At 68.1% G+C, this 198,941-nt stretch carries 188 protein-coding genes, 1 tRNA gene, 5 pseudogenes and 1 riboswitch; of the genes and pseudogenes, 101 read left to right on the forward strand and 93 right to left on the reverse strand.

The features are described from left to right. Positions 1-99: 99 nt before the first annotated feature. Positions 100-573, reverse strand: coding sequence for a hypothetical protein (locus ACWDV4_RS16190; RefSeq protein WP_449979190.1), 474 nt, complete (start codon positions 571-573; stop codon positions 100-102). Positions 574-795: 222 nt separating this feature from the next. Between ACWDV4_RS16190 and rox the strand changes: the two genes are divergently transcribed. Further along, positions 796-2,238 (forward strand): rifampin monooxygenase, encoded by a 1,443-nt coding sequence (gene rox, locus ACWDV4_RS16195; RefSeq protein ID WP_449979628.1) that lies wholly within the window; start codon positions 796-798, stop codon positions 2,236-2,238. On the opposite strand, the gene ACWDV4_RS16200 is transcribed toward rox, so the two are convergent. After that, positions 2,228-2,596, reverse strand: a complete 369-nt coding sequence (locus tag ACWDV4_RS16200; RefSeq protein ID WP_449979192.1) for a nuclear transport factor 2 family protein — start codon at positions 2,594-2,596, stop codon at positions 2,228-2,230. The two genes, rox and ACWDV4_RS16200, sit on opposite strands and share 11 nt — an antisense overlap. Before the next feature lie 54 nt (positions 2,597-2,650). On the opposite strand from ACWDV4_RS16200, the gene ACWDV4_RS16205 reads away from it, so the two are divergent. Continuing rightward, positions 2,651-3,463 (forward strand): MerR family transcriptional regulator, encoded by an 813-nt coding sequence (locus ACWDV4_RS16205; RefSeq protein ID WP_449979194.1) that lies wholly within the window; start codon positions 2,651-2,653, stop codon positions 3,461-3,463. Between the two features lie 98 nt (positions 3,464-3,561). Then, a complete protein-coding gene (locus ACWDV4_RS16210; protein ID WP_449979197.1) occupies positions 3,562-3,954 on the forward strand; it encodes a cyclic-phosphate processing receiver domain-containing protein in 393 nt (130 codons plus the stop codon). A 196-nt stretch (positions 3,955-4,150) separates the two neighbouring features. On the opposite strand, the gene ACWDV4_RS16215 is transcribed toward ACWDV4_RS16210, so the two are convergent. The 12 genes from ACWDV4_RS16215 to ACWDV4_RS16270 all read right to left on the reverse strand — a co-directional run bounded on the left by ACWDV4_RS16215 (position 4,151) and on the right by ACWDV4_RS16270 (position 16,862). Continuing rightward, the gene (locus ACWDV4_RS16215) at positions 4,151-4,528 is read right to left on the reverse strand and encodes a hypothetical protein (protein WP_449979200.1); all 378 of its coding nucleotides are present in this window, start codon (positions 4,526-4,528) and stop codon (positions 4,151-4,153) included. A 9-nt stretch (positions 4,529-4,537) separates the two neighbouring features. Then, positions 4,538-5,977 carry a WXG100 family type VII secretion target gene (locus tag ACWDV4_RS16220; protein WP_449979202.1) on the reverse strand — a complete coding sequence of 480 codons (1,440 nt, stop codon included), beginning with the start codon at positions 5,975-5,977 and terminating at the stop codon, positions 4,538-4,540. Further along, the gene (locus tag ACWDV4_RS16225; protein ID WP_449979205.1) at positions 5,974-6,291 is read right to left on the reverse strand and encodes a type VII secretion target; all 318 of its coding nucleotides are present in this window, start codon (positions 6,289-6,291) and stop codon (positions 5,974-5,976) included. Before ACWDV4_RS16225 ends, ACWDV4_RS16220 begins: the two co-directional genes overlap by 4 nt. Continuing rightward, positions 6,288-6,824 (reverse strand): YbaB/EbfC family nucleoid-associated protein, encoded by a 537-nt coding sequence (locus tag ACWDV4_RS16230; protein ID WP_449979208.1) that lies wholly within the window; start codon positions 6,822-6,824, stop codon positions 6,288-6,290. Before ACWDV4_RS16230 ends, ACWDV4_RS16225 begins: the two co-directional genes overlap by 4 nt. A 77-nt stretch (positions 6,825-6,901) precedes the next feature. After that, positions 6,902-8,476, reverse strand: a complete 1,575-nt coding sequence (locus tag ACWDV4_RS16235) for a protein kinase domain-containing protein (protein WP_449979210.1) — start codon at positions 8,474-8,476, stop codon at positions 6,902-6,904. Between the two features lie 29 nt (positions 8,477-8,505). Beyond that, positions 8,506-11,718 (reverse strand): type I restriction endonuclease subunit R, encoded by a 3,213-nt coding sequence (locus ACWDV4_RS16240; protein ID WP_449979213.1) that lies wholly within the window; start codon positions 11,716-11,718, stop codon positions 8,506-8,508. A 48-nt stretch (positions 11,719-11,766) separates the two neighbouring features. Further along, a complete protein-coding gene (locus ACWDV4_RS16245; RefSeq protein ID WP_449979215.1) occupies positions 11,767-13,935 on the reverse strand; it encodes an AIPR family protein in 2,169 nt (722 codons plus the stop codon). Positions 13,936-14,284: 349 nt separating this feature from the next. Next, a complete protein-coding gene (locus ACWDV4_RS16250) occupies positions 14,285-14,674 on the reverse strand; it encodes a hypothetical protein (protein WP_449979217.1) in 390 nt (129 codons plus the stop codon). Positions 14,675-14,774: 100 nt separating this feature from the next. Next, positions 14,775-15,209 carry a hypothetical protein gene (locus tag ACWDV4_RS16255; protein WP_449979219.1) on the reverse strand — a complete coding sequence of 145 codons (435 nt, stop codon included), beginning with the start codon at positions 15,207-15,209 and terminating at the stop codon, positions 14,775-14,777. Continuing rightward, positions 15,206-16,429: a helix-turn-helix domain-containing protein gene (locus ACWDV4_RS16260; RefSeq protein ID WP_449979221.1), complete on the reverse strand. Its 1,224-nt coding sequence runs from the start codon at positions 16,427-16,429 to the stop codon at positions 15,206-15,208. Before ACWDV4_RS16260 ends, ACWDV4_RS16255 begins: the two co-directional genes overlap by 4 nt. Then, positions 16,426-16,581: a hypothetical protein gene (locus ACWDV4_RS16265; protein ID WP_449979224.1), complete on the reverse strand. Its 156-nt coding sequence runs from the start codon at positions 16,579-16,581 to the stop codon at positions 16,426-16,428. The genes ACWDV4_RS16260 and ACWDV4_RS16265 overlap by 4 nt, the downstream gene beginning before the upstream one ends. Continuing rightward, on the reverse strand, positions 16,578-16,862 hold the full coding sequence (locus tag ACWDV4_RS16270; protein ID WP_449979226.1) for a hypothetical protein: 285 nt from the start codon (positions 16,860-16,862) through the stop codon (positions 16,578-16,580). The genes ACWDV4_RS16265 and ACWDV4_RS16270 overlap by 4 nt, the downstream gene beginning before the upstream one ends. A 486-nt stretch (positions 16,863-17,348) precedes the next feature. Here ACWDV4_RS16270 and ACWDV4_RS16275 point away from each other — a divergent pair, with 486 nt between their 5' ends. The 5 genes from ACWDV4_RS16275 to ACWDV4_RS16295 all read left to right on the forward strand — a co-directional run bounded on the left by ACWDV4_RS16275 (position 17,349) and on the right by ACWDV4_RS16295 (position 21,006). Further along, positions 17,349-18,716 (forward strand): hypothetical protein, encoded by a 1,368-nt coding sequence (locus tag ACWDV4_RS16275; RefSeq protein ID WP_449979228.1) that lies wholly within the window; start codon positions 17,349-17,351, stop codon positions 18,714-18,716. Between the two features lie 52 nt (positions 18,717-18,768). Next, positions 18,769-18,984: a DUF397 domain-containing protein gene (locus ACWDV4_RS16280; RefSeq protein WP_449979230.1), complete on the forward strand. Its 216-nt coding sequence runs from the start codon at positions 18,769-18,771 to the stop codon at positions 18,982-18,984. Between the two features lie 34 nt (positions 18,985-19,018). Further along, positions 19,019-19,780, forward strand: coding sequence for a DddA-like double-stranded DNA deaminase toxin (locus tag ACWDV4_RS16285; RefSeq protein ID WP_449979232.1), 762 nt, complete (start codon positions 19,019-19,021; stop codon positions 19,778-19,780). Next, positions 19,777-20,235 carry an Imm1 family immunity protein gene (locus ACWDV4_RS16290; RefSeq protein WP_449979235.1) on the forward strand — a complete coding sequence of 153 codons (459 nt, stop codon included), beginning with the start codon at positions 19,777-19,779 and terminating at the stop codon, positions 20,233-20,235. Before ACWDV4_RS16285 ends, ACWDV4_RS16290 begins: the two co-directional genes overlap by 4 nt. A 327-nt stretch (positions 20,236-20,562) precedes the next feature. Continuing rightward, positions 20,563-21,006: a hypothetical protein gene (locus ACWDV4_RS16295; protein WP_449979238.1), complete on the forward strand. Its 444-nt coding sequence runs from the start codon at positions 20,563-20,565 to the stop codon at positions 21,004-21,006. Positions 21,007-21,087: 81 nt separating this feature from the next. Here ACWDV4_RS16295 and ACWDV4_RS16300 read toward each other — a convergent pair whose 3' ends face one another. From ACWDV4_RS16300 to ACWDV4_RS16310, 3 genes are read right to left on the reverse strand one after another with little or no spacing between them, the layout of a single operon-like run. Continuing rightward, positions 21,088-22,302 (reverse strand): restriction endonuclease subunit S, encoded by a 1,215-nt coding sequence (locus ACWDV4_RS16300; RefSeq protein ID WP_449979241.1) that lies wholly within the window; start codon positions 22,300-22,302, stop codon positions 21,088-21,090. Continuing rightward, entirely contained in the window at positions 22,299-24,347 is a 2,049-nt protein-coding gene (locus ACWDV4_RS16305) for a type I restriction-modification system subunit M (RefSeq protein ID WP_449979243.1), read from the reverse strand. The genes ACWDV4_RS16300 and ACWDV4_RS16305 overlap by 4 nt, the downstream gene beginning before the upstream one ends. Positions 24,348-24,385: 38 nt before the next feature. Continuing rightward, a complete protein-coding gene (locus ACWDV4_RS16310) occupies positions 24,386-26,578 on the reverse strand; it encodes an N-6 DNA methylase (protein WP_449979631.1) in 2,193 nt (730 codons plus the stop codon). Between the two features lie 146 nt (positions 26,579-26,724). Here ACWDV4_RS16310 and ACWDV4_RS16315 point away from each other — a divergent pair, with 146 nt between their 5' ends. From ACWDV4_RS16315 to ACWDV4_RS16335, 5 genes are all read left to right on the forward strand, one after another. After that, the gene (locus ACWDV4_RS16315; protein WP_449979246.1) at positions 26,725-27,951 is read left to right on the forward strand and encodes a DNA sulfur modification protein DndB; all 1,227 of its coding nucleotides are present in this window, start codon (positions 26,725-26,727) and stop codon (positions 27,949-27,951) included. 195 nt (positions 27,952-28,146) lie between these two features. After that, positions 28,147-32,214: an AAA domain-containing protein gene (locus tag ACWDV4_RS16320; protein ID WP_449979248.1), complete on the forward strand. Its 4,068-nt coding sequence runs from the start codon at positions 28,147-28,149 to the stop codon at positions 32,212-32,214. Further along, positions 32,214-33,050, forward strand: coding sequence for a hypothetical protein (locus ACWDV4_RS16325; protein WP_449979249.1), 837 nt, complete (start codon positions 32,214-32,216; stop codon positions 33,048-33,050). Before ACWDV4_RS16320 ends, ACWDV4_RS16325 begins: the two co-directional genes overlap by 1 nt. A 76-nt stretch (positions 33,051-33,126) precedes the next feature. Beyond that, a complete protein-coding gene (locus ACWDV4_RS16330; protein ID WP_449979251.1) occupies positions 33,127-34,971 on the forward strand; it encodes a hypothetical protein in 1,845 nt (614 codons plus the stop codon). A gap of 129 nt (positions 34,972-35,100) precedes the next feature. Next, positions 35,101-35,703 carry a hypothetical protein gene (locus tag ACWDV4_RS16335; RefSeq protein WP_449979254.1) on the forward strand — a complete coding sequence of 201 codons (603 nt, stop codon included), beginning with the start codon at positions 35,101-35,103 and terminating at the stop codon, positions 35,701-35,703. A gap of 121 nt (positions 35,704-35,824) precedes the next feature. Here the strand turns inward: ACWDV4_RS16335 and ACWDV4_RS16340 are convergent, their stop codons facing one another. Continuing rightward, positions 35,825-36,880, reverse strand: a complete 1,056-nt coding sequence (locus tag ACWDV4_RS16340; protein ID WP_449979256.1) for a M64 family metallopeptidase — start codon at positions 36,878-36,880, stop codon at positions 35,825-35,827. 109 nt (positions 36,881-36,989) lie between these two features. Between ACWDV4_RS16340 and ACWDV4_RS16345 the strand changes: the two genes are divergently transcribed. Together ACWDV4_RS16345 and ACWDV4_RS16350 are read left to right on the forward strand one after the other, a co-directional pair. Next, positions 36,990-37,988 carry a LysR family transcriptional regulator gene (locus ACWDV4_RS16345; protein ID WP_449979258.1) on the forward strand — a complete coding sequence of 333 codons (999 nt, stop codon included), beginning with the start codon at positions 36,990-36,992 and terminating at the stop codon, positions 37,986-37,988. A gap of 134 nt (positions 37,989-38,122) precedes the next feature. Continuing rightward, positions 38,123-39,646 carry a S28 family serine protease gene (locus tag ACWDV4_RS16350; RefSeq protein ID WP_449979260.1) on the forward strand — a complete coding sequence of 508 codons (1,524 nt, stop codon included), beginning with the start codon at positions 38,123-38,125 and terminating at the stop codon, positions 39,644-39,646. Between the two features lie 142 nt (positions 39,647-39,788). On the opposite strand, the gene ACWDV4_RS16355 is transcribed toward ACWDV4_RS16350, so the two are convergent. Continuing rightward, positions 39,789-41,129 (reverse strand): M64 family metallopeptidase, encoded by a 1,341-nt coding sequence (locus ACWDV4_RS16355; RefSeq protein WP_449979262.1) that lies wholly within the window; start codon positions 41,127-41,129, stop codon positions 39,789-39,791. Between the two features lie 263 nt (positions 41,130-41,392). On the opposite strand from ACWDV4_RS16355, the gene ACWDV4_RS16360 reads away from it, so the two are divergent. Genes ACWDV4_RS16360 through ACWDV4_RS16380 form a run of 5 tightly spaced genes read left to right on the forward strand, consistent with a single transcriptional unit; the run spans position 41,393 to position 47,206 of the window. Then, a complete protein-coding gene (locus tag ACWDV4_RS16360; protein ID WP_449979264.1) occupies positions 41,393-42,364 on the forward strand; it encodes an ABC transporter permease in 972 nt (323 codons plus the stop codon). 27 nt (positions 42,365-42,391) lie between these two features. Then, positions 42,392-44,131, forward strand: coding sequence for an ABC transporter substrate-binding protein (locus ACWDV4_RS16365; protein WP_449979266.1), 1,740 nt, complete (start codon positions 42,392-42,394; stop codon positions 44,129-44,131). A 56-nt stretch (positions 44,132-44,187) separates the two neighbouring features. After that, entirely contained in the window at positions 44,188-45,165 is a 978-nt protein-coding gene (locus tag ACWDV4_RS16370) for an ABC transporter permease (RefSeq protein WP_449979269.1), read from the forward strand. Next, positions 45,162-46,151: an ABC transporter ATP-binding protein gene (locus ACWDV4_RS16375; RefSeq protein WP_449979270.1), complete on the forward strand. Its 990-nt coding sequence runs from the start codon at positions 45,162-45,164 to the stop codon at positions 46,149-46,151. Before ACWDV4_RS16370 ends, ACWDV4_RS16375 begins: the two co-directional genes overlap by 4 nt. After that, the gene (locus ACWDV4_RS16380; protein WP_449979273.1) at positions 46,148-47,206 is read left to right on the forward strand and encodes an ABC transporter ATP-binding protein; all 1,059 of its coding nucleotides are present in this window, start codon (positions 46,148-46,150) and stop codon (positions 47,204-47,206) included. Before ACWDV4_RS16375 ends, ACWDV4_RS16380 begins: the two co-directional genes overlap by 4 nt. On the opposite strand, the gene ACWDV4_RS16385 is transcribed toward ACWDV4_RS16380, so the two are convergent. Further along, positions 47,148-48,431, reverse strand: coding sequence for an alpha/beta fold hydrolase (locus ACWDV4_RS16385; RefSeq protein WP_449979276.1), 1,284 nt, complete (start codon positions 48,429-48,431; stop codon positions 47,148-47,150). The genes ACWDV4_RS16380 and ACWDV4_RS16385 overlap by 59 nt on opposite strands. Positions 48,432-48,676: 245 nt before the next feature. Between ACWDV4_RS16385 and ACWDV4_RS16390 the strand changes: the two genes are divergently transcribed. Beyond that, positions 48,677-49,639 carry an NAD(+)/NADH kinase gene (locus ACWDV4_RS16390; RefSeq protein ID WP_449979278.1) on the forward strand — a complete coding sequence of 321 codons (963 nt, stop codon included), beginning with the start codon at positions 48,677-48,679 and terminating at the stop codon, positions 49,637-49,639. 62 nt (positions 49,640-49,701) lie between these two features. On the opposite strand, the gene ACWDV4_RS16395 is transcribed toward ACWDV4_RS16390, so the two are convergent. After that, complete coding sequence (locus ACWDV4_RS16395; protein WP_449979281.1) at positions 49,702-50,157, reverse strand: Clp protease N-terminal domain-containing protein; 456 nt, start codon at positions 50,155-50,157, stop codon at positions 49,702-49,704. A 155-nt stretch (positions 50,158-50,312) separates the two neighbouring features. Between ACWDV4_RS16395 and ACWDV4_RS16400 the strand changes: the two genes are divergently transcribed. Next, entirely contained in the window at positions 50,313-52,145 is a 1,833-nt protein-coding gene (locus ACWDV4_RS16400) for a hypothetical protein (RefSeq protein ID WP_449979284.1), read from the forward strand. A gap of 53 nt (positions 52,146-52,198) precedes the next feature. Here ACWDV4_RS16400 and ACWDV4_RS16405 read toward each other — a convergent pair whose 3' ends face one another. The 4 genes from ACWDV4_RS16405 to ACWDV4_RS16420 form a co-directional block, all read right to left on the reverse strand. After that, positions 52,199-52,840: a hypothetical protein gene (locus tag ACWDV4_RS16405; protein ID WP_449979287.1), complete on the reverse strand. Its 642-nt coding sequence runs from the start codon at positions 52,838-52,840 to the stop codon at positions 52,199-52,201. Between the two features lie 139 nt (positions 52,841-52,979). Next, a complete protein-coding gene (locus ACWDV4_RS16410; protein ID WP_449979289.1) occupies positions 52,980-53,369 on the reverse strand; it encodes a VOC family protein in 390 nt (129 codons plus the stop codon). Beyond that, positions 53,366-53,728 carry a DUF1801 domain-containing protein gene (locus tag ACWDV4_RS16415; RefSeq protein ID WP_449979292.1) on the reverse strand — a complete coding sequence of 121 codons (363 nt, stop codon included), beginning with the start codon at positions 53,726-53,728 and terminating at the stop codon, positions 53,366-53,368. The genes ACWDV4_RS16410 and ACWDV4_RS16415 overlap by 4 nt, the downstream gene beginning before the upstream one ends. A 50-nt stretch (positions 53,729-53,778) precedes the next feature. Continuing rightward, on the reverse strand, positions 53,779-54,333 hold the full coding sequence (locus tag ACWDV4_RS16420; protein ID WP_449979294.1) for a dihydrofolate reductase family protein: 555 nt from the start codon (positions 54,331-54,333) through the stop codon (positions 53,779-53,781). Positions 54,334-54,477: 144 nt separating this feature from the next. Here ACWDV4_RS16420 and ACWDV4_RS16425 point away from each other — a divergent pair, with 144 nt between their 5' ends. Then, entirely contained in the window at positions 54,478-55,377 is a 900-nt protein-coding gene (locus ACWDV4_RS16425; protein ID WP_449979296.1) for a LysR family transcriptional regulator, read from the forward strand. 66 nt (positions 55,378-55,443) lie between these two features. Here ACWDV4_RS16425 and ACWDV4_RS16430 read toward each other — a convergent pair whose 3' ends face one another. Next, complete coding sequence (locus ACWDV4_RS16430; protein ID WP_449979299.1) at positions 55,444-55,863, reverse strand: Imm1 family immunity protein; 420 nt, start codon at positions 55,861-55,863, stop codon at positions 55,444-55,446. A gap of 233 nt (positions 55,864-56,096) precedes the next feature. Here ACWDV4_RS16430 and ACWDV4_RS16435 point away from each other — a divergent pair, with 233 nt between their 5' ends. From ACWDV4_RS16435 to ACWDV4_RS16460, 6 genes and pseudogenes are all read left to right on the forward strand, one after another. Then, complete coding sequence (locus tag ACWDV4_RS16435; RefSeq protein ID WP_449979302.1) at positions 56,097-57,380, forward strand: sensor histidine kinase; 1,284 nt, start codon at positions 56,097-56,099, stop codon at positions 57,378-57,380. Further along, positions 57,377-58,048 (forward strand): response regulator, encoded by a 672-nt coding sequence (locus tag ACWDV4_RS16440; protein WP_449979305.1) that lies wholly within the window; start codon positions 57,377-57,379, stop codon positions 58,046-58,048. The genes ACWDV4_RS16435 and ACWDV4_RS16440 overlap by 4 nt, the downstream gene beginning before the upstream one ends. Before the next feature lie 82 nt (positions 58,049-58,130). Further along, positions 58,131-59,024, forward strand: coding sequence for an ABC transporter ATP-binding protein (locus tag ACWDV4_RS16445; protein ID WP_449979307.1), 894 nt, complete (start codon positions 58,131-58,133; stop codon positions 59,022-59,024). Further along, a pseudogene (locus tag ACWDV4_RS16450) lies at positions 59,021-60,073 on the forward strand (ABC transporter permease); the annotation flags it as partial. The gene ACWDV4_RS16445 and the pseudogene ACWDV4_RS16450, both read left to right, overlap by 4 nt. A 450-nt stretch (positions 60,074-60,523) precedes the next feature. Next, complete coding sequence (locus tag ACWDV4_RS16455) at positions 60,524-61,759, forward strand: S8 family peptidase (RefSeq protein WP_449979310.1); 1,236 nt, start codon at positions 60,524-60,526, stop codon at positions 61,757-61,759. Positions 61,760-61,828: 69 nt separating this feature from the next. After that, the gene (locus ACWDV4_RS16460; protein WP_449979312.1) at positions 61,829-63,070 is read left to right on the forward strand and encodes a S8 family peptidase; all 1,242 of its coding nucleotides are present in this window, start codon (positions 61,829-61,831) and stop codon (positions 63,068-63,070) included. A gap of 103 nt (positions 63,071-63,173) precedes the next feature. Here ACWDV4_RS16460 and ACWDV4_RS16465 read toward each other — a convergent pair whose 3' ends face one another. From ACWDV4_RS16465 to ACWDV4_RS16480, 4 genes are all read right to left on the reverse strand, one after another. Beyond that, positions 63,174-64,088, reverse strand: coding sequence for an ADP-ribosylglycohydrolase family protein (locus tag ACWDV4_RS16465; RefSeq protein WP_449979315.1), 915 nt, complete (start codon positions 64,086-64,088; stop codon positions 63,174-63,176). Positions 64,089-64,158: 70 nt separating this feature from the next. Next, entirely contained in the window at positions 64,159-64,791 is a 633-nt protein-coding gene (locus ACWDV4_RS16470) for a DUF998 domain-containing protein (RefSeq protein WP_449979317.1), read from the reverse strand. Positions 64,792-64,930: 139 nt separating this feature from the next. Next, the gene (locus ACWDV4_RS16475) at positions 64,931-65,812 is read right to left on the reverse strand and encodes a serine hydrolase (protein WP_449979318.1); all 882 of its coding nucleotides are present in this window, start codon (positions 65,810-65,812) and stop codon (positions 64,931-64,933) included. Beyond that, a complete protein-coding gene (locus ACWDV4_RS16480) occupies positions 65,809-66,777 on the reverse strand; it encodes a LysR family transcriptional regulator (protein WP_449979321.1) in 969 nt (322 codons plus the stop codon). The genes ACWDV4_RS16475 and ACWDV4_RS16480 overlap by 4 nt, the downstream gene beginning before the upstream one ends. 113 nt (positions 66,778-66,890) lie before the next feature. On the opposite strand from ACWDV4_RS16480, the gene ACWDV4_RS16485 reads away from it, so the two are divergent. The 3 genes from ACWDV4_RS16485 to ACWDV4_RS16495 all read left to right on the forward strand — a co-directional run bounded on the left by ACWDV4_RS16485 (position 66,891) and on the right by ACWDV4_RS16495 (position 69,624). After that, a complete protein-coding gene (locus ACWDV4_RS16485) occupies positions 66,891-67,925 on the forward strand; it encodes an MBL fold metallo-hydrolase (protein ID WP_449979324.1) in 1,035 nt (344 codons plus the stop codon). Between the two features lie 85 nt (positions 67,926-68,010). Next, entirely contained in the window at positions 68,011-69,006 is a 996-nt protein-coding gene (locus ACWDV4_RS16490; protein ID WP_449979326.1) for an NAD-dependent epimerase/dehydratase family protein, read from the forward strand. Between the two features lie 18 nt (positions 69,007-69,024). Next, positions 69,025-69,624, forward strand: coding sequence for a GNAT family N-acetyltransferase (locus ACWDV4_RS16495; protein ID WP_449979329.1), 600 nt, complete (start codon positions 69,025-69,027; stop codon positions 69,622-69,624). Positions 69,625-69,658: 34 nt separating this feature from the next. Here the strand turns inward: ACWDV4_RS16495 and ACWDV4_RS16500 are convergent, their stop codons facing one another. Beyond that, positions 69,659-70,240 carry a hypothetical protein gene (locus ACWDV4_RS16500; protein ID WP_449979331.1) on the reverse strand — a complete coding sequence of 194 codons (582 nt, stop codon included), beginning with the start codon at positions 70,238-70,240 and terminating at the stop codon, positions 69,659-69,661. Positions 70,241-70,361: 121 nt separating this feature from the next. Here ACWDV4_RS16500 and tcmP point away from each other — a divergent pair, with 121 nt between their 5' ends. Continuing rightward, entirely contained in the window at positions 70,362-71,483 is a 1,122-nt protein-coding gene (tcmP, locus tag ACWDV4_RS16505) for a three-Cys-motif partner protein TcmP (RefSeq protein ID WP_449979333.1), read from the forward strand. Here the strand turns inward: tcmP and ACWDV4_RS16510 are convergent. After that, positions 71,467-72,222 carry a DUF5131 family protein gene (locus ACWDV4_RS16510; protein WP_449979336.1) on the reverse strand — a complete coding sequence of 252 codons (756 nt, stop codon included), beginning with the start codon at positions 72,220-72,222 and terminating at the stop codon, positions 71,467-71,469. The genes tcmP and ACWDV4_RS16510 overlap by 17 nt on opposite strands. A gap of 100 nt (positions 72,223-72,322) precedes the next feature. On the opposite strand from ACWDV4_RS16510, the gene ACWDV4_RS16515 reads away from it, so the two are divergent. Then, entirely contained in the window at positions 72,323-72,937 is a 615-nt protein-coding gene (locus ACWDV4_RS16515) for a DUF998 domain-containing protein (protein WP_449979338.1), read from the forward strand. Between the two features lie 131 nt (positions 72,938-73,068). Continuing rightward, entirely contained in the window at positions 73,069-73,686 is a 618-nt protein-coding gene (locus tag ACWDV4_RS16520; protein WP_449979633.1) for an ion channel, read from the forward strand. Here ACWDV4_RS16520 and ACWDV4_RS16525 read toward each other — a convergent pair. Both ACWDV4_RS16525 and ACWDV4_RS16530 read right to left on the reverse strand, forming a co-directional pair. Next, positions 73,676-74,233 (reverse strand): GNAT family N-acetyltransferase, encoded by a 558-nt coding sequence (locus ACWDV4_RS16525; RefSeq protein ID WP_449979340.1) that lies wholly within the window; start codon positions 74,231-74,233, stop codon positions 73,676-73,678. The genes ACWDV4_RS16520 and ACWDV4_RS16525 overlap by 11 nt on opposite strands. Before the next feature lie 87 nt (positions 74,234-74,320). Continuing rightward, positions 74,321-75,130 (reverse strand): helix-turn-helix domain-containing protein, encoded by an 810-nt coding sequence (locus ACWDV4_RS16530; RefSeq protein WP_449979342.1) that lies wholly within the window; start codon positions 75,128-75,130, stop codon positions 74,321-74,323. A 413-nt stretch (positions 75,131-75,543) separates the two neighbouring features. On the opposite strand from ACWDV4_RS16530, the gene ACWDV4_RS16535 reads away from it, so the two are divergent. Next, complete coding sequence (locus tag ACWDV4_RS16535; protein ID WP_449979345.1) at positions 75,544-75,915, forward strand: nuclear transport factor 2 family protein; 372 nt, start codon at positions 75,544-75,546, stop codon at positions 75,913-75,915. A 145-nt stretch (positions 75,916-76,060) separates the two neighbouring features. On the opposite strand, the gene ACWDV4_RS16540 is transcribed toward ACWDV4_RS16535, so the two are convergent. Then, positions 76,061-76,363, reverse strand: a complete 303-nt coding sequence (locus ACWDV4_RS16540; protein ID WP_449979347.1) for a hypothetical protein — start codon at positions 76,361-76,363, stop codon at positions 76,061-76,063. 522 nt (positions 76,364-76,885) lie between these two features. On the opposite strand from ACWDV4_RS16540, the gene ACWDV4_RS16545 reads away from it, so the two are divergent. Further along, positions 76,886-77,695: a helix-turn-helix domain-containing protein gene (locus ACWDV4_RS16545; protein ID WP_449979349.1), complete on the forward strand. Its 810-nt coding sequence runs from the start codon at positions 76,886-76,888 to the stop codon at positions 77,693-77,695. Next, a complete protein-coding gene (locus tag ACWDV4_RS16550; protein WP_449979352.1) occupies positions 77,686-77,877 on the forward strand; it encodes a DUF397 domain-containing protein in 192 nt (63 codons plus the stop codon). The genes ACWDV4_RS16545 and ACWDV4_RS16550 overlap by 10 nt, the downstream gene beginning before the upstream one ends. A gap of 79 nt (positions 77,878-77,956) precedes the next feature. Here ACWDV4_RS16550 and ACWDV4_RS16555 read toward each other — a convergent pair whose 3' ends face one another. Further along, the gene (locus ACWDV4_RS16555; protein ID WP_449979636.1) at positions 77,957-78,655 is read right to left on the reverse strand and encodes a DUF3626 domain-containing protein; all 699 of its coding nucleotides are present in this window, start codon (positions 78,653-78,655) and stop codon (positions 77,957-77,959) included. A gap of 221 nt (positions 78,656-78,876) precedes the next feature. Between ACWDV4_RS16555 and ACWDV4_RS16560 the strand changes: the two genes are divergently transcribed. Further along, a complete protein-coding gene (locus ACWDV4_RS16560; RefSeq protein WP_449979354.1) occupies positions 78,877-79,578 on the forward strand; it encodes a TetR/AcrR family transcriptional regulator in 702 nt (233 codons plus the stop codon). Between the two features lie 295 nt (positions 79,579-79,873). On the opposite strand, the gene ACWDV4_RS16565 is transcribed toward ACWDV4_RS16560, so the two are convergent. Then, positions 79,874-80,950 carry a hypothetical protein gene (locus ACWDV4_RS16565; protein WP_449979357.1) on the reverse strand — a complete coding sequence of 359 codons (1,077 nt, stop codon included), beginning with the start codon at positions 80,948-80,950 and terminating at the stop codon, positions 79,874-79,876. 204 nt (positions 80,951-81,154) lie between these two features. Between ACWDV4_RS16565 and ACWDV4_RS16570 the strand changes: the two genes are divergently transcribed. The 3 genes from ACWDV4_RS16570 to ACWDV4_RS16580 all read left to right on the forward strand — a co-directional run bounded on the left by ACWDV4_RS16570 (position 81,155) and on the right by ACWDV4_RS16580 (position 82,567). Further along, entirely contained in the window at positions 81,155-81,682 is a 528-nt protein-coding gene (locus tag ACWDV4_RS16570) for a hypothetical protein (RefSeq protein ID WP_449979360.1), read from the forward strand. Continuing rightward, positions 81,679-81,870, forward strand: a complete 192-nt coding sequence (locus ACWDV4_RS16575) for a hypothetical protein (RefSeq protein ID WP_449979362.1) — start codon at positions 81,679-81,681, stop codon at positions 81,868-81,870. The genes ACWDV4_RS16570 and ACWDV4_RS16575 overlap by 4 nt, the downstream gene beginning before the upstream one ends. Before the next feature lie 118 nt (positions 81,871-81,988). Beyond that, positions 81,989-82,567: a hypothetical protein gene (locus tag ACWDV4_RS16580; protein ID WP_449979364.1), complete on the forward strand. Its 579-nt coding sequence runs from the start codon at positions 81,989-81,991 to the stop codon at positions 82,565-82,567. A 70-nt stretch (positions 82,568-82,637) separates the two neighbouring features. Here ACWDV4_RS16580 and ACWDV4_RS16585 read toward each other — a convergent pair whose 3' ends face one another. Continuing rightward, a complete protein-coding gene (locus tag ACWDV4_RS16585; RefSeq protein WP_449979366.1) occupies positions 82,638-83,408 on the reverse strand; it encodes an aminoglycoside adenylyltransferase domain-containing protein in 771 nt (256 codons plus the stop codon). Positions 83,409-83,457: 49 nt separating this feature from the next. Here ACWDV4_RS16585 and ACWDV4_RS16590 point away from each other — a divergent pair, with 49 nt between their 5' ends. Beyond that, positions 83,458-84,543 (forward strand): S-(hydroxymethyl)mycothiol dehydrogenase, encoded by a 1,086-nt coding sequence (locus ACWDV4_RS16590; RefSeq protein WP_449979369.1) that lies wholly within the window; start codon positions 83,458-83,460, stop codon positions 84,541-84,543. After that, entirely contained in the window at positions 84,543-85,205 is a 663-nt protein-coding gene (locus ACWDV4_RS16595; protein ID WP_449979371.1) for an MBL fold metallo-hydrolase, read from the forward strand. Before ACWDV4_RS16590 ends, ACWDV4_RS16595 begins: the two co-directional genes overlap by 1 nt. A gap of 157 nt (positions 85,206-85,362) precedes the next feature. Here the strand turns inward: ACWDV4_RS16595 and ACWDV4_RS16600 are convergent, their stop codons facing one another. Continuing rightward, positions 85,363-86,211: a siderophore-interacting protein gene (locus tag ACWDV4_RS16600; protein ID WP_449979374.1), complete on the reverse strand. Its 849-nt coding sequence runs from the start codon at positions 86,209-86,211 to the stop codon at positions 85,363-85,365. A 53-nt stretch (positions 86,212-86,264) separates the two neighbouring features. Here ACWDV4_RS16600 and ACWDV4_RS16605 point away from each other — a divergent pair, with 53 nt between their 5' ends. Further along, entirely contained in the window at positions 86,265-86,981 is a 717-nt protein-coding gene (locus ACWDV4_RS16605; protein WP_449979376.1) for an NAD-dependent epimerase/dehydratase family protein, read from the forward strand. A 50-nt stretch (positions 86,982-87,031) separates the two neighbouring features. Here the strand turns inward: ACWDV4_RS16605 and ACWDV4_RS16610 are convergent, their stop codons facing one another. From ACWDV4_RS16610 to ACWDV4_RS16620, 3 genes are all read right to left on the reverse strand, one after another. Further along, on the reverse strand, positions 87,032-88,216 hold the full coding sequence (locus tag ACWDV4_RS16610; protein ID WP_449979639.1) for a DNA polymerase III subunit beta family protein: 1,185 nt from the start codon (positions 88,214-88,216) through the stop codon (positions 87,032-87,034). Positions 88,217-88,327: 111 nt separating this feature from the next. After that, a complete protein-coding gene (locus ACWDV4_RS16615; protein ID WP_449979379.1) occupies positions 88,328-89,509 on the reverse strand; it encodes a zinc-dependent alcohol dehydrogenase in 1,182 nt (393 codons plus the stop codon). Positions 89,510-89,519: 10 nt separating this feature from the next. Continuing rightward, positions 89,520-89,939: a hypothetical protein gene (locus tag ACWDV4_RS16620; RefSeq protein ID WP_449979642.1), complete on the reverse strand. Its 420-nt coding sequence runs from the start codon at positions 89,937-89,939 to the stop codon at positions 89,520-89,522. Positions 89,940-90,290: 351 nt separating this feature from the next. Here ACWDV4_RS16620 and ACWDV4_RS16625 point away from each other — a divergent pair, with 351 nt between their 5' ends. Further along, positions 90,291-93,167 (forward strand): LuxR C-terminal-related transcriptional regulator, encoded by a 2,877-nt coding sequence (locus tag ACWDV4_RS16625; RefSeq protein WP_449979382.1) that lies wholly within the window; start codon positions 90,291-90,293, stop codon positions 93,165-93,167. 100 nt (positions 93,168-93,267) lie between these two features. Here the strand turns inward: ACWDV4_RS16625 and ACWDV4_RS16630 are convergent, their stop codons facing one another. Both ACWDV4_RS16630 and ACWDV4_RS16635 read right to left on the reverse strand, forming a co-directional pair. After that, positions 93,268-93,819 carry a DsbA family protein gene (locus tag ACWDV4_RS16630; RefSeq protein ID WP_449979385.1) on the reverse strand — a complete coding sequence of 184 codons (552 nt, stop codon included), beginning with the start codon at positions 93,817-93,819 and terminating at the stop codon, positions 93,268-93,270. A gap of 3 nt (positions 93,820-93,822) precedes the next feature. After that, positions 93,823-94,500 (reverse strand): BON domain-containing protein, encoded by a 678-nt coding sequence (locus ACWDV4_RS16635; protein ID WP_449979388.1) that lies wholly within the window; start codon positions 94,498-94,500, stop codon positions 93,823-93,825. Between the two features lie 231 nt (positions 94,501-94,731). Here ACWDV4_RS16635 and ACWDV4_RS16640 point away from each other — a divergent pair, with 231 nt between their 5' ends. From ACWDV4_RS16640 to ACWDV4_RS16650, 3 genes are all read left to right on the forward strand, one after another. Then, the gene (locus tag ACWDV4_RS16640; RefSeq protein ID WP_449979391.1) at positions 94,732-96,651 is read left to right on the forward strand and encodes a hypothetical protein; all 1,920 of its coding nucleotides are present in this window, start codon (positions 94,732-94,734) and stop codon (positions 96,649-96,651) included. 71 nt (positions 96,652-96,722) lie between these two features. After that, on the forward strand, positions 96,723-97,217 hold the full coding sequence (locus ACWDV4_RS16645) for a hypothetical protein (RefSeq protein WP_449979394.1): 495 nt from the start codon (positions 96,723-96,725) through the stop codon (positions 97,215-97,217). A 214-nt stretch (positions 97,218-97,431) separates the two neighbouring features. After that, positions 97,432-100,203 carry a cellulose binding domain-containing protein gene (locus tag ACWDV4_RS16650; protein ID WP_449979397.1) on the forward strand — a complete coding sequence of 924 codons (2,772 nt, stop codon included), beginning with the start codon at positions 97,432-97,434 and terminating at the stop codon, positions 100,201-100,203. Between the two features lie 146 nt (positions 100,204-100,349). Here the strand turns inward: ACWDV4_RS16650 and ACWDV4_RS16655 are convergent, their stop codons facing one another. Continuing rightward, on the reverse strand, positions 100,350-100,943 hold the full coding sequence (locus ACWDV4_RS16655) for a TetR/AcrR family transcriptional regulator (RefSeq protein ID WP_449979399.1): 594 nt from the start codon (positions 100,941-100,943) through the stop codon (positions 100,350-100,352). Positions 100,944-101,129: 186 nt separating this feature from the next. Between ACWDV4_RS16655 and ACWDV4_RS16660 the strand changes: the two genes are divergently transcribed. The 5 genes from ACWDV4_RS16660 (at position 101,130) to ACWDV4_RS16680 (ending at position 105,306) form a co-directional block, all read left to right on the forward strand. Further along, complete coding sequence (locus ACWDV4_RS16660) at positions 101,130-101,837, forward strand: methyltransferase domain-containing protein (protein WP_449979402.1); 708 nt, start codon at positions 101,130-101,132, stop codon at positions 101,835-101,837. Between the two features lie 100 nt (positions 101,838-101,937). After that, on the forward strand, positions 101,938-102,330 hold the full coding sequence (locus ACWDV4_RS16665; protein WP_449979404.1) for a TOBE domain-containing protein: 393 nt from the start codon (positions 101,938-101,940) through the stop codon (positions 102,328-102,330). Continuing rightward, positions 102,327-103,205 (forward strand): molybdate ABC transporter substrate-binding protein, encoded by an 879-nt coding sequence (modA, locus tag ACWDV4_RS16670; RefSeq protein ID WP_449979406.1) that lies wholly within the window; start codon positions 102,327-102,329, stop codon positions 103,203-103,205. Before ACWDV4_RS16665 ends, modA begins: the two co-directional genes overlap by 4 nt. Beyond that, a complete protein-coding gene (locus tag ACWDV4_RS16675) occupies positions 103,202-104,011 on the forward strand; it encodes an ABC transporter permease (protein WP_449979408.1) in 810 nt (269 codons plus the stop codon). Before modA ends, ACWDV4_RS16675 begins: the two co-directional genes overlap by 4 nt. Then, positions 104,008-105,306, forward strand: coding sequence for an ABC transporter ATP-binding protein (locus ACWDV4_RS16680; protein ID WP_449979410.1), 1,299 nt, complete (start codon positions 104,008-104,010; stop codon positions 105,304-105,306). The genes ACWDV4_RS16675 and ACWDV4_RS16680 overlap by 4 nt, the downstream gene beginning before the upstream one ends. Positions 105,307-105,360: 54 nt before the next feature. Here ACWDV4_RS16680 and ACWDV4_RS16685 read toward each other — a convergent pair whose 3' ends face one another. Continuing rightward, positions 105,361-105,774 (reverse strand): hypothetical protein, encoded by a 414-nt coding sequence (locus tag ACWDV4_RS16685; RefSeq protein WP_449979413.1) that lies wholly within the window; start codon positions 105,772-105,774, stop codon positions 105,361-105,363. Positions 105,775-105,915: 141 nt separating this feature from the next. Next, positions 105,916-106,059 carry a hypothetical protein gene (locus tag ACWDV4_RS16690; protein ID WP_449979415.1) on the reverse strand — a complete coding sequence of 48 codons (144 nt, stop codon included), beginning with the start codon at positions 106,057-106,059 and terminating at the stop codon, positions 105,916-105,918. A 477-nt stretch (positions 106,060-106,536) separates the two neighbouring features. On the opposite strand from ACWDV4_RS16690, the gene ACWDV4_RS16695 reads away from it, so the two are divergent. Beyond that, on the forward strand, positions 106,537-106,905 hold the full coding sequence (locus tag ACWDV4_RS16695) for an STAS domain-containing protein (protein ID WP_449979416.1): 369 nt from the start codon (positions 106,537-106,539) through the stop codon (positions 106,903-106,905). On the opposite strand, the gene surE is transcribed toward ACWDV4_RS16695, so the two are convergent. Together surE and ACWDV4_RS16705 are read right to left on the reverse strand one after the other, a co-directional pair. After that, complete coding sequence (surE, locus tag ACWDV4_RS16700) at positions 106,854-107,744, reverse strand: 5'/3'-nucleotidase SurE (RefSeq protein WP_449979419.1); 891 nt, start codon at positions 107,742-107,744, stop codon at positions 106,854-106,856. The genes ACWDV4_RS16695 and surE overlap by 52 nt on opposite strands. Beyond that, on the reverse strand, positions 107,741-108,718 hold the full coding sequence (locus ACWDV4_RS16705) for a 1-phosphofructokinase family hexose kinase (protein WP_449979422.1): 978 nt from the start codon (positions 108,716-108,718) through the stop codon (positions 107,741-107,743). Before ACWDV4_RS16705 ends, surE begins: the two co-directional genes overlap by 4 nt. Before the next feature lie 165 nt (positions 108,719-108,883). Between ACWDV4_RS16705 and ACWDV4_RS16710 the strand changes: the two genes are divergently transcribed. Next, positions 108,884-109,267: an ArsR/SmtB family transcription factor gene (locus ACWDV4_RS16710; protein WP_449979424.1), complete on the forward strand. Its 384-nt coding sequence runs from the start codon at positions 108,884-108,886 to the stop codon at positions 109,265-109,267. Next, positions 109,264-109,725 (forward strand): SRPBCC family protein, encoded by a 462-nt coding sequence (locus tag ACWDV4_RS16715; RefSeq protein WP_449979427.1) that lies wholly within the window; start codon positions 109,264-109,266, stop codon positions 109,723-109,725. The genes ACWDV4_RS16710 and ACWDV4_RS16715 overlap by 4 nt, the downstream gene beginning before the upstream one ends. 160 nt (positions 109,726-109,885) lie before the next feature. On the opposite strand, the gene ACWDV4_RS16720 is transcribed toward ACWDV4_RS16715, so the two are convergent. Both ACWDV4_RS16720 and ACWDV4_RS16725 read right to left on the reverse strand, forming a co-directional pair. After that, entirely contained in the window at positions 109,886-111,136 is a 1,251-nt protein-coding gene (locus ACWDV4_RS16720; RefSeq protein WP_449979430.1) for a S8 family peptidase, read from the reverse strand. A 106-nt stretch (positions 111,137-111,242) separates the two neighbouring features. Continuing rightward, positions 111,243-112,313 (reverse strand): FAD-dependent monooxygenase, encoded by a 1,071-nt coding sequence (locus ACWDV4_RS16725; RefSeq protein WP_449979432.1) that lies wholly within the window; start codon positions 112,311-112,313, stop codon positions 111,243-111,245. A 63-nt stretch (positions 112,314-112,376) separates the two neighbouring features. Between ACWDV4_RS16725 and ACWDV4_RS16730 the strand changes: the two genes are divergently transcribed. After that, on the forward strand, positions 112,377-112,943 hold the full coding sequence (locus ACWDV4_RS16730) for a TetR/AcrR family transcriptional regulator (RefSeq protein WP_449979435.1): 567 nt from the start codon (positions 112,377-112,379) through the stop codon (positions 112,941-112,943). Positions 112,944-113,008: 65 nt separating this feature from the next. Here the strand turns inward: ACWDV4_RS16730 and ACWDV4_RS16735 are convergent, their stop codons facing one another. The 5 genes from ACWDV4_RS16735 to ACWDV4_RS16755 all read right to left on the reverse strand — a co-directional run bounded on the left by ACWDV4_RS16735 (position 113,009) and on the right by ACWDV4_RS16755 (position 120,318). After that, complete coding sequence (locus ACWDV4_RS16735; protein ID WP_449979437.1) at positions 113,009-114,115, reverse strand: coiled-coil domain-containing protein; 1,107 nt, start codon at positions 114,113-114,115, stop codon at positions 113,009-113,011. A gap of 4 nt (positions 114,116-114,119) precedes the next feature. Next, a riboswitch (cyclic di-AMP (ydaO/yuaA leader) is annotated at positions 114,120-114,247 on the reverse strand. A 146-nt stretch (positions 114,248-114,393) separates the two neighbouring features. Continuing rightward, positions 114,394-115,308, reverse strand: coding sequence for a cation diffusion facilitator family transporter (locus ACWDV4_RS16740; RefSeq protein ID WP_449979439.1), 915 nt, complete (start codon positions 115,306-115,308; stop codon positions 114,394-114,396). Between the two features lie 183 nt (positions 115,309-115,491). Continuing rightward, entirely contained in the window at positions 115,492-117,609 is a 2,118-nt protein-coding gene (locus tag ACWDV4_RS16745; RefSeq protein WP_449979441.1) for a HelD family protein, read from the reverse strand. Between the two features lie 158 nt (positions 117,610-117,767). Further along, positions 117,768-119,840, reverse strand: a complete 2,073-nt coding sequence (locus ACWDV4_RS16750; RefSeq protein WP_449979444.1) for a right-handed parallel beta-helix repeat-containing protein — start codon at positions 119,838-119,840, stop codon at positions 117,768-117,770. Between the two features lie 148 nt (positions 119,841-119,988). After that, positions 119,989-120,318 (reverse strand): hypothetical protein, encoded by a 330-nt coding sequence (locus ACWDV4_RS16755; protein ID WP_449979446.1) that lies wholly within the window; start codon positions 120,316-120,318, stop codon positions 119,989-119,991. 337 nt (positions 120,319-120,655) lie between these two features. Between ACWDV4_RS16755 and ACWDV4_RS16760 the strand changes: the two genes are divergently transcribed. The 5 genes from ACWDV4_RS16760 (at position 120,656) to ACWDV4_RS16780 (ending at position 126,972) form a co-directional block, all read left to right on the forward strand. Beyond that, positions 120,656-121,147 carry a DUF3145 domain-containing protein gene (locus tag ACWDV4_RS16760; protein WP_449979449.1) on the forward strand — a complete coding sequence of 164 codons (492 nt, stop codon included), beginning with the start codon at positions 120,656-120,658 and terminating at the stop codon, positions 121,145-121,147. Between the two features lie 107 nt (positions 121,148-121,254). After that, the gene (locus ACWDV4_RS16765) at positions 121,255-122,967 is read left to right on the forward strand and encodes a glycoside hydrolase family 3 protein (protein WP_449979451.1); all 1,713 of its coding nucleotides are present in this window, start codon (positions 121,255-121,257) and stop codon (positions 122,965-122,967) included. Between the two features lie 97 nt (positions 122,968-123,064). After that, positions 123,065-124,096 carry a glycosyltransferase family 2 protein gene (locus tag ACWDV4_RS16770; protein ID WP_449979453.1) on the forward strand — a complete coding sequence of 344 codons (1,032 nt, stop codon included), beginning with the start codon at positions 123,065-123,067 and terminating at the stop codon, positions 124,094-124,096. Beyond that, the gene (locus ACWDV4_RS16775) at positions 124,093-126,384 is read left to right on the forward strand and encodes a hypothetical protein (protein WP_449979456.1); all 2,292 of its coding nucleotides are present in this window, start codon (positions 124,093-124,095) and stop codon (positions 126,382-126,384) included. Before ACWDV4_RS16770 ends, ACWDV4_RS16775 begins: the two co-directional genes overlap by 4 nt. A gap of 93 nt (positions 126,385-126,477) precedes the next feature. Further along, the gene (locus tag ACWDV4_RS16780; RefSeq protein WP_449979458.1) at positions 126,478-126,972 is read left to right on the forward strand and encodes a GNAT family N-acetyltransferase; all 495 of its coding nucleotides are present in this window, start codon (positions 126,478-126,480) and stop codon (positions 126,970-126,972) included. Positions 126,973-127,051: 79 nt separating this feature from the next. Here the strand turns inward: ACWDV4_RS16780 and ACWDV4_RS16785 are convergent, their stop codons facing one another. Further along, positions 127,052-127,684: a class I SAM-dependent methyltransferase gene (locus tag ACWDV4_RS16785; RefSeq protein ID WP_449979461.1), complete on the reverse strand. Its 633-nt coding sequence runs from the start codon at positions 127,682-127,684 to the stop codon at positions 127,052-127,054. Positions 127,685-127,917: 233 nt separating this feature from the next. Between ACWDV4_RS16785 and ACWDV4_RS16790 the strand changes: the two genes are divergently transcribed. After that, positions 127,918-128,661 (forward strand): YqjF family protein, encoded by a 744-nt coding sequence (locus ACWDV4_RS16790; protein WP_449979463.1) that lies wholly within the window; start codon positions 127,918-127,920, stop codon positions 128,659-128,661. 88 nt (positions 128,662-128,749) lie between these two features. Here ACWDV4_RS16790 and bla read toward each other — a convergent pair whose 3' ends face one another. Both bla and ACWDV4_RS16800 read right to left on the reverse strand, forming a co-directional pair. Then, the gene (bla, locus tag ACWDV4_RS16795) at positions 128,750-129,682 is read right to left on the reverse strand and encodes a class A beta-lactamase (protein WP_449979465.1); all 933 of its coding nucleotides are present in this window, start codon (positions 129,680-129,682) and stop codon (positions 128,750-128,752) included. 185 nt (positions 129,683-129,867) lie between these two features. Further along, positions 129,868-130,584: a class I SAM-dependent methyltransferase gene (locus ACWDV4_RS16800; RefSeq protein ID WP_449979468.1), complete on the reverse strand. Its 717-nt coding sequence runs from the start codon at positions 130,582-130,584 to the stop codon at positions 129,868-129,870. A 108-nt stretch (positions 130,585-130,692) separates the two neighbouring features. Between ACWDV4_RS16800 and ACWDV4_RS16805 the strand changes: the two genes are divergently transcribed. After that, positions 130,693-130,914, forward strand: coding sequence for a hypothetical protein (locus ACWDV4_RS16805; RefSeq protein ID WP_449979471.1), 222 nt, complete (start codon positions 130,693-130,695; stop codon positions 130,912-130,914). 52 nt (positions 130,915-130,966) lie between these two features. On the opposite strand, the gene ACWDV4_RS16810 is transcribed toward ACWDV4_RS16805, so the two are convergent. Beyond that, positions 130,967-131,857, reverse strand: a complete 891-nt coding sequence (locus ACWDV4_RS16810; protein WP_449979473.1) for a LysR family transcriptional regulator — start codon at positions 131,855-131,857, stop codon at positions 130,967-130,969. 80 nt (positions 131,858-131,937) lie between these two features. Between ACWDV4_RS16810 and ACWDV4_RS16815 the strand changes: the two genes are divergently transcribed. From ACWDV4_RS16815 to ACWDV4_RS16825, 3 genes and pseudogenes are all read left to right on the forward strand, one after another. Further along, positions 131,938-132,873, forward strand: coding sequence for an EamA family transporter (locus ACWDV4_RS16815; RefSeq protein WP_449979476.1), 936 nt, complete (start codon positions 131,938-131,940; stop codon positions 132,871-132,873). A 12-nt stretch (positions 132,874-132,885) separates the two neighbouring features. Continuing rightward, positions 132,886-133,062 (forward strand): annotated as a pseudogene (locus tag ACWDV4_RS16820) (NmrA family NAD(P)-binding protein); the annotation flags it as partial. Positions 133,063-133,154: 92 nt separating this feature from the next. Further along, on the forward strand, positions 133,155-133,358 hold the full coding sequence (locus ACWDV4_RS16825; protein ID WP_449979655.1) for a hypothetical protein: 204 nt from the start codon (positions 133,155-133,157) through the stop codon (positions 133,356-133,358). 78 nt (positions 133,359-133,436) lie between these two features. Here ACWDV4_RS16825 and ACWDV4_RS16830 read toward each other — a convergent pair whose 3' ends face one another. From ACWDV4_RS16830 to ACWDV4_RS16855, 6 genes are all read right to left on the reverse strand, one after another. Next, positions 133,437-134,735, reverse strand: a complete 1,299-nt coding sequence (locus ACWDV4_RS16830) for an MFS transporter (protein WP_449979479.1) — start codon at positions 134,733-134,735, stop codon at positions 133,437-133,439. A 303-nt stretch (positions 134,736-135,038) separates the two neighbouring features. After that, positions 135,039-135,692 (reverse strand): GntR family transcriptional regulator, encoded by a 654-nt coding sequence (locus ACWDV4_RS16835; RefSeq protein WP_449979482.1) that lies wholly within the window; start codon positions 135,690-135,692, stop codon positions 135,039-135,041. 3 nt (positions 135,693-135,695) lie between these two features. Further along, positions 135,696-136,523, reverse strand: a complete 828-nt coding sequence (locus ACWDV4_RS16840; RefSeq protein ID WP_449979485.1) for an ABC transporter ATP-binding protein — start codon at positions 136,521-136,523, stop codon at positions 135,696-135,698. 3 nt (positions 136,524-136,526) lie between these two features. Then, positions 136,527-137,312: an ABC transporter permease gene (locus ACWDV4_RS16845; RefSeq protein ID WP_449979487.1), complete on the reverse strand. Its 786-nt coding sequence runs from the start codon at positions 137,310-137,312 to the stop codon at positions 136,527-136,529. After that, positions 137,309-138,145 (reverse strand): ABC transporter permease, encoded by an 837-nt coding sequence (locus ACWDV4_RS16850; protein ID WP_449979490.1) that lies wholly within the window; start codon positions 138,143-138,145, stop codon positions 137,309-137,311. The genes ACWDV4_RS16845 and ACWDV4_RS16850 overlap by 4 nt, the downstream gene beginning before the upstream one ends. An 8-nt stretch (positions 138,146-138,153) precedes the next feature. Further along, positions 138,154-139,143: an ABC transporter substrate-binding protein gene (locus tag ACWDV4_RS16855; RefSeq protein WP_449979493.1), complete on the reverse strand. Its 990-nt coding sequence runs from the start codon at positions 139,141-139,143 to the stop codon at positions 138,154-138,156. Between the two features lie 316 nt (positions 139,144-139,459). Here ACWDV4_RS16855 and ACWDV4_RS16860 point away from each other — a divergent pair, with 316 nt between their 5' ends. The 5 genes from ACWDV4_RS16860 to ACWDV4_RS16880 all read left to right on the forward strand — a co-directional run bounded on the left by ACWDV4_RS16860 (position 139,460) and on the right by ACWDV4_RS16880 (position 145,291). Further along, positions 139,460-140,533, forward strand: a complete 1,074-nt coding sequence (locus ACWDV4_RS16860) for a 4-oxalomesaconate tautomerase (RefSeq protein ID WP_449979495.1) — start codon at positions 139,460-139,462, stop codon at positions 140,531-140,533. After that, positions 140,530-141,525 carry a VOC family protein gene (locus tag ACWDV4_RS16865; RefSeq protein WP_449979498.1) on the forward strand — a complete coding sequence of 332 codons (996 nt, stop codon included), beginning with the start codon at positions 140,530-140,532 and terminating at the stop codon, positions 141,523-141,525. The genes ACWDV4_RS16860 and ACWDV4_RS16865 overlap by 4 nt, the downstream gene beginning before the upstream one ends. 92 nt (positions 141,526-141,617) lie before the next feature. Beyond that, positions 141,618-142,430, forward strand: coding sequence for a DUF1932 domain-containing protein (locus ACWDV4_RS16870; protein WP_449979500.1), 813 nt, complete (start codon positions 141,618-141,620; stop codon positions 142,428-142,430). Continuing rightward, on the forward strand, positions 142,427-143,452 hold the full coding sequence (locus ACWDV4_RS16875; RefSeq protein ID WP_449979502.1) for an amidohydrolase family protein: 1,026 nt from the start codon (positions 142,427-142,429) through the stop codon (positions 143,450-143,452). Before ACWDV4_RS16870 ends, ACWDV4_RS16875 begins: the two co-directional genes overlap by 4 nt. 39 nt (positions 143,453-143,491) lie before the next feature. Further along, the gene (locus ACWDV4_RS16880) at positions 143,492-145,291 is read left to right on the forward strand and encodes a tannase/feruloyl esterase family alpha/beta hydrolase (protein WP_449979505.1); all 1,800 of its coding nucleotides are present in this window, start codon (positions 143,492-143,494) and stop codon (positions 145,289-145,291) included. A gap of 42 nt (positions 145,292-145,333) precedes the next feature. On the opposite strand, the gene ACWDV4_RS16885 is transcribed toward ACWDV4_RS16880, so the two are convergent. Beyond that, complete coding sequence (locus ACWDV4_RS16885; RefSeq protein WP_449979508.1) at positions 145,334-146,092, reverse strand: GntR family transcriptional regulator; 759 nt, start codon at positions 146,090-146,092, stop codon at positions 145,334-145,336. Between the two features lie 383 nt (positions 146,093-146,475). Here ACWDV4_RS16885 and ACWDV4_RS16890 point away from each other — a divergent pair, with 383 nt between their 5' ends. The 11 genes from ACWDV4_RS16890 to ACWDV4_RS16940 all read left to right on the forward strand — a co-directional run bounded on the left by ACWDV4_RS16890 (position 146,476) and on the right by ACWDV4_RS16940 (position 157,920). Continuing rightward, positions 146,476-146,754: a hypothetical protein gene (locus tag ACWDV4_RS16890; RefSeq protein ID WP_449979511.1), complete on the forward strand. Its 279-nt coding sequence runs from the start codon at positions 146,476-146,478 to the stop codon at positions 146,752-146,754. Then, on the forward strand, positions 146,751-147,530 hold the full coding sequence (locus ACWDV4_RS16895; RefSeq protein WP_449979514.1) for a DNA glycosylase AlkZ-like family protein: 780 nt from the start codon (positions 146,751-146,753) through the stop codon (positions 147,528-147,530). Before ACWDV4_RS16890 ends, ACWDV4_RS16895 begins: the two co-directional genes overlap by 4 nt. 42 nt (positions 147,531-147,572) lie before the next feature. Then, a complete protein-coding gene (locus ACWDV4_RS16900; RefSeq protein ID WP_449979517.1) occupies positions 147,573-147,890 on the forward strand; it encodes a MazG nucleotide pyrophosphohydrolase domain-containing protein in 318 nt (105 codons plus the stop codon). A gap of 381 nt (positions 147,891-148,271) precedes the next feature. Beyond that, positions 148,272-149,435 (forward strand): ROK family protein, encoded by a 1,164-nt coding sequence (locus ACWDV4_RS16905; protein ID WP_449979520.1) that lies wholly within the window; start codon positions 148,272-148,274, stop codon positions 149,433-149,435. 102 nt (positions 149,436-149,537) lie between these two features. Next, positions 149,538-150,581, forward strand: a complete 1,044-nt coding sequence (locus ACWDV4_RS16910; protein ID WP_449979522.1) for an extracellular solute-binding protein — start codon at positions 149,538-149,540, stop codon at positions 150,579-150,581. Positions 150,582-150,689: 108 nt separating this feature from the next. After that, positions 150,690-151,772 carry an ABC transporter ATP-binding protein gene (locus ACWDV4_RS16915; protein ID WP_449979524.1) on the forward strand — a complete coding sequence of 361 codons (1,083 nt, stop codon included), beginning with the start codon at positions 150,690-150,692 and terminating at the stop codon, positions 151,770-151,772. Beyond that, the gene (locus ACWDV4_RS16920; RefSeq protein ID WP_449979526.1) at positions 151,769-153,571 is read left to right on the forward strand and encodes an ABC transporter permease; all 1,803 of its coding nucleotides are present in this window, start codon (positions 151,769-151,771) and stop codon (positions 153,569-153,571) included. Before ACWDV4_RS16915 ends, ACWDV4_RS16920 begins: the two co-directional genes overlap by 4 nt. Then, on the forward strand, positions 153,559-154,365 hold the full coding sequence (locus ACWDV4_RS16925) for a creatininase family protein (RefSeq protein ID WP_449979528.1): 807 nt from the start codon (positions 153,559-153,561) through the stop codon (positions 154,363-154,365). The genes ACWDV4_RS16920 and ACWDV4_RS16925 overlap by 13 nt, the downstream gene beginning before the upstream one ends. Then, the gene (locus ACWDV4_RS16930; protein ID WP_449979530.1) at positions 154,362-155,315 is read left to right on the forward strand and encodes an amidohydrolase family protein; all 954 of its coding nucleotides are present in this window, start codon (positions 154,362-154,364) and stop codon (positions 155,313-155,315) included. Before ACWDV4_RS16925 ends, ACWDV4_RS16930 begins: the two co-directional genes overlap by 4 nt. 89 nt (positions 155,316-155,404) lie before the next feature. Then, on the forward strand, positions 155,405-156,880 hold the full coding sequence (locus ACWDV4_RS16935; RefSeq protein WP_449979533.1) for a lyase family protein: 1,476 nt from the start codon (positions 155,405-155,407) through the stop codon (positions 156,878-156,880). Continuing rightward, on the forward strand, positions 156,877-157,920 hold the full coding sequence (locus tag ACWDV4_RS16940) for an ROK family protein (RefSeq protein WP_449979536.1): 1,044 nt from the start codon (positions 156,877-156,879) through the stop codon (positions 157,918-157,920). Before ACWDV4_RS16935 ends, ACWDV4_RS16940 begins: the two co-directional genes overlap by 4 nt. Positions 157,921-157,980: 60 nt before the next feature. Here the strand turns inward: ACWDV4_RS16940 and ACWDV4_RS16945 are convergent, their stop codons facing one another. Continuing rightward, positions 157,981-158,646, reverse strand: coding sequence for a lipoprotein (locus ACWDV4_RS16945; RefSeq protein ID WP_449979539.1), 666 nt, complete (start codon positions 158,644-158,646; stop codon positions 157,981-157,983). Positions 158,647-158,839: 193 nt separating this feature from the next. Further along, the gene (locus tag ACWDV4_RS16950) at positions 158,840-160,228 is read right to left on the reverse strand and encodes an MFS transporter (protein ID WP_449979542.1); all 1,389 of its coding nucleotides are present in this window, start codon (positions 160,226-160,228) and stop codon (positions 158,840-158,842) included. Positions 160,229-160,284: 56 nt separating this feature from the next. Here ACWDV4_RS16950 and ACWDV4_RS16955 point away from each other — a divergent pair, with 56 nt between their 5' ends. Then, positions 160,285-160,848, forward strand: a complete 564-nt coding sequence (locus tag ACWDV4_RS16955) for a TetR/AcrR family transcriptional regulator (protein ID WP_449979545.1) — start codon at positions 160,285-160,287, stop codon at positions 160,846-160,848. Positions 160,849-160,929: 81 nt separating this feature from the next. On the opposite strand, the gene ACWDV4_RS16960 is transcribed toward ACWDV4_RS16955, so the two are convergent. The 6 genes from ACWDV4_RS16960 to ACWDV4_RS16985 all read right to left on the reverse strand — a co-directional run bounded on the left by ACWDV4_RS16960 (position 160,930) and on the right by ACWDV4_RS16985 (position 166,884). After that, positions 160,930-161,700: a GNAT family N-acetyltransferase gene (locus ACWDV4_RS16960; protein WP_449979548.1), complete on the reverse strand. Its 771-nt coding sequence runs from the start codon at positions 161,698-161,700 to the stop codon at positions 160,930-160,932. A gap of 117 nt (positions 161,701-161,817) precedes the next feature. After that, a complete protein-coding gene (fabF, locus tag ACWDV4_RS16965; RefSeq protein WP_449979551.1) occupies positions 161,818-163,038 on the reverse strand; it encodes a beta-ketoacyl-ACP synthase II in 1,221 nt (406 codons plus the stop codon). Between the two features lie 2 nt (positions 163,039-163,040). Then, positions 163,041-163,280 (reverse strand): acyl carrier protein, encoded by a 240-nt coding sequence (locus tag ACWDV4_RS16970; protein WP_184536599.1) that lies wholly within the window; start codon positions 163,278-163,280, stop codon positions 163,041-163,043. Between the two features lie 113 nt (positions 163,281-163,393). After that, positions 163,394-164,338, reverse strand: a complete 945-nt coding sequence (locus ACWDV4_RS16975; protein WP_449979644.1) for a beta-ketoacyl-ACP synthase III — start codon at positions 164,336-164,338, stop codon at positions 163,394-163,396. Beyond that, positions 164,335-165,543 (reverse strand): acyltransferase domain-containing protein, encoded by a 1,209-nt coding sequence (locus ACWDV4_RS16980; protein WP_449979553.1) that lies wholly within the window; start codon positions 165,541-165,543, stop codon positions 164,335-164,337. The genes ACWDV4_RS16975 and ACWDV4_RS16980 overlap by 4 nt, the downstream gene beginning before the upstream one ends. Positions 165,544-165,678: 135 nt before the next feature. Next, positions 165,679-166,884 (reverse strand): PucR family transcriptional regulator, encoded by a 1,206-nt coding sequence (locus ACWDV4_RS16985; RefSeq protein WP_449979555.1) that lies wholly within the window; start codon positions 166,882-166,884, stop codon positions 165,679-165,681. A 104-nt stretch (positions 166,885-166,988) separates the two neighbouring features. Here ACWDV4_RS16985 and ACWDV4_RS16990 point away from each other — a divergent pair, with 104 nt between their 5' ends. Then, positions 166,989-167,684, forward strand: coding sequence for a phosphatase PAP2 family protein (locus tag ACWDV4_RS16990; protein ID WP_449979557.1), 696 nt, complete (start codon positions 166,989-166,991; stop codon positions 167,682-167,684). On the opposite strand, the gene ACWDV4_RS16995 is transcribed toward ACWDV4_RS16990, so the two are convergent. Beyond that, entirely contained in the window at positions 167,608-168,309 is a 702-nt protein-coding gene (locus ACWDV4_RS16995) for a response regulator (RefSeq protein WP_449979647.1), read from the reverse strand. The genes ACWDV4_RS16990 and ACWDV4_RS16995 overlap by 77 nt on opposite strands. 14 nt (positions 168,310-168,323) lie before the next feature. Next, entirely contained in the window at positions 168,324-169,625 is a 1,302-nt protein-coding gene (locus ACWDV4_RS17000) for a sensor histidine kinase (RefSeq protein WP_449979560.1), read from the reverse strand. A 191-nt stretch (positions 169,626-169,816) separates the two neighbouring features. Here ACWDV4_RS17000 and ACWDV4_RS17005 point away from each other — a divergent pair, with 191 nt between their 5' ends. Both ACWDV4_RS17005 and ACWDV4_RS17010 read left to right on the forward strand, forming a co-directional pair. Continuing rightward, positions 169,817-170,356, forward strand: a complete 540-nt coding sequence (locus ACWDV4_RS17005) for a hypothetical protein (RefSeq protein ID WP_449979563.1) — start codon at positions 169,817-169,819, stop codon at positions 170,354-170,356. A 187-nt stretch (positions 170,357-170,543) separates the two neighbouring features. Then, positions 170,544-170,897, forward strand: a complete 354-nt coding sequence (locus ACWDV4_RS17010; protein WP_449979564.1) for a hypothetical protein — start codon at positions 170,544-170,546, stop codon at positions 170,895-170,897. 38 nt (positions 170,898-170,935) lie between these two features. Here the strand turns inward: ACWDV4_RS17010 and ACWDV4_RS17015 are convergent, their stop codons facing one another. Next, positions 170,936-171,700 carry a hypothetical protein gene (locus ACWDV4_RS17015; RefSeq protein WP_449979567.1) on the reverse strand — a complete coding sequence of 255 codons (765 nt, stop codon included), beginning with the start codon at positions 171,698-171,700 and terminating at the stop codon, positions 170,936-170,938. A gap of 237 nt (positions 171,701-171,937) precedes the next feature. Between ACWDV4_RS17015 and ACWDV4_RS17020 the strand changes: the two genes are divergently transcribed. After that, the gene (locus ACWDV4_RS17020; RefSeq protein ID WP_449979570.1) at positions 171,938-172,522 is read left to right on the forward strand and encodes a copper resistance CopC family protein; all 585 of its coding nucleotides are present in this window, start codon (positions 171,938-171,940) and stop codon (positions 172,520-172,522) included. A gap of 75 nt (positions 172,523-172,597) precedes the next feature. Here the strand turns inward: ACWDV4_RS17020 and gltX are convergent, their stop codons facing one another. The 3 genes from gltX to ACWDV4_RS17035 form a co-directional block, all read right to left on the reverse strand. Beyond that, on the reverse strand, positions 172,598-174,007 hold the full coding sequence (gene gltX / locus ACWDV4_RS17025; protein WP_449979573.1) for a glutamate--tRNA ligase: 1,410 nt from the start codon (positions 174,005-174,007) through the stop codon (positions 172,598-172,600). A gap of 89 nt (positions 174,008-174,096) precedes the next feature. Beyond that, the gene (locus ACWDV4_RS17030) at positions 174,097-175,410 is read right to left on the reverse strand and encodes an MFS transporter (RefSeq protein ID WP_449979576.1); all 1,314 of its coding nucleotides are present in this window, start codon (positions 175,408-175,410) and stop codon (positions 174,097-174,099) included. A 5-nt stretch (positions 175,411-175,415) separates the two neighbouring features. Continuing rightward, positions 175,416-176,768: a GH1 family beta-glucosidase gene (locus ACWDV4_RS17035; RefSeq protein ID WP_449979578.1), complete on the reverse strand. Its 1,353-nt coding sequence runs from the start codon at positions 176,766-176,768 to the stop codon at positions 175,416-175,418. Between the two features lie 133 nt (positions 176,769-176,901). Here ACWDV4_RS17035 and ACWDV4_RS17040 point away from each other — a divergent pair. Further along, positions 176,902-177,348, forward strand: a pseudogene (locus tag ACWDV4_RS17040) (SRPBCC family protein); the annotation flags it as partial. A gap of 369 nt (positions 177,349-177,717) precedes the next feature. Here the strand turns inward: ACWDV4_RS17040 and aceE are convergent. Then, positions 177,718-180,474 (reverse strand): pyruvate dehydrogenase (acetyl-transferring), homodimeric type, encoded by a 2,757-nt coding sequence (gene aceE / locus ACWDV4_RS17045; RefSeq protein ID WP_449979580.1) that lies wholly within the window; start codon positions 180,472-180,474, stop codon positions 177,718-177,720. Between the two features lie 201 nt (positions 180,475-180,675). Here aceE and ACWDV4_RS17050 point away from each other — a divergent pair, with 201 nt between their 5' ends. Continuing rightward, the gene (locus ACWDV4_RS17050; protein ID WP_449979583.1) at positions 180,676-181,080 is read left to right on the forward strand and encodes a secondary thiamine-phosphate synthase enzyme YjbQ; all 405 of its coding nucleotides are present in this window, start codon (positions 180,676-180,678) and stop codon (positions 181,078-181,080) included. 129 nt (positions 181,081-181,209) lie between these two features. After that, entirely contained in the window at positions 181,210-182,844 is a 1,635-nt protein-coding gene (locus ACWDV4_RS17055; RefSeq protein ID WP_449979585.1) for a DUF4139 domain-containing protein, read from the forward strand. Between the two features lie 205 nt (positions 182,845-183,049). Here the strand turns inward: ACWDV4_RS17055 and ACWDV4_RS17060 are convergent, their stop codons facing one another. Further along, positions 183,050-183,637, reverse strand: a complete 588-nt coding sequence (locus tag ACWDV4_RS17060) for an NADPH-dependent FMN reductase (protein WP_449979588.1) — start codon at positions 183,635-183,637, stop codon at positions 183,050-183,052. Positions 183,638-183,774: 137 nt separating this feature from the next. Here ACWDV4_RS17060 and ACWDV4_RS17065 point away from each other — a divergent pair, with 137 nt between their 5' ends. From ACWDV4_RS17065 to ACWDV4_RS17085, 5 genes are all read left to right on the forward strand, one after another. Then, positions 183,775-184,257, forward strand: a complete 483-nt coding sequence (locus tag ACWDV4_RS17065; protein ID WP_449979591.1) for a MarR family winged helix-turn-helix transcriptional regulator — start codon at positions 183,775-183,777, stop codon at positions 184,255-184,257. A gap of 197 nt (positions 184,258-184,454) precedes the next feature. Beyond that, positions 184,455-186,785 carry a transketolase C-terminal domain-containing protein gene (locus tag ACWDV4_RS17070; protein ID WP_449979650.1) on the forward strand — a complete coding sequence of 777 codons (2,331 nt, stop codon included), beginning with the start codon at positions 184,455-184,457 and terminating at the stop codon, positions 186,783-186,785. Between the two features lie 110 nt (positions 186,786-186,895). Next, positions 186,896-187,333 (forward strand): DUF3052 domain-containing protein, encoded by a 438-nt coding sequence (locus ACWDV4_RS17075; RefSeq protein WP_449979594.1) that lies wholly within the window; start codon positions 186,896-186,898, stop codon positions 187,331-187,333. Between the two features lie 79 nt (positions 187,334-187,412). Then, positions 187,413-187,877 carry a peroxiredoxin gene (locus ACWDV4_RS17080; RefSeq protein ID WP_449979596.1) on the forward strand — a complete coding sequence of 155 codons (465 nt, stop codon included), beginning with the start codon at positions 187,413-187,415 and terminating at the stop codon, positions 187,875-187,877. A gap of 150 nt (positions 187,878-188,027) precedes the next feature. Beyond that, positions 188,028-188,102: transfer RNA gene (locus ACWDV4_RS17085), tRNA-Val, on the forward strand. A 126-nt stretch (positions 188,103-188,228) separates the two neighbouring features. Here the strand turns inward: ACWDV4_RS17085 and ACWDV4_RS17090 are convergent. From ACWDV4_RS17090 to ACWDV4_RS17100, 3 genes and pseudogenes are all read right to left on the reverse strand, one after another. Next, positions 188,229-188,945 (reverse strand): annotated as a pseudogene (locus tag ACWDV4_RS17090) (hypothetical protein); the annotation flags it as partial. Next, positions 188,879-189,340: an RNA polymerase sigma factor gene (locus tag ACWDV4_RS17095; protein ID WP_449979599.1), complete on the reverse strand. Its 462-nt coding sequence runs from the start codon at positions 189,338-189,340 to the stop codon at positions 188,879-188,881. The gene ACWDV4_RS17095 and the pseudogene ACWDV4_RS17090, both read right to left, overlap by 67 nt. A gap of 206 nt (positions 189,341-189,546) precedes the next feature. Further along, on the reverse strand, positions 189,547-189,834 hold the full coding sequence (locus ACWDV4_RS17100) for a tyrosine-type recombinase/integrase (RefSeq protein ID WP_449979602.1): 288 nt from the start codon (positions 189,832-189,834) through the stop codon (positions 189,547-189,549). A gap of 354 nt (positions 189,835-190,188) precedes the next feature. Between ACWDV4_RS17100 and ACWDV4_RS17105 the strand changes: the two genes are divergently transcribed. Next, positions 190,189-190,566 carry a hypothetical protein gene (locus ACWDV4_RS17105; protein WP_449979604.1) on the forward strand — a complete coding sequence of 126 codons (378 nt, stop codon included), beginning with the start codon at positions 190,189-190,191 and terminating at the stop codon, positions 190,564-190,566. A gap of 536 nt (positions 190,567-191,102) precedes the next feature. Here ACWDV4_RS17105 and ACWDV4_RS17110 read toward each other — a convergent pair. From ACWDV4_RS17110 to ACWDV4_RS17130, 5 genes are all read right to left on the reverse strand, one after another. Continuing rightward, positions 191,103-191,639, reverse strand: a complete 537-nt coding sequence (locus ACWDV4_RS17110) for a hypothetical protein (RefSeq protein WP_449979606.1) — start codon at positions 191,637-191,639, stop codon at positions 191,103-191,105. A 164-nt stretch (positions 191,640-191,803) separates the two neighbouring features. Further along, on the reverse strand, positions 191,804-192,523 hold the full coding sequence (locus tag ACWDV4_RS17115; protein WP_449979609.1) for a hypothetical protein: 720 nt from the start codon (positions 192,521-192,523) through the stop codon (positions 191,804-191,806). Between the two features lie 354 nt (positions 192,524-192,877). Continuing rightward, the gene (locus ACWDV4_RS17120) at positions 192,878-194,416 is read right to left on the reverse strand and encodes an FAD-dependent oxidoreductase (RefSeq protein WP_449979612.1); all 1,539 of its coding nucleotides are present in this window, start codon (positions 194,414-194,416) and stop codon (positions 192,878-192,880) included. 44 nt (positions 194,417-194,460) lie between these two features. Further along, entirely contained in the window at positions 194,461-195,747 is a 1,287-nt protein-coding gene (locus ACWDV4_RS17125) for a M28 family peptidase (protein ID WP_449979614.1), read from the reverse strand. Then, entirely contained in the window at positions 195,744-196,025 is a 282-nt protein-coding gene (locus tag ACWDV4_RS17130) for a hypothetical protein (protein ID WP_449979617.1), read from the reverse strand. The genes ACWDV4_RS17125 and ACWDV4_RS17130 overlap by 4 nt, the downstream gene beginning before the upstream one ends. Positions 196,026-196,108: 83 nt before the next feature. On the opposite strand from ACWDV4_RS17130, the gene ACWDV4_RS17135 reads away from it, so the two are divergent. Then, on the forward strand, positions 196,109-196,486 hold the full coding sequence (locus ACWDV4_RS17135; RefSeq protein WP_449979620.1) for an ArsR/SmtB family transcription factor: 378 nt from the start codon (positions 196,109-196,111) through the stop codon (positions 196,484-196,486). Between the two features lie 84 nt (positions 196,487-196,570). Beyond that, positions 196,571-196,945, forward strand: a pseudogene (locus ACWDV4_RS17140) (arsenate reductase ArsC); the annotation flags it as partial. Between the two features lie 478 nt (positions 196,946-197,423). Here ACWDV4_RS17140 and ACWDV4_RS17145 read toward each other — a convergent pair. Both ACWDV4_RS17145 and ACWDV4_RS17150 read right to left on the reverse strand, forming a co-directional pair. Then, a complete protein-coding gene (locus tag ACWDV4_RS17145; protein ID WP_449979623.1) occupies positions 197,424-197,633 on the reverse strand; it encodes a hypothetical protein in 210 nt (69 codons plus the stop codon). A gap of 58 nt (positions 197,634-197,691) precedes the next feature. Further along, the gene (locus ACWDV4_RS17150) at positions 197,692-198,336 is read right to left on the reverse strand and encodes a class I SAM-dependent DNA methyltransferase (RefSeq protein WP_449979625.1); all 645 of its coding nucleotides are present in this window, start codon (positions 198,334-198,336) and stop codon (positions 197,692-197,694) included. A 525-nt stretch (positions 198,337-198,861) separates the two neighbouring features. Between ACWDV4_RS17150 and ACWDV4_RS17155 the strand changes: the two genes are divergently transcribed. Continuing rightward, positions 198,862-198,941 (forward strand): helix-turn-helix domain-containing protein (locus ACWDV4_RS17155; protein WP_449979652.1); only part of this gene is annotated, 80 nt, incomplete at its 3' end.

A 198,941-nucleotide genomic window follows, 5' to 3' on the forward strand; every position in this document is an offset into this window, starting at 1 on the left:
TGGTCGCAGAACCAGATACCGGAGACCTCTTCAGTTGTCGATCACCGCCACGCCGTGACCTTGATCAAACCCACCACTTCTGAAACACGCCTTAGCGCGCTAGGAAGGCAATCGGTACGACGCTGCTCGTGGCCAGTCGACGAGTGGGCACGACGGTTCGCCCGCAGCCTGGCACCCGAGTTCCGTACGTGCGGCTCGCCAGGCGTGGTACGCGGCGTAGATTCGGGCGAGTCCGTTGCGTTCGTCGGTGAGTTCGAGGAACTCGTCAAGCAGGCGGAAGAGGGTCTGTTTCGCTCTCGCATCGATGTCGGGGGGCAGTTCCGCGGGCGGCAGTTCCGCAGCGGCGGCCAGGCGTAGGACCAGGGCCCACCAGGTGAGGTTGTCTCCGCCGCCGACCTGGGCTACCAGCCATTCCCGGAAGCCGGCGAGTAGCCGGTGAGCGTTGCCCTGATCGCAGCCTTCGATGTAGGCGACCGTGGTCGGGAAGTCGTCCCGCATCAGGTACATACGTGGGCGCTGTGCCACGTTGGCGAACAGCTCGCGGTAGTTCGTGACCGTCACCGGCATGCTCATGATCCTTCCACGTGCTGATCTGTCGCACGAGGGCCGCGATTTGCCGATCCGATTTCATCCGGCGCTGCGTAGAGCGCGGGCTGCGAACGCAGAAGGCAGGGAAAGCAACAACCTCCCGCCACTCTCAACGTATATCGCACTGGGGGTCTTGCGGCAAGACCCGGGTGGTATTGCAGAATTCTCCGGCCAAAGCCAGGACCTGCGGAAATCATGGGGGGATTCATGTTCGACGTGATCATCGCTGGGGGCGGACCGACCGGCTTGATGCTGGCCAGTGAGTTGCGGCTGCACGGCGTACCCGTGCTCGTGCTGGAACGGGACACCGCGCCGACCGGGCACGTTCGCGCGCTCGGCCTGCACGTACGCAGCATCGAGCTGATGGACCAGCGGGGCCTGCTGGAGCGGTTCCTTGCGCATGGACAGCAGCACGCGGTCGGCGGCATCTTCGCCGCTATCGAAAAGCCGTGGCCGGACCGGCTGGACACCGCACACTCGTACATTCTCGGCATCCCGCAGCCGGTCACCGAGCGTCTGCTGGTCGAGCGGGCAACGGAACTCGGCGTCGAAATCCGGCGCGGCTGCGAACTGGTCGGGCTGAGCCAGGACGACCAAGGGGTAACCGTCGAGTTGGCCGACGGCACGCAACTGCGCTCGCGTTACCTGGTCGGCTGCGACGGCGGCCGCAGCACCGTACGCAAGCTGCTCGGTGTCGGCTTCCCCGGCGAGCCCAGCAGGGTGGAGACGCTGCTGGGCGAGATGGAGGTGACGGCGCCGCCGGAGACGGTGGCGGCCGTAATGGCCGAAGTCCGTAAAACCCAGAAGCGGTTTGGTGTCGGGCCCGTTGGGGGCGGGGTGTACCGGGTTGTCGTGCCCGCCGAGGGGGTGGCCGAGGACCGTACTGTCCCGCCGACCCTGGGGGAGTTCAAGCAGCAACTGCGGGTGTACGCCGGCACCGATTTCGGTGTGCACTCACCGCGCTGGCTGTCCCGCTTCGGCGACGCCACTCGGCTGGCCGAGCGCTACCGGACCGGTCGGGTGCTGCTGGCCGGCGACGCGGCGCACATCCACCCGCCGACCGGCGGTCAGGGGCTCAACCTGGGGCTCCAGGACGCGGTGAACCTCGGCTGGAAACTGGCCGCCGAGGTCGCCGGCTGGGCACCGGAAGGCCTGCTGGACAGTTACCACACCGAACGGCATCCGGTGGCAGCCGACGTGCTGGACAACACCCGGGCACAGATTGAGCTGCTGTCCCTCGAACCGGGAGCTCAGGCGGTGCGCCGATTGGTGTCGGAGCTGATGGACTTCGAGGAGGTCAACCGGTACCTGATCGAGAAGATCACCGCGATCGGGGTCCGGTATGACTTCGGCGAGGGGCATGAACTGCTCGGCCGGCGAATGCGGGACGTACGGCTCAAGCGGGGACGTCTCTACGAGCTGACCCACGGCGGCCGGGGACTGCTGCTCGACCAGACCGGCCAGCTATCGGTGGCCGGCTGGGCGGATCGGGTCGACCACGTTGTCGACGTCAGCGAGGAGTTGGACGTGCCCGCCGTACTGCTGCGGCCGGACGGGCACGTCGCGTGGGCCGGCGACGACCAGCAGGAGTTGCGCCGCCAACTGCCCCGGTGGTTCGGTGCCGCCGACAAGGAAACTGCTAAGGGGTGATCGTCAGCTCTTTGATCAACTCGTTGGTGAGCGTGAACCGGTAGCGCAGGTCGACCGTTCCGCCGGGGAAGTTCCCTTCGAGATGCTGGACCACCTCGAAGTGCCCATCGTCGACCCGAGTGGCGGCGATGGGCTCGGTCGTGTAGTCGTACTCGCTGGCTGCGCCGTCCAGCCAGGCCCGGATCTCGTCCCGGCCACGATAGGTACGACCGTCGTCGGTCACGACGGCATCGGTGGCGTAACTCGCGATCGCGCTATCGGTATCGCGCTTCTCGTGCGCGACGAGATAGGCAGTGATCAGGTCGGGCAGATCCGCCAGCGGGATCCTGGTGCCGGTACTCCAGTCAACGGTGTTCATCCGTCCACGGTCAGGTCTCTCCTGGGGAGAGGGTCAAGGAGGCAGACTGTCCGGATGCGTACGGGATTGACCATCGGGGAGTTCGCCACGCTCAGCCACCTGAGCGTACGGACCCTGCGCCGCTACCACGAGGCCAAGCTGTTGGCGCCCGCCACGGTCGACCCGCACACGAGCTACCGCTACTACCTGCCCGAACAGATCCCCACCGCGCAGGTCATCCACCGGCTCCGGCAGCTCGGCGTACCCCTGGCCGAGGTCCGGTCCATCCTCGCCACCGACGATCCACAGCAGCGTGCCGACGTGATCACCGGCCATCTGGGGCGACTTGAGGATGAACTCGACCGGACCCGGGCCGCCATCGTGTCGCTGCGCCAGCTGCTGCGCCCCGATCCGGCGGCGCTTCAGGTCGAGCTGTGTTCCGTCCCCACCCGTACCGTCGTCGCGATCAGCGACCATGTCGCGCTCGCCGACTCGGTCGACTGGTACGACACCGCGATGGCGGAGCTAGACGCCGCCTTCCCGCCCGCCGAACACACCGGACCACCCGGCGGCCGGTACGCCAACGAGCTGTTCACCGAAGGCGCGGGCGCGATGACGGTCTTCCGGCCGGTACGGCAACCACGCGCGTCCGGGCGGATCGAGGTTGTCGAGTTGCCGGCGGTCGACCTGGCCGTCGCCGTCCACCCGGGGCCGCACGACGACATCGACGTCACGTACGGCCGCCTGGGTGCCTGGGTGGTCACGCACGCCCTGGGCGTTGCCGGGCCGATCCACGAGACCTACCGCGTCGGCCCCCGCGACACCAAAGCCTCCGACCAGTGGCGTACGGAGATCGGCTGGCCGGTCTTCCGACTCACTCCCGGCTGACTCTTTGCGCGCCTCAATTGGTGCGCGGTGGAAGGCCAAGGGCTGTCGTTCGTTCCCGAGCCCTCGGATCTTCCGATGCGGTACGGCACGATGGTCCGGTGAATGGCAGCAAGCCTGGTCGCATTGTTCTGATAGACGATCTGCGCTCCTTTGTGGATGGCCGTAATGCCGAGGTGGCCCGGAGCAGCGCCGCAGGGGTGGCCCTCCTGGTACGCCTTCGCGACGAGCGGCTGGACGAGCTGTGGCTCGACCACGACCTCGGCGGAGACGACACGATCGGGCCAGTCATCGAAGTGCTGGAGCGCACGGCCTTCGAAGGGCACCCGTTCGACATCGGTATCGTCCATGTCCACTCCGCAAACCCAGTCGGTGCCGGCAAGATGGCCCAAGCGCTGCGACGTTGGGGATATCGCGTACGGATCGAGTCTGGTTCTGCTGCGGTGGGCTACCTGGCGGATCAATCAAGTTTGCGCCCCGTGCGAGACGTATGAGCGCGGGATGGGCTTGTCCTACGTGCCTCCGGCCCATCGGAGACACGTAAACACCGGCAATCTCCCGGCTACCTCATGGTCCGACTTGGGGTTCAGGTCGGCGGGGTGCGGTCAGGTCCCGCACAGACAGCGCGAGAGCTGCATTGGAAAGGGAGGAGTGATGCTGTCGGCAGACATGAGGCCGACCGTTCATGTTTCAGTTCTTCAGATCGTCCATGTCCGCGAACCAGGGTTCTCGCGAAGCCCATGCGAGCAAGGTTCTGACCTCGTGTTTGTCCCAGTTCGTCAGTACTTCGCGGAGCCTCTGTCGGATGGCAGGGTCGCGCTGGGAATAGCCGACTGCCGCAGCGGCCATCCAGGCGAGCGTTGCGGCACCAACCCATCTGCTGCGCTGAAAGCTGGGATTTGCTGCCCATTCCAGAAGGTCGTCCGCCAGCCCTGGATTCTCCACGGCCCGCCGGCCGACTTCGAGAATTGCGCGTCCACGCAACACTACTGAACCATTTGGATCACTAGCAAGTTTCTGTAGATCCTCCGTTGCCTTAGCTGCAAACTCGCTATCCCGTTCAAACATTTCGACCCCTTATGGTGCTCCGTAAATTTCATTCTTGCGGTCGCGCATGAGTTGAAGTAGTTCCTCCGCGAGGTCATCGCGGCCGATTTCCCGAGCATAGTTGACCTCGAGCATGTATGCGCGTTCCTCCGAAGCCCATAGGAAGTCTCGGTCATATACGCCTTCGAAGCCACGCCAGCCTGCAGCTAGATCGTCTCTAATATGGCTGAGTTCATGACGTATTGCGGAAATTGAGGAGTCAGGGTCGATGACAAGCTGCCCCGGGCTGCCGCGGCGGGTGCCCGGTGTATAGAAGATACCCCCGTCACGGTGAATAATCTCGACACCGTACGATCGTGCCTCGGCCTCTAAGGCTTGCCACTCTGCAGGATGAGTGTCACGCCCTGCGCCCAGTTCCCGCATTGGATCTCCGCTCGAATAATAAGCGGTTCCATGCGGTGGCTCGGTGCCAGGGGTGGAGGCAGAATTCACCGAATCGACACTTGGTCCGGTCGGATCGAGGTCTGATAGCTTTCCGGGTACGACGGGCTCCGTATTGCTGACCTGAGGAGTCGTCTGGGTGCTTGCCAGCGCAGGTCCGTCCAGCCCGACGCCGGGAACGGTTAGATCGTCGGTGGGTGGCCGACCGACTGGGGCCCGCTGTGTCGGAATACCTGCTGTATCGGGTTGCCGTCGCAGGTTTCGTAGCACTTCATTGAGTGACTTTATGAGGTTGTCGAGGTTGCGGAGCATCGGCATGAGATTGCCGATGCTGGCAATTAGGCCGTTGATGACCCTTGCGACCTTGGCGGCCCATTTAGCTACCAGCGCCGATACCTGAGAGACGACCAAGGGGGTGCCCGCCCCTAAGGTGACTCCGACCTCTGCTGTCCACTCCCATAGTCGTACGGCAAGGATCGACACGAATTCTGCGATCAAGTCCCGCACGAGTTCGCGGACGGTTGCGACGAGAAAGCCCGCACCTCTGACTATGTTGCCGATTGCATGTGCTGCCTCGCCAATCGATTGCAGTGACTGCGCTATATTGCGGGAATGGGTTAGATATGCCTCGCTGGTATGGCCAATCCAGCCGCTCAACTCAATTCGTGTCGCTGTAGCTAAAGTGGCCGCTTGTCCTGTCACATGTTTCGCGACATTATGCCAGGTCTGCGCATATGCGGTGATCTGGTCTGGGTCGCCGGCCAGCCAATCGAGGGCATCCGACAGCGGTTTCACGTGCTCGATAAGCCAGGCGACTCCCCAGGAAACCAGGGAGCCTAGTGGATCGGTGCAGAATGCGAGTGCCTCCATGGAGGTGACCAGCCCGCCGATGCTGGCGTCGATCCAGGTGCCTGACTCGAATCCGGATACCAGAGCGGAGATGCCATCGGCAAGGCCTATGCCGCTGTACCAGTCCGTGGAGTCCTGGCGGGCTGCGATCAATGAGTTGGCGTCTGTCTGCCCATTCAAGGTCGACTACCGTGGCTGAATGCCCTCGCTACTTCGGTATCGGTGTCGCCGTAGTGCCCAGCAGCTGACCGCAGCGCATCTGCGGTACTGTTCAACGCGTCAACGGCGGCCACCAATGTATTCAGGGCTTGTCCTTGAATTGGCTCCAGGAATCCTGCGAGTGCTTGACAGATCGGCAATCTGCCGTAGGCGTCCCGCCCCATCTGCACGTGCGCCGCTGCGGATCGAGCTATCTGAACCTCTTGAGCCACGGTGTCGACCGACCCGGCGTGGCGTAGGAGCGCCCCCTGGTCTACCTCAAAACCCTTGGTCATACCCGTCCTCCAGCAGCGGAATCGCGGCGTGTAAGTGGCCCGCCATCATCAGCCTGTTGTACGGGGAACCTACGGGCGAAACCATCGACCACAGCCCTGCCGGTCGCTGTGTCTGCCCCTACCGTCTTATCCGCCATCTGCCCCACTTGAGCGGTAAGCAGACCCTGAGCGCGACGCATTACAATCAGAATTTCGTCAGATATCTCCTGGGGCGTCCACTGCAACACCCGCTCATCCAGGCGAATATCGACAAGCATGCCGGAGCCAGCTACCTTGACGCGTACCGCCCCATCGGCACCCGATGACTCGGCGGTTATCGCCGCGACTCCGTCTGCCAAAGCCTTGGCCTGCTCCGCGCGTTGCGATACCGACGCGACCCAATGCTCAGTCCACTGCTCTGTCGCCTCCAGGTGCTCTCCAAACCCGGGCCCTAGCATGATCAATCCTCTCGACTGGGATACTTTATCGGCTCTTCGAATCCGAGTGGGTTCCATGTCGTCTGGGAGATCCAGGATTCGCAGCTCGTGGATCATCCGAGCGTCTGGTTCGAATGTCCAGGTGAAGAGCTGCGAGCATGGCCAACGATACGACCCATCGAGATGGACCTCGCTTATCCACCGTCGGCTCGCCGGAGGCGGAGGAGCACGTCAGCGACCTCCTGGGTCTCCTCGTGATCCGGTCCGTAGACCAGGCACAGGTCCTCATGCAGCGGTATCAGCTCGGCCGCTGCCTGTTCGAGATCGCCCTCGGCGAGTAGGAGTATGCCGATGTCGCGACGCAGTTCCAGGGCCTCGGTGGATACGTCGCTCTCGGCGGCGCGGACATGGTCGAGGACCTGCCGGAACTGGCGCAGGGCAACGGTGACCTGCCCCAGCTCCGCCCGGCAGTGGGCCGCCTGCCGAAGGCAGGAGAGCGCATCGGCGCAGGTCGGCCCGCTGGTACGGGCGAAGGCCGAATACAGGGCGTCGAACTCGGGCAGAGCCTGCCGGAAGTCGCCCCCGACGACGAGGATGGCCGCCCGGCGCTTGCGAAGGGTCAGTACGCGAGGGCTCTCGACACCGAGGGCGGCTGCCACCGGTGTGATGACCTGCTGAAGTGCCTCTGCGGCCTGGGCGTAGCGTTCCTCGGCCAGCAGGTCGTTGGAGTGCGACAACGCATCGCTGATCGCGCCTCGGAGATCCGTGGTCGGCACCCCGTCTGACGAGGACGGCAGGGTCGGGACCGGGCGGGCACGCAAGTGTGGCTCGGCCGCCGGGCGCTGCTTGGGCGCGTTGGGGCGGCGGTAGAGCAGGGTCGGATCGGGTACGACAGTGGAAGACGACGACGCTGGGGCCGCCGCGCCCGGCAACGGGAGGTACGGCAACAGGCGCTCGTAGACGTCGTACGCGTCCTCGGGCCGGTGCTCTGGGATTTTGGCGGTGAGCTGGAGTACCAGATCTTCGAGGGCTTCGGGGACATCAGCGCGCAGTTTGCGCAGCGGTACGGGCGGTTCGTTGACGTGCTGCCGCATCAGCTCGAATTCGCCGACGCCGTCGAACAGCGGCTTGCCAACGAGAAGTTCGTGCAGCAGGCAGCCGAGGGCATACAGGTCGCTCTGTGGGGTGATCTTGGCGCCGCGGATCTGCTCGGGTGACATGTACCGGTGTGTGCCGAGCACCTGTCCGGTGACAGTGAGCCGGGTGGCGTCGGTACGCAGCAGGGCGGCGACACCGAAGTCGAGCACCTTCACCGCACCCGCTTCGGTGACCAGCACATTGTCGGGCTTGAGGTCGCGGTGCACCACGGGGATGGCGTGCGCGTGGGAGAGCACCGTGCAGATCTGGGCGGCGACTGCGGCGGCCCACGAGACGGGTAGCGGCTGACCCGCCCGGAGGTACGCCCGTAGGGACGTGCCGGGTACGTACTCCATGACCAGATAGACCCGGTCGTACGACTGGTCGAGCACCGCGTCGTACACCTGCGGCACGCCATGGTGCTGGATGCGGGCGGTGATTCGCGCTTCCCGGCGGAATCGTTTGGCGAATTCCTCAGCCTCCTCGGCGGAGGAGATGACGTCGGTGCGGATTAGTTTGACGGCGACTTCACGGTCGAGCACCGCGTCGTAGCCCCGCCACACCTGCCCCATCCCACCGGAGCCCAGCTGCTCCACCAGCTCGTACCGGCCAGCGATCGGCTCGGTCCGCACTGCCACCCCCTAACGTAACGACCACACTGTCAGGCCACGTCGTCGATGACGCCTTCCTGCTGGCGGATCATCCGCCAGGCGGCGCTGCGGGCGCTGCGGTTGAGCGAGCTGCGGAAGTCCCGGTCGGGCCCGAAGTATTTACGACCGAGGTCGGCGACGGTGTCGAAGTGATCCATCATCTTCTCCTCAAACACCGGCTCGAAGACGTGCCCGAAGTTTTCCTCGTCATCATTGGCGACGGCGGCGAGGCGTACCTTCTGGTCAGCAACGGCCTCGCTGAACGGCTTGATCACGTCGTCGTCGGTGAAGCTGGTGCCGAACCGATCGTTGAACCGCGCAATCAGCTCGGAGAGCAGGGACTTCTCCGGGTCCTTCACCCCGCCGGTACCGTCGCCGAAGCCTTTCATTTCGGCCGGGCCTTCCGGGTTGAGGCTGACGTCGTGTTCGCCGGTCTTCTCCACCCGTAGGTGGCTGAGGTCGACCTCGCCGATGTCGACACCGCCGTCGCTGAGCCGGGGCAGCTTGTTGAGCAGGTGCCGACCGTAGAGGTAGAGCCGTTCGAGTTCCGCGTCGGTGTAGGGCACGATCTGGGCGAGGAAGCCGTACTTGCGGACGTAGTCGGTGAGGTCGGCCCGGAACTCCTCGGCGGCCTCTTGATCCTCCTCGTCTTCGCCGTGCAGCAGTGCGGCGAAGCGTGCGACGGCCGGCGCGAGGTGCCGGTACAGCTCGGCGTGCAGCTTCGCCCACGTCGCCGCGCTGCCGGCGGCCTGCTCCTCGGCCGCCAGGTACGCCTCGACGAATGTCTGCATCTCCGCGTCGACCAGCAATGACCGGGACATGACTCGGCTCTGCGCGGTGTAGAGCAGGTTTGGGTCCGAGGGGAGGGTTTCGGCCTCCTCAAAGTACGGCCGGAACGCCTCTTTGACCTTCTCGGCGTCGTTGACGAAGTCCAGCACCGCCAGGTCGCTCTGGCTCTTCCGTTCGGCGGTGCGGTTCAGCCGGGACAGGGTCTGCACGGCGGCGACCCCGGTCAGCGTCTTGTTGACGTACATGGTGGTGAGCAACGGCTGGTCGAAGCCGGTCTGGTATTTCTCCGCGACCACCAGGATGCGGTATTCGCGCTGCCCGGCGGCGGTGCCGGCGCGGGCGCTGCGGTCATCGGCCCGGGTATAGGCGAATTTCTTCGGTAGCTCGGACTCCGACAGCCCGCCGTTCTCCTTCGACTCGGTGACCTCCTCGCCGTCGTAGGTGAGGGTGCCGGAGAACGCCACCAGCACACCCGGGTTCGGATAGCCACGGTCACCCAGGTACCGCTTGATCGCCCGGGACATCTGTACGGCCTGCGGCCGACCCGAGGTGACCACCATCGCCTTGGCCCGGCCGCCGAGCCGCCCGGCGGTGTGTGCCCGGAAGTGCTCGACGACGATCTGGGCGTGCTGCGCCACCGTGGAGTCATGGGTCAGCGCGTAGCGAGCGAGCTCCTTGTTGGCCTTGGCGGAGTCGACCTCGCGCTCGTCCGGGTTTTCGTTGACGAGCTTCCAGTAGGTGTCGTAGGTGACGTAGTTTCGCAGCGGGTCGAGGATGAAGCCCTCCTCGATCGCCTGCCGCATCGAGTACGTGTGGAACGGGTGGTATTTGCCGTCCTCGCCGAGCGTGCCGAAAAGTTCGAGGGTCTTGTGCTTCGGTGTGGCGGTGAAGGCAAAGTAGGAAAGGTTGCCGCTGCGCCCGCGCCGCTGGGCGCTCGCGGTGAGCCTCCCGTCATTGGCGCTGGCCTCGTTCGGGCCGTCGGTGCTGGTCGCCCCGGCGTCTGCGCTGGTCGCCCCGGCCTCGTCGGAGTCGGCGTCGAGGCCGAGGTCGCGCAGCACCCGCCGGACATCGGTGGCCGCCTCACCGGCCTGCGACGAGTGCGCCTCGTCCACGATGATGGCGAACCGGCTGCCCCGGATCTCGGTTGGGTTGCGCTTGAGATAGTCGACCAGGGCCGGAAAGGTGTGCAGGGTGACCGTGACGATCTTGCCGGTCTCCTGGGAGAGCGCCTTGGCGAGCTGCTCCGACTTGGCCCCATGACTTTCTTTGATATTCATGACGAGGCCGGCTGTCTGCTCGAAGCTGCCGACGGTGTTCCGCAGCTGGGCGTCGAGGTTCCGCCGGTCGGTGATGATGAGAATTTTGTCGAAGACCGGGCTGCCTGGCCTGGTCCCGGCGGCGAGGGCGTCCGGGTCGAGCTCCGCTGGGTCGTTCGGGGTGTGCAGCGACGACAGCCGGTGGGCGAGCCAGGCGATGGTGTTCGACTTGCCGGAGCCGGCCGAGGCCATCAACAGGTAGTTGTGCCCAGCCCCGTGGTAGGCGGCGTGGGCGGTCAGCTTCTGCACCGCATGCCACTGGTGGTAGCGGGGGAAGATCAAAACCTTTCGGGTAGGACCGTCTGCGCCCTTTTCCTGGTGCCGGTGGATGAAGCGTTCCAGCAGGTCGAGCCAGTTGTCTGGCTGCCAGATCTCTTCCCACAGATAGGAGGTGGCGTACGTGCCGTACGCCGTGGCGGGCGGGTTGCCCTTGCCACCCGGTCGGCCCGGCCCGGCGCTGCCGGTGTTGAACGGCAGGAACCGAGTTTTTGCACCCCGGAGCTGGGTGGTGACGAAGACCAGCTCCGGGTCGACGGCGAAGTTCGCGACGACCCGCCGCGAGAAGATCAGCTCGGTCGGGTCGCGCTCGCTTCGGTACTGCTCCTTGGCGTGCTCGACGCCGGAGCCGGTGAGCGGGTTCTTCAGCTCGGCGGTGGCGACCGGGATGCCGTTGAGAAAGAGCGTCAGGTCGAGCCGGTTGCCCCGGTCGGCCTGCTTGGTCGCGTACGCCAACTCCCGGACCACGGTGAGCCGGTTCTGGCGATAGTCGTCCAGAATCGCGTCGGACTCCACGAAGGACGGCTTGAAGTAGGCGAGCCGGATCCGTAACCCGTGGTCCTTGACGCCCTTGCGGAGTACGTCAAGCAGCCCGTCGGTCGAAATCGCTTGGTCGAGCCGCTTGACGAATCCGCGCTGTGCCTCGTTGGGGTCACCGCCGTAGTAGGTGACCAGGTCGTCCCACGCCTCGGCCTGGGTCGCCCCGATGAAGGTGAAGAGCTGGTGCGTGTCGAGCCCCAGCTCGGGCCGGTAGTCGGCCGGGTTCCCTTCCGACCAGCCGTTGGCGAGCATCGCCGCGACGATCGCATCACCGAAAGCTGACTCATGATGAATGGGACTCATAGGATCTCCTTCAAGACGGCTTGACCAGGTGCAGGCGTCACAAGCCGTCTAGGCGTCGCCCTCGTCAGCGTCGGTGAGGGACACCATGGCCTCCTTAGCCAGCGTCCAAAGCGAACCTTCCCCCGCGACGTACCACCGCGAGGGCCCTTGGGCAGCAACGGGTGCCTTGCTCCAACCCGCCATCCGCCACATCTGCTGCACCAAGCCAGAAGGGGAGTAGCGTTTTCCGTCCGCAGCCCACAAGATCGGCCGTACTCGCTGGTTGACCCAGGTGGCGGCACTGCGGTTAGGGTCCTCCGCGAGCCATTCGGCCATCGCCACCCGCTCGGTCTGTCCGGTCGCCTTGTAGGTCAGCGGCGTGCCATCAGCCAGCCGCTTCGCGTCGATCAGCGTCGGAACGGCATTGGGTCTACGCTGCCTCGGGACCCTCTTTGCCGGACGATATTCCTGAGGCAGATCGGGCACGGGGACATCGCGTTTCAGGTCTGCCAACACTAGTCCAACCAGTAAGCGGCAGTGGTCGGGGTCTGCAAGCGTGCTGGAGACGATTGAGTTCTGGTTGAACTCGGCGTCCACGTGATAAACGAGCCATGCGGTGACGCGTTCGACTGCGTCTGGTACCTGCGCGAGAATTTCTTCCCAGTTGGCCTCGGGGTCGTCGATACCGTCGAGGTCCAGGTGCTGAAAGACGATATGAGCGATGAGCAGCTTTCCGCGGTCCGCGATCGCCTCAGCTCGCGCTTGACGATTCTTCGCAGTGTTATGCAACGTGGCATAAATTTCCCGGAGGATGCAGACGCTGCGCCAGACCTGGTAAGCCGACGGCGGGTCTTCCGCGTTGAACAACAGGTTGTAGGCCCCCTGCGGGCCCTCTTCCCACAGAAGGTCCACCCCGCGTTTGGCGCGGACCGCCAGATCAGAATTGCGGTGTGCACAGGCGAGTGCGATGGCTGCGCTCTCCACTGAGCATCCGTCTTCGAGCTGAGGCTCCGGCTCTCCGCGTTTCACTGCATATGTCTTCTGTAGCGAAAGCGTGAAATCTTCCTTGATAGCTGCCTGCACGCGATCGAGCGCGACGAAGTCTCGCCGCTCGACTCGGTTTTGCGTATTTGTGGCCGTGGTCACTGCTTCGGCGAATCCTGGGGGGCAGTTCTTCAGAGAGATGACCCGGACCGTCACCTGCCCGTCGGTGACGGTGTCGCCGTCTTTCTGGTATGCCCGGTGTATTGCATGGACAGTCTGCGCGCCGTTGACGACGCTGGCACCGTCCAACTTCAGCGCGACTGGTGATCGTGTGGCGCGGCTGAAATAGTCGGGTACTAGTTCATTGCACAGAACGGTGATCCCGTTGTTGAAGAACCAAAAATTGTGTGGCTCTGCGGTAAGTGTTTCGATCAGGCCCTGGTTGACCTGTGTGATGCCGAGTGGCTTGCGGATGTTGCGGTCGAACAAGCGATCCTCGTGGGTGGCATACCACTCGGCGATCTCGGCTGCCGAGACGATTCCCTGAAACGCCTCGTAGGGTTCGGTGATCCGAATCCAGTCCTGCATCTTGGCGGTAAGCTCAATCGGAGGTTCCGCAAAGTCGTTGCGCACCACCTCCCAAACATCTCGCGCCAGATAGATGCGTTGGTCGAGCATGTTGCCCAGTTGGTTGAATTCGTCCTGCGCGTCGACAAGCCGTCTTACGACCTCGTCCGACAAGGCGTCGGTCCGCATGACCGCAGGCACCAGCGTGATCTTCGATCCGCGATTACTCAGAACTGCGGCGACCTGGTCCGCGAGGTTCTGGAACCGGATATTGAATCGATCAAAACGCCGAGAGTCGATGTGGCGAAGTCCATCTATGAACTTGAGTGCTTCGGCGACGCCGAAGCCCGCTCGGCCGTTGTCGCTCCACTTCGACTGAATCAACCACAGGTGTGACGCGCTTTTGTCGGTGGCCACCGCGTCAATGCCGATATCGTCTCGGCCGTCGATGACCGCCTCGGCGGCGGCCGCAGAATCGCAGCCGGTCAGATCCCGTACCACCAGAGCGGCCAGGGCTCTCGATAGGAATGCCTGCTCACGCTCGTTGCCCGACTTGTTGCCGAGATCCGTGAGGTCGATCAGGTCCTCGAATTCTCGTTTGAGCGCACTCCGTACCTGTCGAATCTGCGTCTTCGGTGCTGTGTCATGCTGCTCTGCCGCGCTCGGCATCGCGTTCTTTCCGCTCACCCGACTACCTAACTGCTGACCTTTGGCCGTGTTGGCGCAAGTTGCTGTGGACGGTTTGGGCGAGGCTGGTCGCCGCATGGTGGCGTGCCTCGATCCGCGGGACGAATCTGATCTTGACGCCCGTGAGCACCTATCGTAGCCGGCTGAGCGACGCGCGGAAACCGTCCGAAGTGGTTGGCTGCCGATACCTGCGGTTGACCAGCATCAACCTAGTACGACATTTGTCGGAGATCATCGGCCACACTGCGGGCAGTGGCCCGGGTCGCCCGTTCGGCCGCCCTTTGCAGACGACTTTGATGGCGGGCGGGAAAGCCAGACGGATCGGTTCTCGCAGGCGGGAACCTGTGAGCTATCCGGGCACGACGTCGTCGACGGCGGGCTGTCCCTCAACGAGAGCCTTGATCGTTTCGATCTTCTCTGGTTTGACGGTGTGCAGGAAGAACGCTGCGGCGATCCAGTTCTGTGAGGACCCGGATGCTGTCACGGGGACAGCTTCGTCGAAGGACACAGACATGGTTACAGCGCTTTCGACAAGGATCTCCTTGATCGCGGCGGCCTGCGCGTCGGTGTGATCCTGCTGTTGGCACGCCGGATTCGGCGACTGGGCGCTGCAGAGCCGGATGACGAACACAGTGGACTGTTGGTTGTCGCTGCTGCTGACGCGCTGCCAAGTCAGGAACGCCCCAGCGGCGGTGGCGGCAATCAGCACCACGCATACGGCGACCGCCGCAGCGATCACTTTCCCCCGAACACCTGGGCGACGCGGCGGTGCGGACGGTGGCCCGTACGGCTGCTGGCCGTGGTCGTGCGGTGCCTGCGGCTGGGATGTGTCCATCGGCTCACGATAATTGCCAGGGATCCGCGAGTTGCTCGGCCTCGGCCACGAACTCATCGAGCTCTGTTGGGGTCAGGTGCGTCCGGGGAAGTAGGTGACCGAGGACGAAGATCTCGAGACTGAGCATGTCTGCGGCAGCAATGGGGTCGGCGAGCTCCGGCTCGCCGAGGGCGGCCCGGATCAGATGCTCCATTTCGAGAGCTGGCAGGCAGTCGAGTTCCTGGTACGACGCCCGGGTCATCGACACGAAGGCGGCCACATCGGTTGGGGCGGCGTTGGGTCTGAAGTGCTCGTTGACCGCGAGCGCGAACGCGGCACCGATGAATTGCAGGCCGCCTGTCCAACCGTCATGGCCGAGCTGCATCGCGAAGACGTCCGCGGCGTCCCAGTCAGCGCTGGCCAGCGCCCGAACCAGGCCTCTCAGCGCGGTTAGGTTCATCGGCGGGCCAGGCCGATGGTGGTGGCGAGGCGGGTTACGTCGGCCGAGGTGCTGCCAGTGCGGAGCACGGCGGTGAGTGCGGTGCGGGCGGCGGGGCGGATGCGCGTCTCAGCAGGGGCGATGCGGTCGGCGGTGACGAGGGCGCGACCGGCGGCGCGGGGGTTGCCGAGGTCGAGGTGGGCGTGGGTGATGTCGATGAGGTGGGCGGCTCGGTGTTCGGCGGGGAGTCGGGGCCAGGTGTTGCTGCTGGTGGCGTACTGGTGGGTGGTGATGGCTTGTTGGTTGTCGCCGAGGTCGGCGGCGATGAGGGCGCGGGCGAGGTCGACCACGATCGACCCGAACCAGATGCCGCCGCTGTCGAGGTCAGGGTGACTGTCGTGGGTGTCGGCGAGGCGGGCCGCGCGGTCGGCGAGGTGGCGTGCGGTGGTGGTGTCGCGGTAGGTGGCGGCGGATAGGGCGGCCTCGATCAGCAGGGTTCCGGTGAGGGCCAGGTCGTCCGGCGCGGGCTGGTGGGACGGCGGCGGGGTGAGCTGACGTACGGCGGTGATGGCGGCGGCCATTGCCAGCCGGCCTCGGTTGAGAGCGCGCAGCGCCTGGGCCAGGGAAACCGTGGCGATGGCGGTGTGTCGTGGATTGCCGGCGGCGGTGGCCATGGCGCGGTCGGCGGCGAGCCAGGCCAGATGCGGTTCGCCGAGTTTCACCAGCTCCTGCGCGGTGATCCGGTAGACCTGCACCTGTAGTTCGCGGGTGTGTTGCGGGCCGGTGGTGGCGCGGATGTTGGTGAGTAGGTCGGGCAGCATGCGGAGTACCTGGGTGTGGTCGGCGTGCTGGTATGCGGTCCAGGCGTACTCGAGTTGGGCCGCGACCGACGACGGCGGCTGGCGGTTGTTGGCCCCGGGGCCGGGGGAGTCGTAGCAGGCCAAGGCGACCCGTACGCGTTCCACGGCCCCGGCGACGTCCTCGATCGGCGGGGTGCGTTGTCGAGTCTTGTGGGTGAGTAGGACCTCTGGGCTGACGCCGAGCGCCTCGGCGACCGACTCGATGACAGAGAGCCGATCGAGGCGTCGCTCGCCGCGTTCGACCTTGCCAACCCAGCTTTCCGACTTGCCGAGCCGGTTGGCGAGAACCTGTTGGCTGATTCCGCGTCGGGCTCGGAGTTGGGCCATTCGTCGGCCGATGGGTGGGATCCCGCTGGGCTGCTGCCGGCCCGGTCCGGTCATCGGTCCTCCGTACGGCGCAGGGTTTCGGTGGATGCGCCGCAGCGGGGGCACCACCGTGACTTGACTTTGAAGGCGAAGAGGCCGAGCAGGAATCCGGGCCCGAGTCCGCCAAGCACGATGCGCAGGATCTCGTCAATTACGAGTGTGTTCATTGCTGGTTGCCTCCGACGAGTCGGCGGAGGGCTTCGCGGAGTACGCGGACCTGGATGCAGGGTGGGTGGTATTCGCTGGTGGGCCAGGTGCATTCGGGGGCGTGGCCGGTGACCCAGACGGAGACGCTGGTGGCGGATGCGGTGTCGGTGTGGACTTTGGCGACGATCAGGGCGATGTCGCGGTCGACTTCGAAGGTGGCCTCGTCGGGGTGGTACCAGTCTTCGGTGTCGAGCCGGAGCAGGGTGCCGGGTGGGATGTCGGGCAGGTTGGGTGGGTTCATCTGCGGCCACCGCCCGCCGGTAGGGAGTGTTGTTGGGCGTGGGGGAGGACCGGCCCGATCAGGGCGGTCGGAGCGTCCCACGCCGGCCGGGTAGGGGTGGCGGATCGCCGGTCCTCCAGCCGATGCCGCCCGTGGTACTCCCGCCGCCGGCTCACCGCTGTGTCTCCAGTTCGCCGGGGCTGAGCAGAGACGCCGACAGCACACCGCTGTAGGGAATCGACAGGATTTCGCTGATCACGAGCACTCTCACCTTCTGGTGTGGCCGGGAGTCGAGGCGTTGCCGCGCCCGCAACCCCCAGCCGTTCCACCGGACTTGAATTGGGTCACTGTCCGTTTGGGTGCGTCGAGTTGACCTCACCGAGACGGTGACGTGGGTCGGTGCGCGTGGGTGCCTATCGGTGCGGATCAGTGCCGAGGACTCACTGTTCACGATGCGTCCGATACTGTGCGTGTGACCGGCCACTACGCATGGAGGGTCAGGAGAGGGTGACATCCAGCGGGGATGCGATCAGCCGTTTGTTGACCGAGGTGGGCTGGCAGCCCGAACAGCTTGCCCGGCGCCTCAATGAGTGCGCGGAACGGCATGGCCGAACAGAGCGGCTGCACCTCAAGACGCCGTACAAGTGGAAGAAGGGCGACGTCCCCCGCAGCCCGTGGCCATCGTTGATCATCGCGCTGTTGTCCGAGCAGTTACGCCGAGCGGTCACCCTTGATGAGCTGGGTTGGCCTGACGACGGATTTGAGGCCGCACCCGCTTCTGCCGGCTTGGAGCTGCCCTGGTCACCAGCCGGGGCCTTGCAAGCAGCTGAGGTTGTGAACGAACCTGAAGGAATGATGCACCGACGGATGTTTCTCACTCTGCTCGGTTCCGCACTGACGTCACCAGCGCATGAGTGGTTGATCACTCAGCCGCCGCTTGACGTTGCGTCGACTACCGGTCGCCCGATCTCCGGCGAGGTCGTCGACCATCTGGACGCCGTGACGGCCAGCCTCCGACGCATGGACGATCATCTCGGCAGCGGACAAACCCTCGGCTTGGTTCGCGAACATCTGAGCACCGTGGTCGGAGTGCTGCGTAATCGCCGCTACCCGGACACCGTTGGACGCCGCCTTCACACCACCGCCGGTGAGTTGCTACGTCTGGCCGGCTGGCTCTCATTCGACAACGGTCACCACAGTCAGGCTCAGCGCTTCTGGATCGCTGGTCTCTACCAAGCGCACACCGCTGGCGACCGTGGCCTCGGGGCGAACATCCTCGGATTCATGTCCTGCCAGGCCAAGGACCTCGGGCAACTCCGGCAAGCCGTGACCCTCGCAGAAACCGCGCGGGCGAGTTATCCGGCCACGAGCCCGAGGGTGGCGGCAATCCTCGACCTAAGGGCCGCGGAGGCGTACGCCAACAATCAGTCGGTGGCGGATGCCCGCCGCGCGCTCGACAGTGCCTTCGACAGGCTCGCTGACAATCAGCCCGAGCACGGCGACCCGGACTGGGCCTACTGGATCAACGAGGCACAGGCCCACGCGCAAGCTGGGTACTGCTACGTCAAGCTCGAAGATTGGTCGCGCGCCCGAGAGCACCTACGAGCAGCACTTCGGCTACAGGACAACGAGTACACCCGTGAGGGCGCGTTGCGAAATGCCCTGCTCGCCACTACGTACGTCCGGCAGGGGCATCCCGACCTGGACAAAGCGCTCGCCCTCGGAGACCAAGCCGTCCAGACCCTCACTGGTCAGGTCACCTCCGCGAGGTGCATCAAGCACGTACGCAACCTCGTCGGTGCCCTGGCCCCGTACCGGCGTACTCCTGCCGTGAGTCGCTTCTGCACAGACGCCAAAGACCTAATCGCCACCTGAAGCGCTGAATGACAGCGGCAGAGGCGCTGATTGTGAAAGGAGCTGAGCAAGCATGGAACGTAACGCCTGGCGCAAGTCGAGCCGATCCGGCAGCAACGGCCAGTGCGTCGAGGTGCGTGACCGGGATGCCCAGGTCGACGTCCGCGACTCCAAGGCCCCCACCGCCGGGATGTTGAGCTTCAACCCGGCCGCGTGGACAACCTTTACTGGCAGCCTCAAGGCCAACAGCTTCCGCTCTCGCAACTCCTCCGTCGTTGCTGAGGGCTAGCTACTCCGTCAGAACGATGAACTGATGGAGGGGCATGAGTGCACTCGCTGAGGTCGCCGCGACCATACGGGCCAAGGTCGCCGATCTGAATGCCGTTGCTGCCGCCCTGTATACGGCCCGCGCCAAGCTCGACCAGGCACAGCGGCGGCTTGCTGCGGTTGCGTACGGAGCGGGACGACATGAAGTCACCGACGCCGCGACCACGCTGTCCGGTGCAGCCGGGCGAGCCGACGAGGCCGCCACTCTTACCTTGCGAGCTGCTGAAGCACTCGCCTACTACTCGACCACCATCATTGGAGTTCCGCTTTCTGCGGCAGGCGGTACATCTACGGAACAGTCGGCCAACTTGCCATTCGCGCCTGTTGTTCCTGAATGGGTGCACCACGTGGGGGAAGGCATATGCCAACTGCTACCTCGGAGCAACAAGACCGTCGGGGTGCTCGCGACCGCCGATGGACGTACCCGGAGCAAGCCGATGTGGAGCGGGACCCACGGACCGGCAGCCGGAGCCCCGGGGTTACGCCGCGACGACAAGATCAACCAGTGGCACCGACTCAAGTCGGCGGTTGAGCACGTGGAGGGTCACGCGGCTGCGGTCATGCGTCGCCCGAGCGGCCCGAAGGATGCCGTTTTGGTGCTCTCCGCACCGCCCTGTCCTGGCCCGTACGGCTGCAGCACGATCTTGCCTGAGCTGCTACCAGCTAACTCGCGCCTGTCGGTCTACGTTATGGGAGCGGACGGCCGCGTGAGGTTTTGGAGAACATACGTCGGCACCGGAGAGGGAACCACGGGATGACCACCTACGAAGCGACCTGGCTCGGTACTGGCCACGCCACGCTGAACAGCCCGGAGCAGGTCGAGCAGCTCCTCCTTCCGCTGCACGAGATGGGGCAGCCGATCGTGGTTGATGTGTTTCGCTATCGCGACGGGCGACCCGATGGTGGTGCTCAGGTTGGTGTTGGTCACCCGAATCGGTCGTTTGTGCTCTATTTCGGCCACCCCGAAGGCGGTTACGCCGTCGTGCCCGGCGTCAGCCCTTGGGACGGCGACATCGAGTTCAGCTATGGCGGCCAGGCCACCGATTACCACCCTGCCGAAACCCGCATTACCCCCGAATTGGCCTTCGAGGTTGTGCGGCAACTCGTCATGACAGACGAGCGACCCACTTGCGTCGATTGGAGCGACCAGATCGGGACAGAGGACGGTCCAGCAGGTCATGACCGGATGCCAGCGGACGATCCCTGGGGCTAGGTATCCCTATCGTGGTGGCCTGACCACCGTGCTTCGTGTCGTGCAGGGCCTCGGTCTGGGCGGCGGCCAATCTCGGTATAGTCCGCCAACGCCTCGCACCTCGGGCAGGTGAAGAAAAACACCTCCGCTGTTGGTCAGCAACTCCTTGTCTGAGGAGTTGGAGTTCGGACACCTTGCCATATGCCCAACGCCGAGGGCGTTTCTCCATCGGGCATGCCGCGTTGAAGGTGTTGCATCAGCCCTTCCGCAGCGTCGACCCGACCGGCCATGGCCGTGCTTGCTGGTCAAACTGCGGGGAGGCTTACCCCTCAACGCAGAGGAAGCAGGATGAAGATCGATAGTCGGGTTGAGCCGATCGTCCGGAACACTATCCATGCGGCTGTTATAAGTGACTTTCCCAGGCTGAATAGGGCTCTACAGGCTTTCCCAGATGAAGAAACCGCCCGGAAAGCTATAGGGCTGGGCGTCTCAATCGTCTATACCCTGATGTTTGACATTCATGAGGGGAACCCGAGCGAGGGTGAGATCCGGGGAGTGGCCACTGAGGTCGTTCGAGCCGAAGCGTGGGCGGAACCGGCAGATGAAGAAGTCGCCACCTTTCTCCTTCGGCTAATGAATGGCGAGCCGTTTGTTGGTGTAGTCCCGACCGAGAACGTTACTATCCTGACCTTCGTGGTTGCCGGGCACCTGTTGTCCTCCTGTCGGAGCGATGACGAGGAATGGTGGGACTACCTCGACCGAATAGAGGCAATCCTGGAAAGCGTTCGCTGAGGTGCCCGGATGGATTGAACTGCCGAGGTCTTTCCCGGGAGCTATAGGTTGGGGAAGGTGGCCGACCCTGACCTATATCCGTTATGCAACTCCTCGGCCGCTGGCGGTGGAAGTATCAATCTGCCCAGTTACCGCTGCTGTAATCAGCGCCTGCCGATGCTCGGTCAAGGTGCGGAGTTGACGGTTACGTAGATCCCTCTGCCTGTCCAAGATTTTCAAGGTGCTGTCAATCTCGGCCGCAAGGATCTTTTGTTGAAAGGTCGGCATAACAGGAATGCGGATATTGCGAATGTCAGGCAAGGACAGCTGTGTCTTCGTGCCCCCGTATTGGCTTTCCATGAGACCTGTCTGTATGGTCGGCGAGGCGATTAGGTAGGCGATCCATCGACTATGAATTTCCTCATTTGCAGGCCGTACTAGGCAGACATGCTGGCTTACGTTGCCACCCTTTACCGAATTGTCGGCAAGAGTTACCCACCCCGCGTTGGCTCCAGTGATGCCCACTAGTATGTCGCCTTCACTGATTCGAGAGCGTGATGCCTCTGCTGCCGCTGAAGGGGGAATCTGCACATAGGCTAGGGCCGCCAGGTTCGGGTCAAGGCTGTCCCGGCGGAGGTTCGCGCTGCGGAAGAAGAGGGACCCGCTATCCCTTACGAAATCGGCCCATCCGCGAGAGCCGCTGGTCACTAGCTGCGTCGCGTACCCAAGTCGCCTCGTGGGAGCATTCGGGTCAGATGGCCGGGCAATGTCGAGTGTTCGCAGTCGTCTCTCGGTGAGTGCGTCAATCTGTCGACGCATCACCTCACCTAATCTGTCCAAGCGGGCGGTTTCGGCGTCGAGGAAATCGGCGATGCGCTGCTGTGCCTCTAATGGTGGAACGGGGATATCAAGATTTCTAAACGCTTCTATGTCAATCGCTTGGCCTTGCCGGATCCCCTGGGTGATGTTCGCCAACTGTGAGATAAGAACGCTTGATCGAAAGTAGTGCTTGTAGTAGCGCGGTTCTAGTTCAGGTGTTGCTCGTAGGACGGTGTAGGCGGGGCTAACGAGGCCCTTAACGGTAGAGTGTGAGATCCCGTGTTGGAAAGAGCGTAATCCAATGACGAAATCGTTTGGCTCGACGAGCTTGTAGTTGGAAATGTCGGAATCCGGGTTCCAGACTGAAAAATCGAGATCGGTTCGCAAGAGTACGCCATCTTTTGTTGCGGATGCTAGCGGCGCCGCAACCCCTCGTACGTCGCGTTGTGCGAAGGCGAATCTTGCGCGGCGAGTGGCCCAAGTGCCGAACTTGATCACTGAGTCACCTCGCTGAGGAGGGCTTGGATTTCGGCCTCTAGCGCCTTTAGTTCGGCGTCGATTTCGGCGAGGGGCCTGGGGGGTTTGTAGACGTAGAAGTGGCGGGTGAACGGGATTTCGTACCCGATCTTGGTTTTGGTGTGGTCGATCCAGGCGTCCGGGACGTGGGGGAGCACCTCGCGGCGCAGGTATTCGTCCACGTCCTCGTGCAGCGGCACGTTCTCGTAGTCGCGTAGCTCCGGGTCGGGTTCGGGCTCGCCCTTGACGAGCTGCACCTCGCCCTCTGGGTCGCGTACGCCGAGGACTTCGCGGAGCGCTTTCTGGAACGGGGCACCGCTGGGCCAGAGCACACCCGTCTCGGCCATCGACGTGCGGACCGCGTCCCAGGCCGCCCGCTTTGTCTTCCACGAGCGGTCGAGCAGCGGCTTCAGGGCGGTTTCGAACGCGTCGACGTCCAGCGCCTTCCCGATCGGCTTCGACTCGCGTACCTGGGTCAGGGTTTCCTCGGTGACCTCGAAGCGGAGCTTCAGCGGCCGTTCGACGGTGATCCGGCGGTAGCCGAAGTCCTCGTTGGCGAAGACCTTCACCTTCTGGTGCAGCTTGTGCTCGGGGTCCTCGGCGGCGTGCAGGGCCTCGCCGTAGAGGCTGGTGATCTCGGTGATCTGCTCGGCGGTCAGGTACTTGCGCTTGTCGCCGAGCGACTTGCGCATCTTGGCGAAGTGCTCCCGGGTGTCGAGCAGGATCACCTTGCCCCGGTGGTCGGGGAGCTTGCGGTTGGTGAGGATCCAGAAGTACGTCGAGATCCCGGTGTTGTAGAAGAGCTGGTCCGGCAGGGCGACGATGCCCTCCAGCAGATCGTTCTCCAGGATCCACTGGCGGATGCGGGACTCGCCCGACTCGGCCGCCCCGGTGAACAGTGGCGAGCCGTTGAAGACGATGGCGATCCGGCTGCCGCCCTTGCCGTCGGGGGTCACCGGCTTCATTTTTGAGATCATGTGCTGGAGGAAGAGCAGCGAGCCGTCGTTGATCCGGGGCAGGCCGGCACCGAATCGGCCGCTCGTGCCGAGCTTTTCGTACTCGTTCTCGACCTCGTCCTTGACCTTCTTCCATTCGACCCCGAACGGTGGGTTGGCCAGCAGGTAGTCGAATCTGGCCGTCCGGTGGCCGTCGTCGCTGAACGAGTTGCCGAACTTGATGTTCTCCGGATCCTGACCCTTGATCATCATGTCGGATCGGCAGATCGCCCAGGACTCCGGATTCAGCTCCTGCCCGAAGACTTCCACGGTCGCCGACGAGTTGTGCCTGGTGATGTGCTCCTCGGCCGCGCTCAGCATGCCGCCGGTGCCACAGGCCGGGTCCAGCACCGTGCGTACCACGCCCGGCACGCTCAACGCGTCGTCGTCCGGGGCGACCAGCAGATTCACCATCAGCTCGATCACTTCACGCGGGGTGAAGTGCTCACCGGCGGTCTCATTGGACTGTTCGGCGAACCGCCGGATCAGCTCCTCGAAGACGTACCCCATCTGGTGGTTGGAGACATTGGCCAAGGGCTGACCGTGATCGTCAGTGCGGATCTCGCCGGTCTTCGGGTCCCGCTGGTACGGGTCCAGGTCCAGGTCTGCGAAGCGGCCGACCACCCGGTAGAGCAGGTTCGCGCCGTCGAGGCGGCGAATCTGCTGCGGGAACTCGTAGCGGTGCAGCACCTCCTGCGCGTTCTCGGAGAACGCGCCGATGTAGGCGATCAGGTGCTTCGCCGTCTGGCTGGAGTCGTTCGTGATCGACTTCAGGGTGTAGCCGCTGATGTTGTAGAAGCTGTGTCCAGCGGCGCGGCGCAGGAACCGCGCCACGTCGACATCCTCGCCCTTGCGCTTTTCGTACGTCTCCAGCACCTGGTCCCGCGTGGGTGTCAGGACACACTCCAGGCGGCGCAGCACCGTGAACGGCAGGATCACCTTGCCGTAGTCGGACTGCTTGTAGTCGCCGCGCAGGAGGTCGGCGACCGACCAAGCGTGATTCGCCAGTTCGCTGTGCTTGCTGGTGCTCAACGGATTCCTTCCGCTTCTGACGAACGTCAGGTCGAGGATCAGGCAGGTGGGGTAGGTCCCGGTGGGAGCAACGCGCCGCCGGTGAGTCCGGCTGCAAGCGTACGGGTCGTTTCGTTAGCCAGCAGGTTGGTGAGGTCCGCCGCCGAGCGCAGCGCGTTGAGCTGGCGAAACGCCTCGCCGTACCACCGTTGTGTGGCCAGCGGCAGCAGGGGAATCCGCAGCCGACGCGGATCGACCCGGACCACAGTGGAGCCGGATGACGCGGCGTTCAGATTGCTCTCGGCCGAGAGGAACCCAGCGAGGAACCACGAATCGAGTCGGCTCGGGTCGGGACGCAGGAGATGCAGATGCCGGCCGAGGAGCTTGCCGTCGTCGCCAGCATCGGCCACCCGCGCGGTGCCCACACCCTCGTGCAGCATCTCCGGCAGGATGATGTCCCCCTCCTGGATCAGGATCCGCTCCGGCGCGGAATGCTCCTCCGCGCTGCCCGAAGCCGGTCGACGCGTCACCACATCCCGGGCGGTCAGCGTCCGGAGCATCTGCGAGCCCGACTGGGTGGGGGAGGAGCTGCGGGGCGACGCCGACGCGCGGAGCAGCGTCAACGCCGCACCCCGCACCAGGTCCGCGACACTAGCCGTACGCCAGGCAAGCGGCGCGGCCCCGACCGGCTGCCAGTTCGCTGCGTCGCTGCTGAAGGACAGCAGTCCGGTTGCCGCCCGATGTAGCTGGGTGCACAGCTCCTGCGCCAGTTCGGCGAGCTTGTCTGGCTGGGCAGGCACCGGGGCGGCACGGACATGGCGGGCGGGGGTGAGATCAACCGCCTCATCGAGCAGATCGATAACCGGGACCGCCCGCGCCGTACCGGGCATCGGGGGAAAGTTGTCGGGCTGCCGGGTGAAGTGGTGCCAGGTGTCGAGCACCGCACGGGCAATGCTCGACCAGTCCGAGTTGGGCCGCTGGTCCGGCGTTCCGACCGTTGTACCGCGAGTAGGGTCCGGGGCCGCGGCATCCACCAGGAGGACGCTCGACGGCAGGGCCGTCTCGGGCCGGGGCCGTTCCAGCAGCCACAGGTGCAGGCCGATGTGTAGTGGTGGTGCGATTCCGGCGGGCAGGGCGACAACGGCTCGTAGTGCCCCGCTGCGCAGCATCTCGGCCCTGACCCGTCGACCCGCTGGGCGCTCGGCGCTGGCCGGTGGCATAAGCAGCACCGCCTGACCGCCCGGGGCCAGGTGGGCGAGGCAGTGTTGCAGCCAGGCGAGTTCCGGCTCGCTTCTGGCCGGCAACCCGAAGATCCACCGAGGGTCGTACGCCAGGTCTTCTTGCCCCCAAGCCCGCTGGCCGTACGGCGGTGCGCAGAGCACGGCGTCGACCGTCAGTGCCGGAAACGCGTCGGCTCGCAGGCTGTCGCCCACCCGAATCTGCGTTTCGCTGACCTCGACCTGTACGACGAGTCGGGCGGCGGCCTGCGCGGCGGCCAGCGGCAGCATGTCCTGGCCGTACAACTTGTCAGCCCCGCGTTCGGCGGCGGCCAGGAGTAGCGCACCGGTACCGCACGCCGGATCAAAAACCCTTTCCGGGTACGCCTCGCCAGGATTGTCGAGAAGTGCGGCCATCAGCTCGGCCAGCGGGGTCGGCGTGTGATAGCTGCTGGTTGCCTTGGTCTCGGTGTCCTCGCCCTCGGCGAGCACATCCACCGTCTGTACCGCACCTACCGCAGCGACGCAGCGCAACAGCGCGCGCAGCAGTTCGGCCGAGGTGGGCGGAAGGTTCGAATCGGTGGCGTCGGGGGAGTCTGCGGTGGCTGACGAGGTCGTCTGTTGCACCCATGTGGACAGCTCCTCGTCAGGAAGTTTGGCGATCTTCTGGAGCTTAGTGTCGGGAATGCGACTCACGGTCACAACGAGGGAGAGCAATCTGCTTCGGTGTGCGGGGTCGGCTGCGATGGTGCGCAGAGCAATGCGCAACTCATCGACGGGGGAGTTGGCGGGTAACTGTCCGCGTGCGGCAAGCCAGGTCCGCACAGCGTCCAAGTCGTAGGTCGGGCTCGCCTCTGTACCGCCTGTTGGGGCGGGGAAGTCAGGGTGACGCCGACGCCAGTTGCTCACGGTGGCGCGCGTAACGCCGGCCAGCCGGGAGATCTCGGCGGCGGTGACCTGGGTGGGCTGCGACATGGGCGTCCTGTCAGTAGCTGGCGCGGTATCTCGCACCTTACACGAGTCGAAGGTGCTCATGCTGTTTGACATAGTTTTCAGCGAAGACTGTGCTAGGGTCTGGTTTCAGTTGTGCCGGCTCGCTTCCCTGATCCGCCGCTGACTTCCCCGTTCCCCCTGCCCGCGTACGACCAGGCGGGCTGCGACCCCTGCTCAGGAGGACTCTCGTGTCCATCACCATGCCGACCGCTGCTGTCGAAGGCATCCAGCTGACCGTCACCCCCTTCCGTGCCGATGCTGTGATCGGCACGATCGGGCTGCCGGCGCTGTTACAGCTTGTCCCCTCGCCCAAGGTGGAGGAGGACAAGCGGGCGTTGAAGTTCTCGTCCGGGGCGATGCGTCGGCACGCCGAGATCCGTTCGCTGGTCCAGCGCACTCTCAAGGCGACCCAGAAGGGCCGCAACGTCGCCGGCTACGCCCGCTACATCGCCGCCGGCATCAACGGCGACTTCGGCTCCGGCTGGTCCACCCCGCCGATCACCCTCTGGCTCGCCGACGAGCCCGGCGCCGTAAGTGATGAGCTTGTCCCCGGTAGCGGCATTGTGCGGATTACCCTGCTCGCCGGGTCCCCGGTCGTCGCCATCGACGGCGAGACGCAGGTGACCGCACTGCACGAGCTTTACGATGACCCCGAGGAGTACGGCCTTACCTACACCGCCCTGCAAAGGGTTCGGCTGCCGTTCGAGTTGTACTGGGGACTCAGCGTCGAGGACGCTCGGCAGATCTTCTACGACCGCAACGTCGAGGGCGTCCCGGTGGCGAAGAACCTCGCCATGTCCATGGACCAGCGGGACTTCGGCACCCAGCTTGCCCACCGCATCGCGGAGGCGGTCAAGGTCGAACACGGCGGCAAGTTGGTCTCCTTCAGCACCTTCATCCAGGCGCGCAAGCGTCAGCTCACCAAGACCGACCCCGAGCTGATCACCCTCTCCGCATTGCGAGTTCTCGTCATCACCGCCATTTTTGGTCGTCCGGGACTCGGCCTCTCCTCGGCTACCGTTCGCGTTACCGAGCTGCCCGCGTCGGTGACCGCTGAACGGATCGAACGTCGTGTCGTGCCGCTGCTGTCCACCCTGCTCGCGCAGCTCTATCCGCAGCTCGCCGCCCGGTCCGCAGCCTCCGCCCCGGCCGTCCTGGCCGGCATCGGCATCGCCGCGCACCAGGCCACCGGCTGGGCCACGGGAGGCATCCCCCTTACCGAAAGCGACCTGCTGGACCTGTTGCAGAGCATTCGCTGGGAGCGCGAGGCCCGCTACTGGGACGGTGTAGCCGCCAGTGCCAATTCCGCCGGCGTACTCAACTTCGGCGGTGGAGCGAAGGACTCCGGCGGTCGGGTCGCCGACGCCATCCTCTACCCCGACACCGAAAGCGGTCGCAAGATCCGCGGTCGGTAGCCAGCCGGACCGGTGCTGTCGCCGGCACAGAACCAACGATCGGCTGGTCTGCTGACCAGCAGGCTAGCCGATCGTCACTGTCGGAAATCTGACGCATACGCAGAAGTGTTCTGGGCCCTATTCTGTAGGGCTTTGCCTCGGGCCGGTGGCCTGGCAGATCGGCATTGGCCTACGCCAACTGATATGGGAGACGAGATGGTGTCGACCCAACCGGATGTGCTCAACCTTGTCCAACAGGCCGCCGGCCGATGGGCAGACCAGCTGATCGACTTCGGTCCGCGCAACACGTTGCTCTACTTCAAGGAGCGGAAGGCGGGCACGCTTGATTTCGCCGGGGCCGCCACCGGAGCTGTCACCGATCTGCTGCGGGGACAGAAGGTCCGCCTACGGACGCTCTTCTCAGACCAGGAACGCCACAGCAGTGCCTGCACCACCGCCCGGGGCCTACGTCGCAAGCTGGTCGAGTTGGAGGAGGAGCAGGGCATCCAGGCCGGTTGGGTAGCTCGCGGTCTGATCTGCATGGTCGAGTCGTACACCCGTGGGTCCGTACCGATGCAACCGCTGCGGGCACCGCTGCTCCTGCATCAGATGGCGTTGGAGAGCCGGACCGCGACCGAGAACGACTTCACTCTGGAGCTTTCTGATTCGCCCGAGATCAACCCTGTGCTGCTGTATGCGCTTGAGCGGCAGTACGGCGTGGAAGCGGATATCAGCGCCCTACACGAGAACTTGGCCACCATGTTGGTCGACACCGCCGACCCGCAACAGCAGCTGGACGCCGCCTACGAAATGATTGCCAAGGCGGTCGCCCCCAGTGGGTTGTCGCTGCGGCTTGAGTCAACCGTGATCGCCGATGTCTTCAGTTTCGACAAGTTGCCCATGGTCCAGGACCTGCGGTCCTCGGCGGAGCTGCTGGGATCGCACCCGGTGATCGCAGCGATGGCCGGAAGTCAGGATGCCCGGCAGGAGTTGCGCACCGAACCGGCTCAGGGGCCCAGCTCCAGCGCTGATCGAATCGACCCAGCCAAGGAGTTCCTGGTTCACGACGCGGACTCGTCCCAGCAGTGCGTCATCGACGCGGTGCTGTCGGGACGGCACGTGGTGATCGAGGGGCCGCCCGGCACTGGCAAGAGCCAAACGATTGCGAACATCATCGCGTTCATGGGCGCCATGGGGCGCAGTGTCCTGTTCGTCTCCGAGAAGCGGGCCGCCATCGAAGCCGTGACGAACCGCCTTGGCGACGTCGGACTCGACAACCTCGTACTCGATCTGCACGACCGCAAGATCAGCAAGCGGCAGGTGGCGCAGCGCATCGCTGAGGTTCTTGCCCGAGCCGGCAGCGAGCCACCAGTCGACGCGGGTGAGCTACACCGACGCCTACATGGTCGGCGGGCTGCAGCCCAACGGCACCCGGCCGAGTTGCACGAACTCCGGAAGCCCTGGGGCATCAGTGCGTTCAAGGTGATCGAACAGCTACTTGCCCTACCGGCATACGACGTCAGCAAGTACAACCTGCGGGCGTCCAGCCTCAGGCACCTGGACTGGTCGGCCATGGAGGCCGTGCGGGAGGATCTCCGAGTTTTCGTCGACCGAGGCGGGCTGCGGATTTGGCGTGGTGAGTCACCCTGGGCAAAGGCCGCAATCCGCACTCCGGACGATGTGGGTAAGGTGCTGGTCCATCTCGATGGGCTCGCCGCTGGTGCCCTGCAGGGAGCACAGCAGCAGATCCGGGAGCTCGTCGACCGAGCCGGGCTGGACGTACCGGATGACTTTGCTGCCTGGACAAGGCTGTTCGACCTGCTCAGCGAGGTGGAGCGCAGCATTGCCAGCTATGGCGAGCAGGTCTTCGGGCCTGAGCTCGACGACTACGTTTACGCGACGGCACCGAGACGCTCTCGGCCACACCGGAAGGAACCACTCGGGCGGTTTCGACGGCTCAAGCTACGCCGAGAACTGCGGCGGCGTTGCCCAGCCGCGCCCCGGAAGCGACCCGAGATGTACCAGGGCCTGGTTTCCGCAGTGGCGCAACGCGAGCGGTGGCAGAAGCTCAGCCGCCAGGACAGCGCGCCCACGGCACTGGCCGGAGCTGATCTCTGCTTGTCGTCCTTCATGCGGGTGCGTAACGACCTTGCTGCGGTGGCGGCCTGTGCCCGTATCGACGGCCTCGATCGGGGACCAGCAACCAGTGCCGCCAATGCCCTCGCCGAGCTGGACGCCGACCGCGACACCCTGTTCCGCATGCCCGACCTCAACAAGCAGCAGGAACGCTTCCGCTCGTTGGGACTGAGCTACCTGCTTGATGACCTGGCGGCGCGGCATGTCTCCAGTGACGAGGCCGCCGACACCCTGCTGCGCGCCTGGCTTCAGGTGGTCTTCGACGAGATGCGCATGCGAGTGCCGTACCTCGGCCAGTTCATGGGTCAGCAGCACGCCGCGGTCGTCGAGGACTTCCGCGCAGCGGACCACGCGCACATCGCCGTGGCGGCGCAGCGAGTACGTCGCAACGTGGCGGTCAACCTGCGCAAGGTCCGGGACGCCAATCCCGACCAGAACCTGCTCGTACGCGGGCAGGCGACGAAGAAAACCCGGCACATGCCGCTGCGGAAGCTGCTCAGCAGCGCACCGGATGTGCTCCTCGCCGCGTTTCCGTGCTGGGCCATGTCGCCCCTCGTGGTCAGTCGGATACTTCCTGCCGAGCGACTCTTCGACATGGTCATCTTTGACGAGGCGAGCCAGGTCGAGCCGCATGACGCGGTCGCCTCGATCATGCGCGGCAATCAACTCGTCGTGGCCGGCGACCCGAAACAGCTGCCACCGATGTCATTCTTCAAGCGCTTCGTCCCACAGGCCGACTCCGGTGACGACGATGACGACGAGGAGAACCTCACGGACTACGAGTCCATCCTTGACGTTCTCAGCGGCATGGTCTCGGACCGGTATCGCCTGACCTGGCACTACCGCAGCCGGGACGAACGATTGATTGCCTTCTCAAACCAAGAGATCTATGACCGGACACTGGTGACGTTCCCCGGGGTGCAGGTGGACAGCCCGCTGCGGTTGGAGACGGTGGATGGCCGTGTCGTCCCAGGACAGAAAGGCTCATCACCCGAGGAGGTCAACCGGGCGGTCGAGCTGATCCTGGAGCACGCCGAGCAGCGCCCGAACGAAAGCCTCGGAGTGATCACCATGGGGAATCCGCATGCTCAACGGATCGAGATCGCACTGCGTAGCCGGCGTCGTGACCGTGCGGACCTCAACGAGTTCTTCTCCCAGGACCGTGCCGCAAGTCAGCGCTTCTTCATCAAGAGCCTGGAAAACGTCCAGGGCGACGAGCGAGACGCGATCATCCTCAGCATCGGCTACGCCAAGACCCGGGATGGGCGACTAACGCTGAAGTTCGGCCCACTCAACCAGGAAGGCGGAGAACGGCGGCTGAACGTCGCGGTCACCCGAGCGCGGAGTCGGATGACCGTACTGAGCTCCTTCTCCCACCACGACATGGACCCGACCCAGACTGCGGCAGCCAAGAATCGTGGCCCTGAACTGCTCCGCCGCTACCTGGAGTTCGTCGCCCAGGACGGCGACCTCGGCGCGCGGCAGCACACCAATGTCACGCTGAACGGCCTCGAGCAGAGTGTGCTGACTGCCGTGCAGCAGCAGGGCATCGTTGCGGTGCCGCAGTGGGGAGTTTCCGGCTACCGGATCGACCTGGCGCTGGCGCACCCGGAGCAGCCCGGCCGCATGGTGCTCGCCGTCGAGACCGACGGCCACGCCTACCACCAGGCGCACAGCGCCCGGGACCGGGACCGGCTGCGTCAGCAGCACCTGGAACGACTCGGGTGGGAGTTTCACCGGATCTGGTCGACTGACTGGTACCGGGACCCCGCCGGCGAGACTGCGCGGCTCGTCGCCCGTTGGCAGCAGGCGGTAGAGCGTGCTGACCAGGCTGATCGGGCCGATCGGGTTGATCGGGCGGCGGATAACCAGCCGGCACCGGCAGCTGAACCGCCGTCGCCCCCAGCGTCCCGTCGCGGCCCGCGTCCCAACGTCCCGACCGGCCTACGGATCACCGAGTACACCCGCGAACAACTGGTACGGATCTGCACCTGGCTGCTGAGCGACCAGCTGCAGCGGGATCGGGATGAACGTGTGCAGGAGGCAATGACCGAGCTCGGGTTCCGTAAACGGGGATCGGTGATCTTCCGTCGTCTGACTGAAGCACTCGACATCGCGCAGCAGCGCGTCGACCTGGAGGTGTCTTGATGGTGTCCCTCGACCCGCTCACCCTGGAACGGGTAGCCCGCCTGATCTGCGACCTTGACGGTCCGTACGAGCGGAACGGATGGCAGGTCGAGCGGTTCCTGCACCGGGTCCGGTGGCCTGGCGATTCGCAGTATGACGGCTCGCCGCGGGTGCCCTGGCTTACCGAGGTACTGACCAAGCACGCGAATGACGCCGCCGCCCTCGACCGACTGCTCTGCCGCATCTGCGACCCGCTGGAGTACGACGGTGGCATCGAAGCTGTGGAACCAATCGCCCAGGAGCTCAACCGCATCCTGGCACCTGAGCAGCTCACCGTCACGTACGTCGGCGGACGCCCGGTGCTCGGTCAGCTCAGTCAGACCAGCGACACCCCCTCGTACGGGCCACCACCCGACCTACCTGCGCGAGTGCGACGACTTGCTGGCGACGGCAAGGCGGTCGACATCCTCATGGCGCGCGCCGATGAGGCCACGGTCTGCCAGACCAACGGAGCCTATGCCCTGGCGATCATCGGCATCGGCAGCTTTGTCGAAGGGCTGCTACACGCCGTCGTCATGCGGCATGACGAGCAGGTGCGCGCGAACGGGTTGGTTGATCGGCGGGGTCGACGTGTCTCAGCCGATCGTGCCGGCCTGCATCTCCTGTTGGATCACGCCCACAAACAGGAGTGGATCCAGGCTGACGCCAAGGACTTCATGGACAAGGTTCGGGACTACCGCAACTTCGTGCACCCCCGACACCAGATTGACTACGGACTCGTACCGGACATGGACACCGTTCGGATGTGCTGGGCGCCCGTGCACGCCCTTCTCAATGACCTGGAGTCTGCCCTCTAATCCCGCCGCAGTGACGAGCGAGTCGGGCTAGGCAGCTGGCCAGGCCCGCTCGCGGACAACCCCTCAGGACGGCATCATGCTCGGTTTCAGGTCGGTGTTCACGACCCATCACGAACGGAACCATCTACTGCCGCTGGTACGGGAAGAACTCGACCGGTGGATTGCGGGCCCCAAGGGTTGGGACCCGGCTGCGCTACGCATGAACCGGTGGGCAACCATCGGCGACAACGCACGGGCACTCCTACTGGAACACGAAGGGCAGGACGGCTCAGCCTCGGTTCGGGTACGGATTGCCGAGCAGAAGACGGAGGGCCAGTGGGTTACCCAGCTGACCACCCATGTGCCTAACACCAAGGACCGTGAGGCGTGGGCCTGGATCGACATCGAGCCTCCGGAGCCTGACGGTGTGGACTCGCCTAGTCGAGCGCGACGTGCCGGCACCCCCCGGTTCGTTGCACCGATCCTCGATGTGCTCGACGCCTGGGACGGCACTGCTCGCCTGACGACCCGCCCGGTGATAATCCGTGGTGACGAGGTCGAGGAGCTCTATCAGGCCCTTGTCGATCCGGATCGGCGGGGAGTCGTCTTCGTTGCCGGCGGCGACGACATGTTGCCGTTCGGCCCGTGGGTGGAGTTGATTGCGAAGCTGACCCGGTTTACCAAGGGCATGGCCGCTTGCTACGTGCTCGACGGTGAAGCAACCCGGTTGCTCAACGACCGGGTTGGCCAGGCGCACGCCGTGCTGCCTGGTCGGCTGCGTACCTATCGGTCGCAGGTGCAGCCAGACTCGGACGTCGACGGACTGCGTCACCGGGTGTTGGGCACCGATCGCATCCTGGACGACAGCGAACACGATCGCCTTGCCCGGATGCTTGCCGCGCATGCGCAACTGCAGGCGCTCGAGCAACCATTGCCATCCGCAGTAGCGCGGGTGCACCGGATGCTGGAACGCATCGCCGACGAGATGTTGGTGCATCGCCTCGGCGATGCGGGTGTCACACCGGCATCACTGATGTCTTCGTCGTCGGCGGTCGCAGCCGCTGAGACAGCGAGGAGCGAACGTCATCTGGACGAGGTAGACACGCAGCAGAGCATGCTGCTCGACTACCTCAAGATCAGAATTGGTCTGGGAAGCCTCACTGTCGACCGAATAGATGAGATCGCCCACTGGGCCGAGATCGGCAGATCGTCTCAGGAGACGCAGAAAGACGTTGCCGCTCGACTGGAGCAACTGCAGACCGAACTCGACGAGACGCAGACGAGCTACCGAGAAGTCATCCGGCAGTTGGAGGACGAGCAGCTCGAAAACGGCGAGGCGGTTAAGAGCCTGACCCGCTCCGAGGAGATGGTCCGTGCGCTACGTCAGCAGTTGGCAACGACCGGTCAGGCGGACCTGGCCTGGACGACGCAGCCCACTGAAGAAGATATATCCCGGCCGGACAGTTTTGGCGAGTTGCTCCGTTGGCTGCCGAGGCTTAAGTGCGTCGAGTTCACCGGCGATCCGGACCAGGCAGCAGACCTCGACAGCAATGAGATTCTGGGGGCGTGGGCCTCGAAGACCTGGGACGCGTTGTTGGTGCTTCAGGACTACGCGACCGCGAAAGCCGACGGACGCTGGGACCGGGATGTGCAGGGCTTCCTCGAGAACACCCCGGACGGCTGCCACAGGTGGTCGGCGAGACGGCACGCTCGCGACGAGAGCGAGCAGGTACGGACCAACCGTACCTATAGGAAGGTACGTGAGCTTCCCGTGCCGACATCGGTCCATCCGAGCGGAAAGACCTTCATGGGGGCACACTTCAAGATCGCGCGATTCGCGATGATCAGCCCGAGGATGCACTACTACGACGACACGGCGCAGAGCGGTCGGCTCTATGTCGGCTATATCGGCCGGCATCTGCCAACTGGGCAAACGAACTGACGGTGCTATGCGGCGAACCCCGGCCCGCCATGCTGCTGGCAGGCCGGGGTTTCACAGTTTATCTAGGGCTCAGGTGTGTCATTCGTCGACGTGAGCGGTAACGTCACCGGCCGATTGAGAGGGGGCCCCGTGGGGTTTGGATACAAGACGACGTGGATCGCAGTGCGCGACGTCACCGTCAATGACGTCGCTGCTGCGCTTGGGCTTGAGTTGGCCAGTCCGCTGCCTTGGAGTGAAGGTGTGGAGGCCGCTTACCGTGGCGGCGTTTACGTCGCAGGCCCGGTCTCGGGCTGGGTCCTTGCCCACGGCGCCGACACCCTCAGCGACTTGCTCGATGCGACGACACCTGAATTTGTCGAGCAGCTTGCGCAGTTAAGCGCCGTGCTCGGTGAAGTGCAGTTCTTCGGAACCCATCGGGTAGTGGAATATCATGCCTGGGCTCATGCGCGGGCGGGCCAGGTGCTGCGGGCGTACTGCTATGTCGGTGAGTCGGGCGAGGTGCCGCAGTTTGTTGGCGAGCCCAGCGATGCTGAGCGCGAACTGGGCGTCGGAACGCGACCAGCGCCGGCCGACCTGGACGACTTGACTGACGACGAGTGGGATGAATGGTTTGCCACTACTCCTGATGAGGAGCACGTGATGCAGGTCGCCAGTCGGTGGAGTGTGGACCCTAGCAAGATTGACGATCTGCCGTCTTTGGGACTTTATGGTGCGACGAAAGTAGCCGCCTGAGTTCCCGCCCATACCGACGGTGCCTCGAAGTCTGGTCGCCAAGCAGACCAGCTACCTCGAGACACCGTCGCGCACCACTGGGAAGGTTGCCGTTGTCGGGGCGGGATGACTGGTCGAGTGCCTAGCCGATCGGGTCGTAGCCGGCGGGAAGTGCCGCGTTGAGATTGATCCTCGCGAGGAGCTTCTGTGTCATGACGTTCAACCCGATCGTGTTGAACGGTTTGCCGAGCGAGCGCATGAGGGAGTTTTCTGACGGCCGGTAGAGGCCGTACTTGTAGTAGGCCGCCCCTTCGTACGCACCGATAACGCCGCCGTCTGGCGTGCTCTGTCCCAGCAGCCCGTACCACTTGTGCTGACGGGAGGTGAGCTGGCTGGCGGTGTACCTCGTTACGTTGGGCGCGCTGGGTTCTGACCCCGAGTAGCGGTTGTACGGAGTGTCGTACTCGTCGGCCAGGCCACCGATGGAGTGGCCCAGCTCGTGCTGGACGATCTGGCCGGACTGGGCGTTACCGCCGGATGCGGTGGCCATGGTGTTGTAGCCAGCGCCGCCGTACTTGGTGCTGTTGCCGATGGCGACGATCATGTCGACCGCCGGGGCGTTCGCGGCGTACGACTGGGCCGCCGATTCGTTGAGGCAGAGCAGGCGTTCAGTGCCTGAGCACCAGAAGTACATTCCCAGCGCCGTGTTCTTGCTGATGCCCTGGGTGGGATCGTTGTCCACACCGGACTGAGCGGAGACGACGTCCACCATCCACACGTTGAAGTAGTTCTTGTAGGTGCTGTACGGGGCGATCGTGGTGAGGGTGGCCCACTTCTCGGCGACGTGCTGGTGGTAGAGGGCGAGTTGGGACGACGTGTAGCCGTCGCCGACGAAGACCAGGTCGAAGCGGTCGGCCGTACTCCCGGTCTGTTGGAGAGCGGTGACCGCGGCGGGCGGGGGCGCTGCGGTGATGCCGGCGGCCGGCGCTGAGCTGGCCTGGGCCGGGGTGGGTACCTGGGTTATCGTCCCGTCGGGTGAGAACGCTTCCAACCACCGGGTTTCGTCCGAGGCTGAGGCCGGGGCTGTGAGCGTCGGAGCTGTGAGCGTCGGGGCAGCGAGTGCCGGGGCCGGCGCTACGACGGCGGCGGCTGCCATGACGAGCGCCGCAACGGCGGCTGATCGGATGATGGGGCGCAACGAGGGCCTCCTAGACTCGTCTGTGAATGGATGGCCGCGCGGCCTGCATCTAAATATCGACGTGGATCTGAGACGTTCGACAATCGCGACATGCCATAACATCCGCCTTATGAACCTGGAGCTGCGCCACCTGCGCGCCCTGTGTGTCATCGCCGACACCGGAAGCATCACGAAGGCCGCAGCCACCCTGGGCGTGTCCCAGCCGGCCCTCACGGCGCTGCTGCAGCGGGTGGAACGGGAGATCGGCGGCCAGGTCTTCGCTCGGGGGCGGCACGGTGTGCGACCGACGTCGCTGGGGCAGTTCGTTCTCGTCCGCGCCCGTACGGTGCTGATGGCCATGGAGGACCTGCACCGCACCGCCGCTCGCCAGATCCGGCCGGTGATCGACACGGTACGCCTCGGCGGCATCGCCGGCCCGGTCTCGGTCGGGCTCGCCGATCGGCTCGGTGACCATCTTCCCGACGTCGAGGTGCGACTGCACGCCGAGTATTCGCCACGGCTGCTGTGGGAACTGCTGCTCTCCGGCCGGTTGGACGCCGCCGCCGTGCTCGACTATCCGGGTTTCGAGCTGCGGCCACCGCCCACCGTGTTGTGGGAGGTGATCGTGCTTGAGCCGGTCTTTGTGGCCCTGTGGGAGGGGCATCGGCTCGCCGAGCGCGACGAGGTCGATCTGGTGGATCTGGCCGACGAGCCGATGGCGCTGACCCCGTCGGACGGGGCTGGTTGGCCGGACTGCTGGCATCTGGCGTGTCAGCAGGCGGGCTTCATTCCACGTGTGCTGTACAGCATCTCCGATGCGGTTCCGATTCGGGAGATGGTCGCCACCCGTCGGGCCATCAGCCCCTGTCAGGCCGTTTTTCCGGCCAGCGACGGCGTCGTGGTGCGACCCCTTGCCGGCAGCCCGATCACCCTGCGCCACCTGCTGGTGTGCCGCCGGGACGGCCCGCTGGCCGAACACTTCGACGATCTCGTCCGGCTGGCGCGTGAGGCGTACCAGGCATATGCCGCACGGCGGCCGGAGTACCTCCGGTGGCGACGTCGGCACGGTCACGAGGTATCCCCAACCGTCGCAACTGGACATAATATTAATCTTATGGATGATGTCTGACCTGGCATCTTCCCCAATCGGCCCGGATGGGCCACAGTCATTCAGCCGCACATCAAGAACGTGACGGTACGGGTCGGTCACGCCACGCTCGTGGGCGATCGATCTGGCTGGCTGCGCCTATCCGAGGAGACTCCGTGACGCATTGGCGACGAATATCGAACTTTGCACTCGTGCTGGCGCTTGCCAGCGGCGGGGGTGCCGTGGTCAGCTCCACGCCGGCTGTCGCTGAGACAACCGGCACCACAACGGCCGGCACGGCTGAGACGACCGGCACCACTACGGCAACCGAGACCGCTGCGGTGGACATCCGTGACCGGGTTGAGGCGATCCCCGGCGTGACGGTGCTTACCGACCGGACGGTGGCTCTGGGCTATCGGCAGTTCATCCTGAACTTCAGCCAGCCCAACGACCACCGTGACCCCAGCAAGGGCAGCTTTACGCAGCGCATCAACCTGATGCACCTCGACGCCGACCTTCCAATGGTCCTGTACACCTCCGGCTACGGCGTCTCCACCGGCACCTCGCGATCGGAGCCCACGCGGCTACTCGGCGGCAACCAGATCTCGCTGGAACACCGCTTCTTCGTTCCGTCCCGGCCCACCCCGGCCGACTGGCGGGATCTGAACATCTGGCAGGCCGCGAACGACCAGCATCGCATCGTCCAGGCGTTCAAGAGCATCTACGCCGGCAAGTGGATTTCGACCGGTGGCAGCAAGGGCGGCATGACCGCCGTCTACCATCGCAGCTTCTTCCCGGACGACGTCGACGGCACGGTCGCCTATGTGGCCCCCAACGACGTGGTCAACCGGGAGGACTCCGCCTACGACCGCTTCTTCGCGACGGTGGGCACCGACCCGGTCTGCCGGGCTGACCTGAACAACCTCCAGGCCGAGGCGCTACGGCGGCGGGGCGAGCTCGTGTCGCGGTTCGAGACGTACGCGACGACCAACGGTCTCACGTTCACCAGCATCTTCGGTACGGCCGATGTGGCGTTCGAGATGCTGGTGATGGATACGGTCTGGGCCTTCTGGCAGTACATGGGCCAGAGCTGGTGTTCGACTGTGCCGAAGACCGGGGCAGCGACGGACGACATCTGGGACTTCCTCGACAACGTCGCGGGCTTCACCTTCTACACCGACCAGGGCCTGACGCCGTACGCGCCGTACTACTACCAGGCGGCGACCCAGCTCGGCGCCCCCAGTCTCAAGTTCAACCACCTCAAGGGTCTGCTGCGTTACCCCGGCGCGTACGACGCGGAGAACTGGGTGCCACGTGACATCCCGGTCGCCCGGTTCGAACCGCAGGTGATGCGTCACGTCGACAACTGGGTCCGGCACGACGGCTCGACGTTGATGTTCGTTTACGGTGAGCGCGACCCGTGGGGCTCGGAACGGTTCCGGCTCGGCCCCGGCACACAGGACTCGTTCGTGTTCGAAGCACCCGGCGCCAACCATGGTGCCAATATCGCCGGGCTGACCTCGGATAACGCGGCCGTGGCCACTGCCGCGTTGCTGCGCTGGGCCACGCCGGATTCGACGGGCGAGTCGGTGCAGGGGCAGAGCAGCAGGGGGACCAGACAGCTGCCGGTGCGGGGCTTCCGGGTAGAGCTGGACTCGCTTTGCGTGGCGGACGGCGATCCACGGGCGTGCCGCCACTGAGTCAGATCACCCGAGGGTGTCCAGGCCGGTGTGACTTCCGGCCTGGACACCCTCTGCGAGAAGCCAGCCGTCGCGCTGGCTAGCGGGCGCGAGACCCTGGCTACCGGGCGCGAGACCCTGGCTACCGGGCGCGAGACGCTGGCTACCAGGCGAGGCTGTCGTGGCCGTTACCGTGCCGCTTCTGGACCGTCCACGTCATCGTCGAGGTCAGGGCAGCCCGCTGGTACGTGGGGTTCCGAACGAAGTCGGTGGAGTCGAAGACCTGCACGGTGTAGGTGCAGGTGTCCCTGGCCCGCAGGTCCTTGCGACCGCACCACGGCGACTCCGGCTGCCCCTTCCGCTGCTTCGGCTTCTTCGCCAGGACCTCGACCGAGGTACGGCCAGCCCACTCGGTGATCTCGTGGCCGTTGATGAACCAGCGGGTGGAGACGGTCGGGATGGGTACCGGTGCGACCGTCAGCGTTGCCCGGCCCGCCACCGGTGCCGTACTCGGAGTGGCGCTGTCGACCAGGCCGGTCGACTCGTAGAACTTGCGGGTCATCTCCTCCCGGCCGACCAGGTTGAACGGCTTGCGTAGCGAGCGCATCAGCGAGTTGTCGCTGGGGCGGTAGATGCCGAGGTTGTAGTAGTAGGCACCCTCGAACGCGCCGATGGTGCCGCCGTCCGGGCTCTCCTCACCGAGCCAGTACCACCACTTTGTCCGCTGCGCCACCTGCTGCTCGGCGTTGTAGATGGAGACGTTGGGGCGCGCTGGTTCCTCACCCGTGTACAGGCTGCCGTCGTCTGGGTAGGCCCAGTACGGATATTCGTCGGCCAGGTCGCCGAGGGAGTGACCGAGTTCGTGCGGCAGGATCTCCGCCCCGGCCGAGTGCCCGCCGGAGAAGGTGACCAGGTCCTCATCGGTGTAGCCGGCACCGCCGTACGTGGGGCTGTTGATGACGACGGCGATCTGGTCGAACGCGGGAGCGAGCGCCGCGTACGACTCGGCGGCGGGGACGTCGAGGCAGACCAGCCGGGCCAGGCCGTTGCAGTAGTACTCGCTGTTGAGCGCGGTGTCCTTGAGGACGCCCTCGGTGGGGTCGTTGTCGGACCCGGACTCGTTGGAAATGACGTTGACCTGCCAGACGTTGAAGAGCTTGCGGTAGCTCAGGAACGGCTCGCGTTGGGCCAGGATGTTCCAGCTGTAGGCCACCTGGGTCGCGTACAGGTCCTGCTCGGATTCGGTGTAGCCGTCGCCGAGGTAGACCAGGTCGATGCGTTTGTCGCTGGGGCCGTTGATCTCGATCGGCGTCACCGTGGCGGTCGGGGTGGCCGAGGTGCGGGCGCGGGAACCCACCTGGGCCGGAACCTCGACATAGCCCTCCGGGCCGTGCTCGCTGAAGACCTCGACCTTGAGCCTGTTCGGTTCCTGGGCGTGGGCAGGTACGGCCAGGGCACAGCTGGTGGCGAGAAGGGCGCCGACGAACAGAGGAAGTCTGCGCACGGGTTCTCCTTTCTGAGAAGTGCGCAGGATGTTGCCGGCCGGTGGTCACGTTCGGGTCACGTCCGGCCCGATCCGGGTGGGACGCTGCCTTGCCGGGTGGGTGAATCCGCAGGTCAGGGTCAGATATAACGGCCGGGTTATCCCGAGCCGAGATGGGTGATCGGCGGAACCATAACTGGCCTGGTATGGCAAGACGAGAGGTATCCGGGTGCCTGGTCGCGTGTGACGATCGCTGGACTTCAGCCCCCTGTGAAAGGCGTTCGATGCTCGTACGTCGACCTTCAGCCGTCGGAGAGCGCGAGGGGCGTTCGCCCGGGCGACTCGCCTGGATGAGGTTCCGTCGTGACCGGACCGGGGTCGTCTCTGGTGTCGTCGTCCTGCTCTTCTTTCTTGTTGGGCTTGGCGCGCCGCTGATCGCCTGGCTGTACGGGAAGAACCCGTATGAAACCTATGGTCAGAACCAGCCGGGGCTGCTCAACGAGTACGGCTATCCGATCAAGCCCAACGGTGGTATCGACGGCGAGTTCTGGCTTGGCCTGGAGCCGGGACTGGGTCGCGATGTCCTTACCCAACTGGTGTACGGCATCCGTACCTCGCTGCTCATCGCGATGGCGGTGGTCGTCATCGTCACGGTCGTCGGTGTGCTCCTGGGGATCGCCGCCGGATATCTCGGCGGGTTCACCGATTTCGCGATCGGCCGGGTCATCGACGTCCTGCTGGCCTTCCCCGGTCTGCTCTTCTTCATCACGATCATGCCGGTGGTGACCGCGCTGTTCGTGTCACCGGACGAGGAGACGCCGGTGTCGCTGCGGATCGCGGCCCTGGTGATCGTGCTGTCCTTCTTCGGCTGGACCCGTACCGCCCGGCTGCTGCGCGGGCAGGTGCTGTCGCTGCGGGAACGGGAGTTCATCGAGGCCGCACGGGTCAGCGGGGCAGGGCGGTGGCGGATCATCCGCCGCGAGCTGCTGCCGAACCTGTGGACACCCATCCTGGTCACGGTCACTCTCGACCTGCCCGCCTATGTCACGGCCGAGGCGGCACTGTCGTTTCTCGGGGTCGGCATCGTGGAGCCCACCCCGGACTGGGGTCGCATGATCCACCGAGGCGCCCAGGTGTACGCCAGCGACATCACGTACATGATCATCCCTGGCCTGGCGATGTTGATCTTTGTGCTGGCCTTCAACCTGCTCGGGGACTCCGTCCGGGACGCCCTGGATCCCAAGGCATCCCGCTGAATCACCAACCTCCGAAGGGATTCCGATATGAAGAAATCCGTGGGTAGAGCCACCTCTGCGGGCCTACTGGCCGCAGTCGTACTGGCCAGTTCGGCGTGCTCGGACGGCAACCAGGGAGCCAACAGTTCGCCACCGCCCAGCAAGGCGGAGACATCCACCGTGACGATCGGTGACGCTGCCGCCTCGACCGGTCCCGCCGCCCCGGTGCCGGGTGCCCGTACCGGTGGCACGGTCACCGTCTACGAACAGACCGACATCACCCACCTCGACCCGGCCGAGGTGTACCCCAACAACGCCCAGGCCATCTCGATGCTGTTCACCCGGCAACTGACCGCCTACAAGAAGGTGGACGGGAAGTTCGTACTGGTGGGCGATCTCGCCACCGACACCGGGACCACCACCGACGGCGGCAGGACCTGGAAGTTCACCCTGAAGGACGGCGTCAAGTTCGACGACGGCACGCCGGTCACCACCAAGGACATCAAGTACGGCGTCGAGCGCCTCTACGACCCGGCAAAGGTGCTCGGACCCAAGTACGTGCCGCAGTGGTTGTCGGGCAGCGACTACACCAAGGCGTACCAGGGACCGGCGAAGGGCGGGTCGCTGCCGGACAACGTGGTCGAGACCCCCGACGACAAGACGATCATCTTCCGCCTGAAGGACGTCCACGCGGAGTTCCCGTTCGCGGTAGCGATGCCCTACACCTCGCCCGTGCAGAAGAGCCGGGACGGCAAGGCGTACGACAACGCGCCGGTCTCCACCGGCCCGTACAAGGTGGAAGGCCACGACGACACCAAGCTGACGCTGGTGCGTAACCCGCACTGGGACCCGGCCACCGATCCGATCCGCCACAACTACCCGGACCGGTGGGAGGTCAAGTTCGGTCTACAGACCCAGCAGGCCACCCAGCAGTTCATCGCCGACGTTGGCCCTGACCGCAACGCCATCTCGCTCAGCTTCGGCATCGACAGCCAGTACGCCGAGCAGGTACAGACCCGGGCGGAGCTGAAGGCGCGGCTGCTCTCCGGCGTCAACCCCTACGTCTACTACTACGCGATCAACACCACCCGGGTGACCGACCTCAACGTCCGCAAGGCGATCCTCACCGCGTTCCCGAAACAGCAGGTACGCCAGATCCAGGGCGGACCGGCCTACGGCGACTTCGCCACCACGATCCTCAGCCCGACCGTGCAGGGCTTCAGCAACTACGACCTGTTCAATGTGCCGCCGACCGGCGATCCCGACGCGGCGAAGAAGCTGTTGGCCGGTGCCACCCCGACCATCGTCTACGCCTACCAGCAGACCGAGGCCAACGAACGTATCGCCGTCGCCGTCCAGCAGGGCCTGGAGAAGGCCGGGTTCAAGATTGTCAAGAAGCCGGTGAGCGCCGAGACCTGGTACGACGAGTCCAACAAGAAGGACAACGGATTCGACCTGTACTCCGGCGGTTGGGCCTCGGACTGGCCGGGCGGGTCCGGCTTCATCCCCGTGCTGTTCGACGGTCGGACCATCGCCGACGGCACCTACAACTACGCCCGGTACAACGACGCCACCGTCAACGCCGAGATCGACCGGATCGCCGCGATCGGCGACGTGGCCGAACAGAACGCCCAGTGGATGGCGCTCGACAAGAAGATCATGGAGCAGGTTCCGGTCGTGCCGTACGTGTACGGACGTACCACCCGGCTGCACGGCTCCAACGTGGGCGGCGCCGAGCTTGACATCTATGGCGCGACTTCGCTGGCGAACCTCTTCCTCAGGAGCTGAACCCGCACCCGGGCGGGCATCCGCCCGCCCGGGGCCTACCCCCCGAAAGTCCTGCCATGTTCTCTTTCCTCGTCCGTCGGCTGGTCGGGGCGGTCGCCATCCTGTTGGTGATCATCGCGGTCACGTTCATGCTCTTCTACGCGGTACCGCGAGATCCGGCGCGGCTGTTCTGCGGCAAGATCTGCACGCCGGAGATGCTGGCCCACGCGCGGCAGAGCCTCGGTCTGGACCAGCCCCTGCCAACCCAGTTCTGGAACTACCTGGTCGGGTTGGTGGCCGGCCGCGACATCGGAGACGTGCACTGCGCCGCGCCCTGTCTCGGCTACTCCTTCACCGACAACCGCCTGGTCCTGGACGTGCTGGTCGACCGGTTCCCGGCCACCCTCTCCCTCGCACTCGGCGCGGCCGTGCTGTTCCTGATCACCGGAACCGGCAGCGGCATGCTGGCCGCGCGGTTCCGTGGCACCTGGCTGGACAAGACCGCCACGGGCTTCGCCCTCGTCGGCTCCTCCCTACAGATCTACTTCATCGGCATCGTGGCGATGTACGTGCTAGTGGACCAGTGGCAACTGCTGTCCCGGCCCGGCTACACCAGCCCGCTGGAGGACCCCGGCCAGTGGCTGGCCGGGATGCTGCTGCCCTGGATCGTCCTGGCCTTCGTCTACACGTCGACGTACACGCGGTTCACCCGCTCCACGATGATCGAGACACTTGGCGAGGACTTCGTCCGTACCGCCCGGGCCAAGGGGCTGCCAGGTCGAACCGTCTTCTTCAAGTACGCCGCGCGCGGCACGGCAGCGCCACTGGCCACCATCTTCGGCCTGGACCTGGCGGTGCTCATCGGCGGCGCGGTGATCACCGAGACCACCTTCAACATTCCCGGCATCGGGCAGTTGGCGGTGAAGTCGGTGACCAACGCCGACCTGCCCATCCTGATGGGTGTCACGTTGGTGGCCGCCGCCGCGATGCTGCTGGCCAACATCGTCGTTGACGCCTGCTACGCCGCTCTCGACCCGAGGGTGCGGACCCGATGAGCCCGCTGCTGTCCGTACGCGAACTGCGGGTGCGTTTTCCGCTGGACGACGGCGTCGTCAAAGCGGTCGACGGTCTCTCCTTCGACCTCGACCGGGGCCGCATGCTGGCGATCGTCGGCGAATCAGGCTCCGGTAAGTCCGTGGCCAACCTGGCCGTGCTCGGCCTGCACGACCGACGGCGGACCGAGATCGAGGGCGAGGTGCGCTTCGACGGCACCGACCTGCTGGCCGCGTCCGAGCGGCAACTGATGCGACTTCGGGGCAGCCGGATCGCCATGATCTTCCAGGATCCGATGACCGCACTCTCGCCGTACCACACCGTCGGTGAGCAGATCGCCGAGAGCTACCGCCGGCACTGCGGCGCGAGTCGGGCCAAGGCCCGGGAACGCGCCGTCGAGGTGCTCGCCCGGGTCGGCATCCCACATCCACGGTCACGGGCCACCGAGTATCCGCACCAGTTCTCCGGCGGCATGCGCCAGCGCGTGATGATCGCGATAGCCCTGGTCTGCGACCCGGACCTGCTCATCGCCGACGAACCCACCACCGCGCTCGACGTGACCGTGCAGGCGCAGATCATCGATCTGCTCGGCGGGATCCGCCAGGAGTACGGCACCGCGGTGATCCTGGTGACCCATGACCTTGGCCTGGTGGCCAGCGCCGCCGACGAGGTGCTGGTGATGTATGCCGGCAGGTGCGTGGAGCGGGGCTCCGTACGCGAGGTGCTGAAGACACCCCGGCACCCCTACAGTCGTGGCCTGCTGGCCGCCACCCCTCGGCTGGACGGTGATCTGACCAGGGCGTTGGAACCCATCGAGGGACAGCCGCCCAGCCTGCTCGACCCGCCCACCGGATGCGCGTTCCACCCGCGCTGCGCGTACACCGTGCTGGTCGGCGGTGACCGCTGCCGGACCGAACGACCGGCGGGGCGGGACGTGGCCTGCCATCTCGCACCAGACGTACTGCTCGACCTCAAGGACCGTAGATGAGCCCCCTGTTGCAGGTGACCGGCCTGACCAAACACTTTCCCGTCCGTGGCGGTGGACTGCTCGGCCGCCGCCACGGCGTACTACGGGCCGTCGACGGCGTGGACTTCGAGGTCTCCGCAGGGGAGAGCCTGGGCCTGGTGGGGGAGTCCGGGTGCGGCAAATCCACCACCGGGCGCATGGTGGCCCGACTGATCCAGCCGACCGCAGGGCACATCGGATATGGCGGACACGACCTGACCACCATTTCCCGTCGAGCGATGGCAAAGATCCGTCCCGAGATTCAAATGATCTTCCAGGATCCATACTCCTCGCTGAATCCACGTCAGACGATCGGCGCGATCATCTCCGCGCCGATGGAGGTCAACGGGATCGACCCTGTCGGTGGCCGACGCCGTCGCGTCCAGGAACTACTGGAAACCGTCGGCCTCAACCCCGAGCACTACAACCGGTTCCCGCACGAGTTCTCCGGCGGGCAACGTCAGCGCATCGGTATCGCCCGAGCCCTGGTCACCGAGCCGAAGTTGATCGTCGCCGACGAGCCCGTCTCCGCGCTGGACGTCTCCATCCAGGCCCAGGTGATCAACCTGTTGCGCCGGCTTCAGGACGATTTTGGGATTGCGTTCCTGTTCATCGCCCACGACCTGGCAGTGGTCCGCCACTTCTGCCACCGGGTCGCGGTGATGTACCTCGGCAGGATCGTCGAGATCGCGGACCGCCAGACCCTCTACACCCGCCCCGCGCACCCGTACACCCACGCGCTGCTGTCCGCGGTGCCAGACCCAGACCCGGACGGTACGGCAGGACGCGAAATCATCCACCTCGCCGGTGAGGTGCCCAGTCCGGTCAACCCACCATCGGGTTGCCGGTTCCGTACCCGTTGCTGGAAGGCCCAGGACCGGTGCGCGGAGCAGGTGCCCGAGCCGGTCCAGGTGCACGGGCCGGGCCACCTGGTGGCCTGTCACTTCCCCGAACTCACACCTCACACCTCACCCGAACTCACACCTCACCTCGAACCATCGCGCGTAGCCGATCGAACACCGCAGGACGGGCACTGAGCCCGTCATGACCGTGCTCGTTGGTGACCCAGGGGCGCAGCCCACGGACCTGGGCGGTGGTCATCATCGAGTGCGCGAAGTCGACGTAGAGATCATCGAAGTAGACGATGGCGGCGACGGGAACGGTATTGCCGGCCAACCGGTCCGGGTCGTACAACCGAGGCCAGTCGTCGTACGCGGCCAGCAGATCGGCGCACCCGCGCAGTGGCTTGAGCACGGGATCCTGCTCGAAGAGCCATGGATAGAACATCTCCGCGGTGAAGTTGACCTCGGCCCGGTGCTGCAGGTCGAACTCGTCGAACTCGGCCAGCACCCGGCTGGCCGACCAGGCCGAGGCGGGGCCCTGGCAGTAGATCGACTCGTGTAACAGCGCGTACAGCGGCCGGTCGGCCATCGACACCATCCCGTCGACGCCACGCAGGAACGTATCGGAGAGGACCGGTCCGCGCGGGGCGGAGATGAAGGCCAGTTCGAGCAGGTGGTGCAGGTTGTCGAAACCAGTCGTCGTGCCGAACGTGATGCCTGTCATCCGGAACCGCTCGGGTGACAGCCGCTCGCCGCCGGGCAACCGGACGTCGTTGTCGGCGAGATGGTCGACTACCTGGCGCGCGACCTTACGGTCCCCCGGGTAGCGCGCGTAGAACCGCTCGCTGTGCGCCAACGCCCGGGGATAGGCAGCCCGGTACACCTCGTCCGGGGGAGCGGTCAGGCTCGGCAGACCACCGGCGATCATCACCTCGGCCAGGCCCTCCGGGGCCAACGAGAGGTAGGTCATCGCGCAGAAGCCGCCGAAGCTCTGCCCGAGCAGGCTCCACTGCCGGTCCCCGAGCAGTTGCCGGCGTATCAGCTCCGCGTCCCGTACGATCGCCTCCGCCCGGAAGTGACGCAGGTAGGCCGCTGCCTCCGCGTCCGTGAGCCCGGCCAGCGACTGCCGGTTCAGTGGAGTGCTGAGGCCGGTGCCCCGTTGATCGAGTAGGAGCACCCGGTAGTCCCGTAGCGCCTGGTGTAGCCAGGCGCTCGATGACGACGGCCGGTCAGCCGCATGTCCCGGCCCACCCTGTAGGAACAACAACCACGGCAGGTCCGTGGCGTCGGCATTATGTTGGGCGACGACCTCACGGGCGAACAGTTCGATCCGTGGTCCGCCCGGATCGTCATGATCGAGTGGAACGTCCAGCCGATGCTCCACGCATACCTGGCCTGGGCGGTTGTACCTCAATGTCATTCCGATGCACCCTCAGCAGTAGTTGGGTTGCACGGACTATCACCCGGGGCTGCTCGGGCTGTCTCATCCCAGATATCGACAACCCCCCGGTTATGTCGGGATCATCCACCATGCTGGTTGCCCCCGCGTCGGCGGGCGAACGGTTCTTATGTTGGTCGGGCTGTCGCCGGGTTGTCGCCGGGCGCAGCCCGGGACGACTCCGTAAGTGCATGGCAAAGCGAACATAGTGGGTCATAATCGCGGTTATGGCGAGTGCGACGGAGCGTGGTGCCGGTGTGCACCCGTACACGATCGGCCTCGTGGTGCATCCGAGCCGGAGCGTGCTGGACTCGATACGTGTGATCACGGCGTTTGGGATCACACACCGGGTCGCAGTCATAGCTCGGGAGACGGACGCCGACCGGGTCGGCAGCGATGTCACTCTGGTCGACACAGCGGAATTCGTCGACCGGGCCGACGCTGTCGTCAGCCTGGGCGGTGACGGCACGATGCTCGGGGCGATGCGGCTGGTGGTGGACCGAGGCGTACCAGTTCTGGGGGTCAACCACGGCCGGCTCGGCTTCCTGGTGGAGATCGCCCCAGCGGAGTTGGAGGCTGCCCTGCTCCGAATCGTCGAGGGCACCTTCACACTGGAGCCGCACAGTTGCCTGGACGTGGACGTCGAGGGCGTCGCGGCCGGGTGGATGGCCTTCAACGATGTGGTGATCACTGCCCCGGAGCCATTCGCCGGCATGACCGTCGACCTGCTGGTCAACGGGGTGCGGCACGGCTACTACCGGGGCGATGCCCTGGTCTGCTGCACACCGATCGGATCCACGGCCTACAACTACGCGGCTGGCGGGCCGGTCATCTCGCCGTCATCCCCGTCCGTGGTGCTCACCCCGGTGGCACCGATGTCGGGCATCGGCCGGTCGGTGGTGCTCGGCCCCGACGACGAGATCTCGCTGGCGAACCCTTCACTCGATCAGCCGCTACTCATGTCAGTCGACGGCGCGCGCTTCGACCAGCTCGATCCGCAGAAGGTACTGTCGATCCGGCTACACCCCGATGCGGTCTCCCTGATCCGGTTGGACGCGGACGTCCACGCCCAACGGGCCAGGGTCAAGCTCAGTCTCCTCGACCTTCCGCTGCGTCCGGACCAGCTGCTCGAACTCATTCCACAGCCGCTGCGCGACCGCGCCGAACGGCACCGACGAGCCGACTCCTGACCCCGTGAACACGGCATCCCCCCGGCAGCGCATGGCATCTCCCGGCCGGGCGGAGTGCTGGCCTACGGTTGCTTGGCCCTGGTGAGTTGAGCCACCACTTGGCTGACCTCCTGCTGGGCGGTGGCCAAATCGACGCCGAGCCGATTGAGGAGCTGCGGGGCTGTCCCCGTACCTTCGGCGAGCAAGCCGAGCAGGATGTGTTCGGTGCCGATGTAGTCGGTCCCGAGTTGCTCTGCGCTCTGCGCCGCCAGTCGCAGACCCTGGGTGGCTGGTGATGTGAACGGGAGATGCCCGACCGGTTCGGCGCTGCCGAATCCGATGACCTGGTCGATCTGCGTGCGAAGCTGCTCCTTCGAGTGGCCGAGGCGCTCCAGCACGAACGGTGCTATTCCCTGCCCCTCGGCGAGCAGCCCGAGCAGGATGTGCTCGGTGTCAATGTGCGGATGCTTGTGGTCGCGGGCCTCCTGCTGCGCCAACACCAACACCCGCCGGGCCCGGTCAGTGAACCGTTCGAACACCGCATACCCCCTCTGGCTCGGCGGTCGAGCCTAGTCGAAGCATCGAGCACGACAAGGATCCGTACGGGCGTAGCAGGCCAAACAGGACGGCAACCTGCGGAATCGTACCGATACGTAGTCTTGTCGGTTGCGTCTTCGGCAGGCAGGCTGACCCGATGGGGCGGTCGGGTAGCGACAAGCTGGGCGCCGGTGACCTACCACCAGCCGAGGTTCAGATCCTCGGATCGGGGGCCGAGGCCCGGCAACTCGCCCACCGGCTGCTGACGCCGGGACGGCGGTGGCCGGTGGTCGTACTGACGATCTCAGCCGGGCACGACGAACCGTTCGGTGACCCGGAGGAGATCAAGGAGGCGGTCGGCGACCTGGCCGAGGTGGTGTTGATGCCGACGAGCGAAGTCTCGTGGGCGTTCTCCGGCGAGATGCCCGCCCAGACCCAGGTGTACGGCGGTGCCAGCCGGGTGTATCCCGTCGACCACAGCTGGGTCGGGAAGCCAAGCCGCAGCCGAGCACGGTTCGCCTACACACCCCGCGACCGGCCTCGGATCACCGACCAGCTGATCAACGACGCGTTGGCGGCGGCAATGGCAGCCGGCCTGGTCGAGTCACGTACCCGGCCTGGGCTCCAGCAACGGTCGGGCCAGGTGCAGGGCGTGATCGGATCCCGGGCGCTGGTGACCTTGGACGACAACTCGGTAGCAATGGTCTGGGAGGAGCTGACCGTCCCCGGCGTACCCCTGGAACGGCTGCTCACCAAGGGACAGCCCGTCACGGGCACCTACGATCCGGTCTCGCGACGGCTGGACCTGCGTGACGCGGTGCGGTTCACCGATCCGGTCGACGCCGAGCGGGCGGTGCACGAGGCGTACCAGATTGGGGATGCCGTCCTGGCGGACGTGGCGGAGGTGGCCGAGGCGGCGGTGCGGCTCCGGCTTTTGCCCGGACTCGACGTAGCGGTCGACTGGGACGCGGTGACCACCAACCCGATGGACCTGCTGACCGGACTGTTTACCGTCGGCGAGATCGTTGCCTGCCGGGTCGTCGCGCTCGACCCGCCACGGCTACGCCTGGACGACGTCGACGACGCAGAGTCGCTGAAATCCGCACCGAGTCTGCTTCCCGGCGGTCCGCCTTGGTTGTGCCTGCCCGAGCCCGTGCCGCAGCTTCCAGTCGTACCGATCCCGCCGACGCTGTCGCCGACACTGATCACACCGCCGCCGACGTCGGTCGGGCCGAAGGCGGCGCCCACACTGCCCCGGCAGCCGACCCCGCTCGACCTGGACCGACGTCGTACGCCCGGAGGGCAGCCGGCGGCACCTCGGCTCGCCGCCGGCGTACGTCTTGAAGAACTCCAGCAGTTGGGTGCCGAGCTGGCGGCGGAACGGGCCACCCGTAAAGCCCTGGCCGACGAACTTACCGGTCTGCGCCTCCGAGCAGCAGAACTTGAGGACGATCTCGCCACTGCGAACCGCTCCATCGAGCAACTACAGACCCGCTACCGCAACGCCGACCGGGCTCGACAGCAGGCGCTCAAGCAGCTCAAAAGCACCCAGGGGCGGACCGATCCGCCGCGCGACCGGGGCGACCAGCTGTTCTTGGATCCCGAGGAGCAGTTCCGCTACGAGGTCTCCGGCGAGTGGGCACAGCGGATTCCAGCCGCCGAGAAGGCGGAGAAACCCCTGGCCCCGTACACGTTGGGCCCCGACTTTCTGCCCTCCATCGACCAGGTCGAGGGGGTGAACCGGGCCAAGGTGGTGGCCGTGGTGGTGGAGGTCCTCACCGAGCAGGTCCAGCGTATGCCCGGCCGCGACCTGCATCGATTGCGCGACGGCCTGGCTGGCAGTTCGTACGTGTGTCGCCCCGACGGGGCGACCTGCTGGCGGGTCGCCCTACAACGCAACACCGCCGCCGCGCGTCGCCTGCACTATTGGCGTACGTCGAACGGTTTCGAGTTTTCCCGGGTGGTCCTGCACGACGACTATCGCCCCTGACCGATTGTGCAAGGGGTTATCGGCTGTGGTCGGCCGCGTACCCGCCGACTCGATCAGCCGCTGATGGCGATCCAGGTGGCGCGGGCGCGGGCCAGTTCGGTGCCGGCCGAGTCGTACAGGGTGGTGTGCACGAGGGCCTTGCGGCCCTCCGTCGTGGTCAGAGCCCCGCGCACCACGCACTCTTCCCCGGGTACGGGCAGCCGGTCCAGTCGTACGGCGATCCGGCCCAACACGTACGGCCGACCCGCACCGATAACCGCCCAACCGCCGGGGCAGTCCAGAGCAGCCCAGAGCATCGCGGGTGATACGTCCCCCGGAACAGTCCACGGGGCAGCGGTGCTGTCGTCCGGCATCCGACCTGGGAAGATGCGCAGCCCGTCGACGCGATCCGGCCCGCAGACGTAGCAGGTGGGGAACGGGTGCTCGGTGAAGCCGGCATATTTGGCGGAGACGGCGACCGCGTCGGCGTACCCGATCGGCGGGACGACCGAGTCGATCTCCTCGGTCGGCGCGACCTCGGCCACGACGGTGCCGTCGGGGGCGTGGACCTGGCCGCCGACCCGGGACAGCGGGGTGTCCAGCGGGGGCGGTTTGCGGAGTGTGACCTCGCACCGGTCGGTGCCGGCGAAGACCCCAGCCGAGTATCCGCCGTTGCCCGATCCGGCTGGCCCGTTGAAACGCCCAGGAATGATCACCGCTCGCCCTCCACTCCGCTTTGGTGTTAGGAAGGGCCCCTTCCTATGCAGAAAGCGATAAGAAGGGGCCCTTCCTTACACATCAGCGAGGGTACGGGGGGTGGGGTGGGTGACGCCTCGCGGCCCGCCCCACAGTCGGTCAGGCGTCCTGCGGGTACCAGCGCAGTTCGACGGTGTTGCCATCCGGGTCCCGTACGTAGATCGAGGTGGCCCGGCCCCGCGCGCCGAACCGTCCCACCGGTCCCTCCAGCACGGTGAAGACGCCCGAGTCGATGACCTCCTGCCAGTCCAGCGGTTCCACGGTCAGGCAGATGTGGTCGACGTTCGAGTCGCTTCGAGGACCGGCGAAGAAGTCAATGATGGTCTCGGCGGACACCCGTACCGACGGGAAGCCGACCTTCCCGGCGCGCCACTCGTCGACCCGTACCGGCTCCAGGCCGAGCAGGCCACAGTAGAAGTCCAGGGCGCGTTCGACGTCCTCGACGTTGAGCACCAGGTGGTCGAAGGCCTTGACGCGCAGCATGCTCATTCCGTTTCCAGTTTTTGGGCTTGGTGGAGCCAGTCGGTGAACAGGGCAGGGTCGATCTCGTCGAGGGTGTGCAGCTTCACCGAGGCCATCTCGCGGGCCCCGGGGGTGAGTCGGCCGGAGGCGTCGGTGACCTGCTGCCCCCGCCACAACCCGAAGGTCAGGTACGACTTCTGCGCCTTCAGCAGGCAGATCGGGTTCTTTCCCGGCTTGTCGCCGAAACTCCAGACCGGGTGGCCATGCCACATCGCGCCGCTGGCACCGGGCAGGGCCGCGTCGATGATCGACCGCAGCTGCTCGCCGATCTCCCGTAGCGGGGTGTCGAGGCCGGTCAGGTAGTCGGTGACGTCTGTTGCGCGCATTGGGTTCCTTCTGGTGTCTGCTCGGAATGTCAGGCGAGCTGCTCGGAATGTCAGGCGGGCTGGTAGTGCAGGTGGACCACGCCGGTACGGAAGGTGGTCGAGGCGGCGAGGGTCAGCGGGAGCTGGTCGTCGCTGTTGAACAGTCGTTCTCCCTTGCCCAGGACGATCGGATGCACGAGCAGGTGCAGGTCGTCGACGAGCCCGGCGCGCAGTAGGGCGCGGGTGAGGGTGATGCTGCCGGAGATGCCCATGTCGCGGCCCGGCTGCTGCTTGAGCGCGGTCAGTTTGGCGACGACATCCCCGTCGAGGATGGTCGAGTTCTGCCACTCGGCCGTTGTCATCGTCTGGGACGCGACGAGTTTCGGCATCGCGTTCAACGCGTCGGCCATCTCGCCGGTCTGGTGTGGCCAGGTCGCCGCGAACGTCTCGTACGTGGCCCGGCCCAGCAGCAGTGCCCCGGAACTGGCCATGATCCCGCCGACGACCGCGTTCATCTCGTCGTTCAGGTACGGGAAGTGCCAGGTCTCGGGGGCCTCCACCACGCCGTCGAGGGAGATGAACAGGCCGGTGACGATGCGGCGGTTGCCGGTGGTGGTGCTGGACATGCGGATACCCCCGTGGATTGCGGTTGGGATCGGCCCGGGTTCTTCCCGTCGGCCGGTGATGTCGTCCACGATCCGCCGAGCGGCGACGCCGACCAAGCCACGATCGGACTACGATCGTTGACTCAGATTCAACAATCGGGGGTCGTGGTGCTGGAACGCTACGAGGTCGAGACGTTCCTGACGCTCGCCGAGGAACTGCACTTCGGGCGTACCGCTGAGCGGCTCCGGGTCACCACCGGCCGGATCAGCCACGTCGTCAAGAAGCTGGAACGCCGAATCGGGGCACCACTGTTCGAGCGCACCAGCCGGGTCGTCCAGCTCACCCCGATCGGCCGGCAACTCGCCGACGACCTGGCACCGTTGGTGGCCCAATTCGACCAGGCGGTACGGCGAGCCGTCGACGCCGGCCGGGGGATCAGCGGCCAACTGCGGGTGGCGTTCCTGGGGGAGTGGACCGCGCCGGTGTTGCTCAAGGCGGTCAGCCTTTTCGCCGAACGCCACCCCGACTGTGAGGTCCAGGTGCACGAGGTGCACCTGTCCAACTCCCGGGCCAGTCTGCTCGACGGCTCCGTCGACATTCTCATCGCGTCGTACCCGTTCGACGGCATGGCCTGTGGTCCGGCGCTGCTCACCGAGGCTCGGGTCCTGGCCGTGGCCGCCGGGCATCCGTTGGCCGGCGCGGAGTCGGTCTCCCTTGAAGTCCTGGCCGACTATCCGGTGGTGCAGTACCCGTCGGTGACCTCCGCCGAGTTCAAGCGGGATCGCACACCCGAGCACACCCCATCCGGTCGTCCGGTGCCGAACGGGCCGGCGGGTAACACCTTCTCCGAGATGCTTTCCCTGGTGGCGATGGGCCGGGGCGTCCTGCCGGTGGGGGAGTACGCCCGCCGCTACCATTCCCGCCCGGATCTCGCGTACGTGCCGATCCGCGACGCCCCGCCGATCGAGCGAGGGCCGATCTGGCTGGAGTCGAACACGACCGCCCGGGTACGAGAGTTCGTCCGGGCCGCGACCGACGCCAACCCGCGTCCGCGGTCGCCATGACCCGACGTCCGAATCCACGTCCGTCATCGAGCTGACCCGGCGTCCATCGTCGGGCGGGCCAGTGCGCTATCCGGCTTCGTCCTGGCTATCCGGGTCGCGGACCCAGGTGACGCAGGTCGGTCGCTGGCCGGTGGTGACGTACTCCAGGACCGCTTGGCGGGCGGTGGCGGCCCGCACCCGGGCGTGACTGGCCGGTACGGTGATCAGACCCGTGTCGGGGGACTCCAGTACGGTGATGGCGGCCACCGGTTCGAGTTCGACGGCATGGGTCCCGTCGGACACCCAGCAGAGTGCGGCCAGATCCGCGTCGACATCGATGTCGACCCGTAGCTCGGTCGCTCCATCGGCCCGTCCGAACCGGATCACCTGGCCGGAGCCACCGTGACTCATGATCGTGCCGGCCTGTTCGTCGAACCAGTCCGCCGCGTCGGCGGGGCCGGACAGCGCCTCACGGTGACCGTGATAGTCCAACATTGCGAACGTCAAGGCGCGCTCCTTTCGCCGGAAGGTGCCGGAAAATGCCGGTATAGGTGCCGGTATGAGCGGCCTGCCAGTCGTGTCGATTTTTGCCACATACGGTGTTGTCAACGACCAGGTCAGCGCTTGCGATGTCGGTGTGGTGCACGTGGGTGTGGCCGGGTGATCGGCTGGTCAGGGAGCTGGGTTGGGGGCTGATTGCCGGTTGGGAGTCGCTGGCGGGGGCGTGGCATTGTCGGCGGGTGGAACGCAAAAGCGGTGGTGAGCAGTGGTGTCGGCCGAAGCCGACAGTCGATCAGAAACGGATCGATGTCTTCGTCGGGCTGGCGGTCACCGCCGTGGCGCTACTGAGTCTCACCCTGACCGCCAGTACCGGACGATTCATGTTCGGGCCGCCACCGTCCTGGCCGGAGCAGATCTTCTGGGCGGTGGCGGTGACCCTGCCGTTGGCCTGGCGACGCCGTTGGCCGGAGGTCACCGCCGTGATCGTCGCGGTGGCGTTCATCGGCGGGCAGGTCCGAGCCGCGCCGGAAGCGACACTCTCCTCGGGCGCGATCTGCGCTGCCATCTTCGCGATCGTCGCCTGGGGGCAGGACCATAGGCGAGCGCGCCGGATCGGACTGGGCATCATCGCCGCGATGTTCGTCTGGATCGGGGTCTCCTTCTGGAACTCGCTGGCCTCGATTCCGGAGGACGCGTTCGCGGAAGCAGCCGGGCCGGTGCCCCCGCTGCTTGCCGTGCTCCTGTACACAATCCTGAGTAATGTCCTGTTCTTTGGGTTCGCCTTCTTCTTCGGCGAGACCGCCTGGGTGGCGGCCCGCCGGGAACACCAGCTCCACGTACAGGCCGAGGAGCTGCGCCGATCGCAGGCCGAGGTGGGCGAGCGGGCGGTGCTGGGCGAACGGGTTCGCATCGCCCGGGAGCTGCACGACGTGGTCGCCCACCACGTGTCGGTGGTGGGGATCCAGGCGGCAGCCACCCGCCGGGTGATGGCGAAGGACCCGGAGCGGGCCCGTACCGCGCTCTCGTCGATCGAGGAGAGCGCCCGGACGGCGATCGACGAGCTGCGCCGGATGCTCAACCTGCTGCGTCAGCCCACCGTGACCGGCGACCGGACGGAGGCCCCCGCCACCGCCGCCGTCGAGCGGGTCGAAGACCTGCTGGCCAACGTCCGCGCCGCCGGCCTGACCACCCAGTTCGGCGTGTACGGCGACCAGGTGCCGCTGCCGGCGTCGTTGTCGCAGGCGGCGTACCGGATCGTGCAGGAAGCGATCACCAATACCCTGAAACACGCCGGGGCTACCATGATCGACGTGCGGATTCGCTACCTGGCCAACGAACTGGAAGTCGACGTGTCCGACGATGGCCGAGGCGGGAAGACGTCCCGCGTCGGCGGGCTCGGGGTGATCGGTATGCGGGAGCGGGTCGCCGCCCACGACGGTCAGTTGGAGATCGGGCCGCGTACCGGCGGCGGATACCGGGTACGGGCACGCTTCCCGCTCGCCCCGATCGGAGCAGGCGTATGACGAGCCCGGAAAATCCCATCCGGGTGCTGCTCGCCGACGACCATCATCTTGTCCGTACCGGGTTCCGGGTCATCCTGGAGACGGAGGACGACATCAAGGTGGTGGGTGAGGCGGTCGACGGTGAGCAGGCCGTGGCGCTGGCGGCCACCACCGAGCCGGACGTCGTACTGATGGACGTGGAGATGCCGCGGCTCGACGGTCTGGCGGCGACCCGGCGGATCGCGGCGCAGGGCACCGGCCCGGCGGTGCTGATCCTGACCACCTTCGACCGCGACGACTACCTCTTCGCCGCCCTCCAGGCGGGGGCCAGCGGTTTCCTGCTCAAGAACGGCACCCCGGAGGACCTGATCGACGCGGTACGGGTGCTGGCCAGCGGCGACGCGCTGCTCGCCCCGGCGATCACCCGACGGGTGATCGCCACCTTCGCCCGCCCCGAGGCGGTAGCCCGCACCGACGAGCGGCTCGCCGAGTTGACCCCCCGGGAGCGGGAGGTGCTGGTGCTGCTGGCCGGCGGTGCCACCAACAGCGAGATCGCCAGCCAGCTCTACCTGGGCGAGGCGACGGTGAAGACGCACGTCAGCCGGGTGTTGGCCAAGTTGGGGCTGCGCGACCGTACGCAGGCGGTGGTTTTCGCGTACGAGCACGGTGTGGTTACGCCTGGCGGCTGAGGCGGGTCCGCCGCGCGGCGGACCCAACTGATCGATCATCAGCCGGACGCCGTAAGGGCTGGTGAAACCTAACCTTTATGGCATGACCCACGTGCTCCAAGTCGAGTCGATCAATCGCAGTTTCGGGGACAGGCAGGTACTCAAGGAGGTCTCGTTCGACGTCACGGCGGGCCGGATGACCGGCTTCGTCGGCGGCAACGGTGCCGGTAAGACCACCTCGATGCGGATCATCCTGGGGGTACTCGCCCCGGACTCCGGTCGGGTGAGCTGGCAGGGGACTCCGCTGACCCGCCAGATGCGGCAGCGCTTCGGCTACATGCCGGAGGAACGCGGCCTCTACCCGAAGATGTCCCCCCAGGAGCAGTTGATCTACTTCGGTCGGCTGCACGGGCTGAGCCGGGAGGCGGCACAGCGCAACACTGCCGACCTGCTCGACCGGATGGGCCTCGCCGAACGCGCGAACGACCAGTTGGAATCGCTGTCGCTCGGCAACCAGCAGCGGGTCCAGATTGCCGCCGCCCTGGTCCACGACCCGGAGGTGCTGGTCCTGGACGAGCCGTTCTCCGGACTCGACCCGATGGCCGTGGACACCGTCGTGAGCGTGCTGCGCGAGCGCACCGCGCGGGGCGTACCGGTGCTCTTCTCCAGCCACCAGCTCGACGTGGTCGAACGCCTCTGCGACGACCTGGTCATCATCGCCGGCGGGGTGATCCGGGCCGCCGGCAGCCGCGAGAGCCTGCGCACCGCGTACACCCTGCCCCGGTACGAGATGCTGGTCGACGGCGACGCCGGATGGCTGCGCGACCAGCCCGGGGTGACGCTGATCGACCTCGACGGTGCCCGCGCCGTCTTCGATCTGGCGGCCGGCGTGGACGACCAGGAGGTCCTCCACGCAGCCCTGTCCCGTGGCCCGGTACGCGCCTTCGGCCCGGTCGCCCCGTCCCTCGTCGAGATCTTCCGAGAGGTCAGCCAGTGAACGTCTTCGCCGCCACCCGCCTGGTCGCTGCCCGGGAGATCCGAGTCAAGCTCCGGGACAAGACCTTCCTGCTCAGCACGTTCTTCTTCCTGTTCTTCGCTGCCGTCGGCACCGTCGTGCCTGCGCTGATCTCCGGCGGGCCCTCCACCGTGGCGGTGACCGAGTCGGTCGCCACCGCCCTCGCCGGCACGGACCTGGAGTTGCGTACGGTCGCCGACGACCAGGCCGCCGAACAGCTCGTCCGGGACGGCGAGGTGGACGCGGCGGTGGTCGCCGGTCCGAAGGTGCTCGCCATGAACGAAGCGCCGAGCGACCTGGTGGGGGCGTTGAGTACCAGACCGCCGGTCCAGCTACTCAACCCCGACGCCGTGGACCCGATGGTCGGCTTCATGGTGGCGTTCGCGTTCGCGTTCGTCTTCTACTTCGTCTCCATCACCTTCGGGATCCAGATCGCGCAGAGCGTCACCGAGGAGAAGCAGACCCGGATCGTGGAGATCCTGGTGGCGAGTGTCCCGGTTCGTGCCCTGCTGGCCGGCAAGGTGCTCGCCTGCAGCCTGCTCGCCTTCGCGCAGGTCGGGCTGACCGCTGCGGTGGCGATGGTCGGCATGCGGTTCGCCGACAGCGATGGTGGCCTGATGACGCTGCTGTCGCCGGCCATCGGCTGGTTCCTGCCGTTCTTCGTCGCCGGGTTCGTCATGCTGGCTGTGCTCTGGGCTGCCGTTGGTGCCCTGGTCAACCGGCAGGAGGACATCAGTGGTGCGTCCACGCCGGTGCAGCTGCTCGTCATGCTGCCGTTCTTCGGGGTGATCTTCCTCAAGGACAACCCGCTCGCGATGACGATCCTGTCGTACGTGCCGTTCTCGGCCCCGACCGCGATGCCGCTGCGGCTCTTTACCGAGGATGCGGCCGGTTGGGAGCCGGTGCTGTCGCTGGCCATCCTGATTCTCGCTGCGGTCGTTCTGCTGATGGCCGGGTCGCGGCTGTACGAAGGCTCGCTGTTGCGGACCAACGGCCGTACGACGATGGCGGCAGCGTGGCGGGACCGGGAGATCCGGCGGGTGTCCCGAGACGCTGCGAATGGCGTGGCCCGGGACGACGCGAATGGGGCAACCGTGACCCGAGACGACGCGGACCGGGGGAGCGCGTTGACCCGCTGACGCGTCGCCCACTGCACCCGCTGATTTCTGTGCCAGCGATTCGGATCGACGGTGCCACCCGACCGGGTGGCACCGTCGCTGTCTGTCCCCACGTCTGTCAGTCCATCTTGCAGCCATCAGTCGTACAGTCTGTTCGAGTGGCGGTTCGGCGACTGGTGAACACCTCGGATTGATCGATTCGCGACGATCGTTATCTGCGGCGATGATGTTTCCTGTGGAACTTGCTTGCAAAATCTCACAAATTGATAGACGTGAATATTCTTGTAGGATCGGCCCAACCGTTCGGATCATCTTCCCGGATCGTCGGTCCGGTGGAGAGATCAAGTAAGGGAGGGCTGGAAGTTGTCACTTCCATACACGCATCGACGCAGAATTGCCGCGCTCGGCGTTGCGGTCGCCACCTCCGTGGCCACGGTCATGATTGGCGGTCCAGTCACCGCAGCATCCGCCACCGGTGAGATCCTCTTCGCCGGGGGCGCCACCGCTGTCGCCGACAGTTACATCGTCGTCCTCAAGGACAGCGCGGTCGGCGGTCGGGCCGGCACCCAGCAGGCCACGGTAGCCAGCACGGCCAGCACCCTGGCCGAGCGCTACGACGGCAAGGTGGGCTACCTGTACGGCGATGCGCTCAACGGCTTCGAGACGAAGATGTCGGAGCAGGACGCCAAGCGGCTTGCCGCCGACCCGTCCGTGGCCTACGTCGAGCAGAACCACACCGTCACCCTCGCCACCACCCAGACCAACCCGCCGTGGGGTCTGGACCGCATCGACCAGGCGAACCTCCCGCTGAGCACGACCTACAACTACACCAGCACCGGTAGTGGGGTCGTCGCCTACATCATCGACACCGGTATCCACATCTCGCACACCGACTTCGGCGGCCGGGCGACCCACGGCTACGACGCCGTCGACAACGCGCTGCCGGCCGCCGACTGCAACGGCCACGGCACCCACGTCGCCGGCACCGTCGGTGGTCGGACATACGGCGTGGCCAAGCAGGTCCGGCTGGTCGGCGTCCGGGTGCTCAACTGCTCCGGCAGCGGCACCAACGCCGGCGTCATCGCCGGCGTCAACTGGGTGACCTCCAACCACGCTGCCGGCCAGGCGGCCGTGGCGAACATGAGCCTCGGCGGTGGCCTGAACACCTCGCTGAACACCGCGGTGGCGAACTCGATCGCCGACGGCGTCTCCTACGCCGTGGCGGCCGGTAACTCCAACGCCAACGCCTGCAACTACTCACCCGCCTCGGTGGGGACCGCACTCACCGTCGGCGCGACGCAGAGCAACGACGCCCGCGCGTCCTTCTCCAACTACGGCACCTGCCTGGACCTCTTCGCCCCCGGCGTGAGCGTCCTGTCGGCCTGGTACACCAGCAACAGCGCGACCAACACCATCAGCGGCACCTCGATGGCCGCGCCGCACGTGGCCGGTGCCGCCGCCCGGGTGCTGCAGAACAACCCGAGCTGGACTCCGGCCCAGGTGCACAGCTACCTGGTCAGCACCGCCACCCCCGGCGTGGTGACCAACCCGGGCACCGGTTCGCCGAACCGCCTGCTCTACGTGTCCCCCACGGCCTGAGGTAATACCCCGCACCCCCGGCCCCGAGGCAAACCGCCTCGGGGCCGGACCTGTCTGGAGGGAGGAACCATGACCATCTCAGGGTCCCGGAGCCGGCGACTGCTGGCCCTCAATCTCCTCGCCGCGTTGACCGTCGCGCTCGTTCCCGGCCAGCCCGCTGCCGCCGGGGTCACGTCGGGGGAGACCGGTGAGATCCGCGGGGCCGGGGGCGTCAGCGCCGTACCCGACAGCTACATCGTCGTACTGCGATCGGCGGCGACTGGTACGGCCACCGGGGCACCGGTTACGGCCGCAGCGGTCTCGGCCACCGCGGACCGGCTCACCGGCAGCTACGGCGGAACCGTCGCCCGCGTCTACCACGCCGCACTCACCGGATTCGAGGTACGGATGCCGGAGCGGGCCGCCAAGCGGCTGGCCGCCGACCCAGCGGTGGCGTACGTCGAACAGAACCACGTCGTGTCCCTGACCGGCGGTGTGCAGCTCAACCCGCCGTCCTGGGGGCTGGACCGGATCGACCAGCGGTACCTGCCACTGGACCAGCGGTACGTCTACCCGAACAAGGCACCGAACGTCCACGCCTATGTCATCGACACCGGTATCCGGGCCACCCACGTCGACTTCGGTGGCTCGGTCACTGATGGCTACGACGCAGTCGACGGGACGCTGCCCGCCGCCGACTGCAACGGACACGGCACCCACCTCGCCGGCACCATCGGCGGCGAACTGCACGGGGTGGCCAAGGACGTACAACTGGTCGCGGTCCGGGTGCTCGACTGCTACGGTTCCGGCACCTACGCCAACGTCATCGCCGGGGTGAACTGGACCACCAGTAACGCGATCAAACCGGCGGTGGTGAACATGGGCATCGGGGGCAGTCCAAGCAGTGCCTTGGACGCCGCCATCACCGCCTCGATCAACTCGGGGATCATCTACGCCGTACCGGCCGGCAGCTCCAACGCCAACGCCTGCAACTACTCGCCGGCCCGGGTGCCGGCCGCGCTCACCGTCGCCGGCACCACGCCGACCGACGCCCAATTGGGCTCGGCCAACTTTGGCAGCTGTGTCGACATCTTCGCCCCCGGCCAGGGCATCACCTCGACCTGGTACACCAGCAACACCGCCACCAACACGATCAGCGGCAGCTCGATGGCCTCTGCGCATGTCGCCGGCTGCGCGGCACTGATCTGGTCGGACAATCCGAGCTGGACGGCCGGGCAGGTGATCGCGTATCTGCTCGGTAACGCCACGACCGGAATCGTCACCAGTCCGGGTGCCGGAACGCCCAACCGGCTGCTCTACTGCGGCGCCTGAGGAGTATCGGTCCAGGACCGCATCGACCTAGGACCGTATCGACCTAGGACCGTATCGGTTCAGCGGGTGTCCGGCCCGCACCAGGCCGGACACCCTCGAACCATCACGCGACCCAGTCGGGCAGTGGTTCCCGTGCGGCCAGCCACGCTCGGGGCACCCCGCGTACCTCCGGCCGGTCCCCGATCCCGGTGTACGCGGCGACGATCCCGCCGACGATGGCCGCGGTGGTGTCGATGTCACCACCGGCCCGGACACAGGCGGTGACCGCCGCCGGATAGTCGTCCAGGTAGGTCGCGGCAACCCAGAGACAGAACGGCACGGTGTCCTGAGCGGTTACCCGGGATCCGTTGCCCAGTTCGTACGCGGCTTCGTCGACGCCCCGGCCGAGCAGGTCCCGGGCCCGCCGGACGCCGTCGCCGACCTCACCGCGCCCGACCCGGTCGGTCAGCGCGGTCAGGAATTCCATAGCGGGCGGTCGGGCCTCTCCCCGGCGCGCCGCCCCGGCCAGCCCGGCGGCCAGGGCGACCGCCACCGCCCCGGCGACCCCCTCCGGATGGCTGTGCGTGACCTCGGCCGACCGCGCCGCCTCCTCGGCAGCCCGCTTCGGCTCGTCGGCGAAGTATGCCCCGAGCGGCGCGACCCGCATCGCCGCACCGTTGCCGCAGGAGCCCTGTCCGTCGAACAACTCCGGTGCCGCCGTACCCCAGTGGACGCCGTCACGGATCCGGTGCAGCAGCACCACCGCGCCCGGACCGTAACCTCGGTAGGGCTCACACCGCTGGGCGAACGCCTCAGCCAGCAGGTCCTGGTCGATTGTGCCGAACTCGTGTAGCGCCGCCACCACCGAACAGGCCATCTCGGTGTCGTCGGTCCACTCCCACGGTGCGGCCGGCACCCGCCCCTGCACCAGGTCGGCGCTGTGGCGACCTGGCACGAAGTATTGCGCGCCCAGCGCGTCACCGACGGACAGTCCGGTGAGCGAGTCGTGGCACAGCTCCCGCCGGTCCTCGTTCTGCATCTCGTCGATCCTGCCAGACCCGGTCACACCCGAATCCGTCGCGCGCGAATCCGTTTACGCCCGGATCCGTTTACGCCAGCTGCGAGCGAGTTCTGACCCGACGGGGTGAGCCAGCCCGGGTGACCAGCACCGCCAGCAACACGACCGAGGTCGTCAGCAGCAGTCGTTCGGCCAGCCCGACCAGCAGCCGGTCCCCGACCGTCGAGCTGACCAGCATGGCGACCATGAACACCCCGGTGACCAGCGCCAGACCGCGTACCCAGTCGATGGCCCGTCCGAGCAGCGCCGGGGCGCGACGGGTGAGCAGTAGGCCGGTGAGCGGCAGCGCGACGAACGCCACGATGGAGGCGTAGCGGTGGACCTGACCGGTGACTGACAGGTCCGTACCAGGGTCGGTGGGCGCGATGGCCGCGACGAACATGCCGGCGGCGAACACATTCAACAGCACGACCGCACCGCGCGGGAGGTTGCGCAGGGCCATGAGTAGTGCCAGCGCGGACGCACCGAACGTCACCATCGCGGCGTCGGTCACCCCACCGCGATCCGCTACGGCATAGTCGCTCACCGTCAGGGTGAGCGGATCGAGGTACGGGTCGGGGCTGACCTGTCCGATAACCGCGAGGAGCACCGTCAGGGCGAGGCCGACCCAGGCCAGCGCCGCGAACAGGTGTCGGGCGGGTGCGCCACGCAGTGATTCGATCATGGTCAGGACGCTAGTGAGCAGGACCGGGTCGCGCCTCCGGGTAGCGCCCCTGAGCTGTCCCGGAGACCGGGGCGGGTGAACCCCTGAGATCGGCCGGGACCGGTGAACCCCCTGGGAGCGGCCGGCGCACCGATCGAGGTTAGGTACGCCGGGATCGGAGATGTTCGACGGCGATCCGGGCGGCGGTGCCGATCACCGCGTCGGCGCGGGGCAGGGTCAACGCGGTGCTGGCGCTGCGGGTGAAGACCGCCATCGCGTACCGCCCGCCGTCCGGGTACTCCACCACACCGATCTCGTTGCGCAGCGTGGGCAGCGTGCCGGTCTTGCCGGCGACCAGTACGTCGTCGAAGGGGAAGCCGGAGGCCAACCGGTGTGGCCACACCTGGAGGGCCAGCATCCGGCGCAGCGCCGCACAGGACGCAGGGCTGGCCGCCTCGTCCCGCCAGATCAGCCCCAGCAGGCGGGTGCAGTCCCGGGGCGTGGATCGGTTGGTCTGGGCCGGGTCGAGCACCCGTAGCCGGCTGACCGCCGTCGGGTCGGCCACCAGGGAGGTTTGTGCGCCAAGGTCCTCCCGGGTACGGGCGGCCACGTCGCGGGCCAGGTGCGGCACCCGGGTGTGGGCCAGCCCGAGCGCGTCGAGGGTGTCGGCGACCGCGTCCAGCCCGACGTGCTCGGCGAGTGCGTCGGCGGCGGCGTTGTCGGAGACGGTCAGGGCCAGATAGGCGAGGTCCCGCAGGGACATGGTGACCGGGTCCAGCATGGCCGCGATGCCGGTCGGTCCACCGCTGCGTTCCTCCAGCGACACGGTGACCCGGCGGGTGGCGTCGAGTCGTCCCGCGTCGACGGCCCGGAAGAACGCCACCACCAGCGGCACCTTGAAGACGCTGGCCAGTACGACCGGGGTGTCGGCCCGGACGTCCACGGCGTCGCCCCGGTCCAGGTCGATCGCGTGCAGCCAGCCGGTGACCCCGGCGTCGGCGAACGCCTGGCCGATCCGTACCCGGATCGCGTCTGTGGTCATGCCGACCCCCAGGGGAGGAACTCCGACACCGGCCGGGCGTGCAGGGGAGTGGGCCGGTCCGGGCCGACGATCGTCATTCCCGCTTCGCGGCGCAGCACGGTGGTGATCGCCTCGGCGAACGCCCGTACCGCCGGGTGTTCCCGCCCTCGCGGCCAGGCGGTGGTGATTCGCCGGGTGAGTGGTTGCCCGGTCAGCGGTCGCCAGACCGCGTCCTCGGGGGCTGGCGTCGTCCCGTCGTCGAAGGCGCAGGCACCCCCGGCGAGGACCAGCCCGCGACCGAACTCGACATTGTTCACCTCGTGTACGGCCGACGGCCGGTAGCCGTGCCGGGCGCAGGTGTCGACGATCTCGTCGTAGACGGCGGGTGCGGCGGTGCGTGGCGACAGCACCAGGGTGAGGTGACCGAGTTCGGACAGCAGCAGTTCGGGGCGGCCGGCGAGCGGGTCGGTACGGGCCAGCAGCACCCCGAGTGGGCGTTGTACGACCGGACCGAGGGTGAGCAGCCCGGTGTCGAACGGCAGGCGCAGTACGCCGACGTCGAGGCGACGTTCGGCCAGCGCCTCCTGTTGGGCGGCCGGGGTCATCTCGTGTGGCCGGAGGACGACCGCAGGTTGCCGGGCCGCGAACTCGGCCACCAGGGCGGCCAGTGTGGCGCCGGGTAGTTCCGGTGGCAGGCCGGCATCCAGCGGGCCGGTGTCGTCGTCGCGGAGCCGGATCGCGAGTTCGCTCAGGGCGTCGGCCCGGTGGATGAGGTCGCGGGCTTCGCCGAGCAGGAGGTGCCCGGCGCGGGTCAGGGCCACGGAGCGAGCGGACCGGTCGAAGAGCCGTACGCCGAGTTGTTTTTCCAGGCGTTGAATGCGTTGGGACAGCGGCGGTTGGGACATGTGTAGCCGGGCGGCCGCTCGTCCGAAGTGGAGTTCTTCGGCGACTGCGATGAAGTACCGCAGGTGCCGTAAAAGATCCACGAGCAGGAACGATATCCGATCCGATATCGCAGCCAAGACAAACTTGGTGTTTGATTCGCACTGTTTTCGCCTGGTCTGCTGGTGATCGTTCAACGAGCGAGAGGATCCACACCATGGATCAGGACAAGCAGCCGCGTACGAAACTGGGGCGGCGCAACGTGCTTCGTACCGCGCTGATGGGCGGTGCGGCGGTGGCCGGGGTGGCCGCTGGCGTCGTACCGGCGGTTGCCGCGCGGACCGGCGCGGAGCGTTCCGCTGCCGTTCCCACCGCCGGGAAGGCGAAGCAGGCCGGGGTGACCCTGCGCTGGCTGGGCGTCTCCGGCTTGGAGATCACCTTCGACGGTCACGTGCTCTACTTCGATCCGTACCTGAGCCGGTTCGACCACAAGGCCAATGGTGGGCGGTTGGCACCGGACCCCTCGGTGGCCGACAAGCTCCTCGCCACCGGCAGGCTCTCCGGTCCACCGGAGCTGATCATGATCAGCCACAGCCACTGGGACCACATGGGCGACGTGCCGGACCTGCTCAACCGGGCGGCCTGGAAGGACGCGCCGATCAGCACCATCGGCACCGACACGCACCGTAACCTTCTTCAGGCGATGGGGACCGGTGCGGCGCGGATTTCGAAGTTCATCACCGCCAGCGGGGGCGAGGACCTGTCGTTCCACAATGGGGCCTACCGGGTGCAGGTGCTGCGCTCCGTACACAGCCAGTCGGCCGGCGGCAGCTACTTCGCGCCCGGCCTTCGGAACACCCCGCCGTCGAAGCCGGAGACCACCGCCGACCTGGTCGAAGGCGGCTCCCTCGCCTATCAGGTCACGGTGCCGGACCGGCTCTCGGTGTTGATGTTCGGCGGCACCAACTACGTCGAGCGGGAACTGGCCGGGCTGCGACCCGACGTGGTGGCGCTCTGCCTGACCAACTTCAGCATGGTGCACCAGTATCTGGAGCGGCTGCTCACCGTGCTCGGTGGGCCGAAGTACGTCATTCCGGTGCACCACGATGACATGGTCACCGGGTTCGACGACCCCAACCTGCCGAACACCCTGGACCTGACCGGAGTGAAGACGCTCAAGGAGGTCATCCGGGCCAAGGGGCTGCGGACCCAGGTGCTGGAGATGCGCCACCTCCAGACGATCACGCTCTGAACGGCTGACCGGGCCGCCCCGCCACTGTTTACGCCCACTGTGAACGGGCTTGGGAAACGTGGAACAGCAGTGTTTGAGTGGCCCGATGGAGATCCTGGTGTTGGGTGGTACGGCGTGGCTCGGCCGCGAGGTGGCTCGGCAGGCGCTGGACCGGGGGCACGCGGTGACCTGCCTGGCCCGGGGCGAGAGCGGTGCGGTGGCCGAGGGGGCGCGGCTGGTCGCCGCCGACCGGAGCGCCCCCACGGCGTACGACGGGTTGGTCGACCGCGACTGGGACGCTGTGATCGAGGTGTCCTGGCAGCCGGGCTTTGTCCGGGGTGCACTGGCGGCGCTGGGTGACCGGGCCCGACACTGGTCCTACGTCTCCTCCGGCAACGTCTACGCCTCCCAGGGCACCCCGGGTGCGGACGAGTCCGTTGAGACACTGCCCCCGACCGAGCTGGACACAGTGGACCGCGAGCTGTACGGCGAGGCGAAGTCCGCCTGCGAGCAGGCGTCGCAGGCCGCCGTCGGGGACCGGCTGCTGGTCGCGCGGGCCGGGCTCATCGGCGGTCCGGGCGACCGCAGCGACCGGGCCGGCTACTGGGTGGGCCGGGCCGCCCGCGACCCGGGTACGCCAATGCTGGTCCCCGCCACCCCAGAGCTGCCGACTCAGGTCATCGACGTACGAGATCTCGCCGCCTGGCTGCTCGACTCGGCGGCGGCGGGGACCGTCGGGACGTACAACACGGTGGGGGAGGTCAGCACCTTTGCGGAGTTCATCGAGTTGTCCCGCTCGCTCGGCGGGCACACCGGTCCGGTGGTGACCGCCGACCCGGACTGGCTGCTCAAGCAGGGCGTCAAGGAATACATGGGGCCGGAGTCGCTGCCGATGTGGCTGGTCGAGCCTGGTTGGGAGGGCTGGTCGACGCGCAGCGGGGCAGCTGCTGTCGCCGCCGGTTTGCGGCACCGGCCACTGGCGGAACTGCTCGCCGACACGCTGGCCTGGGAACGCGAGCTGGGGCTGGATCGGGAGCGCCGGGCTGGCCTCAGCGCCGTGCGCGAGCGTGACCTGCTGGCCGCGCTCCAGCAGTTGCCGTGAGCCAGTAAGGTCTGTTAAATGATCATCCGCCCGTATCAGCCAGGTGACCAGAACGCCGTACACGACATCTGCATCCGTACGGCTGATGCGGGACAGGATGCCTCCGGCTCGTACGCGGATCCGGATGTCCTGCCGGCCATCTTCGCCCACCCGTACGCCGAGTTGGAGCCGGAGCTGGCGTTCGTGCTCGATGACGCCGGGCAGGCCGTCGGATATGTGCTCGGCACCGCCGACACGGCGAACTTTGTCCAACGGTTCCGCACCGAATGGCTGCCCCGGGTCGCCGACCGGTACCCGGCACCGCCGGGGGAGCCGGGTACCTCGGACGAGATCATGGCGTATCTGCTGCACACCCCGGAGCGGATGATCCTGCCTGACCTCAAGGACTACCCGGCCCATCTGCATATCGACCTGCTGCCGGCATACCAGCGGGCTGGACATGGTCGGAAGCTGATCGACACCTTCACGGCGGCGTTGCGCCGGGCCGGCGTACCCGGGTTGCACCTGGGGATGGTTACCGCGAATGAGTCGGCCCACGCCTTCTACCGTCGGCTCGGCTTCCACACCATCGACGTCGCCGACCCCGGCCCGCTCACCTACCTCGGCCTACGCTTCTGAGTCGCGACGCAGGCCCCACTATCCGTGTTCCTAGCTAGCCGTCCTCAGTGGAGACGTTGGTCAGGAACACCTCGATGGCGGTGAGGTCGTCGGGTTGTAGGCCGTGTCGAGAAGACGGTGCTACCAGCAGGGCCCGACCGTCGCTGGTCAGCTCGTCGCGGGCCGGTCCGTCAACGGGGATCGCCTCGTCGTCGGTCCAGATCAGCCGCCGGCCCGAGGCCAGGACCCGGCGGGCCGCATCGAGCTTCAACGGCCAGTTGTGCTCCCCCTTGGGCACCGGACATTCGGGCAGTGCCCGGTCCAGCGGTGGGAACCGCCAGAGCCGTTCGAGTTGGTCGGCGTCCGGGCACCAGGTGGTGCACCAGCGCACTTCGACGGTACGGGCGAGGTGTAGTGCGCGGATCCGCTCGACCAGGGCGGGAGCCCAGCGTAGGACGTACTCGTAGCGGTCGGTGGGGGACCAGACCTTGGCCCGGTGGGGCGCGGCGCTCCAGCCGGGCCGGGGTGCGTTGACCACTCCGTCCACGTCGAGCAGCCAGACGGGGACCAGGGGCGTGGCGTCGATGTCCGTGTTCTCCTTTCCTGCCGTCGTTCGATGGTGTCGGGTAGTCGACAACGTATCGCTTCATCGGCCAGCATCCATTGCGAAGACGGGCGACGCACTGTCACCGTGACAGATCGACAGTGATTGGTCACGGTGTGAAGTCGTCCGTCTCCTCAAGCGAAGCGAGCCGCAGATGACCTTCTTCGAGGGCAAGAAGCCCGCAGCGATTCTCAAGCACGCAATCATGAACCAGTACATCGATCAGTTCGTAGCCAAGACCGGCCTGTACTCGCTCGGCCATCGGGTTGCGGTCATCGACGGGTACGCCGGCGAGGGGCGCTACGCGTCCGGTGAAGAGGCGTCGCCAGCCATGCTCATGCGGAAGGCGCGCGAGCTTACCCGGATCAACCGATGCCTGGAGAGCTACCTCGTGGAGAGCGAGCCGGTGCCGCTGGCCAAGCTGCGGCAGGTTGTCGCAACCGAAGGCGCTGACCTGCCGGTGGAGCTGTTCCAGGGAAGCATCGCCGACCATCTGGGGCACCTGTTGGCGCGGGTCAAGGACGTGCCACTGTTGGTCTTCCTGGACCCGTTCGGGGTCATGATTCCCTTTACCGCCACTGTGGAGATCTTCCACCAGCGTCCGACTCAGCCGCCGGCCACCGAACTGCTCATCAACTTCAACGCCAGTGGTCTGCGGCGTATCGCTGGCCTCCTCAGCAGCGAAAAGGTGATCCCAGGTAAGGAGGCCGCGCTCGCTCGCATGGACGCCGCCTGTGGAAGCGACTGGTGGCGGCAGACGTGGCTCGACCATGGCGAGGACCACGACGCGGCCGAGGAGGCCGTCGTGGCGGCGTACGCCCGTCGGCTGGCCAGCAGCCAGCGGTGCGGCTGGTGGACCACGCCGGTACGAAACCGGGCACACCAGAAGCCCGTGTACTACCTCGTGTTCCTCACCCGGCATCCCGACGGGTTCATCGCCTTCGGTGAGGCGCTGTCGCTCGGTCTGCAGAGGTGGCGCCAAGCCCTACACGAGATCATGAACGCCGACACGCTCTTCGGTGATGAGGTCGCCTTCCAGGCAAGCGAAAAAGCGCTGACTGACGGGTGGGTGAACGAGATCGAGGCGAACCTGCGACAGCTGCTGAGCGACGGGAAACCCTTCAAGATCTTCGACCGGTACGGTGACGTCTTCGGCAGCGCCGCTGGTCAGGCCCGCGAGATGCACCTTCGGGCTGCCTGGAAGCGCCTCTATCCTGACGTGACCAGGACCGACTCGAAGGGCGACCTGATCAAGAAGGTCATCGAGCCGGCGTAAGCTCCCGAGACGGCATCTCGTCCCAGGTGCGCCCGTCGAGGACACGTCCACCAGCCTTCGGGGTGCGACCACCCCACTGTTTGAAGAAGAACGCCGTACCCGAGGTGGTGCAGGCATCCCGTAGGTGCCGTACCCACGTGGGGTCCATCGGCCGTGCACCCGGGCCGGACTCGCCACCCGCGATCAGCCAGTGAATGTCGTCTAGATTGATGCCGTCGAGCGAGCCGAGCAACGGTTCGGCGGAGATGAACCGGATTGCTGCGGGGACCGTGCGCAGGTGGTCGACCCGAGCAAGCTCGGCTTCGGACTCGACGCTGACGCCCATCCACACGTTTCCGGGCCAGTCCAGCTGCGGCGCGAGTTTCGCCAGCCGGCTGGCCCGCTTGGTGAGCACCTGATAAGTGTGGCGCGGCGTATCGGCCATGACGTCGAAGACCCGCCGTACGTAGTCCAGCGGCACCCGGGCGTGGAACAGGTCACTCATGCTGTTGACGAAGACGGTGCGGGGTTCCCGCCAGCGGCGGGGAATGTCGAGAGCGTCTTCGTGGATGGTGACGTCGAACCCGGGGCCGGAGGTAGCCGGGTTGCCGTCGTTCTGATATTTGGCGGAGCCCATGGCTTTGAGGCGTTTGGCGAGGGTGAGGGCGTAGCAGTTGTCGCAGCCGGCCGAAATCCGGTCACATCCGGTGGTGGGGTTCCACGTGGCCTCGGTCCATTCGATGGCGCTGTGGTCGGCCATTGTCGACTCCTCCCGGCTGATGCCCCATCCTCTCGAACATCAGTGCGGATTGCGAGGTCTGACGGTGGGTGTCGACCGGATTACTTGTTAACGTGGATCGATGACGAACTTGCTGCTCATGGCCGGTGTCGTTGGCACGGTGCTGTTCGTCGTGACGTTCCTTGTCGATGGCTCGACCCGGCCCGGGTACGATCCGGTGCGCCAACCGGTGAGCGCGCTGGCGCTCGGCCCACGGGGCTGGGTGCAGGTCACGAGCTTCGTACTCTGTGGCGGGCTCATCGCCACCTCCGCCCTCGGGCTCAGGCAGGCCACGGGCAGTCTCTGGCTGGCGATCGCGGTCGCCGTGTTCGGTCTCGCGCTCGTCGCCTCCGGTGTGTTTCCCATGGACCCGATGCGGGGCTACCCGCCGGGCACGCCGGACGAGACACCGTCCGAGCTGAGCTGGCGGCACCATGCACACGACTGGGCGGGCATAGTGGTCTTCGCCGCGCTGCCGACCGCCGCCATCGTCGCGGTGTTCGCCCTGGATGGTGTGGTGTGGCGGTGGTACTCAGGGTTTACCGCAGTCGCGGCTACCCTGCTGTTCATCGGCTTCGGTCAGGCCTGGGAGCAGGATTCCCCGCGCACCGGTCTGATCCAGCGCATCGCGATCATCGTTGGCTGGAGCTGGCTCGGGGTGCTCTGCGCGCAGCTCGCCTACTCCTGGTCGGGCTGACGCACTACTCACTTGAGTAGCTGTATTGCGTGGCGCGAGGTTTCCGGCTGTTTCGTGAGGGTAAGTCCGTCCGGTGCGATCCGGTACCGACACGTGATCGTGGCCGCACGGGGCGCGATCGGTTCGTGCTGATGTTCGTCCTGCTGCTGGCCAGTTTCGTTCTCTCGGCGTTCCTGCCCGGTCGGCAGATCCAGATTATTCCGCTCTTTCTGTATCTGGCTGCGCTCCTGTTGGCGATGCGGACGGTGACATCGAAGTCGTCGGCATCGAGGGGCGGGAGACGGATCCTGCTGGCTGGGTCCGTGGTCGCCGTGGCAGCTGCCGTGATCAGTAACGACCGGGCGGTCCATGGTGCCGTCGCCAGTTGGCTGGCAGTCATCCTTCTCTACACGATTGTCGTGCTGCTGCGTCGGGTACTGGTCGGCCACCGGGTCGTCACCGTGCAGACGATTTTCGGTGTGCTTAGCGCCTACCTGCTGATCGGGTTGTTGTTCGCGGCGTTGTTCTCCGCAGTCTCGCTGTTTCAGGGGCAGCCGTTGTTCGCAATGGGCAAGGCTGCCACCAACAGTGCCATCCAGTACTTCAGCTTCAGCACTCTCACCACGGTCGGCTTTGGTGACTACACGGCGGCGGGAGAACCAGCCCGCACTCTCGCCGTGCTCGAAGCGCTGTTTGGGCAGATCTTCCTGGTAACCGTGGTGGCCCGGCTGGTGTCGATCTTCGGGACCACGCGTCGGCCTACCGATTAGCGCGGGCCGCGCGCCACTCGTCGGCCAGCACCGACCAGACTTCGAGGTCGATGCGGACGCCGTTGAGGGGGAAGACCTCACGCAGTACGCCGTCCCGGGTCATGCCGAGCCGTTTGGCGGCGGCGATGCTGCGAGCATTGGTGGCATCCACCCGCCATTCCACCCGGGCCATTCCCCGTACGTCGACCGCCCAGTCGACCATGCAGCGGGCGGCGCGGTTGACCAGGCCCTGTCCCTGCGCCTCGGGGGAGAGCCAGACGCCGACTTCGCAGACGCCGCTGGCGGTGTCGAAGACCCGGAACAGGGTGCCGCCGACGAGTGCGCCGTCGAGCCAGATGCCGTAGATACGACCGCTGTCGGCGGCCTGCCGCTCGGCGTAGCGCTGCAACCACTGTCGGGCACTGGGCTCGTCGACGATGATCTGCGCCCAGGGCAGCCAGGGCGCGAGGTGGGCGCGGTTACGTTCGACGTACGCGGCAAAGTCGGCCGCCTGCCACGGTTCGAGCGGCCGAAGCTCGGCGTTGTCGGTGAGCGGGTACGCGAACACTGTGTCCCCTTCGGTTCACATGCCAAACGTTTGTTACGTACTATACGACGGCTCGATCCTGGGCCCCTCACCGCCAGCTCGCTGGGATTACGCCGTGTTGGCGCGGGTGCGCAGTGCCTCGGCGGTCTGCGCGTCGGCCGGATAGAACGACTCGATCGACAGCTCGGCAAGGGTGATGTCCAGCGGCGTACCGAAGGTGGCGACGGTGCTGAAGAAGGTGAGCACACTGTCGCCGTACTGGAAGCGCAGCGGTACGACGATCTCGCCGGGCCCCGACAGCTCGACCTCCGGTTCGGGCTGCTCGCAGGGGTAGTCGCGCAGCTCGGCAGCAAGTGTGGCCAACTCGGAGTCCCCGGTGACCTCGACCTGCCGGCGCAAGCGGCCGAGCAGGTGGGCCCGCCACTCGCCAAGGTTGACGATGTGCGGTGCCATACCCTCGGGGTGGAGGCTGACCCGGAGCACGTTGACCGGCGGCTTCAGCAGGTGCGGCGCGACGACGCCGGTGAACAGGGTGAGGCTGGCGTTGGCGTCGAGCAGGTGCCACCGGCGGTCGACCACCACCGCCGGGTACGGCTCGTGCCCGGTCAACACCTGCCGGACGGCGTCGCGTACCGCCGTCATCTGTGGGGCGTTGAGCGAGTTCTCCGAGTACGCCGGGGCGTACCCGGCCGCGAGCAGCAGCCGGTTACGTTCCCGTAGTGGCAGGTCGAGCTGTTCGGCGAGCTGAAGCACCATGTTGCGGCTCGGTGCTGAGCGGCCGGTCTCGACGAAGCTGAGGTGCCGGGTGGAGACCTCGGCCTGGATGGAGAGTTCGAGTTGGCTGACCCGTCGGCGTTCCCGCCACTGTCGCAGTAACTCGCCGAAGGGCCGGGGCGGCTGGGCTATCGCACTGGTCATGACGTCCTCACCCGGCGATTTTACTTGCGCGATCGGTGCTGCTGGTCGGGCTGAGGTTACGGGCTGACCGCATAAAAATCTTGGAGTCAAATGGCTCCTGGAGGGGCCGATTTTCTCCAAGGTCTATCAGTCATCCCAAGAAGCGGAACGTGAGTCCCGTTACCTGGACGGCTGCGGTCAGGTTCGCCGGGGTCGGCCCTGCCGATCCACCCGCACCACTGCCGGCCAGCCCAAACGCGCAGACTTGACGGCATTGCGCCATGATCTGGCGTCGTTGACGGCCAGGTTACCTCGCAGGTAATCGACAGCATCGCGGATCCGGGAAATGATTTCCTCAGCGCCGACGAGCGAGTCAATAAGCGACCTTGTGCGGGCGCCGATTCTGATGTGGATTGCTGCGGAAGGGCAGGACAATGGCTGAGTTCAACAAGCTGGTAGAGCGTTACCTCGCGGTCTGGAACGAAGGCGACGAGCAGGCTCGGGCCGCGGCAGTCGCAGCACTGTGGACCGAGGACGCCACCTACACCGACCCGATGGCCGAGGTCAGCGGGCATGCGGGAATCGCCGCGGTCATCGGCGGTGTGCAGGGCATGTTCCCCGGGTACGTCTTCCAGGTGCACGGTGCGGTCGACGGCCACCACGACGTCGTACGGTTTGGTTGGGAACTGGTGCCGGCGGCCGGCGGCGAATCTGTCGTGATCGGTTTCGACGTCGCTGTTCTGGCCGAGGACGGTCGGATCCGGGCGGTCCACGGATTCCTCGACAAGGTCCCCGCCGCCGTCTGATCGATACGGCAGCCAGCGCGCCATTGGCTATGGCGCACATCGAATGCGGCGCACATCAAATGCGGCGCACATCAAATGCGGCGCACATCGAATATCGCGTGGCCTACACGATATTCGATGTGCGCCGCTGCGTATTTCCGATGTGTCAGGACGGTGGCGCGGGCCGGGTCACCGCGCCGGGCAGGTCCAGCGCCACCACGCGTACGGACACCCAGCGCTCCTGCCAGGTCGGCCCGATCGAATCGACGGGATAGCCGACGATCTCGACCATCAACAGGCTGCCGACTTGTACGACGCCACCGACGCGGGTGACCAGCAGCCGCAGCGGCTCGGTGCCGTTCAGGTAGTGGGTCTCGGGGACGTTCAGGATGTCCCCGGGCCGGACCTTCTCGCGTATCCGAGCAGCGAGTTCGGTGAGGGCCGCCAGGGTGGGATCGAGCCTCGCCATCAGTCAGAACGCCCGGCGACTGAAGGACGGGCGGTGGGGGCGCGGCGGCGTGTCCGCAGACGACGCGGCTTCGGGCTCGGAACCTGACTCGGCCGGCTCAGGGGTTGATTCCGGCTTCGGGATTGATTCGCGCTCAGGTGTTGCTGTGGGCTCAGAGGTTGAATCGCGCTCAGGGGTGTCCGAGGACTCTGCGGATTTCGCGGACCGCTGGCGCGGAGGTGCGGGGACCGGTTCGTAGTCGCCACTGAACATGGGCGTTCCTTTCTCAAGTGGATGGCGGTCCGATTCGACCGCCGGGGGAGGGGCCGCCGTCGGTGTGGGGGACGGGCGATGCGACGGCGGCCCCGGGTCGGCTGCGTCCCTCTGTGGTTCTGCCGAAAACCACCGCATCCGACAGGTCACAGTTTGGTGATGAATCGACTACGTTCGGAAGGGATTAGCAGGTCGCGGGGCGGATCGGTAGCGGCTGCGGTGCGTACCCGAGGCGAATCAACCCACCGGCACCGGCACTGTGGAGGAAGTGTGGCGACTGACAAGCCATCTACGGCGGACCTCATCCGGACCCAACTGCGCCGAATGCGTACGGTCGCCGGATTGAGCCAGGAGGAGTTCGGCAAGCGGGCGCACTATTCGGCGTCGATGGTGTCGGCGGTGGAGCTGGGCCAGCGCCCGCTGGACGCCGCCTACCTGGCCCGTGCGGACGAGGTGCTCGGCACGGGTGACCTCTTCGTACGACTGCTGGAGCTGGCCAAACGCGACGGCGAGCCGTTGTGGTTCCGGCCCTGGCTGGACGCCGAACGCCGAGCCACCCAACTGCGGTGTTTCCACCCGACGTTGATCCCCGGTCTGCTTCAGACCGCCAACTACGCCCGCGCCCTCTTCCGAGGCGACACCAGCCTCACCGAGGAGCGGATCGAGCAGTTGGTGGCCACTCGGCTGGAACGGCAGGCCATCCTGGACCGGGCCGAGCCGCCGCAGCTCACCACAGTGATCGACGAGGCGGCGCTGGACCGATTCGCCGAGGAGTGCGCCGGAATAATGGCCGAGCAGTTGACCCACCTGCTGGCCTGCGCTGAGCGGCCGAACATCAGCATCCACGTCCTGCCGCGTACGGTCGGCCTGCACATCGGGTTGACCGGCCCGTTCATCTTGGCCCGGTCGGCCGATGGTGGCTGGGTCGGCTTCATGGACAACCAGCTGGAGGGGGTCGACAAGGACCGCACCGAGGATGTGGCCGCGCTGCTGGCAAGGTGGGAGAGTGTGCGTAACGAGGCGCTGCCTCGACGGCAGTCGATCGAACTGATCAAGGAGTTGGTGCGGCCATGGATCTGACCGGTGCCCGGTGGCGCAAGTCCACCCGGAGCGGCGCTAACGGCGGCGACTGCGTCGAGGTGGCCGACAACCTGCCCGGCGTCGTGTTGGTACGCGACACGAAGGACCGGGACGGCGGCACGTTGGCCTTCGGTCCGGCGGCCTGGCGCGCCTTCGTGTCGTACGCCGCCACCCGCGACTGAGTCGCATAGCTCACGCTGTCCCTGCTGGCCAGCCCGGCGGGGACAGCGCGAGCCAGCGTGACGGGCACAGTGGGCGTGATCATCCGCCCAGAGGCAGGGCTCCGAACCGTGCGAGATAGTGCCAGACCCGCTTCAACGCCTGCTCGTCATGCTCGCCGGTACGCGCGGCGTCCCCGATGATCCGAGGATCGAGGTAGCCGTCGATGGCGATCTTCGTGCCCAGGTCGACGTACTCCTGGCCCCGGTAGTCCGGGTGGCGCTGCAACTCGGTGACGGCGAGCCGGAAGCCCGGGTGCCATTCCACCGGACACGGCAGTCGACGGGCGGCAGCCTCGATTTTCGTACCCCGGTAGCTCGGGTCCAGCACCAACGCCTCCACGTCACGGTCCAGTTGAACCGGTCCGTGCACTTGGGCCTCGATGTAGTCATCGAGGTCGTCCTGGCTGTCCGCCTCGGCCAGTTCGATCAGCGAGCTGCTGTTCGCCACGGCGAACGCCGTCGGTTCAAAGACGCTGTCCGGATAGCAGAAGGTGGTCCGGGCCAGGGTGGCGGCGGTCAGCCGGAAATGTGCCGAGCCGAACCGGGGCGCGGCCCCGACCGGCTTGCGCCGGAAGTTCAATGCCCCGTAGACCGGCCGAAGGTTGCCTGGCACATCGTCGTAGACCCCACCGAAGATCCGACTCTCCCAACGCCACCGGTCACCGCCGGGATGGGCGGTCAACCCGCCGTTGCTGGTGCCGGTGACGAACTGGGACTGGTAGACGCCGTCGGCGGCCAGCGCCGCCAGGATGGGACGGTCGCGGCCCAGCCGGTCCGGGTGGAAGTTCAGGGTGACCCGCAGCATTGGGTCCACCGGCGGTCCGGACGACAGGGCGGCCACGTGACGCAGGGCCCGCTCGTACGGAGGCTGGGTCTCGTCGGGGAGCACCAGAGAAGCGTAGTTGCCGAACGATCGTTATGTACGATGCCCCTGGTCGGAACAGGTGAGGAGAACAGCGGATGCCCGCACGAGGAGACCATGATGCGCGGCGGGCCGACGTCTCCGAGGCGGTGTGGCGAGTGCTCGCCGCCCGAGGATTCAGCGGACTGACGCTGCGCGCGGTCGCCGCCGAGATGGCCGCCTCGACCGGCCTGCTCACCCACTACTTTCCCAGCAAACAGGCGCTCGTACGACATGCGCTCGACGTCGCCGAGGAGCGCAGCGAGACCCGGGCGCGACAGATCGCCGAGGCCCCCGGCCTGCCAGCGCTCCGGGCCGCGCTGCTCGACGTACTTCCGCTCACCGACGAACTGATCACGATGAGCCGGGTCTGGGTGAGCTTCTGGGACGCGGCGCTGGGTGACTCCGACCTCGGCATCCGGCAGACCCAGCGGTACGTCCGTTGGCGTGGGCGGTTGCGCGGCCACGTCGAGGCGGCGATGAGCCGGGGTGAACTGCCCGCCATCACCGATCCGGAGGATCTGGCCGCGACGGTCGCCGCGTTCGCGCATGGGCTCGTCGTACAGGTGCTCTTCGATCCGGAGCGCTTTCCACCAGCCCGGCAGGTCAAGCTACTCGACGACTTCCTGCACGGCATCCGGGTCACTCGGCCGGAGTCGCCGTCAGAACCAGCGTCAGAACCTGCGTCAGAACCTGCGTCAGAACCTGTGTCGGAACCTGCGTCGGAACCTGCGTCGGGGTCGACTTCGCTGGCGGGGTGAACCTCTCCACCACGACCAGCGCCGTTCCCGCCCGGACCACCGCGCCGAGGGCGAACACGTCGGTGCCGGCGTAGACCGCCCCGGGCAGAGTGGATCGGCCGAGTAGGAAGGTACGCCCCAGCAGGGTGGGTGGATAAGCGGGCAAAGCGGGCAACCGTTCGTGAAGCCGATTCGTATGCGTTGAGTAGCTGACTCGATCATGCTGGTGGTTGGTGACGCTACGAAACGTAATGATTGCGGAAGCGGGATTCCTTCTGGCCGGTGGACGGTGGGGGGCTGGAGTAAATCGGGCAGATCATGGCTTTTTTGGGCGTGTCCTGGCGGTCGGCGCTGGGGGCAGGGGAAATGTGCCGGACAGGTGCGGTCGCTTCTCGCAAATCTCCCTCAGCATTTGTACGATCGGGTCGATGTGTTTGGGGCGAGGCTTGGTCGTGGTGACGTAGACGTCGAGTTTCAGTGTTTTCCCATCGTGGTGGAGTGGCACCCATCGTGACGATTCAACGCCGCTTCCGCCGAATCGGGAACCTGCCTTGTATAGCAGAGCCACATCCGATGGGGCGACGACGACCCGCTTCGACTTGATCCCGAATCGCTGATGGTCGTCGGAGGTGCGTTGGATGTTCATCGTGCTTTCGTACGTCTCTGCGACGATCCTGAGTTCCTTTGGCGGCGCGCTGATTCTTGCCCTGGTGATCCAGGTTTCGAGTAGCTTCCGAGAACGGGATCCTTCCGGTGGCACCATGGCGCGATATTCGTTGACCAGTTCGGTGAGGCTCATCCGGTCGGTTTGGTAGGTGGCCGGAACCATCACCTCCAGTTGGGTGCTGTAGAGCACGTCCGACTGAAGTTCTTCCTGGTAGACGGTTGTCTTGCCGCCGATCGCGATCTCGTGGTGGCCGAGCGTCAGGGGATACAGCGCCTCGTCTTCGAAGCCATCGTCGCCGCGTGCGTCCAGCCCCAGCTCTTCCACGATGATTTGGTCCTCGTGGCTGGGGTGCCGTTCTCGGAGTTCGCATTCAAGTTGACTGGTGACGTATCCGTGATGGGGCAGGCACACGATCTTGGGGAGCATGCGCTCGCTCGATGGTGCACGTTCCTCCTGGAAGCTGGTGACGATTCTCTTCGCAAACCTGAGGAACCGCTTCCCACGTACGGTCAGCTCGAGGATTCCTTTTTGTGGCTCCTTGAAGGTCGTCTCGCCAAGCCAGGTGTCGATTTTCTTCAGAATGTTTTCTATGCCTTTGACGGTGATGTCTTCTTGGTAGTCCCTGGAAAGGCGTTCCTGGGCTTTCTTCTTGGTTTTGTGTGTAGCCACCATGGTGAATACAACGCAGTCCCATTGAGTGGGGGCACCGTTTCGGACTTGTCCCATTCGGTAACTCTATGGCTACCGCCCGTGGGTGGTGCGTGCCCAACTTCCGACAGTGGAAGTTTTACTTCTCTGGGCGCGAAAAGTAGGTCGAGTTTTGACTGTGCGTGACGGTGACTCAGGGTGAAAAATGATCGGGCCCGCTGTTTGCCCCAGCGGACCCGATAACCAGTTAATCCCGCAACATCGACAGTCCTGAGGAAACTGATGCTGCTCAAGCAACGTACCGCCCCCGAGGGGGCCTGGAAAGTAGCCGTTCCGTTACTTCGAGATTCTGGCGGAGGGCGGTTGTACGTCTCGTTGGCGAGGCCGAGTTGGCATTCGGTCGTTCTGGTCGGCGGGCTGGTGAGCCTGACCCGGGAGTGCCTGACCCTCACCGGACTGACCGACCACGTGACGCTCTCCAACCTTGCCTATGCCGCCGCAGCGACTCTCGCGCTGCTCTGTGGCCAACTCGTGAGCTGGTATGCCCGCAGCGAGCGGATCTCACGAATCCTGAGCGGTCTACTCAGCACGACCGGACTTGCGCTGACCAGCGTGGCCGCTGGGCCCTCGCTGCTGCCCCAGAGCAGCGCGCTCGTTCTCGTACTCGGGCTGACCTGCATCGGTGAACTCGGCTACCGGCGACAGCTATCACCCCCGCATGGCAGGCCGACCACCAACCGTCCGAGTTGGCAGCACCGTCCTGGTCGTCCGACGGTCGTTCCGGCGGCCAAGGAAAGGAAGACCCGATGAGCGCGACCCTGATGCTGTCCGAAGTCGTACTGGAACGCGACGGTCAGATTGTCGCGGCCTACGCCGTACGCCGGGACGTGCGCGGCGACGTGGTGCTTCTCGACCATGAGACGTGCGGAGGCGGGAGGGGAGGCTGGGATACGCCTCGGGCGCTGGTGGCCGTGCCCACCGTCGCCAACAGCCGGTAGTGGTGCTGCGGGTGGGCGTGGTGGCTGGTGCATCAGGCCCACCCTTTGTCGCCCGGTTGTGCAACACTCCGGCGCGACAGCCACCTGGTGTGGATATCTCCTGTGACAGGAACCCCCGATGAATCTGCAACAGCTCCAGGCACAGCGGCAGCTGATCATCCGGCAACGTATCCGGATGATGGTCAACCAGTACGAGGTCCATTCGGTGCTCGGTGACGGGACCGAAGGCGAGCTGCTCGCCTTTGCCCAGCAGAAGCGTATGGCCTTCAAGGAGCAGGTGACCCTCTACACCGACGACACCAAGCAGGTGCCGGTGCTCGGCTTCAAGGCCCGTCAGGTCATGGACCTCGGGGCGACCTACGACATCGTCGACCCCAACGGGACCGCACTGGGGCTGTTCCGCAAGGACTTCAAGAAGTCGCTGCTGCGTTCCACCTGGCATGTCGAGCAGCCCGGCATCGGGATGGCCACCGGCCAGGAGCGCAACGTGACCGTTGCCATCCTGCGCCGGTTCATCGACTCACTGGCCTGGCTGCCGTACCACTTCGACTTCACCATCGACGGGCAGGTGGCCTTCTCGGTGGACAAGAAGTGGGGCCTGCGCGACAGGTACGTGGTCGACATCCACCACCCGGGTCTCGACCGGCGGGTGGTCATCGCCATGGCCGTCGGACTGGACGCACTCCAGAGCCGCTGACCAGCGGCTCTGCCGCTCAGGGCGGGCCTGCCGCTCAGAGCGGGCCTGCCGCTGACGTTGGGCCGGCCGCTTACGTGGACGCGGCGCGGAGTTGACGCAGGACGTACTCGAGGAACGCGGTGACCTCGGCGACCGGCACCACGCGTCCGGCGGCCCGACCAGCGGCGTGGCTCGCGACCGCCGATTCGATCAAACCGGCGAAGGCCGGAGCGGCGGTCCGGGCCCACCGGGCCGCCGCCGGCTTGGCGTACCACCGCTGCTGCGCGGCGAACCGCAACGCCCGGCACCCATTGAGTACGGAGTTGTCGCCGTGCGCGGCGGGATCGGCCAGGTGCGCCGCCATCGACTCCACCACCACCGGCAGCAGTACGGCGAACGGCACCGGCCGCAGCACGCGGCGCGGATCCGGCCCAGCCAGCGCCCACCCGCTCTGCCAGGTGATCGACCGGTCGATGGCGTACCAGAAGCCAGGCCCGTCGGTCGGGTCGAAGCTGACCTTCGGCGGCAGTTCGCGGCCGGTGTTGAGATCGAGCAGATAGCCAGCGGCGATGCCGCCGTCGTTGACCGCCGCCCGGGGATAGAGCACGAACTCCAGGCCGGTGGCCGGGCAGGGCAAATCGTCGTGGGCGAGTCGGGCCGCGATCGCCGCCAGCACCGATCGTGGCGGCGGATGCTCGACCACGGCGATAAGGTCGAGATCACTCCGGCCCGGGGTGTAGCTGGCCAACGCGAGGGAACCGGTGGGGTAGACCCCGACGAGTTCGGTGCTGAGGATAGCGCTCAGGTGACGCACGACTGCGTCAAGATAGGCGGATTCGGCCGGCGGGACCCGGATCGGCATCGATTCACCCTAGGGTCGGTGGGTCGATCTTTCAATGGAGGAGGAGAGCGTGAGTCAGGAAGTACGTGGCGTGATCGCCCGGGCCAAGGGGGCACCGGTCGAGGTGGCCACCATCGTCGTACCCGACCCCGGGCCGGGCGAGGCGGTCGTCCGGATCCAGGCCTGCGGTGTCTGCCACACCGACCTGCACTACCGCGAAGGCGGCATCAACGACGAGTTCCCCTTCCTACTCGGCCACGAGGCGGCCGGCATTGTGGAGCAGGTCGGCGCGGGCGTCACCGACGTCGAGCCGGGTGACTTCGTGGTGCTCAACTGGCGGGCGGTCTGCGGCACCTGCCGGGCCTGCCGCCGAGGGCGGCCGTGGTACTGCTTCAACACGCACAACGCGAAGCAGAAGATGACCCTCACCGACGGCACCGAACTCACCCCGGCGCTGGGCATCGGCGCGTTCGCGGAGAAGACCCTGGTCCACGCCGGGCAGTGCACCAAGGTCGACCCGGCCGCCCGCCCGGCCGCCGTGGGGCTGCTGGGCTGCGGGGTGATGGCCGGGCTCGGCGCGGCGATGAACACCGGGCAGGTGACCCGGGGCGACTCGGTCGCGGTCATCGGCTGCGGTGGGGTGGGCGACGGCGCGGTGGCCGGGGCGGTTCTGGCCGGTGCGACGACGATCATCGCGGTGGACACCGACCCACGCAAACTCGACTGGGCCCGGAAGTTCGGCGCGACGCACACCGTCAACGCGCGGGAGACCGACCCGGTCGAGGCGATCCGGGAGCTGACCGGCGGGCACGGCGCGGACGTGGTGGTGGATGCGGTCGGCCGCCCCGAGACCTGGCGGCAGGCGTTCTACGCTCGGGACCTGGCCGGCACAGTCGTGCTGGTCGGCGTTCCCACCCCGGAGATGAACGTCGAGCTGCCGCTGCTGGACGTCTTCGGTCGGGGCGGGGCGCTCAAGTCCAGCTGGTACGGCGACTGCCTGCCCGATCGGGACTTCCCACTGCTGACCGAGCTCTACCTTCAGGGCCGGCTGGACCTGGACGGCTTCGTCACCGAGGAGATCGCCCTGGATGATGTCGAGGCGGCCTTCGCCAAGATGCACCACGGTGACGTGTTGCGCTCGGTGGTGGTCCTCTGATGGCAGATCCTTCGGCGGCCCAGCGGCCGGAATCGGCTGCTCGGATCGACCATGCGGTCACCTCGGGCACCTTCTCCCTCGACGGGCAGACCTTCGACGTGGACAACAACGTCTGGGTGGTCGGCGACGACACCGAGTGCGTGATCGTGGACGCGCCGCACGACGTCGACGCGATCCTGCGTACCGTCGGCGGCCGGCGGGTGCGGGCCATCCTCGCCACGCACGCCCACGACGACCACGTACGGGTCGCGCCAGCGTTGGCCGAGGCGACCGGGGCCCCGATCCTGCTGCACCCGGACGACCGGGTGCTGTGGGATCTCGTACACCCGGATGTCGCGCCCGACGGCGACCTGCACGACGGGCAGCGCCTCGAGGTCGGCGGCACAACGCTGGAGGTACGCCACACCCCCGGGCACAGCCCGGGTGCCTGCTGCCTCTACGCGCCGGAGTTGGGTGTCGTCTTCACCGGTGACACCCTCTTCGCGGGTGGCCCGGGGGCGACCGGCCGGTCGTACAGCGACTTCGGCACGATCATCGAGTCGATCCGGGGCCGACTGTTCGACCTGCCTGCGGAAACTGTGGTGCACACCGGGCACGGCGACAGCACCGCCATCGGTGCCGAGGCCCCGCACCTGGACGAGTGGCTGGCCCGAGGCCACTGAGCCCGGGAGTTCGCGCCGGCGGTGCCACCGAGCCCGGCTAGCTCGTGCCGGCGGTGCCACTGAGCCCGGTGAGCGGGTGAGTCACCCGCTGGGTGGAACACCAGGTACCTCATGCCAGCCGGATGACGTACGTGGTGTTCCACCCACGGTCGACCGGTCAGCGCGCCGCGCCCACCAGCCGGTCCTCGGCCTCTTCGATCCGCTGGTTCCATTCGCGCTTGGACGACTGCCAGCCGTCCTCGTCGACGCCGCGCCGCCAGTAGCCGGAGATGGACAGCGCCTCCTTGGGCAGGCCGCGCTCGACCCGCAGCAGGTGGCGCAGCTCCTTGACGAAGTGCGCCTCACCGTGGACGAACGCGTGCACCGCGCCGGGCAGGAAGTCGAGGGCCCGTACCGCCTCGACCAGCGCCACGCCGACCGCCCGGTCCTCCCGGTGCAGCCAGACGATCTCGGCCGCCCCCTCGGTGAACAGTTTCTGCTCCTCGGCCGGGCCGGACACCTCGACGAAGATCCGGGCCGGGGCGTCGACCGGCAGCCGTTCCAACGCGGCGGCGATCGCCGGCAGCGCACTCTCGTCCCCGGCCAGCAGGTGCCAGTCGGCGTCCGGGCTCGGCGCGTACGCCCCACCCGGTCCGCGCAGCATGATCTGGTCGCCCGGCCGGGCCTGCGCCGCCCACGGTCCGGCCAAGCCCACGTCGCCGTGGTAGACGAAGTCGAGAGTCAGCTCCAGCGCCGCCGGATCCCAGGCCCGGACGGTGTACGTGCGGGTCCGCGGCCACTGCTCGCGGGGCAGGTCCTGGCGGACCGTCGTCAGATCCAGCGGGACCGGGTACACCACCCCGTCCGGCGGGAAGATCAGTTTGACGTAGTGGTCGGTGAAGGCACCCGCACCGAACCCGGCCAGCCCGTCACCGCCCAGCACCACGCGGATCATGTGCGGGGTCACCCACTCGGTACGCTGCACCGTGGCATAGATGACCTGGGATTTATTCCTGGCGTCCGTCACGAGGTAAGGCTAGCCTAAGCGGGCCTTCGATCGGATCGGGGTACGTCGAAGACATGCGAATACTGATGATCGGTGGATCTGGCCTGGTCGGCACGATGATCCTGCCCCACCTCGCCCAGCAGCACGACATCCGCGTCCTGGACCCTCGACCATCCGCCCCCGGTCCCTGGGAATACGTCGCCGGCGACGCCACCGACTTCGCATCGGTCACCGCCGCAGCCGCCGACACCGACGCCCTCGTCTACCTCGCGATGGGGCCGCTCGCCGGCTGGGGCGAGGCGGCCAACGTCGCCGCCCACTTCGACGCCAACGTCAAAGGGCTGCACCTGGCACTCTGGGCAGCCGCCGAAGCCGGGGTACAGCACGCCGTGGTGGCCAGCTCGATGTCGGTCTACCCGAACCCCGCCGACGACGAGGCGTACCCCGATCCGGGCACCCCGCCGCACGCCACCGACTTCTACGGACTGACCAAACGCCTCGGCGAGCAGGTCGGCCAAGCCGCCGTCGCCGAGCACGGGATCAGCCTGGTGGCGCTGCGGCTCTGCCTGCCCACGCCGGACGACCAGTGGCCGCGTACCGGCGACCGATGGAGTCGCACCATCGCCACGTCGGCCCGGGACACCGCGTCGGCCGTCGACGCCGCACTGGCGTACCGGGGGCACGGGTTCACCGCCGTGACGATCAGCGGTGACGCGGTCGGACGGATGACCAACGTCGACGCCGCCCGCCAGCTACTCGGCTGGGAACCACAGGACCCCACCGACCCGTAAGCCGACACCCTGCCCCGGGTCCGGCTCTGCGTCAGGAGACCTCTGCCGGGTCAGGCCCCGGGGCAGGCCAGCCGGACCGGCATCAGCACCGAAAACGTCCCCTCGTCGGCGGGCAGGCGGATCGCCAACGGGTTGATCGGCCCACCGAGTTCGAGCACCAACTGCCCCTGGCCGCTGGCGTCGAGCGCGTCGAGCAGGAACTCCCGGTTCACCCCGACGTAACCGGACTGGTCGAGATCCAGGCCAGCACCGTCCACCACCGCCAAGCCACCCGCCTCGTCCACAGTGAGGATGGCGACGTCGTACCGTACGCCGTTGCGCTCGCGTACGACGGTGGGTGCGACCCCCGGGGCCAGCGCCGCGCGCAGTGCCGGCGCATCGACGGTGACCCGCTGGCCCCCGGACGCGCAGAGCTGGCCGCCGGCTGTTTGAAGCCAGCTGCCGGATGTCCCCAGCTGACCGTCGGATGTCCCGAGCCGACCGCCGGATGCTTCAAGCCGACCGCCGAGCCGATTGCCGAGCCGCCGCCGGTAGTCGGGGAAGTCGTGCTCCAGCGCGGGCATGGCGAGGCGGTGTCCCGGCAGCTCGACGGTGATCACCGTCGGAGTCAGGGCGAGCTCCACCGGCTCGTCGTCGGTCAGCAGCTCCCGTAGCTGGTCGATCAGCGTCGCCGGGACGAGCAACTGCACCGGGGGACCGGTGACCTGACCCACCGCCGACTCGGCAACGGCGAGCCGGAACCGGTCGGTGGCGACCAGGCGCAGCCTCTCCGGTCCGACCTCGCACCAGACGGCGTTCAGCATTGGCAGCTCGGGATCACGGCCGATGGCGAACCGGACGGCGTCGATCGTGGCGGCGAGTTCCGCGCCGGTCAGGGTGAGGCGAGTGGTGTCGGGAACGCTGTCGTGGTCGAGCAGGTCATGTACCCGGGACAGCTCCCGGCGGGCGTCGGCGAGCCCGTCCTCCAGCCGGCGTAGGTGCGCGTCCAGCAGGCGGTGCACCGCCGCCGGGTCGGAACGCTGGGCCGCCACCGCCTGGCTGATCTCCGCCAGCGGCATGCCGACGCGGCGGAGACTGGCCACCATCCGGGCCGGGGCGATCTGCTGCGGGTCGTACCAGCGGTAGCCGGTGCTCGGGTCCACGGCGGCTGGCACCAGAACGCCGGCTCCGTCGTAGAAACGCAGGGCGCTGACGCTCAGCCCGCTGGCCCGGGCCATCTCACCGATGCTGCGCAGCTCACCATCCACGCCACGATCCTGCCGCCTCGACCAGGTCGAGGGTCAACCCGGCTTGGGTGTTAGGAAGGGCCCCTTCCTATGCAAAAAGCGATAACAAGGGGCCCTTCCTTACATCGGGGCGTCGGGTTGGAACACGGCGCGGACGCAGTCGTCGCGTTTGTCCTTGAAGAGTTGGTAGCCCTCGGGTGCCCGGTCCAGCGGCATCCGATGCGTTGCCAGGTGCTCGGTGCGTAGCTCGCCGCTGCGCATCCGGTCCAGCAGCATCGGGATGTAGCGCTGCCCGTGTTGCTGGGCGGACCGTAGGGTCAGCCCCTTGTTCATCACCGCGCCGAGCGGAAACTTGTCCACCAGCCCGGCGAAGACCCCGAGTACGAAGACACTGCCCCCCTTACGGCAGGCGTGGATCGCCTCCCGTACCGCGATCGGCCGGTCCGTCTCGATCCGCAACTGCTGTTTGACCTGGTCGTAGAGGAACTGCGGACCGGAGCTGTGCGCCTCCATGCCGACCGCCTCGATGCACACGTCCGGCCCTCGTCCGCCGGTACGCTCACGCAGCTCACCGCCGACGTCGGTGCGCTCGTAGTTGATCGTGTCAGCGCCGATGTGCCGCTCGGTCATCCGCAGTCGGTAGTCGAACCGGTCGATGCAGATGACCCGTTCCGCGCCGAGCAGCATCGCCGCCCGGGCGGCCATCTGCCCGACCGCCCCGCAGCCCCAGATCGCCACCACGTCCCCGGGACGTACACCCCCGAGGTCTGCGCCCATCCAACCGGTCGGGGCGGCGTCCGAGGCGAACACCGCCCGATCGTCGCTCACCTCGTCGGGCACCCGGAACGCGCCGGTGTCGGCGTACGGGACCCGCACGTATTCGGCATGGCTACCGGCGAAACCCCCCATGGCGTGCGAGTAGCCGTAGCAGCCGCCCGGGGCGAAACCCCAGGCCATCTCGGCGATCGCCGGATTGGTGTTGCCGTTGTCGCAGCAGGCGAAGAGCCCCTGCCGGCAGTACCAGCATCGCCCGCAGGAGATGAACGAGCAGACCACCACCCGATCGCCGACCGAGTGCCGGTGCACATCCGGCCCAACCTCCACGATCTCGCCCAGGAACTCGTGCCCGAGTACGTCACCGGCCTGCATGAACGGGATGTACCCGTTGATCAGGTGCAGGTCGGAGCCACAGACGGCGGTCTGCCGTACCTTGACGATGGCGTCCTGGGTATTGCGGATCTGCGGATCCGGGACCCGCTCGACCGCCAGCTTGTCGACACCCTCCCAGCACAGCGCCTTCATCCGGCAGCCCTCACCATCGCCCCTGGTCGCGACCGTGCCGGGTGGCCACCTCCAACGGCCGGTTGAGCAGCGTACGGCGGGTCGTGCTGGGCAGGTCCGGGGTGAGCAGCTCACCCGTCTCGGCCAGCTGCTTGGCCTGGCGCAGCGCGGCGCGTAGTGCCATGCGCGGATCGTCACCAGTGAGGTGGGCGACCATGCCGGTCAACGCATCGGAGCCGCCGGCCCGCAGTCGGGCCGCCAGTTCGGTGCCCCGCCCACCGGGGGCGGGCCGAATCCGGGTTTCGACCCCGTCGCCGAGCCGGACGAGTGGTTCGGGCAGCCGACCTTCCGGTGCGACCTGGGCGGGGGGCCGGTCGACCGTCACCGTCTGCCACCGGGACGGCCATCTGCCGGTGAAGTTCCGGTCCAGCCGGTTTCCCCGGTCCAGCAAGGAAGCTCGGCCCAGCAAGCTACCCCGACCTGGCCAGATGCCCCGACCCGGCCAGTTGCCCCGACCCGGACGGGACAACGCCCGGTGCAGCGCGACCGCCCCGGCCGTAACGACGGCCGCCGCCGCTGCCGCACCCTTCGCCACCCGTCCCATCAGCCTCACCCGTCCCGTTCCATGCCGTACGACGGTCTGCTCCGGCCATGGTGGGCAACGGTCGGGTGAACCAGGCTCCCCCCGAAGGGGTGAACCGCAGCGGGTCGGGTAACCGGCGCCGGCGAGCAGCGGTCGGCCTCGTCGACGGGCGGCACGGACACCCCGCCCTGTCGTACTGGTGGAGGTGATGGGGCGAAGATGGTGGAGGACCGGATCCAGGATGGCCAGCGGTCCGTACCGCTGCTGGCGGCCAAACTGGCGGTGGCCGCGCTGCCTGGCGAGGTGGTGGTGCGACCCCGACTGTTCCAGCTGCTCGACACGGGCGTCACCGGGCCGGTCACCCTGGTCTCCGCGCCCGCCGGCTGGGGCAAGACCACGCTGCTGAGCGCCTGGAGCCGGGCCCGGGACGGGAAGACACCCGCCTGGCTTTCCGTCGAGTCCGGGGACACCGGCGACCGGCTCTGGGCGTACCTGCGGGCGGCCCTGACCATCGACGGCCCGGGCGATCGTGCCGCCGGGTCGGGGCCCGATGGTCGGCCCGGCTTTCTCGAACATCTGGCGGCGGCCCTCGCCGAGCGGGCGGAACCGACGATCCTGGTCATCGACGATTTCCACCGGATCGACGAGCCGACCGTGCTCGACGACCTCGAATTTCTGCTCCGGCACACGGGGGACCGGCTGCGTCTGGTGCTCGGCGGTCGGCGCGCCCCGACGTTGGCCCTGCATCGCCGCCGGCTCAGCGGCGAGCTGACCGAGATCGGTGCCACCGAGTTGGCCTTCACCGCCGAGGAGACGACCGAACTGCTGGCCGCGCACGAGGTCACCCTTGCCGCACGGCAGGTGTACGACCTGCGGGCCCGGACCGAGGGCTGGCCGGCCGGGCTGCGCATCGCCGCCCGGTCGCTACGCGGACACCCTGATCCGGCGCGGTTCGTCGCCGGGTTCTCCGGTGACCATCCGGACGTTGCCGGCTATCTGACCGAGGAGGTGCTGGCCGCGCTGCCCGACCGGGAGCGGGACGTGTTACGCCGTATCGCAATCACCGACCAGGTCTCCGGCGACTTGCTCGACGCCCTGACCGGGGAGTCCGACGGCGACCGGGTGCTGGCCGAACTGCACCAGCGGATCGGGTTCGTGGTGGCACTCGGCACCCGGCCTCCGTCGTACCGGTGTCATCGGATGTTGGCGGAGTTGCTCCGAAGCGAGCTGCGGCGGTGGCCGGCCGACCGGGTGCTCGACCTGCACCGTCGGGCAGCCACCTGGCAGGTGGCGCACGCCCGACCGGAGGCCGCGCTCCGGCACGCGCTTGCCGCCGGGGACCGGACACAGGCGGTCGACCTGGTGCTCGGGCACTGGACCGAACTGCTGCCGTACGGTCCGGCCGAACCGAACCCGCCGTCGGTCGTACCGGAGGTGTCGGTGGCACCAGCGGCGTCGGTCGTATCAGCGCGGTCCGGCGTACCGGGCGGGTCGGTGGCACCAGCGCGGTCGGGCGTACCGGCCGGGTCGCCGATCGGAGCGTCGGCCGCCTCGGGTGATCCGGAGCTGGCCCTGGCGTACGCGGCGGAGCACCTGAGCCGGCACGACCCGGCGGCCCGAGACTGGCTGCGGCTCGCCGTGGCGGACGAAGGCTTGCGCGTCGGGGAGCAGGGAGACCGGTTCGCCGTACCGGTCGCGGCGCTGCAACTGGCCGTCGCGCGACTCACCGGCGAGCCAACCGACGTACGCCCCGCCGCCGACCGGCTGCTCGCCCTCGCGCCCCCGGCCGGACCGGCCGCCGGCCAGCCCCCCGCCGACCTGGCCCTCCGGGCCATTGCGCACGCCACGCTCGGGACCACCCTGCTCGGGGCCGGTGACCTGCCGGCGGCCGAGGCTGAACTCACCGTGGGCCTGGCCGACGCGGAACCGGCCGGTCTGCCTCGGGCGGCCCGAGCCTGCGCCGCTGGGCTTGCCCTCGTGCACGCGGTCCAGGGCCGGCTGCGTGAGGCCGAAGACGCGGCGCGGATGGCGTTGGAGCCGACGCCCCAATCGGGCGGGGCCACGTTCTCCCCGGCTGAGCCGCTGCCGCACGGCCCGCACCCGGGCGACTGCGCCGCCGCTCACCTGGCGCTGGCGGTTGTTGCCCTGGAACGGAATCATCCGGCGGACGCTGACAGTCAACTCGCCATGGCCGGCCAGTGGCCCGGTGAAGGCGGCGATCCAGCGTTGGCCGCGCTCGCTGCCCTGGTCCGGGCACAGCTGCTGCGCGCCCGGGGTGAGTTGGCGGGTGCCCAGCGGATTCTGCGCGCCGGCCGGGAAGAGTTGGCTGATCTGCCGGGATCCCCGGAGCTGACACATTGGCTGCTGGCGGCCGAGGCCGATCTGCATACCGCACACGGCGACACCCACGCCGCCCGCAAGCTGCTGTTACCCCTGGTCAACCGTGCTACGTCAGCGCTGAACGGCGACGCGTCGCCGGTCAGCTCGGAAACGCCGTTGGTCGACGGTGGTACGCCAGCGGTCGAAGCGCTCGCGGTGGCGCTGGCCCGCAGCTACCTGGCCGATGGTGATCCGGCCGCCGCGTCCCGGGCCCTGCCGGCGTGGACCGATCCGGCGGCGCACCACTGGCCGGTGCCGGTACGACTCGCAGCCGGCCTGCTCGACGCGCTGATCGCTGCGCGCCTCAGCGACGGCCGGCGGGCCGCGCGCACCCTCGAACAGGTGCTCGCCTTGGCGGAACCGGAGGGCTTTCGGTGGATCTTCGTGCACGCCGAGCCGTCGACCCGGGACCTGCTCGCCGCGCACCTGGACACCGGCACCGCCTACTGGCCCACCATCAGCGAGTTGGTCGTGGCCCAGGAGCCGCCGAGCAGCGGGGCGGCGGCCCGCCCCAGGATCCTCGGCGAGCCGCTGACCGAACGGGAACTGACCATCCTGCGTTACCTACAGAGCATCCTCTCCAATGTGGAGATCGCCAGCGAGCTGTCCCTGTCGGTCAACACCGTCAAGACCCACATCCGCAACATCTACCGCAAACTCGACACCAGTCGCCGCCGGGAGGCTGTCCGTCGGGCCCGGGAACTGCGCCTGCTCTAACGGCCGAGACGCGACCCAGTCAGACCCGGGCCGGCCAGTCAGACCCGGGCCGAGGCGCGACCCAGTCAGACCCGGGCCGGCCAGTCAGACCCGGGCCGGGTCAGGCCCCGGCTGCCTGGTCGACGGCGGCCAGCAGCTCGGTCAGGGCGTACGAACCGTCGTGCCGGATGCCGTTGACGAAGAACGTCGGCGCGTGGTCCACCCCGCTACGGATTCCGCTGACGAAGTCGTCCCGGACCGCACCCAGGTGGGCGTGCGTACGTAACTCCTCCGCCACCTCGTCCACCGGTAGCCCGAGCTGCTGCACGCCGAGCGAGAGATGGACCGGGTCGAGCTGGTCCTGGTGTTCGAAGAGCCAGTCGTGCATCGTCCAGAACTGGCCCCGGGCACCGGCCGCCTCGGCCGTCTCCGCGGCGTTCTCCGCGTACGGGTGCACGTTGATGATCGGAAAGTGCCGGAACACCAGGCGTACGACCTCGGCGCGCTGCCGTAGCAGCTCGGTCAGGTTGGGATGGGCGGCCCCGCAGTGCGGGCACTGGAAGTCGGCGTAGACGACGACGGTCACCGGGGCCTCCGACACGCCTCGGATGTGGTCCTCCTCGGTCACCGGGGTCCGCAACCGGCTGACCGTGACCTGCAACGGGGTACTCATGGGTCACAGCCGTACCGTGATGTGGTTGTGCACGTCGACGATGCCCGGCGCGGACCAGGCGATCCGCTCGGCCACCTCGCGTTCGAGCCAGGACCGGACGGTGCCGCTCAGCATGATGACGTCGTCCTGCACCTGGATGTCGATGTGTTCGGCGTCGGCCTCGGCGGTGCGGGTCAAGGCGTTCTTGATCTGCTGCGTCAGGTCGTCCGGCGTCGGTTGGTTTCCCGGCCGGACGAAGATGCCGTTGCTGACCCCACGGACGGCGCTCAGCTGGCACACCGCCCGTTCCGCCGCCCGTTTCTGGTGTTCCCATTCGACCTCGCCGCGCAGGGTGACCCAGCCGTGGGAGACGGTCACGTCGAGTTCCCGGATCGACACGACGGCATCCCACTCCAGGGTTTGGGCTACGGCTGTGGCGATCTCCGGGTCGCTGCGTTCAGCCGCGCTGGGCAGCCGTACCTCAATGTCGTTGGCTACCGCGCGCACCTGGTTCACCCGGTGCGCGGCCCGTTCCGCCGCCCACTTCTTCGCGTAGTTCTCCACCCAGCCGGCGAGGGTCACCACGCCCTCGGTCACCGACACGCCAATCTCGTTGGGCTGGATCCGGGGTTCCCAACTCAACTCGTCGAGCACATCGTTCTGAATGTCCCGGTCGGTACGGGTGATCGATTGTGCCGACATGGGCGTTCCTCCCGAGGTCCCGTCGTGGGGTGCCCAAATCCGGCCGACCGGTGGTGCGGCACCCGTCATCGCTGATGCTCGCGTCCCGTCGGGTGAACTGCCCTCGTCCGCAGCGGGTGAAGTGCCGTCGCAGAAAACGCGCCCCGTGCCCCCCGAGCACAACCGGCGGGCCATATCGTGGGTCCTCGACAGCGGGCCGGTGGTTGCGGCGACGACGGTGAGGAACGGCGGATGACCACGGAACAGGAAACGCCACCGACGCACCCGGACGGGGCCGATGACACGGGGAAAGCAGGCTCCCGGGGCCGTAGCGCCGGTCGGTTCCTGCTCCGGTTGCTGCGGCACGAGTGGACCCTGGCGTCGATCGGCGGGCTGCTGCTCGCGGTCGTCCTGACCTGGCCGACGCTGCGGGACATCACCGAGACGATCCCGCAGGACATCGGTGACCCGATCCTTCAGGCGTGGCAGATCGCCTGGGGCGGGCATGTGCTGAGCACCGACCCGACCCAGCTCTGGCACTCCAACTCTTTCTTCCCGGAGCCCTACACCTACGCCTATTCCGACACCCTGCTCGGCTACGCCCCGGCCGGCATGATCGGCGAGGGGCCGGTCGCGGCCGTGGTGCGCTACAACATCTTGTACGTCCTGGTGCACGCACTCGCCTTCGTCGGCGCGTACGCCCTGGTGCGTCAGCTCGGCGCGAACCGGATCGGCGGTGCGGTGGCCGGCGTCGCCTTCGCGTACGCCCCGTGGCGGTTGGCCCAGGCCGGCCACCTGCACGTGCTCTCCATCGGCGGGATCGCACTCTCCCTGGCGATGCTGGCCCGGGGCCATGGCTGGTCGCTGCGGTACGGCTACCGGCCCGAGCGGCGCCGGCCCGGCTGGGCGCTGGCCGGCTGGCTGGTCGCCGCCTGGCAGATCAGCCTCGGCTTCGGTATCGGCCTGCCATTCGGGTACGTCCTCGGCCTGCTCTGCCTGGCGGCGTTGATCGGGTACGGCTGGTCGTGGTGGCGGCGGAAGGCCCGCCCGGTCTTCGGTGGTCGGCTGCTCGCCGCAGACCTGGTCGGTGGCGTGATCTTTGGTGCGGTGACCCTCTTCATGGCGCTGCCCTACCTGGAGGTGGTGGAGCGGCATCCGGCCGGGCGACGCACGCTGGCGCACATCGAGATGTTCTCGCCGCCGTTGCGGGGCTTCTTCATCGCGCCGCCGGAGTCGTGGCTCTGGGGTGAGCGGCACGCCGCCGCCCGGGATACCTTGACGTTCGCCGGGGAGATGACCCTGCTGCCGGGGGTCACCCTGATCGCACTGGCCTGTGCCGGGTTGTTTCTTTCCGCGTGGCGGCCGATCCATCGGGTGTTCCTCGCGGTCGGTGTGCTGGTCAGCGTCGCACTCGCCTCGGGTACCCAGTTCGGCGGCGATGGTGACCCGGGCTACGCGACGCTGGTCAAGTACTTCCCTGGCTGGGACGCGCTGCGTACGCCGGGCCGGCTGGTGCTCTGGACCACGCTGCTGCTCGCCATCCTGGCGGCCGGTGTGCTCAGCGCGAACCTACGCCGGCCGGAGCCGGTCACCGAGCCGGTCACCGAGCCGGTTACCGAGCCGGTTACCGAGACCGACCTCGGGTCGGCTTCCGGAACGGCCGCTGCGGCGTCCGCCGGAACAGCCACTGCCGGAACAGCTAACGCCGTGACGGATACCCGACAGCGATCGGGGCGTCGATGGCTTGTCCGGCTGGCCATGCTGGTGCCGCTCGCGCTGGTCGCGGTGGAGGGGATCAACCTCACTCCACATGCGACGGTCATCCCACAGCCGGCCGCACTCCGGAACCAGACAGGTCCACTACTGGTGCTACCCAGTGACGGCATCCTCGAATACAGCGTCATGCTCTGGTCGACGGACGGTTTCCCGCAGATCGTCAACGGGCTGGCCTCGTTCACGCCGGATACCCAGGCACAGACCCGGGCGATGACGGAGAGCTTCCCGGACGCGGCGAGTGTGGCCTATCTACAACAGCTCGGTATCCGAACCGTTGTCGTACTTCCCGGGTATGCGGTGGGCACCCCATGGCAGGATGTGATTGACCGGCCGGTGGACGGACTGGATGTCCGACGCGAGGAGATCGCTGGTGCGGTGGTCTTCCACCTCAGCTGATCGAGCCTCCCGGCTGGATCGGACGGCGCGTACGTTCGATGATCAAGCGCGGGATGCCGGGGAGGTGGGGAATGGACCGGCGGGCGGCGGCACTGTTCGGGGGCATTGTCGCGGTGGGGCTTGGGCCTGCCGTCTGGTTGGGCGGCACCCTGTTTCGGGTCGATCCGGCCCCGCGGAAACCGGTGCCGGTGATGACCGAGTTGCCGACCGTCGCGCCGACCGAGACCACGTCGGGGTCGAGCGTCGATCCGTTGCCCACCGAACCGACCGGTCCCTATCGGGATGGCCCGGACTGGTATCTGCCCGGGGAACCGACCATCGGCCCCGGTCCGGTCGATCCGCTGCCGGAACCGAGCGAATCGGCGGCACCACCGTCGGGTTCGCCGTCGCCGGGGGAGACGCCAACGCCACCACCCGCGACGCTCGATCCCTCTGCCGAGCCACCGGTGAACCCGTGGCCCGTCGATTCATGGCCCGCCATGCCCTGGCCCGATGACCCGTGGTCGGACGAGCCCGGGCCGGGCGGCCCAGGACCGGGCCGGCCGGGCCGGCCGGGACCAGGTTGACAGGTTGCATCCGTACATGTGAATGTTTGCGCGTGGCCGGTGCGGGAGCCGAGCCGGTGTGGGAGCCCCAGGGCCGTCTCCCACGTCAGGTAGTTTTCGCTCCCGCACGTGCCCAGCGCTGGCGGTCGACCCCCACCACCCGGAACCGGCTTGCCGTGACGTGGATCGGTGACCCGCCCCTGACGCGATGCGGGACTTCCGAGAGGAAGCCGTGATGCGTAGGAGTTCTGGCGGCGTACTCGTGTCCGCCGCGACCGCGACGGCGGTCGCCGTCGCCACTGGCGCGGTGGTCGTCGCCGCTCAGCTGATCATCAGCCCGTCGACCCCGGCGTCGGCCGCCGTGGTCGAGCCGTACTCGTGGAAGAACGTCCGAATCGACGGTGGCGGGTTCGTCCCGGGCATCGTCTTCAACCAGAGCGAACCAAACCTGATCTACGCGCGTACCGACATCGGTGGCGCGTACCGCTGGGAGCAGACCAGCCAGTCGTGGACCCCGCTACTGGACTGGGTCGGTTGGGATCGGTGGGGCTGGAACGGGGTGCTCAGCATCGCCACCGATCCGGTCCAGACCAACCGGGTGTACGCCGCCGTCGGCATGTACACCAACAGTTGGGACCCGAACAACGGTGCGATCCTGCGCTCGGCGGACAAGGGGGCCACCTGGCAGGCGACCGAACTGCCGTTCAAGGTCGGCGGCAACATGCCCGGTCGGGGTCAGGGCGAACGGCTCGCCATCGACCCGAACCGCAACAGCGTCGTCTACTACGGGGCCGAGGGCGGCAACGGACTGTGGCGCAGCACCGATCATGGCGTCACCTGGGCGAAGGTCGCCAGTTTTCCGAACCCCGGCAACTACGTCCAGGATCCGGGCGACAGCAGTGGCTACCTGAGCCAGAACCAGGGCGTCACCTGGGTCAGCTTCGACAAGAGCACCGGTACGGCCGGCAACACCACCCAGACCATCTACGTCGGGGTGGCGGACAAGCAGAACCCGGTCTACCGCAGCACCAACGGTGGCACCTCCTGGGAACGCCTCCCCGGCTCGCCGACCGGCTACCTGGCCCACAAGGGCGTGGTCGACCACGTCGGGGGACACCTCTATCTCGCCACCAGCGACACCGGTGGCCCGTACGACGGGGGCAAGGGCGATGTCTGGAAGTTCAGCCGGAGCAGCGGCGCGTGGACCCAGATCAGCCCGGTCCCGTCCAGCAGCTCCGACGACTACTTCGGCTACAGCGGGCTGACCATCGACCGGCAGAACCCGAACACGATCATGGTGGCCACCCAGGTCTCCTGGTGGCCGGATGCGATCTTCTTCCGGAGCACCGACGGCGGCGCGACCTGGACCCGGATCTGGGACTGGACGAGCTACCCCAACCGCAGCAAGCGCTACACGATGGACGTCACCTCCGTGCCGTGGTTGACCTTCGGCAGCAATCCGTCGCCACCCGAGGAGACCCCGAAGCTGGGCTGGATGAACGAGTCCCTGGAGATCGATCCGTTCGACGGCAACCGGCTGATGTACGGCACCGGCGCGACCATCTACGGCACCACGAACCTGCGGAGCTGGGACTCCGGCAGCCAGATCACCATTCGGCCGATGGTCAAAGGGCTGGAGGAGACCGCCGTGCTCGACCTGGTCAGCCCACCGACCGGGGCGTCGTTGATCAGCGGGCTCGGCGACGTCGGCGGATTCCGGCACACCAACCTGGACGCCGTACCGTCGATGATGTTCACCAGCCCCATCTTCACCTCCACCACCAGCCTGGACTACGCCGAATCCAACCCGGCCGTCATGGTCCGGGCGGGCAACTTCACCGACGCCGACCGGCCGAACGACAGCCACGTCGCCTTCTCCACCGATGGCGGGGCCAACTGGTTCCAGGGCACCGAGCCGGGCGGCATCAACAGCGGCGGTACGGTCGCCGCCTCGGCCGACGGCAGCCGCTTCGTCTGGGCACCGGGCGACTCCGGCCAGCCGGTGGTCCGCTCGGTCGGCTTCGGCAACTCGTGGACCCCGGCGACGGGTATCCCGGCCAACGCCCGGATCGAGTCCGACCGGGTCGACCCGAACCGGTTCTACGGCTTGGGCGGCGGCCGGTTCTATGTCAGCACCGACGGCGGAGCGAGCTTCGCCGCCACCGCCGCCACTGGCCTGCCGGCGGACGGGCGGTTCAAGGCGCTGCCCGGGACCGCCGGGGACATCTGGTTGACCGGCGGAGAAGCGGCCAGCGGCGGGATCTGGCGGTCGACCGATGCCGGGGCGAGCTTCACGAAGCTCACCACAATCACCGGCGCGGTCAGCGTCGGCTTCGGCCGGGCGGCACCGGGCCGGATGTACCCGGCGGTCTTCACGATGGGCACGGTCGACGGCCGTACCGGCGTGTACCGCTCCGACGATGCGGGCGCGACCTGGGTACGCATCAACGACGACCAGCACCAGTACGGCAACGCCGGTGAGGCGATCAGCGGCGATCCCCGGATCTACGGCCGGGTCTACCTGGGCACCAACGGCCGGGGCATCCTGTACGCCGACCGGCTGGGCGGCCCGACCGGCAGTCCGACGATCACCCCGACCGGCAGTCCGACAGGTAGCCCGAGTCCGACTGGTTCGCCGACGACCCCGCCTCCGACCACTCCGCCTCCGACGACCCCGCCCCCGACCAGCTCCCCACCGGCCGGGGCGTGCGCGGCCAGTTACCGGGTGACCAACTCCTGGTCAGGCGGCTTCCAGACGGAAGTGACCGTACGTAACACCGGCTCGTCGGCGATCACCGGTTGGGCGGTCGGTTGGACGTTCCCCGACGGCCAGACGATCTCCCAACTCTGGGGCGGTACGCACACCCAGACCGGCGCGAACGTCACGGTCCGCAATCTGTCGTACAACGGCAACCTCGCCCCGAACGCGGCGACCACCTTCGGCTTCCTCGGCACATGGGCCGGGGTCAACGGCGTACCGGCGACGATCAGCTGCACCACATCCTGACCCGGACCGGGTGGCCGAGCCGTTGGAAGGCGGCTCGGCCACCCGGGCCATCGGGACGTTCTGAAATCAGCGATGCGGCATCGATCGTGCGGTGAATTCGATTCTGTCGATGATGTGATCCCTTGGTCGCCGGGTGGGGTTCGGGATCACGGTTGCCGCGTGGCGCTGGCCAGGGTGGTGGTCACGATCTTGTGGACGGCTGCAGGCTCTGGCGGGCTGTCCTTCCGCTCGGTGAACAGTAGGTGCGCGGCGCCGATCAGGGTGGGCGCGAGCGTGTGGATGTCGGCGTCGAGCGCTATCCGGCCGCGGTCGCGCTCGGCCGTCAGGTATCCGGCGATCATGGCGGTGCTCTCGCCGATGAGCGGGAACTGGGCGGTGCCGGCTGCGCGCAGCCGTGCGCGTAGCTCGTCGCGGGCGATGATGAGGGCCACGATTGCCACCATGACCGGCTCGAAGAGGGCTATCAGGGCGCGGGTCAGGTTGTCGGCGACGGTACCGGTCCCTGCCGTGTCCCGCAGCGCGGTGGCCTGCGCCTCGACCCGGGCGACACGGTCGAGCACCAGGTCGACGAGAAATGCGTCGAAATCAGCGAAATGTCGATGCAAGACGCCCTTGGCGACGCCCGCCTCGGTGGTGACCGCCCGGCTGGTCAGCCCGGTGACCCCCGCCTGGATCAGCACCCGCACCGCCGCGTCGAAGAGTTGTTGACGCGGGTCCCGCAACGCTACGCCGGTGGGCAACGCGTACCTCCTTCTGTCGTTGAACGTTTGCGATTGCCTTAGTGGGCGATCGCCCACTAAAGTGGGCGCATGGTCACTCTATCGCCCTCGCCCAGCTCCGAACCACACCAGCATCGTCGACTGGCAGAGTCGTTCGGGTTGAACCCGGCACGGTATGACCGGGTCCGACCTCCGTACCCAGACACCATGATCGAGCAGATCGTGGCCGCCAGTCCTGGCGCCGACTTTCTCAACGTCGGCTGCGGAACCGGCATCGAGGCCCGTCAGTTTCGAGCCGCCGGCCGCAAGGTCCTGGGCGTCGAGCCCGATCCGCGGATGGCCGACTTCGCACGAGAAAGCGGCCTCGAAGTCGAGGTCGCGACCTTCGAGGCGTGGAACCCAGCCGGGCGCATCTTCGACGCGGTCGTGTCAGGTACGTCCTGGCACTGGGTCGACCCGGTTGCCGGCGCGGCGAAGGCGGCGCGGGTCCTGCGGCCGGGCGGCGTGCTGGCGCCGTTCGGGCATGCGTACCAGCTTCCGCCCACCGTGGCGGAAGCCCTCGCCACGGCCTACCGGCGGGCGGCCCCTGAGTCGCCGATCAACTTCAGCGGCCAACCAGGCGGCTCTGTCCTGGACGCGTACCAGGCGCTGTACGCCAAGGCTGCGGAGGGGATTCGCGAGGTTGGCGGGTTCGGGGAACCCGAGCTGTGGCGGTACGACTGGGAGCGTTCGTACCGTCGGGAGGAGCTCTCGGATCTGATGTCGACGTGGGGTGGCCTCAGCGATCTGCCACCGGAGCGGATGGCCGAGGTGCTGACAGCCGTGGACGGGGCGGTCAATGCGCTGGGCGGAACTGTCACGCTGTCGTACGCCACCTGGGGCCTCACCGCGATCCGGACCGATGCCCAGCCCTGAAGAAGCGGCCTAGTGGATGCGGCAAGTATGTCGCCTATCACCTAGCGAATGCGGGCAACGATCCTTTACTAGGCTCGCAGATGCTGATTAGGTTGCGAGCGTGGACAGGTTCCGGATCGGCGAAGCCGCCGAACTGCTCGGGGTCAGCGCCGACACCGTACGCCGATGGGTGGACAGCGGGCGGCTACCAGCGACCCGCGACGAACACGACCGTCGGGTGATCGACGGCGTCGACCTGGCTGGCTTCGCCCGCTCGCTGGCCGACGAACCCGACGAGGGGACCAGCCGCTCGTCGGCCCGCAACCGGCTGCGCGGCATCGTTACCGCCATCACCCGGGACACCGTGATGGCCCAGATCGACATCCAGGCCGGCCCGTTCCGGCTGGTCGCCCTGACCAGCCGGGAGGCGGTCGACGAGCTGGGCCTGCGGGTCGGGTCGGTGGCCGTCGCGGTGGTCAAGTCGACCACCGTCATGGTGGAGCTGCCCCGATGAGCGGACGAAGCAGCACCGGGAAGCACCGAGCCGGGTGGCACCGAGCCGTGGAGGCGCCGGCACCTGTGGGGCGGTTCGGCCGGCGGCGCGCCTGGAACGGGGTCGCCCTCGCGCTCGCCCTCGTGATCGCCGGAGCGGCCGGCTGCACCTCGTCCGATCGCGGCGGTGCCGGCCGCGCCGGCGGCGACCCGGGGCAGCCGACCGGCACCGTCACTGTGCTCGCCGCCGCGTCGCTGACCGAGACGTTCACCAAGATCGGTACAGATTTCGAGGCCGCCCACCCCGGCGTACGGGTCGTCTTCTCCTTCGCCGGCAGCTCGCAACTGGCCAGCCAGATCAATTCCGGTGCCCCCGCCGACGTCTTCGCCGCGGCCAGCCCGGCGACCATGAAAACCGTCACCGAGGCGGCCCGCGACATCGACCAGCCCCGGGTCTTCGCCCGCAACCAGCTGGTCATCGCCGTACCGGCGGGCAATCCAGCGCAGGTCACCGGTCTGCGTGACCTGTCCCGGTCGGGGCTGAAGGTGGCGCTCTGCGCCCCGCAGGTGCCATGCGGGGCGGCGGCTCGGACCGCGCTCGACACCGCCGGGGTGGCGCTCACCCCGGTCACCCTCGAACAGGACGTGAAGGCCGCGCTGACCAAGGTACGGCTGGGCGAGGTGGACGCGGCACTGGTCTACCGCACCGACGTACGGGCGGCAGCCGGGCAGGTCGACGGCATCGAGTTCGCCGAGTCGGCCGCCGCGGTCAACGACTATCCGATCGTGGCGCTGCCCGGGGCACCGAACCCGACCGGGGCGGCGGCCTTCGTGGCGTACATCCTGTCCGAGCCGGCCCGTACGGTGCTTACCGAGGCCGGATTCCAGCCGGCATGATCGTGGCATCCCGTACCCGGCCGGTCGGCGGTCGCCTGCCCGTGGTGCTGCTCGTACCGGCCCTGATCGGGTTGGCGTTCCTGGTGCTGCCGGTGGCCGGCCTGCTGATCCGTACCCCGTGGTCGTCGCTGCCGGCCCGGCTGACCGCACCCGGGGTGCTCGACGCGTTACGACTGTCGCTGGTCAGCGCCACCCTTGCCACCCTGCTCTGCGTGATCTTCGGGGTGCCGCTGGCCTGGCTACTGGCGCGTACGTCGATTCCCGGCCGACGGTTGATCCAGGCGCTGGTGACCGTGCCGCTGGTGCTGCCCCCGGTCGTCGGCGGCGTCGCGTTGCTGCTGGTCTTCGGTCGTCGGGGGATCCTCGGCGGTTGGCTCGACAGTACGTTCGGCATCACCCTGCCGTTCACCACCACCGGTGTGGTGCTGGCCGAGGCGTTCGTCGCCATGCCATTTTTGGTGATCAGCGTGGCGGGGGCGCTGCGCGGTGCGGACGCCCGATTCGAGGAGGCGGCGGCGACCCTGGGGGCCGGCCGGTGGACCGCGTTCCGCCGGGTCACCCTGCCGCTGGTAGCTCCGGGCATCGCCGCCGGAGCGGTGCTCTGCTGGGCTCGTGCCCTGGGGGAGTTCGGAGCCACCATCACCTTCGCCGGCAACTTTCCGGGCCGGACGCAGACCATGCCGCTCGCCGTCTACCTGGCGATGGAGACCGATCCGGAGGCGGCCATCGTGCTCAGCCTGGTGCTGCTCGTGGTCTCGGTGACGATCCTGGCCACCCTCCGGGAACGCTGGACGACGACGCCATGACTGCGCTGGACGACGACGCCGTGACTGCGCTGGACGACGACGCCGTGACTGTGGTGGAGCCGGCCGCTTATCTCTCGGGCGACCAGCGGTCGGCTGGTGACCGTTTCCCGGTGGTGGACGCGCACCTGGTGGTCGACCGAGGAGCCTTCCGGCTCGACCTGGCACTGACCCTCACCGCCGGTGAGGTGGTTGCTCTGGTCGGTCCCAACGGGGCCGGCAAGAGTACGGTGCTGCGGGCGCTGGCCGGGCTGCTGCCCCTGCACGACGGGCACATCGACCTGGCCGGCGAGCGGGTGGACGAGCCGGCTGCCAAAGCGTTCCGTGATGGTCTGCCTCGTGCCGGTCTGCTGCATGCTGGTTTGACGCGTGCCGGTTTGACGCGCGTTGGTCGGTTTGTGCCCGCCGAGCGCCGGCCGATTGGCGTGGTGTTCCAGGATTACCTGCTCTTTCCACACCTGTCCGCGCTGGACAACGTCGCCTTCGGTCCGCGCTGCCGGGGCGTGCGCAAACGGGAGGCACGGGACGAGGCCGCCCGGTGGCTTGCCCAGGTGGGGCTGACCGAGTACGCCCACCGCCGGCCCCGCCAACTCTCCGGCGGACAGGCACAGCGGGTGGCGTTGGCTCGCGCGCTGGCCGTACGCCCGGCCCTACTTCTGCTTGACGAACCGCTGGCGGCGCTCGACGCCCGGACCCGGCTGGACACCCGCGCCCAGCTACGCCAGCACCTGACCGAACATCAGGGCGCCACCCTGCTGGTGACCCATGATCCGCTCGATGCGCTGGTACTGGCCGACCGGTTGCTCGTCGTGGAGGAGGGGCGGTTGGTGCAGCAGGGCGACCCGGCCGAGGTGGCTGCTCGCCCCCGCACCGAGTACGTCGCCAGCCTGGTGGGACTCAACCTGTATCGCGGCCAGGCCGACGGGCGTACCGTGGCGCTGACCGACGGTCCGGTCCTTGCCGTCGCCGACGAGGTGCACGGTCCCGCCTTCGTGGCGTTCCCGCCGTCGTCCGTCACGTTGTCGCAGACCAAACCGGCCGATGCGGGCAATACCTGGCCGGTACGGGTGACCGGGGTGGAGCCGTACGGCGACAATCTGCGGGTCCGTCTCGCGAGCACACAGTCCCACCCTGCCGACGTCCCGCCCGCCGGGCCACTCCCTGCTGACGTCCCGCCCGCCGGGCCACTTCGTGCTGACGTCCCGCTCGCGGTGGCGGCCCGCCTGGATCTGCGTACCGGGGGTCGACTCTGGGCCACGGTCGACTCCGCCACCGCCCACGCCTACCCCGCAGGTTAGGAAGGGCCCCTTCCTAGCGTTTTTTGCATAGGAAGGGGCCCTTCCTAACACCTGTCAGATGTCGAGGCCGGTCGAGGGCTTCAGCGAGTCGGTGTCGACGAATTCCAGGTGCTCGGCGGTACGGACGGCCTCGGCGCGACTCAGCACGGCCTGGGCCATCGAGCCGACGGCCCAGCCGATCGCCGCACCGGCCAGGCCGGCCCCGATCAGCAAGCCCCAGGGCAGCCCTGGTCGCCGGCCGGCGAGGGCGTCCACGGCCGAGGTCGCCCGGTGCCACGCCTCGTTGGCGACGGGTACGACCCGGTCGTTGGCCCCGTCAGCGAGGTGGTTGGTGGCCCGTTTTGCCGAGCGTACGCCGTCCCGGGCCAGGTCCCCGGCCGAGTTGACCGTGGAAATCACCTGCTCCCAGGCCTGGTCGGCAATGCGTTCGGGCTTGCTCCGGCGGTCCAGCAGACTGGTTCCGAACATGGTGCTACCTCCTCGGGTGCCGACAGCAGCGAGCGCTCTGGATAGCGGCATCTGTTCGGCGGTCGATTTCCTCTCTTCGAGGTGCCCGAACATGCTTCCCGGCAAACGCGTCCGGCGGAGGGAAGTAGCGGTTGTATCCGGTCAGCGGAGGGTGACCACCGCTACCGGTAGCGCGAAGTCGTCGTCGTCGTCATCGTCGTCGTCACCGGCGGGGCCGAAACCGCAGGCGAGCATCAGGGCGAGCAGGGCGCCGACACCGGCGAGGCCGAGCAGCTTCTTCAACATGATCAGTCTCCCTGTACTTGGCGGCCGGAACGGCCGGCGGTGAACGCTGGATCGGTACCGGTGGACGCTGGATCGGTACCGGTAAAACGGGAGATCGACAGTGCGAGGGCTCGTTCCGGCCGATGGTAGTGCCGCCTGTCCACCCCGATCGGGTCCGTCCGGGGCGGGGAGCGCGGCGATCGTGCTGGTCAGCGAGGGCACTGGGAAAGTCGGCCGCCACGCCGACGTCAACCGGCCACGCTAGCGGCCGGCTCGCTCGCCAAGGCGGTTAGGCTGACGGGGCTGTGGGGCCGGATTGGCTTCATGGATCGCGAGAACATATGGTGTCGATTGCCCGGATAGATGCTGTTTTGGGGGGCCCTTCGCATAGATTGCCCCCTCGGAAGGGTGGCGACCGAGGCCATGGGAGGAATACTCTCGGTCGCGGCCCGCGTACTGATGAGGCGCCCGGAGACGGGCGAGTGGAGGTGCTCCCGCGTGAGCCTGTCGATCGTCCAGTCGACCCTGCCAGACGGAGTAGTGGAGATCGCCCCCCGTGGAGAGATCGATGTCGACACGGCGTACGAGGTACGTGAGGCGATTGCCGGGGTGCTGACCAAGAGTCGGCCCGCCCGGATCGAGCTCAACATGCGACTCGTCAGCTTCATCGACTCGGTGGGCATCAGCGCGATGGTCGCCGGATTCCAGACCGCCGAGGTCAGCGGCGTGAAGCTGGTGGTCACCGAACCGAGCCGGTTTGTGCACCGGCAACTGTGGGTTACCGGACTACTCGGCCTCTTCGGCGCACCGGAGCCCTACTTCGCGGGTGCCTCGCCGGCCCCCGAAGCGCCGGTCGCCGGCGGCTGACCGTCATCCGGCCCGCGCCCGATCGGGTCCAGGCCGGAAAGGTCAACATCCTGCGCTTCGGTGATCGCCCGAATGGCGGTCACCGAGGCGTACCCGTCAGCGAGCCAGGCGACGTCCGTGCCGGGCTCCACCGGCTGGCCCGACTCCTCCAGCGCGGTCTGGATGAATCCGTGTCCCATCTCGGCCACGGTCATCTGGACCTGACCGAAGCCGGCCAGCGAACCCCGTCGGACACCCCGCAACTGCTCGTACGGGATGTCCGGTGAGTTGACGTTGAGTACGCACTCCAACGGCACCGAGGTCAGCCGGGGCAGCAGATCCAGCGCTAACCGGGCGGCGGTGCTCCAGTGGCGAGCGTCGTCGTGTCCGTGGTCCGCCGCCACGGCGGCGCCTCCACTGGCGGCGGTGGCCGTGGCAGCGGAGAGTACGTCGAGCGAGACCGCCATCGCCCGGCAGCCGTTGGCCGCCGCAGTGAACGCCGCGCCCACCGTGCCCGAGTGCAGAATCGCCCGGCCCGCGTTGGCGCCCCGGTTGACGCCGGAGAGCACCAGCGTCGGGGGCGGCCCGAACGCGCCATGAATGGCGATCAGCGTGATGAAACCGGGGGAGCCGGCGACACCGTACGAGGGAACTCCCGGCAGGTCGTCGACGGTGCGTTCCTCGACGACCACCCGGCCCTCCTCTTCCACCGCGGTCATCCCGGCGCTGGTACCGCTGGCCTCGGTTGCGGGCGCTGCGATCACGACGTCCAGACCTCGGGCGACCGCCGCTTCGGCCAGCCACCGGATGCCGGGGGCGGCGATGCCATCGTCGTTGGTGATGAGTACGCGCATGGTCATGCCGGATTCGTCCGGCCGGCGAACTGGTCCGGCGTCATCCGTTCCTGCCGGTCCGCCCCGATCGGGGCGAGCCGGACCCGGTCGACCAGTCCGGCGATCGCGTCCGGGCGGCCGGTACCCAGGCCGTGCCGGGTCACGTTGAGCGCGCCAGCCGCCGCTCCGGTGCGTACGGCGAGTGGCACGTCCCCGCCCCGGGCGAGTACGGCGGCCACTCCAGCGGTGAGCGAGTCACCGGCACCGCGCGGATCCGCCGCCTGTAACCGGGGCATGTGCACCTCGTAGACCTCTCCCTCGATCAACGCCAGGGCGGGATCCCCGGCCCGGCTGACCACCACCGACTCCGCGCCCTCGGTGTGCAGTTTGTGCATCGCCTCGACGAGTTCTTCCTCGCTGTCGTTGGCTGCCCGGCCATCGGCGATCAACTCCTCGTGGCTGACCTTGAGGAAGAAGAGCCCGCTGTCGAGGACCGCACCGAGATGCTCGCCGGAGAGGTCGGCCACCACCAGACTGCCGTTTCCGCCGAGGTCGGCGGCGAGCCGCCGGTAGGTGTCCGCCGGGGCCAGAGAGCGGTGGCCGGGACCGCTGAGCACGCTCACCCGCGCGCGTAGCCCCTCACCGAGAGCCAGGTTGTAGAGCTCGTCCAGTTCGTGCCGGCTCAGCGGATGTCCCGGTACGTCCGCGATTTCCTCTCGGGCGCCACTACGGCGATCGTGTACGTATCCGCCGCTGCTCGATTCCCGGCGGATCACCTTCAGGTCGACGCCCTCACTGGCCATCAGCGGTTCGAGCACCTGCCCGATCTCGCCGCCCAGACTGGCGCAGAGCACCACCGGGGTGCCGAGGGATGTGATCATCCGCGCCTGCCAGACCCCCTGACCGCCAGGATGCAGATGCATCTCTGCTTCGCCGTTGGTCTGGTCGAGGGTCACCGTCAGCTGCGGGGCCGGGGCGAAGACCATCACGTGGTCACTCATGGGGAGTCGTTTCCCTGCCTGGCGTCGCTCATGCGGCGGGTCTCTGCCTGGCGTCGCTCATGGGGCGGACGGGCGCGCTGCGTCCGTCCGTGGTTTGGGCTTGACAGGGCACACCGAGGACCCTATGTTTAACGCATCGGTTAATTAACAAGGAGGCTAAATGCGGTGGCCAGCGACCGCCTGAGCGTCATCTTCGCGGCACTGGCGGACCCGACCCGACGGGCGATCCTCGCCCGGCTCGCGGAAGGTGACGCCACCGTTTCGGAACTCGCGGAACCGTTCTCGATCAGCCTCCCGGCGATCTCCCGACACCTGAAGGTGCTCGAACAAGCCGGGTTGATCACCCGAAGCCGTACGGCCCAATGGCGCTCCAGCAGTCTCAACGCCGAACCGCTTCAGGAGGCGACGCAGTGGATGGAGCGGTACCGGAAGTTCTGGGACGCCAACTTCGAACGGCTGGACGCCCACCTGCGGCGGATCATGCAGGCGCAGGACCAGCAGGCGACACCCCACACCGACCGAGCAGAACCCGAAGGGAAAGAGTCATGACCCAGGCGAAACCCGACCAGGAACTGGTCATCACCCGGATCTTCAACGCACCGCGGGAGCTGGTCTACCGGGCCTTCACCGACCCCGACCAACTGGCCCAGTGGTTCGGGCCGGTGGGCTTCTCGGTGCCCCGGGAAACCGTCGACGTCGATGTACGCGTCGGTGGGCACCAGCGGTTCACCATGGTCAGCGATGAGGACCCGAACATGACCTCGCCGGTCAACGCCCGGTTCACCGAGGTCATCGAGAACGAACTCATCGTGGGCACCGAGGACTGGGAGGGCGTACCCGGTCAGCAGGAGACCACCGGCATGTACATGCGGATCGAGTTCCACGACGAGGGTGGGAAGACCCGTCTCGTACTGCGCCAGGGGCCGTACACCGCAGAGATGGTGCAGATGGCCACCGCCGGTTGGGAGAGCTCGTTCACCAAGCTCGACACGCTGCTCGGCAGCTGAGCGAGCCTCGTTTGCTCGTACGCTGGCATGAATCCCGTTCGTCTGGTGGCGTGAGTGTCACCGATGCCGCGTCCATGGTCGACGCCCGCCCCCGGGTCGGATCTCCGGCCCGGGGGCGGGCGCGCTATCGGTGATTCAGCCGGTGCGGGAGAGCCGATACTCAGCCGGTGGGGGAGAGGTAGAGCAGTCGGTTTGGTGAGCCGGTGCCCGGGTTGGTCACCACGCCGATGGTCGCGGTGCTGACCAGGTAGCTCTGCACCTGGGCCGGAGTCCAGGTCGGATTGTTGCTCAGCACCCGAGCGACCGCGCCGGCCAGGTGGGGTGCGGCCTGTGACGTGCCACTCAACGGGGTGGTGGCGCTGATGCTGGTGTACCAGGTCGAGGTGACCGTCACGCCGGGCGCGAAGAAGTCCAGGCAGGGGCCGAAGTTCGACCAGCTCGCCCGAGCGTCGTTGGGGCCGGTGGCGCCGACGGTGATCGCGGTCGGAGTCGAACCAGGCGAATAGTTGCAGGCGTTCGCATTGGAGTTGCCCGCAGCCACCGTGTAGGAGACGCCGTCGGCGATGGCGTTCGTCACCGCCGTGTTGAGTGCGCTGCTGGAACTGGTCTGCACGCCCAGGTTGGCCACGGCCGGCTGGCCGGGGAGATGGTCGGCGGTGACCCAGTTGATGCCGGCGATGACCGTGGAGAGTTGACCGGGTACACCGCAGTCGAACACCTTGACGGCGACCAGTACGACATCCTTGGCCACGCCCCACCACGTCCCGCCGACCGTGCCGGCCGCGTGCGTGCCGTGCCCCGTACAGTCGTTGGCCGGCGGCAGACCGTCGACCGCGTCGTACCCGTAGATCGCCTGTCCGCCGAAGTCCTGGTGGCCGATCTGCACCCCGCTGTCGATGATGTACGCCTTCACCCCGGTGCCCGCACTGGTGAAGCTGTACGTCGAGTTCATCGGGAGGGCCGGCTGGTCGATCCGGTCCAGGTTCCATGGCGCGTTGGTCTGGACGGTGGTCGGTTGCACCGTGCGGTCCTGTTCGACGTAGGCCACCGCGGGATCCTGCGCCAGTCGGCGGGCCGCAAACTCGGTCAGGTGGACCTGGAATCCGTTGAGCGCATCGCCGTACACCCGGCCCAGGGTGCCGCCGTAGCGGCCGGCCAGGCTGCTGGCGGTGGCGGAGAGTTCGGCCTGTCGGGTGCCGGCTTTGCCGCCGACGGCGCTGTCGGTGAGTACGACGATGTAGCTGCCCGGGATCGCGGTGGCGGTGCCGGCGTCGCCGATCTCGGCGCGGCTGCTTGCTGCCGTCGCCGAACCGGCGACCATCGTGCTGGACAAAACCATGATCGTGGTGGCCAGGACGCCGAGGACGCCCCGGGCGCCCAGTCTCGGTCGAGGGCTGTGGGAGAGTGTCATCCCCCAATTCTATTGATGTACCCCTATGTCTAGGGTCGGTCTGCCAAGTGTTAGGAAGGGCCCCTTCTTATCGCTTTTTGCCTTGGAAGGGGCCCTTCCTAACGTCTCAGCTCGGCGGGCCGCCGACCGCCAGTGCGGCGCGTACCGCGATATCCCGAAGCGGGACGAACCGACGTACCTGGGTCATCCGGTTCATGGTCCGGGCCAGTCGGGCCAGGCGCTGCACCGGTCGACGGCGTTCCTGGTCGTACGCCGCCAGCGCCGACCGGACGTCCGGCGCTCGGTCCAGGTGGCCAGCCAAGGTCACCGCGTCGACCAGCGCCTCGCACGCGCCCCGACCAAGGTCGGGAGTCATCGCGTGCGCGGCGTCGCCGACCACCACGGCGTTGCCTCGTACGAAGGTGGGCAGCGGTGGATGGAGATCGTAGATGTCGTGCCGCAACACCTCCGCCTCGTCGTGCAGGCCCGCCAACACCCGGCGTACCCCCTCGTGCCAGTCGCCGAAGTGCGCGCGTAGGGCAGCCACCTCGCCTGCGGGTGAGCGTCCGCCCTCGGCGGTGCGAACGGTGGCGAACCAGTTCGTCCGCCCGTCCTCGCGTGGGGTGATGCCGAACCGCTTGCCGCGCCCCCAGGTCTCGTTCACCGTGTCGATCGCACCGTCGACCGTGCCGCGCCATGCCGTACAGCCGACGTAGCGGGCCTGGCTGGTCGGGCCGAAGAGGGCGGTACGGGTCTGGCTGAAGATGCCGTCGGCGACCACCACCACGTCGTACTCCCGCTGTAGTGCGGCAACGTCGGAGATCTCCGTGTCGAGGGAGAGCAGGTCTGTTGGGAGCGCCTCGGCCAGCAGGCGGAGCAGCGCCGGCCGGGAGATCAGGTGTACGGCCTCGCCGGTGCGGCGGGCCATGGCGGCCACGTCGATGGTGGTGATCCGGCTGCCGTCCGGTCGCAGCAGATCGCCGCTGCGTTGTCGGGTGCCGATGGCGCGTACCGCGTCACCCAGCCCCATCGCGTCCAGCGCGCGCAACGCCTCCGGCCACATGCCCAGCGCCGTGCCGGTGCCGCCCGGCGTGCCGGCCCGCTCGAAGACCCGTACCGACCAGCCGGCCCGATGCAGCATGATCCCGGTGGCCAGGCCACCGATCCCGCCCCCGATGATGCCCGCTCTTCTGCTCATGCGTCGAACCGTACTACGGATGTAGTAAATGCACTACAGTCGTAGTGGCCTAAGGTGATCCACATGGAGAGCAGGCAGGTCCGGATCGCCGACGCGGCCATCCGGGTGTTGGGCGAGCGAGGGCTGCGCCAGCTGACCCATCGGGCGGTGGATGCTGAGTCCGGTCTGCCGGCCGGCTCCACGTCCAACTACTTCCGTACCCGGGACGCGTTGCTCACCGGGGTGGTGACCCGGATGACCGAGCTGGACCGGGAAGTATGGCAGCGGTTCGCCGGCGTGATCCAGCCCGCCGACATCGACGAGCTGGCCGGGGCGCTGGGAGAGTTCGTACGCTTCGCCACCGGCCCGGGACGCTGTCAGACACTGGCCCGGCTGGCGCTGTTTGTGGAGGCCGGGGTCCGCCCCGAGCTGCAACAGGAACTGGTGCGCGGCAACCGCGAGATCATCGAGTGGGGGATCCCGTGGCTGCGGGGGATCGGCTCGACCGATCCGGCGGGACATGGCCGACTGCTCGCCGACTACCTCGACGGGGTGGTGCTGCACGGGGTGGCGTTCCCCGACACGAAGACCGACCCGGTACCCGGGATCCGGCTGCTGCTGGGCGGCCTGGTCGCCGCCGACGGCGGTTAGGAAGGGCCCCTTCCTATACAAAAAGCGATAGGAAGGGGCCCTTCCTAACCTCAAACCTCAGCGCATCAATACACGGAGAGGTGGACGTGGTTGGTGTGGTCGCTGGAAGGGTCGCCGTTGCCGCCGCTGTACGACTTCCAGCCGCTGCTCGGTAGCCAGATCTGCTTGAACCAGATCACGTAGAGCACCCCGAGCCGGTTGGCGTTGTTCACGTAGTACGCCGCCAGGTTGTTGCCGTAGGTCCGGTCCCCGCCGGTCGCCACCCCGCCGAAGCCACCCTTCTGGGCGGCGAAGTCGCAGGCCCGCCCCTTCGGGTGCTCGCCGGAACCGCCACTGCGATAGCAGGAGACGTACCGGGTGAAGCCGGCGGCCTTGGCCTGGTTCATCGCGTGCAGGGTGCGCGGTGTGATGCAGCCCGAGGTGGTGGGGTCGTTCACGCTGCACGACTCGTTTGGCCACGAGCCGTCGGAGTTGCGTGGTGCGGGCTTCGCCGCCGAGGAGTTGCTGCCGGTCACGCCAGCGCTGGGGGAGCCGCTGCCGGCGGTGGCCAGGGCCCGCTCGGCCTGCTGCTTGCGGCTGGCCATGACGGCGACCTGTTTGCGCTGCTCGCGGATCTCGTTGTCCAGCGCCGCCTTCGCCCGGCTCTCCCGTTCGCGGGTGTCGAGTAGCGCCCGAAGTTGCCGGTCCTCGCTGCTGGCGACCATCCCGAGGGTGGCCGCGCGGTCCACGAAGCCATCCGGGGAGTCGCTGTTGAGCAGGGCGGCCACCGTGCCGAGGCGACCGGTCCGGTAGGCCGCTCCGGCCAGCTCACCCACGGTCGCGGCCCGGGTGGGCAGTTCGGCCTCGATGGCCGCGAGGTGTTCGGCGAGCTGCTTCTGTCGTTTGATGGAGTTGTCCAGCGCCGCCTTGGCGTCCAGGTAGCCCTTCGAGGCCGCCTCAAGCTGTTTCCGCAGGCTGGGGCTGCCGCCCTCCGGGTCGGCGGTGTCTGGAGCGGCGAGGAGCCCAGCGGCGGTGACCAGGCGGGGCATCCCGCTGGCGGTTGCGCCGGGTGCCCCGGCGGTTACCGGGGCGGCGCCCGCCGGTACGGCGACCGTCAGGCAGACCGTGATCGTTGCGGCCACCAGCGCCGTCATGCGGGCGGCCGTTCGTCGTACGGGTGCCGGGAATGGCATGCAGTTGTCCTTCCGTCAGCCGCCGACCGGGTTAGCTGACGGGTTCGGGACGGAAGATCCCTACCGCTGACGCGGATGCACCCCAAGTGGTGGTTCCCCGGTTCGCAGATGGCGATTAGGCGGCAGTCACCACCGGCACCGGTGCCGGTGCCGCCTGGTGGTGACCTCGACCGAGCCTACCGGTAGCGCCGAGAAAGATCATGACCGTACGCGGAAACTTAAGACGCTGCTAAATGGCACCGCTGAATCTCGTCGCTGAATCTCGGCGCGTCAGACCCCTACCACCCGGTCGGTCCGCAGGTGCCGGGCTCCGTACCCGGCTCGACCTGTAGGGTCGCGTGTTCGATGTGGAAGTCGTCGTGCAGGGCCACCCGTGCGGCGGCGAGCACCTGTGCCACCTCCGTGCCCGGCTCGATGGTGAGGTGCGCGGAGGCGACCTCCATCCCGGAGGTGAGGGTCCACACGTGCAGATCGTGCACGTCGGCAACCCCGGGGACGGCGGAGAGCCGCTCCGCCACGGCGGGGACGTGCAGGTGCTCGGGGGCAGCCTGCACCAGGATGCGTACCGCCGCCCGGCCCAGCCGCCAGGTGCGCGGCAGGATGAAGACGCCGATGGCCACCGCGACCAGCGGGTCGGCCCACCACCAGCCGGTCAGCGCGATCAGGCCGGCGGCGACGATGACCCCGACCGAGCCGAGCAGGTCGCCGAGCACCTCCAGGTAGGCCCCGCGCAGGTTGATGCTCTCCTTGGCGCCGGAGCGCAGTAGGGCGAAGGCGACGACGTTGGCCAGCAGGCCGAGTACGGCTACGACGAACATCGGCCCGGCGAGCACGTGTGGCGGTTCACCGAATCGGCGTACCGCCTCGACGAGGACGTAGATCGCGACGCCGAAGAGCAGCACCGCGTTGGCCAGCGCCGCGAGCACCTCCAGGCGGTAGAGGCCGAAGGTGCGCTGCGGGTCGTTCGTCGTCCGGCGGGTCGCGGTGATCGCGGCCAGGGCCATGCCGATTCCGAGTACGTCGGTGAACATGTGCCCGGCGTCGGAGAGTAGGGCCAGTGACCCGGTGATGAGGGCGGCGACCGCCTCGACGACCATGAACGTGGCGAGCACGGCGAAGGCGGCCCAGAGCCGTCCCCGGTGGCGCTCCGCGGCGCGCATCACCTGCCCGCCGTGGTCGTGTCCAGCCCCCATCGGCCCACCCTCCGTCGCTCCCGCGCGTCTGGCTCAACTTATGTTCACATCGCAATATGTGCAAGCGAAACGCTGGCAAAGCAGAAGCAGGGAGAAGGTAGACCTAGAGAGAGCATGCGGGCAGCAGGGGACAGGGAGAGGACAGCAACAGCGGCGCCGGTGGGCCGGGACGACGGGCGCGGGTCAGTCGGTGAGGTCGATGGTGGTGAGCCGCTGGGTGGCCCGGGACAGGGCGACGTAGAGGGTGCGTACCCCCGACTCCGAATCGGCCCGGATCTCCCCGGGCGCGACCAGCACGACCCCGTCGTACTCCATGCCCTTGGCCTGGAGACAGTCGACCACCTGTAGGCGCGGTCCGGCCAGCTCCGCCACCCAGTCGGCGATCTCGGTCCGGCGCGGTACCGGCGTGATCACGCCGACCGTCCCCTCCACCTCGGCGAGCAGTCGCGCGGTGGCGGTACGGACCTGTTCTGGCAGCTCGGCGGCGGGCACCCGCAGCGCGACCGGCTCGACCCCGGTGGTCCGTACGGCGGTGGGCAGCGGCAGGTCCGGATGTACCTCGCGGATCACCTCCGCAGCGACGGCGAAGATCTCTGCCGGGTTGCGGTAGTTGGTGGAGAGGGTGTACTCGTGCCGGGGCCGACTGCCCAGCGCCTTGTCCCGAGCCTGGGCAAGCTCACGCGGGTCGCCGGCCCAGGCGGTCTGCGCCGGATCACCCACCACGGTCCAGGACGCCAGCCGGCCCCGCCGGCCGATCATCCGCCACTGCATGGGGGAGACGTCCTGCGACTCGTCCACCACCACGTGGGCGTACTCGCGGTAGTCCTCCGGCCGCTGCCGGTCGGCCCGCGCGGCGCGCTGCCGGTCGGCGTACGTGCTCAACTCCCGTACCCCACCGGCGAGCTGGAACGGGTCCCGCTTGCGTCGGGCGGCCCGCTTCATCGGCTTGCCGAGCAGCTCGTCCAACTCGTCGAGCAGGGCGACATCGGCGATCGTCGGCCCGTCCGCATCCAGATTCCGGTACGACTCGGCGAGCAGCCGGGTCTCGGCACCGGACAGGATTCCCGCCGTGTACGCGCGCAGCCGCTCCGGCATCGCCAGCCAGCCGAGCACATGCCACGGGTGCAGCCGGGGCCACCAGGCGCGCAGGAAGTCCCGGAATTCGGGCCGCTCGGCCACCTCGTCCTCGAACACCCGCTGGTCGGGCAGGCGACCGACGCGCATCTTGCGGACCTGGGCCCAGAGTGCGGAGAAGATCCCGTCGAAGCCGATCCGGCGTACCTCGTTGCGGCGACCGCCCCCGGCGAGCGCCCGAGTGCGGATCTTGTCCAGTTCGGCGGTGCTCAGCCGGAGCAGTTCACCCCGGTAGAGCAGGCGCAGCTCGCCCGGACCGTCCGGTACCGCGTCCCGGGCCGCCCGACGCAGCACCTGGCGCATCCGGAGCGAGCCCTTGATCGCGGCGACCTCGGTCCGGTCGACTCGGGTCGCCACCACCCCGGGGAAGAGCGAGCCCAGCGAGTGCAGGGTCGCCGTCTCCTCACCGAGCGAGGGCAGCACCGAGGCGATGTACTGGACGAAGACCCCGGACGGGCCGACCACCAGGACACCGCCCCCGGCGAACCGGTTCCGGTCGGAATAGAGCAGGTACGCGGCCCGGTGCAGGGCCACCGCCGTCTTGCCGGTCCCCGGCCCGCCGGAGACGATCGTCACTCCGGAACCGGGGGAGCGGATGGCCTGGTCCTGCTCCCGCTGGATGGTGGCGACGATGTCGCGCATGCCCCGGCCGGTGGCCCGGGACAGGTTGGCCAACAGCGCACCGTCACCGACCACTCGCATCCCGGGCGGTGCGGCGGCCGGGTCGAGCAGGTCGTCCTCGATCCGGGTGACCCGCTCGCCGGTGGACTGGATCGTCCGCCGCCGGATCACGCCCTGCGGATCGGCGGCGGTGGCCTGGTAGAAGGCGGCGGCGGCTGGTGCCCGCCAGTCGATCAGCAGCGGTTCGGCGCTCTCGCCGCGAATGCCGAGCCGGCCGATGTGCATCACCGGACCGGTGCGCAGGTCCAGCCGGCCGAAGACCAAGCCCTCGTGCTCGGCGTCGAGCGAGTGCCGTCGTCGGGCGGCGTGGAAGACCATCGCGTCCCGCTCCACCAGCGCCCCGAAGTTGCCCACCCGAGCCAGTTGGTAGCCCTCCTGCTCCGCCAGCGCGGCCGACTGGCGCAGCGCAGCCAACCGGGCGTAGACCCGGTCGAGATGGTGCTGTTCAGCGGCCATCTCCTGTTCGAGGGTGGTGAGGTCGGTCAACGCGCTGGCTCCTGGACGATCGGTGGTAGGCCATCGTCACGAACCGACCCACCTCGTCGGTGGGTTGTCGGTTCGTGACGGTGACCAGAGCGAGGGTACGGGTAACCGCCCAGGTACGTGCTGCCGAGCGAGGTATGTCGGCGGGTATTTGATCTCCGTCACGTTCCGACGGGTGTGGTGGCGGGGCGGCGACGCAGCGCGACGGGTGCGGTGGCCGGGCGGCGACGCAGGGCGAGCAGTGCCCAGGGCACCCAGACCAACTCCAGCAGGATCCGTACCCACACCGGACCGATCGGGGTGAACGGCACCATGACCAGCCCCCGGTCGAGGGCTCCGAGCAGGGCGAAGCCGCCCAGCGCCAGGGTCAGCCAGCCCAGCCCGGTACGCCCGGCGGCGCGTACGGACCAGCCGAGGCCGAGCCAGCCGAGCCCGGTCAGCAGCAACCCGGCCGGGGTCCACCAGGTCGCCTCGGCGGCGGTCCCGAACACCCCGATGGCCAGGCCACCGAGCAGCAGCACCACCGACCAGCCCGCCGGCCCGCTGGTACGCCCCCGGGCCACCCGCGCCCCCCGGGCCACCCGCGCCCAGAGGGCCAGCCCGAGCAGGCCGAGCAGCAGCGCCTCACCGAGCGCCCACTGCACCTCTATCCGGGCCAGGCCCCGGGCGCCGTACCAGTCGCAGTTGCCGGGCATTCGGCGCTCGCCGAGGGAGTAGTCGGAGCAGGCGTAGAGCTTGAGCAGCTTGCCCGGCTCGGCGATCGCCCGGTTGCTGCCCAGCCCGGCGGGCAGGTCGTCGTGTCCGCAGGCGGGCCGGGCCAGTGGCTCGGCACCGGCGTCGGACGCGGCCTGCCAGCAGGACCCCCGGCCCTGGCCGTCCCACCAGAAGTCCATCCGGTTCGGGGCGGTGCCGCCGTCCGGCTTCACACCCAGCTTGTTGCCCAGGTAGCGGTTGTGGTGTGAGGTGTCGAACTGCGCCCCCAGCGAGGTGTCGCCACGTATCTGCCCCGGCACCCAGGACGTGACGAAACCGGCGTACTTGTGCCCGTACACCCAGTTGTCCCGCCAGAGGTTGTAGTTGCCGCCGGGGTTGATCACACCCGTGCCCACCGGTAGCCCGACCGCCGGACAGACCACGCCCTGCTCATAGCCGCGCTCGGCGTACGGGCGGGCGCAGGTGCCGTCCCGGACGTACCGGTAGTAGTCCTCGTTGTTGTCGCCGATCACGTTGCGCTCGAACCGGGCGTGGTTCTGCGGCATGCCCGGGTGGTTGGGGAAGGCCGAGTCGGTGCCGACCCCCGCCCCGTTGCCGGTGAAGACGTTGTCGTGCGCCCAGACCGAATCCCCGGCGGTGCCCGAGTAGCCGAGCAGGTTGTGGTGCGAGTAGCAGCCCCGGATCTCGATGGCGTACCGGTCGACCTGGTGACCCCGGTTGGCGTTGATGTTGGAGGCGGCCCCCGGATAGACGCCCGAGTCGCCGTTGCCGTACGCCTCGCAGTCGGTGTAGAGGCCGTGATCGTCGGCGAAGGTGAGGAAGCCGTACTCGTCGTTCCACCGACCGGTCACCCGGTCGATGACGAACCCGTCGGTCTCCAGGATGTAGACGGCGTTGAAGGTGGTCCGCTGGGCGGTCAGGTTGCGCAGGTAGAAGCCGTTGGCACGGTCTGCGCGAATGGCGTTGAGCCTCTGGTACGCGGCATCGACGACCACGTCGAGCGGGTTGATCCCGGTGCCCTCGATCTGGAGGTCGCGCTTGCCGATCACGGCCACCAGGTTCTGGATGTGCGGGCAGTCGCGCTGCTGTTCGAAGCTGAGCACCTGGTAGAGCTGGTTGCCCGACATCGGTGCGGAGAGGTTGGCACAGGCGGGCGGCGGGGGTGCCAGGCTCGGCTCCTCGCGATAGACGCCGGGCAGCACCAGGATCCGGGTGCCGGGTAGTCGTACCGCATCCACCGCTGCCTGGATGTGCCGGTAGCCGGTGCGCTGGCACTCGGTGAAGAGTTCCTGGTTGCGGGTCTTGGCCTCGCTCGGGAAGGCGACGATTCGGCTGGCAAAGTCGGTCGGATCGTCCTTGCAGACCAGCAGCCGGGGACCATCGGCGCGGTAGATGGGGACGCTGCCGGTGCCATCCGGATAGACGGGATCACGCTCGTCGTGGGCGGCGGCGGGCGCGGCGGATGCCAACACCAGTAGCAGGAGTACGGCTGTTCCGACGACGCGCGTCAATATCGCCATGTGGCGCAGATTAAGGGAAGTCTCAGCTGGAGGCTAGGTTCGGCGGGGAAAAGTGAACGGCCCCGGTGCGGGATCGAATGATCCTTCACCGGGGCCGTTTCGGATGCCCTCAGGCGGGTGGCCGGAAGTGGCCACCCAGGCGGGTGACTCAGGCCTCGAAGACGCCGGCCTCGACCAGCCGCTTCTCGGTGGCCTCCCAGCCGTCGCTCGGGTGCGCGGCGGCCAGGCCGTTGATCTCAGCCCGGATCTTGGCCGCGTGGCCGGCACCAGCCAGCACCCGGATCTCCTCGATGAACGCCTCGGAGTCGGTGCGCAGGTGGTTGGTCTTGCCGTTGGTCAGGTTCCGCACGTAGGCGTGCTTGCCGCCGTTGAGCGGGATGAGGTACTTGAACTCGCCGAGAACGCTCAGGGCGCCACCCTGACCGGCCTGGCCGGCGCGGACTGACGCGCGCGCGGTCTTAGAGGTGTTGCTCGCCACGGAGGTACTCCTTGCAAGACGTACGTACGGGAGGACGGATGGTCCGGGGGCCCGACGGCGGACCGCCGGAAGGGGTCTGGTGGTCGGTGGACCGCCGGACACGGGAAACGCTAGTGGCGGCAGAAGCCGCCGAGTGAACTTTACATGACCCCGCAGGCCGGTTGGCTAGCGCGGGCCGTCGTAGGGGTGCAACCACGGCCACCGGGATGGCTATTCCACACCATCGAATTCCCGATTTCCTAGCACACCATCCGTCACGTCAGTCATCATAAGTCTCAGCCACCTGGTGATCGAGGTCGTAGGGGAAGACGCACCTCGCTCCCCGGGAGGTCACAACGTGCCAACGCGTGGCGTCGTATACGTCCACTCGACCCCACTCGCCGTGTGTCAACACGTCGAATGGGCGATTGCGCGCGTCCTTTCCGCGCCGGTCAATTTGCACTGGACGGCCCAACCGGTCGATCCCACCGCCCGTCGGGCGGAGTGCGGGTGGTCCGGGCGGTCCGGGACCGGCGCGGAACTGGCTGCTGCCCTTCGGCAGTGGCCCATGATCCGTTTCGAGATCACCGAAGAACCCAGCCCCGGCCTGGATGGGGAGCGGTTCATGTACGCCCCCGGTCGGGGACTGTTCCGAGCCGCCACCGGCGCGGCCGGCGACATCCAACTCGGCGAGGACCAGCTCCGCAGCATCATGGCGAGCGCCCGCGCCCCGGAGGCGCTCGCGCACGCGCTGGACAAGGCCCTCGGTACGGCCTGGGACGCCGAACTCGAACCGTACCGGCACGCCGGCGACGGCGCTCCGGTGACCGTTCTCACCCAGGTCGGCTGAGCCTGTCCGGTTCAACCGGCAGCTTCGGCTGAGCCGGGCCGGCGTACCCGCAGCTCACGGCGGCGGCGACAGCCCCAACTTGCCCCGATTCGGGGGGAACTGATGGGATGGGCCGCGTGCCGCTCACCCCTCGGCGGATACCCGTCATGCTTGCCCTGTTGGCCACGCTGATCACCGCCGGTTGCGCTGGCGACCCGACCGCCACATCGCCGCCGGCCAATCCCGCCCCGCCCGCCCCACCCAGTGGCGACCCCGCCGACCAAGCCGCCCAGCTGGTGGCCACCCTCGCCGACGAGGACCTGGTCGGGCAGGTGCTGATGCCCTACGCGTACGGCGACTCGGCCACCCGGGTCTCCGCCGGCTCAGCAGCCGGCAACCGGAAGCTCGCCGGGGTCGACACCCCAGCGCAGATGGTCGAGAAGTACCGGCTCGGCGGCGTGATCCTGGTCGGCTTCTCCGCCGACGACCCCACCGGCAGCAACCAGGCCACCACCAACGTCGACAACCCGGAGCAGGTGCACGGGCTGACCACCGGGCTGCGCGCCGCCGCCGCGAAGCTGCCCGCCGGCTCCGCGCCGCTGCTCGTCGGCATCGACCAGGAGTACGGCGTGGTCACCCGGATCAAGGACGGCGTCACCATCCTGCCCAGCGCGCTGGCCACCGGTGCGGCCGGTGACCCGGCGCTGACCGAGGCGGCCTGGCGGGCAGCCGGCACCGAACTCGCCGCGCTCGGCGTCAACGTCGACTTCGCCCCGGACGCCGACGTACTCGCCACCAACAGCGCGGTGATCGGCTCCCGCTCCTACGGTGCCGACCCGAAGGCCGTCGGTGCCCAGGTCGGCAGCGCCGTACGCGGTCTGCAGGGCGCGGGCGTGGCGGCCACCCTCAAGCACTTCCCCGGACACGGCCACACCGCCGCCGACTCGCACGAGGACCTGCCGCAGCTCACCCAGGACCGCAAGACCCTCGACGCCGAGGCGATCTCGCCGTTCAAGGCGGGCATCGACGCTGACTCGTGGCTGGTGATGTCCGCGCACCTCGACGTACGGGCGATCGACCCGGGCACCCCGGCCACCTTCTCCCGCAAGCTCCTCACCGACGTGCTGCGCGGCCAGCTCGGCTTCAAGGGAGTGCTGGTCACCGACGGGATGAACATGGGGGCGCTGCAACGCTGGTCGGCCGGCGAGGCAGCGGTCAAGGCCATCAACGCCGGCAACGACCTGCTGCTGATGCCGCCCAACATCACCCAGGCGTACGACGGGCTGCTGACCGCCCTGCGGGACGGCTCGCTGCCCCGGGCCCGGCTGGTGGAGGCGGTCACCCGGGTACTGACCCTGAAGTTCCGGCTCGCCACCCACGCCACCCCGGCCATGTCCACCCTCAACAGCGCGACCCACCAGGAGGCGGTCAGCCGACTCGCCGCAGCGTCCATCACCCAGCTGCGTGGAACGTGTGCCGCCGCGAAGCTGACCGGCCCGGTCACGGTCAGCTCCTCGGGTGGACGGGACCAGACCCGGAAGGTGCTGACCGAGGCGCTACGCGCGGCCGGCGTGCAGGTGGTCGAGCAGGGCGGCACCGTGGTCCACCTGGTCGGGTACGGCGACGAGACCGCCGATCTGCGCGCCGACGCGGCGGTGACGGTGGCCATGGACACGCCGTACCTGCTCGGCAAGGCGAAGTCCAAGGTGCTGCTGGCGACGTACTCCTCCAGCGCGGCCTCGATGACAGCGTTGGCGCAGGTGCTCGCCGGCCGGGCCCAGCCGGTCGGCCGATCCCCGGTGCCGGTGCCCGGATTGCCGGTCAGTTCCTGCGCTCGCTGACGTCGAATCGGCGGTCGGGCAGGGTGACCTCGGTCACCGATCGTGCTGATAGCGTTCGGCTGTCCGTCGACCGAACGACCGGGAGGGTGTGCTGGCTGTGACAGCGCCGGAGCCGACACTCTCCGTTGTCGTACCGATGTTCAACGAGGAGAGCGTCCTGCCGTTGCTCGCCCCCCGGCTGCGCGGCGTTCTCGACGGGCTGGGCGAGCCGTACGAGGTGGTGGCCGTCGACGACGGCAGCACCGACGCCACCCCGGCGGTCCTGGCCGGACTGCGCCGCAACTGGCCCCAGCTGCGGGTGATCCGGTTGCGTCGCAACAGTGGCCACCAGGCGGCCCTGACCGCCGGGCTGTTCCGGGCCCGGGGCGAGTATGTGGCCAGCATCGACGCCGACCTCCAGGACCCGCCGGAGGCGATCGCCGAGATGCTGGCGCTGGCCCGCTCCGGTGGCCTCGACATCGTCTACGGCGTACGGCGGGACCGCTCCACCGATTCGCCGTTCAAGCGGTGGACCGCCGGGCTCTACTACCGGTTGGTACGTCGCCTGGTCGGCAACAGCATCCCGGACCAGGCCGGTGACTTCCGGCTGCTCAGCCGAGCCACCGTGACTGCCCTGCGGGAACTGCCCGAACAGCGTCCGGTGCTGCGGCTGGTGGTGCCCTGGCTGGGCTTCCCCAGCGGGTCGGTCGGTTACGTACGCGAGGAACGGGCGGCCGGCAAATCGAAGTATCCGCTGTCGAAGATGGTGCGCCTGGCCACCGACAGCATCACGAGCTTCTCCGCTGCCCCGCTGCGCCTGGCCACCTGGTTCGGGGCCGGTGGGGTGGTGCTCTGCTCGGTGCTGCTGGTGATCGTGTTCGTGGCGTACCTGATTGGCCACACCGTCGCCGGCTGGCCCTCGCTCTACGTGGCGATCCTCTTCCTCGGGGCGGTGCAACTGCTCTGCCTCGGGCTGCTCGGCGAGTACATCGGACGGATCTACGTCGCGGTGCAGGGCCGGCCCAGCTACTACGTCGGCTCCGACACCTTGGCGGAGGAGCCGGTCGAGGAGGAGCCGGTCGAGGTGGCCTCGGCCGCCGCCGACGAGGAGTTGACCACCACCGCGCCCGGCCCGAGGACCGCCCGATGACCGCGACCACCCCCCACCCGAGCCCCACGCCCGCCGCCACCGACCCGTCACGCCCCGCCCCGGTCCAGTGGCAACGCTGGGCGCCGCTGATCGTCGGCGTCAGCTACTTCGTCGTCGTACTGATCGCCGCCGGCACCTCACCGGTGGATCTGATCCGGTACGCCGGCTACGTCGTACTGGCACTGACCCTGCCCGGCACCCTGGTCTACCGGGCGTTACGCCGCCGGCCACACACCCTGGTCGAGGACCTCGCCATGGGCACCGCCGTCGGGCTGGTGCTGGAGTTGCCGGCCTGGGCGCTCTTCGCCGCGCTGGGGATCGCCGGCTGGCTCTGGCTGTGGCCGCTGGCGGTGGTCGCCGTCTTCGCCGCCGTACCGGGCTTGCGTCGGCACTGGCTGGTCCGGGACTACCCGGCCCAGGCCCCGCTGGGCTGGTCCTGGTCGGTGGCGGGGGCGGTGGCCTTCTTCACCACCTATCTGTCGTCGGTCTTCCTCCAGCGCAACCCGATCCTGCCCACCGATGAGGGCACCTGGCAGTACGTCGATCTGGCCTACCAACTGTCCCTGGCCGGTGAGGCGAAGCACCAGTTCCCGTTGCACGTGCCGCAGGTCGCCGGGGAACGGCTGGACTACCACTGGTTCGGGTACGCCCACATGGCCGCGACCAGCCTGATCGGCCAGATCGACCTGCCGGTGGTGGCGCTGCGGCTGGCCGTACCCGGACTGTGCGCGGCGGCGATCGTGCTGACGGCGGTGCTCGGCTGGCGGGTCAGCGGCCGGCCGTACGTCGGGGCCGTCGCGGCGGTGCTCTTCTTCGTGATCGGCGAAACGAACTTCACCCACCCGGTGAGCATGCCGTTCGGCACCCAGGCGACCTTTGTCATCTGGCACGGCATGTCGATGATCTACAGCTGGGTGCTGCTGATCGCCCTGATCGCCGCGCTGGTGGACGTGGTCGACCAGCGCACCGACCGGCCGGTGCCACCGATCGGGCCGGGCGCGTTCGTACTCGTCGGGCTGTTGATGTTCGCCTCCAGCGGGGCCAAGGCCAGCTCGGTGCCGGTGGTCGCGCTCGCCCTGGCGATCACCGCGCTGGTTCTGTTGATCACCCGGCGCCGCATCCCGTGGGCGGTGGTGGTGGCCGGGGTCCTGGCCGGTGCCGCGCAGCTCTTCGCCACGGCGGTGCTCTACCGCTTCCAGGCGTACGGTGTGCAGATCGGCCCGTTGTGGAGCCTCGAAGCCTTCTGGGCCCGGCCGGCGGACCGCCCACTGTGGGCGCAGGCGCTGGTCGTGGTCGGCGTCTTGGCCGCTTTCCTGATCAACATGCAGCTGCGGGCCGCCGGGGTGGTGCCGCTGCTCTGGCAGCGACGCGGCCGGCTCGAACCAGGTCAACTGCTGCTGCTTGCCGGCACCGTCGCGGGGCTGCTCTTCTACCTGCTGGTGGAGCAGTCCGGCGGCGGCAACCAGTACTTCCTGCGTGCCGGGTTCACCTTCGCGGTGGTGCTGTCGGCCTGGGGTTATGCGCTGGTCTTCGAACGGGCCCGCCTGACCGTACGCGAGAAAGGCCTCCTGGGCGGCTTCGCCATCGGGTTCGCCCTGCTGCTGGTGGCCATCCAACTCGGCTACGCCGGCTGGGCGTCGGGGAACACCCCCTTCGACCAGCTGCGCCCGATGCTGAACTGGGCCCTCGGCTTGGCCGTGGTCGGGCTGGTCGTCGTCCTCGGGTGGCGGTCGGCGTGTGGATGGCAGCCGGCGCTGCGCGGGCGGGGCGGACTGGTCGCGCTCACCGCGATCCTGCTGGTCGGCACCCCCGGGCTGATCATGGACATGTACAAGTCGGAGCAGCGTCCCAACGGCGGTGCCTACGTCAACGTCCCGCTGCCCCGGTCCCGGGTCGAGGCGGCCCGGTGGACCCGGGAGCACAGCTCGCCCGAGGACGTGGTCGCCACCAACGTGCACTGCGTGGTCCGGGGCGACGGCTGGTGCGACGCGCGGGGCTTCTGGCTCAGCGCCTACAGCGAGCGCCGGGTCCTGGTGGAGGGCTGGGCGTTCGCGCCCCGGGTGGCGGCGCTGGGGGCGTACACCCCGTTCTGGGACGAGGAGCTGCTGCGGCGCAACGACGAGGCGTTCACCGCCCCCACCGCCGAGGGACTGCGCGAGCTGCGGGAGCAACACGGCGTACGGTGGCTGGTGGTCGACCGGTCGGTGAGCCCGGAGGCGAGCGACCTGCAGGAGTTGGCCCGGCTCCGGTTCGACAACGGCCGGATGGCGGTCTACGAACTGGGCTGACCGTCCCGGACCTTGGCTGGCCGACCCGGAAACTGAGCTGACCGCCACGAAATTGGCTGGCTGGCGCGTTGCCGGGCGGGCCAGGATGGCCTGGTGATCACTGCTGCCACCCCGCTGTCGTTCGAGATCGCCTCGCCGGAGGAGGCGCGGTCCCGGGTGGTGCTGCGGGCGTACTACCGGGACATCGTGGGCCGTTACTACGGTCGACCGGCGACCGAGACCGAGATCGACATGGTGCTGGCCGACGAGCCCAGCGACGATCTCCAACTCCCCTCCGGCCTGTTCTGGTTGGCGACCGAGGGACCGACCGTTCTCGGCTGCGCCGGGCTGCGGCTGCTACCCGATGCGGTCGGCGAGGTGACGCGGGTCTTCGTCGTACCCGAGGGGCGGGGGCGGGGGATCGGGGCCCGACTGCTGGCCGAGATCGAGCAGGCCGCCCGGGACCGTGGGCTGGCCCGACTCCAACTCGACACCCGCGACGATCTGGTCGAGGCCCGGCGGCTCTACGCTCGGCACGGCTACCGGGAAGTTCCGGCGTTCAACGACAGTCCGTACGCCGCGCACTGGTTCGCCAAGGACCTCGACTAGAGCTGCTTCGGGAACAGCTATTGCTGTTGGTGCAGCAAGAATCGTTCACAAACCCCGGTCATTCGGTGATCCACCTGCGCTAGCTCTCGTCTGCACCAGTGAGTGGCTTGCGCATCCGCATCAGCCAGAAGCTCGACGGGATTCGGGTGGCGTCGTCGATGATCTCGCCGTCCACCTCCTCGAAGGACTCCCGGGCCAGGGCGGTGAAGCCGGCCGGTTCGCGGACATGCTCGCCCCGGTCGTTGTCGGACATCCACCGGGAGATCCGGCCCTGACGGGGTTCGTAGCAGGTGTCGACGGCGATCACCCGGCCACCGGGGGCGAGGGCCCGGGCGGCCACCCGCAGCAGGTGTCGGGAGTCCTCGTCGGACAGGTGGTGCAGCAGCCCGAGCAGCAGCACCGCGTCGGCGGGCGGGATCTGCGACAGGTGCTCCTCACCAAAGACCTCGCAGTGGAACTCCGCACGCTCACTGCCCCAGCGATTGCGGGCGTGCTCGATGTAGCGCGGAGCGGTGTCGAAACCGTAGTAGCGCACCTGGGGAAGCCGCTCGAAGTAGTACGCCGGGCCGCAGCCCACGTCGATCACCGTGTCCCCGTCGGCGAGCGCAAGCTCGTCCAGACAGCGGTAACGCAGTCGGTCCGCGCCCAGTCCACGCTGCAACGCGACATAGAGCGGCACGTGACCGAGTAGACCCTTGACCGCAGCCAACATGCGCTTCTCCCCGAGACGACATCGATGATCAACGGCAGGTGTGCCGCATCGACGGAACCTACCACCGTTGACTGATGATCCGCTCAGTCGCGCCGGACGCCGGATATGCCCCACCGTCCTCGGCTTCCGAGCTTCACCGTCCTCGGTTTCCGAGCTTCACCGTCCTCGGCTTCCACGCTTCACCGCCCCCTCGGCTTCGCGGTCGTGTGCCCGATCCGCCAGGATGGACGGGTATGAGCGTGGAACCGGTGACTGTGGTCGCGCCCCGTCCGATTCGTCCGGCGCTGCTGGGGCAACGCTGGGACGACCTCGCCTTCCTGCACTGGCCGATCGACCCGGAGACGGTCCAACCGCTTCTCCCGGCCGGGACCCGGCCGGACACCGTCGACGGGACCACCTACGTCGGGCTGATCGCGTTCCGGATGGTCGGGCTGGGGCTGCCGGTCGGACCGGGGTTCCCCTACTTCGGCACGTTCTGTGAGACCAATGTTCGGCTCTACTCCGTGGACGACGAAGGTCGACGGGGCGTGGTGTTCTGTTCCATGGACGCGGCGCGGCTGCCGTTCGTACTCGCCGCGCAGGCGGGGCTGCGGCTGCCGTACAAGTGGTCGGCTATGCGGCTGGACCGCGACGGTGACCGGTACACCTACCTCTGCCGCCGTCGGTGGCCGGACGGGCGGGGTGCCACCAGCCGGATCGTGGTCCGGGCCGGTGCGCCGATCGTAGAGCCCAGTCCCCTGGAACACTTCCTCACCGCCCGGTGGGGCCTGCATGTGCGGGCGTACGGTCAGACGCTGCACCTGCCCAACGAGCATCCGCAGTGGCCGCTGCATCGGGCGGAACTGCTGGACTTGGCCGACGAACTGGTGTCGACGGCCGGACTGTCGAGCCCGGTCGGGCCACCCGTGAGCGTGCTGTACTCACCCGGCGTCCCGGTACGCTTCGGCCGCCCGGTGCCGGTGCGGAGCGTCCAGTAGTTGACGAACCCGGTCAGCGTTGGCCGGCTGCTGGTCCGCCCCAGCGTGCTCGCGCGGGGCGGACCAGAAGGTGGCGAAAGGAAACGGACTACGGCCGCAGGGCTGCGATCGTCGCCTTCGCCGCCTCGGCGATCAGCGCGTCGTCGTACTTCGCGTCCTTCTCGCTGTGGTCGGACATGATCGCGAGCACGATCGGTGCCCCGTTCGGCGGCCACACGACGGCGATGTCGTTACGGGTGCCGTAGGTGGCTGAGCCGGTCTTGTCACCGACGCTCCAGCCGGTCGGCACTCCGGCCCGGATCAGCTTGTCGCCGGTGGTGTTCCGACGTAGCCAGTCGACCAGCACGTCACGGTCCTCGGCGGAGAGCGCGTCGTCCACGGCGTACGCCCGGAGGTTGGTGGCGAAGGCCCGAGGCGTGGTGGTGTCCCGCTGGTCGCCCGGCTTGACGTCGTTCAGCGAGGTCTCCCGGCGTTCCGGATCGGTGACCTGGTCGCCGAGGTCACGCAGTGCCTTCTCGAAGCCCGCTGGGCCGCCGAGCTGGTCCAGCAGCAGGTTGCCCGCCGTATTGTCGCTGTACCGTACTGCGGCATCGGCCGCCTCGCGCAGCGTGATGCCCGTGTCCACCCGGTCCTTGGTGATCGGCGAATAGTCCACGAGATCGGCGGCGGTATAGCGGATCACCTGGTCGAGTTCGGCCGTCGTCGTCTTGTCCAGCACCGCTGCGGCGGCCAGTGCCTTGAAGGTCGACGCATAACCGAACCGCTCGTCGGGGCGGTGCGCGACGGTCCGCCCGGAGCCGGTGTCGACGGCATAGATTCCGAGCCGGGCACCGTACTTGGCTTCAAGCTGGCCAAACTCGGCACTCGTCGTGGTGGCCACCGCCGTGTTGGCGGCGGAGTTGGGGCCGGAACCAGCGGGCCCGTCGGTGGTCGAGCAGCCAGCCAACGGTACGAGCGCCAGCGCGGCGACCACTGCCAGCGCGTAGCGCCGAGGCGCGGGAACTGTAGAGCTGATCGTCATCTGTCGATGCTCCTTTTCTCTCCTGATGCGGATGAACCATCAGGTACCGGGCATCTCGCACCCGGTACGAAGGAGAGCTTCGCAGCGGTCGACGCATGCTGTCCAAGACAGAATCGCGCTGATTAATGCTGATTCGCGATAGCTAGACGTGCCGCGACGGTGATCAGATCACCTCGGAACGGTGATCAGCTCTCGTCGGGCCGGTGGGCGCGCAGCATGAGCGACACCCCCGGCAACGACTTCACCGGCAGGTAGCGCTCGGCGGTGATGATCGTCCGGAGGCCGAGGTTGACCACGCCAGGCAGCTCGTCCAGGTCGCTGCCGGTGGACTTGCGCCGCCGCCAGGCTGCCACCGAGCGCAGCAGCACGTTCCAGCTCCACAACTCGTCGATGACCAGGCCAGCCTTTTCGATGAGCGTGGTGAGCGATTCCCGGTCGTACCGCCGGACGTGCCCCACCGCCACGTCGTGCGCCGACCACAACCGCATGTCACACGGTACGGCGATCAGCGCGGTGCCGCCGGGCCGCAGCGTACGCCGGATCTCGGCGGCGGCCAGCTGGTCCTCCTCGATGTGTTCGAGGATGTCGAAGGCGACCACCAGACCGAGGCTGGCCGAGGGCACCGGCAGATAGCGGGCGTCGGCCCGGATCACGTCGAGTCCCCGCTCGGCGGCCACCTCGGCGCCTTCGGCGCTGTACTCCAACGCCAGGGGGCGCCAGCCGTGTGCCCGCAGGACCCGGGTGTTGCCGCCGCCGGCCGCCCCGATGTCCAAGGCCCGCTCCGGCCGCTGCCCGTTGGCCGCCAGCCGGCGCAGCGACCGGGCCAGCAGGGCGCGTCGCTCGCGGTACCACCAGTGAGTGTCCTCCAGCGCGGCGAGCTTACGGATCTCGGTGGCTTCCAAGGCGTACTCCTCGGCGGGTCGGCGGCGGTCCTCACCCTAACGGCCGGCGGGTCGTACGGCATAAACCTGGCTGCGTCCCGGACGTACCTCCTGGCAGACTCCGCCGGCATGGGAGAAGCGAGTGGATTCGACTACCTGGAACGGCCCGACGGGTCCGTGGTGATCACGCATCGGGGGCGGGTCGCGACCACGCTCCGCGGTGGGCGGGCCGACGAGTTTCTCGCCGAGGTCGACGACGACCCGCAGCAGGTGATGGCCCGGTGGACCGGTAACTACCGGCGGGGCAACGAACGCACCGCCAAGCAACACCCCCGCAACCGCCCCCGCTGAGGTGTTAGGAAGGGCCCCTTTCTATCGCTTTCTGTATAGGAAGGGGCCCTTCCTAACGAGTGGGCGCAGCGGCGGCGGGAATGTCGAGGAGGGCGAGGAACGCGGTTGCCGCCGGGGTACGACCGGCGTCACTCCAGACGACGTATTCGACGCGGGTCGGCGCGTCAGTGACCTCGATGGTGGTCAGGCCGGTGAGCTGCGGCACGTACGCGGAGGGGAGTAGTGCGATGCCGAGCCCTTCCCGGACCAGCCGGGCCATGAAGTCCGCGGTGGTCACCTCGAAGGCGACGTCCCGGCTGAGACCAGCAGCGGCGAAGGCCTGATCGGACTGGGCGCGTCCGGCGGTCTTGGCCGGCAGGTCCACGAACACCTCGGTGGAGAGCCGGCGCAGGGTGACGGTCGACTCGTTGGCGAGCGGGTGATCCGGCGCGACCACGGCGACGAGCCGGTCACGGGCGAGTTCATGGGAGTTGACACCCTGGGGTCGCGCGGTGGTCGGCAGTCCGAGGAAGGCGACCTCGATGAGTCCCTGCCTGACCTGCTCGACGAGTTCGTCGCTCCCGCCCACCCGCAGGTTGATGCGTACGTGTGGGTATCGCTGATGGAAGTCCCGCAGGGCGCCGGGAATGTCGACCGCGGCGACGGTGGGGATCAGGCCCACGGCGAGACGGCCGCGTACCTCCCCGACAGCGGCGGCGACCTCGGCGGCCGCGCGTTCGGCGGCGTCCAGGCACAGGCGTGCGGCGGGGAGGAACGCGGCACCGGCCGGGGTCAGCCGCACCCGGCGGCTGGTGCGCTCGAAGAGCTTGGCACCCAGTTCCCGTTCCAGGCGCGCGATCTGATGACTGAGGGCGGATTGGACGACCAGGCATCGTTCGGCGGCTCGGGTGAAGCTGTTCGTCTCGGCGACGGCGAGGACGTAACGCATCTGCTGGAGTTCCACAGATCTATCTTGAATCGTGATTGATCGGGTGACAAGCATGTGTTGGACTCATTGATCGTAACCGGGCGAGACTGCCAGGCGTGACAACTTCAGCAACATCGAAGGTTTCTGGCGGGGCCGGCAGTGCCTTCGGGGAAACCCTGCCTCGCACTCTCCTGACAGCGATAACTCCCATCGTCTGGGGCACGACGTACGTCGTCACCACCGAGCTGCTCCCGCCGGGACATCCGCTCTTCGCCGGTCTGTTACGGGCGTTGCCCGCCGGCCTGATCGCCCTGGCGATCAGCCGGACCCTGCCGCGCGGAGCATGGTGGGGTAAGGCCGCCGCGCTCGGCGTGTTGAACATCGGCCTGATCTTTCCCCTACTGTTCGTCGCGGCCGAACGCTTGCCCGGCGGCGTGGCCGCCACCCTTGGCGCGGTTCAGCCGCTCATCGTCGCCCTGCTGGCCGTCTCGGTCCTGCACGAGCGTCTTACCGGCTGGCGTCTCGCCTGGGGCGTAGCCGGTGTGGTCGGCGTCGGGATGGTGGTGATCGGGCCACAGGCGGCATTCGACATCGTCGGAATCGTGGCGGGCCTGGCCAGCGCGGCCACGATGGCGCTCGGCGTAACGCTCACCAAGCGCTGGGGACGTCCCGCCGGGGTCAGCCCCACCGCGTTCGCCGGTTGGCAACTCACCGCCGGAGGACTCTTCCTGGTACCCGTCACCTTCCTCGTCGAGGGGGCACCGCCCGCAGTGGACGCGCCCGCTCTCCTCGGCTACCTCTGGCTCGGTCTGGTGGGCGGTCTGATCGCCTACGTCCTGTGGTTCCGTGGCATCACCGCTCTGCCCATCACCGCTGTTGCCGTGCTGCCCCTGCTCTCCCCACTGGTCGCCGCGCTGCTCGGGGCCATCCTGCTCGGACAGACGCTCGGCCCGAGCCAACTCGTCGGGTTCGTCATCGCCCTCGGGGCGATCGTCGCCGGACAACTGCCAGCCCCTGCTCGCCGTACCTCAGTCTTCCCAGCACAACCCTGAAAGGATCTTGCGATGTCGAGCAAGAAGACCATCCTCGTTACCGGCGCGACCGGCGGCCAGGGCGGTGCCGTTGCCCGCCGGCTGCTCGCCAGCGCTTGGACCGTGCGCGCCCTGGTCCGTGACCCGGACGAGCCGGGAGCCAGCGACCTCACGGCGCTGGGCGCGGAACTGGTCGTCGGCGATCTGGACGACCCGGAGTCGCTGCGGGCAGCAGCGCGCGGCGTGTACGGCGTCTACAGCATGCAACCCGCCGACTTCGCCGACCCGCAGCCGTACGGCAGATGGTCGAGCTGTTCACCAAGGTCGACGGCATCCCCACTCGCTTTGAGCGGCAGCCGATCGAGCAACTGCGCGCCGAGGTCGAGGAGTTCGCGAAGATGTACCACTGGTTGGACGAGGAGGGGTATCGGGCCGACATCGCCACGCTCCGCCAGCGGTACCCGGAACTGCTGACCTTCGAGGCGTGGCTACGTATGAACCAGTAGCCCCGATTTGTCGTCCACCCACGGGCCGGATCTTGACCGGGACCCGTGGGTGGACAGCCTGTCGTTGGTGAGCCCCGTTTAGTGGGCCGGGGCGGGGGCCGGCTCCTCGGGCACCGATGGCGAGGTGGCGCGGGCGGCGGCGATCGCGGCCTGACCGGACGGCACCATGATCGCCACGATCATCACGGCGATGGTGATCAGGCCAGCCACGATCAGCAGGGCCTGAACGCTGATCACGTCAGCCAGCGGGCCGAAGACCACCATGCCGATCGGGGTGGCCAGGGCCATCACGATGCCGACGTAGCTGAAGACCCGGCCCTGCATCTCCGGCTCGACCGTCTCCTGGATCAAGGTCGTGACCGGGGTGGAGAAGAGCGGGACCGCGAGCCCGAACAGGAACATGAAGCCGTAGAAGACCCACAGGTTGGTGCTGAAGCCCAGCGCCACGGTGCAGATCGCGAAGGTGAAGGTGGAGACCAGGATCAGTCCGATCCGGCTTTGCTTGGCCAGCCAGGTGGCGATCAACGCTCCGCCGAGCATCATCCCGACGCTGAACGCGATCTCCAGTACGGCCAGCATCCACTCCTCCGTACCGAAGGTGCGGGCCACCATCAGCGGCGTGATGAACGACGGCGCAACGGTGAGCAGGAAGATGATCGCGAACACCAGCAACAGCCAGCGGACGATCCGGTGGGTCCAGATGTATCGCATGCCCTCGACCAGGTCCTGCCGGTAGGTGGTCGCAGCCTCGGCCGCCCGTTCCAGGGTGGGCACCGTGACCAGGGCCAGCAGCCCGATGCCGATCACTGCGGTGATCACATCCAGGAAGAAGACCGGCACCACTCCGAAGGCGGCGTAGATGGCGGCGGCTGCCGCCGGAGCCAGCAGGGCCATCGCGGAGCTGATGGTCTGGAACATGCCGTTGACCCGCATCAGCTGATCGGCCGGCACGATCTGCGGGATCATCGCCTGCACCGTCGGTGTCTGCACTCCGGCCCCGAAGGAGCGGACCGAGACCGCGAGCAGGATCACCCACAGATCCGTGACGCCGTTCAACATCAACATGGCCAGGACCAGGGTCGCCGCCGCGATGCCCGCGTCGGCCATGATCGTTAGCGTCTTGCGGTTCATCCGGTCGGCCAGTACGCCGCCGAAGATCGACACGATGCCCTGGGGAGCGAACGCGCAGACGGCGTAGAGCGCGACCGCCAGGCCGGACTTGGTCTCCAGCGTGACGTACCACATGACCACGTACTGGACGATCATCGAACCGAACAGCGACACGGTCTGGCCGGACAGGAAGAGCGCGACGTTGCGCTTCCAGTGCGGCAGTGCCGGCGTGGGACCGGTCTCGGGAGCAAGGCTTGTCTCGGACACGGTCTCCTCTATCAGGGCAGTCGGTCAGGGGCGGCAAGGATAACCGCAGGGTGTGACACCGCCGGGCAGTGGCGAACGGCGCAGCCCGGTGCCGAAGGCTGGTTCGTCCGCATGTCGACGAACGCTTCGATCGATCGATCCACCTCGGCAAGCGTTCCGGTCACGGCCGGGTGACACCTGGTGCGGCGGTTGATCTCCGGCAGCAAAAGGCTCCCACGGCGCTCCCAAGACCATACCGGCGTACGGATGGCCGTGCCTCGCATTTTTGCCGGAGCGACGGCGGCCCACCGAAGGGCGCTTTCCTCAGCGGGATGAGATAGCGGTCGTCGAGGTAGCTGGCGGTGCGAAGGTGGCGAGCGTCTCCGCCACGCTGGCGATGTGGATTCGCATCGCCTTCTCTGCCCTGTCGGGGTCACGAGCGCAGATGGCTTCGATGATGCTGAGGTGCTCCGGCAGCGACACCGCTGGTCGGCCCGGTAGCAGCGAGAGCCGGAACTGGTGCCGCACCAGTTGCCCGTTGAGCTGCTCGATGAGTCTCGTAGCGGTAGCGTGCCGCGCGATGGAGCGGACCTCGCTGTGAAGTAGTGCGTTCAGCTCGGAGTAGCGCGGCATGGCGCCGCTGTTCACCGCGGTCACCATTGCGGCGGCCAGGCCGCGAAGTGACGTTATCTGCGCAGCGGTGATCCGCTCCGCCGCGCGTGCCGCTACCAGCCCTTCGACGACGCGCCGGGTCTCGGTGATCTCGATTGCCTCCGCCACGGACACCTTCCGCACCCGGGCGCCCCGGTGGGGTTGCAGTTCGACCAGCCCTTCGTTCGCCAGTCGGGTGAGCGCATTGCGAAGGAGGAACCTGCTGGTGCCGTACTGCTTGGTCAGTTCGGTCTCGATCAGTCGCTGGTGGGGAGCGTAGTCCCCGCGCAGGATGGCGGCCCGTAACTGTGCCAGTAGGTTACTCATCGATCAGCTCGCGACAGAGTCTGTCGGCGGGCCTTTCTTCGCTAGCTGGACCAGTTCGTACACGTGGCTGCGGATGTCGGCGAATTGCGGCGAAGAGCGGGTCTGCAACTGACTGCGTACGTCTGGTAGGTCGACGCGGACATCCTCCAGTACGACGGTCGGCCGGTTGGACAGGACGATGACCCGCTGTCCGAGGTAGACCGACTCGTCGATGTCATGGGTGACGAACAGGACCGTGACCCCCAGCCGGTGCCAAAGGGTACGTACGAGATCTTCGAGGTCGGCCCGGGTCTGGGCGTCGACGGCGGCGAACGGCTCATCCATCAGCAGGACGCTCGGCTCGTACGCCACCGCCCGGGCGATTGCCACCCGCTGCTGCATGCCGCCGGAGAGCTGCCACGGATGGGCATCAGCGCGGTCGCGCAGCCCCACCGCGGTCAGGGCGGCGTCGACCTTGGCGGCGCGCTCGGCGCGGGACAACCCCTTCTCCTTCAACGGCAACTCGACATTCTTACGCACGGTCAGCCAGGGAAACAGGCTGCGCCCGTACTCCTGGAACACGATGGCCATGCCCGGGGGCGGTCCGGTCACCGTAGTGCCGTTGAGGCGTACCTGGCCTCCGGAGACATCGAGTAGCCCGGCGATGCAGCGCAGCAGAGTGGTCTTGCCGGCTCCCGAGGGGCCGACGATGCAGACGAATTCGCCCCGTCTGACAGCGAAGGTCAGGTCGCGTACGGCTTCGACGGTGTGGCCGTGCCCGTCGTAGGTCTTGGCGAGACTTACGACGTCGAGGGTGACGGGTGCGCTGGTGGTGGCGGTATTGAGAGTCACGGATCACACTCCTCGCTCTGCCTGGCGCAGACCGCGGTACCAGGCCAGGGTTCGGTGCTCGATCAGACGGAACAGGCCGGAGAGGGCTACGCCGAGCAGCCCGAGCAGGATGATGCCGGTCCACATCTGCGGTATGGCGAAGCTGCGCTGGAATTGCACGATCGCCGCGCCCAGGCCGCGGTTCGCGCCGAAGAGTTCGCTGATCACCATGAGGATGACGCCGATGGAGAGGGCCTGGCGCGCGCCGGTGGCGACGCGTGGACTGGAGCCGCGCAGCACCACGTGGTAGAGAGTGGCGAGCTTACCCAGCCGGTAGGAGCGGGCGGTGTCCCGCAGCACCTCGTCGAGGGAGCGGACTCCTTCGACGGCGTTGAGCAGGATCGGCCACAGGCAGCCCAGGGCGATGGTGATCACCTTGGTGGTCCAGCCGGTGTAGCCGGCGAACAGGGCAATGACGGGAATGAGAACCGGGGGCGGAACGGCCCGGAAGAACTCCAGCGTCGGTTCGCACAGCTCGCGCAGCGTACGGGAGGATCCGATGGCTGTTCCTGCGGCCACACCGACGACCAGGGCGATCAGGTAGCCCGCCCCGAGTCGGGCCAGGCTCGGCAGCACGTCGTGTACGACGAGGTCCACGGTCCACGTTTCCGGAAAGGCCCGCACGATGGTGGAGAGCGGGGGCCAGAAGAAGCTGGTGCTGCCCGCTGACAGGAGCCACCAGACGGCGATCAGCACGGCGGGCAGGCCCAGGGCGACGAGAGCGCGTCGTGGCAGGTCCGAGATTTTCACAGGTCACTCCTCACCGAGGTGTGCCACCGCAGGGCGCGTCGCTCGACGGCCCGGGCCGAGGAATTGACGACGACGCCGATGAAACCGACGACGATCACGAGCGCGTACGTCTCCGCGACGGCGCCGGAGCTCTGTGCCACGCCGATCGAACGGCCGAGACCGGGGACGCCGATGATCAGCTCTGCCGTGATCTCCAGGATCAGGGCGACTGCGGCGGCCAGCCGGAAGCCCGTGACGACATAGGGCAGGGCGGTGGGCCAGACGACTGTGCGGACGACGGCCCAGCGGGAGAACCGGTAGGACCGGGCGGTGTCGCGGATGACCGGGTCGACGTCCGCGACACCGTAGAGCACCTGCACGAGTACCTGCCAGAACGCCGCGTACACCACCAGGATCAGCGCCGACTGCGGCTGGCTGCCATAGATGAGCACCACCAGTGGGATGAGTGCGACCGAGGGGATGGGCCGCAGGAACTCGATGGTCGATGCGGTGACCGCACGCAGGATCGGCGAGCTGCCGATCGTCACTCCGACGACGACTCCGGCGATCATGGCGACGGCGAGACCGGCCGCCCACCCACGCAGGGTTTGGCCGAGGGCGACCCAGAACTCGGAGCGGGTGAGCTGCTGGCCGAGCGCGCCCGCCATCTCGCTGAACGGCGGCAGGAAGCGCTCGTCCACGATGCCGACCCGGGGCAGGGCCTCCACGACCGCGATCGTCAGGGCGAGGCCGAGCAGCCCGAGTGTCGGCTGACGCCACCGTTCGAGGCGGGTAGCGCGGGTGCGGGCACGCCGGCCGACGGTGGGCTCGGCCGGCGTGGGGACAGCTGTCATGACAGTCGTCACGGCAGCAGGACCGTCAGGTCGGGTTGTTTGGTGAGGAGTCCGTCGGTCCGGGCCAGGTCTGCCAGCAGTTGCACCGAGTCGCGGTCGATCGTCGTGGGCCACTTCGGAAGGATCAGGCTCTTCTGTACGGCAGGATCGATCTTGGTGTAGGTGCCGAGGACAGCACGGACCTCGTCGGGGTGGGCTGTCGCGTACTCCATGGACCTGTTCATCGCGGCGGTGAAGCTGGCGACCACCTTCGGGTTCGCCTTGGCGTACTGCTGCGAGGTGAAGTACATGCTGATGGTGAGCTGAGGGTCGGTTCCCGCGTAGTTGGAGACCACCTGACGGTCGCCCTGTCCGGTGGCGATGGTCAGGAACGGCTCGACCACCTGTCCTGCGTCCACGTCGCCCTTGGCCACCGCAGGCGCGATGTCGGCGAACGGCAGTTCGACGTACTGGATCGTGGTGGGGTCGCCGCCGGCGTCCTTGACGACCTTGTTGATCGTCGTGGTGTTGATGTTCTTCAGGGTGTTGACGGCCACCCGCTTGCCGGCGAGATCCTTGGCGCTCGCGATCGGGCTGTCGGCTTTGACGATGACCGCACCGAAGTCCTTACCCTGCTCGCCGGTGGAGGCGACACCGGAGGCGACGGCCTTCAGCGGCAGGCCCTGCGAGCTGGCTAGCAGCAGGGATGTGGCGTTGCTGAATCCGAACTGGTACTGGCCGCTGACGACGCCCGGCACGATGGCCGCTCCACCCTGGGCGGTCTCGAGCGTCACGTTCAGGCCCTCGGCGGAGAAGAAGCCCTGCTTGACGCCCAGGTAGATGGGCGCGACATCGACGATCGGGATGACGCCGATCTTCACGTCGACGGCTCCTCCGGCCGAGGACGAGTCGCTGCCGGTGTCCCCGCCGCAGGCGCCGGAAAGGAGGACCGCCGGTACGACGAGGAGGAGGGCGAGGAGGCGACGTACCGGATTGGCGGACGAGGGAGGTCGGGACATGGATCCTCCTGGGGGCGAGGGCGCTGTCTACGAGCGCCCGAGGGCCGACGCGGCGAACGTTAAACAAATCGTCAACAATCTTGGAGCCAATCATCTTGACCGCGATCCTGGCACGGCGTACACATTGTTGACAAGGTTGTTGACAGACTGCTTCCGGTCTATGTCGCGAGGAGGACCTAAGGTGTCTCAGGCGGTGTTTTCGCTTGTCGCAGGCTGAGTTCGGCATGGCATCGCACCACGTCGTTGAGATCCGTAGGGCATCGCACTACGTCGTTCGTACCGTGGGCCGGGATTGTGGACAGAGGATGGTCGGCGCATGAGGTTCGAAATCGACGGTGTGCGCTGCATGCAGATGCGCGGTGGTAGCTCGAAGGGTGCCTACTTCCTCAGCGAAGACCTTCCCGAAGACCCGGACGAGCGCAACGACCTCCTGCTGCGCATCATGGGCTCGCCCGACGATCGGCAGATCGACGGCATCGGCGGAGGGCACCCGCTGACCAGCAAGGTGGCAGTGGTCAGCCAGTCGACCGACGAGCGGGCCGACGTGGACTACCTGTTTCTCCAGGTGGTACCCGACCGGGCCATCGTCACCGACGTCCAGACGTGCGGGAACCTCCTCGCCGGGGTCGGTCCGTTTGCCATCGAGCGGGGCCTGGTCGCCGTCACCGGCGAGTCCACCGAGGTGCGAATTCGTATCGTCAACCCCTCGCCGAGCTATGCCGAGGCGCGGGTGCAGACCCCCGGCGGTCGGGTGGACTACGCCGGGGAAACCGTCATGGCGGGCACGCCGTTCCCCGCCGCCCCGATCCAGCTCGCGTTCCCCGGCGACGACAGGCCGATCTTCCCCACCGGACGTCTCGTCGACCGGTTCGCCGGCACCGACGTCACCTGCGTCCATGCCGGGATGCCGGTCGTCCTGGTCCGTGCCACCGACCTGGGCATCGAGGGCACCGAACCGCCCGAGATGCTCGAAACCGACGAGGCGGTGCGGTCGAAGATCGAGGCCATCCGGCGCGAAGCCGGTCCGGCCATGGGGCTCGGCGACGTACGAGACACGACGGTACCCAAGATCAGCATCGTTTCGGCACCCCGCAACGGCGGTACGGTCACCACTCGGACCTTCATCCCGCACCGAGTGCACGCCGCGATCGGCGTACTCGGTGCTGTCTCGGTCGCCGCCGCCCTGCGCGCACCCGGCACCGTCGCGCACCCCCGCACACCGATCGACCGCAGGGTACGCATCGAGCATCCGACCGGCACCTTCGACGTGTACGTCGACCTCGACCGCACCGGCCCGGACACTCGCGTCCGCACCAGTGCGGTTGTCCGTACCGCTCGCAAACTCTTCGACGGCCACGTATGGCCACGCCCCGGAAAGGAAACCGGATGAGTTCGGCACCAGAGCCCCAGTGCACGCACGACCCGGACCGCCGCCGCGATGTCGCCCATGTGGGACCGATCGAGCTCTACACCCCCGTCCTCGAGGAATCGCGCGACTTCTTCGTACGACTCATGGGGCTGCGCGAGGTGCATCGCGATGACACCTCCGTCTACCTGCACACCTGGGACGACTACCAGTCGTGGACAGTGCGTCTGGTGCAACACGACACTGCCGGCATCGGCCGCAGCTACCTACGAGCCGCCAGCCCGCAGGCCCTCGACCGGCTGGTCGAGACGATCGAGGCGACCGGACTCGGCCGTGGGGTGACCAGTGACGTCCACCAGCTCGGCAAGGTCTACCTGTTCACCGATCCCGACGGACACGAGATGGGCCTGTACTGGGACGTCGAGTGGTACCAGGCCGACAACGCCGACCGACCGGCGCTGAAGAACCAGGCGGCGGCCTACCCCGGTCGCGGCGCGAACCTACGGCGCCTGGACCACGTCAACTACCTCACCGCCGACGTGCCAGCCACCTCCCAGTTCCTGCGGGACGTGCTGGGTGCGCGATGCACCGAGCAGATCGTCAAGGACGACGGAAGACCGCAGGCCATCTGGTACTCCGTCGGTAACAAGACCTACGACCTGGTCTACACGGAGGACTGGACCGGTACCCGTGGCCGCCTGCACCACGTCGCCTTCGCCACCGACACACGTGAGGAGATCCTGCGCGCCGCTGACGTCTGCCTCGACGCCGGCGTGCACATCGAGACCGGCCCGCACAAGCACGCCATTCAGCAGACCTTCTTCCTGTACGTGTGGGAGCCGGGCGGCAACCGGATCGAACTCTGCAACGCCGGTGCCCGCCTCAACCTGGCCCCCGACTGGAAGACCGTCAGCTGGACCCGCGAGGAGCGGGCCAGGGGTCAGGCCTGGGGACTGAAGACGATCGACACCTTCCACACTCACGGCACCCCGGTCCTGCCGGCCGCGACCGACTGACGCCACTGTGGACCGGCGGGTCAGCCAACGCGGCCACCGGCACGTCAGCCACGGGCATTCCGGCCACCGGTACGCCAGCAGAAGGAGTTGCCATGCCGCAGACCTACCCCGGACCCGCCTCGGCGGCGAAGGTACGGATCGCCGTGCTGGGACTCGGCGAGGCCGGCGGTGCAATCGCCCGTGACCTGGTGGCCGCCGGCGCGGAGGTGCGCGGCTACGACCCGCGTGTCGTACCGCCGGACGGGGTGCTGCCCGGCACCGACGACGCGGACGCCGTTCGCGACGCCGAGCTGGTGCTCAGCGTCAACAGCGCCCACGACGCGCTGCCTGCCCTGGAGAACTCCCTGCCGGCGTTGGCCCCCGGCACGATCTGGGCCGACCTCAACACCGCCGCGCCGGGGGTGAAGACCAGTCTCGTACGGCGCTTGGCTGGCCGGGACGTCGTCGTCGCGGACGTGGCGCTGATGGCTCCGGTTCCCGGCAAGGGCCTGCGGACGCCGATGCTGGTCTCCGGGCCGGGCGCGATCCGGTACGCCGAGATCCTCACCGCCCTCGGGGCCACCGTCACCGTGCAGCCCGGCCCCGCCGGGGAGGCGATCTCGCGCAAGCTTCTCCGTAGCGTCTTCTACAAGGGTCTCGCCGCCGCAGTGGTCGAGGCGCTGGCCGCCGCCGAGGCCGCCGGCTGTGCCGAGTGGCTACGCGACAACATCAGCGCGGAGCTTGCCGGTTTCGACGAACACACCATCGACCGGCTGGTAGACGGCACGCACAAGCACGCCCGACGCCGCGCCGACGAAATGACCGCAGCCACCGAGCAGCTGCGGGATCTGGGCGTTACACCGCGAATCGCCGATGCCACGCGCGATCTGCTGTGCGCCCTGCGAGATCAGGAGAGCTACAAATGATCATTGATTGTCACGGGCACTACACCACCGCGCCCGGCGCCCATTCTGCCTGGCGGCAGGCCCAGCAGACGGCGTTTGGTACCGGAGGAGAAGGCCCGCCGCCCTACCCCGACATCTCAGACGACGAGATCCGCGAGTCGATCGAGGGCAGCCAACTGCGCCTGATGCGCGAACGCGGCATCGACCTCACCATCTTCTCGCCGCGTGCCTCCGCCATGGGCCACCACTTCGGCGACGAACAGACCAGCGGTGCCTGGGCCCGGGTCTGCAACGACCTCATCGCCCGCGTCGTCGGGCTCTACCCGGACAACTTCATCGGGGTCTGTCAGCTGCCCCAGTCCCCTGGCGTCCCGATCAGCCGGTCGATCGCGGAGCTACGGCGCTGCGTCGCGGAACTCGGCTTCGTGGGCTGCAACCTGAACCCGGACCCGAGCGGCGGCCACTGGACGGCACCACCCCTGACCGACCCGAGCTGGTATCCGTTCTACGAGGCGATGGTCGAACTGGATGTGCCGGCCATGGTGCACGTATCGGCGGTCACCAACCCCAATTTCCACGCCACCGGCTCGCACTACCTCAACGCCGACACCACGGCGTTCATGCAGTTGCTCCAGTCCGACCTGTTCACCCACTTTCCCGGCCTCCGCCTGATCATTCCGCACGGCGGGGGAGCCGTGCCCTACCACTGGGGTCGATTCCGTGGCCTGGCCGACATGCTCGGCCGGCCGCCGCTGAGCGAGACCGTGATGGGCAACGTCTTCTTCGACACCTGTGTCTACCACCAGCCCGGAATCAACCTGCTCTTCGACGTCATCGACGTGGACAACATCCTCTTCGGCTCGGAAATGGTCGGTGCCGTACGCGGAATCGACCCGCTGACCGGCCACCACTTCGACGACACCCGGCGCTACATCGAGGCACTGAAACTCACGCCACACGATCTGGAAAAGGTGTACGAGGGCAATGCCCGCCGGGTCTTCCCCCGGCTCGACGCCGCGCTGTCGAAGCGGACGGGAGCCTGAGCCGGCAACGCCAGCCCTATTGATGAGGAGGCGAATCTGATGCAGTGGCCACCCGTCCCAGACCCGTCCGTAGCACCACGACGCATCCACCAGCCGATCAGGACCATGATCGCGGCCGGACTGACCGTGCTCCTGGCCGCAACCCTGTCCGCCACTCTCGATGCCGGCGCGGCAGCTAACCCCCCGCAGCCGCAATCCGCCGCCATGACCGTGACCGCAGCCGGCCTGGCCGACCTGCCCGCCGTACTGCCCGTGATGAACTGCGCCGATGTCACGGAACTCAACCTCGACGGGGTCACCGACGCCCCGGTGACCATCCACTCCGCCACCGTCGTCAGCACCGGCGCGCCGGCACCCTACTGCGACGTTCGGGGGACCATCGCACCGGCCAACACCATCGTCGTACGTCTGCCGGTGAACGGCTGGACACAGCGGTACGTGCAGACCGGCTGCGGTGGCCTCTGCGGCAATGCCAACATCAACTACACCCAGGCGTCGACCTGTCCGCCCATCGCCGACGGCACGGTGGCCAGCGCCACGACCGACATGGGGCACCAGGGCCAGCCCGACGGCTCGTGGGCTGCCGGCAACCCCCAAGCACAGATCGATTTCGCGTACCGGGGAGTGCACACCACCGCCCAGGTCGCCAAGGCAGTGATCGCGGCCTTCTACGGCCGGTCCCCGGTCTACTCGTACTTCAATGGATGCTCGGATGGCGGCCGGGAAGCCCTGATGGAGGCCCAGCGCTACCCAGACGACTTCGATGGCGTAGCTGCCGGTGCGCCCGCCAACAACATGGCCGTGCAGAATACTTTCCACCACGCCTGGAACGTGCTGACCAACAGGGACGCCAACGGCAACTACATCCTGCTGGCCGGCAAGCTGCCGCTGATCCACCAAGCGGTGCTCGCCGCCTGTGACGGCATCGATGGGCTCGTCGACGGCCTGATCGACGACCCCCGCCGCTGCGACTTCAACCCCGCAGTGCTGCGGTGCCGTACCGGTCAGGAGCCGGCGACCTGCCTGTCAGCCGCGGAAGTCGGTGTCGTCCGCCGACTGCACGACGGTGCCGTCGACGCACACGGACGCCGTCTGGAGCCGGCGATCTCCCACGAGTGGGGTTCGGAACTCGAGTGGACTCTCTTTGTGCCGAGCGCCCAGGGGCAGCCGGTACCCAGCGAAAACTTCGCCCTGTCCTACCTGCGCTACCTGGCGGCTCCGAACAACCCGCAGCCCGACTACCAACTCTCGGACCTGGAGTTCACCGTCGAGTCCTTCTGGCGGACGGTGCTGCCGTCCTCGACGTACCTGGCGGCACTGGACCCGGACCTGCGGGCCTTCCAGGCAAGCGGCGGCAAGTTGCTGCTCTGGCACGGCTGGAACGACCAGCACATCTCGCCCCAGTCCACGCTGCTCTACTACGACGCCATGCGCCGAGCGATGGGACGCGGCACCGTCGACCGCTTCGCCAAGCTCTACCTCTTTCCCGGGATGGCGCACTGCGGTGGCGGTGAAGGACCCAACACCCTCGACATCCTCACCCCCGTCATGGCCTGGGTGGAGAGCGGACGGAAACCCGGACGGATCATCGCCTCGCACGTCGCGAACGGCACCGTCACGCGGACGCGGCCGGTGTACCCGTACCCCACCGTGGCCCGGTACGACGGCACCGGCAGCGTCGACGACGCCGCCAACTTCGTCGCCCCCACACCAACCAGGGAGCTCCGCACCGACGACAACTGGGTCGGCCGCCGCCTCTACTCCAGCGGATATCAGACCTGGCCAACGGTGTCGGATGGGAAGCTCGTCGTGCGGCCCGCCGGGCCGTCGCGCCGCTGATACCGAGCGCGCGGCCCGCCGCGCCGGACCGGCCTCAGGCTGTCAGGAGTGCACCCCAAGGGCGTCCATCGACCGCAACGCCTCGATGACACTGGCGATGTGTTCGCGCATGGCCGCTTCCGCTGCCTCGGGCTGCCGGTCGCGGATCGCAGCAATGATCCGTTCGTGCTGCGGTAGGGAAACCTGCGGACGGCCCGGCAGCAGGGACAGCATGAACTGGTGACGCACCAGCTGGCCGCGCAACGTCTCGATGATCCCATCGGCGACGTGGTGCCTGGCGATGCCTCGGATGACAGCGTGAAGCTGCTGATTGAGGTCGCTGTAACGGCGGAACTCCCCAGCGGACACCGCCTCCCGCATGAGATGGCCGATCTCATCGAGCTCATCGGCCTGCTCGCTGGTCACCTGCTCAGCGGCGCGCGCTGCGACAAGACCCTCCAGCACCATCCGTACCTCGGTGATCTCAATGGCCTCACCAAGGGACACCTTCCGGACCTGCGCACCGCGATTGCGCTGTACCTCAACCAGTCCTTCGCCAGCCAGCTCCTGTAGCGCTGTCCGGACCGTGAAGCGGCTGACCCCGAACCGTTCACTCAACTGGATTTCCACCAGCCGCTCACCGGGCAGGTACTCGCCGCGAAGGATCGCTTCCCGCAGTGCGTTGCGCGTCTGTGCAGCGGTCAATGCGGCGCCCGTTCGGGTAGTGGCTGGTTTGTCCTGATCGTCCATTGGCAACTGGACGGCCTCGCGGTCCTGCTTTGACGGCATGCGTACCGGAATCCCTGCATCGATCGGAGCCAAGATGTTGGCTGCCGCGCCGTGTCGATCGAGGGATCGTACAGGCGCGGCAATGCGGCTACGATACCGCGATCAACCTGCGGGGGCTCTTGCGCTCCGAGCGCGCCGGCAGCCCAGGTCTGGCCAGGATGTCTGCCGCAGCCACGATGATCGATCCCCTCCGCGCGGCAGCCACAGGAACCGATTGCTATGAATCAACTCGATACCTGGCCCCGACCTCGTAGTCCTCGGCCGTACGGTCGGGGGCAGCGGTAGAGGAAGGAAACCCCGGGGCCTCGGCAAAGTCGGTCGCCGACTGGTCACGCCATCCGTGGCGGGTCTACCTCGGCCGGAGCGGGCACCCCCCACCGCCGGAGCCCGACCTGGCGCTGGCCCGGCTTCGGGCAGTGGCCGACCTGCTTCGGCTCGACCTGGTGGTCGAGGTCCGGCAGTTCGGCCAGGCCGCCGTCGAGGCGTGGAGCATCCGCTACGAGGTGCCGGGCGCGGAGGTGCCGGCCAAGCCTGGCCGGTTTGCCGACGACCTGCTCACCGCCATCGCAACCACCAGCTTCACGGACGCGTTGTACGGCCTTGGCGAGCGATCGTTGACCGCCCCCGCGTACTTCATCGGCTCACCGCTGTCGGGTGGGGCCCGCCGCCAGTGGTGGATTCGGCCCCGCCGGTGACCGTCGACCGGGACATCGAGCGCCGATTGGCTACCGGGGGCACCACGGTCACCGCTGTCCGTCTCGCCCTCAAGCTCGCTTGGGAACGGGGCATTCTGACCTACCGCAACGCCAGTCCGGGATGGAACCAGGAACGCCGTACCTTCGCCCTTACCACCCATGCGCACCCCGACCTTGATCTGACGATCGATCGCCGCCAGGCGACCGCCCAACTCGTCGACACCTATTTCGACCGCTATGGGCCAGCCTCACTACGTGACGCGATGTGGTGGTCCGGGCTGTCGTGCACCGCGATCCTCGCCGCGCTCGCGGATATCGGGAAGCCCCTGGTGGCCGTCAATGCCCCTTGGTCAACGTCAACCCTCTACATCTACCGTGATCGGCTGGAACAGTTCCACCGGGATCAGCAGCGCGACGAGCCGCTCACCGGGCTGAACTTTCTCGCCCATGAGGACGTCGCCTGTAAGGCCTATTTCGACAGTCGTCGGCGCTACCTCGGAGACCTCGACGAACGTCGAGCGTTCAACCAGATCGGTGAGGTTCTGCCCACCATCGTCGTCGACGGTCAGGTGGTCGGCACCTGGGGCTGGGACGCCCGTCGGGAGGCGGTTACCTACACGCTGGTCAGCGACCTTGTTGGCCGTGACCTGCGGCGGAGGATCAAGAAGCGGGCGGAGGGAACCTCATTGGCGCTGCGACTGGGGCATGCTTCCTCCTGCTCGGCGACACGACCCACACGGTGGCTCGAACGGGCCACCACGATCTCCGTCACTTGATAGAGTCCGGTCGCCCATCGATCGGCTGCATGAGGTTGCCAAATGCGCCCGTTACCGAACGACCTGATCCTTCCCGAGGTCCAGCGCTATGTCGCGGAGATGGAACAGGAACGTGGCTTTGCCGGCCGTACGGCCGTGCAACAGTGTCTGCTTCTCGGTGAAGAGGTTGGCGAACTGTTCAAGGCGGTTCGTAAGAGTGAGGCGCTCTCCATCGGCACCACCTCCATCGTCGGCACCGTGGACGAGGAGCTTGCGGACATCCTCATTTTCGTTTGTGCCATCGCCAATCGGTACGGCATCAGCCTCGAAGAAGCTCTCCAGCGCAAAGAGGAACTCAACGAGAGCCGCGCCTGGGTTTGAGGTCAGGCTTCGGCCGGGTGCGGCGGAGAGGGGCCCCGATCCATCGCGGAGAGCGATAGGCCGGGGCCCCGGCTAATCTCTGTCCGTCTATGGCAGGCCGGCGGCTGCTTACGTGCCCGGTACCCCTGACGGATGGTCTCGAAGGCTGGCCAATGTCGGAAAGGTCGGCTCGCTCGCCTCCCACTGGTGTCGGCATATTTCTTCGGGATAAGAATTAATGGCTGGGTGTTTAGGGGTTTTTGTCGGATTCCTAACTCGCTCTCGGATGTCTCCCGTCTCCACCTCGGCCACCCCTTCTCGACCTGTTGGTGCTGCTAGCCCCGGGGGTCGAGACGAGATCGTGACTTGACGCCAATAGTTCGTTCGGCATAGGAAGAAAGTGTGAGTGACGTGGCTACTCCACCAACGAGCCCGGTGAGCCGGGAGCGGTCGATGCAGATCAAGCGGCAGTCGGTGATCACCACCGCCCGCCAGGTCCGCCTGCTCTCGCGCGCCGAGCTGACCAAGCTGACCGGCCTGAGCCCGGCCACACTCACCCCGCTCGTCCGCGACCTGATCGCGGAGGGATACCTCATCGAGCGCGGCCCCGGCACCTCCCGAGCCGGTCGGCCGCGCGCCATGCTGGAGTTCAACCCGCGCGCCGAACTGGTCGCCGCCGTCTCGTTGGAGCCCGGCCGGATCAGCTGTGAGATCGCGGACAGTGACGGAGCGGTGATCGCCCACCGGACCGCCCGATTGGGCGGTGACATCGAGGACACCGTCTGCCGGTTCATCCCGGAATTGGTCGGCGACTCCCTGCCCGCACTGCGTGGGGTGGCCATCGCCGCCCCGGGCATCTCCTCCGGGGGCGCGGTACGGTTGGCCCCCTCGGTCGGACTGGTCGAGGGACGACCGATCGGGGAGTCCGTCCAGCGCCGGCTCGGCATTCCGGTGGTGGTGGACAACGACGTCAACCTGATGGCCGCCGGGGAGCATGCCGCCGGAGCCGGCATGGACGTCGCCGACCTGCTCCTGCTGCACGTCGCCGACGGGATCGGGGCCGGACTGGTCCTGGACGGTCGGGTCCGTCGAGGTGCCGCCGGGGCCGCTGGCGAGGTGGGTTTCCTCCCGCTGGACCCCAGCGACCGGGGGCACGACGGAGTGGGCGCGTTCGAGGCCCGCTGGTCGGAGAACGCCATCGCCGAACGGATGGTGGCGCTGCGTCCGGGCCGCCGTCCGGAAGCCCCGGTGCAGGCACTGATCGAGTTGGCGCGTACCGACCCGGAGGCGGCGCGCTACCTCGACGAGGTGCTTACCGCCTGGGCCCGGCTGATCGTCTCGTGCGTGTGTGTGATCGACCCTGGACGGGTCCTGCTCAGCGGGGCGGCGGCCCAACTGGACGACGCCGCCGTCGACCGCGTACAGGCGCTCGTTGCCGAGGTCGCGCCGGCCGCGACCGAGGTACGCCGGGCGGTGCTCGGCGACCGGGCGGTGCTGCACGGTGCGGTCAGCTACGCCCTCTCCGCTGCCGCCGGCGGCCTACCGACCCTGGTCCCGCTGCCTTGACCCGCCGAAGCCTGGCCCACCCGAACCTGAACCCCTGACCTCGAACCCCTGAACCGTTTCTCATCCGATTCGCAAGATTCTCTTCCCCCGGAGGTATACCCAATGAAGCGTCGCCTCGCTCTTGCCGGAGCACTTGCGGCGGTGCTCGCCGCCACCACGGCGTGTGGTGGTGGCGGGAGTGACACCGCCGCCTCGGACACCGAGAAGCTGGTCATCTACACCGCCCGTGACAAGAAGGTCGCGGACTACACCGTCGAGCAGTTCACCGCCAAGTACCCCGAGTACAAGGGCAAGGTCGAGGTGCTGAACCTCGGCGCCCAGGAGATCCTGGAGCGGGTCCGGGCCGAGAAGGCCAACCCGCAGGCCGACGTCTGGTGGGGTGGCACCCAGCAGGCGCTCAGCTCCGGCGCGTCCGAGGACCTGCTCGCCGCCTGGCAGCCGAGCTTCGCCGGCAAGATGGACGCCCAGTACAAGGACGCCGAGGGTCGCTGGTTCGGGGAGATCCTGCTGCCCGAGGTGATCATGTACAACAACAAGGCGCTCACCGCCGACGAGGCGCCGAAGGACTGGGACGACCTGCTCGACCCGAAGTGGAAAGACAAGATCATTATCCGGGACGTGGCGGCCTCCGGCACCATGCGGTCGATCTACGCCTCGATGATCCAGCGCCAGTCCGCTGACGGCAGCAACCCGCAGCCCGGCTACGACTGGCTGAAGAAGCTCGACGCCAACACCGGCACGTACGCGGCCAACCCGACCGACCTCTACCTGAAGATGTCGCGTCAGCAGGGCCTGCTCAGCGCCTGGAACCTCCAGGACATCCTGCTCCAGGCCAACCAGTCGAAGATGCCGTTCGACTACGTGATGCCGGCCTCGGGCGCCCCGGTGCTGGTCGACGGGCTCGCCTCGGTCAAGGGCGGCAACACCGAAGGTGCGCAGAAGTTCATCGAGTTCCTCTTCGACGACAAGCTCCGCGCCGACCTGGCCCGGGACTACTTCCAGATCCCGGCCGTGGACATCGCCGAGAAGCCGGAGTGGCTGACCAAGCTCAACCTCAAGCCGATGAACGTCGACTGGGACGTCATCGCCAAGCACGAGACCGAGTGGATCAACCACTGGAACTCCCAGATCAAGAACAAGGGCTGACGTCAGCGACCAGGGTCACCGGTCCGTAGTACGACGGGTCGACCGGTCACGGCACCGGACCGGGCCCCACCAGGGCCCGGTCCGGATCCGGATGGAGGAAGGAACCTCATGATCGATGTCACGCTGGAGTCGGTGAGCAAGCGCTTCGCGCGCGCCGGCGACACCGCGGCGGTCGACGATGTCGACATCAACATCGCCGCCGGCGAGTTCTTCACCCTGCTCGGCCCGAGCGGCTGCGGCAAGACCACCACCCTGCGCATGGTGGCCGGGTTCTATTTCCCCACCTCGGGCCGGATCCGGTTTGGCGACGAGGACGTCACCCGCAAACCGCCGAACAAGCGCGACACCGGCATGGTGTTCCAGAACTACGCCCTGTTCCCGCACATGTCGGTGGCGCAGAACGTGGCGTACGGACTGAAGATCCGCAAGGTCGGCCGGGCGGACGCCCAGCGCCGGGTCGAGGAGGCGCTCGACCAGGTGCACCTCGGCGGCTACGGCAACCGCCGGATCGACGAGCTCTCCGGTGGCCAGCAGCAGCGGGTCGCCCTGGCCCGCGCCCTGGTGATCCGGCCGCGCACCCTGCTGCTCGACGAGCCGCTGTCCAACCTCGACGCCAAGCTGCGCGAGGAGACCCGGGTGGAGATCCGGCGCATCCAGCGCGAAGCCGGGATCACCTCGATCTACGTCACCCACGACCAGTCCGAGGCGATGGCGATGTCGGACCGGATCGCGGTGATGGAATCCGGTCGGGTCCAGCAGATCGGCTCGCCGCAGGAGATCTACCACCAGCCCGCGAACACCTTCGTCGCCCGGTTCATCGGGCGCAGCAACGTACTCTCCCTGCCGGTGGTCGCGGCCACCGCCACCACGGTCGACGTACGGCTGCCCGGCGGCGGCAGCCAGATCACCGTGGCCGGACCGCAGGGCCACGGCCTGACCGAGGGGTCCACCGCCCTGGTCTCCGTCCGCCCCGAACACATCGGGCTCTGCGCGGCGACCGAGGAGGGGGCGCTGACCGCCCGGATCGCCGACCTGGAGTTCACCGGCATGGCCACCAACCTGGTCGTCGAGGTCGAGGGCGAGTCCGCGGGCGTGCTGGTCGCGGCCGTCGAAGTGCCCGCCGGACTGGGCGTGGGCGACCAGATCGGCCTACGGCTCAACCCCGCCCGGATGTGGGTGGTCCGCCCGTGACCGCCACCCCGACGACGTCGACCTCCCCGGGCACCGGCCTGACCGGTGCCCCCGGCCCGGCGCGCTCCCGTCGGGACAACGGCCGGTCCCGGTTCGCCGACCGGTTCCGGGGCGGTACGAGTTCCAACTGGTTCCCGTACGTGTTGGTGCTCCCGCTGGCCCTGGTGCTCTGGGGGTACGTGGTCCAGCCGATGCTGGCCACCTTCCTGGAGAGCGTCAACACCGACGGGGTCGACAACTACACCAGCTTCCTCTCCGGCGACGGCGTCGCGCGCTCCTCGCTGCTCACCTCGCTGGCCATCTCAGCGGCCAGCGTCCTGCTCTGCGGCATCGTCGGTGTGGCGATGGCGTTCCTGCTCAAGCGCTTCTCCTTCCCCGGCCGGAAGCTGATCGAGGCGATCATCCTGGTGCCGGCGGCGTTGCCGCCGCTGATCGGCGCGATCTCGTTCCAGCTGCTCTACAGCGAGACCGGCATCCTGCCGCGCGGCCTCCAGCAGCTCTTCGGTACGGAGAGCCCGGTGCTGCCGTTCAGCGGCATCGCCGGTGTGCTGATCGTGCACACCTTCACCATGTACCCGTTCTTCTACCTGTCTGCCTCGGCCGCACTGGCCGGGATGGACCCGTCGGTGGAGGAGGCGGCGTACAACCTGGGCGCCGGCCGGGTCCGGGTCTGGCGCACCATCCTGCTGCCGATGCTCACCCCGGCGCTGGTCTCCGCCTCGCTGCTGGTCTTCATGACGTCGCTGGCGTCGTACACCGCCCCGCTGCTGTTCGGGGTGGACCAGACGATGACCATGCAGATCTACATCAACCGCACCAACGGCGACCTGCCGATGGCCTCCACCTACGCCTCGGTGCTCGGCGTGGTGTCGGTGCTGTTCCTGCTCGGTATGCGCTGGTACGAGGGGCGGCGCAGCTACCGCTCGCAGTCCAAGGGCGTCGCCGCCCACCGTCGCGAGGTGACCAACCCGTTCGGTCGCTGGCTGGCGCTGGTCGGCTCGCTGCTGGCCACCGTGGTGCTGCTCGCCCCGGTGGCGACCATCGCGCTGGTGGCGTTCTCGGCCGACGGCTCGTGGACCACCGAGGTGGTGCCGAGCGAGTACACCACCGAGAACTTCAAGACGATCTTCACCGATCCGAAGGCGTTCGAGCCGATCCTCAACTCGTTGCAGATGAGCCTGCTCGCCACCGTGGCCTGTGTCGTCTTCGGTGTGCTCATCGCGTACGCCGTCCGGCGGCTGCGGTTCTTCGGCCGCGGCCTGCTCGACGTGGCCGTCATGCTGGCCTGGGCGCTGCCCGGCACCGTCGTCGCGATCAACCTGATCTCGGCGTTCAGCACCGGCAACGCGTTCAGCTTCGGGCAGGTGCTGGTCGGCACCTTCTGGATCATGCCGCTGGCGTACTTCGTGCGGTTCCTGCCGCTGGTCTTCCGGTCCAGCAACGCGGCGCTGGCCCAGCTCGACCCGTCGCTGGAGGAGGCCGCCCGTAACCTCGGTGCCTCCTGGTGGCGGGCGTTCCGCACGGTCACCCTGCGACTGATGCTGCCGGGCGTGCTCGCCGGCGCGCTGCTCGCCTTCGTCAACGGCGTCGGCGAGTTCGTCGCCTCGGTGCTGATCTACACCTCCTCCACCGCACCGATCTCGGTCGAGATCAACAACCGGATGTACTCGTTCGAGATCGGCACCGCCGCCGCATACGGCATGCTCCAGGTGCTCCTGATCTTCGTGGTGATGGTGGTCTCCGGCCGGCTGGAGAGTGGTAACCAGTCGACGAAGGAGGCAGCCAAGTGGACGAACTGAACACCCACTGGCTGAACGCTGGTGGACTTTTCCCGATCACCCGGGTGCCCGGGTGTGAACTGTCGGCGGTGGCCGAGGCGGCCGACTTCGCCGTACTGCCGGTCGGGGCCGTCGAATGGCACGGCCCGCACCTGCCGCTGGGCGCAGATCTGATCCTGGCCGAGGGCTTCGCCGGGGAGAGCGCAGTCACGGGCGGTCCGCGCGGGGTGCTCTTCCCGGCCGTGCCGTACGCCGCCTGCCCCGGGCAGACCCGGCCCTGGCCGGGAACCGTGTCCATCCGGCCCGAGGTGGCGGTCGGCTACCTCAGCGACGTGATCGAAGGAATCGTCGCGGCCGGATTCACCCGACTGCTCGTGGTCAACGGGCACGACGCCAACATGTCCACCGTCCGGGCGGCGATGGAATGGGTCTCCGGCCGGCGGACGGCCAGCCTGCTGCTGGTCAACTGGTTCCAGCTGGTCACCCCGGCGGAGACCACCGAGATCTACGGCGAACCGCCGGCGAGGGGGCACGGCGGCGCGTACGAGACCTCGGGGGTGCTCGGTTTCGACCCCGGCGCGGTACGTCTCGACGCTGCCGCCGACCTGCCGCCGAAACCGAAACTGCCGGTCGCCCACCCGTACGTGCTGATCGAGTCCCGGCCCAACCCGTGGGAGGGCTGGTCCGGACACGTCTCGCTGGCCAGCGAAACGGCGGGCCAGCGGGTACGCGAACTGGCCGGGACACGACTACGCGAGATCGTCGACGCCTGGGTGGCCGCCCCGCTACCCGGCCCACCCGAGGGGGCGGCATGACTGCCGACCATGGGTTGGACGTCGTCGACTTCCACCTGCACTTCCAGATCGGTGCGGACGAGACCATCCGGGCCGGTGAGCACACCGCCGGCATGCACCCCGGCGACGAGCACGACCGGGCGGTACGCGCTGCCGCCGTCGCCCCGTACACGAAGCGGTGGCGGCGGGACTGGGGATTCCCGGACCCGGAACCGGCCGCCCCGCGTTGGCCGGAGGAGGCCGACCGGTGGGTCGGGGAGTTGGACGCCAACGGCATTCGGCAGGCCGTCTTCGTCACCGCCGGGGGCAACGACAGGATGGCCCAACTGGTCGCCCGGCACCCGGACCGGTTCCTCGGCTTCGCCCACCACGACCCGTTCGCGCCCGACGCGGCAGGTGAACTGGAGCGGGCGGTGACCGAACTCGGGCTGCGCGGCTGGAAGCTCTTCGCCCCGCTGCTACGCGGGCCACTGGACGACCCGACCCTCGACCCGGTCTGGGCGACCGCCCAGCGGCTGCGCATCCCGGTCCTGGTCCACGTCGGACACTACGGCAGCGCCGGCGGCCTCTCGTCCAGCCCGTACGACAGCCCATACCACCTGGCCCGGGTCGCCCGCCGATTCCCGGAACTGCCCTTCGTGGTGCCGCACTTCGGCGTCCAGCACGTGCAGGAACTGCTCTTCGCCGCCTGGGGCTGCCCCAACATCCACATCGACACGTCCGGATCAAACCAGTGGGTGCGCTGGATGCCGTACCGGTTGACGCTGACCGACCTGTTCCAGCGCTGCTACGAGACGATCGGCCCCGAGCGGATCATCTTCGGCAGTGACTCGTCCTGGTTCCCGCGCGGCTACGTCCGCCCCTACCTGGACGAACAGCTGCGCATCTGCCGGGAACTGCGGATACCGGACGCCGACCTACACGCGATCTTCTCCGGAAACGCCGAACGGCTGCTGAGGCTCACCGGCTGAGCCCCACCGGCGCAGCCGGCTGAGTCGCGCCAGCCGAGGCCGGGTGGCCACCACACCGCTCGGCGCAACGAGGGAAACGAGGATTAGCCATGAACACACCGTCGCTGACCACGTACCAACGGCACCACCTGCGCCCGACGTACGACCACCACGTGTCGTACCTCTTCGGACCGATGGTGCGGGCCAGCCAGGCCCACGTGGTGATGCTGACCGAACAGGGGCTGATCCCGGCCGAGCGAGGGGCCCGGCTGCTCGGCGGGCTCCGCGAGCTGGCCGCCGACACCGGCACCCCGCCGGAGTACGACGGCAGCTTCGAGGACGTCTACTACCTGGTGGAGAAGCGGCTCGCCGAGGCGTGTGGCATCCCCACCTCGCAGCTCGACGTGCAGCTCGCCCGCAGCCGTAACGACCTGGACGCGGGTGTGTTCCGGATGGTGCTGCGCGAGCAGCTGCTCCGGGTCATCGATCGGGTGCTGGCCACCGGCGCGACCGCGCTGGAGCGTGCCGACCGGTACGCCGACGTGGTCATCACCGGCTACACCCACCGCCGGCCCGCCCAGCCCACCACCATCGGGCACGCCCTGGCCGGGTACGCCGAGGCGCTGGCCGGCGAGGCCGTCGCCTACGCCGACCTGCTCGACCAGCTGAACCAGTCGCCGCTGGGCTCGTGCGCCTTCGCCGGAACCGACCTGGACATCAACCCGGCCCGGGTGGCGGAACTGTTGGGATTCGCCGGTCTGGTGACCAACTCGTACGAGGCGGTGGCCGGTGCCGACCACCTGGTCCGGGTCGCCACCCTCAACGCCCAGGCGCTGGCCACCGGAGCCCGCCTGGCCCGAACCCTGATGGACTGGCTGACCTGGCGCTGGGTGGTCACCCCGGGCGACTTCACCCAGGGCAGCAGCATCATGCCGCAGAAGCGCAACCCGGTGGTGCTGGAACACCTGGTCTCGATGGCGGGTGCCGAGGCAGCCGACGCCGCATCGGTGCTGAACAACGTCGGCGCGGCCTGGTGGGAGGACTCCAACAACGCCACCACCGACGTGCAGGTCCGACTCTGGGACAGTGACGACCGGGCCGAACGCTTCTTCGCCCTGCTCGGTGGCTTCCTCGCCGAGCTGGAGCCGCTGGAGCCGCCCACCAACGCCGAGATCGTCCGGTCCGGGGCCACCACGACTGCCGCCGCCGACGCGCTGACCCGCCACGGCGTACCGTTCCGGGCCGCGCACTCGGTGGTGGGCCGGCTGGTGCGCGGAGGCGCACCGGACCAGTGGACCCCGGCCGACGTGCGGGCCGCCGCCGAGGCGGTCGGGATCACCGAGGCGCTCGACGACGCGGCGATCACGGACCTCATCGCCGCTGCGGTACGCCCAGAGCTGGTGCTCGACCGCGCCCAGGTCGACGGTCCGGGGGCGGCGGCGGTCCGGGCACAGGTGGCCGTCGTACGCGGCACGTTCGACACGGTGTCCGAGCGGGTCGCCGCCCTGCGGGAGCGGATGGCCGACGCGGACCGGAAGCTGGACCAGCTGGTCGCCGAGCAGGCCGTCGATCGGGCCGGCCAGTGAGCCTGGGTTCGACGACCGGCAGGCTGGACCAGCGCCCGCCGGGCCAGGCGGGCCGGTCGGACAGCCCGCGGGGCCAGCGCCCGGTCACCGACGGTACGGATCAGCGGCTGCTCGGCATCGACTTCGGCGGCACCAAGATGGCGGTCGGGGTCGCCGACGGCCACGGCCGGATGCTGCACTCCGAGCGGGTGCCGACGTACGCCGAGCGTGGTGCGGAACAGGCGCTGGAACGGGCCCTCGAACTCGCCGCCACGCTGGTCGAGCGGGCCGGCGGACGGCTGGTCGCGGCCGGGATCGCCTCGCCCGGGGTGGTACGCGACGACGGGATCGACCTCGCGCCGAACGTACCCGGATGGGAGCACCTGCGGCTGGCCGACGCGGTCCGGGACCGGCTCGATGTCTCCGTCGTGTCGGTGGCCAACGACCTGAACGCGGCGGCCCTGGCCGAACTGCGCCTCGGCGCGTTGCGGGACGCCGACCCGGGACTGGTCGTCGGGCTCGGCACCGGGGTCGCGGCGGCGATCACCGTACGGGGAGAAGTGGTGGCCGGGTTCCGCGGCGCGGCCGGCGAGATCGCGTACGCGGTGGCCGGGGCGACCTGGCCGGGGCCGGCAGATCCGCCGGTGGATTCGGCGGTGGATTCGGCGGTTCCGGGGGTACCGGTCGAGCCGGCGGCGATGCTGGAGGCGGCCTTCGCCGGCCGGGCGCTGGACCAGCTCGCTGAGCGACTGGACATCGCCGGGGGAGCGGCGGGGCTCTGCGTCGTCGCCGAGCGACCCGGTCCGGCCCGGGACGCGCTGCTCGCCCGGGTCGACGAGCTGGCCCGGCATCTGGCCACCTGTCACCTGCTGCTCGACCCACAGCGGGTGGTTCTGGTCGGCGGGGTGGCCCGCAGCGATCTGATCCGTAGCCTGCTGACCGACCGCCTTCGGCAGGTGCTGCCGCATCCGCCGGAGATCGTGCTGTCGGGCTTCGCCGACGACGCGGCATTGCTGGGCGCGGTGACCATGGCACGCGAAGCGGTGCCGGTCAGCCGATAGTCGGGCCTATGTGGGGCTACCGGTCGGCCGGTGACCCGGTTGAGGGCACCGGCCGACCGGTCACTTGGTGAGCTCGACGCTCTGCTTCGCCAGCAGGTACGCCGGAAGCATCTCCTCGAACTCCTGGGTGTCCATGCCGCCGAGGCTGATCAGGAGCGTGCCGGATCGGCCGGTCGCTACGGAGATCGCCCGCCCGCGTCGCTCCTCGCCGGTCAGCTTGCTCTTCAGGAGATAGGTCGCCTCGAACGAGTCGAGCGATCCGGCTCGGGTCCGTCGGTACTGCACGTCGGTGGCCTCACTGCTGCCGGCGACGAACTTCTCCAACGCCGCCTGGGCTCCGACACCACCCCGGTCGACCGTCCAGACCCGAATGAAGCCGATGTTCCCGGCGGGCTTCGCGTCGATCTCGCAGCGTGCTGTGGCACCGCCCTGCTGGGCCAGGCTGGCGAGCTCTCCGGACGCCTCGACCGGCTCGACCTTCCACTTGGCCGGCACCGAGAAGTTGATCGCCAGTTTGCACGGGCTGCCGTCGGCACCGACCTTCGTGGCGGGGGCAGCCGGCTGGACGTCGTCGTACCAGGGGGCACCGGCCGCTACCGGAGTCCTGGTCGGAGTCGGTGTTGTTGGTTTGTCCTGTGCGGACTCCTTCGCTTCGGTGCTGCAACCACCGAACACCCCGATGGCGAGTACGGCCAGCGCAGCCGTACCAAGTCGTCTTCGTCCCACTGTCGACTCCCTATTGCTGCCTCGCGGAATGACCATGGCGGTCAGCAAGGCATGAGCGGTTCGCACATTGTCCCGTGCAGAGTGAAACACAACGGCCGCTGGCCTCGTGATCTATTTCTCGCAGCTGCGGAACGCCGACCTGCGGTGAGACCAGGTGAGCGGCGCGGCAGTTCGCAGCTGGCCAGGACACGGGTCACACCTTGGTGGTCGGGCGTGGTAGCAGCTGGACGAGTCCGGCGAGGGCAAGGGTGATGGCGATCAGGTAGACCAGGCTGTGCTGGAACGCCTGCGCGACCCCGGCGGACAGGCTGCCGTAGAACACGATGCCGACGATGCCGACTCCGATGGCCCCACCGACCTGTTGGGCCGTGGTGAGTGCGCCGGCGGCGGCTCCGGCGTGGCGCGGGGCAACCCTGGCCAGGACGGTGCCCATGATGGGGGCGAGGGCGAGCCCCATGCCCAACCCGTCGATGACGAGTGCGGGAACCAGCCAGCTGATGGGGCTGTCCTGAGCGACCATGATGAGCAGGGCGGCCAGACCGAGTGCCCTGGTAAGTCCGCCGAGAGCGATCACCTGACGGCCGAAGCGCGCCACCAGCCTGGGCGCGAGCAGCGAGGCGGCCAGGTAGCCAGCACCCATTGGGGCGAAGACCAGACCGGCCTGGAGGGCGTCGAGGCCCCGACCCTGCTGGGTGTAGAGGGCGAAGATGAGGAAATAGGCGGCCATGCCCATCGTGAAGGTGAGCTGGGTGAGCAGCCCTACGGTGAACGCCCGTTCGCGGAACAGGGAGAGGTCGATCAGGGGGGACTCGTGTCGCCGCCGGCCGTATGCCAGGAAGAGGGTGGCGGCGACGGCGAACGACAGCCAGGTCCACAGTGGCCAGCCCTGCGCGCGGCCCTCGATCAACGGCAGCAGGGTCGCGACCAGTGCGAGGGTGATCAGGACGGTCCCGCCGAGGTCGAGTCGGATGGCGCTGCCGAGCCGGCTCTCGGGTACCGCTCGCCTGGTCATGACGAGAGCGGCGACGCCGATCGGCACGTTGATCAGGAAGCAGAGCCGCCAACCGAGCCCGAACAGGTCGGCCTGGATGAGGAGGCCGCCGATGAGTTGGCCGAACACGGCGGCCAGCCCCATTGTCAGTGCGTACAGGTTGATGGCCCTGGCCTGGGCGGACCCGCTGTAGACGGTACGCAGGATGGCCAGCACCTGTGGGCCGAGTAGTGCGGCCGACGCGCCCTGGGCGACCCGGGCGATGACCAGCGTGGTGGCGTCGGGAGCCAGGCCGCATGCGATCGAGGTGAGCGTGAAAAGGGTCAGACCGATGGCGAACATGCGGCGGCGGCCGAACATGTCGCCGAGTCGTCCGCCGAGGATGAGGCCGGAGCCGTAGGCCAGGCCGTATCCGGCGACCACCCACTCCATGGCAGTGGCGCTGGCCTGCAGGTCGAGCTGGGTGGCGGGGATCGTGACGTTGACGATGAAGAAGTCGAGGATCGTGATGAACACCCCGGTCAGCACGGTCGGCAAAGTGCTGCTTCGAGGCGCACCCACCTCGGTGGATAGAACGGTCGGTATACGCACGAGGAGATTAGATAGAACGGTTGATCTACTGTCAAGCCCGTGTCAGAATCGGATCCGTGACGACCAGACCCGGACCCCGCGAACGGCTGCTCACCGCCGCGCGCGACCTCACCTATGCCCAGGGCGTACACGTCGGCGTGGACACGATCCTCAAGGAGGCCGATGTCGCACGCCGCTCGCTCTATCAGCATTTCGGGGGCAAGGACGGGCTCATCGCCGAGGTGCTGCGGACCGCCGCCACCGAGGCCCGCTACCACCAGGCCATGGACGATGCCGGCGACAACCCGCGGCAGCGTATCCTCGCGATCTTCGACGAACTTGAGAAAGTAACCACGCAGCCGTCGTTCCGCGGCTGCCGCTACACCTCGGCCGAACTCGCCCTAACCGACCCGGCCCATCCCGCCCACGCGGAAATCCGGGCCTACAAGGAGAGACTGCATCAGATGTTGGCCACCGAGCTGACCCGCCATGGCCACCCTGCCCCACAGTTCGGTGCCGACCAGCTCCTCGTGCTCATCGACGGGGTGCTTGCCCACGCTGCCACCCGGCCCGACGCCCACCCCGCACTGGCCGCACGTGCGACGGCCGAACTCCTCCTCGACCACCAACCGCAGCCCTGATCCACCCGCACCCGGTCCTGCCGCGTCGAGCCGACGGCCCAGCCCGAGCCAGCACGATCGACCCGTCCGGACCACGGCGGATCAGTGCGGTGGCAGGAGGATCGAGAGCACCCGGGTGACCGGCCGGAAGCCGGCATTGTCGTACATCCGGCGGGCAGGGTTTCCGTCGGCCACGGACAGGCCGAGGGATGGCAGCCCGGCCTGCCGGGTGCCGCGCAACGCGTGGGTGAGTAGGGCCCGACCAAAGCCCCGACCCTGTGCCTGCGGTGCCACCGCCAGGTTGAGGATCCAGGCGCAGCCGTCGTCGGTCCACGGCACCGGGCCGGCGCACAGTACGTGACCCGCGCTGCGGCCGTCCGGATCCAACAGGCGGGCCGACGCACCCACCAGGGGCGGAACCGGATCCGAGTTGTCGAACATCGCCCGGATCTGTTCGGTGTCGCTGCTCTGCCACGCGCCATCCGGATGCTGCGGGCCGTACGCCGCCGCCAGCCCCTCGGCCAGTTCGTCGTCCCAGCCCGGGGCACCCAACGACCACCCGTCGGACAGTGCCAGCGGCGTCGGTAGGTCGGCCAGATCGTGACGCATGTCGGTCGCGCCCCGAGGGAGTTCGAGGCCATCGGCTACCAGCGCGTTCGCGAGTCCGTCGTCAGGGGTTTCCAGGCGTAGACCGGCGAGATCGTGCCGAGCCTGCGCGGCGACCCGACCCAGCGCTACTCCGGGCAGCGGTTGGACCTGGCCCGCGACCCGGGTGCCGTCGTCGTCGCGGATACGGAACCGGGCGAGCAGGGTGCCATCGTCGGCACACAGCAACGAGTCTGCAGGGGATTCGGAGTCCGGACGGATGGGCACCCGGGCACCCTAGTGCCTCCGCTCCGGTTTACTCCACCGAGAATTCCCGCAGCGGCGGGGATGTTAGGAAGGGCCCCTTACTATGCAAAATGCGATAACAAGGGGCCCTTCCTAACATCAAGCCCGAGTGAAGACCAGGGTCACGTTGTGGCCGCCGAACCCGAAGGCGTTGTTCATCGCCGCCGGGATGTCCATGTGGCGCGGCTTGAGCGCGGCGACGTCGAGGCTGAGCTCGTCGTCCGGGTCGTCCAGGTTGATCGTCGGCGGTACGACGCTGTCCCGGATGGCGAGGATGGTCGCGATCGACTCCAGCGCACCGGCCGCACCGAGCAGGTGTCCGGACATCGACTTGGTGGCGGTCAGCACCGGGTGGTCGCCGAGCGTTGCCCGCAGCGCGCCGACTTCCTGCATGTCGCCAACCGGCGTGGAGGTGGCGTGCGCGTTGACGTGCGTCACGTCGGTACGGGCTACCCCGGAGTCGGTGAGCGCCATGGTGATGGCCCGACCCTGCCCCTCCGGATGCGGCTGCACCATGTCGTACGCGTCGGAGGTGATCCCGGCCCCGGCGAGCCGGGCGTACACCCGGGCACCACGGGCGGCGGCGTGGTCGGCCCGTTCGAGTACGACCACCCCGGACCCTTCACCGAGGACGAAGCCGTCCCGGGCCTTGTCCCACGGCCGGGAAGCCCGCAGCGGATCGTCGTTACGGGTCGACATGGCTCGCATCGCGGCGAACCCGGCGATCGGCAGCGGGTGGATGACCGCCTCCGTGCCGCCGGCCACGACCACGTCGGCCCGACCCGCGCGGATCAGATCCAGCCCCAGCGCGATCGCCTCCGCACCGGTCGCGCAGGCGCTGGACATCGACCGCACACCGCCCTTGGCGCCGAGTTCCAGCCCGACCCAGGCGGCCGGTCCGTTCGGCATCAGCATCGGCACCGTGTGCGGGGAGACCCGACGCGGTCCCGAAGCTTCGAGGATGTCGTCCTGGGCCAGCAGGGTCTGCGCGCCACCGATGCCCGAGCCGATGCTGACCGCGAGCCGTTCGGGGTCCAGACCCGAGTCGGCCAGCCCGGCATCGTCCCATGCCTGGCGGGCAGCGATGATCGCGATCGCCTCGGACCGGTCGAGCCGGCGCAGCTTGACCCGGTCGAGCACCTCGGCCGGGTCGACCGCGAGTTGGGCGGCGATCCGGACCGGCAGTTGGCCGGCCCACTCCTGGGTGAGCGGACTCACCCCGGAGCGGCCGGCGAGCATGGCGTCCCAGGTCGACGCGACGTCCCCGCCGAGCGGGGTCGTCGCGCCGAGCCCGGTGACGACGACGTCGGGCCGCGTCATGATCAGGACTGCGCCTCGATGTAGGCGATGGCGTCGCCGACCGTCTTGAGGTTCTGGACCTCGTTGTCGGGGATCTTCACGCCAAACTTCTCCTCGGCGGCCACGACGACCTCCACCATGGAGAGCGAGTCGACGTCGAGGTCGTCGGTGAACGACTTCTCCTCGGCGACATCGTCCGGGTTCACGCCGGCAACCTCTTCGAGGATCTCGGCGAGGCCGGCGGTGATCTCGTCACGGGTCATGGTGCTGGTTCTCCTTCTGGTGGATGGGTGTACGCCGTGCGGGCGTCGCCGCCCGCGCGGGGGGTGTGGTCGCGCGCCCGCACAGGCTGGTGTGGGCGCGGCCGGATGGGCCGTTACGGGCAGCGGATGACCTGCCCGGCGTAGGTGAGGCCGCCGCCGAAGCCGAAGAGCAGGATCGGGGCTCCCGACGGGATCTCCCGCCGTTCGACCAGCTTGGACAGGGCCAGCGGCACACTGGCGGCGGAGGTGTTGCCGGACTCGACGATGTCCTTGGCGATGATCGCGTTGGTGACGCCGAGCCGCTTGGCGATGCCGTCGATGATCCGGGTGTTGGCCTGGTGCGGTACGAAAGCGGCCAGCTCCTCCGGTGCCACGCCGGCCCGCTCGCAGGCCTGCCGGGCCAGCGGGGCCAGGGCGGTGGTCGCCCAGCGGAAGACGGTCTGGCCTTCCTGCTGGATGTACGGGCGCCAGCCCTCGATGCGTACCGCGTCGCTCTTCTCGGGGACCGAGCCCCAGACGACCGGCCCGATTCCGTCCGGCTCGTCCTCGGCGGTGGCGGAGACCACGGCGGCACCGGCACCGTCACCGAAGATGATGCAGGTGGAGCGGTCGGTCCAGTCGGTGAAGTCGGAGAGCTTTTCCACTCCGATGACGATGGCGTGGCGGGCCGCGCCGGCGCGGATGGCGTGGTCGGCGGTGGCCAGTGCGTAGGAGAAGCCGGAGCAGGCGGTGTTGATGTCGTAGGCGCCCGGCGCGTTGATGCCGAGCTTCGCGGCCACCCGACAGGCGACGTTGGGGCTGCGGTCTACCGCGGTGCAGGTGGCGACCACGACGAGGTCGATGTCGGCGGCGGTGAGCCCGGAGTTGGACAGCGCCTTGGCGGCGGCGGCGGTGGCCATGTCGTCCACCGTCTCGCCGTCGGCGATTCGCCGGGTGACGACGCCGACCCGGTCCCGGATCCACTCGTCGTTGGTGTCGACCATCTGGGCGATTTCGTCGTTGGTGACCACCCGGGAGGGCTGGTAGTGCCCGAGGGCGACGATCTGGCTGCCCATCAGTTGTGTCCTCCGATGCGGACGAGGGGTTGGCCCGGTGCGACCGGGGTGTTGGGGTGGGCGAGCCATTCGGTGAGTACGCCGCTGTCGTGCGCCGCCACATCGGTGCTGCCCTGGCGGCCCACCACCTGACCGACGATCTGCCCGGCGCGGATGGCGTCGCCCTCGGTGAGCCCGTCGGCCGGGGTGAAGGTGCCGGCTCGGGGGGCCACCACGACGCGGAACCGCGTGGTCGACCCGAGGCGGGAAGACGCGTTGGGCTGGGAGATCGGGCTGCCGGGCTGGGGGAGGGTGCCGTGCCGGGCGATCAGGTCGCGGGCGGCGGGCAGGTCGTCTGGCGTGTTGAGGGTGACGATCTCCGGTACGCCGGTGGCTTTGAGTTCCCGCTTGACCAGGCCGGCGAGGGTGCCGGCCGGGGGCAGTTCGATGATCCCGGTGACCCCGAGGTCGGCCAGTGCTCGCATGCACAGGTCCCACCGGACCGGGGCGGTCACCTGGCGGACCAGGCGGTGCAGCATCTCCCGGCCGTGGCCGACCACCGTGCCGTCGAGGTTGGACAGCAGGAGGCGGGTCGGGTCGGCGGTGGGGACGCCGGGGGCGATGGCGGCGAGCGCCCGCTCGGCGGGAGCCATGTACGGGGTGTGGAACGCCCCGGCGACCTTCAGCACGGTGACCCGGGCCCGGGTCGGAGGTTCGGCGGCCAGCTTCTCCAGCCGGTCTCCGGGGCCGGCGGCGACCACCTGGCCGGCGCCGTTGCGGTTGGCCGCGTGCAGACCGTGCGCCTCGATCGCGGCCAGCACCTCGTCGGGGTCCCCGCCGAGCACGGCGGCCATGCCGGTCGGCTCGATGGCGCAGGCGGCGGCCATCTCCCGGCCCCGTACGCCTGCGAGGGCGACCGACGCGTCGGCGGGCAGTACGCCGGCCAGGGCGGCGGCGCTCAGTTCGCCGACGCTGTGGCCGACGGTGAGGCCGACGTCGTGCATGGGCAGTTGCTCGGCCGCGAGCAGTGCGGCGGCGACCAGCAGCGGCTGGGTACGGGCGGTGTCCTTGATCTCGTCGGCGTCGGCCCGGGTGCCGAGGTGCACCAGGTCGACCCCGGCCAGCGCGGACCACCAGCGCAGCCGAGCCTCGGTGCCAGGTAGGTCGAGCCATGGAGTGAGGAAGCCGGGCTTCTGGGACCCCTGACCGGGGGACAGTACGGCGAGCACGGATACGACTCTCCTTGATACCGACGGGTCATGTGGGTGTCGGCAGGCACCAAACCGTACTAGAGACTTTGTCGAAGGCATACAAAGATCGGTGACATCCAGGAGTTTTATGTCAGCTTCACGGCGTGTTGACGGTTATGTGGCCGGCGATGCTGGCGGGGCCGCCGGGTCGAGCCGGCCGATGGTCAGCGCCACCCGGAGCGCGAACGCATCCCGAGGAGCCAGCGGCGACAGGCCGGTCACATCGGCGATCCGGCGCAGTCGGTAACGCACCGTGTTGGGGTGTACGAACAGCGCCCGAGCGGCGCTCTCCAACACTCCACCCGCGGCGAAGAAGGCGTCCAACGTCTCCAGCAGTTCGCCGCCGGCGCGGACCAGGGCCGCGTAACCGTCGTGGCGCAAGCTCCGGCGCGCCTCGGAGTCACCGGCCAACGCCCGCTCGGGCAACAGGTCGGCGGCGGCTACCGGTCGAGGTGCGGCCGGCCAGGCGGGGGCCGCCCGAAACCCGGCCAGCGCCGCCCGAGCGGAGTCGGTGGCCTCGTCCAGGCTCGGTACCGCCGGACCCACCACCACCGGGCCGCTACCGAACCCGGCCAGCAGCTTCTCGGTGACGGCCAGCGGATCGGCCGCCCCGCCGAGCACGATCACCAGGCGGTCCCCGTGCACCCCGCCGATGATCTCCACATCGAGGCGGCGGGCCGCCCGGTAGACGGTGTGCAGGACCGCGGCCACCTCACCACCCGGCGAGCGCCCGACCGCGACCGCCACCGGTGGTGCGTCCGCCCAGCCCAGCGCCGCCGCCCGGCTGGCCAGCACGTCCGGGGAATCACCGCGCAGCAGCGCGTCCACCAGCAGGGCCTGGAGTCGGGCGTCCCAGGCGCCCCGGGACTCGGCGGCTCGGGCGTACGCCCGGGCGGCGGAGAAGGCGATCTCCCGGGAGAACTGGAGCACCACCTCCCGCAGCAGTTGTTCCTCGCCCGGGGCGGCCAGGCTGGGGACCTGCTCCTCCACCACGTCGATGGTTACCTTGATCAAGGCGACGGTCTGTTGCAGGCTGATCGACCTGGCCAGGGCGCGGGGTGCTGCCGCGAACACCTCGTCGGACAACTCCTGGGTGCTGTCCGCCTTGCCACCCTGCCGCAGCCACGTCACCAGGGAGCGCACGCCGGCCTGGGCGACCAGCATGACCCAGGAGCGCTGGTCAGCCGGTAGGTCACGGAACCAGGGCAGCGACTCGTCCATCCGGGCCATGCTGGCGGTGGCCAGCGAACCGGCCGCGCGTTCGATTCGGCGCAGCGTCGCGGCCAGCTCGCCGTCGTCCGGCTCGGTCACCCCCACCATCGGTCCAGCGTGTCATGCCGCGCCCGGGGCGGCGTGCTCCACCCCGCCCGGCCCGACGAGGGGGAATGGGCGCGCGGGCGCGTCGGCCGTGTCATCATCCACCGATGATTGCCCGCCCACCACTGGCCGTGCCACTGTTCGCCCTGGGCGGCTTCGTGATCCTGCTCGGCTTGGTGCTGGCCGGCTGGACCCCGCTGGTCGACTTCGATACCTCGATCAGCCATGCCTTCCGCGATTACGGCCACCGCAATCCGGACCTGATCGCGGTGCTCCGGGTCGCCACCGATGCCGCCGCCACACTGCCGTTTCTGCTCGGCGGAGTGGTGGCGGCATCGGTCCTGATCGCCCGAGGACAGCGGGCGGCCGGCGTCTGCTGCCTCCTGGTCACCGCCGTGGTCCCGGTGCTGTGGAGTCTGCAGCACTGGCTGCTGCACCGCCCCCGGCCACTGGACGGATTCGTCACGGCGACCAGTAACGGCTTCCCGAGCGGGCACACCTCCAACGCGGCGGCGATCGCGCTGGTGGTCGTACTCCTGCTGTGGCCTCGGCAGGCCCGGACCGGGCGGGTCGTCACGGTGGTCTTGGCCGTGGGGTTCGCGCTCTTCATCGCTCTCACCCGACTGGCCCTGCTGGCGCACTGGCCGGCCGATGTCCTCGGCGGGTGGCTGCTGGCGCTGGTCGTGGTACCGCTCGCCGCCCGCACAGCGACAGCCCGCACCCGGTTCAGCGGGGCCCCGGCAGGTTCAGCTCCTGGGCCAGAATCGCCGCCTGCACCCGGCTGCGCAGACCGAGCTTGGTGAGAATACGGCTGACGTGGGTCTTCGTGGTGCTCTCCGCCATCACCAGACGTTCGGCGATCTGCTGGTTGGACAGCCCGAGGCCGAGGCAGGCCAGTACGTCGTGCTCACGCGGGGTGAGGTCGCGCACCGCGGCCACGGTCGTCGGGGAGGGTGTGGGGGCACTGCGGGCGAAGGCGTGGATCAGCCGGCGGGTCACCCCGGGGGCGATGATGCCCTCGCCCCGGGCCACGGTACGAACCGCGTCGACCAAGCCATCGGCGTCGGTGTCCTTCAACAGGAACCCGCACGCCCCGGCCCGCAACGCTCCGAAGACGTACTCGTCGAGGTCGAAGGTGGTCAGCACCAGCACGTCGGCGAGTCGGTCGGCCACGATCTCCCGGGTCGCGGAGATGCCGTCCAGCCGGGGCATCCGTACGTCGAGCACGGCGACGTCGGGCCGCAGCGATCGGCACAGTGCCACCGCCTCCTCCCCGTCGGCGGCCTGCCCGACCACCTGGATCCCGGGTGCCCCGGCGAGGATCAGCACCAGTCCGGCCCGGACCGCGTCCTGGTCGTCGGCGAGCACTACCCGGACCACGTCCTCGGTCAGTCCCGAGGTCGTGGTCACGCCCGTGTCTGCCGCCATGCCTGCGTCTGCCGTCATGCCTGGGCCTCCGTCGTCGGCAATTCGGCGTGTACCCGCCACTGGGACTCTCGTGGGCCGGCGTCGAACCGGCCGTGTAGCAGCGCGGCCCGCTCCCGCATCCCGATCAGGCCGGCTCCCGCGCCAGCCAGGGCATCAGCCCGGGTACGGTCCGACAGATCCCGGGTACGCTCCGACAGCGGATTCTCGATGGTGACGCTGACCAGTTCGGGCCGATAGTCGACGGTTACGGTGGCGGCTCCGGATCCGTGTTTGAGGGCGTTGGTCAGCGACTCCTGCACGATCCGGTAGGCGGCGAGATCCACGCTCACCGGCAGCATTCGGGCCTGGCCGGTGGTCTCCATCCGGATCGTCAGGCCGGCGTTCCGGGCCCGGTCGACCAGCCGGTCCACCTCGGCCAGCCGAACCCGGGTCGCCTCGTCGACCATCTCGGAGGCGTGCGCACCTGCAGCGGCGGTGCTGGTTGCGGTGCCATCGGTTACCGTGCCGCCTGCGCCGATGCCTGTGCCGCCCGGGTCGCGGAGCAAACCGATCATCTGCCGCATCTCGGCCAGCCCTTGCACACTGTTTTCCCGGATCACCCGCAGCGCCCCATCCAGTTGTGCCCGATCCAGGCTACGTACGGACAGCGCCGCCGTGGCGTGGATCGCCACCGCGCTGAGGTGGTTGGCGATGACGTCGTGCAGCTCCCGCGCCATCCGGTTGCGCTCGGCGGTGACCGCCTGCCGCCGGTCGAGTTCGACCAGCCGGGCGGTCTGTTCCGCCCGGGCCCGCTCGGCGGCCGCGCGTGCCCGTTCCGCGGCTGCCTGGTCCCGATATTGCCGGATGCTGATCCCGGTGACCACCGGCAGGACCCCGATCAGTACCACGAACACGCCGAGGACGAGGCCCTGCCAGGACCTGAGCAGTAACACCCCGGCTACCGAAGCAATGCCGGTGAGGGCCACTTGGATTCGGAGCAGCCAGCGCCACAGCCGGGGAGGGCCGTAGACGCAGGCGTCGCCGAGCACCTGACCGTAGACCAGGATGGTGCCCAGGGAGGCGCCCAACAGCAGGTCGACGATGATGGCCACACTGCCCACCGCCAGACTGGTCCGGGGCGCTAGCCGGCGTATCGCCACCGCCGCGCAGGCGGTGACGAGGGCGCCCAGGAACGCGACCACTGGCGGATGAAGACCGAGGTTGAAGTTCGGGTAGACGTCGAGACCGATCAGCACCAAGCCGCCAGCCAGGTAGACGGCGGCCAAGGCCAGGTCACGCCGCAGTGTGCCCGGTCGTAGCCCCAGCCGTTCCATCATTGCCCGATCCCATCACACCGTCGTGTCAACGAACTCCGCCGCAGAGACGACAACGGCCGTCCCGGGTCCGTCGAAAGATGTATCCGTCCATCCTTTGACGGACCCGGATCTCACCATCTGCGGCGACGTTGCGGCCCTGACCGTACGGGAGGCTGAGGGCAGCGGATCAGGAAGCCGGACAGGAGGCGGGAATGGTACTGGCGGTGATCGTCGCCTGCGAGATCGGATTCTGGGTGCTGCTCGGTGCCGGGCTGGTCGCTCGCTACCTGCTGCGGCTGCGCAGACTGAGCACCGTACTGCTGCTCTCCGTACCGTTGGTCGATTTGGTGCTGCTCACCGCCACCGTGATCGACCTACGGCGGGGGGCGACCGCGAACTTCACCCATGGGCTCGCCGCGGCCTACCTCGGTTTCTCGATCGCCTTCGGGCACTCCATGATCCGCTGGGCAGACCAGCGATTCGCCCACCGCTTCGCCGGTGGGCCGCCGCCGTGGAAACCGCCGAAGGGTGGTTGGGCCCGCGCCCGCTACGAGTGGCGGGAGTGGGGCAAGGGCATGCTGGGCTGGGCAGTCGCCTGCGTACTCCTCGGTGCGGGGATCCTGATGGTCGACGACGCCAGTCGGACCGCCGAACTGCTCGCCTGGATCGCCCGACTCAGTGTGGCGATGGTCATCTGGTTCGTCGCCTTCCCGGTCTGGGCAACGATCTTTCCCAGTCGATCCCAGACCTGAGCGAGCTGTCGATCCGATCAATCCGACCGGCGCTGGTGACCTTGTCGGAGCGAGACAGTACGGTGACAGGGCCCAGTACGGATCGCCGCCCGCCGGGATACGGCTCACGAGGTCCGGGGGCACGACGATGATCGTGCAGTCGGGCGACTGCCCACCCGGGCGACGGCGAGCGTAAGGAGATCGGCGAATGGCGCAGGGGGAGGCCGAATCCGGCTCCGCCGATCCGATCGGGGAACAGACCCGCCCCGTGTCTATCGATGCTGAGTCATACCCAACCCGCCCGGAGCCGGTCGCAGAGGAAGATCGTATTGACCGGGTGCCGTGGCAGCGGAGGGGCGAGCACGATCGTGATGGCGCCGTCGTGCCTGCCGAGACGACCGGAACTGACGGCTCAGCGACGATGGGTACTCCGCTCCCGATCGACCCTCCGTCGACCTGCCGGACCGATCGTCCGGGCTGGGCCGGCGCCCACCGACACGGGGCGGTACGACCCCGCCAGCGCACCCATCGGCGGGAGCGGCCGCCCCGCCGATGGTGCTGACCGTTCACGTGCCGGTGGGGTGAGTCTCCCGGTTCCGGCTATCGGGTGCGGCGACGGATCAGCAGCGCGATTCCAGCCAGTGCGACGGTGATGAGGACGAGCACGCCGGTGTTGAGTAGGAGCAGATCACGTAGATCACCGACGACCTGGTCGAGCTCCTTGGCCGGAGCCTTTTCCTTGTCTGCGGCTGCTCGCTCGACCCCGCCGCCACCACCACCGACCTGATTCTGCTGTTCGCTCAGGGGTGCCCCGGCGGCCCGCAGCGTCTCGGACATGTCGAGTCGGCCGAAGAACCAGGCGGCAGAGGTCTTGCGCCGGTCCGGCTGCTGGGCCGGTCGGAACGCCCGAGGTCCCCCATTGGCCAGCGGGAACAGGTCGTACGTCTGCTTGGCGACGTCGCCCTCCAGCACCACGACGGTGTACTTCGGCCCGAGATCGTTTGCCTTCGGGGCGGAGGTGGTCTGAGTGCTCTTGGTCATCCAGCCGACCTGCTCCATCACCGCATCGAAGAGGATCACATCGGTTGCGGCTCGTACGTGCAGTGGATCGGTGATCCCGGGGCCGGTAATGGTGATCGACGCCGGCGATTCGGGCGTCCTGGCAAGCCTGTGTGCTGCGGCCCGGGTCAGCGGGGCGGTGGCGTGGGGCGTCCCGGCCAGCATGATGGTGGCGTGGGGTGTCCCGGTCTGCGCGGCGGGACGTGTGGGGAGGGCGTATGCCGGGGTGATTGTGGCAAGCGACAGGCCGAGCCCGGCCAGAAGCGTTGCGGCCCCTGCCAGTCGACGACTCACCCGATGGACCACGGTCGATCTCCTCGCCCCGTTCGGAATGGCCTTGCTTAGCACAGGTCATGCGCGAGTTGCCGGTAAAGTACGCAGATCCTGCCGGAGCAGGAGCATTACGTACTTACCTGTTTAGACTCCGGGCAACAGCCTTCGGTTGCACCTGGCCGAGCGGCGTTTTGGAACTATCTGCGATCTCGGGTCGACCGATGACGATCCGTCGATCCGAGTAAAGATCGTATCTGTCGGGAGGCATTCATGGGGAACCGGGGGACCCGGATCGCAGGGCCGCTGCTGGGGGCGATCGTAGGGCTGCTCTGTGTACTGTTGCCCGCCGGGCCGGCGGCCGCACACAACTCGCTTGCCAGCAGCAATCCGAAGGACGGGGCGCAACTGCGTACCGCACCGGAACGGGTCGAACTGACGTTCCTGTCTCGACTCGATCCGCAGACCACGAAGGTCACGGTCACCGGACCGGAGGACATACCGGCCCAGGGCGGGGAGCCGGTCTTCTCCGGGGCCAAGGTCACGGTGCCGTTCCAGCCCGCCGCCGCCGGGACCTACCTGATCCGGTACGAGGTCGCCTCCGGCGACGGGCACCCGGTGAAGGGAACGGTCAGGTTCACCCTGACCCTTGGGGCGACCCCCAGCCTGTCGCCGTCACCAGCACCGACCACCACCCCCACCGCCACACCGACCTCGAGCGCCTCACCCGCGTTCGTACCAGCGTCACCGAACACCGAGCCCGAGGAACCGTCGTACTGGTGGGTGGGGGTAGCCGGCGCGGCGGTGCTGGTGGGGGTCGTCGCCATACTGGCGCTACGGCGCCGCCGCCGAGGCTGACGGCAGCGTCGGACAGCAAGCCGCACGGCAGCCCTCGCGATCAGGCTGCCGTGCGGTCGGGTCGAGCGAACCAGGTCAGGGCAGTCGTACCCGGGCGGCGCGCAGCCGGGTCAGGGTGCGCTCGCGACCGAGCACCTCCAGCGACTCGAACAACGGCAGCCCGACGGTACGACCGGTGACCGCGACCCGTACCGGTGCCTGGGTCTTGCCGAGCTTGAGGCCGCGCTGCGCGCCGACCTCCTCCAGGGTGGCCTTGAGCGTCTCGGCGTCCCAGGTGGAGAGCGCGTCGAAGGCGGCGATCGCCTCGTCGAGTAGCTCGGCGGAACCCTCCTTCATCGTCTTGGCCCAGGCCGCCTCGTCGATCAGCGGCGACTCCAGGAAGAGGAAGTCGACGTTGGGCACGATTTCGCTGAGTACGGCGATCCGGGTCTGCGCCAGCGGGGCCACGGCGGCGAATGCCTCCGGGTTGTACTCCTCGGGCTGCCACGGCGGTGGTGCGATCGTGTCGGTGCCGGTGAGCCACGGCTGGCAGACGGCGATGAACTCGTCGACCGGCAGCGCCCGGATGTACTCGCCGTTGAACGCGCGCAGCTTCTTCTCGTCGAAGAAGGCCGGTGACGGGTTGACCTCGGACAACCGGAACTCGTCCTCGATCACCGACCAGGGGACGATCTCCCGGTCACCAGAGGGGGCCCAGCCGAGCAGCATCAGGTAGTTGCGCATCGCCGAAGCGAGGTAGCCCTCGTCCTTGTACGCCTCCAGCGCGACCTTGTCGCGCCGCTTGGAGAGCTTCTGCCGCTTCTCGTTGACCACCACCGGCACGTGTGCCCACACCGGCGGCGTCACCCCGAGTGCCTCCCAGAGCAGCTGCTGCTTGGGGGTGTTGGGCAGGTGCTCCTCGGCCCGGATCACGTGGGTGATCCCCATGATCATGTCGTCGACCACGTTGGCCAGCAGGAACACCGGGGAGCCGTCGCCCCGGGCGATCACGAAGTCCTCGATCAGCTTGTTCTCGAAGGTCGGCTCGCCCCGGATCAGGTCGATTACCACGGTCTCGCCCTCGTCCGGCGTACGGAAGCGCAGCGCCCGGCCCTCGCCTGGTTCGAGCCCGCGGTCGCGGCAGAAGCCGTCGTAGCCCTGGTACTGCGAGCCGGTACGGGCCTGGACCATCTCCCGGGTGCAGTCGCAGTAGTACGCCCGGCCCGCGTCGAACAGCTTCGCGGCGGCGTCCCGGTGCTGCTGGGCGTTCTGCGACTGGAAGTACGGCCCCTCGTACGTGTCGCGCTCGATGCCGATCCACTCCAGCGCCGACAGGATGCCCTCGGTCCACTCCGGGCGGTTCCGGGCCGCGTCGGTGTCCTCGACGCGGAGCACGAAGACACCGCCCTGCTGCTTGGCGAAGATCCAGTTCTGCAGGGCCGAGCGGGCACCCCCGACGTGGAACATGCCAGTGGGGGAAGGGGCAAATCGTACGCGTACCGTCACAGGTCAAGGGTACGGCTGCCGGTTGAGCTGTTAGGAAGGGCCCCTTCCTATGCAAAAAGCGATAGGAAGGGGCCCTTCCTAACATCAAATCAGGGGACGGTGCGGATCTTTTTCACCAGGATGCTGCCGAGCAGGGTCACGGCGGCGGTCGCCGCGTAGAGGGCGGGATATCCGCCGAGGTACACGACGATCGGTGCGGAAATCGCCGGCCCCAGCACCTGCGGGGCGGAATTGGCAATGTTGATTACGCCGAGGTCCTTGGCCCGGTCCGCCGCCTGGGGTAGCACCTGGGTGATCAATGCGGCGTCGACCGCCATGTAGACGCCGTACCCGGCACCGAGCAGGGGCGCGGCGACCAGGGCGGTCGGCCAGACCGGCCAGACGGCGAGCAGCAACGCCGCGACCGCCATGATCACCCCGGACCAGATCACGAACACCTTCCGCTTGCCGGACCGGTCCGAGAGCCGGCCGGCGATGACGGCGGTGGCCATCAGCCCGACGGTGTAGAGCAGGATCAGGACGAGCAGGCCGCCCTCCGGGTCGGGGTGGCGCACCTGGTCGGTGAGGAAGTAGAGCAGATAGAGGGTGCCCAACGCGTTGCCCACCTGGACCAGGAACCGGGTGCCCCAGGCCCAGGCGAAGTCCGGGTGCCGCCGAGGGCTGACCCACATCCCGGCGAGCAGTTCCCGCCAGCGCAGCGGGGGTCGGTGCGTACGGGGTAGTGGGTCGTCGGCGGTGAGCAGGGTGAACGGCACGGCGAGCAGTAGTACCGCCACCGCCACCGCCGCGTACCCGGCCGCGTTGCCGGAGACGAGGGTGGTGACCAGCACCGCCCCCAGCACCAGTCCGAGCGCCTGGGGGATGCCGACCCAGCCGGAGACCCCGCCCCGCTGGACGACCGGCACCCGGTCCGGTACGGCGGCGGTCAGGGTGGCCAGCATCGCGTTGAAGCACAGTTGCGCGGCGATCCAGCCGATCGTCACGCCGAGGATGGTCCGCTGCTGGGCGAGCAGCAGCAGCGACGCGGCCCCGAGCACCGCCCCGCCCAGCGTCCAGACGTGCCGCCGGCCGAATTCGCGACCCCCGAGGCGTAGGGAGGTCCGGTCGGAGAGCGCCCCGGCGAGCGGGTTGGCGATGACCGCGGCCAGCGCGCCGAGCCCGGTGACGATGGCGAGCATCGTCTCCTTGTTGGCCGGCGTGATCAGTTCCACCTGCTGGGGGAGCAGCACCTGGATGGGGGTGAAGAACGCCATCCAGACGCCGAGGTTGGCGCTGAAGATCAACGCGATCCAGCCTCGGCGTACCGGGATGGTGGGCTCGGCGAGGGCGGCGGGCAGGGCTGCCGCCCTCGCTGGCTCGGGCCGGGGTGACTCCGGCTCGGGCCGGGACGCGGCCGGGTCCACGGCGGTCATGGTCTGCGCGCGATCAGGTCGCGGTACCAGGCGTACGAGGACTTGGGGGTACGCACCTGCGTGTCGAAGTCGACGTGTACCAGCCCGAAGCGCTTGGTGAATCCTTCGGCCCACTCAAGGTTGTCCAGCAGGGACCAGACGAAGTAGCCGCGCACGTCGACCCCCTCGTCCATCGCCTTCCGTACCGCCGCCAGGTGTCCGGCCAGGTAGGCGATCCGGTCCGGGTCGTCGCATCGGCCGTCAGGGGTGAGTACGTCGTCGTACGAGCAGCCGCTTTCGGTGATGTGGATCGGTGGCAGTTCCGTGCCGTAGCGCTGCCGCAGGGAGGTGAGCAGGCCGTGTAGTCCGTCCGGGGCGACCGGCCAGTCGAAGCTGGTGGTCGGATAGCCGTCCAACGGCACCAGGTCGAAGGGCAGGGGACTGCCCTCTGCCGGGGCCCGTACGCCGGTGGGGTTGTAGTAGTTGACGCCGAGGTAGTCGATGGGTGTGGCGATCACGTCGAGGTCGCCGTCGCGCACCACCGTCCCGTCGGAGCCGGGCGTGGGGTCCATTGGTAGTTCCGCCGGGTAGCCCCGGCCGAGGAGCGGGTCGGTGAAGAGGCGGTTGTGTAGCGCGTCGTACACCGTGCCGGCGGCCCGGTCGGCGTCGGTGTCGCCCTGGAGCCACACCGGCGAGTAGTTGTTGGCGATGGCGATCGGGCTGCCGCTGCGGGCGCGGATCGCGGCGACGGCCAGCCCGTGGCCGAGCAGTTGGTGGTGGGCGACCGGGAACGCGTCGAAGAACAGCATCCGGCCGGGGGCGTGTACGCCCAGGCCGTAGCCGTGGGTCATGTGCACGAACGGTTCGTTGAGGGTGATCCAGAGCTTGACCCGGTCACCGAGCCGGTCGGCGACCAGTCCGGCGTAGTCGGCGAACCGGTGGGCGGTGTCCCGGTTCAGCCAGCCGCCCCGGTCTTCCAGCGCCTGCGGCAGGTCCCAGTGGAAGAGCGTGGCGACCGGGTCGATGCCGTTTTCGAGCAGGGTGTCCACCAGCCGGTCGTAGAAGGCGAGGCCGCGTGGGTTGGCCGGGCCGGTGCCGTCGGGCTGGATCCGGGGCCAGGCGATGGAGAACCGGTACGCGGAGACGCCCAGCCCGGCCATGAGTGCGACGTCCTCGGGATAGCGGTGGTAGTGGTCGCAGGCGACGTCGCCGGTCGTACCGTCGACCACCCGGCCTGGCTCGTGGGTGAAGGTGTCCCAGATGGACGTGCCGCGACCGTCCTCGGTGGTGGCACCCTCGATCTGGTACGCGGCCGTGGACACGCCCCAGGTGAATTCGGCCGGAAAGCGCAGTGACGCCGCCTCGGTCATCGACCCTCCTCATAACGTGAAATGTGTTCGGACTCTAGTTCGCTCGGCGTGTCGATGGGAACCCTTCCCGTTCTGTCCGAAATTGCGCATAGAGTGCCAATATTCAGAAATGTCCTTCATGGAGGCAGCGAAGATGATTCTCGTTGAGCGCAGCGGGCGCGTCGGGGTGCCGATCGAGTCGGTCTGGGAGGTGGTCCAGCAGGCCGAACGGCTGCCGTCCTGGCTGGCCGGGGTGCGCCAGGCCGAGGTGCTCTCTGGCGAGGGCTACGGGCGACGGCAGCGAGTCCAGGCCCGCCGGGGCGCGTCCGGCGACGCTGAGGTGATCGCGTACCAGGAACCGACCCTGATCGGCTGGCGGGAGCGGGCCAAGGGTGCCGGAGCGCGGGCCGAGGCCCGCACCGAGGTGTACGTCCAACTGGCGGCCGACGGCGACGAGACCGGCGTACGCCTGATCGTGGTGCGCTGGCCCGCCGGGCCGGTCAGCAAGGCGTTGCTACGCATGGGCGTACGCCGGGTCGGGGCTGGTCTGGAGGGCTCCCTGGCCCGGTTGACCGAACTGCTCACGCCGGCGGCGGTCGGTGCCTGCCCGGCCGGCGACCCGGGCGTTCTGGTCGGCGCGGCCCTTGGTGGCCCGAGCATGGCGGGCGAGGAGCTGGGGGACCAGCCGACCTTCGACGAGCGGCGGGCCCTGGTGGGGGAGACCCGGCTCGACGACCTGCTCCGCGACCCGGCTGACGAAACTGCCGACGAGACTGCCGACGAAGCGAATCGGGTCGGTGCGCACCGGACGGCGGCCAGAGACCTGGCCAGTGCGAAGGCGAAGTGCTGAGCCAGACAGTGCTGAGCCAGACCTGGCGGGTACGAGACCTGGGGGCGGCAAAGGCCAGGGGCGGGTGTTGACGGGAACTGCCGTCACCACCCGCCCCTGACCGACGGAACCGAGGATTTCCTAGGAGTCGCCGCCGGTCTCGCCGACCGGAGCCGCCGTCACGTCGTCGATCGCGTACTTCTTGGCCGCCTCGGCCGGCACGCTCGCCGGCACCGTCCCGCGCAGCGCCAACTGACGCAGCGTCGCCACGGTGATCGACTCGGCGTCGACCCGGAAGTGCCGGCGCAGCGCGTGCCGGGTGTCCGACATGCCGAACCCGTCGGTGCCCAGCGACGTGTAGTCACCCGGAACCCAGCGGGCGATCAGGTCGGGCACCGCCCGCATCCAGTCGCTGACCGCGACCTTCGGGCCCTCGGCGTCGGCCAACTTGCGCTGGACGTACGGCACCCGCAGCTCGCCGCCCGGGTTCAGCAGGTTGTGCTCCTCGCACTCGACCGCGTCGCGGCGCAGCTCGGTCCAGGAGGTCACCGACCACACGTCCGCCGCCACACCCCAGTCCTGGGCCAGCAGCTGCTGCGCCTTGAGCGCCCACTGCATGCCCACCCCGGAGGCCATGATGTTGGCCCGGGGCGCGGCCCCGTCGCCGTTGCCCGACACCTCCGGGGCCGTCGCGTAGCGGTAGATGCCCTTGAGTACACCCTCGACGTCCACGTCGGCCGGCTCCGCCGGCTGCACGATCGGCTCGTTGTAGACGGTCAGGTAGTAGAAGATGTTCTCCGGGTTCTCGCCGTACATCCGGTGCAGACCGTTCTCGACGATGTGCGAGATCTCGAACCCGAACGCCGGGTCGTACGCCACCACAGCCGGGTTGGTCGCCGCGATCAGGTGCGAGTGACCGTCCTCGTGCTGCAGCCCCTCACCGTTGAGCGTGGTCCGGCCGGCCGTGGCACCGAGCAGGAAGCCTCGGGCCATCTGGTCGGCGGCGGCCCACAGCCCGTCGGCGGTGCGCTGGAACCCGAACATCGAGTAGAAGATGTACATCGGGATCATCTGCACGCCGTGCGTGGCGTACGCGGTGCCGGCGGCGGTGAACGACGCCACCGAACCGGCCTCGTTGATGCCCTCGTGCAGGATCTGCCCGGTGGTCGCCTCCTTGTACGACAGGAACAGCTCCCGGTCGACCGCCGTGTAGTTCTGCCCGTGCGGCGAGTAGATCTTCTGAGTGGGGAAGAGCGAGTCCATGCCGAAGGTGCGGGCCTCGTCCGGGATGATCGGCACCCAGTGCCGCCCGAACTCCTTGTCCTTCATCAGGTCCTTGAGCAGGCGGACGAAGGCCATCGTGGTGGCCACCTTCTGCTTGCCCGAGCCCCGCTTGATGTCACCGAAGCGGGCCGAGTCCGGAATTCGCAGCGGTGGCGCGGTGATTTTGCGCGACGGCAGGTAGCCGCCCAGCGCCTCGCGCCGCTGGCGCAGGTACGCCATCTCCTCGGAGTCCTCGCCCGGGTGGACGTACGGCGGCAGGTACGGGTTGCTCTCCAGCACCTCGTCCGGGATGTCCAGGTAGAGCCGGTCGCGGAAGGTCTTCAGGTCCTCCAGCGTCAGCTTCTTCATCTGGTGCGTGGCGTTGCGGCCCTCGAAGCTGGAACCCAGCGTCCAGCCCTTGATCGTCTTGGCCAGGATGACCGTCGGCTGGCCGGTGTGCTCGGTGGCCGCCTTGTAGGCCGCGTAGAGCTTGCGGTAGTCGTGGCCACCCCGCTTGAGGTTCCAGATCTCGTCGTCGGAGAGACCCTCGACCATCTTGCGGGTACGCGGGTCGCGGCCGAAGAAGTGCTCCCGGACGTACGCCCCGGACTCCGCCTTGTAGGTCTGGTAGTCGCCGTCGGGGGTGACGTTCATCAGGTTGACCAGTGCGCCGTCGGTGTCTGCGGCGAGCAGCGGGTCCCACTCCCGGCCCCAGACCACCTTGATCACGTTCCAGCCGGCACCCCGGAAGAACGCCTCCAGCTCCTGCATCACCTTGCCGTTGCCGCGTACCGGCCCGTCGAGACGCTGCAGGTTGCAGTTGATCACGAAGGTGAGGTTGTCCAGTTCCTCCCGGGCCGCCATGCCGATCGCGCCCAGCGTCTCCGGCTCGTCCATCTCACCGTCGCCGAGGAACGCCCATACGTGCTGCTGGGAGGTGTCCTTGATGCCCCGGTTCTGCAGGTAGCGGTTGAACCGCGCCTGGTAGATGGCGTTGAGCCCACCCAACCCCATCGAGACGGTCGGGAACTCCCAGAAGTCCGGCATCAACCGCGGGTGCGGGTACGACGGCAGCGAGCCGCCCGGGTGCGACAGCTCCTGCCGGAAGCCGTCGAGCTGGTCCTCCGACAGCCGCCCCTCAAGGAAGGCGCGGGCGTACATGCCGGGGGAGGCATGGCCCTGGTAGAAGATCTGGTCGCCGCCGCCGGGATGGTTCTTGCCCCGGAAGAAGTGGTTGAAGCCCACCTCGTAGAGCGAGGCCGAGCTGGCGAAGGTGGAGATGTGCCCACCCACGCCGATCTCCGGCCGCTGCGCCCGGTGCACCAGCATCGCGGCGTTCCACCGGATGTAGGCCCGGATCCGCCGCTCGATGTGCTCGTCCCCGGGGAACCAGGGTTCCTGCTCCGGCGGGATGGTGTTGATGTAGTCGGTGGTGGTCAGGGGCGGCACCCCGACCTGGCGTTCGCGGGCCCGCTCCAGCAGGCGCAGCATGACGTAGCGGGCGCGTTTGGCACCCCGCTCGTCGATTACACCGTCAAGCGACTCGACCCATTCAGCGGTTTCTTCGGGGTCGATGTCCGGAAGCTGGCTCGGTAGGCCGTCGCTGATTACCGGGCGCTTGCGTTCCGTGGCCACAGGCGTTCCCTCGGTTGTGTGTGTGGGATAGGTCTCTGCCGCCATCCTGCCCCCTGGGACCTGGATAAGTCACCTCTAGTGGGCCCAGACGCGATGCGCGACACAGGTACTCGCCAGTAACTACTTGCAAGGAAGGGCCCCTTCTTATCGCTTTCCGTTGTACAAGGGCCCCTTCCTAACCGCTCGGGCAGACTATGGCGCATGCGCAGCGAAGTGATCACGGTCCGGACCGGTAACCGTCCGGTGGTGCGGGACATCACGCAACAGGCGGAGCGGTTCCTCGCCGGTGAGGGCGATGGGCTTCTGCACGTCTTCGTCCCGCACGCGACGGCCGGGCTGGCCATCGTCGAGACCGGGGCGGGCTCGGACGACGACGTACTGACCGCGCTGGACGATTTGCTCCCCGCCGACGAGCGCTGGCGACACCGGCACGGGTCACCGGGGCACGGTCGGGACCACGTGATGCCCGCCTTCGTGGCCCCGTACGCGACCCTGCCGGTGCTCGGCGGCCGGCTCGCGTTGGGCACCTGGCAGTCGATCTGCCTGGTCGACCTGAACGGCGACAACGACACCCGCGAGGTCCGGTTCTCGTTCCTGCCCGGCTGACCCGCCCGGCTGAGTTGCCCAGCTGTTGCCCGCCAGGCTGCCCCTCCCCGCCGACCGGTCCGGCTGACCGGCCTGGCGGGTGGATTCGGGGGACGGCGATGCTCGCGGGAGATGGCTAGCCTCGCCGCTGTGATCACTACCCCAGACCAGATCGACGCCCCCATCGTCGCCGTGACCGTCTATCCCGATCGTGCCCGGGTGACCCGGCGCGGCACCGTCTCCCTGCCCGCCGGGGAGCATCGGGTACGGATCGGCCCGCTCCCTCTGGACCTGCATCGGGACTCGATCCGGGTCGGCGGGACCGGGCCGGCCACCGTACTCGGGGTCGACGTGGTGACCCATCACCACGATCGCAGCCCCGATTCCGCCGTCGCCGAGCTGGAGGAGCAGCGGTGGACGGTGACGGTGGAGTTGACCGAGCTGGCCGACGCTGACGCCGTCGAGCGGCAGCGCGCCGAGTTCCTCGGCACATTGGCGCAGCGGGCGGGCGGGACGTACGCCCGGGCGCTGGCCACCGGGGACGCTTCCCCGGCCGACGTTGGCGCCTTCGCCGACTCGGTGGCCGACCAGCTCGCCGAGTCGCGGGCCCGGCAACGGGAGCTGACCGAGCGCCGGAAACGGGCCGAGGAGCGGCGGGCCGCGATCGAGCGGAAGCTCACCACGTTGACCGGTAGCAAGCGCCCGGACCGGCTGGCAGCCGAGGTCACCGTGGCGGTCGGTGCCGCTGACGTCGCCTCCAGCCCCGCCGACGCCGACGCAGTCGCAGTCGAGGTCGAGCTGGAACTGTCGTACGTGGTGAACGGCGCCGGCTGGCGCTCGTCGTACGACCTGCGGCTGGTCGACGAGACGTTGACGCTCAGCTGGTTCGGGCTGGTCACCCAGCGCACCGGGGAGGACTGGCCGGAGTGCGAGCTGCTGCTGTCGACGGCCCGCCCGTCGGCGGCGGCGACCGTACCCGAGTTGGATCCGTGGTATCTCGATCGGTTCCGCCCGGTTCCGCCCCCGCCTGTGCAGACGTTCGGGGCCATGCAGCCGATGTCCATGTCGGCGCAGCCCGCTGGTGCTCCACCTGTTGCCCCCGCGCCCGCCGGGGCGGCCCGGACCAGTGCCCGGGTGAAGGAGAGCGTTGCCACCGTCGAGCAGGGGGTAGCGGCGGCCACCTACCGGCCGGCGCGGCCGGTGGCCGTACCGGCGGATGGCAGTGCCCACCGGGCGACCGTCGCGGTCCTGGAGATGCCCACCAAGCTGGACTACCTGACTGCGCCGGTACGCGCGGAGGAGGCACACCTGCGGGCGACCGTGGTGAACGGCTCGACGCACACGTTGCCGGCGGGGCCGGCGTCGGTGTTCCACGGTGGCGATTTCGTGGCCGCCACCAAGCTGCCGAGGTGGGCACCGGGCGAGGAGGTCGAGCTGGCGCTGGGCCTGGACGACCGGGTACGGGTGGAGCGGGTGCTGGCCCGGCGCAGCGACACGAAGGCGACGCTGGGCTCGACCCGTCGCCGGGAGGTCGAGTACCGGATCACCGTGGCCAACCACACGCCTCGGTCGGCGGCGGTGACGGTGCTGGACCAGTTGCCGGTCTCCCGGGACGAGGGCGTGGTGGTACGGGAACTACGGCTCGAACCCGCCCCGACCGAGCGGTCCGACCTGGGTCGGCTGAGCTGGCGGCTCCAGCTTGCGCCGGGGGAGTCCCGGGAGATCCACGTGGGGCTACGGGTGGAGCTGGCCAAGGGGGTCGAACTGGTCGGCTGGCGCGAGTGACGTGCCATCCCCCGGGGGCGGACCGACGACAGGGGTCGGCCAGGCCGGTCGGTGCCCCCGGGCGGCGGCGTGCGGCATCTCCGTCAGAGGCGGATCGCCGTCAGAAAGCGGCGGATCTTCGTTAGGCCGTTGAGGCTCGCTGTCAGGCCGTGGCGGTTCTTGATCAGGCCGTGGCAATTCTTGATCAGGCCGTGGCGGTTCTTGGTCAGGCCGTGGCGGCGGCGAGCTGAGTCGCCTTGATCTTGGTGACCAGTGCGTCGAGCAGTCCGCGCAGCATGGTCTCGGTCGTCTCGTCCTGGACCGACCCGTCGGCGGTCAACTTCTCGTGGGCGTTGGTGACGATGACCTCGGGCTTGGTTACCACGGCGGCGTCAACGCAGAGGCACAGTTGCCGCAGCTGGAGTTGCGCTCGCACGGTCCCCATCCCGGTCGGGGCGGCACCGGCGATGGCGATCGGCTTGTGGGCCAGCGGGGAGACCCACACCGAGACCGGGAAGGCGGGGCGAGAGGCCCAGTCGAGGGCGTTCTTGAGTACGCCTGGCACGCCGAAGTTGTATTCCGGAGTGGCGATGAACAGGCCGTCGGCGGCGGCGATCCGCTCCCGCAGGTCGACCACCGGGGCCGGGAGTGCCGTCTCCTGGTCCTGGTTGAAGGGCGGGATCTCGGCGAGGCCGGTGTAGTGCTCGATGGTCAGCCCGGTCGGAGCGAGACGCTGGGCGGCCCGGATCAGACCGGTGTTGAACGAGGCATCTCGGAGGCTGCCGGAGATGGCCAGGACGGAGAAGTCGGACATGTGTCGTTCCTTGATCGGTGCCGGGGAAGCGCGTCCCCGGAACAGTGGCGGCGAGCCGGGGGGCCTCCCGGTCCGGTTGAGTGAGCTGGTCAATAATAGAGTAACTAAACTATCCGCTCGCAAGTACCATGTGACCCATGGCTCAGCGCACAGTTCCCACCGGCAGTTCGAGCGTGCTCGACCAGTGCACTCTTGCCGGTGCCGTGGTGCGCCGGATCATGCATGTCGCCGGTGCGCTCCGGCACTACCAGGACACCGACCTCGCCCAGCTCGGGCTGACCCCGGCGGCCGCTCGGGCATTGCACCAGCTCGACCCGGACCACCCGCTGCCCGCCCGCGACCTCGCCGAGCAACTCGGCTGCGACCGGTCCAACGTCACCGCCCTGGTCGACAAGCTCGAACAGGCCGGTCTCGTGCAGCGCCGTACCGATCCGACGGACCGTCGACTCAAGACCCTGGTGGTCACCGACACCGGCCGGCAGGTACGCGACGAGGTGCACCGGGTGTTGTCCGACTCGCGCCTGCTCAGCGGGCTGACCGAGGACGAGTTGACCACGTTGCACGATCTGGTCTGGAAGGTCTCCGACGGTGGCTGTCCGGAGGAGTGCGGAGGCGACTGACAGCACGACACGCGCCGCCCGAAACGTGTCGCACTGGTTGCCGGCGGCTCAAGTGGGTAATGCTGTCCGACGTGACCACCCCTCAAGATCTCGACGAACGGTTCCGGGAGGCGGTCGGCGGTCTCTCCGTCCCGCCCAACCGGCGCTCGCCGGACGGGCCGGTCCGCGACGACACCACCCTCACCGGCGTCCGTGCGATCGAACTCTTCGACGCCCAGTTGACCAGCCGGCACCTGGACCTCGCCGCGCGCTGGCTGCGTAGCTTCGGCGAAGGGTTCGACACCATCGGATCGTCCGGCCACGAGGGGAACGCAGCGGTGGCGGCGGCCGTCCTGCCCACCGACCCGGCCCTGCTGCACTACCGATCCGGCGGCTTCTACTGTGCCCGAATGACCCAGGCCGGACCGCTCCCGGCCACCACTTCGAGTACGGCCGACGGCAGCCTGCTGACCTCCGGCCGGTCAACGACCGGTGCGACCGGCGGCAGCAACGACGATGCCACCACCGAGGGCGAATCGATCGTCGATCCGATCGTCGCCGCCGCTCGGGACGTACTGCGGGGGGTGGTGGCCTCCGCCACCGACCCCGCGGCTGGTGGGCGGCACAAGGTCTTCGGCAATGCCAGCCTGGCCGTCATCCCCACTACCTCCACTGTCGCCTCGCACCTGCCCCGGGCGGTCGGAGTCGGCTTCGCCATCGAACGGATGCGGCGGCAGTCCGGTGACCCGAGCCAGGCCGGCGGCTCACCCCAAACCCTGGGCCGGCTGCGGTTGGGCGGATCGTCCCGGACCGATACCCCTGCGGGGCTGCCCTGGCCGTCGGACGCGATCGTGGTCTGCTCGTTCGGTGACGCCTCGGTCAACCACGCCAGCGCTGTCGCCGCGTTCAACACCGCCGGCTGGTGCGACCACACCGGACTGCGGATTCCGGTGCTCTTCGTCTGCGAGGACAACGGGCTCGGCGTCAGTGTCCGATCTCCGGAGGGCTGGGTGGCCGCCACGCTCGGTGCCAAACCGGGACTGCGGTACTTCGCCGCCGATGGCTGCGACCTGGCCCAGACGTACGACGAGGCGAGCGAGGCCGCCTCCTGGGTACGCCGGCATCGGCGGCCGGCCGTACTGCACCTGTCGACCGTACGGCTGATGGGGCACGGGGGTGCGGACGCCGAACTGGCGTACCGGTCGGCGGCGGACGTTACCCAGGACCTGGAGCGGGATCCGGTCATCGCCACCGCGCGCCTGTTGGTCGAGGCGGGACTGGCTACCCCGGACGAGTTGATTACCCGCTACGACGAGGTCGGCTGGCAGGTCCGCAAGGTGGCCGAGGAGGTGCTCGGCGAACCGAAACTGGCCACCGCCGCCGACATCATGGCCCCGATCTCCCCTCGTCGCCCGGTACGGGTGTCCCGGTCCATCACCGACGCCGGTTCCCGGGCCGCCGGGCCGGGAGCCGGCGCTCGCGCCGCTGCCTTCGGCGGGAAACTGCCCGAGCAGGCGGGACCGCTTACCCTCGCGCAGAACATCAACGCGGCGCTGGCCGACGGGCTGCTGGACCACCCGGAGATGACGATCTTCGGGCAGGACGTAACAGCCAAGGGCGGGCTGTACGGGGTGACCAAGGGCCTGCGGCAGCGGTACGGCGCTTCCCGGGTCTTCGACACCCTGCTCGACGAGACCTCTGTGCTGGGGTTGGGGCTCGGTGCCGGACTGGCGGGCATGCTGCCGGTCCCGGAGATCCAGTACCTGGCCTACCTGCACAGCGCCGAGGACCAGTTGCGGGGGGAGGCGGCCACCCTGCAGTTCTTCTCCCGGGGTGCCTTCCGTAACCCGATGGTGGTCCGGGTGCCGGGGCTGGCCTACCAGGAGGGGATCGGCGGGCACTTCCACAACGACAACTCGCTGGCCGTACTGCGGGATATTCCCGGCCTGGTGCTCGCGGTGCCGGCGCGGGCCGAGGACGCCGCGCCGATGCTGCGTTCATGCCTGGCCAGCGCCGCGGTGGACGGCAGCGTCTGCGTCTTCCTGGAGCCGATCGCGCTCTACCACACCCGGGATCTCTACCTGCCCGGTGACGACGAGTGGCTGGCTCCGTACGCCGGTCCGGGGGATTGGGGGAGCAGCCACGCGCCGATCGGTCGGGCCCGCAGCTATGGTGTCGGATCGGCCGAAGATGTCACGATCATCACTTTCGGTAACGGGGTGCGGATGTCGCTGCGGGCCGCCGGTGCCCTGGCAGAGGAGGGGATCGGCACCCGGGTGGTGGATCTGCGGTGGCTGTCGCCACTACCCGTTGCCGACATCATCCGGGAGGCCTCCGCGACCGGTCGAGTGCTGGTAGCGGACGAGACGCGCAGGTCCGGTGGGGTGGGCGAGGGCATCGTGGCGGCGTTGGTGGATGCCGGATATGTGGGTGCTGTGCGGCGAGTTGCCTCAGTTGACTCTTTTATCCCACTTGGTCCGGCTGCTGCCCAGGTGCTCCTCTCCGAGGATGCAATTACCCAGGGTGCCCGTACGCTGCTGGCACGGTAAATTCCGTTCCACTCGGTGTGCCACTTGCGCGCAGGGGCACAACTGTGTGGACTTTGCCCTATCGGTGTCAGACGACGCCGCTAGCAGTTGAGATGAGGAGGCACGCGACAGTGAGCGCGACCGCTGGTCAGGCCGCCGACGGAGTACGGAGCCTGGCGGACCGGTTCGGCATCGAGCCGGGGATGGTCGTCATGGAGATGGGGTACGACGACGACGTCGACCAGGATCTCCGTGACGCCCTGACCGACCGCTGTGGGGAGCTGGTCGACGAAGACACCGACGAGGTCGTCGACTCGGTGCTGGTCTGGTATCGGGACGGCGACGGTGATCTCTTCGAGCTCCTCGTGGACGCTCTCGGCCCGCTGGCCGACAACGGCGTGGTGTGGCTGCTGACGCCCAAGGCTGGGCGCGACGGGCACGTCGAGCCGAGCGAGATCAGCGAATCGGCGCCGACCGCCGGCCTTCAGCAGACGTCCACCATCAACGCCGGTAAGGACTGGAGCGGTGCCCGCCTCGTCCTGCGTCGGGGGGCGAAGAACAAGAAGTAGGGACCACCACAGGCACCGGTCGAGGGGCCGGACGCCTGTGGCACCCTGGGGTGCCATCGTGACTATCCAAGGAGCTTGCATGCCGATCGAGGTTGGCGCCGAGGCGCCGGACTTCGTACTCAAGGACCAGAACAACCAGGAGGTCCGACTCTCGGACTACCGTGGGCAGCGCACCGTGCTGCTGGTCTTCTATCCACTGGCGTTCACCGGGGTCTGCCAGGGTGAGCTGTGCGAGGTGCGGGACAACCTCAACGAGTACGTCAACGACGATGTCCAGGTGCTGACGGTCAGCGTGGACTCGGTCTACAGCCACAAGATCTGGGCCGACCGGGAAGGCTTCCAGTTCCCGCTGCTGGCCGACTTCTGGCCGCACGGCGCGGTGGCGCAGGCGTACGGCGTCTTCAACGACGTTGCCGGCATCGCCAACCGAGGCACGTTCGTCATCGACAAGGCCGGCGTGGTCCGGTTTGCCGAGATGAACATGCCGGGCGAGGCTCGCGACCAGGAAGGTTGGCGCAAGGCGCTGGCCGAGGCGGCTGCCTGACCCCGACTCTGCCGAGTCACCGAATCGTGGCCGATCTTGGAAGTTTCTCCGTGCTCGCGGCCCGGGAAACTTCCAAGATCGTTGCCTGCGCGACGAAGATCGGGGCGGCAAGGTAAGCTAACCGCCTCCGGTACGTCGCAGTGGCGTCTCGGGCGCGTAGCTCAGTGGGAGAGCACTCGCCTTACAAGCGAGGGGTCGCAGGTTCGAAACCTGCCGCGCCCACCACCTGACCAGCACAAAGACGGGCCGCCGGATGACCGGCGGCCCGCTTCGTCTCAGTTGTTGTCTCAGTTGCCGACCGGCGGCGTCGACCACGTCGTGCCGGACGGTGGTGCCCGAAAGTTTCGCCACTGCCTGAAACACGGCGGCAAGCGACGCAGGCGGCAGGTACTTTTCCCGGATCAGCTCACCGGCCCTGTCGATCACCTGCAAGGCCCTCTCCGCCTCCGCCGCTGTTGGACTCGGCTTTGACGGCGGTGAGGTTGCGCCACCCGGATGGTCCTGCTGAAGGTAGGCCAGCATGGCGTCTGCGTCAGTCGGCAGATCGGCCCGGTAGGCGGGCTGCGGATAGCAGGTTCCTGGGGCCGGCTTTCCGTCCGCGCCGAACATCGCCGCGCTGTTCGGACGGCAGATCTTCAGCGGCACCTCTGCTGACCTGCCCGGACCAGATTGCGGCCGCTCGCGCAGCAGGCCGTCCCGGGTGCCGTCTACCGAGAGCCAGGTTTGGCGCAGATACCGCTTGTTGGGCTCGCTGAGGGCCTTGCAGTTGGACTGGTCGGCCTTACCGTCGCAGTCGAAAGTTTCTCCTGAGGAGTCGGCGATTGATTCGACGAACACGTACTGGTCCGGCCGAGCGGCCAGGTGTGGCTTGTGCTCGGCAGTCAACGCTGCGTTACGCAGAATCCGTTCCGCCTCCGAACCGGCCCCGGACGCACCCGTAGCGGCCTCCTCACCAGCGCCCGGCTTTCGCCCGAACGGCGAATCTTGCGATCCGCCCGCGCTCACCGTGACGAACAGCCCGGCGGCGAGGACCAGCGCCAGCCCTCGGCGATCCGACGGGTGGCCGATTCCACGGCGACGCGGGCCACGACATCGTCTTCGTTGTGGTTGCCGACCGGGTCGATTCCGGTGCGGACCAGCGTTTTATATTGGCGAATTTCCGTCCGCCGCTGGCGGTGCAGCAGGTTGGTGGCGATGCCGTAAAGCCACGGCAGAGCCTTCGACTGACCCAGGTCGTAGCGCTCCCGCTGACGAAATGCCACCAGGAACGTCTCAGCAGTCAGAGCCTCCGCGATGGAGGGGCCCACCCGTCGGGACAGATAGCGGTGTACGGCCTCCGAGTGACGATCGAAGACAGCCGCGAACTTCTCGGGAACTGCTCGGGAGCGTTCGATGATTGTGTTGTCACTGACCGCCTGGTCAGCGGTGCCCTCGATCGCCGCCGACAACATCACCGGCCCCACGCCGCTAACCGGGCGCGTGTGAGGCCCACCAAACATGGTAGGAAGCCGAAACCTCGCATTAGTCACCCCTTTGAAGCCAACCAACACTTCCGTCTGTCTTTTGCCCGCAGGCACCGGAGGGGTTCGAACTAATCTGCGAGCCGTGGAGCCCACGTCCAGCACGACCAGCCTGTCGCCGAGCGACGGCGCGGACAGTCCGGCCGAGGCTACGGCTCAGGAGTGGCTGTACAGCCACTTGTACAGCCATGACGGCCGGCAGACAGGAGTGACGAGCGGCGGCGACCAGACAAGTCCAGCAGGTCAGTGGCAGCGGCCGACACCGACGGGACTGCGCCCGTACGTTCCAGCGTGATCCGCAGGCTGGAGTGACGTAGGGCGTTCTGTACGGCGGTGGGGTCGGCCCTCGAGGTGATCATGCGAGTGGCGAAGTGGTGCCGCAGGGAGGGAAGCGTGCCCTCCTCCGGTGAGCCCGCCGCCTTCGTCAAGTCCGCCACATGTCAAATCAACGCTGATCATGAGGCCGGGCCGAGACCGAGGCGCTGGTACGTCAGATCCATCCTGACCGGGGCCGAGCTGTACTGCGTCGAGGATCCACTATGGACGTAAATTTCGATCTGCCATCGATGAGCCGAGATTGTGGAGACTGTGCCAGAGCCCTTTGTCTCGACCGTTGATATCAGCGATGACTAGCTCGCTCAGGCGGAAGGCCAGCGCGGAGACCGACGATATAGAAATTCCGTGAACCATCCCGCCGGATGCATCCGTGCCACTTATGCCGGACGCGTTACGCGCGTGTCAGGTGTAACTGATCCACGGCAACATCCCACTACAAGCTCGTAGGAGCCCAGATGGCATCTTTGACGCGCATGCGTAAGGCGTGGCGACCGGTCTTGGTCGGCGCTATGGTCCTGGCAGGGTTGACCACAGCCGCGACACCGGCAAGTGCGGCGAGCACCAACCGGACAGGACTCTGCAACAAGGCGACCTACTCGGCGACCCTGCAGTTCCCCGCGCGTGGTGGGCTCTCTAGCACTCTGGTACCGCCGAACGGTTGTTGGAGCATCGAGCTCCCCAGCGGCAGCACTGAGAACGTCTACGTGTATGGCTACACCAGCGGCGGCGTGGAGTTCTTCATGGGCTGGAAGACGATCAATTCGGGCGAGCACAACGTGTTCCGGACCTACGGCTCGAGTTCCTCGCCCTCCTTCACCTTCGTACACAACTGACGCCAAGCCCCGCGCGCGCCAGAGGCGCGCGCGGGGCAGCGCGAATCGCATAGTCGGGCGGTGCGACTTTGACCAGGAGCGTTCTCCCACATCACCTATGAACTGTCACGGCCGGCCGCTGACCAGCCGCGAGGTCATCGGCCCCGTCCCCGCAACCGGCGGAATCTGTGCCCGGCTTACTCGGTGAGCACGACATCGGATGCGTCAGCAGCAGCCTGAGCTTCTCGCCCAGCTTCGGCAGCGGCATCGACACCAGTGACCTTGCCTGGTACGCGCGGCCTGCCGTACGGACGCCGAGCAGACCTGCCCAGGGTGACACGGTCGTACGTCCGGTAGGGCGCTCTACCTTGTCGCCCTGGTCCTGGCCCGCTCCACCAGGTTTGGGACGACGGTGACGGGATGGCAGGTAGCCCAACGCCGCGCGCGCCCAAGATCGGTGGGAACGTGTGTTGGCCGGGGTGCTGGGGTGTTTTGCTGGCCGGTTCGGGCGGGTGGAGCCGTGTCGGGCAGCGGCCGGGGCGATGGCCTGAGGGGCATTACTCTGCTTCGAAGCCGCCGTGTTTTCGAGCCACGGCGAGCCATTCCAACCAGCTGACCCACTTCGGATCGGCCTCCAGGAGATCTCGTAGCTCAGCAGGCGTATTCGCGTACGCCGCCAGCGCCTCATCGATCTCCCGGACGGTCACCAGCCACCGATCATTCGACTCGAGCTTGAACGCCGGAATTCCGATCCTTCCGGGAGAGGTCTGGGAGCGCCACCGCAGCCAGGCGTCCTCTTGCTCCGGCAGCGCCTGTGCGCAGTCAGGATTCGCGGTGAAGGCTGCCCAGGACGCAGGCTCAGCTGGGTAGCCCATCCCGGTCAACTGCATGTTCTGGTTGATGTCCTGAAACCGTCGGTAGTGGAACTCCCAGGGGTGATCCTCGTTTGGGCGATCGGCGGAGGCCTGGGCGCGGAGACGGTCGTAATTTTCCTTGCAGTCCGGGTTGTGTGCGCACACCAGCCCCAACCTCCGGCAAGCCGCCAGCTGATATCCGGCAGCGGCGCAATCGGCCAGCTCCAAGTCGATCCCCACATATGGATGATCAAGGCAGGGCGGTAGGTGCGCCAAGTCGCATGGGGGCGGTGTCCGTTGGGCACCAGATGAAGACCTTCCGTGCCAACCGGGACGACAGGCAAGGTGAGGTCAGAGCCTGGCACCGGCGGAAGGAGGGGGGCCCACCGACCGTCACCCGCTCGTCAAGTCGTGCTCGCTGGTTGCTGGTCCAGTCGAGATGGGGCGGCCAGAGCCGGGTCGGCGACCCCGGCCAGCCGGTACGCCGCCAGTGCCTGACGGTGGGATGCCCGGAAGCCCTCATCGCCGGCCAGTGGCAGTCCAGCCACTACCCGGAGCGGGCTTGAGCTACCAAGGGCCGCCCTGAGTTGGTCACCCGTCGGTGCCGCAGCACGGGGCAGCGTGATCCACGCGGTCGTGGTGCCCTCGTCCGTGGCCACCGTGAGGACGTGTTCGGCACCGAGCGTGGCAGCAAGTGAGTGGCACACGTCATCGGGCTCGACCAGCGTCCGCATCGCGCTGCCCCGCGGTTCCGGGTTCCACACGACCAGCCCGACGTGGATTGCCGCAACCGGATATCCCGTCTGCACCGACAGTTCCGAGGCCTCGTCGCTGCCGGACAGTACGGCGTGTACCAGGGCCCTGGCTCGCGACACTGACGAGTCGCTCCGCCGGCGCACCTCCCGCTGGTAGATGGCGTGCAGCTGGTGGGTCATCGCATCGACATACGAGAACGCCGCATCGGTGGCGTACTGCAGCACCTGTAGCTGTCCGTCCGGCGATGCCCCCGACGCGAGAAGGTCCTCGAAGAGGTACTCGCGCAGCAGGTTGTTCCCGACGTGGTACGCGCGAGCGAGGTGACTCCACGCCAGACCGCGCTGCGCCAAGGTCCTGCGTGATCGCATCCATTCGCGGTACCAGACGGTTCGCGACGTCGACGAGGACCTGCTGGTGGTCGGGTCCCAGTCGCTCCGCGACCGGCCGGTGACTCTCGAAATACCGCACGACTCGATTCTCTGCCAGGCTGCGGGACGAGCCCGGTTCACCCCACGATCACGGCCCCCAGGCTGATCCGACAATCTCCCTGGTCAGACCGGACGCGCTGGACGGCTGGCCCGTCGTGCGAGCGGGCACCTACTTTTCGGCAGGTGCCCGGTTCGACTGTGACGATCATTGCGTAGCGGCCTTGTTCAGCCGGCTGGACGGGATCGAGCGCTGAGACGGCGGTCGGTGTGCCGCTGGTCAGCGGGATGGTGTGTTCACCCGCAGCAGCTACCACCGTCGGAGGTGGCGACGGCGACCAGGCCCAGGTCAGTGCGCGGCAACGATGAGGTGTCGACGGCACCGCTGCCGGTGGGGTCGAACTGGTCGCCGGCCAGGACGGCGAGTTGCAGGGCGACGTCGGGGTCGATGCCGAGTTCGGCGGCGGCGGCCCGGGTGGCGGCGGCGACGGTACCGGCGGTGGGCAGGTGCCGTAGCGCTGCGGAGATCAGCCGGGCTGGGACGTCGGGGGCGAGGCCGTAGCGGACGACGGCGTCGTCGAGCATCGCCTGGTAGCCCAGGGTGGACGAGCAGACGCCGGTCTCGGGCAGGTCGAGCTGTACGTCGCGGGCAGCGACCCAGTCCCCGGCGAGGGCGGCGGCGATGGAGCGGACCTGCTCGTAGCCGGTGGCCATCAGGAACGTTGGGGCCCGACCGTAGGACTTCATGCCGACGACGAAGTAGTTCGGCTCGGGCTGGGTGAGTTCGTCCACACCGTGCGGACGAACGGTGCCGCACGAGTGCTCGTTGGGGTCGATCAGTGGGGCCAGGGCCCGGGTGCAGCCCAACGCCGGGTCGAGGTCGAGGCGCAGCTCGTCGGCGATGCGGTGGTCGGGCCGGAAGCCGGTGGCCGCCACGATCCGATCGGCGGTCAACGTACGTCCGTCGACTGCGGTGAGCTCAGCGCCGTCGTCGCTGGCCTGGACCTTGTCGACGGCGAACCCGACGACCAGGTCGACGCGGCCGGAGTCGACCAGCAGCTTGATGCCGGTGCCGAGGGCACCCCGGCCGGGCAGGGCGTCGGCGTCTCCACCGCCGAGGGCCCGTTCGATCGAGCCGCCCCGGGTGGCCCAGGTGATCCGGGTGCCGGGCTCCTGCTCGGCGAGTTCGGCCAGGGCGAGCAGGGTGTTGGCGGCGGAATGCCCGGCGCCGACGACGACCGTGTGCTTACCGGCGTAGCTGGAACGATCAGCGCCGAGCACGTCGGGCATCGCCGGGCCGATCAGTGCAGCCGACTGCTTCTCGCCGTAGGCGGGCAGGCCGTTCGCGCCGAGCACGTTCGGTGTGTTCCAGGTGCCGGACGCGTCGATCACCGCTGCGGCGAGAACGTCCTCGCCGGTGTCGAGTCGTACGACGAAGGGGGTGTTCTGCCGGCCTGCGGTCTTGACCCGGTCGACGCCTATCCGGCCGAGGGCCACGACCCGAGCGTCGTAACGGATGTGCGGGGCCAACTGCGGCAGTTTTGCCAGCGGCTGGAGATACTGCTCGACCAGCTCGCCGCCGTTCGGCATCACGTCCAGGTCTGGGCAGGCCCAACCGGCGGTGTCAAGCAGTCGCCGGGCAGCGTGGTCGATGTTGTACCGCCACGGGGAGAACAGCCGGACGTGACTCCATTCGGCGACCGTGGCACCAGCCGATGCTCCGGCTTCCAGGACGGTGAACGGCAGGCCACGTTCGCGCAGGTGTACGGCGGCAGCCAGGCCCACCGGACCGGCACCGATTACTACCGTGGGCAACTGCTGTAGATGATCGTTCATGAGGATCTTCCTTCCGGTCTTGGCAGTATTTCGAGGCAGTGCGATCACTCATCGTCGACGGGCGATGGAAACCTGGTCGAGGTGGCCAAGGCAAGCCACGCTGTGGCGACGACGAGCCGGGTGATCGCCACGAGGGTGTCGGGCTCCACCCGGTCGGCTGTGTCGGCCGGGCTGTGGTAGCCGGCCATGCCGGCACCGACACCGATCGCGGCGAAACCCGCGCCGGAGTAACGGCGGTTGTCCGAGGCGACCGGTCCGGGGACGAGCGGGACACCGGTGTGCCGACCGGCCTGATCGAGCACAGCAAGCAGACCATGCGCGGGTCCGCCAGCCTCCACGGCGGCTGCCTGCCACAGGTGTCCCGCCCCGTCGACGTTGATCACCAGCGGTTGTGCGCGGGCCTCGGTCAGGCGGGTGGCATGGTGGGCGGAGCCGAGCGCGCCAACCTCCTCACCGTCAAGCAGCGCCACGGACAGGCCGCCGCCTCCCGCGGACAGGTCACCGCCGTCCGGTCCTTCGGGCAGGGCGGCGCTGAGGACCCGTACAGCTTCGAGGACCACCGCGACGCCGCTGGCGTTGTCGGCCGCAGCTGGCTGTCGCAGACCAGGATGGTCGCCGACGCCGTCGAAATGTGCGGTCAGCAGCAGTTCAGGGTGCCCCGCTGTCGCATCTCGCAGTTGGCCGTACAGGTTTGCGGCGGTGACGTCGACGCGGCGGATCGGGGCGTCGGCCGCGAGCCAGCCCTGGCCAGCCAGAGCCATCTGGGTGAGCCAGTCGTGGACCGCCGTGGACAGGGTGAGTATCGGCAGCGGGCCGGGCTCCGAACCGGCGAGCATCGTGAACTGCCAGCCGTCCGCATCGACCCCGCTCGGCAAAAGGAGCCCCGCCGCCCCATCAGCGTGGCCGTACGCGTCGAACAGGCTCATTCCGGCCGGCACGATCAACCAGAGCCCGGTCGGGTCACCCGTACCCGCGATTCCCAGCGGGGCATGCCGGGGCGCGGCGAGGTTGGCGGAGGCGAGATGTAGCGAGACGTCACGGCCGAACGACAGGCTCGCCGTGGTGGTCCCGGTGCCCCACCGTACGTTCGGCGCGGCGTAGATGTCGGGCACCGCCCGTACCGGAAATGGGTCGGTTGTCACGGCCGCACCGAGGTCGGTCAACTGCGTGGCCAGCCACGTTCGGGCCGCGATGTTGCCCGGCGTGCCGACCCGACGTCCGGTGAAGGCGTCGCCGGCGAGCGCGGTGACGGTCGCGGTCAGCCGGTCGACCGACACCATCTCCAGCGCCGCTTCGAGGGCGGGCCCGACCAGGGGGCGGGAAGCAGTCATCCGCAGCAACCCGTGCCAGTGGCCACCGGGTCCGCCTTGACCACAGGATTTGCCTCGGCGGCCGGGTCTGTCTCGGCTGCCGGCGCACAGCAGGCGTCCGAAGCAGCGACGGCCACCGCCGGAGTCCCGCAGCAGGTGCCACCGGTCGTGTCACCTGGGTTGGGCAGGGCGATGTTGGTGGTTTGGGCCGGGTTTCCGCAGCAGCCGGCGGAACCGGCGATGGTCAGCGCGGCGGCCGGATCCCCGGCGAAGCCTCCCAGGCTTTCGTTCGTGGTCATTTCGGCACTCCTCAGACGTGCTGTCTTGATGTTCTTCGAACCAGAGGATTGCACCCTGTTTCGAGATCTGTCAACCTAGACGAATGTTGAATCAAGCGTCGGCACCTGGGCTGGTTGATCTCAACGGCGCGGTGCCCTGCTGTGCGCCCATCAGTGCGCAGCGGATCTCCACCGAGGCCGCCGCCGTACTCGCCCCGGTCCTCAAGGCGCTCGGCGACCCGGTACGGCTACGGCTGATGTCGATGATCGCCTCGGCGTCCGGCGGCGAGATCTGCGTCTGCGACCTCACACCAGCGTTCGAACTGTCCGGACCGACGATCTCGCACCACCTGAAGACTCTCCGTGAGGCCGGCCTCGTCGATGCCGAACGGCGTGGCACCTGGGTCTACTACCGGGCACGGCCCGGAATCATGCGGCAGCTTGCGAGCCTGCTCGACGTCGGTGCTGCTGCGAACGCGTGACCGGCCCCGGCCTTCTGTGCGGCATCGAGCGGCCGCGTTCATGCCCTGCTCGCCGAACTCACCACCGACCGACAGGAACCAACCATGCCCGAAAAGCCCAGCGTCCTGTTCGTCTGTGTACACAACGCCGGCCGATCCCAGATGGCCGCCGGCTGGCTACGCCATCTTGCCGGCGACGCCGTCGAAGTCCGCTCCGCCGGCTCCGCACCTGCCGAGACCGTCAACCCGGCCGCGGTCGAAGCGATGCGGGAGATCGGCATTGACATCACCAATCAGACCCCGATGAAACTCGGATGGGAAGCCGCCGAAACCTCCGACTGCATCATCACCATGGGCTGCGGCGACGCCTGCCCCATCTTTCCCGGCAAACGCTATGAAGACTGGAAACTGGCCGACCCTGCCGGTGAGGGAATCGAAGCTGTTCGACCCATCCGCGACGAGATCCGCGCCCGTGTCGATGCGGGTCTGGTGGCCGGCCGAGCTGCCGCCAGACGAAGTCGATGCAGGTTGGTGACGAGGCGCGACCCACCCACCTGCATGACCAACGGATGCGAGCGAGGATGGATGTTCGTGAAGGATGGTAGACCTTGGGGCAGGTCGGACTTGCTGCTCACACAACTCGCCGACGACTGATCGCTTGGTAACGCTACGACGTGGCCGTGCCTTGCAGATGCAGGGATTGCGGCGCATCGATACAGTCGTTCGACATGGGTGCAATCAAACCGTGGCAGCTGCTGGTGGCCGCCATCTGTTGCTTTTTGCCGTTCTTGGCTGCAGTGGTCGGAGGAGTGTGGGCGATCCGCCGGAAGCAGTAGGACGTTGCTTCACCGGGTCGGTCTGTCCGGATTGGCGTTGAGTGTCGTCACGGTCGGGGAGCCCAGAGGGCTGTCCGATGTAGGCCGACGGACGGGCAGGATTTTGGCTGGTACGGGAAGATTCACATGCCGGAGGCCCGGTCCTGGTGCCATGTCTCACCCTGCACGCCATGACGCTCTGCCGCGTGCTGCTCCTGCTCGGATCTGGCGGCGTGCGCCGCTCTTGAGTCCTCAGACGATGAGAACCGCCTCCGGTCTCGTACGCCCACGAAGACGAGCACCGCGATCAGCAATACGAAAAGCGCCACGAGCGATGTCACTACTGCTGTCATGCATCGATGCTACGGCGTACGTGCCATCGGAGGCTGGTCCCGCTTGAGCCCGAGATGTTCAGGGGCGACGGCGCGCGAAGAGGATCCCGCCGAGTGTGCTCTCTGGAGAGCTGAGAGTCGTCTGGGCCTCGATGGTGAAGCCGGCCTCCTCCAGCCAGGCCGCCAGTTTCGCAGGCTGTCGCCGGTGGACATGGATGTTCATCGGGTGGCCGCCGTAGCCTTCCGTCTTCAACTGCGACTCGTTGCCGACATGGAAGGCGAGCAGGAGCGGAGCCCCAGGCCGTAGAACCCGATGGAAGTGGGACAGGACTGTGTCGATTTCGTCGTCGGGGATGTGGATCAGCGAGTACCAGGCGACCAGGCCAGCCAGCGAGGCGTCACCGAGGTCAAGATCAGTCATCGAGCCCACCGCGAACCGCAGCTCAGGGTGATCCTGGCGAGCTATTTCGATCATCGCGGGTGACAGGTCGATCCCGAAGGCGTCGATGTCGTACTGGCGCAGGTGGGCGGTGATCCGCCCCGGACCGCACCCGACATCCGCGACTGGTCCGCTGCCGGCTGCTCGTACCTGGTCGGCGAACAACGCGAGAGCTGCCCGCTCGTACGGGGTTTCGTCCAGGAGGTGGCGAACCAGGTTGGCGTAGCTCTCGGCGACGGTGTCGTAGGAGCGCCGAGTGTCCGCGAGCCAGTCTTCGGTTGTCATGCCCGGCGACGCTACCGCTACCGCGGCCGCCGCCCGGCGCTGCGCCGCTGGTTTGTGCGCATCGATTGCTGTTCCGGCGACATCAGCTGCGCACAAAGCATGGGTACGAAAGGACAGGAGCAACCCGGCCAGGTCGAGGATCTGTCCGGTTCTGGTGGTCGTACGCATGTCTGCGGCTTTTGCAGGGGTCGGTGAGTTACGAAGCGACCGCCCGGGACCGGGTCGCCATGCCGTCGACACCATCAGGTTGTGGCCGTTAGTGGCATGTCTGACCCTGGTAGGGGTAGCTGCCCCTGGTGATTGACTGGAGGAGCCTTCTCATTCCGGACACTCCGCTGTTGGAGATGGTCGTCCGAGGCAGCGTCATCAGATTCCTCCGTGGATACTGCGGCCTTCAGGCCGGAGAGGAAGCGGACTCCTGCGGAGCAGGTCAGGGGTAGCCGATTCGCCGTCGAGGCGAAGTCGGCGTCTACCCACACCCTGTCCGCAAAATCTGTCACAAACAAGTGGGCTAACATGTGAGACATGTCCACGCGTGTCGTGAAGCGGGCCTTCAAGTTCCGCTTCCACCCGACCCGGGAGCAGGCCGACCTGCTGAACCGGAC

It is taken from the genome of Micromonospora sp. NPDC003197 (assembly GCF_053590565.1).

Bases quoted from the DNA above. Each gene is read 5' to 3' on its own strand.
- ACWDV4_RS16190 (WP_449979190.1), bottom strand. From the start codon at position 573: ATGAGCATGCCGGTGACGGTCACGAACTACCGCGAGCTGTTCGCCAAC.
- rox (WP_449979628.1), top strand. From the start codon at position 796: ATGTTCGACGTGATCATCGCTGGGGGCGGACCGACCGGCTTGATGCTG.
- ACWDV4_RS16200 (WP_449979192.1), bottom strand. From the start codon at position 2,596: ATGAACACCGTTGACTGGAGTACCGGCACCAGGATCCCGCTGGCGGAT.
- ACWDV4_RS16205 (WP_449979194.1), top strand. From the start codon at position 2,651: ATGCGTACGGGATTGACCATCGGGGAGTTCGCCACGCTCAGCCACCTG.
- ACWDV4_RS16215 (WP_449979200.1), bottom strand. From the start codon at position 4,528: ATGTTTGAACGGGATAGCGAGTTTGCAGCTAAGGCAACGGAGGATCTA.
- ACWDV4_RS16225 (WP_449979205.1), bottom strand. From the start codon at position 6,291: ATGACCAAGGGTTTTGAGGTAGACCAGGGGGCGCTCCTACGCCACGCC.
- ACWDV4_RS16230 (WP_449979208.1), bottom strand. From the start codon at position 6,824: ATGATCCACGAGCTGCGAATCCTGGATCTCCCAGACGACATGGAACCC.
- ACWDV4_RS16240 (WP_449979213.1), bottom strand. From the start codon at position 11,718: ATGAGTCCCATTCATCATGAGTCAGCTTTCGGTGATGCGATCGTCGCG.
- ACWDV4_RS16255 (WP_449979219.1), bottom strand. From the start codon at position 15,209: ATGAACCTAACCGCGCTGAGAGGCCTGGTTCGGGCGCTGGCCAGCGCT.
- ACWDV4_RS16260 (WP_449979221.1), bottom strand. From the start codon at position 16,429: ATGACCGGACCGGGCCGGCAGCAGCCCAGCGGGATCCCACCCATCGGC.
- ACWDV4_RS16265 (WP_449979224.1), bottom strand. From the start codon at position 16,581: ATGAACACACTCGTAATTGACGAGATCCTGCGCATCGTGCTTGGCGGA.
- ACWDV4_RS16270 (WP_449979226.1), bottom strand. From the start codon at position 16,862: ATGAACCCACCCAACCTGCCCGACATCCCACCCGGCACCCTGCTCCGG.
- ACWDV4_RS16280 (WP_449979230.1), top strand. From the start codon at position 18,769: ATGGAACGTAACGCCTGGCGCAAGTCGAGCCGATCCGGCAGCAACGGC.
- ACWDV4_RS16285 (WP_449979232.1), top strand. From the start codon at position 19,019: ATGAGTGCACTCGCTGAGGTCGCCGCGACCATACGGGCCAAGGTCGCC.
- ACWDV4_RS16290 (WP_449979235.1), top strand. From the start codon at position 19,777: ATGACCACCTACGAAGCGACCTGGCTCGGTACTGGCCACGCCACGCTG.
- ACWDV4_RS16295 (WP_449979238.1), top strand. From the start codon at position 20,563: ATGAAGATCGATAGTCGGGTTGAGCCGATCGTCCGGAACACTATCCAT.
- ACWDV4_RS16310 (WP_449979631.1), bottom strand. From the start codon at position 26,578: ATGAGCACCTTCGACTCGTGTAAGGTGCGAGATACCGCGCCAGCTACT.
- ACWDV4_RS16320 (WP_449979248.1), top strand. From the start codon at position 28,147: ATGGTGTCGACCCAACCGGATGTGCTCAACCTTGTCCAACAGGCCGCC.
- ACWDV4_RS16325 (WP_449979249.1), top strand. From the start codon at position 32,214: ATGGTGTCCCTCGACCCGCTCACCCTGGAACGGGTAGCCCGCCTGATC.
- ACWDV4_RS16330 (WP_449979251.1), top strand. From the start codon at position 33,127: ATGCTCGGTTTCAGGTCGGTGTTCACGACCCATCACGAACGGAACCAT.
- ACWDV4_RS16345 (WP_449979258.1), top strand. From the start codon at position 36,990: ATGAACCTGGAGCTGCGCCACCTGCGCGCCCTGTGTGTCATCGCCGAC.
- ACWDV4_RS16360 (WP_449979264.1), top strand. From the start codon at position 41,393: ATGCTCGTACGTCGACCTTCAGCCGTCGGAGAGCGCGAGGGGCGTTCG.
- ACWDV4_RS16365 (WP_449979266.1), top strand. From the start codon at position 42,392: ATGAAGAAATCCGTGGGTAGAGCCACCTCTGCGGGCCTACTGGCCGCA.
- ACWDV4_RS16370 (WP_449979269.1), top strand. From the start codon at position 44,188: ATGTTCTCTTTCCTCGTCCGTCGGCTGGTCGGGGCGGTCGCCATCCTG.
- ACWDV4_RS16375 (WP_449979270.1), top strand. From the start codon at position 45,162: ATGAGCCCGCTGCTGTCCGTACGCGAACTGCGGGTGCGTTTTCCGCTG.
- ACWDV4_RS16380 (WP_449979273.1), top strand. From the start codon at position 46,148: ATGAGCCCCCTGTTGCAGGTGACCGGCCTGACCAAACACTTTCCCGTC.
- ACWDV4_RS16385 (WP_449979276.1), bottom strand. From the start codon at position 48,431: ATGACATTGAGGTACAACCGCCCAGGCCAGGTATGCGTGGAGCATCGG.
- ACWDV4_RS16390 (WP_449979278.1), top strand. From the start codon at position 48,677: ATGGCGAGTGCGACGGAGCGTGGTGCCGGTGTGCACCCGTACACGATC.
- ACWDV4_RS16400 (WP_449979284.1), top strand. From the start codon at position 50,313: ATGGGGCGGTCGGGTAGCGACAAGCTGGGCGCCGGTGACCTACCACCA.
- ACWDV4_RS16410 (WP_449979289.1), bottom strand. From the start codon at position 53,369: ATGAGCATGCTGCGCGTCAAGGCCTTCGACCACCTGGTGCTCAACGTC.
- ACWDV4_RS16415 (WP_449979292.1), bottom strand. From the start codon at position 53,728: ATGCGCGCAACAGACGTCACCGACTACCTGACCGGCCTCGACACCCCG.
- ACWDV4_RS16420 (WP_449979294.1), bottom strand. From the start codon at position 54,333: ATGTCCAGCACCACCACCGGCAACCGCCGCATCGTCACCGGCCTGTTC.
- ACWDV4_RS16440 (WP_449979305.1), top strand. From the start codon at position 57,377: ATGACGAGCCCGGAAAATCCCATCCGGGTGCTGCTCGCCGACGACCAT.
- ACWDV4_RS16445 (WP_449979307.1), top strand. From the start codon at position 58,131: ATGACCCACGTGCTCCAAGTCGAGTCGATCAATCGCAGTTTCGGGGAC.
- ACWDV4_RS16460 (WP_449979312.1), top strand. From the start codon at position 61,829: ATGACCATCTCAGGGTCCCGGAGCCGGCGACTGCTGGCCCTCAATCTC.
- ACWDV4_RS16465 (WP_449979315.1), bottom strand. From the start codon at position 64,088: ATGCAGAACGAGGACCGGCGGGAGCTGTGCCACGACTCGCTCACCGGA.
- ACWDV4_RS16470 (WP_449979317.1), bottom strand. From the start codon at position 64,791: ATGATCGAATCACTGCGTGGCGCACCCGCCCGACACCTGTTCGCGGCG.
- ACWDV4_RS16475 (WP_449979318.1), bottom strand. From the start codon at position 65,812: ATGACCACAGACGCGATCCGGGTACGGATCGGCCAGGCGTTCGCCGAC.
- ACWDV4_RS16485 (WP_449979324.1), top strand. From the start codon at position 66,891: ATGGATCAGGACAAGCAGCCGCGTACGAAACTGGGGCGGCGCAACGTG.
- ACWDV4_RS16490 (WP_449979326.1), top strand. From the start codon at position 68,011: ATGGAGATCCTGGTGTTGGGTGGTACGGCGTGGCTCGGCCGCGAGGTG.
- ACWDV4_RS16495 (WP_449979329.1), top strand. From the start codon at position 69,025: ATGATCATCCGCCCGTATCAGCCAGGTGACCAGAACGCCGTACACGAC.
- tcmP (WP_449979333.1), top strand. From the start codon at position 70,362: ATGACCTTCTTCGAGGGCAAGAAGCCCGCAGCGATTCTCAAGCACGCA.
- ACWDV4_RS16510 (WP_449979336.1), bottom strand. From the start codon at position 72,222: ATGGCCGACCACAGCGCCATCGAATGGACCGAGGCCACGTGGAACCCC.
- ACWDV4_RS16515 (WP_449979338.1), top strand. From the start codon at position 72,323: ATGACGAACTTGCTGCTCATGGCCGGTGTCGTTGGCACGGTGCTGTTC.
- ACWDV4_RS16520 (WP_449979633.1), top strand. From the start codon at position 73,069: ATGTTCGTCCTGCTGCTGGCCAGTTTCGTTCTCTCGGCGTTCCTGCCC.
- ACWDV4_RS16530 (WP_449979342.1), bottom strand. From the start codon at position 75,130: ATGACCAGTGCGATAGCCCAGCCGCCCCGGCCCTTCGGCGAGTTACTG.
- ACWDV4_RS16535 (WP_449979345.1), top strand. From the start codon at position 75,544: ATGGCTGAGTTCAACAAGCTGGTAGAGCGTTACCTCGCGGTCTGGAAC.
- ACWDV4_RS16540 (WP_449979347.1), bottom strand. From the start codon at position 76,363: ATGGCGAGGCTCGATCCCACCCTGGCGGCCCTCACCGAACTCGCTGCT.
- ACWDV4_RS16550 (WP_449979352.1), top strand. From the start codon at position 77,686: ATGGATCTGACCGGTGCCCGGTGGCGCAAGTCCACCCGGAGCGGCGCT.
- ACWDV4_RS16560 (WP_449979354.1), top strand. From the start codon at position 78,877: ATGCCCGCACGAGGAGACCATGATGCGCGGCGGGCCGACGTCTCCGAG.
- ACWDV4_RS16565 (WP_449979357.1), bottom strand. From the start codon at position 80,950: ATGGGACAAGTCCGAAACGGTGCCCCCACTCAATGGGACTGCGTTGTA.
- ACWDV4_RS16570 (WP_449979360.1), top strand. From the start codon at position 81,155: ATGCTGCTCAAGCAACGTACCGCCCCCGAGGGGGCCTGGAAAGTAGCC.
- ACWDV4_RS16575 (WP_449979362.1), top strand. From the start codon at position 81,679: ATGAGCGCGACCCTGATGCTGTCCGAAGTCGTACTGGAACGCGACGGT.
- ACWDV4_RS16580 (WP_449979364.1), top strand. From the start codon at position 81,989: ATGAATCTGCAACAGCTCCAGGCACAGCGGCAGCTGATCATCCGGCAA.
- ACWDV4_RS16585 (WP_449979366.1), bottom strand. From the start codon at position 83,408: ATGCCGATCCGGGTCCCGCCGGCCGAATCCGCCTATCTTGACGCAGTC.
- ACWDV4_RS16595 (WP_449979371.1), top strand. From the start codon at position 84,543: ATGGCAGATCCTTCGGCGGCCCAGCGGCCGGAATCGGCTGCTCGGATC.
- ACWDV4_RS16605 (WP_449979376.1), top strand. From the start codon at position 86,265: ATGCGAATACTGATGATCGGTGGATCTGGCCTGGTCGGCACGATGATC.
- ACWDV4_RS16615 (WP_449979379.1), bottom strand. From the start codon at position 89,509: ATGAAGGCGCTGTGCTGGGAGGGTGTCGACAAGCTGGCGGTCGAGCGG.
- ACWDV4_RS16625 (WP_449979382.1), top strand. From the start codon at position 90,291: ATGGTGGAGGACCGGATCCAGGATGGCCAGCGGTCCGTACCGCTGCTG.
- ACWDV4_RS16630 (WP_449979385.1), bottom strand. From the start codon at position 93,819: ATGAGTACCCCGTTGCAGGTCACGGTCAGCCGGTTGCGGACCCCGGTG.
- ACWDV4_RS16635 (WP_449979388.1), bottom strand. From the start codon at position 94,500: ATGTCGGCACAATCGATCACCCGTACCGACCGGGACATTCAGAACGAT.
- ACWDV4_RS16640 (WP_449979391.1), top strand. From the start codon at position 94,732: ATGACCACGGAACAGGAAACGCCACCGACGCACCCGGACGGGGCCGAT.
- ACWDV4_RS16645 (WP_449979394.1), top strand. From the start codon at position 96,723: ATGGACCGGCGGGCGGCGGCACTGTTCGGGGGCATTGTCGCGGTGGGG.
- ACWDV4_RS16650 (WP_449979397.1), top strand. From the start codon at position 97,432: ATGCGTAGGAGTTCTGGCGGCGTACTCGTGTCCGCCGCGACCGCGACG.
- ACWDV4_RS16660 (WP_449979402.1), top strand. From the start codon at position 101,130: ATGATCGAGCAGATCGTGGCCGCCAGTCCTGGCGCCGACTTTCTCAAC.
- modA (WP_449979406.1), top strand. From the start codon at position 102,327: ATGAGCGGACGAAGCAGCACCGGGAAGCACCGAGCCGGGTGGCACCGA.
- ACWDV4_RS16675 (WP_449979408.1), top strand. From the start codon at position 103,202: ATGATCGTGGCATCCCGTACCCGGCCGGTCGGCGGTCGCCTGCCCGTG.
- ACWDV4_RS16680 (WP_449979410.1), top strand. From the start codon at position 104,008: ATGACTGCGCTGGACGACGACGCCGTGACTGCGCTGGACGACGACGCC.
- ACWDV4_RS16685 (WP_449979413.1), bottom strand. From the start codon at position 105,774: ATGTTCGGAACCAGTCTGCTGGACCGCCGGAGCAAGCCCGAACGCATT.
- ACWDV4_RS16690 (WP_449979415.1), bottom strand. From the start codon at position 106,059: ATGTTGAAGAAGCTGCTCGGCCTCGCCGGTGTCGGCGCCCTGCTCGCC.
- surE (WP_449979419.1), bottom strand. From the start codon at position 107,744: ATGACCATGCGCGTACTCATCACCAACGACGATGGCATCGCCGCCCCC.
- ACWDV4_RS16705 (WP_449979422.1), bottom strand. From the start codon at position 108,718: ATGAGTGACCACGTGATGGTCTTCGCCCCGGCCCCGCAGCTGACGGTG.
- ACWDV4_RS16715 (WP_449979427.1), top strand. From the start codon at position 109,264: ATGACCCAGGCGAAACCCGACCAGGAACTGGTCATCACCCGGATCTTC.
- ACWDV4_RS16720 (WP_449979430.1), bottom strand. From the start codon at position 111,136: ATGACACTCTCCCACAGCCCTCGACCGAGACTGGGCGCCCGGGGCGTC.
- ACWDV4_RS16725 (WP_449979432.1), bottom strand. From the start codon at position 112,313: ATGAGCAGAAGAGCGGGCATCATCGGGGGCGGGATCGGTGGCCTGGCC.
- ACWDV4_RS16730 (WP_449979435.1), top strand. From the start codon at position 112,377: ATGGAGAGCAGGCAGGTCCGGATCGCCGACGCGGCCATCCGGGTGTTG.
- ACWDV4_RS16735 (WP_449979437.1), bottom strand. From the start codon at position 114,115: ATGCCATTCCCGGCACCCGTACGACGAACGGCCGCCCGCATGACGGCG.
- ACWDV4_RS16740 (WP_449979439.1), bottom strand. From the start codon at position 115,308: ATGGGGGCTGGACACGACCACGGCGGGCAGGTGATGCGCGCCGCGGAG.
- ACWDV4_RS16750 (WP_449979444.1), bottom strand. From the start codon at position 119,840: ATGGCGATATTGACGCGCGTCGTCGGAACAGCCGTACTCCTGCTACTG.
- ACWDV4_RS16765 (WP_449979451.1), top strand. From the start codon at position 121,255: ATGGGCCGCGTGCCGCTCACCCCTCGGCGGATACCCGTCATGCTTGCC.
- ACWDV4_RS16775 (WP_449979456.1), top strand. From the start codon at position 124,093: ATGACCGCGACCACCCCCCACCCGAGCCCCACGCCCGCCGCCACCGAC.
- ACWDV4_RS16785 (WP_449979461.1), bottom strand. From the start codon at position 127,684: ATGTTGGCTGCGGTCAAGGGTCTACTCGGTCACGTGCCGCTCTATGTC.
- ACWDV4_RS16790 (WP_449979463.1), top strand. From the start codon at position 127,918: ATGAGCGTGGAACCGGTGACTGTGGTCGCGCCCCGTCCGATTCGTCCG.
- bla (WP_449979465.1), bottom strand. From the start codon at position 129,682: ATGACGATCAGCTCTACAGTTCCCGCGCCTCGGCGCTACGCGCTGGCA.
- ACWDV4_RS16805 (WP_449979471.1), top strand. From the start codon at position 130,693: ATGGGAGAAGCGAGTGGATTCGACTACCTGGAACGGCCCGACGGGTCC.
- ACWDV4_RS16825 (WP_449979655.1), top strand. From the start codon at position 133,155: ATGGTCGAGCTGTTCACCAAGGTCGACGGCATCCCCACTCGCTTTGAG.
- ACWDV4_RS16835 (WP_449979482.1), bottom strand. From the start codon at position 135,692: ATGAGTAACCTACTGGCACAGTTACGGGCCGCCATCCTGCGCGGGGAC.
- ACWDV4_RS16850 (WP_449979490.1), bottom strand. From the start codon at position 138,145: ATGACAGCTGTCCCCACGCCGGCCGAGCCCACCGTCGGCCGGCGTGCC.
- ACWDV4_RS16855 (WP_449979493.1), bottom strand. From the start codon at position 139,143: ATGTCCCGACCTCCCTCGTCCGCCAATCCGGTACGTCGCCTCCTCGCC.
- ACWDV4_RS16860 (WP_449979495.1), top strand. From the start codon at position 139,460: ATGAGGTTCGAAATCGACGGTGTGCGCTGCATGCAGATGCGCGGTGGT.
- ACWDV4_RS16865 (WP_449979498.1), top strand. From the start codon at position 140,530: ATGAGTTCGGCACCAGAGCCCCAGTGCACGCACGACCCGGACCGCCGC.
- ACWDV4_RS16870 (WP_449979500.1), top strand. From the start codon at position 141,618: ATGCCGCAGACCTACCCCGGACCCGCCTCGGCGGCGAAGGTACGGATC.
- ACWDV4_RS16875 (WP_449979502.1), top strand. From the start codon at position 142,427: ATGATCATTGATTGTCACGGGCACTACACCACCGCGCCCGGCGCCCAT.
- ACWDV4_RS16880 (WP_449979505.1), top strand. From the start codon at position 143,492: ATGCAGTGGCCACCCGTCCCAGACCCGTCCGTAGCACCACGACGCATC.
- ACWDV4_RS16900 (WP_449979517.1), top strand. From the start codon at position 147,573: ATGCGCCCGTTACCGAACGACCTGATCCTTCCCGAGGTCCAGCGCTAT.
- ACWDV4_RS16910 (WP_449979522.1), top strand. From the start codon at position 149,538: ATGAAGCGTCGCCTCGCTCTTGCCGGAGCACTTGCGGCGGTGCTCGCC.
- ACWDV4_RS16915 (WP_449979524.1), top strand. From the start codon at position 150,690: ATGATCGATGTCACGCTGGAGTCGGTGAGCAAGCGCTTCGCGCGCGCC.
- ACWDV4_RS16930 (WP_449979530.1), top strand. From the start codon at position 154,362: ATGACTGCCGACCATGGGTTGGACGTCGTCGACTTCCACCTGCACTTC.
- ACWDV4_RS16935 (WP_449979533.1), top strand. From the start codon at position 155,405: ATGAACACACCGTCGCTGACCACGTACCAACGGCACCACCTGCGCCCG.
- fabF (WP_449979551.1), bottom strand. From the start codon at position 163,038: ATGACGCGGCCCGACGTCGTCGTCACCGGGCTCGGCGCGACGACCCCG.
- ACWDV4_RS16970 (WP_184536599.1), bottom strand. From the start codon at position 163,280: ATGACCCGTGACGAGATCACCGCCGGCCTCGCCGAGATCCTCGAAGAG.
- ACWDV4_RS16985 (WP_449979555.1), bottom strand. From the start codon at position 166,884: ATGGTGGGGGTGACCGAGCCGGACGACGGCGAGCTGGCCGCGACGCTG.
- ACWDV4_RS16990 (WP_449979557.1), top strand. From the start codon at position 166,989: ATGATTGCCCGCCCACCACTGGCCGTGCCACTGTTCGCCCTGGGCGGC.
- ACWDV4_RS16995 (WP_449979647.1), bottom strand. From the start codon at position 168,309: ATGGCGGCAGACACGGGCGTGACCACGACCTCGGGACTGACCGAGGAC.
- ACWDV4_RS17000 (WP_449979560.1), bottom strand. From the start codon at position 169,625: ATGATGGAACGGCTGGGGCTACGACCGGGCACACTGCGGCGTGACCTG.
- ACWDV4_RS17005 (WP_449979563.1), top strand. From the start codon at position 169,817: ATGGTACTGGCGGTGATCGTCGCCTGCGAGATCGGATTCTGGGTGCTG.
- ACWDV4_RS17010 (WP_449979564.1), top strand. From the start codon at position 170,544: ATGGCGCAGGGGGAGGCCGAATCCGGCTCCGCCGATCCGATCGGGGAA.
- ACWDV4_RS17020 (WP_449979570.1), top strand. From the start codon at position 171,938: ATGGGGAACCGGGGGACCCGGATCGCAGGGCCGCTGCTGGGGGCGATC.
- ACWDV4_RS17035 (WP_449979578.1), bottom strand. From the start codon at position 176,768: ATGACCGAGGCGGCGTCACTGCGCTTTCCGGCCGAATTCACCTGGGGC.
- ACWDV4_RS17050 (WP_449979583.1), top strand. From the start codon at position 180,676: ATGCGCAGCGAAGTGATCACGGTCCGGACCGGTAACCGTCCGGTGGTG.
- ACWDV4_RS17060 (WP_449979588.1), bottom strand. From the start codon at position 183,637: ATGTCCGACTTCTCCGTCCTGGCCATCTCCGGCAGCCTCCGAGATGCC.
- ACWDV4_RS17065 (WP_449979591.1), top strand. From the start codon at position 183,775: ATGGCTCAGCGCACAGTTCCCACCGGCAGTTCGAGCGTGCTCGACCAG.
- ACWDV4_RS17080 (WP_449979596.1), top strand. From the start codon at position 187,413: ATGCCGATCGAGGTTGGCGCCGAGGCGCCGGACTTCGTACTCAAGGAC.
- ACWDV4_RS17105 (WP_449979604.1), top strand. From the start codon at position 190,189: ATGGCATCTTTGACGCGCATGCGTAAGGCGTGGCGACCGGTCTTGGTC.
- ACWDV4_RS17115 (WP_449979609.1), bottom strand. From the start codon at position 192,523: ATGCGATCACGCAGGACCTTGGCGCAGCGCGGTCTGGCGTGGAGTCAC.
- ACWDV4_RS17120 (WP_449979612.1), bottom strand. From the start codon at position 194,416: ATGAACGATCATCTACAGCAGTTGCCCACGGTAGTAATCGGTGCCGGT.
- ACWDV4_RS17125 (WP_449979614.1), bottom strand. From the start codon at position 195,747: ATGACTGCTTCCCGCCCCCTGGTCGGGCCCGCCCTCGAAGCGGCGCTG.
- ACWDV4_RS17130 (WP_449979617.1), bottom strand. From the start codon at position 196,025: ATGACCACGAACGAAAGCCTGGGAGGCTTCGCCGGGGATCCGGCCGCC.
- ACWDV4_RS17135 (WP_449979620.1), top strand. From the start codon at position 196,109: ATGTTGAATCAAGCGTCGGCACCTGGGCTGGTTGATCTCAACGGCGCG.
- ACWDV4_RS17145 (WP_449979623.1), bottom strand. From the start codon at position 197,633: ATGACAGCAGTAGTGACATCGCTCGTGGCGCTTTTCGTATTGCTGATC.
- ACWDV4_RS17150 (WP_449979625.1), bottom strand. From the start codon at position 198,336: ATGACAACCGAAGACTGGCTCGCGGACACTCGGCGCTCCTACGACACC.